We start from the raw sequence: 225,917 nt of genomic DNA, 5'->3' as shown, positions 1-225,917 counted from the left end.
CACCACCTGCGACACGGTCGATGTCGAGATCCCGCGCTCGGCCATTTCCCCGGTGGATCGCCACGACGAGTACCGGAGGATCGACCTCAGGCCGCGGGCGGTACGGGCTGGTCGGCGGCATCGGTGAGGACGAGAGCATGTGGCGCATGGCTTATGTGCGCGGTCCGGAGGGGATCATCGTGTCCCTCGCCGAGCGCATCGGCTGACACCGGTGGGGCCCGCAGAACGTCGGAGTCCGTCGAGCAGATCCGCCCCGCTGCGACCGCCGCCTCGGCCGCGCAGCTAGGCCGGGACGCGCTTCCACGGGAAGTCGACCCGGACCACGTGAGGGTTCACCGAGAAGACGTCGCACGGCGCTACCCCCACACTGGGACGACCGGAACGGCTCAGCACGGCCCGGACGCATTCCCGTACGGGACCGCACCGCACTCTCGGGGGACGGCATGGACGACGAGGCGACGCGCGCGACGATCGGGGCCGTCAGACGACTCGATGCCGCATTCGACCGCGGTGACATCGACGCCTTCATGGCGGCCATGACCGAGGACTGTGTCTGGGAGTCCTTCGCACCGGCCCCTGACGGTCGACGCCACGAGGGGCAGGCGGCGGTGCGGCAGGCGATGGCGGACTTTCTCGGCTCCTCACCGGTCTTCGACGGTGAGGAGATGTTCGCCTGTGGCGATCGTGTGACGGTGCGCTGGACCTGCCGCTTCGATGGTGGGCATGTCCGAGGAGTCGACGTCGTGCGCGTCCGCGACGGAAAGGTCGTCGAGATCCTCTCCTACGTGAAGGGGTGACCGTCCCCTGACCGCACCGTCCGCGTCACTGGTCTCCGTTGCTGGATCATCTAGCCGGTCCCCCGATCGCGCCGCATCCGACCCAGCACCTCGTCGAGGTAGCGCCGCACGTGCTCATCGGCGCCCTCGCCCGTGGGTTCGACGAAGTCGCGGATGACGAGCAGGAGCGTCACCCTCGCGCGCGCCTGATCGAGGTCGACATCCGACGCCTCGGCGGGCACCTCGAGCATGCGGGTCAGTTCCGCCACCGCCGCCAGCGCATCGTCGCGACGGGCCGCTCCCGTGCCCGCGGGCGTGGCGCCCGCAGCGGGCCCGCTGACGAGGAGCTGTTCGATGAGCCCGTACAGGTCGACGGCTCCCAGATCCACGTGTCGGTCCTCGCCCATGAGGATCCCCTCACTCCGAGATGAAGCTCTCCCGGCCGGGCTACCCGGCCCTGACGGGTGTGCACCCGCGCGGAGACCGAGAAGCTCGCCGCGGTGCGACCCGGGCTCAGGGACCGAGCAGCACGACCCCGGCCAGCGCGACGCCGGCCACCAGGAACGTCGAGAGCGTCGCCACCACGACGGCGGCCCCGCCGCGGCGGAAGAGTGCGGGGATCTGCACGCCCGCACCCATGCCGAACAGCGCCGCGCCGAGTGCGGCGACCTGCACCTGGGCGAGGACGTCGAGCGCCGCCGGGGGCACGACCCCGGTGCTGCGCACGGCGACGCAGGCGACGAACCCGAGCACGAACAGCGGGACGATCGGCGGGCGCGTGCCGGTCGACTCCCGGGCGGGATCGGTCATCCGGCGCCGGACGCTCACCGCGGCGACGACGGGTGCCAGGAGCAGCACCCGCGTCAGCTTGACGACGACGGCGACGGCCACGACGGCAGCGCCCCCGGCCTCGGCCGCCGCGACGACCTGGCCGACCTCCTGGATGCTCGCGCCGGCCCAGACGCCGAACTGCTGGTCGCTGAGGCCGAGCGGGTGCCGCAGCAGTGGCAGCAGCACCATCGCCAGGGTGCCGAAGAGCGTGACCATCGCGATCCCGACGGCGACGTCCTCGTCGTCGCCGCCGGCGGTGTCCTCCATGGCCGCGATGGCCGAGGCACCGCAGATCGCGAAGCCGGTGCCCAGCAGCAGGCTGCGGGCCCGGCCGAGGCGGGCCCGGTTGCCCAGCCAGGTGGTGACCACCAGCGTGGTCACAAGGGTGACGGCGACGAGAGCGATGGTGCCCGGTCCCAGCGCGGCGATCGCGCCGAAGGAGACGCTGACACCGAGCAGCACGATCCCGATCCGCAGCAGTCGCCGGGTGAGGCCGCTCAGCGCCTGCCGCGCCGCCGCCGGGAGGACGCCCGTGTTCCCGGCGACCATCCCCAGCGCGACCGCCCAGGTGAGGACACCGACCGCCGGCACCAGGTTGTGCGCGAGCATCGCCCCCCCGAGACCGAGGGCCGCGACGAGCAGCGCCATCCACAGCGTCGGCCGGCTCTGCCCGGCCGGTGCCGCCGCATCCGCGGCGTGCGGTCCGGCGGGGAGGACGACGGTCGGCCGGGTCACGCGGCCACCCGCTCACGGTTCACCCGGGCGAGGCTCGCCGGGTAGCACCTGCGGCCGATGACCAGCGCGATCAGCGCGCCGACCCCGACCATCGGAACGATCTTCATCGCGCCGAGCAGACCGAACTCGTCGGCCAGGATGCCGGTGATCAGCGGCCCGGCGGCGAGGCCGAGCAGGTTGTTGGCCAGCGTGAGCGTGCCGAGCGCCGTCGCCCGGATCGACTCGCAGGTCAGGTTGGAGACCATCGCGCCGGCCGGGCCCGAGGTGCCGGCGGCGAAGAAGACGCCGACCGCCAGGAGCAGGAGCTGCGCGCCACCCGGCGGGACGGCGAACCCGACCCCGAGGAAGACCAGGGACACGAGGCTGTAGACGATCGCCGTCGTCCACTTGCGGAGGGCCAGGCGCCGGCTCAGCCGGTCGGTGACCATGCCGCAGACGATCATGCCGGCACCCATGAGCAGGATGGCGATCGCCGCGACGCCGGCCGCCTCGTCCGCGGGTAGCTGGTAGGCGCGGTTGAGGTAGCTGGGCAGCCACGCGAACAGCGAGCCGGCGATGAACAGCTGCAGACCGCTGCCGACGTAGGCGGCGACGACCGACGGCGTGCCGAACAGCGTGCGCAGGCGCGCCTTCTCGTCGACCCGCGGGACCGGCTCGCCCTCGGCCCCGTCGGTGACCTTGTGCCGGTCGAGCGTGGCGTTCCTGACGAACACCCGGAAGAGGGCGACCAGGACCAGCCCGATGATCGCCATGACACCGAACGACCAGCGCCAGCCGAAGGTGACGGCGATGGCGCCGCCCAGGGCGGTTCCGATCACGGCGCCGAACGAGCCACCGGCCATGAACGCGCCGGTCAGGGAGGCGCGGCGGTAGGAGGGGAACACGGCGAGGACGACGGCCAGCCCGACGCTGCCGTAGGCGGCCTCCCCCACCCCGATGAGCAGGCGGGACAGCATCAGCTGGCCGTAGCCGGCCGCCAGGGCCGAGCCGGCCGTGGCCAGGCTCCAGATCGTGCCCATGAGGACGATCGAGCGGACCCGGCCCCAGCGGTCGCCGAGCAGCGACAGCGGGACGGCGAGAATCCCCACGGTCAGCGCGACGACGCCGGTGAGCGCCCCGAGCTGGGTGTCGGTCAGCGACCACTGCATCTTGAGCATCGGGAAGACCGCGGACAGGACCTGCCGGGACATGTAGTCCGACAGCAGCAGTCCGAACGTGAGGGCGAAGACGATCCACGGGAAGGCCCGGCGGGCCCAGGGACGGGGGGCCGGGTCGGCGGCGATGCCGTCGTGCCTGCCCCCGGTGACCAGCGCTGCCATGACGCTCCCGTCGATCAGGCGTGGTGGGTGAAGCCGACCTGACCGGGCTTGCGGTTCGGCGGGTAGCCGAGCTTGGCCAGCGCCTCGTCGGCGCTGCCCCAGTACTCGTCGAGCCGGTAGATCTCGCGGGCCTCCTTGCCGGTGGCGACGCCGCGGCCCAGCTCCTCGGCGATCCGGACCAGCTGCGCGACGGCGGCCGCGGAGGTGCACCTCTCACCGAGCCGGCCCCAGAGGGTGTCCTCGTTGCCGCAGCGGGCGTGCAGGCCCATCGCGATCGCCATGGTGTTGATCGGCAGGACGTTGCGCATGATGCTCTCCACCGTCAGCGACGCCCCGTCCGGCACCCGGCGGACGAAGTCCATCATCGTATACGGGTTCGGCCCGTCGAAGCCGCCGCCGATCGCCACCCAGGTGATGTTCAGCGGACCGGTGTAGACCCCGCGGCGGACCAGCCGCTCGACCGTCTCCAGCTGCGCGGAGTGCGCGAGCTGGAAGTGCGGCTGGATGCCCTTGGCGGTCAGCCGGCGGAGGTGCTCCTCGACCCACGAGGGGCTGGCCGGCACCTCCATGTTCCGGTAGGCCTCCCACAGCTCCGGGCGCTCGAACGAGGTGCCGGCGACGTCGGAGGCGGTCATCAGCTCGACGATGTTCATCTGCGAGGTGTTGATCGCGATGGTCACCTGGTCGGGCTTCGGGTCCAGCTCGGCGAGCATGTGCCGGGTGTCGTCCGACAGCCAGTTGGCCTCGGCGCCCTCGCCCTCGGGGGCGAAGGAGATCGAGCCCCCGACCTGCAGGATCATCTCCGGCACGGCCTCGCGCAGCCGGCGCAGCAGCTCGTTGAACTGCGACAGGCGCTTGGAGCCCTTGCCGTCCAGCTCGCGGACGTGGACGTGCAGCACGGTGGCGCCGGCGTTCCAGCAGTCCACCGCCTGCTGCACGTGCTGGTCCATCGTCAGTGGGATGTCCTCCGGGAAGTCCGCGGGTTCCCACTCCGGTCCGTAGGGGGCTGCGGTGATGACCAGCTTCTCCTGGTTCTCCGGGAGGAGGGAGTCGTCGAGGAAGTACATGCCGTTTCTCCTGTCGGAAAGATGTCGGGAAGGCGAGGGGAAAGGGATCAGAAGGTCTCGGTGCCGACGATCCCGGCGCGCTCCATCTTGCGGACGCCGGGCCAGTAGTCCTGCACCGCGTAGTGCTGCGTCGAGCGGTTGTCCCAGATCGCGACGCTGTTCTCGGTCCACCGCCAGCGCACCTGGAACTCGGGCACGAAGGCCTGCCGGATCAGGTAGTTCAGCAGTTCACTGCCGCCCGGCGAGTAGTCGTGCCCGAATCGGACGTTCTCGGGCGTGTGGTAGTTCGTGAAATGCGTCGTGAACGCATTGACGAAGAGGATCCGCTCACCGGTCTCGGGGTGGGTCCGGACCACCGGGTGCTCGGCGTCGGGGAAGCGCTCGTGCAGCGCGTGCCGCTGCTCCTGAGGCATCGCCGCACCGAAGCTGGCCTCGATGCTGTGCCGCGCCCGCAGGCCGCCGATCCGGTCCTTCACGTGCTCGGGCAGCCGTCGGTAGGCCTCCGCCATGTTCACCCAGATCGTGTCCCCACCGACCGGGGGGCCCTCGACGCAGCGGAGCACCGAGCCCATGGGCGGCGCCTCCCGCCACGTCGCGTCGCAGTGGAACGCGTTCTCGTAGTGCTCGGGCGGGCTGTCCAGGTCCTTGTAGATGCGGACCAGCCCGGGGTGCTGCGGGTCGCTGCCGGCGACCGGGTGGTCCTCGAGCGCGCCGAACCGCTCGGCGAGTGCCACGTGCTCGGCGCGGGTGATGTCCTGGTCGCGGAAGAAGAGAACCTTGTAGCGGAGCAGCAGCTCCCGGAGCTCGGCGAAGAGCGCGGCGTCCCGCGACGCCCGGGCCAGGCTGACCCGGCGCAGCTCGGCCCCGATGCTCGCGGTGAGCGGGACGACCTCGATCGTTTCGGAACCCACCCGGAACGACGGGAAGTCGTGATGCGACTCCGACGCTCCCTCGATGACCTCGTACATGCGTTTCTCCTGTTCGATGCGGTGGTGGCGGGATGACCGGGAGCCGTGGGCGCTCAAGCGGTGCCGGACTCCAGGCAGAAGACCGAGGAGCCGACAGTGCGGCCCGACTCCAGGTCGCGGTGGGCGCGCGCGGCGTCCTCGAGGGCGTAGCGCTGGTTGATCCCGACGGTGATGCGCCCGGACCCGACGTGGTCGAACAGCTCACCGGCGAGCGCCGCGCGTTCCGCCTCGTCCGCGATGTAGTCGGCAAGCGCCGGCCGGGTGACGAAGAGCGAGCCCTTGACGGCGAGCTGCATGGCGTCGATCGGCGGGATGGGGCCGGACGATGTGCCGAAGCAGACGAGCAGGCCGCGCCGGGCGAGGGAGTCCAGCGACGACGGGACCGTGGTCCTGCCGATGCTGTCGTAGACGACCGGGACGCCGGCGCCGTCGGTGAGCTCGCGGACCCGCTCCGCGACGTCCTCGCGGGTGTGGACGATGGTGTGCGTGCAGCCGTGCGCCTTCGCGATCTCGGCCTTCTCGTCCGTGGAGACGGTGCCGATGACGTTCAGCCCGAGCAGGCCGGCCCACTGGGTGAAGAGCAGGCCCACGCCGCCGGCGGCGGCGTGCAGCAGAACGGTGTCGCCCGGTGAGAGGTCCGCGATGCGGCGGAGCAGGTAGGCCGTGGTCAGGCCGCGCATGGTCATCGCCGCGGCGGTCTCGAACGGGATGGAGTCCGGCAGCGCGATCAGCGACTCGGTGCCCATCACGCGCTCGGTGCTGTAGGCACCCAACGGGCTGCCGGTGTAGGTGACGCGGTCACCCTCGGCGAAGCCGGTCACGCCACGCCCGACGGCCTCGATCACGCCGGCGGCCTCGACGCCCATTCCGGCGGGGAGTGCGGCGGGGTACAGGCCCGTCCGGAAATACGTGTCGGCGAAGTTCAGACCGACCGCGGCGTGGCGGATCCGCACCTCGCCCGGGCCGGGGTCACCCACGTCGAGGGATTCCCACCGCAGAACCTCGGGAGCACCGGGCTCGTAGAAGCGGATGCCTTTCGCCATGAACAGGTCCTCCATGTTGACGGAACGAGTGCGCGAACTGCGGATGGAAAGCGCGCGGCAGGTGCGACAGAACGTCGTGGGGCGGCTTCCCGGAGGTTCTCCCGAGCCCCTTGTCCGACGAGACGACAATGGCAGCGGCAGGGCGGCGGGGCTGTACGGATCCGGACACATGCCTTAGCTTGTTCGGACAACCCGGGGGGGTCGACGATGCGTCCCTGCTGCCGCTCCGCCACGCTCGACGGCTTCGTCGAGCTCGCGCGGTCCCACGGGCTCGACCCCGACCGGCTCATGACCGGTGTCGGGCTCGACATCGCCGACATCGCCGTCCCGGACCGGTGGATCCCGGCGGCCGATGTCGCCCGGCTGCTGGAGCTGTCGGCCCGGCGCTCGGGGCACGAGGACTTCGGCCTGCTCCTGGCCGCCCGCCGCCGGCTGGCGACGCTGGGACCGCTCAGCGTCGTGCTCCGCCAGGAACCCGACCTGCGCAGCGCCCTGCGGCTGCTGACCGGTTACGAGCGCACCTACAACGAGGCCCTGCACCTGGCCCTCGACGAGGCGAGCGGCCTGGCGACGATCCGGCTCTGGCTCGAGTTCGCCGAGCCCGCGCCCACCCGTCAGTCGCTGGAGCTGGCCACCGCGGCGCTGCTCGGCATCATCAAGGAGCTCCTGGGCCGGGAGTGGGAGCCCCTGTCGGTGTGCTTCTCCCACCAGGAACCGGCGGTGCTGGACACGCACCGGCGCACGTTCGGACCCCGGCTGCAGTTCGACCACCCGTTCACGGGGCTGATCTTCTACGCCGACCAGCTCGACGCCGGGAACGCGATGTCCGATCCGCTGCTGCGGCCCTACACGCAGCAGCTGCTGCGGTCCATGCCCTCACCGCGGGGGGCGACGGTGACCCAGCGGGTGCGCGATCTCGTCGAGATGCTCCTGCCGCTGGGCCGCTGCTCGACGTCGCAGGTGGCACGGAGCCTCGGGGTGACCCCGCGGAGCCTGCACCGGCACCTGGCCGACGAGCAGGAGAGCTTCTCCTCGATCGTGAACGCGACGCGCGCCGCCTGGGCCGAGCGCTACCTGGCCAACGACCGCTACTCGATGACCGACGTGTCCGGGCTGCTGGGGTTCGCCGCGCCCAGCACCTTCTCCCGGTGGTTCCGCGGCCGCTTCGGCGTCAGCCCGTCACAGTGGCGCGACGCCGCCCGCCGCCCGTCCCCGGACGACGGCGCGATCACCCTGCCGTGATCCGAACGGGCGCAGGCGTTCCGGGTAGCCGAACGGGCACGTTGCCCGCCCGCGCCGGACGCGTCACCGTCGGCGTCGAGGAGGCGCCGGTGCCCGCCATCAGCATCTCGACGACCGAGCGGGACGAGGCCCAGGTCGAGTGCGGCCGCGTCTACTTCCCGCACCGGCTCGCGGTCCTGGACGACCGCTTCGCCATGTCCCTGTCCGCCACGACCGTCGGCGGGGTGTCGGTCGGCCTGCTCGGCTTCGCCGGCGAGGTGAGCGTCGAGACCGGCGAGCTGGAGACCGCGAACGAGGTCAACGTCCCGCTCGACGGCCCGCTGCGCACCTGGACCGGGCACGCGGACACAGGCCGCCTTCGCCCGGCACCTCGGCGTGTCCCCGACCGCCTACCCTGCGCGGCGTGCGGGGCGTGACCATCACCGACGCGGCCTTCAACTTCAACCCGACGGTCAGCCCGCACCGCGAGGACCCGCACCTGTTCTGCCGGATGGCCCGGCAGGGCCTGCCGCAGCTCAGCCCCACGCTCGGCGCCTACATGGTGACCCGCTACGACGACCTGGTCACCGTGGTCGACGATCCCGGGACCTACTCCTCGGCCGCGGCGGTGCCGAAGATCTACGGCAACCGGCCCGAGGTCGTCGAGGTGCTGCGGGCGGGCGGGGTCCCCGAGACCAACGCCGTCGCCAACGAGGACGAGCCGGACCACACCCCCGTCCGCCGGGTGTTCCGTCTGCCCCGGCGCCCCGATGGCCCGCGCGGAGATCCGCGTCGCCCTCGAGACCCTGATCAACCGCCTGCCCGGGATGCGGCTCGCCGAACACTACGAACCCACCTCCATCGCGAGCTACTTCTTCCGCGGTCTGGAGTCCCTGGACGTGGTGTGGGCGACGGAAGGCCGTCGTGACCGACGGGGCGGGCGGTTCCTCCACCTCACGCAGAATCTGCGATCAGGTCCGCCACTGTCTGCGGTCTCGAGGCCATCGGAGCGTGGCTGCTGTCGATCTGGCGACGGTGCGTGGCCCGCTTCGCCATTGTTCGTTGCAGTGCGGGCGGGATCGCCTGGTCCTGTGTGCAGATCAGATAGGTGCTGTCGATCGACTTCCAGGCTGCTCCGGAGAGCGGCTGGACGAAGGACGTGATGGTCTGCGTGGTGAGCCGTCCGCAGTAGTCGGCGACGACGGGAGCGGGTAGGTCCGCGTAGAAGGTGGGCTCCGGGTCGGTGACCCGGATGACGCCCTGTTCCGGGTCGACGTCCTGCCAGTCCAGCCGCTCCTCGTCCCGGACGGCGGTGACCAACGAGTCACCCTGGTCGAGCATGAAGGCGCAGACGTAGACGAGATGCCGGACGCGGGGCAGATCCAGCGCCGCCTCCGTGATCACCATCCCTCCGTAGGAGTGGCCGACCAACACGGTGTCCCGGCCGTCGGCGAGGACCGCCTGGCGGACGACGCGCGCGTCGTCCTGCAGGTCACCGCCCCTGCCGGCGCTGGGCAGCTCCACCGTGACGGGCTCGATGTCCTTGTCGCGCAGGAGCGGGAGAACCGGCTCCCACGCCCACGCACCGTGCCACGCTCCGTGGACCAGGACTGCGCGTCGTGTCATCGGGTACACCTCTTCGGGATGTGAGAAGGTCGCGTTCGGGGAGATGCCGGTCGTCACGGGTCACGAGACGACGGACGCACAGCGGATCACGTACGTGCTGACGTGGATGGCAGGCGGGCCCGATCGTGTCGGTTCCGGCTGGTGATCGGCCCGAGCGGCGGTCGGGGCGTGTGCGGGTGCCGAGGAGAGAGCGCCGGACGGTGTCGTCGACTCGGGCATCAGGCCGCCTGGACGGGGCCGATCTCGCTCGTCCCCCGGGTGGCGCGTGACGTGCCGGAGTGGTCGGAACCGCGGTGAGACCGGGCGAGCAGGGCCACCGCGATGCTCGCCAGGAGCATGACCGATCCCATGGTCACGAACACCACCTCCATGCGACTGCCGCCGAGTGCGTAGCCGACCATCAGGGGGGCGAGGATGCCGCCGACCCGGCCCATGCCGAGGGCCCAGCCGACGCCGGTCGACCGGATCGTCGTGGGGTACAGCACTGTGGCGAGGGCGATCACGCTCATCTGCCCGCCCACGACGCAGGTGCCTGCGAGGAAGGCGGCGACGAGCAGTGCCGCCGCCGGCCCGGAGAAGGACAGGCCCATGCCGGTGAGGAGGACGGCCGCGGCGAGGTAGACGATCGTGAGGACGGCGAAGGGGCCGCGGCGGTCCATGGCGGGCCCGATCAGACCGGCGGCGAGGATGCCTCCGACCATCATGAGCGCGGTGGCCGTCGCGGCGGTGCCGGCGGTCGCGCCGTTCTCTCGGGCGATGGTCGGTAGCCAACTCTGCACTGCGTAGAAGACGCCCAGATTGATCATGAACGCGAGCCAGAGCAGCAGCGTGCGCGGCAGCCAACTCCGGCGGACCGGATCCAGCAGCACGGACCGGGGACTCTGCGGGTTCGAGGCACCGAGGAAGCCGGGCACGGCGACCCGATCGACGTCGGAGCCGGGAGAAAGCCGTCGCAGGACCTGTCTGCCCCGCGCCGCGGTCTTCGCGTCGCGAAGCAGCCGGCTCGGGGAGTCGGGCAGCAGCAGGGCCAGGGCGACCAGCAGGACCAGTGGAAGGCTCCCACAGATCACGAACATGCCTTGCCAGCCGACGACCCGGATGACCGGTCCGGACACCAGGCTCGCCACGACGAAGCCGAAGGCGTAGCAGCAGTAGATGCCCATGACGCAGGTGGAGCGGCAGCGCTTGGGAGCGAACTCGCTCGCCAGGGCGACCGCACTGGGGATGGCGCCGCCGAGACCGATTCCGGTGACCAGGCGGAGCAGGATCAGGTGGGACTCGTCGGCCGCGAATGCGGACACGACGGTGAACAGGCCGAACACTGCGCTCGAGAGCAGCACGAGCGATCGGTGGCCGACCCTGGTGGCCAGCGGGGACAGCAGCAGGTAACCGATCATCAGTCCGAGGATCGACGCCGAGAAGATCGGGCCGAGCGCGGAGACCGGCAGACCCCACTCCCGCGCTGCGACCGGTGCGATGAAGCTGATGGCCTGGGTGTCCAGGCCGTCGAGGAACATCACCGATCCGGCCAGGGTCAGGATCAGGACGTGGAACCGCCCGACCTTGCGGCTGTCGACGAAGTCTTCGAGGTCGATCGGAGGTGAGGAGTCGACGGGGGGCACGGGCTCACCCTTCTGTGGGCAGGGACTCGGGCTGGTCGCTGTCAGTCGTGGAAGGTCGTGAAGGAGTCGAGGGGTTCACGTTCGGTGCGGAGCCGGTCGAGGCGGTGGTCCCGGTCGGCGTGGCCGACGGCCAACCCGCAGACGACCATCTGGTGATCGGGGATCCGGAGGTGCCGGCGAAGGATCGGGTGGAAGTCGAGGAAAGACGCCTGGGGGCAGGAGTCCAGACCTCGTTCGCGGGCGAGCAGCATGATCGCCTGGAGGAAGGCCCCGGCGTCGACGAGGCCGCCGGCCAGCGCCCGCCGGTCGGTCGTGAGGATCAGCCCGACCGGGGCCCCGAAGAAGTCGTAGTTGCGGCGGTGGTGGGCACGCCTGCCCCCGTGGTCGCCGGGGGCGACGCCGAGGATCGTGCGGTAGAGACGGTCGCCGAACCTCCGGCGGCGTCCGCGCAGCGGTTCGCACCACTCGTCGGGCTGGTAGGGGTACTCCGGTGCGACCCCGCTTCCGGCGTCGAGGTCCTGCCAGATGGCCTCGGCGACCCGGCGCTTGGTCCGCCCGGTCAGGACGTGGACGTGCCAGGGCTGGGTGTTGGAGTTGCTCGCCGTCCGGGACGCCAGCGCGAGGATCTCCTCGACCTCCCTGCGGGGCACCGGGCGGCTCAGGTAGGCACGGACACTGCGTCGCGTGGCGATCGCTTCCGTGACCGAGGTCGCTCCCGTTCTCACGGTGTCGGAGGAGATCCCGGCAACGGCCGGAGGCAGGACGACGGACTCGGCAACCGCCTCGGCAGCCCCGACCGAGCCGGGCGAGCCCCTGCTCATCGCGCCGGGACCTGGTGCTGCTCGACCGGTGGGACGATGTCGTAGGAGATCCGTCCTGCCGGCAGGAAGAACAGCGCGATCACCGGCCCGCCCTCGGACTCCGGGTAGTGGTGGCTGCCCGGCGCCGGCGCCGTCCAACCGGCCCCGCACCATCCGTTCGGTCCTCGCAGGCGCGCGCCGGGAACCAGGGGTACCACCATGTTCAGCTCACCGTAGGGATGCTGGTGGTACTGCCCCCGGAAGACCTCCACGCTGTCCATGTACACCGCGGTGATGCTGAACCATTCGAGCCGCTCCTGCGGCTCGGCGATCCTGCTGCGGCGGTACCTGCGCCCGTCCACCTCGATGTTCGCGGCCCAGCCGTCCCGCACGCCCTCCTCGACCATCGCCGCGAGATCGTCGTAGACGGGGGTGCCCGGCCCGTGCCGCTCGTTGAGCCAGGCCTCCAACGACGTGCCGGCGGTGCGGTTCTTGACCTGTTTCACGAACGGGATGCTGCGCTCGATCAGGTCCTCGGCCGTGTAACCCATCTCGGCTCCTCCTTGCGCTCCGTGGGCTTGGTCGCCGCAACGATAGAGACCTGTTAAGTTACATGCAAGACCTGTAACTTAACTTCCGCCGCCCACCGACCACCACTTCGGGGGGATCGTGGGTCCGCGACTCGACTGCGAGGACACTGAATCCATGAGCGACGCATCGAGTGTCGGGGTCGACGCCGCCGGGCAGCCGCGCTCCGGCGTGTCGCGTGGCGGCCGCCCCCGCGATCCCGCGCTCGACGAGTCGATCATCAAAGCGACCCGGCGGAGGCTGGTGCTCGACGGCTACTCGGACATGTCTCTGGGAGACATCGCAGCCGACGCCGGCGTGTCCCGCCCGACGATCTACCGGCGTTGGGCCAACAAGCTCGAGCTGACCATCGACGCCCTCGACTGGGGCTTCCGCCGACAGCAGGACTCCTACCCCGCGGCCCCGTTCGAGGGCATGCCCGCCGAGGAGGCCTTCACCGAGGCCGTACGGCGGGTCGACCCCTGCTACTTCAATCCCGACGCGATGGTCCTCATGGGCAACTTCATGGGAGAGACGCTCCGCACGCCCGAGCTGCTCGACCACCTCAAGGAGCGCGCCGTGGAACCCCGGGTCCGACTGGTCGAGCAGGTCCTCGCCGGGCTCCAGGACCGCGGTGAGGTACGCCGGGACCTGGATCGACACACCGTCGCCACCCTCTGCTTCGGCGCCTACTACTCCGCCTTCCTCCGCGGCGAGCACCACCGGGACGACCTCGCCGAGAAGGTCGTCGCCGTGCTGTGGCCGGCGATCACCGCCTGACGGAAGTCAGCCCACACACGACGTCGTCGGTGGTGGCCCGGGCTGCTCGGCAGACCCACCGCGTAGCAGGTGACCGACGCCGACAGGACCCCTCATCCCCCGGCGCGATCGCCGCGTGGCTTCCCGGACCGCTCGGCGTGCAGTCGGGCCTCCGCACGCCGAGCCTCCGCCCGGGTGCTGCGCTCACGGCGCAGCCACTCCGGCTGCTCCTCCTTCAACGCCGCGATCTGGGCGGTGGTCAGCGGCTCGGTGATCTCGGCACGGGCCAGCCCGGAGATCGACACCCCCAGCCGGTCCGCGACGACCTGGCGGGGGTGCGGACCGTTGCGTCGCAGCTCGCGCAACCACTCGGGCGGATCGGCCTGCAGGGCGTCGAGCTCGTCACGCGAGACGACCCCGTCCCGGAACTCGGCGGGCGTCGCGTCGAGGAGCACGCCGAGCTTCTTCGCCGCCGTCGCGGGCTTCATCGTCTGGGTCGCCCTCTGCCGCGTCATACGCCCAGATTATCGGGGCCGTCCCGGCCGATAGCCTGGGCCGGTGACCGAGCCGAACGACACCGCGTCCTTCCGGCTCGGCTACGTCCCGGGCGTCACGCCGGGCAAGTGGGCGCGGATGTGGGCCGAGCGCCGTCCCCACGTCCCCCTGCAGCTGGTCATGGCGACCACGGACGAGGCGGTGGAGCTGGTCCGGGCCGGCGCGGTGGACGCCGGACTCGTCCGGCTGCCGATCGACCGGACCGGGCTGCACGCGATCCCGCTCTACACCGAGGCCACCGTGGCCGTCGTGCCGAAGGAGCACCTGCTCACCGCGGCCGAGGAGGTCACGGTCGCGGACCTGGCCGACGAGATCGTCCTCCGGCCGCAGGACGACACCCTCGCCTGGCCCGAGGACCGGCCGGGACGAGCCGCGGCGTTCGAGCCCGCCACGACGGCCGATGCCGTCGAGCTCGTCGCCGCGGGCGTCGGCCTGCTGGTCCTCCCCCAGTCGCTGGCCCGCCTCCACCACCGCCGGGACCTCACCTACCGACCGCTCGCCGACGCCCCGGGGTCGAGCGTCGTCCTCACCTGGCCGGACGCGGAGAACACCGACCTCATGGAGGAGTTCATCGGGATCGTCCGCGGACGCACGGTCAACAGCTCTCGCACCGCTCCGCCGAGAGGGAACCCCGGGGACACCCGCCCCTCGAAGAAGAACGCCGCCCGGCGCCCTCGGGCCCGGCGCGGCACGCACCGCCGCTGAGTTCACCCTCGGTGGTCCGCCGGTCGGCGAACAAGCCGAAGGCCCTGGTCCATGGCTCCTGTTCGGAGCCCTGACCAGGGCCTTCGACTGGTGGGCGATACTGGGATCGAACCAGTACTACCTACCGATCAGCAACCTCCGGCAACCTGCGTAAATGCCCATCTAGCTGGGCGTATGGCACGATCTGCCACGCCCAGACGCCACCATTGGCCACCCCCTCGGTACCCTGTATCTGGCACGTATCTGGCACGGACAACAGGGGCAGGCCATGGCGAGGGCGGGCAAGCGGTACTTCGGCAACATCAGGAAGCTGCCCTCGGGCCGCTTCCAGGCGCGCTACACGGGCCCGGACGGCCGGACGTACTCCGCGCGGCGGGAGAATGGGCAGGCGCTCACGTTCGAGACGAAGGGCGATGCCGAGTCGTGGCTGTCGCTGCGGCACTCGGAGATTCTGCGCAAGGATTGGCTGCCCCCGGCAGCCCCGAAGACCAAGCCTCCGACCGTGCAGGAGTTCACCGACCGCTGGCTCACGCAGCGGGAGTTAGCAGTCCGCACCCGCGAGCACTACACGCAGCTCCTGCGCGACCACGTCTATCCCACGCTCGGCGAGGTGCCGATCAGCACCCTCGCGGCCGCCGACGTTCGTACCTGGCATGCGGGCCTGGGCGCCGCCACGGGGCCGACTGCGCACGCCCACGCCTACGGACTACTGCGCACCGTGCTGAACACCGCCGTGGCCGACGACTTGATTCCCGCCAATCCTTGCCGGGTACGGGGCGCGGGCCAGTCCAAGCGAGTGAAGAAGATCGCCCCGGCCAGCCTTCTCGAGCTGGAGGTCCTGGTGAAGGCGATGCCAGCCAAGTACCACTTGATGGTGCTGCTCGCAGCGTGGTGCGCGCTGCGGTTCGGCGAGCTGGCCGAGATCCGGCGGTCCGATGTGGACGTGGGGGCCGAGGTGCTCCACGTGCGTCGCGGCGTGGTCCGCACCAAGAACGGCCGCCAGGTCAAGGGCCCGAAGTCCGAGGCAGGCAAGCGGACCGTAGCCATACCGCCGCACCTGATGCCGCTCGTGCGGGAGCACTTGCAGGAGTACGCGGCGCCGGGTCGTGACGGCCTGCTGTTCCCCGCCGGTCACGGGGAGCAGCTCGCCCCCTCGACGCTCTACAAGGTCTACTACCCCGCCCGCGAGACGGCGGGACGCGAGGACCTCCGATTCCACGACCTGCGCCACACAGGGGCGACACTGGCCGCTGTGTCCGGAGCAACGATTGCGGAGCTGATGGCCCGCCTCGGCCACTCCACTCCCGCCGCCGCCTTGCGCTACCAGCACGCCGCACAGGACCGGGATCGCGTGATCGCCGACGCGCTGTCGAAGTTGGCGGCGGCCCCGCCTTTGGTCTGAGCGCTAGCCAGCCCGCATCGACATGTAGCGCTGCTGTAACCGTGTAGCAGCGCGTAGCGCGAATTAGCGCAATGTGGTGCGTTGTGCAAGTACCTGAACGGGTGATGCGTCTTGCTCGGCGGTGCTGCCCGTTCGTAGCGTCAGCACCCGATACCCCCCGGCTTCTGGCCGACAGTTGCCAGACCTCCCCAACCCGCGCCGGGGGGCGAGGAAAGGCGCAGCGCGATGGCACGCACCACTGAACCGAAGGCCACCCCGAGGCGGCAGCTCGTGAGCCTGGCGGCCGCCGCCGAATACGCCGACTGCGGCGTCAACACCATCCGCCGCTGGATCAGTGAAGGTCGCCTGCCCGGCTACCGCCTCGGGCCGAAGCTGCTGAAGGTCGACCTGAACGAGCTGGACCAGCTGGCGCAGCGCGTTCCGACGGCTGGGGCATGAGCCGCGCACGCTCCACGGGCCCTCCGCCACCGACACACAGGAGGGGCGGCGCCAGCTCACTGGAACCGCCCCCGCCGACCTGCGCTATGTCTGCTCACCTGATGAGCCGCCGCCAGTCTAAGGGGCAGCGCTGCACCGGCGCATCGTCCGTCGAGTCCACTGTGCGCACCAGCGGTGGCGCCGCATGACCCCCGCACGCCACAAGGGCCTCGGCGCGATGCCAGGGCCCTCGTCTGTCGCTCCCGCACACGTCCGCACACCCGACGCGGAGCCGTGCGTGGTGCAGCGTACTGGGCGACAGGCACGCCGGAGCCTCAAGCTGCTCTCCCTGCACCCCAACGGGTTCACCTACGCCGGCGAAGGCTCACCTTCGGCCCGGCTAGACGGGCCTTCCGACGTGGCGGCCGGGTGAGCACCGGTGACCAAGCAGGCCCGCAGTCTCCGCACACAGTGGGAGCAGGCGTTCCGGGCAGACCTCGACCCACGGATCACGACCGCGACGGTGGCGGTGGCGCTTATCGCTGCCACGCACTGCAACGCGGCGAACGGTGAGGACATCTGGCCTTCGGTGTCCACACTGGCCGCGCTCACGCGGCTCGGCGAGAGCACGGTGCGCAAGCAGCTCGGCTTGCTCTGCTCCCTGGGGTGGCTCGTGAAGACCGCAGCCGCGTCGGGCAACCGGTGGCACGGCGATGGTTCCGGGCGGCCCGCCCAATACCGACTGAACCTCCCTAACGGTGCCACCCCGGTGGCACCGACAGAAGTCAAAGGGTGCCAGCCCGCGAGCACTGATAGCGCAAAACGGTGCTACGAGAACGGCGTAAGGGCGCTACCTGAGGGCTCTAACGGTGCTACGGCCAGATGGACTACCAGAGATAGACCAGAAAAGGACCAGCAACCGCGCGCGGGCGGGCGCGAGGCCGACCGGTCCGACGGGACGGTCTGGCGAGTGCTTCGCGAGGCCGCAGACGCAGCTGCAACCTGGATTGCGGATGCCGAGTGGACCGTTGATCGATGCCAGCTCGCCCTCGGTGCGCTCGACCGAGACGGAACGATCCGGACCGACCCGCTCCGGTTCGTCCGGCACTACATGTCCAAGCGCGAGCGTCGCGATCTCGTGCGCGAGCTGCGGAAGGGACTCCCGCACGACCCGACCCCGACACCGCCCCGCTTCGACCGCGCCTCCGTCGATGCCAGCGCCGTCGCCGATCCCGAGCATCGGGCGCGCGTCGTCGCTGAGGCTCGGGCCAGGGCGGCAGCCCGGAAGGGAGGCAACCGTGCTGCGTCGTGACCGAACAGGCGAGCCGGTCGACGACTCACCGGGCGACTATTGCCCGAGCCGCTGCCGTGACGGCTGGTTGAACGACCGCTCCGAGGCCGACCGGCCGATGCCCTGTCCTCACTGCCGGCCCCACCTGCGCCGCCAGCTCCTCGCTCGCCGCCCCACGAGCACCCCCGCCGGGCGCGACGCCGCCCGCCGCATCTGGGCCACTCGCCACCACACCAAGGACCAAGAGACACCGTGACCGACTGAGGAGCTGACCCGATGACCCGCCGCCTGCCCCCACCCCACACTGGAGCACGCCCGGCTACCCCGAGACCACGTGTCTTCCACAGCGACGACGACCGCCGCCACGACGAGTACGTCAACCAACTCGTAGCCCGCTTCACCGCCGCATCCCGAGAGATACCGACCACCGCCGAGCCCGCGCGCAGCGCGACCCCGACCAGCGAGCCGCCTCGTGAACACCGACCGATGTGGACGGCTGCGAGAGGCCAGCACAACCCGCCCTGTGCGGCCCCCTGCCGCGCCCACCAAGCCCGGGGTACCCGGGACACCCGGCCCCGCCCGACAGCCCGGCAGCAACGCTACGGGGAGGGGCGATCAAATCCCTGGGCGCGACCGGCAGGCCACCGCCGCAGGTGGTGAAGCTCGCAGCATGCCAGGTTTCGTCGACTGATGACGCGATTCTGATCGGGGGGTGCCCGTGCCGCCGTTGGTGATCAGGCGCCAAGCAGCACGGGCAGAGCCGTCAGGATCGCGCCGACGCCCACAGTCAGGAGGCCGAGCAGCTGAAGCCGAGCCGAGCCGAGCGTGAGATCCCGCGCCAGGTCCTCGACGCGTGCGTCCGCCTCCCGTAGCCGGGCCGACTCCGCCGCAAGCTCGCGGCGGAGTTCCTCGCCCCGGCGCTCGGCCGCTTTCCGGTCCTCGGCCGCTTGAACATGCATCGCCTCCAGCCGAGCGACTACCAACCGCAGCTGCTCCTCGACAGGCGCATCAGTCGGGATCTTGCCGAAGCCCACGGTCAAGCTGCCGGCCCCACTGACCTCAACCGCCGCGCCCACTGAGCCCAGCAACACAGTCTGCTCCCGACGCTTGCGCCCCACCCGAGCCGCAATCGCGAGCGCGCCGCGCCGGACACCACCAACAGCGCGACTCCACATCGGCCACACGGGATTCGGGTCATGTTCCCGAAGTCCCGCCAGGAACGCCACGACACCACAACCCGTGCCGAACACCGAGAATGCAAGCCCCAAAGCGGTAAGGATGACCTCCACCCGTCGATCGTGCCTTCCCCGCTCCTGCATGCGGCGCGGGGACCGCAATCTGGAACCGGTAAGTGTCCCTGTGGCTGCGCGGCCGGCGCTTCCACGGGTGGCGCTCACCGACGGAAGCCCAGAGCCCCCTGGACACGGACGAGGGCCGGACGCTCGCAACAGCGCCTGGCCCTCGGTCTTGGTAGCTCGCCCGGGCCGGAGGAGGCACGGCCGGGGAGAGCGTTCAGGGGGTGAACGGGCCGCGCGCTGCGCCGCCCGCACCGCTCGCACTCGTCGTAGGTGAGGCGGTCCGGCACACACCGGCCGGTCACGCGCCGCTGCGCGCGGCACAGCTCCCGGTCAGCGCACCGAGGTAGCCCCACGGAGCGAGAAGGGTGCCCTTCGCCCGGCACACGTGGACAGAAACCTTGAATGCTCAACCCCCGGTGCGTTGGCACCGGCCGCCCTCACGAAGGAGACCGCTGTGCAGGTGATCGACACGACGCACGCCGCCGCCACGCACACCCTCGTGGCCATGCACCGCCACGTACCCGCCCTGGTGGACCTAGGCCTCCCGCTCGTAGCGCAGGGCGAACCGGACGGGCCGCCTCAGCTCCTCACAACCACCGGCACGTGGTGGGCCGAGCCCGACGGCGTGGTCCGGGTCATCGGGCTGGACCGTGGCCGAGTCGAGGTCACACGCTGGCGTGACGGGAGGGAGACCGAGCGCACCATCGGTCGTCCGACCCCCTAGACTGAGACCGTCCACATGCGACCGCGATGCCAAGCCGCGTGCGAGATCGAGGGCCTCCCACGGGTCAAGATCACGCCCCAGGCGAGGAGCCGACCGGAGAGCCACCAGACGGTTGGCCACGCTGCTGGACCCGGCACCAGCGCCTCCGATGCTGGCCGGGCGGCCCCCGTACGCGCCTTTCGCGACCACGGGCCGTCTCGCTCTCCGGGCCCGCCGGTCTCACCAGACCACCCACCTCGTGGAGGAGCGCGTGGAAACGCGACTTATCGAGCGGGCCGCGAAGACCGCCCGCATGCACGTCAAGGCCATCGAATCGATCACCGACCGCGCCGAGCAGGAGGGCCGGGATCTGACCCCGGCCGAGGAGCAGCGCGCGCAGCGTCACCTCGACGAAGCCAAGGCGGCCACCGAGCAGATCAAGGCGCTCAAGGCCGACCAGACCATGCGGGCGCAGATCGCCGACCTCGGCGGCGGCCTCGGCCTGATCGACGGACCGACCAGCCCAGGGCGAAGGGCCGAGGACGAGCTGCCCTCCTACGCCAAGCGCAAGGCGTCGGCGTGGGCGCAGGACACGGCTGCGCGCATCACGAAGGTGCAGACCGCCCACGGGATCAAGGCGCTCGTGGCCGGATCGGTCGACGTCCGCGCCCCGGCTGACGACACGGTGACCTTCCCGCAGTACCCGCTGCGCGTGCTCGACCTCATTACCGACCGCAAGGCGACGAGCGGCAACGTCTTCTCGTATTTGCGACAGACGGTCCGCGACCTCAACGCTGCCCCCGTCGCCGACGGGGCTGTGAAGCCCACATCGGTTGTCACCACGACCGAGATCGAGGATCGCTGCCGCGTGGTGGCACACATCTCAGAGCCTGTGGTCGAGCGCCTCCTGGCGGACTACGACGATCTCGAGGACTTCCTCCGCAGCGAGTTGGAATTCGGCGTGCTGCAGGCGCTGGAAGCGCAGCTCGTGTCCGGGGACGGGCAGGGCGAGGACTTCACCGGCCTGCTCCACACCAGCGGCACCATCGCCCAGCCGTACGTCACCTCCCCCTGGGTCAGCATTCGCAAGGGGCTGACAGCGCTGGAGGTCATGGGAGAGACACCGACGGCGATCGTCGTGCACCCGGCCGACGCGGAGGCCTTCGACCTCGCCCGTGAGGGAACCGAGGGCGGCTGGCTGCTCGCGACGGCGCCCGGGAACATCACCACCGGCCTGCCTCTTGTTCGATCCATCTCTGTCCCCCCGGGCACCGCGCTGCTCGGTGATTGGCGGCAGACCCGCCTGTACGTGCGCGAGGACGCCAAGGTCGACGTCGACCGCTCCGGGGACCTCTTCACGACCAACCAGGTGCGCCTTCGAGTCGAAGGGCGTTGGGGTCTCGCCGTCCGCAGGCCCTCGGCCTTCGCCGCCGTCGACCTGACCACGGCATGAGCCTGACCCGCAGCTCAGAACGCGGGAAGGGACACCTTCGGAAGGTCTACCTTCGCCGGCTCCGGGCAGACCACTCGTAGGTGTGACCGGCACGCCCTCGGCGCCGAGCGTTGACACCGTCGGCGATCGTCCCCCGGGGCGTGCCAGTCAAGCCGGGCCGAGCGCCTCTGCGGGGTGCCCAGGCTCTCCAGAAGTCGACATAGGCCCATAATCAAACTAGTGGCGCCGACGTACTGGCTTGATCTGTTCACGGCCGAGACCTGGAAGGAGTTCCTCGACAACGGCGGCGAGGTGAGTGGTTTCAGCCCGCGCCGCTTCGAGACCGTCCAGCGGATGAAGCCTGGTGACCTGCTGCTTTGCTACATGACGCGGGTGTCGCGGTGGGTCGGGCTACTTGAAGTCACCGGCGACGCCTTCTACGACGAATCCCTCATCTGGCAGTCGCAGGTCTTCCCCAGCCGGATCTCTGTCAAGGTCAGGATCGCGCTTCAGCCGGAGTTCGGCGTCCCGGTCCTCGATATGCGTGATGAGCTGACGGTCTTCGAGGGCTTGTCGAACCCGAACCTGTGGTCGGGCCCGTTCCGTGCCTCCCCGGCGCGGTGGAAGCAAAGCGATGGAGAAGCCATCGTGCGAGCCCTGCAGGACGCCCAAGCCGATCCCGTAGAGCGGCCCCTCGGACGACACGCGCGAACTGGCCAACTCAGCATCGACGCCGAGACCGTAGAGACGGCCCAGGGTTCCGTCTCCGTCCCGGTCGATGAGCAGCCTGAGGCGGCGAACAACGTCCAATCGGACTCCGAGGCTCAGCCACGTACTCACACCGAGATCCAGTACGCCCTGCTGAAGCTCGGCAGCGACATGGGTTTCGACGTCCACGTGGCACGCAACGACATCTCGCAGGAGTGGAACGGCCGCCGGTTGGCAGACGTGCCGCGCACCAGAGAGGCGCTGCCCAAGCAGTTCGACCCGGCGACCAACCGCATCATCGAGCTGATCGACGTCCTGTGGCTGGATGGCGGCGCCATCGTCGCGGCCTTTGAAGTCGAGAGCACGACGTCCATCTACTCGGGCCTGCTCAGGATGAGCGACTTGGTGTCCATGCAGCCCAACATCTCCATACCGCTCTTCCTGGTCGCAGGGGAGAAGCGCCGGGAGAAGGTGATCGAGCAGGTCAACCGGCCCACGTTCGCGCGGATGCAACCTCCGCTCCACCAGATCTGCCGCTACATCTCCTTCGAAGGCCTGAGGGAGTCCCTCGACAGGGCTCGGGGGCTGGTGCGGTATCTCAAGCCAGACTGGCTGCAGGAAGTCAGTGAGTCGTGCGAGCTTGACGACGTCGTCGATTAGCTCGGGCTCCCCAGTAAGTCGCCCAGAGGGTCGTCGAGAACAAAGGGAAGGGAAGCGGTAATCCCTTCATCAACTTTGGGTATGCGCGGCCGTGGAGCGTAACGGGCGTACCGAATTCTCCGATGCGGGAGCGGCAAGTCCGATCTAACCCGTGAGGTCCACGTGCGCCCCACCGTCCGCATGGTCATCACCACCGCTGTTTCGGCGGTCGTGCTCACCGCGTGCTCGAACATCTCCCCCGCGTCCCCGACGGTGGACGTCCCCACGACTGCGGCGGCCGCTCCGGCGAGCGAGACCCCGGCGGCCGACGCGAACGAGTCCGCGCGCGGGAACCTCATCAAGCAGGTCGGCGAGACGGCAGGCTGGGGCGTCAGCAACGCTGACATCTCCGTGAAGTTCGTGGTTGACAAGATCACTATCGACCCGAAGTGCACGACACAGTTCGCCGCGTCCGCGCAGAACGGCCACCTCGTGAAGGTGGACATGCGGGTGGAGACGACCCCGAGCATGCCGCCGAACTTCGCCTACTCCATCAACCCCGGTGCGTGGTCGGCCGTAGGCGAGGACGGCATCACACAGACCAGCCTGGCGACCGCCCCGAGCTTCTCGTGCCTGAACTCGAACGAACAGTTACCGAGTCAGCTGTCGCCAGCATCGAAGTACCGGGGTTCGATCGTCCTTGACATCAGCAGCCCGGCCGGGACGCTGATCTTCTCCCACCCGAACCCGACCCTCGGCGGGTGGGAGTGGACCTACGGCACAGCCTGACAGCCCATCGAGGCGTGCCAGGAGCAGTACGGATAACCCCGCACGACCGGAGATCGATCTGCCTTGATTCGAGCGCGAGTCGCTGCACGCCGCCTAGGGTGGGCGCTAACTGCTGTCGGACTGACTGCTCCCGCGATCGGGTTACCGCTTCTGGCCTGGCGTTCTCGCGAAAACAGTGAGCAATTTAACCAGTACGTCGGCTGGGCGAACATCCTAGCCCTCACCGTTGGAGTCGCCGGAGTTCTGATTCTGGTTTTCGAGAAGCTGCGCAAACCTTCTGACCTGACCCAGGAACGAATCTCCAATGTTGTGCACTCGGTCAGAAGCGACATGCTGCTTAAATACGGCACCGCACTTTCACAGCTCCTGAGCACGGACTATCTCGACACGCGCGCCGCACCGATACGCATGGCAGTCGCAGCAAAGGATCGAAAAACTCGAAGAAGTAGGAGTGAGCGACTTCGCTCGGCGCCAGTCTTCGAGCACTCCGAGATAGTAAAGGTCTTTGAGGAGCCGGCCGGAAGTCGAATGCTCCTACTCGGCTCTGCAGGCTCAGGCAAGACCGTAATCCTCACATCACTCGCAGTGGAGATTCTAAGGAGAACCCGGGCATCCGATCGGGCATTCGGCCCAATCCCATGCATTCTGAGCCTCTCATCTTGGGACTCACTCAATGTTTCGATGGAGGATTGGCTCCGGGGAGAGATCGCGAACGTCTTCCAAGTGACTGAACACGTTGCCAACGCCTTGATCCACGACGGGCTAGTGATGCCGATCTTGGACGGCCTGGACGAGATGGACGCCCCAAAAACAACGTCTACCTTGAAGGCTGACGCGGCGGTCGTGGAGTTAAACCAGTTCCTGGCCCGTCGCCCCGACCAACAATTAGCGATTTCGTGCCGTTCGGGCCGCCGACATTACGAGAGGATTAGCCGGGACCTCCGGGGGGTCGCAAGCGTCCATCTACTAGAACTCACAGGCAAGGACGTAGCAGACTACTTTGAGCAGTACGTGAGCAGGCACGACACCGCCTCGTGGAAGCCGATGCTTGAAGCCCTCCGCAGCAATGAGACGGGGCTGGTCGCGAAAGCTTTGGCGACCCCTTGGCGTGCGTCGGCCGCTCTATCCTACGTTCTTACCGGCGGCAACCCGAACGATCTTCTACCGACCTCAGAAGAAATCAAAAGGAGTTCTGGATCCTACTTCCGCCGAGTAGGCGAAGAATTAGTCACTGCTTTCATCAAAGCGCGGCTGAGAGCTTCCGAGGGTGGTCGGCACACTGACGCCCGATTCAAGCAGCTTCAGTCGGTCGCTAGATTGTCCTTCGCCGATGAAGGAGGTGGCACATCTCACCGAGAGAGCGAGATCGTTCTCCACACTTGGTGGAGGAAGATCCCTCGCGGTCGAGCCACTAAGTATCAGATGTGGTTCACATATGTATTGATGCACGTTCCCATTGGAGTTTTGGGGTTCCTTCCCAATCCATCCCGCCCGGAACGGGCGCTCACCATGATCGCGCTTCTCGTCAACTATTTGACAGTTCAGCTAGTCGCCTATCAGATGGTAGCTACCCGCAAAGGTCCGATTAGGCTAGACTTGGCGAGCGTCGCAAAACGCCCCGTGGCACTTGCTGTATCCATTATCCTCTCCGTTGGAACCGGCCTTTCCGGCTTACTGATGTACGGTGCACCCTACGGCATTCCATATGGAGTTGTGTCCCTTGTTACGGCCATCCTCTTCATTGCTGCGGCCTCACCGGACGCCGCTACCGCCGCCAGCCCATCCACTGCATTGTCCAACGATCGCCGTTTCGCGATCCTGATCGGGCTTGCTGTCGCCGCGTACACATACTTCTATTATGTCGCGATCTATGCGACTGGAATCGCCGTTGTATTTGCTTCCATGGGGGGACTGGCCTGCGTATGCGCCTCAAGTTATGCGCGCTATTCGGCAGCGGCGTACGCGGGATGGGTTCGTGAAGGTCTTCCCATCCGCTTGCGCAGGTTCCTGCAGATTCACCACGAAGCTGGTTTGCTGCGAGTCGCCGGGATCGGTTACGAATTTCGACACCGAGAGATTGCCGAGCACCTACTAGATAGCGCCGTCGAGATAAGGGACGAGTCCAAGAGGGCGGAGTCAAGCGATCCAAGACCGGTGGCCTTGGGAAGTGAGCGACGCTAGCCCCGGAACCCCGCTAGGTCGCCCGATCTTGATCGCCAGGGCCGGAGCCGCCGGCGAAGGTGCCCCTTCACTGCCGGAAGGCCACCCTTCTACGTCCGGGGGGAGCGTCAACCTCACGCGCGCAGCGGCGGCACGACACGCAGCGAGCCGACGGGGCCGCCGCGCCGTCGCGAGGGAAGGCAGATGGCCCCGGCCTTTCCGGCCGCCAGTCTGGATCTGAGCTCGGTCCAGCGCCGTCTGCGCCTATGACCCCGGAACGGCAGAAGGCCCCGTATATGCAGACGCAGCATCGGCGGGACGTCCTTGCGCGTCTTAAAGTCCGCCGCCGCACAGCAGTCGCGCCTGATAGCGTTTCCGATCACGTGGTCCGGCTCCATCGGGGAGCCAACAGGGCTGCGCGACCTCATCGGGAGGTAGCTTCACCATGGCTCTGAGTCGTCTGGCGGCCGAGTTCGCCGCCGAGATCAAGAACCACGACTGGTCCGACGCCCCGTACCGGGCCGACCGTGCGGGGCACCAGCGCGCGTTCGACGGGAACAATCCGACCATCCCCCAGCTCGGCCCCCGCGAGACCGAGATCCTCGAACTCAACGTCATGTGGGTTGCCGCCCAGGTGCTCGCGCACCGTGACCCCAACTTCGACGTCTACGAGTTCGCCGAGGCGTGCGGCATCGCACCGCGCCTGATCTACACCAGCCGGGGCCGCAAGAGCGGCGGCATCATCAACGGGCTGCGCCAGGACGACGGCGGGTTCCATCGTCCCGGGACCTACTCCTCGGCGCCCACCGCGCCGGTCAGCGCCGCAACCTGATCCCGGAGTGGCGGGGCGCCCGGCGGCAGCGGCGTCGGGCGACCAGCCACCCGACCGCGAGTCCGGCCACCAGGAGGCCGGTGTGGGTCAGAACCGCCAGCGCGGTCACTGGGCGTCCAGCCCGCCGCGTTGGAGCTGTAGGCGCGGTCTCGGCCGCCGTAGTGGGTACGTGGGCATGGGCGTGCAACGATCGGGCACGGTCCGCTCCTGTCGCGTCAGGTGTGGATCAAGGCCCCGGTTTCGGTGTTCCAGCACCGGCCGGGGCCGCCTATTCCACGTAGGCCGTCAGTGACGTTACGTCTGTGAATCGCCAGCTCAGGACCACCACCCGGGTCGCACCCGGCCTGCTCGTTGACGTCGTTGTCCGCGCCCCCTTCATCCTGCAAGCCGTGGCTGACGATCCGGACGACTACTACGGCGGCGACTACCTGCAGGACATCGTCGAGCAACGGCTGGTCGAGCTGGGCGGCCAGAGGCTGCGGCTGGCCGCCCACGATGAGGCGGCCCGGTACGTGGACGAGCGCTACCCCTGGGACGGTCAGGGCGACGAACCGGTCGACCGCGTGAGCGCGTACATCGCCGTGCTGTGGCAGTTTGGGGATGCCGCAGCAACTCGTTGATGGCCGCTCCATCTGAGACTGACCATCAACCGGGTCCGAGCGGAGGAGTTGCCGCTAAGTTGCCTTCCCGTGCAGAGCAGTTCACAGCAACCCGGCCCCGGATTCCCGGAGAACCTCGGCCGGTGGCTCGTCGAGCGCTATGAGTTTTTCGTCCACCTCGAAGATGGCTCCAAGGCCGACTGGCTTGCCGGTATAGGGGCTATAGGCGCCCTCATTTTTGCGTTCTTCGCCGTGCGGGCAGCGTACAAACAGAACCTCTTCCAAGCTGAGCAGATTAGGCGCCTTGAGGACGACCAGCGGGAACGAGACGCCGATCGGCGCCGTGATCAGGCCAGCAAGGTTGCCATATGGTGGGTGCGCGGGCCCCACGACGAAGTTCCCTACTCGTTCCGCTACTCGAACACGTCGGACTTGCCAGTGACGGAATTCGAGTTCTCGGTGAAGACCCCGAAGGGGACCTCCCAGAGCCTTGCCGTGCCATACATCGCCCCACGCACCGAGGCAGCGCAGAGCGACTATTTCGACCATCTGTTCGATCAGCACAAGGAGGACTTCCACTTCTTCACCGGGCACGGGCCCAGCGGAGACATGGCGTTCATCGAGTTCACCGACATGCGCGAGCAGCGGTGGCGACGTGATCTATCGGGCAAGTTGACACTTCTCGACGAGTCGCGTGAGCCTTCGTTTGTCGATTACCCAGCAGAGGATGCAGCCTCGGCGGAGGCCAGCGCCTTGGCCACTGACGTGGCCGATCCCAACCTTGACCGGCCCGAGATGCTCGCCGAACCGAAGTTCGTTGAGGTCTGCCCGAGGTGCGGCGTGGCCTTCGGTCCGTCCAACGACTTCTGCCCTAATTGTGGCGCCGCTAGGAAGCGCGCAAAGGGCCGCCGCACGACGTAGTGGCCCCAGTAGCCCAGCGCTTTGGGTGCCACGGCCAGGTCTGGCCCCTTGCCATGAGACCGCAAACCCGGCCATCGATGGCAGGGACCCGCTCGCGACAGGTATGCACGTCCATCCTCACGGGCCCCCTCCGACGCCGCCCGGGGCGGCGACCGGCGAGACGAGGGCGACTCCACGCGGCGAGCGGGCGAGCAGGAGGGAGGGCGCGGGAGGGCGATCGGCCCGCCGAGCGGGGACGGGCCCGGCGAAGCGGACCGACCGCGTGACGGCCTGGGCACAGACCGTCAGCTCTCGATGTTAGGCCGAACAGCTCAGCGCATCAGCAGCTTGGGCCCCGAGGGTCGGGCGCTCGACAAGTGGGGACCAAGCAAGCTAGGTCGTGCCGCGCCAAACAGCGAGCCGGAGTCATCACGACCCTCCGACCGCCCCGGGCATCCTTGGGATGACACCAGCCCGGGGCGGTTCGGCGTTCAGGTGAAGGACTACTCGTAACGCGTTAGAACCGCTCGTCACCGCCTACCTCGCCGAGCTGGCCACCCTCGTCTGGCACGCCGGGGCACCCGTGCCAGACGCGCTGCCACGCCCTGGCCCGGCCAGCGGTCTGGCACACATCTGGCACGGACACAGGAAAGCCCCGGCCGAAACCGGGGCTGACCTGCGACAACGCGAGTGGGCGATACTGGGATCGAACCAGTGACCTCTTCGGTGTGAACGAAGCGCTCTCCCCCTGAGCTAATCGCCCGCCGTCACGGGTGGAACCCTACATCACCCCAGGATCGGGCTCTGCAACCAGGTCCACTCCTGCAGCCCCACCCACCCCGCGACCAGCCAGAATGCGTTCAGCAGCCACAGCGTCCCGACGACGATCAGGCCGGTCGCGCCGATGACGAGGAGCTTGACGAACAGGTTCTGCCGGCCGAGCCAGTCGGTCCAGGCGTCGTACTTGCCCTTCGCGAAGGTCAGGACCCGCTTCGCCCAGGCGAACTCGGAGGCGAGGATGGCGAGCCCCACGAACACGATCGCCCAGCCGGGGCCCGGGTACGGGATCGCGACGATGCCGGCCGCCAGCACGAGCGTGCCGAGCACCCCGATGGCGACGCGGTAGGTGCGGCGGACCGTCGGACGCTCGTCGATGCGCGCGCGGAACTCCCGCAGCCGGTCCTTGACGCCGTCGAACCGGCCGCGCTCGTGCTCCTCCTCGCCCCGCGAGGTCTGCTCCGTGCTGCTCAGATCTCCGCCCGCCCGCTCGCCACGACCTGGGACGGCGACACCGGCGCGACCCGACCGGGTTCGATCGAGATCGCGAACTGCGCATAACCGGCTCCGCCGGCGGACGACCCTACCGACTGCATGCCGGTGGCGCCTCCACGGACGTCGAACGTGCCGAGCGCGGCCGGGGTTCCCTCGGCCGGGAGGCCCCACAGGACGTAGACCCGGTCGGCCCCGTTGGCCGGCAGGCCGACGGGCATGACCATCTGCTCGGAGTCGCGCGAGAGGACCGCGGCGACCATGGGGCCACCCTCCTCGGGCGCGAGGAAGGCGTGCGTGGTGCCGGGCCGGGCCATCTCCTGGAGCATCGCGACGACGCCCTGGGCGCGGGCCGCCTCGGCGTCGCGCTCCGCCTTCATCTGGGCGCTGTAGACGCCGAGCCCCGCGATCGCCGCCACCGCGACCAGGGCGGCCGCCGCGACGGCCACGACGCGGCCGCGCACCCCGCGCCGGCGCCCGCCACGTCCCGGCCCGGCCCCGGCAGCGCCGGACGGGCCGGTGGTCGCCGGTCGCCGCGGCGCTCCGGTCTCCTCCACCGGCTCGGGCGGAGCCGAAGGCCGGGGAGCCGGCTCCGGCGCCCGGTGCTCCTGCGGCGTCTGGGCGGCGGCGTCGAGGATGCGGTCGCGCAGGTGCCGGGGCGGCTCGCTCGGCTCGACCGCGTCGCCGAGCACGGCGAGGGTCTCCTCCGTCTCACGGACGAGGGCCCGGCAGGACTCGCAGGTCGGCAGGTGCTGCCGCACCTCCGCCTCCTCCCCCGGTCCCGCGGCCCGCAGCACCCACGCGACGACGTGCTCCTCCGCGGGACAGCCCCGCGCGTGCGACCCGGTCATCACGCACCTCCGTCCGCGAGCCGGCCGTCGCCGGCCAGGGGGCCCAGTGCCGCCCGCAGCCGCGCAAGCCCCGTGAACATCCGCGACTTCACCGTCCCGAGCGGGACGCCGGTCAACGTCGCGACCTCCCGCTGGGTGTAGCCGCCGTAGTAGGCGAGCGCCAGGGCCTGGCGCTGCTCGGCCGGCAGCCCGCCGAGGGCGTCCCGCACCTGCCCGGCGACGACGGCGCCCAGCGCCTCCAGGTCCGCGCCCGGCCCGGCCGGCGTCGGGGCCTCGTCGGTGTCCTCGACCGACACCGCGCGGCGCCGGATCGTGGCCTCGCGTCGGACGGCGTCGACGGCCTTGTGGTGCACGAGCGTCAGCAGCCAGGTCGCGAAGGCACCGCGACCGGCGTCGAAACGCGCGGGGTCACGCCACAGCGTGAGGAACACCTCCTGGACGACGTCCTCGGCCAGCCCGTCGTCGGCGCAGATGCGCCGCGCGAGGGACCAGGCGGGGCGACCGTAGCGGTCGTAGATCTCGGCGAGGGCCCGGTCGTCCCCCTCGGTCAGCCGGGCGACGAGCGCCGCGTCGGCCCCGGCCCGGCCGGTGGACCGGCGTGGGCCGCCGGGGAGGCCCCGTGACGGTCCCTCTCCGTCGGCGACATCCGCCACCAGTGCGTCCCTCACAACCTCGTGTTCGGCGCCGGCCCGCGGCCGGTTCGCCGACTTCGGGTCTGAAACGTGGATCACAGCCGACCGGGCGATCACCCGTCCTCGCAGGTCGGGCACACCCGACACGGGAACAGCACTAACCCGTCCGTGTGAAAGCGACCGATCCGGTCCTCGGAGAACGTCCCCCGACCCGTCACATCTTGGCGATCCGCTCGTTCTTCCGCACGACGGACCACGCGGCACGAGGAAGAGGACCAAGGATGCGCGACGAGCCCACGATCATCCGCGAACCGGCCACGTTCGAGCTCATCACGCCGGACTCGGCGCCGGTCCCGGTGCGGGTCGAGCTCTCGTACTCCAGCCGGGACCCGTACGCGGTCCAGGCGTCGTTCCGGACCGGCCAGGGCAGCCCGGTGGACTGGGTGTTCGCCCGCGACCTGCTGGCCGACGGCCTGCTCGGCCCGGCCGGCACCGGCGACGTCCGGGTGCAGCCGGTCCCGCACGAGCCCACCCGGATCGAGGTCGAGCTCGCCTCCCCGTCCGGTCACGCGGTCTTCACCACGTGCGCCGCGACGCTGGCCGCGTTCCTCGATCGCACCTTCGAGTGCGTGCCGCCGGCGACCGAGTACTCGTGGCTCGACTTCGACGCCGCGCTGGACCAGCTCCTCGCCCCCAACTCCAGCGACGGCGCCCGCGACTGACCCCGACCGCGCCCGTCGGGCCGCAGCACTCCCTGCGGCCCGTTCGTGCAGGTCAAAGGCCTGGCGCAGGGAAACAGGGGGGCCGGTTTGGAGGCCCCGGGGACCCTGCGCTAATGTTCTTCACGTCGGAGCGAGCAGCCCCGGCGAGCACCGGGAAACCGAGTGCATGCGGACGTAGCGCAGCTGGTAGCGCATCACCTTGCCAAGGTGAGGGTCGCGGGTTCGAGTCCCGTCGTCCGCTCGGAGGAAACCACGTAGTCACTGCCTGGGCCTCCAGGTCCGATCCCCGCGAAACCATCCGGGGGACCTCGGGCGGAGTGGCCGAGTGGCTTAGGCAAGGGCCTGCAAAGCCCTGTACGCGGGTTCGATTCCCGCCTCCGCCTCGGGCGATTAGCTCAGTGGGAGAGCGCTTCCTTGACACGGAAGAGGTCACTGGTTCAATCCCAGTATCGCCCACCACCCCGAGCAGGCCCCCTGGAAACAGGGGGCCTTCGGCGTTCTCGGGCGGACGTGTCGAGGTCCTCCCCGGGCTTCCGGGGGCTGCTCAGGAGGTGGGGGCTCCCGGTTCGGCGAGCGCGCCGGCCTCGGCCATCCACCCGTCGAGGTCGTGCTGGTCGAACTCCCGCCACGGCTCGACGGCCGGCAGCCCGCGGCACAGTTCGAACGCCTCGGCGACCCGCCGGCCCCGGATCACCGGCGTGTGGCAGCCCGCCACCACCGCGACGCCGAGGTCCTGCACCGCCCCCACGCACCCGTCCCACTTGCCCTGGTCGAGGTAGCGGTGCCAGGGCGCCACCAGGCGGCCGCCGAGGAGCTGGCCGTCGCGGAAGTCGCCGTCGGCGAGCTCGTCGGACTCCAGCATCGGGTGCGGGGTGTTCGTCGCGAACGTGTCGACGGACCAGTACACCTGCGTCACGGGGTCGTAGGCGCCCCGGGTGGTCGGGTTGTCGAAGACCGGCGGCCGCACCGAGACCAGCACCCGGTCCCCGATGTCCACCGGCTCCCGGTCGTTGACGAACCGGCAGCGGTTCATCGGGGTCGTCCACTCCTCGGCCATCCGCCCGATCGCGAACCAGGTGGTGAGCAGGGTCGCGTTCGGACAGGCGGCGAGGAGGGCGAGCAGGTTCCCGGCATGGTCGCGGTCGTCGTGCGACAGGAAGATCCACCGGACGTCCGTCGGCTCGACCACGGTGAAGATCGCGCCGAGCCACTCGTCGCGCACCGCGGGCGCGCCGGTGTCGACGACGGTCGGTTCCCGCCCGCGGATGACGAGGGAGTTGACCGGGAAGTGGCCGACCGGCGGGGCGTCGATTCCCCAGCTGATCAGGAACGTCTCGTCGGCGATCGGGTACGGGCGGACATCGTGTACGACGGGTGCGGCCATGGCGGGCTCCTGGGCGGTGGGGTCGAGCGGCCGTGCACCCTCCCGTAGCCGCCGCCCGAAGGCATCACCTGCATCGGATGACAGTTCTCCCGGGCCCGCCTACCGTGCCGTGCACCGACGGGAGGAGGCCGACGATGGTGCGGACGCACGGCTACGCGGTCACCGTGCGGTGGACGGGCGCCGAAGGCTCGGGAACCTCCGACTACCGGTCCTACTCGCGCGCCCACGACGTCGTCGCCGAGGGCAAGCCGGTGCTGGCCGGGAGCGCCGACCCGGCCTTCCGCGGCGACCCGGCGCGCTGGAACCCCGAGGAGCTGCTCGTGGCCGCGCTCGCGCAGTGCCACATGCTCAGCTACCTGGCGCTGTGCGCGCGGCACGGCGTGGTGGTCACCGGGTACTCCGACGCCGCCGAGGGGACCATGGCGGAGTCGGCCACGCACGGCGGGCACTTCACCGAGGTCGTGCTGCACCCGCGGGTGCGGGTCGCCGAGGAGGCGATGCGGCACAAGGCCGCGGCGCTGCACCACGAGGCCTCGGAGACCTGCTTCATCGCGAACTCGGTCGACTTCCCGGTGCACCACGTCCCGGTCGTCGAGGTGGGGTGAGCAGCAGGGCTCAGACCCGCCGCGCCCAGGGCGAGGAAGCCGATTCCGCCGCACACCAGGTGCAGCACGCCGCTCGTGCTCACCGACTCCGGCGCGCCCGGCGGGAAACCGCGGACGGGGTCCTGGTGGGAAGACACCGCTGACCACGAGGCAGAGCGCGTACAGGCCGAGCAGCGCTCCCGCGAGACGGCCGGTGCGGCCCGGGAGCGCGCGGGCGAAGCCGGCCGCCGCAGCCCCCCGTCATCAGGCCGGTCAGCAGGAAGTTCAGCAGCTGGAGCCAGCCGAGGTCGCCCAGCAGCAGCGCGGTCAGCGGGTGCCGGGTCAGGTCGAAGCCGGCCCGGGTCAGCGCCTGGGCCAGGCCGACCACCAGGTAGAACGGCCCGGCGACGACGCCCCAGCCGAGCAGCGAGCGGGTGGTCGCGGCTGCCATGTCCACGCCGTCACGGGCCGTCGGTCGACGCGCCGCTACTGCAGGGCGAGCGTGCGCAGGACCTGGCGTGCGGCGTCGCCACCGGCGTCGACCGCGATCCGCAGCGCCCGGGGGACGTCGAGGTCCGCGAGCAGGGCGGCCCGGACCTCCGCGACCGCGCCGGGCGAGTCGCCCCGCCGACCCGCCGCGACGTACAGCCGCTCCAGCAGCGCGGCCGCGTCGTCGAGCGCCTCCGGCCGGTAGTCCCACGGCTGCGCCCACGCCCGGTCGAGCAGCATGAGCCGCACCGCCGGCCCCGGCGCCTCGCGCAGCAGGTCGTGGACCAGCACCAGGTTCCCGGCCGACTTGGCCATCTTGGCGCCGTCGATCGCGACCGTCCCGGCTCGCAGCTCGCGGCGGGCGAACGGCGCACTGCCGGTGGCGGCCGAGGCCATGGCGACCTGGTAGGCGTGGTGCGGGAAGGACAGGTCGGCCCCGCCGGCCAGGACGTCGACGACCCCGCCGAGGGTGGCCAGCGCCATCGCCGCGCACTCGGCGTGCCAGCCCGGGCGCCCGGGACCCCACGGGCTCGGCCAGGCCGGGTCCCCCTCCCCCGACGGCCGCCACACCGGCACGTCGAAGGGGTCGTCGCGACGCGGGTCCGCCGGGTCGTCGCCGTTCTCGGCCAGCAGCGCCAGCGCCCGGTCGCGGTCCCGGCCCGCGGCGACACCCGCGCCGCGGAAGTACACGAACCCGTCGCGCTCGTAGGCGGCCCCGGCTGCGAGCAGCGCGATCGCCAGCCGGACCACGTGCGCGACGTGGTGGCGCGCGTGCGGCGAGTGCGTGGGCGGTCGCACGTGCAGCGCGGCCATGTCCCGCTCGACGTAGTACTCCTGGGTCAACCCGAACTCGTCGAAGGCCCGGCCGCGCTCGGCCGCGACCCGGGTCAGGACGTCGTCGACGTCCGTGACGTTGCGGGTCACCACCGTCTCGACGCCGGTCATCCGGATGACCCGCGCCGCCGTGTCGGCCCAGACGAACGCGGCCGCGTGCCCGAGGTGCGTGACGTCGTACGGGGTGATCCCGCAGACATAGAGCCGCGCCGGGACGGTCAGCGGCAGCGGCGCCCCGCCGAGGCGCAGCACCTCGCGCGGGTCGGTGACGGCGCCGGGGCGCGCGTGCTCCTCCGGGGACAGGTCGATCGGCGTGGCCATGCCGCCATCGTCCCAGGCCCCGCCGCCCGGCGGCCGGGGGTCAGTCGTCGAGCGGGCCGACGACCCGGGCCACCGTCGCGGCGAGTCGCAGCGACCCGACGGCCGTCGGGTGGAAGGCGAACGGGTCGGTGAGACCCTGCAGGTCCGGACCGAGCCCGTCCGTGCCGGTGCTGCACAGCAGGGTCAGGCCCGGATCGGCCACGGCGAACCCGTACTTCTCGGCACCGGCCCGGAGCACGGCGTTGAGCTGGTCGTTGCGGTCCGTCAGCAGGTCGATCTTGTCCTGGGTGAGGCCGACCGCGTACGACGGGCCGCGCGCGTCCGGGCAGGCCGGGTCGGTGTCGCGGGGGAAGGCGTCGTACGAGGTCATGACGACGACCCTGGGCTTGCTCGGCAGCGCCGCCAGGTCCTCGAGCAGGGCCGCGTAGTCGCGGTCGAAGGCGCCCATCCGGTAGTCGAACTCGCCGCGGGTGAGGTTGTCGTCGCAGGTCTCGACGCCGTAGCAGTACTTGATCAGGTCCGACCAGCCGACGTCGTTGGGCCCGACGGCGACCACCACGAACTTCAGGTCCTGCATCTGCTTGAGCAACGCGACCTGGGCCGGGACCTGGACGTTCCCGCGCTGCTGCGGGCCGCGCAGCCCCTGCGCGACGGTCGCGCTCGGGCAGGCCAGGTTGCGGACGCGGCCGGGGACCATGGTGCCCAGCTCGGCGGCGAGGGAGTCGGCGCTGCGCTCGCACGCGACGTCGTCGCCCTCGGGCCCGGCCACGGGCGGCCCGCCGACGCGCGCGGCGCGGGAGTCGCCGATCACCGCGCCCGCGTAGCCGAAGACGGGCGGGCCGACCGGCGCAGGCGAGACGCGGGCGCTGCCGACCAGGTCGGACAGCGAGCTGACCTGCGCGAGCCCGCGCATGGTGCCGGTGTAGGCCAGCGCGCCGCACGCGCCCCAGGCCACCAGGGACCCGGTGACCGCGAGCAGCGACATCCGGCCGATGGTGCCGGAGCAGCGGTGCCAGACGTCGGCCACCGTGACGTGCTCGCTCGCCTTCTCCCGGCGCAGGATCCCGAGCACCCGCGCGCAGCCGACCAGCGCGGCGGCGGCGAGGGCCGTGCCGACCACGCCGAGCGTGGCGAGCAGGTACCAGTTCACGAACCCGGTCCGCAGCTGGTCGACGGCCTGGGCGGTCGCCTCGGCGGTGGTGTCCGGGTTCAGGACGCGCGCGGCGTCGTCGTTGCGCTGGACCGGCCCCATCTCGAGCTGCGGGCGCAGCGGCCCGACGACCTGCAGCCGCGGGATGTCGAGCTCGGTGTTGCCGATCTGGACGAGCCGGGCCGGGCCCTCGAGCGAGAGGTCGGGGGTGCGGGCGCCGACGGAGATGTGCTGGCCCAGGATCCTCAGCTCCTGGTCCGGGGTCAGCGCGATGGTCAGCGGGATGCCGGCGAGGAGGCACAGCCCGATCATCAGGATCGTCGGCCACGACCGGGCCTCGCGGACCAGGGCCCGGAACCGGCGGCCGCGCCCGGCCGGCGGGCGGGTGCGGGTCCGTGCGGTGGTGACCACCATCGGCGGGCTCCCCCTCGTCCGGCGTCCGTGTACCGATCCAGATCATGCGGTCGGGGAACCCGCCGTGCCCATACTGCGAACAGGGGACGTGCGGTGGGGAGAGGCACGCGGACGGGGGCTTGACGTACCCGTGAGCGGCAACTGCCCCTAGAGGGTCAGTTGCCGCTCACAACCTGCCTTGAGCTGCGCAAATGCGCTTCCGGCGGGTCAGGCGGTGAGGTCGTGGACCGTCTGGCCGCCGACCGTGGTGGCCGTGAAGTTCTCCGCCACCCACTCGGCGATCTGGCTGCTGGTGGAGTCCGACGCCCCGCCGGGCCCGCCGCCCTGGCCGCCCCCGACGTAGTAGTGGATCTTCCCCTCGGCGACGTACTGCTGGAACTGCGCCAGCGTCACCGCGGAGTCGGAGCCGCCCCAGCCGCCGGTCGACATCACCGCGGTGCCCGACGCCAGCTCCAGCGAGGCCGCGCTCTGCGAGGTCGACACCGCCGCCGACCAGGTCGAGTCGGTCGACCCGAGCAGCGCGGTCAGCTCGGCGCTCGTCGCGCCGCCCATGCCGCCCGTGCCGCCGCCGGGGCCGCCCTGGCCGCGGTCGGCGTCGCCGCCCTGCCCGCCGTCGGGCATCCCGGTCGGAGCGCCCTGTCCCCCGTCGGTGCCCGACGCCGCCGGCGGCGTGCCGCCACCCGGGCCACCCACGCCGTCGGTGCCCGACGAGCCGAACGAGCTCGAGGTGGTCCCGACCGACGGGATGCTGCCGGTGTGGGCGACGGACGCCGTCGCGACGGCGTAGGCGCTCGTGCCGGCGAGGCCGGAGAGCACGGCCGCGGTGACCCCGACCAGCAGCACGCGCCGCCACCGGCCGCCCGCCACCAGGGCGACCCCCGCGACCAGGGCGAGCGCCGCGACCGGCCAGCGCAGCCAGGTGACGCTCTCCGAGCTCGCGGCCAGCAGCGCGAACGACCAGGCACCGGTGGCGGCCGCCGCGAGCGCGAGGGTGACCCGCGCCCACACCGATGCCCGCCGCTGCCGCAGCGCCCGCCCCCCGACGGCCAGGACACCGGCGATCCCCGGGGCCAGCGCCACGGTGTAGTACGGGTGCATCGTGCCACTCATGTAGCTGAACACCAGGCCGGTGGCCAGCGTCCATCCGCCCCAGAGCAGCAGGCCGGCGCGGGTGCGGTCGGTCCGCGGCGCCCGGCGGGTCACCCACAGGCCCGCGACCAGCAGGATCAGCGCCGCGGGCAGCAGCCAGGAGACCTCGTAGGCGATCTCGCCGGTGAACAGCCGGGTGATGCCGGCCGACCCGCCGAAGCCGGTGTTCCCGCCACCGCCGCCCCCGCCGCCGTTGCCGCTCCCGCCCAGCAGGCGGCCCAGGCCGTTGTAGCCGAGGGCGAGTTCGAGCAGCGAGTTCGTGGTGGAACCGCCGATGTACGGGCGGCTGTCCGCCGGCCACAGCTCGACCAGCGCGACGAACCAGCCCGCGGACACGACCATCGCGGCGAGCGCGCCGAGCAGCTGCGCGATCCGGGTCCGCAGCCGCGCGGCGCCCGCGACCAGGTACACCAGGCCGAGGGCCGGCACGACCAGCAGCGCCTGGCCCATCTTCGTGAGGAAGGCGAACCCGATCGCCGCCCCGGCGGTCACCTGCCACCAGCTCGACGCCGTCACCGACGCCGCGTCGACCGCCCGCGTGACCGCCCAGGCGGCCGTGACCAGGAGGAGGACCAGCAGCGCGTCGGGATTGTCGAAGCGGAACATCAGCACCGCGGCGGGAGTGAGGGCCAGGGCCGCGCCCGCGAGCAGGCCCGCGGCCGGGCCCGCCCACCGCTTCACCATCGCGTGCAGCAGCCCGACGGACGCGACGCCCATCAGCGCCTGCGGCACCAGCACGCTCCACGAGGAGAAGCCGAAGATCCGGGCCGAGGCCACCATGACCCACAGCGCGGCCGGCGGCTTGTCGACCGTGGTCGCGTTGCCCGAGTCGAGCGACCCGAACAGCCAGGCCTTCCAGGACTGCGTGCCGGCCTGGACGGCGGCCGCGTAGAAGTCGTTGGCCCAGCCCGAGGCGGAGAGGTTCCAGAGATACAGGACCGCCGTGCCGGCAAGCAGGACGAGCAGTGCCGGGTGGGACCGACGGGGCCCGCCCTCCGGGCCGCGCACCAGCCGTCGGAACCGCCCGGGGGCGCCGGGCGGAGCGCTCCCGTGGGCTTTCTCGGCGCGGTGCCGCCCGGGGTCGGGCGCGCGCGGGGGGCGCGGCGGGCGGACCGGGGTCGCGGTGCTCACGGGGGTCTCCTCGCGGTCGTCGATCTGTTCCCACGAGGGTCCGTCGGCGCTCTGTCGCGTCCTGTCCGTCTCCTGTGCGTCGTCTGTGACCGGATCAGTTGACCGATGCCGCGGGCAGCCCGATCAGCTGTGCCGGGAGGTCGCGCGGGTCGAGGCGCCCGGCGCGCAGCCAGTTGGCGACGGCGGCGACGTCGGCCGTGCTGCGCACCGGCCCGATCCGCAGCGCCGGGCGGGTGGCGCGCTGCGCGTCGTCGCACGGCTGGACCACGACGAACCCGCCGCCGCACCCCTCCCCGAGCACGCACCGCGACTGGACGAGGATCCCGCCCCCGCTCCCCCGCACCGCCTCGCGGAGCGTGTCGTCGAGCGCCGGGTGGGCGGCGCAGGCGGTGCAGCGGACGGCGACGAACCCGGTGCGATTCATGGGAATCTCCTGCAAACGACAACCGTTATCGTCAGTGAACGTAGCAGGGCATGCCGAGGAGGACACCGTGCGACCGAACATCCACCCCACGTACGAGCCCGTCGTGTACCAGGACCGGAGCACGGGCGACGCGTTCCTCACCCGGTCGACCGCGACCTCGCGGGAGACGATCGAGTGGAGCGACGGGCGGACCTACCCGCTCGTCCGCGTCGACATGAGCTCCTACTCGCACCCGTTCTGGACGGGCGCGGCCCGGGTCCTCGACTCGGCGGGTCAGGTCGAGAAGTTCAACCGGCGCTACGGCCGCCGGCGCTGAACCTCGGGCGAACGGCGCTCTCGCTCACATCTGGTGAGCGAGAGCGCCGTTCGCCGTTCCCGGGATCTCAGCGGCGGACGCCGAAGTCCTCGGCCGGGACGGGCAGGACCTGGCGGGGCAGGACGTCGGCGGGGTGACCGTGGCGCTCCTCCCGCGGCCGCCACTCGCGCGGGTAGCCGAGCGAGGCCTCCACGAAGCGGACGCCGTCCTCGTAGATCACCCGCGGGATGTGCAGGTGCCCGTAGACGACGGCCTGCGCGCGGTAGCGGACGTGCCAGTCGGCCGTCGCCGTGGTGCCGCACCACAGGGCGAACTCCGGGTAGCGCAGGACCTCGGTGGGCAGCCGGGTCAGTGGCCAGTGGTTGACCAGGATCGTCGGCAGGCCCGGGTCGAGGGCGTCGAGCCGGAGCCGGGTCTCGGCGACACGCGCGGCGCACCACGCCTCCCGCGACGGGTGCGGCTCGGAGTACAGCAGGTGCTCGTCCGTGCAGACCACGCCCGCGTTGTACGCCGCGGCCAGGCCCTCCTCGCTCGTGGTCGTCCCCACGGGCAGGAACGAGTAGTCGTAGAGCAGGAACAAGGGGGCGACGACGACCGGGCCGCCCTCCCCGTCCCACACCGGGAACGGATCCTCGGGCGTCACCACGCCGAGCTCGCGGCACCGCTCCACCAGGTGCCGGTAGCGGTGCTCCCCGCGCAGGTCGACCGGGTCCTTCGTGCGCGTCCACAGCTCGTGGTTGCCGGGTACCCAGATCACCTTCGCGAACCGCGCGGCCAGGTCGGCCAGCGTCGCGACGGTGTCGCCGACCTGCTCCGCGACGTCGCCGGCCACGATCAGCCAGTCCCCCGGATCCCCGGCGAGCCCTTCGGCGACCACCCGGTTCTCGGGATAGCGCACGTGCAGGTCGCTGACGGCGAGCAGGCGGGACACACCACCAGATCTAGCAGAACCGCTGAGGATCCCCTGAGCCGCGACCCTGGGCACCACAAGTTACCGGCGGTAAGTTGAGGCTGACGACGGCGAGGAGGTCGACATGGCGGGTACACGGGGCGTGCGCCGGGTGGTCCGATGGGGACTCCGGCACGGGATGATGCGGCGCATGGTCCGCCGCCAGGTGCGGGCCGGGGAGCTGGGCGCGCGGTTGATGACCGACCCCGAGGTCGTCGCGAACCCGTACCCGTTCTACGACGAGCTGCGCTCGCGCGGGAGGCTCGTCGACACGGGCATGTTCCACGCGACCGTCGACCACGACGTCTGCACCCAGGTCCTGCGCAGCACGGACTTCGGCGTCGGCGGCCGGATGCCCGAGAACCTGCCCGGCATCGTCCGGGCGGCCCTGACGATCGGCGGCTCGTGGGCGCTCGGCCCGGCCCAGCCGCCGTCGATGCTCGCCTCGGACCCGCCGGACCACACCCGCTACCGCAAGCTCGTGACCAGGGCGTTCAGCGCGAAGAAGGTCGCGGCGCTGCGGTCGCGCACCGAGGAGATCGCCACCGAGCTGCTCGACGCGATGGTCGCGAAGGGCGAGCGGGCGGACCTGGTCAAGGACTTCGCCGCGCTGCTGCCCGCGACCGTGATCGCGGAGATGCTGGGCGCGCCGCTGTCGATGCGGGAGCAGTTCCTGGAGTGGGGCGAGGGCGCCGCGCTGTCGCTCGACGCCGGGCTCTCGTACGCCGACTTCCGCCGCTCCGAGCGCGACATCGACGCCCTGCACACCTGGATGCTCGGCCACTTCGAGCGGATCCGCCGCGAGCCGGGCGAGGACATCCTGTCCGCGCTGGTCACCGCCCACGACGAGGGCGGCTCCCTCTCCGAGGACGAGCTGTCGAGCATCGCCATGCTGCTGCTCGCCGCGGGCTTCGAGACCACCGTGAACCTCATCGGCAGCGGCGCCGCACTGCTGCTCGACCACCCCGACCAGATGAAGCTGCTGAACGCCGAGCCGGAGCGCTGGGCGAGCGCGATCGACGAGATGCTGCGCTTCGAGTCGCCGGTGCAGCGGACCGGGCGGGTCGCGGTGCGGGACACCGAGGTCGGCGGCGTCCCGGTGAAGCGGGGCACGTTCGTGATCACGCACCTCGGCGGCGCCAACCGCGACCCGGCGGTGTTCACCGACCCGCACCGCTTCGACGTCACGCGCGAGGAGGCGCACAAGCACCTCGCGTTCTCGCAGGGCATCCACTTCTGCCTCGGCGCCGCGCTGGCCCGGATGGAGGGCGAGGTCGCGCTGCGCGCCCTGGTCGACCGCTTCCCGGAGATGCGCCCGGCCGGGACCCCGGTGCGCCGCCGCACCAAGCTGCTGCGCGGCTACGAGAGCGTGCCGGTGGAGCTGCACCGGGCGAGCGTGCCGGCGTGAGCGAGCCCTCGGCTCGGCGCCTCGCCGACGCGCAGTATCTGCTGCTCACGACCTTCCGCAAGGACGGCACGCCCGTCCCGACGCCGGTCTGGGCCGCCGGGTTGGACGACGGCCGGCTCGGCGTCTGGACCGTGACGGACTCCGGCAAGGTCAAGCGGATCCGCCGGTCCGGGACCGTCGAGCTGGCCGAGTGCGACCGCCGCGGGAAGCCCCTCGGCCCGGCCGTCCCCGGCACCGCCGAGCTGCTCGACGCCGAGGGCACCCGTCGGGTCCGCCGCGCCGTCGCCCGCAAGTACGGGCTGGTCGGCAGGGTCGCCGTCGGGTCCAGCCGGCTCTTCCGCGGCGACCGCGGATCCACCGGACTGGCGGTCGCGGTCGGCGTCGCCTGACCTCCGCCGTCCGCCTGCCGGCACCTGGATCACCCGTCCGGACGTTGTGGGCCGTGCCGTGCCGTCTCCCCAAGGTCGGACGGCGCTGCACCCGTTCGCGGGCAGCTCCGCCCCTGGAACTGGGGATCTGCTCCACCGGAGTGATCATGATCATGATCCCGCAACATCACGCCGCGGTGGAGCGAGTCCCCTCGTCGACCGGCGGCGAGGGGCGCCGGTCACAAGGGGGGACGACCATGAGCGCCACCACGGGGGTGCCGACGACGCCTGCGCCGCTCAACCCGGACGAGCGCAAGGACAAGATCGGCAAGTACTTCGTCCCGACGCCGGACCGGATGGACCGGGTGATGGCGATCCGGATGATGCAGGGCGGCGCCGTGGCGCCGGTGCTCGAGGAGAGCGACCTCGACTGCACGCCGAGGACGTCCGGCCCAAGGTGGTGAACCCCGGGATGACCGACCCGAGGGCCCGCTCGTGCTGATCGCGCCCACGCTGAAGGCGCGCCACCGCCTCGGCGACGACCGGCATCGCCGGTTCAGCGAGTACACCGTCGCCGTGCTGTGCCCGGGCCGCCACCATCTCGCCGTGCTGACCTGCGAGCTGAACGTCGTGACCGGCAAGCGGGCGAAGAACGCGACCTCCGAGTACCACTACGACCACATCTCGGCCGTGCACACCAAGGGCGGGTCCGGTGCGGAGCTCCGGCCGGGCGCCTGCCGGGCTTCTCGGCGCTCCCGTTCTCGCTGAGCTTCCTCGAGCTGGAGATCGCCGCGACCGGCGGCGTGAGCGTGGTCATCCCGACCGAGGTCCGCCACACCCGCGGTCCGCTGCTGACCCGGCCGTCGACGGCGGAGCGGGTGCTGCCCGCGCTGCGCCGGCTGCTGCGCCGCGAGCAGCGAGGCGGCGGGCAGGGCTGACCGGGCGGGTTCCGCCGGTGGTCCGGCGTGTCCGCGGACCTCGAGTCGCTCCTTCGGGTACGAACGAACTCCCGTGACGGGCGAGCCGGGAGAGGCGGTTGAGGCGTCCATGGGCGTGCCACCGGTGAGACGCGGCGGATCCGGCCTCCTGACCCGGCCCGCCTACCCCGATCCCCGCACGACGGAGGGGATGTTCCGCGGCAGAGCGGCGGACCGGGTGCCGGCGCTGCTCGCGGCGCTGGCGCTCGGCCTGATCGCACCGCTCGGCACGCGGGTGGCGGCGCCCGAGCCGGAGCCCGCACCGGTCGTCGTCGCTCCGCCGGCTCCGACGGCCCGTCCGGTGGTGCTCACCGACCTCCCGGTCGCGGGGCCCGCGGACAAGCGGGTGGCGCTCACCTTCGACGACGGCCCCGATCCGCAGTGGACCCCGCAGATCCTCGACGTGCTGCTCGAGCACGGCGCCAAGGGCACGTTCTGCATGGTCGGCGCGCAGATGGCGCGCCACCCGGACGTCGTCGCGAAGGTCGTCAACGCCGGGATGCGGATCTGCTCGCACTCGCACACCCACGACGAGGGGCTCCCCTCCCGCGACGCCAGGACGATCACCGCGGAGATCGGCGACGTCGCCGCGCGCGTCCCGGGCACCCCGGTCACCTACTTCCGCGCACCCGGCGGCAACTGGGACCAGCAGATCCTCGACTCGGCCGTGGCGCAGGGGATGCAGCCGCTGGGGTGGGCCATCGACCCGCGGGACTGGAAGCGGCCCGCCGCGGACGTGATCCTGGCGAACGTCGAGAAGCACCTGCACCCCGGCGCGGTGATCCTGCTGCACGACGGGGGCGGGAGCCGGGCCCGAACGGTGGAGGCGTTGGACCGGCTGCTTCCGTGGCTTCGGTCCCAGGGCTATGTCACCGACTTCCCCTAGGGTCGTGAGAATGCCCACACATCAGCGCCGCGAGCCCGCCGACAAGCCGGTCGCCGCGAACCCGGTCTTCGGCGCGGAGCCCATCACCGTGCCCCGCTACGAGCTGCCGGAGTCCGGGCTCGACCCCCAGGTCGCGTACCAGATCGTGCACGACGAGCTGATGCTCGACGGCAACGCGCGGCTCAACCTCGCCACGTTCGTCACCACGTGGGAGGAGGAGGCCGCCCAGCGGCTGATGTCCGAGTCGTTCGACAAGAACATGATCGACAAGGACGAGTACCCGCGGACCGCCGACATCGAGCAGCGCTGCGTGCGGATGCTCGCCGACCTGTGGAACGCGCCGGACCCGGCCCGGGCGATCGGCTGCTCGACGACGGGATCCAGCGAGGCGTGCATGCTCGGCGGGCTGGCGCTCAAGCGGCGCTGGCAGGCCCGGCGGCGGTCGGAGGGCAAGGACACCGCGCGCCCCAACATCATCATGGGCATCAACGTCCAGATCTGCTGGGAGAAGTTCGCGAACTACTTCGAGGTCGAGCCGCGGCTGGTGCCCATGGAGGGCGACCGGCTGCACCTGGGCGCGGCCGAGGCCGTGGCGCTCTGCGACGAGAACACCATCGGCGTGGTCGTGGTGCTGGGCTCGACCTTCGACGGCAGCTACGAACCGGTCGAGGAGGTCTGCGCCGCGCTCGACGACCTGCAGTCCCGCACCGGGCTGGACGTCCCGGTACACGTCGACGGGGCCTCCGGCGCCATGATCGCCCCGTTCTGCGACCCCGACCTGCCGTGGGACTTCCGGCTGCCGCGGGTGGCGTCGATCAACACCTCCGGGCACAAGTACGGCCTGGTGTACCCGGGCGTCGGCTGGGCGTTGTGGCGGGACGAGGACGCGCTGCCCGAGGAACTCGTGTTCCGGGTCAACTACCTGGGCGGCGACATGCCGACCTTCGCGCTGAACTTCTCCCGACCCGGCGGCCAGGTGATCGCGCAGTACTTCCAGTTCCTGCGGCTGGGCCGGGCCGGGTTCGCACGCGTGCAGCAGACCTGCCGGGACGTGGCCACGACGCTGTCGGCCCGGATCGCCGAGACGGGCGCTTTCCGGCTGCTCACCGACGGGTCGGAGCTACCGGTCTTCGCGTTCACCGTGGCCGACGGACAGCCCTTCTCGGCGTTCGACGTGTCCGCGGCCCTGCGCGAGCGCGGCTGGCTGGTGCCCGCCTACACGTTCCCGGCCAAGCGCGAGGACCTCGCGGCGCTGCGGATCGTGGTGCGCAACGGTTTCAGCCACGACCTGGCGAACCTGCTGCTCGACGACCTCCGCCTGGCCCTCGAGCAACTGCGCCGGCAGGGCGCCCCGCAGCGCGGGCCGGAGTCGGCGACCTTCGCGCACGGCACGGAGAAGCCGCCGGTCCGGTAACGGTCCCCCTCGGCGGCCGGGGCCCTGCTCGGCGGTGAGGCTCTACTCGGCGGCCAGGGCGACGCCGAACCCGACCAGCGCCGTCCCGGTCACCGCGTCGATCGCGCGGCGCACCCGCCGGCGGCCCAGCCACGCCCGCACCCGGTGCACCACGAACACCAGCGCGAGGAGCCACATCGCGCCCAGCACGCCGACGGTGTAGGCGAGCAGCAGCGCGTCGGCCGTGGTCGTGACGCCCGGGACCAGGAACTGCGGCAGCACCGACAGGTACATGACCAGCACCTTCGGGTTGGTCACGTTGGACAGGAAGCCCTCGCGGAAGCGGCGGAGGCCCTGCCCGCGACGCTTCTCGACGAGCTCGGTGAACGCTGCGTAGTCCCCGCGCCACGCGCCGCGCAGCGCCTGCACGGCGAGGAACAGGAGGTAGATCACGCCCGCCCAGCGCAGCGTCTCGAACAGCGGCCGGGAGCTCGCGACGAGCACGCCGAGCCCGAAGGCCGCCGCGCTGCCCTGAAGCAGGTTCCCGGCGAGGATGCCCGCGCACGCGAGCAGCCCGCCGCGGCGGCCGCCGGCCAGGGCGTTGCGGAGCAGGACGAGCGTGTCCGGCCCCGGGGCGAGCACGAGCAGGACGGCGATGCCCAGGTAGGCGCCGTAGGAACCCCAGGTCACCCGGTGACCCTAACCCGCGCTCCGGTGCAGGATCTCCACGGCCGCGGTGGCCTGCTCCTGCAGGTTCGCCAGCCGCAGCCGCGCCGTCTCCGGGTCCTCCGTGGAGTCGCCCATGTGCCCGGCGGCGTACCGCGTGTAGACGCCCGCACCGATACATGCCGAGCGCCAGCGCGCGAAGGCCTCGAAGTAGTCCGCCTGCCCGGCGATCCGGTCGCCGCGCCCGGAGCGCTCGGCGTAGCGGGCCAGGATCTCGTCGCGCTCCGGCCAGCCCTCGAGCGTGGTCGGCCCGGACGTGATCTCCCGGACGGTGTCGCCCGGACGGCCCCACGACGCCAGCAGGTAGCCGAGGTCCGCGAGCGGCTCGCCGAGCGTGGCCAGCTCCCAGTCGAAGATCGCGCCGATCCGCCCGTCCGGGCCGAAGGAGAGGTTGCCGGGCCGGTAGTCGCCGTGGGCGATGGTCAGCTCCTCGTCGACCGGCCGCCGCTCCACGAGCAGCCGGTGCCCCTCGTCGACCACGGACAGGTCCTCGACGGCCGAGTCGTGCGCCTGCCGGTGCCAGCGGCGCAGCTGGCGCTCCAGGTAGCTGCCGGGGCGGCGCAGCTCCCCCAGCCCGACGGCGTCGGGGTCGACCGCGTGCAGGTCGGCGAGCACGTCCGCGACGGCCAGCCCCGCGGCGTGGCGGATCTCGACGGGCATGGCGGCGCCGGCCTCGACGTCGCCGGGGACGACGCCGTCGACGAACCCCATGAGGTAGAAGTCGGCGCCGATGACGGACTGGTCGGAGCAGAACGCGACGGCCCGCGGGACCGGGACCGGGGTGTCGGCCAGCGCGGCGATGAACCGCCACTCGCGGCTCATGTCGTGGGCGGTGGCGAGGACACCGCCGGTCGGCGGGCGGCGCAGGGCCCACGGGGTGCCGGCGGCGTCGACGACCCGGTAGGTCAGGTTCGAGTGCCCGCCGGAGATCCGCCGGACGTCGACGGGGTCCGATCCGGTCGCGACCTCGGGGACCTCGGCCCGCAGCCACTCGGTGAGCGCCGCGGCGGGGACGGGGTCGGTGGCGATCTGCGTCGATCCGCTCATGCCCGTCACCTTGCCTCGTGACCCGCGATCACCGCCATTGCGACGATCGCCACTCTGGCGGCGACAGGGCAGGATTCACAGGGGCAGGACCAGCGCCGCCAGCAGGCGGTCCGGTTCGGCCGCCGGGTCCGCGGTGAGCCCGCTGTGCACCGGGCCGGGCCGCACGACCGTGCTGCGCGGGGCGGTGAGCCGGCGGAAGCGGCGGCCGAGGTCCTCCCCCGCCCCCGGGCCCGACGCGGCCAGCGCCCCCTCCGTCCGCCGGTCGGCCCGCGGCGGGGTGGGCACGGCGCAGACGGCGGCGGCGACCTCGAGGGCGTCGGCGATCGCGTCCGCGTCGGCGTGCGGGTCGAGGGCGCGCAGCCGGTCCCGGTCCAGGTGCACCCGCCCGCCGAGGAAGTCCTTCGCCCGGCAGTAGACGAGCACGCCCGCGTTCATCGTCTCGCCGCGCTCGGGCCGCGGCACGACCTGCAGCACCGCGTACTCGTAGACCTCCAGGCCGTTCCCCCTGCTCACCGGTCCACCTTCGGCAACCGGGCGGCCAGCCACGCCGGCGGGCGGCCGCTCCGGGTGATCGGGCGCGGGCGGCCGGTCGCCGCCGCCTCCCGGACGGCGGGCAGCCAGGTCTCCCGGGCCGCGACCCGCGCGGTGAGGATCTCGGCGTACGCGGCGCGGACCTCGTCGGGGCCGTCGAAGCCGGGCTCGCCGGCCAGCCACTCGTCCGGCACCGCCGCGGCCGCACGCTCGACCGTCGACGCGGTGACCAGCGGCGCGAGGGCGGCGTCGGCCGCGTCGAGGTCCGGGAAGGACCCGAGCAGGACGTGGTCGCCGGCGTCGAACGGGCGGGCGGCGACCGCCGCCGGATCGGCGAGCGTCCGCGCCCAGCCGTGATGGAAGGTCAGCGTGGCGCCGTGGTCGATCAGGTACGGGGCCCGGTGCCAGAGCAGCATGTTGGCGTTGCGCCAGGAGCGGTCGACGTTGCCGACCAGCGCGTCGAACCACAGCACGCGCCCGGCGAACTCCGGGCCCGGGTCGAAGGCCAGCGGGTCGAAGTCCAGCGCGCCGGGCAGGTAGTCCAGGCCCAGGTTGAGCCCGGCCGAGCGGTGCAGGAGGTCCTGCACCTCCTGGTCCGGCTCGGCGAGCCCGAGCTCGGGGTCCAGGTCGACCGTGACCAGCTCGGGCACCGGCAGGCCCAGCTCACGGGCGAGCTCGCCCGCGACGATCTCGGCGACCAGGACCTTGCGGCCCTGCCCCGCGCCGTGGAACTTCACGACGTAGGTGCCGAGGTCGTCGGCCTCCATCAGACCGGGCAGCGACCCGCCCTCACGCAACGGCGTGACGTAGCGGGTCGCCGTGACGTGGCGCAGCACGCGATCCCCCCTCGTTCCGCCCCCGATGATCCCCTGCGGCGCGGACGGATTCGGCGGCGGGACGTTGTGGGGGCGTTCTCAGACGGCGACGGGCGTGCGCCGCGCGGCCAGGAGGTGGTCGACGCTGAACCGGCCCGCCCCCGCGGCGGCGAGGATCAGCGCGCCCGCCGCGATCACGCCGACGAGCTCCCAGCCGCCGTCCGCGGCGAAGAACGCGTCGGCGTGCACGAACAGGCCCGCACCGACCATCACGAGCGCGGCCAGCACGCCGGCGACCGCGGTGAACGCTCCCACGACCAGCATCAGCCCGCCGACGATCTCGACCAGCATGGTGAAGACCGCCGCCGCGGGGGCGGCCCGGATGCCCATGCCCGAGAAGCCCTCGATCGTGGCGCCCGGGCCGTCGGCCACCACCTTCTGCCAGCCGTGGGCGAGCAGCACGAGACCGAGGACGAGCCGGCCGAGCAGCAGCACGACGTCGCGGGCGGTTCCGGTCAGGGCACGGGTCATGACGGGCGACCTCCGATGGATGAACGTTCTACTAACTCGGCCGACCGTAGCCAGGCGATCCGTCCCGATGGGGCGACCATGTCCGTTCTCACAGTGTGTGATCGACGTGAAGCGGAGCGCGATCACCACGCCTGCAGAACGACGAAGGCCCCACGGCCGCCCGTCCCGCCGCGGTCGCGTGGCGGCGGGACGGGACGGGCCGCGGAGCCCTGGTCAGGAGGTCGCGGTGCGCTCCGGCACGCTCCGGTGCGCCCCGGGGTCAGTACTGCTGCTCGCGCTGCTGAGGGGCGTCGAGGTGGGCCTGCGGGCCGGTGTACGGGTCGGCGTAGTCCGCGTAGCCGACGGACGGGGCGCCGGGGTGGACGGCGTGCCCGGCGCCGGGCCGGGTGGACGAGTTCGAGTACGCGGTCGGCACCCGCCGGGGCGCCGGGGCGTCGGCGCCGGCCCGGCCGTCGTCCCACAGGGAGAACGGCTGGGCGGACGAGACCCGCACCGGCTGCTGCGCGGCCGGCTCGGCGTCCCAGCGCGGGGTCGGCGCGGCGGCGTGCCGCTCGTCCTCCCAGCGCGGCGCGTCCCAGCGCGGGGCCGAGGCGGGACGGGCGGCGAACGCGGCCGGGGCCGGGGCGATCGGCACGCCGGAGGGGTCCGAGCTCACGTCGACCGGCGCCGGCACGTCCGCCGCGCGCTTCCGTTCGAAGATCAGGTGGTCGAGGCTGTAGCGGCCGGGACCGAACGCGGCGATGGCCAGCACGATCCCCGCGATGAGGGCGACGAGCTCCCAGCCGTTGTTCTTCACGAACACGCCGTGCGCGCCGTGCACGAACCAGACGGCGCCGTACATCACGAACGCCATGCCGGCCGCGGCCCACGGCACGAAGAGGCCGACCGCGATGAGGATCGAGCCGATGAGCTCCACGACCAGGGTGAACGCCGTCGCGACGATGGCCAGGGGGATGCCGAAGTTCGTGAACTGGTCGGTGGCCGTCCCGAAGCCCGCCTGGAAGAAGCTCTGCCAGACGTGCGCCAGCATGATGAACGACACCGTCAACCGCGCGATCAGGATGAGCACGTGCTTCGCGGGTTCGGGGACCGAGCGGGTCAACATCATCGAGCTCTCCTGACTACGGGTCGTCGGCAAACCGCGGTGAGTGACGAAGCTAGACCGGAGCGCGGCCGGGTCTGGGCCGAACAGCGGTTTCTGCGGTGGTCCGTCATCCGCACGCGATGAGCAGCACGTGCGAACCACTCATCCGTGTAACGAAACCCGGAGCGCGTGGTTACGGACCGTTCGTCTCCGCGACTCCCCCGCTGGTCGGCGCGCTGCGTCCACCCACCCGGGTGGCGCGACGTCGGCGAGCGGGGAAACGCCCGTGGACGGGAGGGGCCCGGTCGGGCCCGCGGGGATCAGGCCGGGAGCACCTCCCGCCACTGCGCCGTGGCCTTGCGGCCGGGGGCGATCCACGCCAGCCCGGCCAGGTCGCCGACGTGCCCGGCACCCTGGAACGCGGCCGCCACGCCCAGGGCCGAGAGGCCGAGCTCCAGGGCGGAGGGGTCCGGGCTCGGCATGCCGTTCGGCTTCACGAACGTGATCTTCACGGTCTTCCCGGCGATCCGGGCCTTGAAGCCGCCGCCGAACCAGTACCAGGGGTAGGTGACGCCGGAGACCTCGGCGAGCGGGACGTCGAACAGGGTCTCCTCGCCGTCGGTGAAGGCCACCCGCCCCTCGGCGGTGACGAGGTAGCCGGGGCGGTTGCGCAGGCCGCCGATGACCCACGCGGGGCTGGCGAGGACGGCGGAACCGGTGCTGCCGGCGGCGGGGACGGGCTGCTCGCTCACGGGGCGCTCCTTCGGGGACGGTGTCTCCTGTCGGGTCACAGGAGATCGCGCGCGGCCCCGCCCCGGACAGCACGCCGCCACCACACCCGGGTTCGTGGTAGCCACACCCACCGACGGCCGGTCCGCGGGACGTGTCAGGCAGGCCGGACGCGGGCATGATGTCCGGCGTGGACAACCCCCGAGACATCACCGCGACCCCGGAGTGGGCGGCCCTGACCGAGCACCACGCGGCCGTCGAGCCGGCGCACCTCCGCGAGCTGTTCGACGCCGATGCCGGCCGGGCGGAGGCGATGACCGTCCAGGGCGCCGACCTCGTCCTCGACTACTCGAAGCACCGGATCACCGGCGAGACGCTGCCGAAGCTGGTGGCGCTGGCCGAGGCCGCCGGCCTGCCGGACCGGATCACCGCGATGTTCTCCGGCGCGCACATCAACACCAGCGAGGACCGGGCGGTGCTGCACACCGCGCTGCGGCTGCCGCGAACGGCCTCGCTGACGGTCGACGGCCAGGACGTGGTCGCGGACGTCCACGCCGTGCTCGACCGGATGGGCGAGTTCACGGACAGGGTCCGCTCCGGGGAGTGGACCGGGGCCACCGGCGAGCGGATCCGCACCGTCGTCAACATCGGCATCGGCGGCTCGGACCTGGGCCCCGTCATGGCGTACGAGGCGCTCAAGGACTACTCGCTGCGCGAGATCGAGTGCCGGTTCGTGTCGAACATCGACCCGACCGACCTGGCCGAGACCACGCACGACCTCGACCCGGCGACGACGCTGTTCATCGTCTCGTCGAAGACCTTCACCACGCTCGAGACGCTCACCAACGCCCGCAACGCCCGGACCTGGCTGGTCGACGGCCTGGGTGACGAGAAGGCCGTCGCGAAGCACTTCGTGGCCGTGTCGACGAACGCCGAGAAGGTCCGCGAGTTCGGCATCGACGAGGCCACCATGTTCGGCTTCTGGGACTGGGTGGGCGGCCGCTACTCCGTCGACTCCGCGATCGGGCTCTCGCTCATGGTCGCGATCGGCAAGGAGGGCTTCGCCGAGTTCCTCGCCGGCATGCACGCGATCGACGAGCACTTCCGCACCGCCCCGCTGACCGCGAACCTGCCGGTGATCAGCGGCCTGCTCAACGTCTGGTACGACAACTTCTTCGGCGCCCAGACCCACGCGGTGCTGCCGTACTCGCAGTACCTGCACCGGCTGCCCGCCTACCTGCAGCAGCTCACGATGGAGAGCAACGGCAAGTCGGTGCGCGCCGACGGCACCCCGGTCACCACCGAGACCGGCGAGATCTTCTGGGGCGAGCCGGGCACCAACGGCCAGCACGCCTTCTACCAGCTGCTGCACCAGGGCACCCGGCTCGTGCCGGCGGACTTCATCGGCTTCGCCGAGCCCAACCACGACCTGCCGGGCGAGGGCGGCACCGATGGATCCGGGGCGGACATGCACGACCTGTTCATGTCCAACCTGTTCGCGCAGACGGCCGCGCTCGCCTTCGGCAAGACGAAGGAGGAGATCGAGGCCGAGGGCACCCCGGCCGACGTCGTGCCGCACAAGGTCATGCCCGGCAACCGGCCCACCTCGACGATCCTCGCGCCGAAGCTCACGCCGTCGACGCTGGGCCAGATCATCGCCTTCTACGAGCACCAGACCTTCGTCGAGGGCACGATCTGGGGCATCGACAGCTTCGACCAGTGGGGCGTGGAGCTGGGCAAGGTGATGGCGAAGCAGTTCGGCCCCGCCCTCTACGGCGACGACCCGGACTTCTCCGCGCTCGACGCCTCCACCGCCGCGCTCATCCGCCGGTACCGCACCCTGCGCGGCCGCAGCTGACCCGTGAGTGCCGACTGCCCCTCCAGGGGCAGTAGGCACTCACGACCCCTCCTGAGCTGCGGCTGAGGATCCGGCCGGTCGGCGGGCGCCGGCGGTCCGGCGTGGGCAGAGTGGTGGGGTGCCCGGCCGCCGCGTCCTCGCGCTCACCGCGACCTGCTCCGTCCTCCTGCTCGCCCTGGCGGCCGGGCTGATCTGGGCCGCGTTCACCGGCGTCGGGCCCGCGGACGAGGACGGCTCGGCCCTCGCCGGGGCGATCGACAGCCGCTCCGTCGGGGTCACCGCGATCCTGGTCGTGTTCACGAACCTCGGCAGCACCGCCGCGATGGCGGTGCTCGCCGTGGTCACGGGCATCGTGCTGATCCTGCGCGGGCGGCGGGTCGACGGCGTGTGGCTGATCGCCACGATGGCCGGGGCCAGCGTGGTGTTCACGCTGGCCAAACGCATGTTGGACCGTCCGCGGCCGCCCCTGGCGGTGCGCCTGGTCGAGGCCGGGAACGAGTCACTGCCCTCCGGCCACGCGACGATGTCGATGGTCGTCGTCGGGGCGCTCGTCGTGCTGGCCTGGCCGCACCTCACCGGCCCGCTGCGGCTCGGCGCCCTGCTGGTCGCGGCGGCGTGGATCGGCGGGATCGGCTACACCCGCATCTACCTGGGCGTGCACTGGTTCAGTGACGTCGTCGCGGGCTGGGCCACCGGCGCCGCCTGGCTCGCGGTGTGCACGGGGGTGCTGCTGTGGTGGCGCGCCCGGCACCCGGAGCCCGCCCTGAGCTGACCGGCTACTGCTGCTCCTTCGAGCACCACCAGGTGCTGCGGCCGCCGACGGTCCCGTGGCGCATCTCGGCTCCGCACCGCGGGCAGTGCCCGCCGGGGTGGCGGTGCTCGATCACCTCGCCCGTGTGCACGCCGCCGTTCGCGATCGCGGACTTCAGGGACTTCTCGAGGTTGCGGTACAGGCGGTCGAGCTCCGTGCGCTCCAGCTCGTCCGCGGGCGCCGCCGGGTTGATCCTGGCCCGCCACAGCGTCTCGTCGGCGAGGAGGTTCCCGACGCCCGCGATCACCGACTGGTCCAGCAGCCGCGCCTTCACCGCGGACCGGCTGCGCGCGATCCGGGTACGGAAGTCGGCGGCGGTGATCTCCTCGGCGTCGGGCCCCAGACCCGAGAGGTCCGGCTCGAGGCGGATCCGCCCCAGCCGACGCTTGTCGAACAGCCGGAACCGGCCGCCGTCGGCGAAGTTCATGGTGAACCGGTCCCACTCGGGCTTGCGGGGCTGGCGGTCCGGTCGCTCCGGGCCGCCGCCGACGCGTTCCCCGTCGGAGTTCGTGACGATCACGCGCCCACCCATGCCGAGGTGCACGCCGAGCGTCGGACCCTCCTCGCCGTCCCGGTTGACGGTCTCGCACCACATCGTCTTGCCGCGCCGGTGGGCCGCGGTCAGCCGGCCGCCGACCAGCGCCTTCGCGATCTCGCCCGGCGGATGGGGCCGGCACACCCACTCGTCGTTGTCGTCGACGGACCTGATCTCGCGGTCCAGGGCCTCCTCGAGCACCTTCCGCGCGGTCTCCACCTCGGGCAGTTCCGGCACGTCCCCAGTCTGGAACAGCGGCGGCGGTCCCGCGCGTTGATCCGTCCGTGATGCGGATACGGGCTCCCGAGCTGCGTGGACGTCGTTGGCTGAACACCGGCGGCGCGGCGCCGGATCTGCGCGGCAAGATCGTCCTGCTCGACTTCTGGACGTTCTGCTGCGTCAACTGCCTGCACGTGCTCGACGAGCTGCGGCCGGTCGAGGAGGAGTTCGCCGACGTCCTCGTGGTCGTCGGGGTGCACTCGCCGAAGTTCGCGCACGAGGGCGATCCGGCGGCGGTCGAGGCGGCCGTCGAGCGGTACGGCGTGCACCACCCTGTGCTCGACGACCCGGACCTCGCGATGTGGGACGCGTACGCCGCCCGCGCCTGGCCGACGCTCGCGGTGGTGGACCCGGAGGGGTACGTCGTCGCGCAGATGGCGGGCGAGGGGCACGCGCACGGCCTGGCGGTGCTGATCCGCGAGCTGGTGGCCGAGCACACCGCGAAGGGGACGCTCCGCCGGGGTGACGGGCCGTACGTCGCGCCCCCGCCGCCGTCGACCGCGCTGCGGTTCCCGGGGAAGGTCGTGGCGGTGCCCGGCGGCTTCCTGGTCTCGGACACCGCGCACCACCAGGTGGTGCAGGTCGACGCGGAGCTCGGCGAGGTCCGGCGGTTCGGGACGGGCGCGCGTGGGTTCCGCGACGGCGCCTCGCCGGAGTTCTCGGAGCCGCAGGGGCTGGCCGTGCTGCCGGCCGAGGTGGCTGCCGAGGTGGGGTACGACGTCGTCGTCGCCGACTCGGTGAACCATGCCCTGCGCGGGCTGCGGCTCGCCGACGGGCACGTCACGACGGTCGCGGGCACCGGCTCGCCGCTGCGCGAGCGCGTGGAGCCCGGCAGCTCCGCGGCCGAGCTGTCGACGCCGTGGGACGTGGCGTGGTGGCGCGGCCGGATCGTCGTCGCGATGGCGGGGTGGCACCAGCTGTGGACCTTCTCGCCGGTCTCCGGGGAGCTCGTCGTGCTGGCCGGCACGACCACCGAGGGACTCCGCGACGGGCCGGTGACCGACGCGTTCTTCGCCCAGCCGTCCGGGCTGGCGGTCGCCGGCGACACGCTCTGGATCGCCGATGCCGAGACCTCCGCCGTGCGCGCCCTCGACCTCGACGCGACACCCCAGGTCAGCACCGCCGTCGGGCTCGGCCTGTTCGACTTCGGGTTCCGCGACGGCCCGGCCCGCGAGGCGCTGCTGCAGCACCCGCTCGGCGTCGGGGTGCTGCCCGATGGCTCGATCGTCGTGGCGGACACCTACAACGGGGCACTCCGCCGCATCGCCGGGGGGCAGGTGACCACGCTGGCGCAGGACCTCGCCGAGCCCAGCGACGTCCTCGTCGACGGGGAGACGCTGGTGGTCGTGGAGTCGGCGGCGCACCGCCTGGTGCGGCTGCCGATCCCGGCCGGCGCGCTGGTCGACGCCGGCGCCCACACCGTCCGCCGCCCGCGCACCGACCTCGCGGCCGGGCCCGTCGCGCTCACGATCGACTTCATCCCGCCGACGGGGCAGCACCTCGACACGCGCTTCGGCGACCCGACGGTGCTGACGGTGGACGCGTCGCCGGCATCGCTGCTGGTCGAGGGCGGCGGCACCGCGCCCGGCCTGGTCCGCTCGCTCGTCCTCGCCCCCGGCGAGGGGGTGCTGTCGGTGAGCGTCGCCGCCGCGGCCTGCGACGAGGGCGACGCCGTCTTCGCCGCCTGCCACCGGTACCAGCAGGACTGGGGCGTGCCGGTGCGGGTGGTGGAGGGCGACGGCACCGCCCCGGCCGAGCTCGTGCTCGACCTGCGGGCGGTCGACGGGCGGTGACGGGCCGGCGGTCGTGATCGTCGCTTCCATACGCTGAGGGCGGGCGTCACCGCCCTCAACGCACCGGGACGACGATCACTACTCGAGCTCGGCGACACTCCAGGTGGCGTCGGTGGCGGGGGCGACGACCTGGAACTCCCCCGCCGGCAGCGAACGGATGTGCTCCGCCAGCTCCTGCGCCGACATCGACGCCGCCTCCACCACCGTGCGGGAGCGCGGGTCGGAGCCGTCCACGGCGACCGTGAGCTGCTGGTCGAGCGGGAGGTCGTCGGCCGAGCGCAGGACGACGAGCTGGGCGTCGCCCTCGTCGAGGAGTGCGGCGGTGCCCGGCTCGGGCGCCACCGGGACGCCGGCCTCGTCGAGCCGCGCCGCCACCAGCGGGAGCTCGCCGCCGGGCAGGGTCAGGGTGCCGACGGTCGGTGCCTGGGCGGCCGGGACGTCCCCGGCCGGTGCGACAGCGGACCGGGCGGGGTCGGCAGGGCCTGTGGCCGCCGGAGCCGAGGCGGCGTCGCCACTCACGTCCCCGGCCGCCGGAGCCGAGGCGGCGTCGCCACTCACGTCCCCGGCCGCCGGCAACCGCCACGTCGCCGCGGCGGGCCGCCACACCTGCCCGGCCGAGGCCGGGCCGGTGGCCGGGGCGGCCGCGGGCTCGCCGAACACGGTTCCGGTGGATCCCGCACCGGCCCCGCTCGGCACCGCGCCGTCGACCACGCCGAGCGGTCCGACGGAGGCCGCCATCGCCGCGGCGGCCGTCACGGACTCCGGCGGCAGGCTCTCGCTCGGGGCGATCGCGGCGGCGGGGGCCGGCGCGGCCGGGGCGTCGAAGGTCTTCGGCCACCCGTTGGGCGAGGTGACGCGAGGCTCCGGCAGCACCTGCAGCATTCCGCTGGTGCGCGGGCCGGGGGCGGCGGGCCGGGTCGCGCCGAGATAGTCGTCGCCGCGCCAGCGGTAGTACGAGGTCCGGACCGGCTGGCCGTAGGTCGGCGCGTTCACCATCCGGCCGTCGCCGAGGTAGACGCCGACGTGGTGCACCGCGGACGGCGTGCCGTAGAAGACGAGGTCGCCGGGCTGCAGCGCGGCGTCGGCGGGCACGTGCGGACCCGCGACGTACTGGGTGTGGGCGGTGCGCGGCAGGGTGATGCCGGCGGCACCGTAGGCGAACACGGTCAGCCCCGAGCAGTCGAAGCCCTGGTCGCCGGCGGCCGGTCCGTCGCCGCCCCACTGGTAGGGCACCCCCACCTGCGAGAGGGCGGCGTCGATCGCGACCTGCGCACGCCCGTCGGGCAGCGCGGTCGTGAACTCGGCGGGTGCCGGCGCGACCGGTCCGCCGCCGGCCCCCGGCTCGGTGTTCTGGGGGAAGACGCCGGGGAATCGCTCGGCGGCCGCGTCGGCGGTCGTCGCGATCCCGGCCTGCCGCACCGCCGACGGCACGGCGACCGCCACGACCAGCAGCAGTCCGAGCAGGACCCACACGCCGGCGGCCAGCCGGGGCCGGCGGCGCGTCGGCACACCCCGGTAGCGGACCGGCAGGGTCCGGGTGACGCCGGGCTCCGGCTCACGCTCGACGACGCCGGGCTCCGGCAGCGGCGCGCGGACGGTGGCGATCCGATCGGCGATCCGGGTGGTTGCCTCGCGGTGGCAGCCCGCGACGACCCGCCCGACCAGCGCCGTGGCCAGCCGCGCCCCCGCGAGGCCGGCGGCCGCGCTCCGCGCCGCCTCCGCTCGCAGGGACCGGCTCTCCGCCCCGGTGTCGAACCCGACGGCCGCACCGCCTGCAGCCTGCGGGGGCACCGACCGCGTCTCCCTCTCGGTACCCGCCCGCCGCCGCGACTCACGCCGCCGCGCCCGCTCGTCGGCCTCCGCGGTGATCCAGCGGTGGGAGGTCCCCCGCTGCTCCGGCACGACGATCGCGGGCCGGTGCGACCCGGCCCGATGCCGGCCCGCCCGCTTCGTGACGGATCGTGACCCCGTTGCCGGCACACGCTCGCGCAGCGCCATCGACTCTTCCCCCGACCGGTCGCCCCGACTGGACCGGCGAGAGCGTGGCGGACACGCGCCGCATCCGCCATCACACGGACGGGGACGATCCGGGGCCCACGGGCGCGTCAGGCCCGCAACCAGGCGAGGACCGCCATCACCCGTCGATGGTCGTCACCCGACGGTGCGAGCCCCAACTTGGTGAAGATCGACGAGATGTGCTTCTCCACGGCGCCCTGCGTGATCACCAGGTCGCGGCCGATGGCCGTGTTGGTCCGGCCCTCGGCCATGAGGCCGAGCACCTCGCGCTCACGGGGAGTGAGCGACTCGACGGGATCGCGGCGCCTGCGGTGGGTCAGCAGCGCGGACACGACCTCCGGGTCGAGCACGGTCCCGCCGCCGACGACCCGCTCCAGTGCGTCGGACAGCTCGGCGAGCCGGGAGACCCGGTCCTTGAGCAGGTACCCCACTCCCCCGCCCGCCGCCAGCAGGTCCGAGGCGTAGGACTCCTCGACGTACTGGGACAGCACCAGGATCGCCGTGTCCGGCCACTCGCGGCGGATCTCCAGCGCCGCCCGCAGCCCCTCGTCGGTGAAGTTCGGCGGCATCCGCACGTCGACGACCGCCACCTCCGGCCGGTGCTCCTTCACCGCGGTGACCAGCGCCGCCCCGTCGCCGACCGCCGCCACCACCTCGGCGCCCGCCTCGTCGAGCAGCCGCACGAGACCCTCGCGCAGCAGCAACGAGTCCTCGGCCAACACCACCCTCACGCGTCCTCCAACCCGGCCAGCGGGATCCATGCCGTGATCACCGTCGGCCCGCCCTCGGGGCTCGCGACCTCCAGCCGCCCCTCCACGGCCGACAGTCTCTCCGACAGCCCCGACAATCCGTGGCCCTTCGCCGGATGGGCGCCGCCGACGCCGTCGTCGGTCACCCGGACGACGAGGTCGGCGCGGTGCGGCCGGACGTCGACGGTCGCGTGGGTCGCCCCGGAGTGCTTCGCGACGTTCGTGAGCGCCTCGGTCACCACGAAGTACGCCGTGTTCTCCACGGCCGCCGCCGGCCGCTCCCCCGCCGGCAGGTCGACCTCGACGCTCACCGGCACGGTGGACCGCGCCGCGGCGGCGGCCAGCGCGGCGGCGAGCCCGCGGTCGGCCAGGACCGGCGGGGCGATCCCCCGGGACAGCGCCCGCAGCTCGGCCAGCGCCTCGCGGGTCTGGGTGAGCGCCTCGGCGATCAGCGGGCGGGCGCGCTCGGGATCGTCGTCGAGCCGGCGGTCGGCCGCCTCGAGGTCCATGGTCAGCCGGACGAGCCGCTGCTGGGGGCCGTCGTGGATGTCCCGTTCGAGCCGCCGCAGCGTGGCGGCCTCGGCGGCGACCGCGGCCCGGCGGCCGGCGGCGAGCTGCTCGGTGCGGGCCCGCAACGCCGCGGTCCGGTTGGTGAGCAGGCCGCGTGCCAGCCCGGCCCGCACGGCGACGAGCCCCCGCACCACCCACGGCGTCGTGGCCAGCAGGACGAGCCCGACGAGCGTGGTGAAGGCGACGTCGAGCGCCCGGGACGCGACCCCGGTGATCACGTCGACCAGCCCGGTCCGCTCGCCGCGCGGCAGCGACCACTCCCACAGCACGTAAAGCGTGGCGCCGAGGCCGGTCACGGCCCAGGCGACGCCGATCACGAAGCAGGCCAGCCGGACCGGGAACCCGACGACGGCGTGCAGCAGGTCGCGCCAGCACTGCGGGTCGGCGAGCCGGCCCAGCATCCCGATCACGCCGCGCCCGCGCCGCGGGCGGTAGTGGTGCGGCGGCAGCGGGCGGCCGGTGGCGGCCTCCGTGGCCCGCCGCTCGACGTCGGCCAGCCGCCGGGACAGCGCGAACGTACCGGCCAGGATCGGCAGCCCCACCCACACGACGACCGTGCTGATCCCGGCCGCGAACCCGGCGATCGCGACGACGAACGCCAGCACCCCCAGCGGCAGCCCCGTGACCAGGTAGCACAACCCCCGCCGGACCGCCCCGACCGCCGGCCCGGGCACGACGACGGCGGCCGGGATCCCCTCCTCGCTCATGCGTCCACCCAAGCCCACCCGCGCAGCGCCCCCCACCCGGCACACTCCCGGGTGCACAGTAGGGCCAGCCCCACCCGGCGCCGAGCGGGTTTCCGGGCCGGCTACCGGGGCGCGGGCCGTGCCCCGCGGATCAGGCGGCCCGGCAGCGCGTCGGTCTCGGCGCCGTCGGTGTAGGTCTCCTGGCCGGCGACGACCGTGTGCCGGTACCCGTCGACCCGCTGCAGCAGCCGGCTCCCGCCCGCGGGCAGGTCGTGGCGCATCTCCGGCCGATGCAGCCGCATCCCGTCGACGTCGATCACGTTGAGGTCGGCGCGGTACCCGGGCTTGAGCACGCCACGGTCGAGCAGCCCGACCGCCCGCGCGGTGTCCCGGGCCTGCCGCTGCACCACGTAGGCCAGGTCGAGCTTCTCCCCGGCGCGGTCCCGGGTCCAGTGCTGGACGAGCGTGGTCGGGAAGCTGCCGTCGCAGATCGTGCCGACGTGCGCGCCGCCGTCGGACAGCCCGGGCAGCGCGTGCGGGTGCCGCAGCATCTCGCCCACGGCGTCGAGGTTGCCGGCGACGTAGTTCGAGCTGACCAGGTAGAGCATGCCGCCGCCGGCCACGATGTCGTAGGCCAGTTCCACCGGGTCCCGGCCCTCGGCGGCGGCCCGGTTGGCGATCGACGCCGAGGCGGGCGGCTCGTAGTTCGGCGGGTCGGTGAGCTCGTACATGAGCTCGTACTTGTGGATCAGGTTGCCGCCGAGCCGGCCGCGCTCCTTCTCCCGGGTCTGCGCGGCGAGGATCTCCGCCCGCAGGCCGGGTTCGCGCATCCGGGCCGCCTGCTCGCCGGGGGTCAGGTCCGCGATCCCGCGCCACACCGGGTTGGTCATGAACGGGTTCAGGGTGTTCTCCAGGCCCAGGATCAGCCCGACGGGCCGGGCCGCGACCTGCGCGCGGATCTCGAGCCCGTCCGCCCACGCCCGGTCGACCATGGCCAGGATCGCGCGGTGCTTGTCCGGCTCCTGCGGGAACTGCACGAGCGAGAACGACAGCGGCCGGCCCGACGCCGCCACCATCTCCCGGATCAGCGCGAACTCCTCCTCGGCGTCGGGGAAGTCGCTGACCAGCTGCAACACCCCGGTGCCGGTCTCCCCGACGGCCTTCGCGATCGCGACGAGCTCGGCGGCACCCAGGCCGTAGGACGGCGTGAGCTCGCCGTCGATGCTCTTGTGGTTGAGCGTCCGCGAGGTGGAGAAGCCCAGCGCCCCGGCCCGGATCGCCTCCGCCGCCAGCTTGGCCATCAGCGCGACCTCGTCCGCCGTGGCCTCCTCGTGCGCGGCCGCCCGCTCCCCCATCGCGTGGACGCGCAGCGCGGCGTGCGGGACCTGGGTGGCGAGGTCGACGTCGTACGGGCGGGCCTCGAGCACGTCGAGGTACTCGGGGAAGGTCAGCCAGGTCCAGGGCAGGCCCTCGTGCAGGGCGATGCCCGGGATGTCCTCGACGCCCTCCATCAGGTCGATGAGCCGGTCGCGGTGCTCCGGGAGGGCGGGCGCGAAGCCGACCCCGCAGTTGCCGGCGACCGCGGTGGTGACCCCGTGCCACGACGACGGCTGCAGCCGGGACTCCCAGGTCGCCTGCCCGTCGTAGTGGGTGTGGACGTCGACGAACCCGGGGGCGACGACCGCGCCGTCCGCGTCGATCTCGCGGCGGCCGGTGCCGGAGACCCGGCCGACCTCCACGATCCGGTCCCCGACGATTCCGACGTCCGCCGTGCGGGCCGGACCTCCGTCCCCGTCGAGCACGGATCCACCCCGGACCACCAGGTCGAACTCGGTCATGCCGCCCCCTCCGTCGCGGTCGGTCCTCCCTGGATATCCCACGCCGGGCCCGGAGCGGAAGTCATGCAGATGCATCACCACCGACCGGAGCAACGGGTCGTGGACAACTCGTGCGAGCACCGGGAACTGTCGGTGGCGGCGGGCATGCTGCGGCCATGACCACGTCGACGGTGTTCGAGCAGACCTTCACGATCCGACCCCGCGGCGCCTTTTCCCTGGTGGAGGCGGGCGCCTTCGGCCACGGTGCCGAGCCGGCCGGGGACTGGCCCGGCGGCGGTGCCTTCGCCGGGGGCGTGCTGCGGCTCGCCTTCTGCCGGGACGACCTCCGGGGCCAGGTCGGGGTGGCCCTCACGCAGGACGCCGGGGGCGTGCACGGCGTCGTCGGCGGGCTGGATCCGGGCGAGCCCCTCGATCCCGTGCGGGACCAGGTGGCCCGGATGCTCTCGCTCGACGGCGACGGCGCCGCGTTCGCCGAGGTCGGCGAGCGGGACCCGCTGATCGGTCGGATCATGGCGGCCGCGCCGGGCCTGCGGCCCGTGCTGTTCGCCTCGCCCTGGGAGGCCGCGCTGTGGTGCGTGCTCTCCCAGCGCTGGGGGCGGCGACAGTCCCTCGCGGCGCGCGAGCGGCTCGCCCGCGGGTGCGGCCGGGTGCTGGAGGTCGCCGGCGAGGAGGCGGCCGCGGTGCCCACGCCCGCGCAGCTGCTGGCCGCCGATCGCCTGCCCGGCCTGCCCGAGCTCAAGCAGGAGCGGCTGCGGGCGGTGGCGCGGGCCGCCGAGGCCGGGCTGCTCGATCCCACTTCCCTGCGCGAGGGCGACCCGGACGAGGTCCGGGCCAGGCTGCGCACGGTGCCCGGGATCGGCGCGTTCGCGGCGACCCTGATCCACCTGCGCGCGTCGGGGGTGCAGGACGCGCTGGTCGCGGACGAGCCGCGGCTCGCCGCCCTGGTAGGCGCGGCCTACGGCCTCGACGGCCCGGCCACCGCGGCGGACCTGACCCGGATCGCCGAACCCTGGCGGCCGTTCCGCACGTGGACCGCGGTGCTGATCCGCGCGGCCGGGCGGCGGCTGCCGGAGATGGCCGTGGTGCCGGAACCGGTCCCGGCGGCCCGGGTGCCCCGGGCCCGGCGCCCGCGGCCGGAGCCGCTGGCGTTGATCGGGTGAGGGGTGGGGCGTCCCGGGTGCGAGGCCGGGGACGCCCCTCCGGGTGGCGCCGGACGGGGTTCACTCCCGGTCGCGGGTCGTTCACCGCGCGTCGCTACCCTCGGCGGATGCGCGTCCGATCCGTCCGGTTCCCGCAGCGCTCCTCCCACCGCTTCCCGCATCGTGGCCCGCGCGGTGTCCTCCGCACGTCCGCGCTGGTCGGCGCACTCGTCAGTGCCCTCGCGCTGGGCGGCTGCGGGGGCGGGAGCGGGGACCAGGCCGCGTCGTCGAGCCCGGCCGCGCCTCCGGCGTCGCTGTCGGCGGCACCGTCGGCCCTTGCGGGGCCGTCGGCGGGCATCGCACCGGGCGAGCCGAACCCGGCCCGCGACGGCGGGCCGCTGCCGCAGGCCTGCGCGCTGGTCCCGCAGGAGGAGATCGCGCAGGCCACCGGACTGGCCTTCGGTACTCCCACCCCGACCGCGGGCACCTCGCGGAGCGTGTGCGCGTACCCGGCGTCGGGCACGGTGCCGGGGCTGAGCGTGGGCGTCGAGTCCGGCTCACGGTTCGACGCCAAGGCGGCGGCCTCGCGCAGCTCGGTGGGGGTGCCGGGCGTCGACGTGCCCGGGCTCGGCGACCAGGCGCTGTTCTTCTACAGCGACCGGGACTTCCCGGAGGGCCTGGGCGGGCTGCTGGTGCGCAGCGGCGGGGCGACGATCGACGTCTCGCTGCAGGGCTCGGGCACCGAGCAGCAGACGCGGGACGCCGCGACGGCGATCGCCCGGGTCGCGCTCGACAACGCCTGACCGAGCGCGCCCGGCTAGGCCGTCGGGCTAGACCTCGTGGTCGGCCAGGAAGCCGAGCACGGTGCTGGTGAAGACGTCGTTGTCGTCGCCCGCAACCATGTGGCCGGTGGCGGACACGTCGACGTGCACCGAGCCGGGGATCAGCCGCAGCAGCTCCTGCACGCCGTCCTCGCTCACGATGTCCGACTGGGCGCCACGGACCAGCAACGTCGGCACGGTCACGCGCGCGGCGGCGGCCGCGGCGCGCTCATGGGTCGTCGAGCGGCGGGGTTCGTCGCCGACCCGGAGGAAGGCGGGGTCCCAGTGCCAGTACCACCGGCCGTTCTCCCGGAGCCGCACGTTCTTGCGCAGGCCCTCGGGGTTCGGCGGGCGCTTGCGGTGCGGGTTGTACGCCCGCACGGCCTCGGCGACCTCCTCGAGCGAGCCGAAGCCGTCCGGGTTCGCGCCCATGAACGCCATGATCCGCGCGACGCCGTCTGGCTCGACCCGGGGCACGATGTCCACCAGCACCAGCGCCCGGGCCACGCCCCCCTGCTCGCCCTCGGTGACCAGTGCGGTCATTCCGCCCATCGAGGCGCCGAGCAGCAGCGCGGGCTCCCCCACCTGCTCGACGACGGCGGCGAGATCGGCGTTGAGGGCGTCGGTGCCGTAGTCGCCGTCGGGCGCCCAGTCGCTGTCGCCGTGCCCGCGGGCGTCGAGCGCGGTCGCGTCCCAGCCCGCCTCGGCCAGCGCCGCGGCGGTGCGGAACCAGGAGTGCCGGGTCTGGCCGCCGCCGTGCAGCAGGAGGGCGGGCCCGCGGCGCTCGCCGACGGCGGGCCAGCGGTCGCCGACCAGCTTGCCGACGGTGCCGTCGAACACGACCCGCTCCCCGGCCGGGACCCGCCGCGCGGGCCCCGGATCGTTCGCTTCCGACATGTACCGCACCCTAGGCCGTCGGCCGCGCCCCGACCGGACGCGTGGCCGACCCGACACCGTCGGGACCATCGATCACGCTGGCCGCCGGCCAACCGGAGGGCCAGGGTGGAGGCATGAGCGAGAGCACGGGGGACCGCGACGTCTGGGGCAGGGTCGACCGCTACCTGGAGGCCGCCCTCCTGCCCGAGGACCCGGTGCTCGGCGCGACGCTCGCGCGCAACGCCGAGGCGGGGCTGCCGGCGATCGACGTCTCCCCCACCCAGGGTCGCTTCCTGCACCTGCTCGCCCGGATCGCGGGCGCCCGCCGGATCCTGGAGATCGGCACGCTCGGCGGCTATTCCACGATCGAGCTCGCCCGCGCCCTCCCCGTCGACGGCATGCTCGTGACCTGCGAGTACTCGCCGGACCACGCCGCCGTCGCGCGGGCCAACCTCGAGCACGCCGGGCTGGCCGACCGGGTCGAGATCCGCGTCGGGGCGGCGCTGGACACCCTGCCGACGCTCGAGGGCCCGTTCGACCTGGTGTTCGTCGACGCGGACAAGCAGAACAACGCCGCCTACCTCGACCACGCCGTCCGGCTCGGCCGTCCCGGCACCGTGATCGTCGTCGACAACGTGGTGCGTGCCGGCCGGGTGCTGACGGGCGGCGACCCGCCCACGGACGGCACGCGGCGGATGTTCGCGGCCCTGGAGAAGGACGACCGGCTGGAGGCCACGGCGGTGCAGACGGTCGGCGCCAAGGGGTACGACGGATTCGTCCTGGCCCGGGTGCGCTGAAGCGGAGCCCGCGGAGCTCGCATCGGCGCTGAGCGCGGCCTGCGGAGCGATCCATCAGCGCTGAAGTAGCGTCGGTGGTGAGGGAACGAGAGGAGCAGTGGTGGACGCCGACGACCTGACACACGTGCTGGAATCCGTGCGGGACTTCATCCGCACCGAGGTCGTGCCGCTCGAGGAGCAGATCGACGAGCAGGACGTCATCCCGGAGCGGATCGTCACGCAGTGCAAGGGGATGGGCCTCTACGGCTTCACCATCCCCGAGCAGTACGGCGGGCTGGGGCTCTCCGCGTACGAGGAGGTGCAGCTGGCCATGGAGCTGGGCTGGACCACCCCGGCGCTGCGGTCGCTGTTCGGCACGAACAACGGCATCGCGGGGCACGTGCTGCTGGAGGGTGCCACCGAGGAGCAGAAGAAGGCCTGGCTGCCGCGGCTGGCGTCGGGCGAGGTCACGGCCTCGTTCGGGCTCACCGAGGCCGACGCCGGCTCGGACCCGTCGGCGCTGGCCACGACCGCGAAGCGGGACGGCGACCACTGGGTGATCAACGGTTCGAAGCGGTACATCACCAACTCCCCCGTCGCCGACGTGATCATGGTCTTCGCCCGGACCAACCCGGAGGCCAAGGGCAACCGCGGCATCTCCACCTTCCTGGTGCCCAAGGACACGCCGGGGCTGTCGATCGGGCCGAAGGACAAGAAGATGGGGCAGTCCGGCGCGTGGACCGCCGACGTGCACCTCGACGACGTCCGCGTCCCGCACGACAACGTCGTCGGCGGCGACGAGGGCGTCGACCAGGGCTTCCGGATCGCCGCGAAGTGCCTCGCCCACGGCCGGCTGCACATCGCCGCGGTGTGTGCGGGCATGGCCGCCCGACTGGTCCACGAGACCACCGAGTTCGCGAAGACCCGCGAGCAGGGTGGCGCGCCGATCGCCCGCTTCCAGCTGATCCAGGGCCTGGTCGCGGATTCGGTCACCGACTACTACGCCGGGCGCGCGCTGGTGCTGGAGACCGCGAAGGCGTTCGACGCCGGCACGGACAAGATCGCCGGGCCGGCCGCCGCGAAGTACTTCTGCTCCGAGATGGTGGGGCGGGTGGCCGACCGGGCGGTGCAGGTGCACGGTGGCGCCGGGTACATGCGCGGGGTACCGGTGGAGCGCTTCTACCGTGACGTCCGGCTGTTCCGGATCTACGAGGGCACCAGCCAGATCCAGCAGGTCATCATCGCGCGCGACGCGCTCGGCCCGGCGGCCCGTGGCTGACGTGACGTTCCGGGTCGCGGGCCCGCAGGACTGGCCCGCGATCTGGCGGATCTGGCACCGCGTCGTCGCGGCCGGCGACACCTACACCTGGGATCCCGGCACCACCGAGGATCAGGCCCGGGCCCTGTGGATGCCCCCGCCGCCCGCGGTCACGCTCGTCGCCGAGCGGGACGGCGCCGTCGTCGGGACGGCCCTGCTCAAGCCCGTGCAGCCCGGTCTCGGCGACCACGTCGCCAACGCCGGGTTCATGGTCGACCCGGACCGGGCCGGCGGCGGGATCGGCCGCGCGCTCGCGGAGTTCACGCTCGACGAGGCGCGGCGCCGCGGCTACCGGGCCATGCAGTTCTCGGCGGTGGTGGCGTCGAACGTCCGGGCGGTCGGGCTGTGGGAGTCCCTCGGCTTCGCGGTCGTCGGCACGGTGCCCGAGGCCTTCCGGCACCCGCGGGACGGGCTGGTGGGGCTGCACGTCATGCACCGCACCCTCTGAGAACCCCCGAGAACGCCGACGGCGCCGGACCCCGGGGGGTGCGGCGCCGTCGGACGGGAAATCAGTGGTCCGCGGGGCGGATGTGGTACTCGAAGACCAGCCCGCCGACCGCGATCAGCAGCAGCACGCCGGCGATCACGATCAGCCACCAGAAGAAGAACGCCAGGCCGACCCCGACCAGCGCGGCGCAGGCGGCCACGGCGATCGGCCAGTAGCTGCCGGGCGAGAAGAAGCCGACCTCGCCCGCGCCGTCGGAGACCTCGGCCTCCGGGTTGTCCTCGGGGCGCTCCTCGAGCCGGCGGGACACGAACCGGAAGTACGTGCCGATGATCAGCGACAGCCCGCCGGTCAGGAACAGCGCGGCGATGCCCACGGCCTCGTGCGTCAGGATCGTGTAGACGATCGCGGCGACGAAGAAGAAGGCGGTGCAGATCTCGAAGATCCGGGATTCGACCTTCATCGCTGGTCCTCCCTCAGTTCCCGGCCGCGACGGGCTGGGCGTCGGCCTGGGCGCGCTGCCCGCGGTCGGTGAACGGACGGGTCGTGATGGCCTCCGGGGCGCACCACTGGCCGCAGTTCAGCGTGGCCAGCGCCTCCTGGGCGGTGTACGGCACGCCCGTGGCCGGGTTGCTCTCCTTGCGGAGCGTGATGTACCGGTCGTACAGGTCCGGGCTCAGGGCGCGGACCTCGAAGTTCATCGACGCGTGGTAGGTGCCGCAGAGCTCGGCGCAGCGGCCGACGAACGCGCCCTCCTGGTCGATCCGGTCGATCACGAAGGTGTTGTCCGTGTCGTTCTTCTCCGGGATCGGGAAGACGTCCCGCTTGAAGAGGAACTCCGGCACGTAGAAGCTGTGGATCACGTCGTTGGACGCGATGGTGAACTCGATCGACCGCTGCGTCGGCAGGACGAGCAGCGGGATCGTGTTCGACGTCCCGATGGTCTCGACCGGCTTGCCGTCGGCCGCGATCTGGTCCGGGTAGCTGAAGGCCCAGTTCCACTGGAAGCCGGTGACGTCGACCGCCAGGTCGGCCGGCTTGTCCTTGTCCACGTACTGCTGCACGGCGACCGTGAAGCCGAAGAGCACCGCGACGATGATCGTCGGGATCACCGTGAAGACGATCTCGACGGGCAGGTTGTACTGCGTCTGCCGTGGGACCGACTCGTCGTCGCCCTTCTTCTTGCGGTGGAACGCCACCGCCCACAACATCGCGCCCCAGGTGATGACACCCACGACGAGAGCGGCGATCGCCGACCAGGTCCACAGGTGACGCATCTGCTCGGCCTCGGGCGTGATGCCCACCGGCCACCCGAAGCGGATGACCTCCTCGACCGAGCACCCGGCCAGGAGCGGAATCGTCAGCAGCCCGAGGCCGGCGAGCTTCGCCGCCCGGACGTACCCGGTACGGCCACGCACGGTCGTGCCGCCGCGCTCCGATCGGCTCACTGCCCGCCGCCTTCCCCTCGTCCGCGTGGTGCTCCCACCACACCCTTGCCTCGTTCCGACCAGCGCAAACCCACTCGGGTCCGGCCGGTCCGGCCGAGGGTCCGGACGCCCGGGACGGGGCGGACCTTCGACCACGCGTAGAGACTAGCCGAGCAGATCGGTCCGACGCGCCCCCGGGGGTCGGGCCCGTGCCGCGCGACCCGTCCGGGGGTCCCCGGTCCGGGACCGCCATACTTGCTCGCTGTGTGCGGACTGCTGGGACTGCTGACCGCCGGCGCTGACGCGGCCGACCGGACCGACGCCATCGCCGGCGCCCTGAGGTGCGCTCGGCACCGCGGGCCGGACGAGAGCGGCACCTGGAACGACGACGACGTGGTGCTGGGCTTCAACCGGCTCTCCATCATCGATGTGGCGGGCTCCCACCAGCCGCTGCACTGGCCGCCGGCACCCGCCGAGGACGCGGGCCGGTACACCGTCGTCTTCAACGGCGAGGTCTACAACTACCTCGAGCTGCGCGAGGAGCTCGCCGGGCTGGGCGCGGAGTTCGCGACCGAGGGCGACACCGAGGCCGTCGTCGCGGCGTACCACCACTGGGGCGCCGAGGCGGTCACGCGGCTGCGCGGGATGTTCGCCTTCGCGATCTGGGACGCGCGGGAGCGGCAGCTGTTCGTCGCGCGGGACCCGTTCGGCATCAAGCCGCTGTTCCTGGCGTCCGGGCCGACCGGCGTCGCGTTCGCCAGCGAGAAGAAGAGCCTCCTGGAGCTGGCCCCCGAGCTGGGCATCGCCGGGTCGGACGAGCTGGACCCGGCCGCGCTGCAGCACTACCTGATCCTGCAGTACGTCCCCGAGCCGGAGACGCTGCACCGGGCGATCGGGCGCGTCGAGTCCGGGACCTACGTCACGGTGAAGGCCGGGCAGCAGCCCGTGCAGCACCGCTACTTCCACCCGCAGTTCGTGTCGCTGCCCTCGCACGCCCCGGCCAGCGCCGAGGCGGAGGCGATCGTGCACGGCGAGATCACCGAGGTCCTGCGGGACTCGGTGGCCAAGCACATGCGCGCCGACGTCACCGTGGGCGCGTTCCTCTCCGGCGGCATCGACTCCACGGCCATCGCGGCGCTGGCCAAGGAGCACAACCCGGACCTCATCACCTTCACCACCGGGTTCGAGCGCGAGGGCTACTCCGAGGTCGACGTCGCGGCCGAGTCCGCGGCGGCGATCGGCGTCCGGCACGTGGTCCGGACCGTCAAGCCGGACGAGATGATGGAGGCGCTGCCGCTCATCGTCTGGTACCTCGACGACCCGGTGGCCGACCCGGCGCTCGTCCCGCTGTGGTTCATCGCCCGCGAGGCCCGCCAGCACGTCAAGGTCGTGCTGTCCGGCGAGGGGGCGGACGAGCTGTTCGGCGGCTACACGATCTACCGCGAGCCGCTGTCGCTGTCGCCGTTCGAGAAGGTGCCGGGCACGCTGCGGCCGCTGCTCGGGCGGGCGTCGCGCCGGCTGCCGGAGGGCATGCGGGGCAAGGACCTGCTGCGCCGGGGCTCGCTGCGGCTCGAGGAGCGCTACTACGGCAACGCCCGGATCTTCCGGGACGACCAACTGCACGAGATCCTGCGCCAGTACGACCCGCGGGTCTCGCACACGGACGTCACCGCTCCGCACTACGCCGCGTCGGAGAAGTGGGACCCGGTGGCGCGGATGCAGCACGTCGACCTCTTCACCTGGCTGCGCGGCGACATCCTGGTCAAGGCCGACAAGATGACCATGGCCAACTCGCTCGAGCTGCGGGTGCCGTTCCTCGACCCCGAGGTGTTCCGGGTCGCCTCGGCGCTGCCGCTGGCGCAGAAGATCACCGGCGGCGCGAGCGGCACCACCAAGTACGCGCTGCGCGGGGCGCTGTCGCAGATCGTGCCGTCGCACGTGCTCAACCGGCGCAAGCTGGGCTTCCCGGTGCCGATCCGGCACTGGCTGCGGGACGAGATGTACGCCTGGGCGCGCGAGATCATCCGGGACTCGGGGGCCGGCCACCTGGTCGACCTGCCGGCGGTCCAGGCGATGCTCGACGCCCACCGCGAGGGCCCCGTCGACCACAGCCGCCGGATCTGGACGCTGCTGGTCTTCCTGATCTGGTACGGCATCTTCGTCGAGCGCCGGATCACCCCCGAGGTCCCCGAGCCCGCCTACCCCGTCACCCTGTAGCCGCGAATCGGGAGTTCCGGCAGCGCGAGTCGGGAGTTCCGGCAGCGCGAGTCGCGAGTTCCGGCAGCGCGAGTCGCGAGTTCTGGCAGCGCGAGTCGCGAGTTCCGGCAGCGCGAGTCGGGAGTTCCGGCAGCGCGAGTCGCGAGTTCCGGCAGCGCGAGTCGCGAGTTCCGGCAGCGCGAGTCGGGAGTTCCGGCAGCGCGAGTCGGGCCCTGGGCTCCCGCGAGTCGGGCGCTGGGCTCTCGCAAGTCGGGCCCTGGGCTCCCCCGAGTCGCGCCCTGGGCTCCCGCGAGTCGCTGCGGCCGGTGTGTCAGAAGCCGAGGCCGAAGGGGCCGCCGAACCCGTCGAACGGGGCCCGGGCCGTGGTGATGGCCGGGCCCGTCGAAGAGGGCGTCGAACAGCACTGCGCCGCCCAGGCCGGCCGTGCCGCCGAGCAGCGCGGTCTTCCACCAGGGCGTGGCGTAGCAGCCCGCCGGTACCTGTCGCACCTGCACGGTGCCGCCCGCGAAGTAGTAGGGCGTGGCCGCCCCCCGTTGCGGCGACGACGCGTACTCCTCCTCGCCGACGCGCACCACGCCCGGGCCGGTCGCAGCGAGCGAGGGGATCTCGGGTCCCGGATCCGTGGCGAGCGCGGTCCGGCCGCCGTGTAGCGCTCGCTCGCGTCGGCGAGCGCCTGGGACCCGTCGGGTTCCCACGTGGGTCCAGGGTTCCGACGCCCGCGCCGAGCCGCTCGAGCCAGCCCGGAGCTGGGCGGACGCTGTGGTTCGGCCCCGGGCCGGTCTCCCGAAGATGCCGACTCGCGGTGCCAGAACTCGCGACTCGCGGTGCCAGAACCCGCGACTCGCGGTGCCAGAACCCGCGCGCGGTGCCAGAACCCGCGCGCGGTGCCAGAACCCGCGCGCGGTGCCAGAACCCGCGCGCGGTGCCAGAACCCGCGCGCGGTGCCAGAACTCGCGACTCGCGGTGCCAGAACTCGCGACTCGCGGTGCCAGAACTCGCGACTCGCGGCAACCCACGGCGCGACTCGCCGGAGCCCAGAGCGCGACTCGCGGGGTTCGGTCGGGGTCAGGCGGGGAGGGCGGCGGCGATCTCGGCGGCGGCGTCGGGGCCGTAGGCCTGCTGCAGGCGCTCGAGGCCGCGCCCACGGTCCCACCGCCACTCCTGCGGCCCGTCCGTCTCCAGCACGAGCACCGCGACCAGGGAGCCCAGCTGGGCGGCGCGCTCGAGCGACAGGCCCTGCGACGTCCCGGCCAGGAACCCGGCACGGAAGGCGTCGCCGACGCCGGTGGGGTCGACCTTCGCGGTCTCCGGCACCACCCCGACCTCGAGGGCGACCCCGTCACGCCCCACGATCTGCACGCCCTTCTCGCCGAGCGTGGTGATGCGGGTGCCGACCTTCTCCCCGACCTGGTCGGGCGTCCAGCCGGTCTTCTTGAGCAGGAGCTCCCACTCGTAGTCGTTGGTCAGCAGGTACTGCGCACCCTCGACGAGCTTCCGGATCTCCGGGCCCTCCATGCGCGCGAGCTGCTGCGACGGGTCTGCCGCGAACGCGTACCCACGCTGCCGGCACTCGTCCGTGTGCCGCAGCATCGCCTCGGGGTCGTTGGCGCCGATCAGCACCAGGTCCACCCCGCCGACCCGCTCCGCGACCGGCTGCAGCTCGATGAGCCGGGCCCGGGCCATGGCGCCGGCGTAGAAGGACGCGATCTGGCGCATGTCGTCGTCCGTGGTGCAGACGAACCGGGCGGTGTGGACGTCGTCGAACACGTGCACGCCGCTGGTGTCGACGCCGTGCCGGTCGAGCCAGGAGCGGTAGTCGGCGAAGTCCGCGCCCACCGCCCCGACGAGCACCGGGGACCGCCCGAGCACGCCGAGCGCGTACGCGATGTTGCCCGCCACCCCGCCGCGCTTGATGGTCAGCTCGTCGACCAGGAAGGACAGCGACACCCGGTCGAGCTGGTCGGCGACGAGCTGGTCCGCGAACCTCCCCGGGAAGTGCATGAGGTGGTCCGTGGCGATGGATCCGGTGACGGCGATGCGCACGTCGGATCACCTTACGTCAGACATGACGAAACCCCCGGGTGAAGAAGAGGTGATCTTCCTCGACCCGGGGGTCCGCGACGCCGAGACTCAGTTGAAGGAGTCGCCGCAGGCGCAGGAGCCGCCCGCGTTCGGGTTGTCGATGGTGAAGCCCTGCTTCTCGATCGTGTCGACGAAGTCGATGACCGCGCCCTGGAGGTACGGCGCGCTCATCCGGTCCACGCCGACCTTGAGGCCGTGGAAGTCACGGAACAGGTCGCCGTCGAGCGAACGGTCGTCGAAGAAGAGCTGGTAGCGCAGACCGGCGCAGCCACCGGGCTGCACGGCGATGCGCAGGTGCATGTCGTCACGGCCCTCCTGCTCGAGCAGGGAGCGCGCCTTGAGGGCGGCGTTGTCGGTCAGCTCGACGCCGTGGGTCTCCTCGGCGGCGCCGGCCTCGACGGTGTTCTCGACGGTCATGAACTCTCCCAACAGCGCACGTGGCGGAACTGTTCCCGGCGACCCGGGAGTCGTGCCGCGACCCATAGTAGGCCCTCGCGCCGACACCCTCCGGGGCCTGCGGGAATCCGCCGCCCACGGATCGGGTGATCCGGGTCACCGGACGGTCAGGACGAGCCCCACCGGCGCGCGACGTGTTCGGCGAGGGCCGCCAGCGTGCCCGCGGGATCGGCCATCGAGGCCTCGATCCCGCCGGCGTGCTCGGAGGCCGAGTACGCGGCGTCGACACCTGCCGCGGCCGCCTCGCGCCGCCCGACGCTCACCTGCCCGGCCAGGACGACACAGGGCACGCCGCGCTCGGCGGCGGCCCCGGCCACGGCGGTGATGAGCTTCCCGCGCAGCGACTGCCAGTCGAAGCTGCCCTCGCCGGTGATGGCCAGCCCGCCCTCGGCGGCGACGGCGTCGAGCGCCTCGTCGAGCCCCAGCAGGCGGCGGACCAGGCCCGCCCCGGACTCGCGGCGCGCCCCGAGCGCCAGCAGCGCCGCCCCCAGGCCGCCGGCGGCTCCGGCGGCGGGCTCGTCGCGCACGTCCCGGCCCGTCGCCTCCGCGAGGACGTCCGCCCACACGGCCAGGGCGGCGTCGAGCGCCGCGACCGCGCCCTCGTCCGCCCCCTTCTGCGGCCCGAACACCGCCGCGGCGCCGTGCGGGCCGAGCAGCGGGTTGTCGACGTCCGCGGCCGCGACCAGCGTCATCCCGACGTCCGGGGTGCCGGAGATCCGCACGCACCGCCCCAGGTCGGCCCCGCCGGGCGGCAGCTCCGCGCCCGACGCGTCGAGCGGGGCGGCCCCGAGCGCGGCGAGCATGCCCGCGCCGCCGTCCGTGGTGGCCGACCCGCCGAGCCCGATGACGGCCTCGGTGCAGCCCGCGGCCCGCGCCGCGCGCAGCAGCTCGCCGACCCCGCGGGTGGTGACGCGGCCCGCCACCTCCGGCGTCCGCCGTTCCCGGGGCACGTGGTGCAGCCCGCACGCGGCGGCCGACTCGACGTAGGCGGTCGTGCCGACCTGCAGCCAGGGAGCCGTCACCGGATCGCCGAAGGGGCCGGTGACCTGCGGTTCGTGCAGGGTGCCGCCCAGCCGTTCCTGCAGGACGTCGACGAAGCCGGTGCCACCGTCGGCCAGCGGGAGGCGGTCGATCCGGGCGTCGGGGACGGCGCGCAACCAGCCCTCCGCGATGGCGCCGGCCGCGGCCCGCGCGCTCAGTGTTCCGCCGAAGGAGTCGGGAGCGACGACCACACGCACACCGCGCACGCTATCGCCCGTACCCTGTGCACCTGTGAGGTTCCTGCGCCGCTCCGACGATTCCCCGGCATCCGCGTCCGTCGACACGGACGAGGCCGAGGGCACGCAGGAGAAGAAGCCGCTCGATCCGCGCTGGACGCAGGGCAAGGGCCGGCCCACGCCGAAGCGCCGCGACGCCGAGACCAAGCGTCGCGGCCCGGCCCCGCCCCCGCCGAAGACCCAGCGCGAGGCCGCCCGCCTGGCCAAGGCCAACCGCCCGAGCAAGGACGAGCGCCGCGCCCAGGCCGCCGAACGCCGCGCGCGGATGGACGCCGGCGACGACCGGGTGCTCCTCCCCCGCGACCGCGGTCCGGTGAAGGCCTACATCCGGGACGTCGTGGACTCGCGGCCGCACCTCATGGGCCTGTTCATGCCGCTCGCCGTGGTGGTGCTGATCTCGGTGCTGCTGCCGATCCCGGCGGTGCAGCAGTACCTGAGCCTGTTCAGCCTGGTCGTGCTGTTCGTGATGGTGGTCGAGGGCGTCACGCTCGGGATGCGCGTCACGAAGCAGGCGCGGGCCAAGTTCCCGAACGAGCAGATCAGCGGGCTCGGCACCGGCTGGTACGCCTTCACCCGCGCCAGCCAGATCCGCAAGCTGCGGGTGCCGAAGCCGCGGATCCAGCGCGGGGCGCAGGTCTGAGGACCCTCGTCCTGGGGGGCACCCGGTCGGGCAAGTCCGGGTACGCCGAGGCGTTGCTGCCCGCCGACGCCCCGGTCCGCTACGCCGCCACCGCCCGCCGCCGGCCGGACGACCTCGAGTGGGAGGCCCGGATCGCCCGGCACGCCGCGCGCCGGCCGGCCTGCTGGACCACCGTCGAGGAGCCCGACCTGGTCGCCGAGCTCGCCCGCGGCGGCCCGCTGCTCGTCGACGACCTCGCCACCTGGCTCACGGGCGTGCTCGACGACACCGAGGCCTGGGAGGCGCCCACCACCCCGCCCGGGGTCGAGGACGCCGTCGCGACACTGGTCGAGAGCGTGCGGCAGGCTCCGTCCGAGGCGTCGTGCGTGCTGGTGTCCGCCGAGGTCGGGCTGGGCGTGGTCCCCGCGACCCGCGCCGGGCGGTTGTTCCGGGACGAGCTCGGCGCCCTCAACGCCGCCCTCGCCGAGGTGTGCGACGAGGTGGTGCTGGTGGTGGCGGGCCTGCCGCTGCGGTTGAAGGGCCCGTGACCAGGGCTGCCGCAACGCCTGCGCAGGGCGGACGGTAGGAAGGGCGCGTGAGCGAGAGTCCCTTCCCCGCCGTACCCGCACCCGACCTCGAGGCGCGGCGCGAGGCCGTCGCCCGGTACGAGGCGCTGGCGGTGCCCGCGGGCGGGCTGGGCGTGCTCGCCGACCTGGGCCTGTGGCTGTCGTCGATGCAGGGCACCTGCCCGCCGCGGCCGCCCGCGCGGGTGCGCGTGGTCGTCGTCGCGGCCGACCACGGGATCGCGGCCGCCGGGGTCTCCGCCTATCCGCCGGAGGTCACCGCGCGGCAGGTCGCGGCCACGCTGGAGCAGTCCGCGCCGGTCGCGGTGGCGGCCTCCGTGTCCGGGGCCTCGGTCCGGGTGGTCGACACCGGGCTGGACCGGGAGGCGTTGCTGCCCGGCCAGGAGCGGTTCAAGGTCCGCCGGGGCAGCGGCCGGATCGACCGCGAGGACGCCCTCACCGCCGCCGAGGTCGAGAACGCGATCCGCATCGGCCGCGCGCTGGCCGACGAGGAGGTCGACTCCGGCGCCGATCTGCTCGTCCCGGCCTCGCTGGGGGTCGGCGCGACCACGCCCGCGTCGACGCTGGTCTCGGCGGTGACGGGGGCCGAGCCGGTCGCCGTCGTCGGGCGCGGGTCCGGCATCGGCGACGACGCGTGGATGCGCAAGGCCGCCGCCATCCGCGACGCCCTGCGCCGCGCGAAGCCGCACGTCCGCGACCCGCACGCGCTGCTGCGCACGGCGGGCGGCGCCGACCTCGCCGTCCTCACCGGGTTCCTCGTGCAGGCCGCGTTGCGCCGCACCCCCGTGCTGCTCGACGGCCTCGTGGTCGGGGCCGCGGGCCTGCTGGCCGACGAGCTGGCCCCCGGCGCGCACCAGTGGTGGCTCGCCGCCCAGAACTCCCCCGAGCCCGCGATGACGCTCGTCCTGCAGCACCTGCAGCTCGTCCCGGTGCTGGACCTGCAGGTCCGCCAGGGGGACGGCACGGGCGCGGTCGCGGTGCTGCCGCTGATCCAGGCGGCCGCCCGGCTGCTCGGCGAGACCACCACCGCGGAGGCGAGCGGGATCGCGCCGGTGCGCGCCGTCGCCGGGTGAGGGCCCGATGAGCGCGCTCGCCCTCGCGCTGAGCTGGCTCACCGTCCTGCCCGTCCGGACCGGCGTCCCGTCGGCGCGGACCGCGGCCGGGGCGCTGCGCTGGGCTCCACTGGTCGGGGCCCTGCTGGGTGGCGTCGCCGGGCTGGTCGTCTGGGGGCTCACCGCGGTGGGCGTGCCCGGGCTGGTCGCAGGCCTGCTCGCCGTCGGGGTGCTGGCCCTCGGCACGCGCGGGATGCACGTCGATGGGCTCGCCGACACCGCCGACGGGCTGGGCTGCTTCGGCCCGCCCGAGCGCGCGCTCGCCGTGATGAAGGACGGCGGCGCGGGGCCCTTCGCCGTCGTGACGCTGCTGGTCGTCCTCGGGGTCCAGGCGGGATCGCTGGGCGCCCTGACGAGCTGGCACGCCGTCGCGGGGGGCGCGGTCGCCGTCGCGACGAGCCGGGCCGGCTTCTGCTGGGTCGCCCGCCGCGGCGTGCCCGCCGCACGGCCCGGTGGGCTCGGCGCGATGGTCGCGGAGTCGCAGGCCGCATGGGTGGCCCTGGTGTGGTGGGTCGTGCTGGCCGCCGCGGGCTACGCGGTCGCGGGCTGGCGCGGTCCGGCCGGCGTCGCGCTGGCGGCCGTGCTCGTGGTCGCGCTCTCGGCCCACACCGCCCGCCGGTTCGGCGGGATGTCCGGGGATGTCCTGGGCGCGGCGGCCGAGCTGGGCGCCGCCGCCGTCCTGCTGGTCCTCGCCACGGCCTGATCCGGCATCCGCGCAGCTCAGCCGGGGTCGTGCGGGCCGACCGCCCCTCTAGGGGCAGTCGGCACTCACGGGGGTCAGAGGGCGGTCATCCAGCCGTGGGTGTCCGTGCCGGTGCCCCGCTGGATGTCGGTGAGCAGGGTGCGCAGGCGCATGGTGACCGCACCGGGCTCGCCGTCGGCCACCCGGATCGACCCGACGCCGGAGTTCTCGCTGAACTTCACGTTGCCGACCGGCGTGATCACCGCGGCGGTGCCGCAGGCGAACACCTCGGTGATGGCCCCGTCCGCGCAGCCCACGAGCCACTCCCGCGCGGAGATCTTGCGCTCGGTGACCTGGCAGCCGATCTCCTTGCCCAGCGTGAGCAGCGAGTGCCGGGTGACGCCCTCGAGGATGCTGCCGGACAGCTCCGGCGTGACCAGCTCGGCCGACTCCCCGGAGCCGTAGACGAAGAACAGGTTCATCCCACCCATCTCCTCGACCCACCGCTTCTCCGCGGCGTCGAGGTAGGCGACCTGCGCGCATCCGTGCTGCGCGGCCTGGGCCTGCGGCAGCAGCGAGGCGGCGTAGTTCCCGCCGCACTTCGCGGTGCCGGTCCCGCCGATCGCGGCCCGGGTGAAGTCCGTGCACAGCCAGACGTCGACGGGCTTGACCCCGCCCGGGAAGTACGCGCCGGCGGGCGAGGCGATGAGCAGGAAGAGGTACGAGTCGGCGGGCTTCACGCCCAGCCCGACCTCGGTGGCGATCATGAACGGCCGCAGGTAGAGCGACTCCTCGCCGCCGGCCGGGGGCACCCAGGCGCGGTCGACGTCGATCAGCTCGCGCAGCGCGGCCATGAACAGCTCGTCCGGCAGCTCGGGCATGCCCAGGCGCACCGCGGACCGGCGGAACCGCGCCGCGTTCTCCTCCGGCCGGAACGACGCGATCGTGCCGTCCGGCTGGGTGTAGGCCTTGAGGCCCTCGAAGATCTCCTGCCCGTAGTGCAGGACCATCGTCGCCGGGTCGAGTGCGATCGGCCCGTACGGCTCGACCTTGAAGTCGTGCCAGCCCTCGCCGACCGTCCAGCGGATGGAGACCATGTGGTCGGTGAAGTACCGGCCGAACCCCGGTGCGGCCAGGATCTCGCTGCGCCGCTGGTCGGAGGCCGGCGCGGGGTTCGGGATGCGGGTGAACAGCGGCGCGTTCATGAATGAACGGTAACCCGCGGAGCAAGGCGCGTGTCAGCCGGTCGGGTGTCCGATCATCGGACGTGCGACGGGACGAACGGGGGCTTCACCACCTGCGTCTCGAGTGAGCGACCTCGGACGTCGACGGTCACGACGTCGTCGGCGGACACCCCCGCCGCGGTGTCGATGAGCGCCAGCGCAATGCCGGTCTTGAGCGTCGGGGAGAAGGTGCCCGAGGTCGTGATGCCGACCGGCTCGCCGCCGGCCAGAACCGTCATCCCGGCCCGCGGGATCCCGCGCCCGGTGGCCCGCAGCCCGCGCAGCCGCCGCGCCGGCCCGGCCTCGCGCTCGGCGAGCAGCGCCTCGCGGCCCCAGAACGCCGGCTTCGACCAGCCGACGGCCCACGAGCTGCCGGCCTGTACCGGGCTGATCTCCTCGCTGAGGTCCTGGCCGTGCAGCGGGTAGCCCATCTCCGTGCGCAGCGTGTCCCGCGCACCGAGCCCGCACGGCCGACCGCCGAGCGGCTCCGCACCCGCGAGCAGCCCGTCCCAGACCTCGGGGGCCTGCGCGGCCGGCACGAGCAGCTCGTAGCCGTGCTCGCCGGTGTAACCGGTGCGGCAGACGCGGACGGCGCCGGCGTCGGCAAATGCCATGTAGTCCATCCCGGGGACGCCGGAGAACCCGGCGAACATGGTGTGGAACAGCTCGGCGGAGCGCGGCCCCTGCACGGCGATCACGGCGAGCTCGCGGTGCCGGTCGACGATCTCGATCCCGGCCGGCGCCGCCGCGCGCAGGAGCTCGGCGACCCGGGCCGCGTTGGCGGCGTTCGGCACCAGGAGGACCTCGTCCGGCCCGTCGAGGTAGGCGATGAGGTCGTCGACCACGCCGCCGGACTCCGTGCAGCACAAGGTGTACTGCGCCTTCCCCGGCGTGATCTTCCCGAGGTCCGCGGTGAGGCAGGAGTTGACGAAGTCCGCGGCACCCGGGCCGCGGACCAGCAGCTTGCCGAGGTGGCTGACGTCGAAGATCCCGACCGCCTCGCGGACGGCGGTGTGCTCGGCCACGGTGCCGGCCGGGTAGGCGATCGGCATGGACCAGCCGCCGAAGGCGCCGAGGGTCGCCCCCAGCGCGACGTGCCGGTCGTGCAGCGGTCCCGTGATCAGCTCGTCGGTCACGGGCAAACCGTACTCAGGCCGCCTGCTCCCCCGGCGCCTCCTCCTGCGGCGGCGGCGGTCTCCGGCGGGCCCGCAGCGCCGACAGCTCGGACAGCCCCCAGCCCACCGCCAGCGCGCCGAGGGTGATCAGCACCGACGTCCGCGGCAGCAGCGCGGCCAGGCCGAGGCACAGCACGAACCCGACGGCCGCCACCCACGCCGGGGTCCGCCGGTCGGGGACCCGCAGAGCGGCCGCGTGCACGAGCGCGTAGTGCAGCAGCATCGCGCAGGCCGACAGCGCGATGGACGCCACCGGCCCGGCGAGCACGGCGACGAGGATCGCCAGGGCCGCGCCGAGGACGTCCGACCGCCAGGGGGCGCCGCTGCCGCAGACCTTCGCGAACGAGCGGGGCAGGTCCTCCCGGGCCCCCATCTCCATGGCCGTGCGGCTGATCCCGATCAGCACGGCGAGCAGCGTCGAGCCGGCGGCCGCCGCGGCGCCGATCCGCACCAGCACCCCCAGTGCGGGCGCCTGGCCGGTGTCGACGAGCGCGACCAGCGGCGCGTGCTCCTCGCCGATCCGGTCCGTACCCAGGCCTATCAGCAGCGCCCCGGCGACGGCGAGGTAGGTCAGCGTGCAGACGGCGAGGGCGATCGGGATCGCGCGGCGCAGGGTGCGGGCCGGGGTGCGGACCTCCTCGCGGTAGGTCGCCACGTTGGCGAACCCGACGAACGCGAAGAACACCAGCCCCGCGGCCGAGAGCACCCCCAGCGCACCCGGCGAGGCCTGCGGCACGGGCACCGCGACCCCGCGGGCCTCCCCCGCGGCCGTGACCGCCGCCGAGACCGTCTGCTCCCCGCCCGGCCCCAGCAGCCCGACGACGACCACCACGACCAGCACGGCGAGCGTTCCGCCGGCCAACAGCCAGGAGGAACGGGCGGTCGTCCGGACCCCGACGACGTTGAGCACGGTGGCCGCGACGATCACGACGATCCCGGCCACCAGCGGGTTCGACGGCAGCACGTACGCCCCGAACACCCCCGCGGCCGCCGACGCCGAGGCGACCCCGCCGATCAGCAGCGTGACACCGGCAAGCCGGCCCGCGACGGGGTGCAGGCGGTCCCGGGCCGCGACGTAGCCGGCCGTGTACCCGGCGGAGAAGCTCGCCCCGCCCGAGCCGCCCGCGAGCACCAGCTCCGCCGTGGACAGCACGCAGGTCCCCGCGACGACCGCGGCCAGCAGCACCGCCAGGAGCAGCCACGGCCCCGCGGCGGCGCCGGCGGGGGCGAAGACGGCGAAGACCCCGGACCCGAGCATGGCGACGAGCCCGAGCACCACCACGTCGGCGGTACCCAGGCGGCGTCCGAGGGTCGTTGCCACGGTCACCACCATCGCATCCGACCCTGTGCGAAACGGCCCCGCGACGGTGTCATTAGCATTTCGAAGAGGTCTCGCCGGGCGCTCCGACCGCTCGTCGACGGGCGGTGCGGCGCCCCGGGCCCGGCGATGCCCACCCGCGCACGCCGCCGTGCCCCGCCCCGGGACCGCCGGCGCGCCCGACCCCGACCGAGGAGACCCGCCTTGACGACCACCGTCCCGCAGACCGGCACCCGCATCGGCGCCCTGGAGGGGCCCGCCGCGGCGGCCGAGGCCGACGTCCTCGTCGTCGGCCTGCTCCCGGGCGCGAACGGCAACGGCGAGGGCTCGAACGGGAACGGCGCCGAGCCGGTCCTCGCGCCCGGCGCCGAGGAGATCGACGCCGCCTTCGACGGCACGCTCGCCGGGCTGCTCGCGCTCGCCGGCGCCACCGGCAAGGTCGAGGAGGTCGTGAAGCTGCCCTCGCGCGGGGCGGTCGGCTCGCCGCTCGTCGTCGGGGTGGGGCTCGGCAAGCCGGACGAGTCCGGCGCGATCCCCGCCGACCAGGTGCGGCGGGCGTCGGGCGCGGTGGCCCGGGCCCTGGCCGGCAGCGGCCGCGTGGTCAGCACCCTGGGCGCGGTCGACCTGACCGCCGCCGCGGAGGGCGTGCTGCTCGGGGCCTACCGGTTCACCGCGTTCAAGGGCGACCCGACGGCCGGGAAGAAGCCGATCGAGTCCGTGGAGTTCCCGGGGGCGGACGCGGACGTCCTCGAGCACGCCTTCGCCGTCGCCCAGGCGGTGTGCACCGCGCGGGACCTCATCAACACCCCGCCCAACGCGCTCTACCCCGAGACCTTCGCCGCGCGGGCCCGCGAGCTGGGCGAGGCCGCCGGGCTGGCGGTCGAGGTCCTCGACGACGAGGCGCTGGCCGCCGGTGGGTACGGCGGCATCCTCGGCGTCGGGCAGGGCTCGTCGCGGCTGCCGCGGCTGGTCCGGCTGCGCTGGTCGGGCGGGGAGAACCCCGCGAAGAAGGTCGCGCTGGTCGGCAAGGGCATCACGTTCGACACCGGCGGCATCTCGATCAAGCCCGCCGCCAACATGGATCACATGACGTCGGACATGTCCGGGGCCGCCGCGGTGATCGCGACGACGGTCCTGGCGGCCCGGCTGAACCTCCCCGTGGCCGTGACCGCGACCGTGCCGATGGCCGAGAACATGCCGTCGGACACCGCGTACCGGCCCGGCGACGTGCTGTCGATGTACGGCGGCAAGACCGTCGAGGTGCTCAACACGGACGCGGAGGGCCGGCTCATCCTGGCCGACGCGATGGTCCGGGCCGCCGAGGACGACCCCGACTACCTCGTCGAGACCTCCACGCTCACCGGCGCGCAGATGGTCGCGCTGGGCACCCGCACCGCGGGCGTGATGGGCAGCGACGACTTCCGCGACCGGGTCGCCGCGCTCGGCCGGTCCGTCGGCGAGGACGCCTGGGCCATGCCGCTGCCCGAGCACCTGCGCGGCGAGCTCGACTCCCGCATCGCCGACCTGGCCAACGTCACCGGCAACCGCTTCGGCGGCATGCTCGCCGCCGGGATCTTCCTGCGCGAGTTCGTCGCGGACGGTCTGCCGTGGGCGCACATCGACATCGCCGGCCCGTCGTTCAACACCGGCGGCCCGTGGGGCTACACGCCCAAGGGCGGCACCGGCGTCCCGGTCCGCACCCTCGTCGCCCTCCTCGAGGACATCGCCGCCAACGGCTGACCCGCGGCTCGCGGCTCGTGCCGGGGCTCCCGCGAGTCGGGAGCTCGGGCACCGCGAGTCGGGAGCTCCGGCACCGCGAGTCGGGAGCCCTGGCACCGCGAGTCGGGAGCTCCCGCACCGCGAGTCGGGAGCTCCGGCGCGGCGACGGACTCGGGGGGCGTCGGGGTGGCGGCGCCCGACGCAGCTTCGAGGTCGCTCTTTGTCGAAGATCGACGATCGTGTGCGGTGGGCGCAGTGTCCGCGACCGCCGCTGCACGCACACGGTGATCACCAACCCGTGCGCGCCGCCATGATCGACGCCTGCGTGCATCCGCGGTTCGACTGTCGGCCCTGAGCGCACGGCGACGGCGATCATGCGTCGCGCGTCGGGCCGCACCGGCGTCTGGATCCGCCCCACGCGTCCGCGAGTCGGGAGCTCCGGCACCGCGAGTCGGGAGCTCCGGCACCGCGAGTCGGGAGCTCCGGCACCGCGAGTCGGGAGCTCTGGCAGCGCGAGTCGGGAGCTACGCCGGCACGCCCCGGCGGCGGAGGGTGCGGTGGCCGACCACTGCGGCGACGAGCACCGCGGTCAGCGAGCAGAGGGGCGAGGGGAAGCCGAGGAGCAGGCCGAGCGTCACGTCCACCGCCGGGGCGGCGACGACCAGCGCGAACACCCAGGGCGGCGCGGTCGGGAGGGTGACCGGCCGTCCACCCCGGGTGCCCCAGCGGGTGCGCCCGCCGGGCCTGGCGACCGACAGCCAGGCCTGCACGGCGATCGCGCTCGCCATCAGCGCCGTGCCGACGACCAGGGCGGGCGAGACGCGGAGCGTGTCGGCGGCGGTGTTCAGCGCCCCCGACAGCACGACGATCCCCAGGTAGAGCTGCACCAGGGTGATGACGAGCTTGGTCAGCACCCACCGGTGCACCGCCAGCCCCCACGCGGTACCGAGGGAGAGCACCAGGCCGGTCGCGGCGGAGGTGTTGGCCAGCGGCGCGAGCAGCTGGGTGTCGAGGTGGTGGGCCGCCTCGACCGCCCACGACGCGCCACCCCGCAGGGCCGGAACGAGCAGCGCGAACAGCGCGAGCGCGCAGGTCATCCAGCCCACCGAGGACAGCAGGTGGACCCAGACGGCGAGCCGCCGCCAGGTCCGGGCGGGGCCACGGGCGGTGGCGGAGGGGCGCGACCGGGAGAGCGTTGCGGGAGGCACGTCCGGAGTCCACCCCGCCGGGGACGGCCCGGACATCCGGTGATCCCCGGATCGGCAATCGGGGCTCCCCCGAGGGCTACCCGCGGGTAGGGTCACGCCCGTGATCCGCCGCCGTGTCGCCCACTCGGTCCCCGCAGGCTCCCGCTCGGCCGTCGTCACCGGTGGCGCGCGCGGCATCGGCGCGGCGATCGCCCGCGAGCTCGCCGGGCACGGCTACCGCGTCCTGGTGACCGACGTCGACGAGACCGCGGCGAAGACGACGGCCGCGGAGATCGGCGGCGAGTCCGCCGCCTACGACGTCACCGACCCGGCCGCCGCGCACGCCGTCGCCGCCCGCGCCCGCGAGCTGGCGCCGCTCGGCGCGTGGGTGAGCAACGCCGGCGTCGGCACCGGCGGCCCGCTGGCCGAGCTGACCGACGCCGAGGCCCGAGCCCTGGTCGAGATCAACCTGCTGGGCCCGGTGTGGGGCTCGCGCGCCGCGATCGCCGCGTTCCGGGAGCAGGGCGGCGGGGGGGACCTCGCGGTCACCGCATCGCTGTCCGGGCTCGGGCCCGTGCCGGGCCTCTCGCTCTACGCCGCGACGAAGGCCGCCGTGCTCTCCCTCGCCTCCGCGCTGTCGGCCGAGGTGCGGGCGGACGGGATCCGGGTGCACGCGATCAACCCCGACGGCGTCGCGACGGCCCTGCTCGACACGATGGAACCGCGGGCACGGGCGCTCGTCCGCTCCGGTGTGCTGCTCACCCCGGACCGCGTGGCCACCGAGCTGGTCGGCCTGTTCGGCACCGGGCGCGTCTACAAGACGGTCCCGGGGTGGCGCGGCGCGATGATGCGGCTGACCGCCCTGGCCCCCGGCCCGCTGCTGCGCGCCGCGCCCGTGATGCAGGCGATCGGCGCCCGTAAGACACGGTAGGAGCTAGCTGTAGCCGCCGAGCTCCCCCAGCCCCCGCCGGCGCTCCCGCTCGCGCAGCACGCGTTGCCGGGCGTCGTGGTCGCGCATCCGCTTCGGGTAGCCGACGATCTGGACGTCGTAGACCGGGATTCGCAGCGACCGCGCGAGCTTGCGGGCGCCGTCCGGACCGGCGACCCGGCGCCGTGTCCACTCCCCGTCCTTGGCCACGAGGATCATCGTCGTCTCGGTCACGGCGGTGCGGGGCTCGACGAACGCCTCCACGCCCTCTCGCACCGCCGCCCAGGCGCGCAGGTGCTCGGCGTCCTCGGCCGCGGCACCACGCCGCCCACCGGCGCGCTTGCGGCCGAACAGTCCCATGAGCCCTCCGCTGCTCTCGACGTCACCCACCCAACGCGCGACCTGTCCGGATTTCTCCCGGACCTGTTCCAGCGACTGCGGTCGCCGAGTGACAAGATGGGGCCGCCCGGACGGAGCACCGGGTCACCGACGCCGCGAGTGAGGAGAACGGACGTGCCCGAACGGACTGCCGACCTGGTGATCCTCGGCGGTGGCTCCGGTGGTTACGCGTGCGCCCTGCGGGCCGCCGAGCTGGGCATGTCGGTGGTGCTGGTCGAGAAGGACAAGCTCGGCGGCACCTGCCTGCACCGCGGCTGCATCCCCACCAAGGCCCTGCTGCACGCGGCCGAGGTCGCCGACGCCGCCCGCGACGGCGCCAAGGTCGGCGTGCTCTCCCAGCTGGTCGGCATCGACATGACCGGGGTCAACACCTACAAGGACGGCGTGGTCGGGCGCCTCTACAAGGGCCTGCAGGGCCTGGTGTCCTCCCGCAAGATCGAGCTCGTCGAGGGCGCCGGCACCTTCCGCGGGCCGAAGTCGGTCGAGGTGGACGGCACCACCTACACCGGGCAGAACGTCGTGCTGGCCACCGGCTCCTACTCCAAGACCCTGCCCGGGCTGGAGATCGGCGGCCGGGTCGTCACCTCCGACCAGGCCCTGACCCTCGACGACGTGCCGCAGCGGGTCGTCGTGCTCGGCGGCGGCGTGATCGGCGTCGAGTTCGCGTCGGTGTGGCGCTCCTTCGGCGCCGAGGTCACCGTGGTCGAGGCCCTGCCCCGGCTGGTGCCGGGCGAGGACGAGTTCGCCTCCAAGCTCCTCGAACGCGCCTTCCGCCGCCGCAAGATCACCGCCAAGACCGGGGTCAAGTTCACCGGCGCCAAGCAGAAGGGCGACACCGTCACCGTCTCGCTGGAGTCCGGCGAGGAGATCGAGGCCGACCTGCTGCTCGTCGCGGTCGGGCGCGGCCCGAACACCACCGGCCACGGCTACGAGGAGGCCGGGGTGGCCATGGAGCGCGGGTTCGTCACCACCGACGAACGGCTGCGCACCAACCTCGACGGCGTCTACGCCGTCGGCGACATCGTGGCCGGTCTGCAGCTGGCCCACCGCGGTTTCCAGCAGGGCATCTTCGTGGCCGAGGACATCGCCGGACTCGAACCGGCCCCGATCGACGAGGCCGGCATCCCGCGGGTCACCTACTGCGAGCCCGAGGTCGCCTCCGTCGGGCTCACCGAGGCGCAGGCCAAGGACCGCTTCGGGGAGATCGAGACCCTGACCTACGACCTGGGCGGCAACGGCAAGTCCCAGATCCTGCAGACCTCCGGCGCGATCAAGCTGGTGCGCGCCAAGGACGGCCCGGTGGTCGGGATCCACATGGTCGGCGCCCGCGTCGGCGAACTCATCGGCGAGGCCCAGCTCGTCTACAACTGGGAAGCCGAGCCCGGCGACGTCGCCCCGCTCGTCCACGCCCACCCCACCCAGAACGAGGCGTTCGGCGAGGCACACCTCGCCCTGGCCGGCAAACCCCTGCACACCCACGGCTGAGGTCCCGAACGGACCACACCACCGCACGTCGAAAGAGGATCCGAGCAGACATGGCCTTCTCCGTCCAGATGCCCGCCCTCGGTGAGAGCGTCACCGAAGGCACCGTCACCCGCTGGCTCAAGGCGGAGGGCGACACCGTCGAGGTCGACGAGCCGCTGCTCGAGGTCTCCACCGACAAGGTCGACACCGAGATCCCGTCCCCGGTCGCCGGCGTGCTGCAGAAGATCGTCGCCGGCGAGGACGAGACCGTCGAGGTCGGCGGCGAGCTCGCCGTCATCGGCGACGCCGGCTCCGACGAGGGGTCCGCGCAGCCCGAGGCACAGCCGCAGTCCGAGGCCGCCGAGCCCGAGCCGGAGCCCGCCGAGGAGCCGCAGGAGCCGCCGCAGGCCGAGGAGCCGCAGGAGGCCCCGAAGGCCTCGACCGGCAAGTCCTCCGGCGGCGGCACCCCGGTCACCATGCCCGAGCTCGGCGAGTCCGTCACCGAGGGCACCGTGACCCGCTGGCTCAAGCAGGTCGGCGACACCGTCGAGGTCGACGAGCCGCTGCTCGAGGTCTCCACGGACAAGGTCGACACCGAGATCCCGTCGCCGGTCGCCGGCACCGTCCTCGAGCTGTCGGTCGGCGAGGACGACACCGTCGAGGTCGGCGGCCAGCTCGCCGTCATCGGCGACGCCGACGCCGCGCCCGCCCAGGCCGAGGAGTCGACGCCGGAGCCCCCGAAGCAGGAGGCCCCGAAGCAGCAGGAGGCCCCGAAGCAGGAGGAGGCCCCGAAGCAGGAGGCCCCGAAGGAGCCGGTCAAGGAGGAGCAGGCCGCCCCGGAGCCGGCTGAGCCCGAGACCGAGGACACCGCCCGCGCCGCCGAGACCGCGCCGGCCCCGTCGGGCAACGGCAAGGCCGAGACCAAGGGCACCTCCGCCCCGCCGTACGTCACCCCGCTGGTCCGCAAGCTGGCCGCGGAGCACGGCGTGGACCTCGACACCCTCGAGGGCTCGGGCGTCGGCGGCCGCATCCGCAAGCAGGACGTCCTCGCCGCGGCGGAGTCGGCCAAGGCCCCGGAGCCTGCCGCGGCCCCGCAGCAGCCGGCCGCCGCCGCGCCGAGCGCCCCGACCGGCGCCCCGAAGGAGCCCACCACGGTGCCGTCGCGCGCCGCCGACGGGCCGCAGCCGGGCACCACGGTGAAGATGCCGCGTCTGCGCCAGGTCATCGCCCAGCGCATGACCGAGTCGCTCAAGGTCTCGGCGCAGCTGACGACCGTGCAGGAGGTCGACGTCACCCGGATCGCCAAGCTGCGGGCCCGGGCGAAGGCGGCATTCGAGCAGCGCGAGGGCGTCAAGCTCACCTACCTGCCGTTCTTCGCGAAGGCCACGGTCGAGGCCCTCAAGGCCTTCCCGGCCGTCAACGCCTCGATCTCCGAGGACGGCAAGCAGATCGAGTACCACGGCAACGTCCACCTGGCGATCGCCGTCGACACCCCGCGCGGCCTGCTCGTCCCGGTGATCAAGAACGCCGAGGACCTGTCGCTGGCCGGCATCGCCCGCAAGATCGCCGACGTCGCGGCCCGCACCCGCAACAACACGATCAAGCCCGACGAGCTGTCCGGCGGCACCTTCACGATCACCAACATCGGCAGCGCCGGCGCGCTCTTCGACACGCCGATCATCAACCAGCCGCAGGTCGCGATCCTCGGCACCGGTGCGATCGCGAAGGAGCCGAAGGTCGTGGCGGGCCCGGACGGCGAGGACGTCATCGCCGTGCGGTCCGTCTGCTACCTGCCGCTGACCTACGACCACCGGATCGTCGACGGCGCCGACGCCGGCCGGTTCGTCAGCGCGATCCGCGCCCGGCTCGAGGAGGGTGCGTTCGAGGCCGAGCTCGGCCTCTGACACCCTCCGCAACGTCACACCCGGAGGGGTCCCGCAGGTCGCGGGGCCCCTCCGGCCGTTCTCACGCCCCCGTGTCGGCGTGCCCGGGTCGCGCGCTCCGGCCGGGTTCGGAAGGATCCGGGCCGTGCGCGTCGTCGTCGCCGGTTCGTCCGGCCTGATCGGAACCGCCCTGGTCGCCGGCCTCCGGGAGGCGGGCCACGAGGTCGTGCGGCTGGTCCGCCGCGCCCCGTCGGCGCCGGACGAGCGGGGCTGGGACCCGCCGTCGGGCGCGATCGACGAGGGCGCCCTCGACGGGGCCGAGGCCGTGGTGAGCCTCGGCGGCGTCGGGATCGCCGACCGGCCGTGGAGCGGCGCCCGCAAGCAGGCCATCCGGGACAGCCGCAACGTCCCGACGGAGGTGCTGGCCACGGCCGTCGCCCGGGCCGGCGTGCCGGCCTTCGTCAGCGGCTCCGCGGTCGGCTACTACGGCGACGCCGGGCCGGACGAGATCGACGAGTCCGCGCCGTCGGGCGAGGGGTTCCTGGCCGAGGTCTGCCGGGACTGGGAGGCCGCCACCGCCCCGGCCGCGGACGCCGGCGCCCGTGTGGTCCGGCTGCGCACGGGTCTGGTCCTGTCGCCGTCGGGCGGGCTGCTGGCGCTGATGCGCCCGGTGTGGAAGGCGTTCCTGGGCGCGCGGATCGGGAGCGGCGAGCAGTACATGCCCTGGGTCTCGCTCGACGACGAGGTCTCGGCCATCCGGTTCGCCGTCGAGAACGACTCGCTCAGCGGCCCGGTCAACGTCACCGGGCCCGCCCCCGTGACCAACAGGGTCCTGACCCAGACCCTGGCGAGCGCCGTCGGGCGGCCCGCGCCGCTGGTCGTCCCGGCCTTCGCGGTGAGCACCGTGCTCGGCGACATGGGCCGGGAGATGCTGCTGTACTCGCAGCGTGCGGTGCCGCGGGCGCTGCTCGGGGCCGGCTTCACCTTCCGGCACACCACCCTCGCCGACGCGCTCTCCGCCGCCGTCCGGGCATGAGCCCCGACATGGACGTCGCCGTCGTCGGGGCGGGGGTCGCCGGGCTGCGGGCCGCCCGGATCCTGCGCCGCCGCGGGCTCGACGTGACGGTCCTCGAGGCGGCCGACCGGGTCGGCGGCCGGATCGCGACGGACGTCGTCGACGGCTTCCGCTGCGACCGCGGCTTCCAGGTCCTCAACACCGCCTATCCCGCGTTGCGCACGGTCCTCGGGCCGGACGGGCCGGAGTCGCTGGCCATGCGGCCGTTCGTCCCGGGCGCCGCGATCCGGGCCGCCGACGGCTCGCTGCGCCGGTTCGTCAACCCGCTGCGCAGCCCCACCGACGCGCCCGCCTCGCTGCGCGCGCTCCCGCCCGCGGACCTGGCGAAACTCGCCGCATGGACCGCCCGGGTGCTCGGCACCCCGCCGGGCCGTACCGCCCTCCGCACGGCCCGGTCGGCGGCCGCGGACCTGGCCGCCGCCGGCCTGAGTGGCACCGCCACCGAGACCTTCCTGCGGCCCTTCCTCTCGGGCGTGCTCGCCGACCGCGAGCTCGCGACGAGCGAGGGCTTCGTCCGGCTGGTGTGGCGGAGCTTCGCACTCGGCCGGGTCTTCGTGCCGGCCGACGGCATGGAGGCCCTCCCGCGGCGCCTGGCCGTCGGGGTGCCGGTCCGGCTGGACACCCGGGTCGAGGCCGTGACCGGCGGGCCCACCCCGATCGTCCGGACGGCGGCCGGCGAGGTCACCGCCCGCGCCGTGGTCGTGGCGACGGACGCGGCGACCGCCGCGCGGCTGCTCCCCGGCGTCACCGCACCGGAGACCCGCACGCTCACGACCTGGTACCACACCATGCCGGAGCCCCCGGCCGACGAGCCGGTCCTGCACCTCGACGGGACCGGCGGGCCCGTCGCCAACACCGTCGTCCTCACGGCGGCGGCCCCGGAGTACTCGGCCTCCGGCCGCCCGCTGGTGTCCTCGACGGTCGTCGGCCCGGCGATCCCCGAGCCCGAGGTGCGCCGCGAGCTGGCCCGGATCTACGGCACCGGCACCTACCGGTGGGAGCTCGTGCACATCGCCGAGATCCGCGGGGCGCTGCCCGCCTTCCTCCCCGGCCGCCCGCTGCGCAGCGGGGTCGCGCTCGGCGACGGACTGTTCGTGTGCGGGGACCACCGGGACACCCCGTCGACCCAGGGCGCCCTGGTCAGCGGGCGGCGGGCGGCCGCGGAGGTGCTGCGCGCCCTCGCCTGAGCACGGTTGGGAGGTCCCTGTGGTGTGACCACGCCCGCCCTGCCGCTCCGGAACGCGGGCGTACTCTGGATCGGTGGCCAGCCAGGGAACCTCGTGCCGCCGCTCCCCCAACCCCGTTCGGGTGGACCTGCTCGGCACGGTCGACTACCTCACCGCCTGGGACGTCCAGCGCGCCAACGCCGAGGCGCGGCGCGCCGGGACCGGACCGGACGTGCTCATGCTCCTCGAGCACCCGTCGGTGTACACCGCGGGCAAGCGGACCCGGCCCGAGGACCGCCCGACGGACGGCAGCCCCGTCATCGACGTCGACCGCGGCGGCCGGATCACCTGGCACGGCCCCGGCCAGCTGGTCGGCTACCCGATCGTCTCGCTGGGCGAGCCCCTCGACGTCGTCGACTACGTGCGGCGGCTCGAGGAGGCCCTGATCGCGGTCTGCCACGGCCTCGGCGTGAGCACCGCCGGCCGGGTCGACGGCCGCAGCGGCGTGTGGCTCCCGGCCGACGACCTGCGCCCCGAACGCAAGATCGCCGCCATCGGCGTCCGGGTGCAGGGCGGGGTGACGCTGCACGGTTTCGCCCTCAACTGCGACCCCGACCTCGCCGAGTTCGGCCGGATCGTGCCCTGCGGGATCACCGACGCCGGCGTGACCTCGCTGTCCGCCGAGCTGGACCGGGAGGTGACCACGGACGAGGTGCTCGCGAGCGTCACGGACGCGGTGCTCGCCGCCCTCGAGGGCGCCCTGCCGGTCCGCGAGCACGTGGTCCCGCGGCGGGAGGTCCCGGTCGCCGCGGACGTCGCCGGCCTGGACCTGCAGCTGCACCCCTCGCTCCACTGACCCCGGTGAGTGGCGATGGTTGCGAGAGCGACCATCGCCACTCACGACGGGATCAGCCGAGGCCCGCGCCCACGGTCCGCTCGACGGGCGCCCCACCGAAGTCGCCGGTGCGGCGCAGCTTCTGCCACTTCAGCCGGATGCCCGCCAGGGCGGTCATGATCGACTGGATGAGCACCGCGTACATCAGCTGCCGGTAGACGATCTGCTGGAAGGGCAGCAGCCACAGCACGCCGATCTTCTCGCGCTCCAGCCGGAACGCGTAGACCGCGGCGAACAGCTGGATCAGCTGCACGCCGCCCCACGCCACCAGCGTCGTCACCGGGTCGAGGAAGAACAGGCCGTAGACCAGGAACACGTCGACCAGCGGCGCGAGCAGCGGCAGCACCACCTGGAACAGTGCGATGTTCAGCAGCCCGACGCGGCCGAAGTGCCCCGCGGGCCCGCGCGCCACGACCGACGCCCGGTGCTTCCACATCGACTGGATGGTCCCGTAGCTCCAGCGGTAGCGCTGCCGCCACAGCTGGCCCAGGGTGCCCGGCGCCTCGGTCCAGGCGCGGGCGCGCTCCTCGTAGACCACGCGCCAGCCGGCCCGGCACAGGGCCATCGTGAGGTCGGTGTCCTCGGCGAGGGTGTCGTCGCTGACGCCGCCGACCTCGAGCAGGGCGCTGCGGCGGAACGCGCCGACCGCGCCGGGCACGGTGGTCATGCAGCGCCACAGGTCGTAGACGCGGCGGTCGAGGTTGAAGCCCATCACGTACTCGATGTGCTGCCAGCGCGAGACGAGGCTGCGCCGGTTGGCGACCTTCGCGTTGCCCGCCACCGCGCCGACCTCCGGCCGGACGAAGGGCTGCACCAGGGTCCCGACCGTCGTCGGCTCGAACACGGTGTCGCCGTCGATCATCACGACGATCTCGTGGCGGGCCGCCCGGATGCCGGCGTTCAGCGCCGCGGGCTTGCCGCCGTTGGGCTGCCGGAGCACGCGCACCCCGGGCAGTCCGAGTCGCTCGACGATGTCCGGCGTCCCGTCCGTCGAGCCGTCGTCGACCACGATGATCTCGACGGGATGGTCGCTCGCCACCAGGGAGCGCACCGTGTGCTCGATGCACTCCTTCTCGTTGTAGGCGGGCACCACGACGGACACGGGGTCGGTGAACCAGGGGCCGCTGCGGCTGCGGGTGGCGAGGCGGCTCTGCTTCGCGTGCCGGCGGGCGACCACGATCATGATCGCCAGCCGGGCGACGACCAGCGCGCCGACCAGCAGGAGCAGCCACTCCAGCCCACGGACGATGTAGGTCGAGACGCCCGCGGCGCCGACCAGGATCGTGCCGAAGACACGGTCCCAGGTGTCGGCCGGCGTGTTCGCCGTCGGCAGGCCCAGGCCCTCGCTCACCGTGGTGAACCGCCAGCCCTGCGCCTGCAGCTGCGGGATCAGCCGGTCCAGCGCCGCGACGGTCTGCGTCCGGTCGCCACCGGCGTCGTGCAGCAGCAGCGCACCGCCGGCGTCGGAGCTCGGGGTGGACGCCTTCTCGATGACGTCGACGCCCTTGCGCTCCCAGTCGCGGCTGTCGAAGTCGGTCAGCGCGGTGACGTACCCGCGCTCGCCGAGCTCCCGCACGACCTCGTACTCGTTGTTGGTCAGCGCGTCGGAGCGCGAGGAGTACGGCGGCCGCACCAGGTAGGAGATCTCGCCCGTGGCGCCTGCGAGGGCCAGCTGGGTGAGGGTCAGCTCGCGGTCGATCCGGTTCGTCGACGCCTCGGCCAGGTTCGGGTGCGTGAAGGTGTGCAACCCGATCTCGGACCCGGTGGCGCGCATCTCGCGTACCAGGTCGGGGTGCTGCGCGGCCAGCGAGCCGAGCACGAAGAACGTGCCCGGGACCTGGTACTTCTCCAGGACCTCGAGGATCTGCGGGGTCCACTCGGGGTCCGGGCCGTCGTCGAAGGTCAGGGCGATCGTCTTCGCCGGGTAGCTCAGGGTGCGGACGGGGTCGTGGATGGTGTCGATCGCCGACCCGCCGTCGTGCACGGCGACGGGCACCTGGTCGTCCGGACCCCGCTGGAGGTGGCCCTCCGCGTCGGAGGAGGTCTTGGCGGTCAGGACCCCGTTGAGGAGGAGCACGGCGACGAACGTCGCGAGCACCACCACGGCGACGACGAACTTGCCGAGGGAGAAACCGCTCCCGCGCCTGCGGATGCGACTGGGCATGTCCTGCGTGCTCCTAGGCCGGGACGGGGGTCGTGGTGGTGGGGACGACCGTGGGCGTGGTCGGCGGCACCGTGGTCGGCGGCACCGTGGTCGGCGGCACCGTGGTCGGCGCGACGGTGGTGACCGGCGGCTTCGTGGTGGCCGGCGGGTTCGTCGTCGCGGGCGGCCTCGTGGTGGTCACCGGCGGGTTCGTGGTCGCGGGCGGCTTCGTCGTCGCCGGAGGGTTGGTGGTCGCCGGGGGGTTCGGCGACGTCGGCGGGGTGGTCGTGTCCGGCTCCCCCTCGGTGTTCGGCGCGGGCGTCGTCGGAACCGGGGCCGCCGGGTCGACCGGGACCGGGGCGCCCGGCACTGGGGCGGCCGGGACCGGGGCGCCCGGCACGGGGGCAGCCGGGACCGGCGCCGCCGGGGCGACCGCGGCGGGGGCAGGGGCGAGCGGGGCCGCGGGCAGCCCGGCCAGCGGGGCGATGACACCGGCGGCGCCACCCGTCGTCGTCCCGCCGGTGGTCCCGGTCGAGGTGGTGGTGACGTCGCCGATCAGGCCGCCCTGGGACGGCGGCGCCTCCGGGCGCAGCTCGCCCTCGGTGTCGTCCGCGGCCTCCGCCTCGGGCGCGGGCAGCAGGTTGCCGAGCACCGGGATGTCGAGCATGGGCGTGCGCTGCCCGGCCGCCAGGCTCGTCCCGACGACGATCAGGAACACCAGGCACATCGAGACCAGCCCGTACACGGCCATCCGGATCCGGCGCCGGCGCCGGCCGGTGCCGTCGACGAACACCGGGCCCCGCTCGGGGACCTCCCGGTACGCGAGGGTGTCGTCGTTCATCGGGGACCTTCCTCGGGGGACGCGGCCGCCGCGTCGCGCGCGGCCAGGGTGAAGGCGAAGGGCGACTGCGCGATGCCGCTGCAGTCGAAGGAGGCGGTGGGGCGGTCGGGGCAACCGCCGTTGTCGCGGCCGACGGACCAGAAGCCGACGGTGCCGAGGCCGCGTCCGCGGGCGGCGCGGACCACGGCGGTCGCGTCGTCGAGCGTGGTGACGGCACCGAGGTCGGTGCGCCCGAGCATGAACACGGCGCCGGTGCGGGCCGCGACGGCGGCCTCGTCGGAGCCCGACCAGACCTCGCCGAGCTGGCCGAGGACCGTGTCCGTGGCACCGGTCATCGCGTCGGCCCACGGCCCGGTGTAGGGGAAGTTCATGATCATCGCGTCGACGCGCGCGTCGACCCCGGCCTGGTCGGCCGCACGGACTAGCTCGACGGCCAAGGGGGTGAGGCCGCGCTCGGCGTCGTCGACCTTGAGGGTCAGCGTGACGGTGGCGTGCCGCTCGTCCTGCACGGTCCGCAGCGCCTCGACCACGGTGGCGACGGGGACGTCCGCCTCGACGTCGACGACGAGCTCGGTGCTGCCGACCGCGTCGAGCGCCTCGCCGTAGGCGCGGGCCAGCGACGCGGCGTCGGGACAGGTGCTCTCGAGGTAGGTGCCCGTGGCGCCGCCGGTGGCGACGGCGACCGCGCCGCCGCGGTCGGTGAGGTCCCGCGCGGCCGCCACGACGGCGGGCGCGGTCACGGGCTGGGTGCCGCCCCACGTGGGCGTGCAGCCTCCGGCGCCGGCGAGGACGAAGCCGAGGACGGCGTCGGTGACCCCGCTGGCGTCGGCCATCGCGGGGAGCGGGGAGGGCGCGAGCGACGCGTCGACGTACGGCAGCACGCGCGTGCCCGACTCTGTGGTGCCGGCGGTCGCGGTGGTGCCGGCAGCGCTGCTCCCGGCCGTGCCCTCCCCTGTGGGTGTCGGCCCCGTCCCGCACGCCGCGAGGAGCAGCGCCGGGAGGGCGAGCAGGGTGAGCAGGGCCGGATGGCGCCCTGAGCGGGAGTGCGTACGCACGAGCAGGTCTTCCCTCGTCCGAATGAACCAGTACTACGAACGGCCTACCCGGTTCGTCCGAGGACTCACGGAGAGTGGCCGACACTTGCGTCTGGCAATCGACGGAGGGAACACGCCCGTTACGGACGGTTCATCACGGAGTGATGACGCCGCGGCGATCCGCGCCGAGCGGTCGCCGTGCGGGGCTCAGAGGAGGTGGGAGGCGATGAGCTCCAGATGGTCGAGATCACCGAGGTCCAGCACCTGGAGGTAGACGCGGGTGATGCCGGTCCGCTCCGCCCACTGCCCCAGCCGGTCGGCGACCTCCTCCGGGGAGCCCGCGAGCCCGTCGGCCCGGAGCTCGTCGACCTCGCGGCCGATCGCCAGCGCCCGGGCCTTCACCTGTTCCTCCGTCCGGCCCACGCAGACCACCTGCGCGATGGAACGGACGATCTCCTTCGGGTCCCGGGCCGCTGCGGCGCAGGCCTCGTCCACCCTGCCGAACTGCGCGGCGACGTCGTCCATCGAGGAGAAGGGGACGTTGAACTCCGAGGCGAACCGCGCTGCCAGCGTCGGAGTGCGCTGCTTCCCCTTGCCCCCGACGATCACCGGCGGGCCGGGCTGCTGGACGGGCTTGGGCAGCGCGGGCGAGTCGGTGACGGTGTAGTGGTCGCCGGAGTACTCGAAGCGCTCCCCAGGCAGCGTGCCCCACAGCCCGGTGACGATCTCCAGCTGCTCGGTGAGCCGGTCGAAGCGCTCGCGCAGCGGCGGGAACGGGATGCCGTAAGCGGCGTGCTCCGCCTCGAACCAGCCCGTGCCCAGGCCGAGCTCCACCCGGCCCCCGGACATCCGGTCCACCTGCGCCACCGAGACCGCCAGCGGCCCGGGCAGCCGGAAGGTGGCCGACGACACGAGCGTGCCCAGGCGGATCCGGGACGTCTCGCGGGCCAGCCCGGCGAGCGTCAGCCAGGCGTCCGTCGGACCGGGCTCGCCGCTGCCGCCCATCGCGAGGTAGTGGTCGGAGCGGAAGAAGGCGTCGAAACCGGCCTCCTCCGCGGTCCGCGCAACCCTGAGGAGGTCGTCGTAGTCGGCACCCTGCTGCGGTTCGGTGAAGATCCGGAGGTCCACGCCGGGCAACGCTAGCCCGGGCCGCGGTGCGCCGCCGGACGGCCGCGGAGACGGGCGTCACGCCTGATCCCGGGGCGTAGGCTGGTCGCCGTGACGATCGCTCCGGAAGGCCGCAAGCTGCTCCGCCTCGAGGTCCGCAACGCCGAGACCCCCATCGAGCGGAAGCCCTCCTGGATCCGGACGAAGGCGCGCACGGGCCCGCAGTACACCGAGCTCAAGGGCCTGGTCCGCGCCGGCGGCCTGCACACCGTGTGCGAGGAGGCCGGCTGCCCCAACATCTACGAGTGCTGGGAGGACCGCGAGGCCACCTTCCTCATCGGGGGCGAGCAGTGCACCCGGCGCTGCGACTTCTGCCAGATCGACACCGGCAAGCCCGCCGACCTGGACCGCGACGAGCCCCGCCGGGTCGCCGAGTCCGTGCAGCAGATGGGCCTGCGTTACTCCACCGTCACCGGCGTGGCCCGCGACGACCTGCCCGACGGCGGCGCCTGGCTCTACGCCGAGACCGTCCGGCAGATCCACGCGACGAACCCGGGCACCGGCGTCGAGCTGCTCATCCCGGACTTCAACGCCCGCCCCGAGCAGCTCGCCGAGGTGTTCGGGTCCCGCCCCGAGGTCCTCGCGCACAACCTCGAGACCGTGCCGCGGATCTTCAAGCGGATCCGCCCCGCCTTCCGCTACCCGCGGTCCCTCGAGGTGCTCACCGCCGCCCGCGAGGACGGCCTGGTCACCAAGTCCAACCTCATCCTCGGCATGGGCGAGACCCCCGACGAGGTCACCGCCGCGCTGCAGGACCTGCACGACGCCGGCTGCGAGATCATCACGATCACCCAGTACCTGCGCCCGTCCAAGCGCCACCACCCCGTCGAGCGCTGGGTCAAGCCCGAGGAGTTCGTCGAGCACGCCGAGACCGCCGAGAAGATCGGCTTCGCCGGCGTGATGGCCGGGCCGCTGGTCCGCTCGTCGTACCGGGCCGGGCGGCTCTACGCCCAGACCGTCGCCCACCGCGGCGAGGAGCTCTCCCCCGAGCTCGCGCACCTCGCGGCCGAGGCCCCGGCGGCCCAGGAGGCCCGGTCGCTGCTCGCCCGCGGCTGACGTCCACGGATCCTCGCGGCGCGACCCGGCCCCCGGGACGTATCCTGGCCCGCATGGCCGGCAAGCCCGACAAGGAGACCCAGAAGCGCCTGAAGGCGGAGAAGCGCGCGGCGTCCAAGCAGCGGCGTGCGCAGATCTGGCAGGCGTTCCAGATGCAGCGCAAGCAGGACAAGCTCCTGCTGCCGCTGATGATCGGGTCGGTGGTGGGCGCGGCCGTCGTCGCGTTCCTGATCGGCCTGATCTTCGGCCTGGAGTGGATCTTCCTCGTCTTCGGCGTCGCGATCGGCGTGATGATCGCGATCAGCATCTTCGGCCGCCGGGTCCAGCGCAGCGTGTACGCGCAGGCCGACGGGCAGCCGGGTGCCGCGGGCTGGGCGCTCGACCAGCTGCGCGGGCAGTGGCGGGTGACCCAGGGCGTCGCCGGGACCACACACCTCGACGCGGTGCACCGGGTCGTCGGCCGGCCGGGCGTCGTCCTCGTGGCCGAGGGCGCGCCGCACCGGGTCAAGTCGCTGCTGGCGCAGGAGAAGAAGCGCACCGCGCGGGTCGTCGGCCAGACCCCGATCTACGACGTCGTCGTGGGCAACGAGGAGGGCCAGGTCCCCCTCAAGGGCCTGCAGCGGCACATGATGAAGCTGCCGCGCAACATCAGCGCCGCCGAGATGGAGTCGCTCGACGCCCGGCTCGCCGCGCTCGGCAACCGCGCCGCCGCGCTGCCCAAGGGCCCGATGCCCCAGGGCGCCAAGATGCGCAGCGTGCAGCGCACCGTGCGCCGCCGCTGACCCCGACGCACCGCGGCCGGGACCCGATCCGGGTCCCGGCCGCCGCCGTTCTCGGGGCGCCCGTCAGGCGCGGGAGCGGATCACGATGGTCTGCGAGGCGCGGTCGTGCCAGCCGCGGCCGTCGGCGTCCCGGACGACCGCCGGCAGGACCAGGCCGAGCAGGGCCGTGCGCAGGACCGCCCGGAAGCCGACCGTCGCGGCCATGTCCACCCGGGCGACCCGGATGCCGACGGCGACCATCCCCGGCGTCATGCCGAAGAACGCGGTCGGGATCACGGTGAGCACGAACCAGACCGCCCAGACCCACCAGCCGATGGCCGATCCGCCCAGCGCGTCGAGCCCCATGACGGCCAGGGTGAGGACGTACGCGAGCAGCCAGTCGACCGTGACGCCGAGCAGCCGCCTGCCGAACCCGGCGACCGCGCCCACGCCTTCCGTCGGAAGGCCGAACCGCTCACCCGGGTGACCCTGGTCGTGCGCGGACGGTGAACCGGCCGTCCAGGAGTCGAGGAACCCCGCCATGACCCCTACCCTAGTTGTCCCATGTGAGAGAGGACGCGATCCGGGCCCGTTAACGTCTGTGAAACCCGCGAGTGATGAACGGGCAACACGGCAGCCATACCGTCGCGGCCAATCCAGAGGACGATCGAAGGAGCCAGCGCGCGTGTTCAACAACTCCGAAGAGGTACTCAAGTACATCTCGGACGAGAAGGTCGAGTACGTCGACATCAGGTTCTGCGACCTGCCCGGCGTGATGCAGCACCTCACCGTCCCCGCCTCCACCGCCGGTGACCTGCTCGAGAACGGCGCCGCGTTCGACGGCTCGTCGGTCCGCGGGTTCCAGGCCATCAACGAGTCGGACATGGCCCTGCTGCCGGACTCGGCGACCGCGCGGCTGGACCCGTTCCGCAAGCACAAGACGCTGAACATCAACTTCTTCGTGCACGACCCGATCACGGGCGAGCCGTACTCCCGCGACCCGCGCAACATCGCGCGCAAGGCGGAGGAGTACCTGGCCGCGTCGGGCATCGCGGACACCGCCTACATGGCGCCCGAGGCCGAGTTCTACGTGTTCGACTCGATCCGCTTCGGCTCGAACCCGCACGAGACCTACCACCACATCGACTCCTCCGAGGGCTGGTGGAACACCGGCCGCGAGGAGGACGGCGGCAACCTCGGCTACAAGGTCAACTACAAGGGCGGGTACTTCCCCGTCCCGCCGGTGGACCACTACGCCGACCTGCGTGCCGACATCGTCTCGACGATGATCGACTCCGGCTTCACCGTGGAGCGCGAGCACCACGAGGTCGGCACCGCCGGCCAGGCGGAGATCAACTACAAGTTCGACACGCTGCTCCACGCGGCGGACGACATCATGCTGTTCAAGTACATCGTCAAGAACGTGGCCTGGCAGGCGGGCAAGACCGCCACCTTCATGCCGAAGCCGCTGTTCGGCGACAACGGCTCGGGCATGCACGTCCACCAGTCGCTGTGGAAGGACGGCCAGCCGCTGTTCCACGACGAGTCCGGCTACGGCGGTCTCTCGGACACCGCGCGCTACTACATCGGCGGCCTGCTGCACCACGCCCCGTCGCTGCTGGCCTTCACCAACCCGACGGTGAACTCGTACCACCGCCTGGTCCCGGGCTTCGAGGCGCCGGTCAACCTGGTCTACTCGGCCCGCAACCGCTCGGCCTGCATCCGGATCCCGCTGTCCGGCGACAGCCCGAAGGCCAAGCGCATCGAGTTCCGCTGCCCCGACTCGTCCGGCAACCCGTACCTCGCCTTCTCGGCGATGCTGATGGCCGGCCTCGACGGCATCAAGAACAAGATCGAGCCGGCCGCCCCGGTCGACAAGGACCTCTACGAGCTCCCGCCGGAGGAGCTCAAGGACATCGCGCAGGTCCCGGCCTCGCTCGGTGCGGTCATCGACAAGCTCGAGGAGGACCACGACTACCTGCTCGAGGGCGGCGTGTTCACCCCGGACCTGATCGAGACCTGGATCTCGTACAAGCGGGAGAACGAGATCGACCCGCTGCGGCTGCGCCCGCACCCGTACGAGTTCGCGCTGTACTACGACGTCTGATCGTGTCGACGTGGCCTGACCTGCGGATACGCGGTCAGGCCGCGGCGGTCGGACGGTTCGCCCGAGGCGACGGCCCGTGCACCCCTTTCCGCTGGGGTGGCGGGCCGTCGCCGCGTTCTCGGGTTCTCGCGGTCGGTCCGCGGGCTCAGGGTTCCGCGAGGCCGGCCGGGCGGGAGCGGGTCAGCGCGACGCCGGCCAGGATCAGCACTCCCCCGGCCAGCTGGACCGCCGCGGGGACCTCGCCCAGCAGCAGCCAGCTCGCCACCGCGGACGCGACGACCTCCAGCAGCGCCACGAGCGAGCCCCGCGCCGCCCCGATCCGCCGGATGGCGAGCACGCCGGTCAGGTAGGCGACGACCGTCGAGACCAGCACGAGCAGACCGGCCGCGACCACCCAGCCCACGTCGGCGCCGGCGAGGACCACCGGCCCGTCGGGCGGGGTCGTCACCACCAGCGGCAGCAGCCCGACCACGCCCAGCACCCCGACCACCGCCGTGCCCACCGCCATCCCGACGCCCGCCAGCACCAGCGGCGGCGTCGCCGCACCCGCGCGGTCGGCGAGCAGGAAGTAGCTCGCCTGACAGACCGCGGCGACCATGCCCCACGCCAGGCCGGCAGGCGGCACCGCGGTGCCGGACCAGATCTGCACCACCAGCAGCAGCCCGGCGATCGCGACGGCCGCGCCGGCGAGGGTGCGGCGGCTCGGCGGCTGCCGGCGCACCACCCACACCCAGGCGATGACCAGCACCGGGCCCAGGTACTCGAGCAGCAGCGCGATGCTCACCGGCATGTACCGGACGGCGTTGAAGAACGCGACCTGCACGCCGGCCATCGCCATCAGCCCGTAGAGCAGCAGCGCCGGGGCGTCGGAGCGCAGCGCGGCCAGCACACCCGGCCGCGTCACGGCGAGCAGCACCAGCACGACGACGGCCGAGCCGCCGATCCGGACGAACGCCGCCCCGGCGGAGGACCAGCCGGCGTCGATCAACGCCTTCGCGAACGGGCCGGAGAGCCCGAACGACACCGCCGACACGACGGCGAACGCGAGGCCGACCTGCGTCGCGCGGCCGGCGGGATCGGCTCCGGGCAGCGGTGCGGTACTGCGCCCGGGAGTCACTCCGCGCCGGTGACGGCGACGAGGCCCGCGGCCTCGATCCCCGCGACGGCGGCGGCCTCGTCGTTGAGCGAGGCGTCGCCGGTCACGCCGACGGCCCCGAGCAGCGCGCCCTCGCCGTCGCGGACGAACACCCCTCCCGGGACGGAGAAGATCTTCCCGCCGGCGAGGTTCGCGACCGAGGTGAAGAACTCGGGCGAGTCGGCGGCGCGCGCGGCGATGGCGCGGTTGGTCATGCCCAGCGCCAGCACGCCGTTCGCCTTGGCGACGGCCAGGTCGGGCCGCAGGTAGCCGGACCCGTCCTGGCGGGCGAGCGCGACGATCGCCCCGCCCGGGTCCAGGACGGCGACGGTCAGCGGGTTGAACCCCTGCTCGGTGCCGTGCGCGAGGGCGGCGTCGACGATCGTGCGGGCCTGCTCCAGCGAGATGCTCACGAGGGGCCAGCCTCTCAGACGCCCCCGTCACCTGGCGACCGGGATCGCTTCCTCAGCTCGCACGGGATCAGTGGTCGGAGGTGGCCAGGCGGCCGGCGCACCCCGTCGGGCGTCCCACGGGCCGTCGACGGGGTGTGCCGCGGACCCGAAGGGGGTGCCGGCTGCTCGAACGGTCGTGCCGGGGCGCCACTGGCTGTGCCAGGCTGCGGACGGGACGGCGTCGCGGATCCGGAAGCGGCAGCGGACCCTCGGCGCCTCGCACACCTCGCCGGACGTCGCACACCCGTTCCGGCGCCCTCCCACACCCGAACTGCGCGCCGCACAGGCCGTCGACGGCCTGTATCGCGCTCCGACGGGTGTGCCGGCTACGACGGGCAGCCCGGGCGCCCGTCGCGGAGTACCGGTCGACCAGCACCGGGCGGTTCGCCCCGGCCGCCCCGGGCCGACCCGGGACGCAACGGCTGCTCGGATCGGTAGCCGCCCGCACGTCCCGGTAGTACCGCTCGAGGGGTCATGTCGACGCCGGCCGCCGCCGACACGAATCAGTTGATCCAGGCGGACAAGCGGCCGACACACCCCCTCGGGCGTCCCGCGGGCCGTCGACGGCGTGTGCCGCGGACCCGAAGGGTGTGCCGAGCTGCTCGATCGGTTGTGCCGGGCTCCACCGGGTGTGCCGGGCTGCCCGACCGGTTGTGCCCGGCTCCACCGGGTGTGCCGGGCTGCCCGATCGGGTGAGCCGGGCTCCACCGGGTGTGCCGAGCGGCTCGAGCGTCACGGATCCGGAAGCCGCGGCGGACCCTCGGCGCCTCGCACACCCCACCGGGCGTCGCACACCCGTCCTGGCGCCCTCCACATCCCACCGGGCCTCGCACACCCGTCCCGAGCCCTCCCACACCCGAACCGCGCGCCGCACACCCCGTCGACGGCCTGTATCGCGCTCCGACGAGTGTGCGGCCACGAGCGGGCCGCCTCAGCTCCGAGAGTTCGGAGACGAGGTCAGGCGGCGGTGAGGGCGAAGACCGGGATGGTGCGGATGCCCTCGGTCTTCTTCTCGTAGTCGCCGAAGCCCGGGGCGGCGGCCTTGATCTTCTCCCAGGCCTGGTCCCGCTCGGAGCCCGTGATCTCCGAGGCCTCGACCGTGAGCTCGCGGACGCCCTCGGAGGTGCCGAGGTCGACGGAGATGCGCGGGTTGGCCTTGAGGTTGTGGTACCAGGCGGGGTGCGACGGGGCGCCTGCGGCGGAGGCGACGATCAGGTAGCGGTCGCCGTCCTCGAAGTACACGAGCGGGCTGGTGCGGACGGCACCGGACCTGGCGCCGACGTGGTGGACCAGGATCATCGGGGCGCCCTCGAAGGGCGGGCCCACCTTGCCGTCGTTCTCCTTGAACTCACGGATGACGCGGGCGTTGAAGTCCTCGGGCACTGCGTTCCTCTCGGCCGAGCATGCTCAGGGCATGAAGACGATCACTGCAGCGGCCAGTGTGGCCCCCAGCCCGATCAAGCCGAACACCCCCGCCCACATTCCCCCCGGCACGCCCGTGATCGCGGCGAGCTGGTCGGCGTCGGAGGTCGTGGTGCGGCGCCGGCGGCGGCTGCGCTGCAGCTCGCGTACCGCCCGCAGGCCTCCGAACAGCAGGAACCAGCACAGTGCGGCGGCGAAACCGGCGCGCCAGTCCGGCGACGCCCACGTCGCGACCGCGCCCAGCACGCCGCCCGTCCCCAGCACGGCGAACGCCCCGAACAGGTTGCGGATGTAGACGAGCGTCGCGACCAGCAGCGCGACGCCGAGCCAGAGCAGCGCGCTCGTGTAGCCGCCCGCGACCAGCGCGGCGCCGCCCAGCCCGAGCAGCGGCGGGAAGACGTACCCGGCGAGGAACATCAGCACGACGCCCGGCCCGCGACCCGCGCCCGTCGAGTGCGTGACGCCGGACGTGTCGGAGTGCAGCCGGATCCCGGTGAGCCCGCGCCCGACCAGCACGGCGACGAGCGCGTGCCCGCCCTCGTGCGCGATCGTCACGACGGTCCTGGTCATCCGCCAGGACACCGTCCACAGCACGACGAGCAGTGCGGCGGCCGCCGCGGCCAGCTCGGCGGGGCGGGCGGTGAGGCCGTCGACGATCGCGTCGAGCACGCCCTGGACCTCGGATGGCAGCACGCGCCGAGTGTGGCAGCGCCGGCTGTGCGCGGGCTGAGGGCCCGAATACCTTGACCTTCCAGCCGCTGGAACCTCGAAGGTGGATCCCGTGACCGCGACGCACGAGGGGACGGACCCCCTGCTGACGATCGGGCAGCTCGCCCGGCGCTCGGGGGTGCCCGTCCGCACGATCCGCTTCTGGTCGGACGAGGGCCTGCTGCCCGAGACCGACCGGAGCCCCGCCGGCTACCGGCGGTACGACGCGGCCGCCGTGGCCCGGCTCGATCTCGTCCGCACCCTGCGGGAGCTCGGGATGGGGCTGGACGACGTGCGGGAGGTGCTGCTGCGTCGCCGCCGCGTCGGCGAGGTGGCCGCCGCGCACGTGCGGGCCATCGACGAACGGATCCGCGCCCTGCGGGTGCAGCGTGCCGTGTGCACGCTGCTCGCCCGCGACGGCACGGATCCCGCACCGAGGGAGCTGAGACTGATGAACGACCTGGCCAGGCTGTCCGCCGAGGAGCGGCAGTGGATGATCGACGAGTTCGTGGCGGAGGCCTTCGCCGGCACCGACCCCGAGGCGCCCGGCGCGGGCATCGCCTCCGCCATGCGCACGATGCCGGCCGAGCTGCCGGACGACCCGACGACCGAGCAGGTGGAGGCGTGGATCGAGCTCGCCGACCTCGTCGCCGATCCCGACTTCAAGGCGCGGGTCCGGGAGATGGCCGTCGCGGGGTCGGAGGCCGCCGCCCCGCCGCCCTACGACCCCGCGGCGGTGCTGGAGCACGCCGGCGCGGCGCTGCGGGAGGGCGTCGACCCCGCCTCCCCGGAGGCGGCCGCGGTGCTGGAGCGGATCGGCGTCGACGAGAGCGCCGACCGGCCCGCGCTGGCGGCGACGGTCCACACGTTCAGTGACCGGCGGGTCGAGCGGTACTGGACCCTGCTCGGGCGGCTCAACGGCTGGCCGGAGCGGCCGCCGAGCGTCCCGGCCTTCGAGTGGTTCGCCGCCGCCCTGCTCAGCAGAAGGTGACGACGTTGCGGTCGAGCGGCATCTGACCCCGCCGCTCGCCCGTGTCCGTCGACGCCGTGTACGGCAGCACCGGGGTGGGCTGCTCGGCCAGCACGTCGTCCCAGATCCGCTCGGTGACCTGGCCGTCCACCCGCATGCAGTCGAAGGCGAACGGCGTGCTGTCCGTCGGGAAGAACGTCGGTTCGGTGTTGACCTGGAAGTGCAGGTGCGGCGCCGTCGAGTTGCCGGAGCTGCCGATGTGGCCCAGCACGTCTCCCTTCCTCACCTGCTGGCCGGTCTTCACCGCGACCGAGTCCTTCTTGAAGTGGGCGTACATCACGTACACCCCGGGCGCGATCATCAGCGTGACGTGGTTGCCGACGGTCTCGACGATCGGCGGGATCGGCGGCGGCTGCGGCAGGGACGTGGTGTCCGCGAACCCGTCCGTGGCGTCGACGACGACGCCGTCCGCGACCGCGATCGCGGGCTTGTCGTAGGCGAGGAAGTTCGTGATCACCGAGGGGTCGTCCACCCAGGCGCGGTGCTGGTCGTCGAGCAGGTACCAGTCGATGGCGTAGCGCTGCGGAACGAGCATCTGCCCGTTCATCGGGGCGATCCCCCGGCGGTGGTGGGTGTCGTCGACGCAGCAGCCGTCGCTGGCGTACCAGGGGCCGCCCTGCAGCGGCGGGCCGAGGACGGGCGCCGCGGCGGTGCTCACCGCGACCGACCCGGCGTCGACCTCCGTGGCGGGCCCGCCGCCGACGGAGCCGGTGACCCGGTGGGCCAGGGCGGCCGGCGCGGCGCCGTCGAACAGGACGTCCAGCCAGACGATCGCGGTGGCGCCACCGGGGATCGGGGCGGCGGAGCCGGTGGGGTCGCCGACGCCCTCGTCCCCGGTGCTCGCGGCGAGCAGTTCGGCCTGGGCTGCCAGCTCGCCTCCGCTCAGCGAGAGCACGACCTGCTGGCCCGCCAGCACGTCGACCCTCTCCATGGTGAACGGGGCGGGTGTGGCGTTGGTGAGCAGCAGCTCGTAGGTCACATGCGTCCTGCCGTCGGTCCCCAGGACCGGGGCGGGCGTCGTCACCGTGGCGCCCGAGAGCGGCGTGAACTTCGTGGTCGGGGCGATGCCGCCGGCCGGGACCTCAGGCGGTCGGAGCTGCTGCGCGGGCTCGGCCGGAGCGCCCGCGCACCCGGCGGCGAACAGCAGAAGCAGGACGACTACTACGCCGACTCGGCGAACAGGCATACGAACTCCCAGGTCACCCCCGACCCGCACACAGGCTAAGGGGTCCTGCTCCCGAGGAGAAGGGATCCACGTCCTGTGATCAGTCGTGGCGGCCGCTGAAGGCCAGCCCGATCCCCATCCCGACGAGCACCAGCCCGCCCGCGCCGCCCATCCGGCGCAGGCGGGCCGGACTCGTCGCGAACCAGTCCCGCGCCGCGCCCGCGACGAGGCCCCAGGTCGAGTCCAGCAGCGCCGCCGTCACGCAGAAGAGCAGGCCGAAGATCAGCAGCTGCAGCGACGGGTTCGGTGCCTGCGGGCCGAGGAACTGCGGCAGCACGGCCGCGAAGAACACCAGCGCCTTGGGGTTGGTCAGCCCGACCACCACGCCCTGCAGGAACACCCGGCGGTCGGCGACGGGGCCGGGGGCCCCCAGCGCGGCCACGAGGTCACCGCGGGTGCGGATGGTGTGGACGCCGAGCCAGACGAGGTAGGCCGCGCCCGCGAACTTGATCACGGTGAACACCGCGGCCGACGCCGCGGCGACGGCCCCGAGCCCCAGCGCGACGACGACCACCAGCACGGCCACGCCCGTGGTGTTGCCCGCGACGCTGGCCAGCGCGGCGCGGCGGCCGTGCGCGAGGGCGCGGCCCACGATGAAGAGCACGCTCGGGCCGGGGATCGCCACCAGGACCAGCGACGCGGCCAGGAAGGCGAGGATCGCGCCGGTCGAGGGCATGCCGGTGACGGTAAGGCGGTGCTTCGTGCCTCCGCCACGCATTTCGCGGGGCCGTCACTGGTAGTAGAGGAGGCACCAGCAGAGGGTGTCGCCCGTGGTGCAGGCGGGCTCGGGCAGGGACCTGACCGCGGCGGAGCTCGTGAAGGGGATCCCGCCCCACTTCGACCACAGGTCGGTGGCCATGCCCACCACGTTCACGTTGCCGGCCGGCCGGTCGGTGCCGACGTAGCTGTGGATGCTGGTGCCGTAGTCGCGGCGGCCGTGGAAGTACCACCCGCTGTCGAACCAGTCCTCGGTCCCCGTCGCCTCGATCTGCGGCGTCGGCTCGCCGTCGACCGCGACCGAGAAGTTGCGCTCGAGCCAGGACAGGTTCGTGGCCCCGACCCCGCCGACGTAGGAGTGGTGGACGATCGACCCGGGGCCGCCCGTGATCTGGGCGAGCGTGGTGGTGGATGCGGCCGTGCGGGTGACCTTCTGGTCGACGTAGCGCGCGCCCTGGCAGCGCAGGCGCCGGCCGTCGGCCTCGTCGGTCGAGGTCAGGCCGTACGTCGCCATCGAGTAGATGCTCGCGGTCTGCCCGGCGTCGATGTTGAGGTAGGAGATCCTGATCGAGCTCCCGAAGGGCAGGGGGTAGGTCGACAGGAACGCCGTCTGGTAGCTCGCGCTGTCGATCTCGACGTGCAGGTGCGGGCAGGAGTGGCTGGTGTTCGCGCTGCCGGCGCCCCAGTGCGTCGCCAGCAGCGTGCCCATGTCGATGTCGATCGCAGGCGTCGGCGAGCCGTCGTAGGCGACCCGGAGCCGGGCGTCCAGGGCCGGCACGTTGCCGCCGCCGAGCGCCATCCAGAGGGAGACGACGACCCCGGGACCGGTCCTGGCGAAGACCGTGCGTTCCGTGTTCGGCGGTACCCGGACGTTCTCGAGCTTGTCGATCCGGAGCTTGCCCTGCCGCAGCGAGGCCAGCGGGTTCGCCATCGTTCGTCCCCTCGTCCGCGGGACCGCCCCTCCCGACGCGTGCCGACGCTACTGAGGACGCGCGGGACGGGGAAGCCGACGCGCTTCGGACGGCCGGGCACCCCGCTACGATCCGGCGCGTGTTCGGCATGGTCCGGCCCTGCCGGCACACCCTCTCCCCCGCCCTGCGCGCCGAGTGGATCGGCCACCTGTGCGGGCTCTGCTACGCGCTGCGCGACGAGCACGGCCAGGCCGCGCGGATCGCCACCAACTACGACGGCCTGCTGGTCTCGGTCCTGCTCGACGCCCAGTCCCCGGCCCGGGGCCGCCGGACCGCCGGGCCCTGCCCGTTGCGCGGCATGCGGACCGCGCGGGTCGCGACCGGCGACGGCGCCCGCCTCGCCGCCGCGGTGAGCCTGGTGCTGGCCTCGGCCACACTGGCCGACCACGTCGCCGACCGCGACGGCGCCTTCGCCCGCCGTCCGGTCGCCGCGGCCGCCCGTCGGCTGGCCGCCGGCTGGGCCGACCGGGCGTCGACGGGTGCGGCCGGGCTGGGCCTCGACCCGGTGGTCCTGCTCGACGCCGTCGCCCGCCAGCCGGCGCTCGAACACGCCGGCTCGCCCCTGCTCACGGTGACGGAGCCGACCGAGACGGCGACCGCGGCCGCCTTCGGGCACACCGCCGTCCTCGCCGGGCGGCCGGACAACGCGACACCGCTCGCCGAGGCCGGGCGGCTGTTCGGCCGGCTAGCCCACCTGCTCGACGCCGTCGAGGACCTCCCCGCCGACGCCGCCGCCGGCGCCTGGAACCCGCTGCTCGCGACCGGCACGGACCTCCCGGCGGCGCGTGCCCTGGCCGACGACGCCGCGCTCGGCATCCGGCTCGCCCTCGACGAGGTGCGGTGGACCGACCGCCGGCTGGCGCACCGGCTCCTGGTGCACGAGCTCGGCCGCTCGATCGGGCACGCCTTCGCGCACGCCGAGCGGAAGCCCGGCGGCCCCGATCCCGGCGCCCCGCCCTCCCGGCCCGGTCCCCGGCCGCCGCGCCGGGCGCTCGCGGGCTGCGCGGTGGCCGTCGGCCTGTTCTGCAGCTGCCAGATGTGTTGCGCCGACACCTTCGAGGACCCGTGGACCCGCGAGGCGCGGGAGGGCTTCTGCCGCAGCGACACGTGTGCGAACTGGTGCGACTGCTCCGAGGCGAGCTGCGACTGCTGCGACTGCTGCTCGGACTGCGACTGCTGCGGCTGCGACTGCTGACCCGGTCCGTTCCGCAGCTCGGCCCAGGTCGTGAGTGCCTACTGCCCCTCTAGGGGCAGCAGGCACTCACGGGTCAGGAGTCCCAGCCGTAGAACACCCGCTCCACCACGGCCCGGGCGCGGCGGGTGGTGCGGCGGTAGTCGTCGAGGAAGCGGCCGGGGTCGCCGTCGGCCGGGTAGCCCAGCGCCGCGGCGACGGCTGCCAGCTCCCGGCCCGAGCGCGGCAGCTGGTCCCCCGGCTTGCCCTTGACCAGCATGATCGCGTTGCGGGCGCGGGTCGCGGTCTCCCAGCCGGCCTTCAGCTCCGCCGCGTCCTCCCCGCTGATCAGGCCCGCCTCGGCCGCCTCCCGGAGCCCCTCGAGCGTGGAGGTGGTGCGCAGCTCCGGGATGTCGCCGGCGTGCTGCAGCTGCAGCAGCTGCACGGTCCACTCCACGTCGGCGAGCCCGCCGTGGCCGAGCTTCGTGTGGGTGGAGCGGTCCGCCCCGCGCGGGAGCCGCTCGTCGTCGACCCGGGCCTTGATCCGCCGGATCTCGGTGACCTGCGCCGTGGTCAGCCCCTCGGCCGGGTACCGGATCGGCTCGATCAGCTCCATGAACCGCCGGCCCAGCTCGGGATCGCCGGCGACGGGCCGGGCCCGCAGCAGCGCCTGCGACTCCCACACCTCCGCCCAGCGGGCGTAGTACTCGCGGTAGGAGTGCAGGGTCCGCACGAGCGGGCCGGACCGCCCCTCGGGCCGCAGGTCCGCGTCGACCTGCAGCGCCGGGTCCGGGCTCGGCGCACCGAGCCGCCGCCGGACCGTCTCGACGACGCTGGTCGCGAACTTGACCGCCTCGGCGTCGGGGATCGACTCGTCGGCCGGCTCGCACACGAACATCACGTCCGCGTCGGAGGAGTAGCCCAGCTCGGCGCCGCCGAGCCGGCCCATCCCGATCACCGCGATCCGGGCCTTCGGCGGCGCCCCCGCGGCGACCTCCCGGACCGTGGCCTCGAGCGTCGCGCGCAGCACCGCGACCCACACCGTGGACAGCGCCTCGCACACCTCGGCGACCTCGACCGCGCCGAGCAGGTCCGCGCAGGCCACCCGCAGCATCTCGTGCCGGCGCATCGACCGCGCCGAGGCGACCGCGGAGGTCAGGTCGTGCTGCCGGGCGACGGAGGCGAGCAGCCACTGCCCGACGACGGCCGGGTCGCGCTTGAGCTCGTCGGGCTGGCCGGGGTTGGGCGCGGCCAGCACGCGCAGGATCTCCGGCGCGCGCACGAGCAGGTCCGGGACCAGCGCCGACGTGCCCAGCAGGCGCATGAGGCGCTCGGCGACCAGGCCCTCGTCGCGCAGCAGCCGCAGGTACCACGGCGTGTTCGCCAGCGCCTCCGACACCTGCCGGTAGGCCAGCAGGCCGCGGTCCGGGTCGGGTGTGGCGGCGAGCTCCTCCAGCAGGACCGGGAGCAGCGTCTGTTGGATCGACGCCGCCCGGGACACCCCGCCGGTCAGCGCCCGCAGGTGGCCGAGCGCGCCCTCCGGGGAGGCCCAGCCCAGCGCCTTGAGCCGGGCCGCCGCGGCCTTCTCCGACAGCCGGGACTCCTCCGGCGACAGCCGCGACACCGACTGCAGCAGCGGCCGGTAGAACAGCTTCTCGTGCAGCCGCCGGACCCGCCGGGCGTTGCGCGACCACTCCGCGAGCAGCACCCCGACGACGTCGTGCCGGCCGTCCGGACGCAGCCGCGCGGCCCGGCCGAGCCAGCGCAGCGCGTCCGTGTCGTCCTTCGCCGGGAGCAGGTGCGTGCGGCGCATCCGCTGCAGCTGCAGCCGGTGCTCCAGCAGCCGCAGGAAGCGGTAGGAGGCGGCGAGGTTGGCGCCGTCGTCCCGCCCGACGTACCCGCCGTTCGCGAGCGCGGCCAGCGCCTCGAGCGTCGACGGCGAGCGCAGCGACTCGTCCGAGCGCCCGTGCACGAGCTGCAGCAGCTGCACGGCGAACTCGACGTCCCGCAGCCCGCCGCGGCCGAGCTTGAGCTCCCGCTCGGCGTGGTCCGGCCGCACGTGCTCCTCGACGCGGCGGCGCATCGCCTGCACGTCCTGCACGAAGTCGTCCCGGCTGGCCGCGTTCCACACCATCGGCGCGACGGCCTCGGCGTACGCGGCGCCCAGCTCCTCGTCGCCGGCGATCGGCCGCGCCTTGAGCAGCGCCTGGAACTCCCAGGTCTTGGCCCACCGCTTGTAGTAGGTGACGTGCCCGTCGAGCGTGCGGACCAGCGCGCCCTGCCGGCCCTCCGGCCGCAGGTTGGCGTCGACCTGGAAGCAGGCCTCCCCCGCGATCCGCATCACCCGGCTCGCCAGCCGGGACGCGGCCTGCGTGTCCCCCTCGGCCACGAAGATCACGTCGACGTCGCTGACGTAGTTGAGCTCGTGCCCGCCGCACTTGCCCATGCCGATCACGGCGAGCCGGACGTCGTCGGGCGGGTTCACCTCCTCCAGCGCGACGGCCAGCGCGGCCCGGATCGCGGCCGCGGCCAGGTCGGCGAGCTGCGCGGCGACCTCGTCGACCTCCATCACCGGCAGCGACGTCTCCCCGACGGCGGCGAGGTCCGCCCCGGCGAGCCCGAGCAGCTCGTCGCGGTACGCCGTGCGCAGCGCGGTGATCGCCGCAGCCCCGGTGATCTGGGCGCGGGCCCCGCCCGGGCCCCCCGACGCGGGCTCGTCGGGATCGGCGCCGACGGCGCGGAGCAGGTTCGCGGCGCGCCGGGCGAGGTCCGGCGGCGGGTCGTCGCGGTCCGGGCCGTCGGCGAGCAGCCGCCAGCGGTCGGGGTGGGTGACCAGATGGTCGCCCAGCGCCGTGGAGGCGCCGAGCAGCGCCAGCATCCGGCCGCGGAGCCCCAGGTCGGTGCGCAGCTCGGCGTCGACGGTCCTCCAGTCCCCCGCGGCCTTGGCGAACCGCTCGACCTGCCGCAGCGCGAGGTCGGGGTCGGGCGAGCGGGCCAGCGCCCACATGATCGGCTCCGCGCCGTCGACGGGCCGGTCCTCGGCCCACCAGCCGAGCTCGGCGAGGGTCTGCTCCGCCCAGGGCTCGGTCAGGCCGAGGCGGGCGAGGGAGGTCCGGGTACGTTCCGCCACGTCGACCGATCCTGCCCTATCGGGGCCCGGTTCCGGGCGCCGTGCCCGGCCCGTCACGGACCGGGATAGAGGTCGGGATCGTCGAGCGGGGCGCCGAGCCAGCCGAGCAGGGCGGCGATCTCCCGGTACGCGGCGAGCCGCGCCTCGTCCGTGCCGTCCGCCTCGGCCCTGCGGACCGGCTCGCGCAGCCGCCCGACCATCGCCGGGCCGAGCTCGAGGAGCCCGCCCGAGCCGGTCGTCGCGAACCGGGCCAGGACGTACCGGGCCAGCGCGCCGACCGGGATCCCGGTGTGCGCGCTGAGCCCGTGGAGCGTGTGCAGCGGGTCGAGGCGGCCGTAGTCGGCCACCTCGGCCTTGAAGTTGGCGTCCGGGTCGTCCGGCTCCCAGGGCCCGGCGTAGCGCTCGAGCCGGACGACCTCGTCCGTCACAGGACGGGCAGGTAGGTCGCGAGCTCGTACGGCGTGACGTTGCGCCGGTAGTTGTCCCACTCCGCCCGCTTGTTGCGCAGGAAGAAGTCGAACACGTGCTCGCCGAGGATCTCCGCGACCAGCTCCGAGTGCTCCATCGCGCCGAGTGCCTCGGTGAGGTTCTGCGGCAGGGCTTCGTAACCGAGCGCCCGGCGCTCGGTGTCGGTGAGCGACCACACGTCGTCCTCGGTGGCGGCCGGCAGCTCGTAGCCCTTCTGCACGCCCTGCAGCCCGGCGCCGAGGATCACCGCGAACGCCAGGTACGGGTTGCAGGCGCTGTCCAGCGTGCGGATCTCCACCCGCCGGGTCGACGACTTGCCGGGCGAGTACATCGGCACCCGGACCAGCGCGGAGCGGTTCGCGTGGCCCCACGACACGGCCGTGGGCGCCTCGCCGCCGGTGATCAGCCGCTTGTAGGAGTTGACCCACTGGTTGGTCACGGCGCTCATCTCGCGCGCGTGCCGCAGCACCCCGGCGACGAACGCCTTGCCCGTCTCGGACAGCTCATAGGGGTCGTCCGGGTCGTGGAAGGCGTTGCGGTCGCCCTCGAAGAGCGAGAAGTGGGTGTGCATGGCCGACCCGGGGTGGTCGGTGAAGGGCTTGGGCATGAACGACGCCCGCACGCCCTGGGTCAGCGCCACCTCCTTCACCACGTACCGGAAGGTCATGATGTTGTCGGCCATGGTGAGCGCGTCGGCGTAGCGCAGGTCGATCTCCTGCTGGCCGGGCCCGCCCTCGTGGTGGCTGAACTCGACCGAGATGCCCATCGACTCGAGCGTCTCGATGGCGTTGCGCCGGAAGTGCGGCGCCACGTCGTGGCTGGCCTGGTCGAAGTAGCCGCCGGAGTCGGCGGCGATCGGCGGCGACCCGTCCGACGGCAGGTCGCGCAGCAGGTAGAACTCGATCTCGGGGTGGACGTAGCAGGTGAAGCCGGCCTCGCCGGCCTTGGACAGGGCGCGCCGCAGCACGTGCCGCGGGTCGGCCCACGAGGGCGAGCCGTCCGGCATGGCGATGTCGCAGAACATGCGCGCCGAGTAGTGCTCGCCGTTGGCGGTCTCCCAGGGCAGCACCTGGAAGGTGGAGGGGTCGGGGCGCGCGACCATGTCCGACTCGTAGACCCGGGCGAAGCCCTCGATCGCCGAGCCGTCGAACCCGATGCCCTCCGCGAACGCCCCCTCGAGCTCGGCGGGGGCCACCGCCACCGACTTGAGATAGCCGAGCACGTCGGTGAACCACAGCCGCACGAAGCGGATGTCGCGTTCCTCGAGCGTGCGCAGCACGAATTCCTGCTGGCGGTCCATGGCCGCCAGGCTAGGAATGTCGTGTTACGTGAATGTTTCGTGGCTGCTCAGGGTGTGGGACGCCGCAGCGCGAACGGGTGAGTCTCACTGGGCGGGCAGCACGCACTGGGCGCCCTCGTCCGGGAGCGTGCCGTCGACGAGGTAGGCCGTGAGCTTGTCGTCGATGCAGGCGTTGCCCTGGTAACCGGCGGTGTGCTGGTTGCCCTCGACCTTCAGCAGTCGCCCGTTCAGGTCCTCCGCCAGGTCGACGCCGGCCTGGTACGGCGTGGCCGGGTCCCCCGTCACCGAGACGACGACGACCGGGGCCAGCCCGTCGGCCTGCGGCCGGTGCGGCTCCAGCGTCGGCGGGACGGGCCAGAACGCGCACGGGTCCTTCGCGTTGACCGCGCCGCGCCCGGTCGCGGTGAACGGCGCCGCGCCCACCACGCCCTCGTTGAGCTTCGCGACCTGCGCCGGGTCGGTGATGCGGACGTTGTCCATGCAGGTGATGGCTTGGAACGCCTCGAGCGAGTTGTCGTACTTCCCGTTCGTGCGCTTGTAGTAGAAGTCGGCCAGCGTCAGCAGGACCGACCCGTCGCCCGCGGCCAGCTTGGAGATGCCCAGCGACAGCGCCGGCCAGAGCGAGCGCAGGTAGAGCGCCTGCTGCACGCCGGTGATCGCGTCGGAGAAGGACAGCGTGCGGGTCGGGTCCGAGGTCCTGGCCGGGTTGTCGATCAGCGGCTGCACGATCTTCTGCCAGGTCGCGGTGACGGCCTTCGGGTCGGTGCCGAGCGGGCAGTTCGGCTGGGTCGTGCACCAGGCCCCGTAGGCGTCGAAGGCCTGCTGGAAGCCCGCGCTCTGGTCGATGTTGGTCTCCACCGTGTCCTGCGTGGGGTCGACGGCGCCGTCGAGCACCATCGCGCGGACGCGGGTCGGGAAGGCCTCGGCGTAGGTGGAGCCGATCGACGTCCCGTACGAGTAGCCGTAGTAGGTCAGCTTCTCGTCGCCGAGGGCGGCGCGCAGCACGTCCAGGTCCTTGACGACCTCGCGGGTGCCCAGGTGCGCGAGCACGTCCGCGCCCATCCGGGCGGTGCAGCGGTCGGCGTACTCCTTGTTGTGCGCCTCCAGCGCGGCCACACCGGCCGGGGACGGGTCGGAGTAGACCGTGGCCCGGTACTGGTCCTGCTCGGCGTCGGTCAGGCAGTCGATCGACGGCTCGCTGACCCCGACCCCGCGCGGGTCGAAGCCCACGAGGTCGAAGCGGGCCTGGACCGGCGAGTTCTCCGTCGACTTCACGGTGGCGGGCACGAGCTGCGTGCCGGAGACGCCGGGGCCGCCCGGGTTGAGCAGCAGCGAGCCGATCCGGTTGGCCTGGTCGGTGGCCTTCGACCGCATGACGGCGATCGTGACCGTCTTGCCGTCCGGCTGCGCGTAGTCGAGGGGGACCTCGAGCTTGGCGCACTGGTAGCGCGGGTCGCGGTACTGGTCCGCGACGTCGGGCGAGGCCGCGTAGTCCGTGCAGGGGCCCCACTGCAGCTGCTGGCCGTAGAAGCGGGCCAGCGCCGGGTCCTGCGCAGGATCACCCGGCGGGGTGGCCGTGGCCGCGGCCGGCGCGGTCGCGGTCGAGGCGGAACAGGCGGACAGACCGACGCAGGCGAGGACCGCGACCAGCGCGGTCAGGGCCCGTACGCCCAGGTGGGGCGGCCCGGACGGGGAGCGACGACGCGACGACACGGAGCCAAGCACCGCGCCAGCATGACAGCGGCGGCCCGGTGCGCCACCCGGGGTGCGGTGAGCGGGGCGCACACCGCCGTGTGAGGTGCGTCGCCGGACCGTGCATGCGGTGAGCGCCGGGTGTCACGCTTTCGGCGCACGACCTCGAGCACGACCCCAGCACGACCGAGCACGACCCCAGCCAGACCCAGACGACCCGGGGACCTGCGGTGCAGGCCTCGAGGGAGGACGGACGACGATGTCCCGCGACACCACCGGCACGCCCGCGCACGGCACCCCCGCGAACGGTGCGGGCGGCTCTGCGCACGGCTCTACGCATGGCGAGGTGCAGGCGCCCTACCGCAGCGCCGCCCCGCAGAAGCGCACCCGGGTGCACCACCTCGCCGAGATGAAGCAGCGCGGCGAGCGCTGGCCGATGCTCACCGCCTACGACGTCTACTCCGCGGAGATCTTCGACGAGGCCGGCATTCCGGTCCTGCTCGTCGGCGACTCCGCCGGCAACAACGTCTTCGGCCACGACAACACCCTGCCCGTCACCGTCGACGAGCTGATGCCGCTGGTCAAGGCGGTGGTGCGGGGCGCGAAGCACGCCCTCGTGGTGGCCGACCTGCCCTTCGGCAGCTACCAGATCTCCCCCGCCCAGGCCCTGCAGACCTCCTTCCGGTTCATGAAGGAGGGCGGCGCGCACGCCGTCAAGCTCGAGGGCGGCGTCCACTACGCCCCGCAGGTCGAGGCGCTCACCGCCGCCGGCATCCCGGTCATGGCGCACCTGGGCTTCACCCCGCAGAGCGAGCACGCCCTCGGCGGGTTCCGGATCCAGGGCCGCGGCCAGTCCGCCGAGCAGCGCCTGGTCGACGACGCCCTCGCCCTGCAGGAGGCCGGCGCGTTCGCCGTGGTGCTGGAGATGGTGCCGGGCGAGGTCGCGAAGCGGGTCACCGCGGAGCTCACGATCCCGACGATCGGCATCGGCGCCGGCCCGGACTGCGACGCGCAGGTGCTCGTCTGGTCCGACATGGCCGGGATGAACCGGGGCCGCAAGCCGCGCTTCGTCAAGCCCTACGCCGACCTGGGCGGCCTCCTCCTCGACGCGGCCCGCGCCTACGCCGCCGACGTCCGGGGCGGCGCCTACCCCGACGAGGCCCACACCTACCACTGACCCACCCGGTGAACGGCGCTCTCGCTCACCAGGAATGAGCGAGAGCGCCGTCGGCGGCGACTTCGTCGACTGGCAGGCCCAACCCGACGGCCGCCTCGTCATGACCCTCGCCGACGTCATGGGCAAGGGGTTGGCGGCGGGTCTCGTGGCGGCGACGGTGAAGACCGCGCTGCACACCGAGAGCCGGCGCCACCCGCCCGCCGAGGGCAGGTCGTCCTCCAGCGCGGCGGCGGCCAGCCGGACGCCGCACACCACCCTGGCCGTCTCGGTGATCACGATTGGACGGTCGGAGAGGGCGCGGAGGTCGGCGAGGCTGTCGCCGAAGACCTCCGACGGGGACCGCCAGCCGCCCCAGGGGAGCGCGTCACCGCCGTTGTAGCCGTCGACGGCGAGCCAGTCGACCACGTCGTCGCCCGGGTAGAGCGGCCCGTACGCGGCCGTCCCCACGGAGTGGACGTTGACGCACCACACCCAGACGACGTCGGCGCCCTGGTCCCGGAAGACGTCGTGGACGTGGCGCCAGGCGGCGACCAGGTCGGCCGCGTGGTGCCGCCGACCCCGAGGGTCCACGGACAGTGCGGCGCATCGGCCTCGTGCATGAGGCGCAGCGCCAGCGTCCCTCCCCAGTCCCGCACCTGACGGGCGAAGGAGGCGATGTAGGCGTCGTGGGCCCCGGCGGCGATCCGCCCGGGGGCGTAGTCCGGCTGCACCGCGCCCGCTGCCGGGTCCCACGGTTCCCAGGTGAGCATCGGCGGCGCCCGGTCGGCGACCGCGGCGTCGGCGCGGGCCGGGTCGAAACCCGGCTCGCCGGCCCACGCGGCGTACCAGACCTCGATCGCGACACGCACCCCCGCGCTCCGCGAGAACCCGGCGACGCCCGAACGTCCTCGGTCGCGACCCCGACCGCGAGCGGTGCGGGTTCCGGCGCGGCCGCGGCGAGCAGCAACAGCCCCAGCACACCCCCACCCACCGTGAGGACCGCCGCCGTCCAGGGCTCGGCGACGTGCTCGGGCCACCTCGTAACCGGGGACGTCGATCGACCCGGCCTGCGGCAGCAGGGCTTGCTGCACCTGCGCCGCGCGCTCCATCTCCGACGTGCGCGGCCGCAGCACCGCCTCCGCCCAGTCCGCGAGCTCGGCCAGCATCGTGCTCTCGACGGGCCCGAAGCCGCGCGGCGCGGGGTCGATCAGGCACAGGGTGCCGACCCGGACGCCGGACGAGGTGGTCAGCGGATGACCGGCGTAGAAGCGGACGTGCGGATCGCCCCGGACGAAGGGGCTGTCGGCGAAGCGGTCGTCGGCGCGTGCGTCCTCGATCACCGTCTGCCCCGCAGGTGCGGCCAGCGTGACCTTGCAGAAGGTGTCCTCGAGCGGGACGTACGGAATGTCGAGGCCCTGCGCCGATTTCACCCACTGGGTGTCCGCGTCGACGACGGTCACGGCCGCGATCTCGACGCCGAAGAGCTTCTGCGCGAGGCGGGTGATCCGGTCGAACCGCCCCTCCCGCCCCGCCGGGTGCACGCCGAGCGAGTCCAGTGCCAGCGCGCGGGCCTCCGCGGGCGTCGTGCTCGGGTCGACGGTCGCCGTCATGCCCGTGGTCCCTCCCTCGCCGAGGTCCGGCAGAAGACAGCGCAGTCCTGGGCCGATCGGCCCGCCCGAGATGCTCCGTTCCGCCGGGTGGGAACCGCCGGTCGGGGATCAGCGGGCGACGAGGGCGGGCCCGGCGAGCATCAGCGCGGCCGGGCATTCGCGCGCCCGCCACCGCTCCCGCAGCGCCGTCAAGCGGGTCAGGTCCGCCGGGCGGTCGGCGAGCGCCCGCTCCGCCGCGTCGAGGAGGGCGCCGGTCCCCGCGTGCGTCTCCGGGTCCGCGAGTCCCTCGACGGCGACGTGCTGGTGCAACGCGGCGTCGGGCGTCCGCCGCCGGCCCGGCAGGGTGTCGTCGAGCACGAGGCCGGTGAGCAGGCTGAGCAGCTCGCCGTACAGCGCCGGGTCCGGGCAGGCGTCGAACGCCTTGAACTCGATCCGCCCGACCTCCGCCGGCAGCCGCGCGGGCTGGGTGAGCGAGGGATCGGTGGCGAGCGCGTGCGGCGAGCCCGGCTCCAGGAACACCATCGCCGCGGGCCGCAGTCCGGTCCGCACCGCCGTCCGGGCCGACAACCCGCCCCAGGCCGCGCCGTCGCGGAACGGCGAGGAGAACGCCAGCGGCACGAGCCAGGGGCTGTAGTGGGTGAGCTTCGCGCCGGCGTCGACCAGCTCCGCGCCGGCCAGGCCCGCGACGGACAGGTTGAGGTCCGGCCCGTGGGTGACCATGTGCAGGTGGGCGGTCCGCTCCTCCGGCGAGCCCGTGCGATGGGCGCGCTCCCAGGCGTTGAGCTCGGGGACGACGGGATAGCTCGACCGCACCGGGTTGAACCCGATCGGGTACGGCTCCAGCCCGCGCCCGGCCGCCTCGCACTCCAACGCCCGCAGGTCGGCCGCGAGAGCCGTGACGGCCCCCTCCACCGAGTCGTGGATCCGGGTGCGGATCTCGATCCCCTTCGGGTCGCAGCGGACCAGGCCGCCCGCGTCGTCGAAACGCTCGAAGCCCTCGACGTACCAGCGCTTGCGCTTGATGCCCTGGTCGCCGATCCGCAGATCGGGGTAGTCGGCCGGGTCCTCGGGCAGGGCGTCGACGATCCCCTGCAGCTCCTCGAAGGTCGTGTTCGTGAAGTCGGCGAACGCGCCGTCGGCGCGGCGGAACGCCACCTCGTGTTCGATCCCGTACCTGACCTGCGCCACCCTCGACCTCCACCCCGGCGTTCGTGCCGGCGGACGACGCTAGTCGTGCGCGGGCCGTCGCGGTGCGTGTCGGTGCGGACACCCGATCGGGCTTGAGCGGGCGGCGTCAGTTGAGTAAGGCGAACCTGACCCGGCCGGTCACCGGGTCGGCCTCGACCAGCCGGGCCGGCACGGTCGCCCCGGGCTGCAGCTCACCCTCGCACCTGGCCAGGACGGGCGGATCGGTGAGGAAGACCTCGCCGGGCTCGCGGCGCAGCGCCACGACCGCGAACTCCTCCCCCACCCGGCCGGCCAGCACCGCGGCCTCGGTCCGGTCCGTGCAGGCGCGGTCGACGCGGGCTGCCAGGGTGTCCGACGCGCTCATCAGGCCGGGCAACCCGGGCAGCGCCTCGAGCAGCCAGTCCGGCACCTCCCGCCCGGCCGCGAGCGCCAGGCAGATCTCGCTGCCGAACCGGTCCACCAGCCGTCGCAACGGGGCCGTGACGTGCGCGTACGGCGCCCCGATCCCCCCGTGGCCCGGGTCCTCCGGCGGCGGGGTGCCGGCGCCGAAGGACGCGTAGGCGGCCCCGCGCAGCAACGTCGTGGCCGCCCGCCGGACGGCCAGCGCGCGCGGATCGGCGTCGGCCGGGCGCGGCAGCCCCGCGAGGACCGTCGCCGGGGACTCGCCCTCCGGCCAGTCCAGGCCCAGCTCGAGCGCCGTCGCCCGCAGCGCCGCGACCGCCTCGGGATCGGGCGTCGGGAGCGTGCGCAGCAGCCCGACCCCGGCGTCGAGCATCATCCGCGCCGCGACCTGGCCGGTGAGCAGCGAGATCTCCGCGTTCCAGTCCTCCACCGGGGTCCGCCGGCGGGTCCGGACGGTCCACCCCGTCCCGGCCGGCACCACCTCCTGTTCGGGCAGCTCCAGCTCGATCGCCCCGCGCGCGACGGCCCGGGCGCGGCGCAGCGGACCCAGCTCGGCCAGGGCGGCGATCGCCGGGTGCGCCCGGCCCGCGTCGATCGCGGCCTGCACGCCGGCGTAGTCGAGCCGGGCCACCGAGCGGACCAGCGCGCGGCGCACGTCGGCGCTCCGGACGGCGCCCTCGCCGTCGAGTTCGATCCGCCACAGCACCGCGGCGCGGGGCCCGTCGGGCAGGAGGCTCGCGGCGTTCTCGGACAGGACGGGCGGGTGCAGCGGGACCGCGCCGTCGGGCAGGTAGAGGGTCTGGCCGCGGCGGCGCACCTCGGCGTCGAGCGGGCCGCCCGGGTCGACGACGGCGCCGAGGTCGGCGATGGCGTAGTGCACGGTGAACCCGCGGGGCGTCCGCGTGATGCCCACCGCCTGGTCCAGGTCCTTCGAGGCCGGCGGGTCGACGGTCACCAGCGGGATGTCGGTGGCGTCGACGCGCGGGCCGTCCGGGCCTGCGGCCGCGGCGCGCTCGGCCTCGGCCAGCACCGCGGCCGGGAAGGCCGCGCCGTGGGCGGGCAGGCCGAACTCGGCGCGGACGGCGGCGAAGTCCGGGGCCGTGCTCATGGCGTGCTCACGGGCGCACCCTACGGTCGGGCGGACCGACTTGTGCGGCGGAGCACGGGGTGTTGTCGTATCCGTCGAGTTCCCCGTCGGCCGGACGGAGCCGCCCGTGCGCACCGTGTCCCCTGCGCCCACCGAGCCCCCTGCGCCTCCGGCGCGCCCGGCCCCGCCCGCCGGACCCCGGCCGTCCGCCCTGGTCCGCGTGGCGACGGCGGTCCTCGTCGTCGTGGGGCTGGGGTTCGGGCTCTACGCCGCGGTCAGCGGCGCGACCCTGCGCACCGAGCCCGTGGGTCCGGCCGGGGCCCCGGCGGTCCCGGCGCCCGCCGCGCCCGCCTGGGCCCCGGTCGGCCGGCCCGGCCCCGCGCTCACCGTCCCCGCCGCCGATCTCACCGCCAGCCTGGTCTGCACCCGCGGGCAGGCCGACCGCGACACCGTGCTGCTGCTCTCCGGCACCGGCGCCGACCCCGACACGGCGTTCCGCTGGGGGCTGCGGCCGCTGCTCGCCGCCCAGGGCTTCCCGACCTGCCTCTCCACCGCGCCCGACGCCAACACCGGCGACGTCGCCCGCCGCGCGGAGTACGTGGTGCACGCGATCCGCACCATCGCCGACCGGACCGGGCGGAAGGTGGCGGTCGTCGGGCACAGCCAGGGCGGGATGGTGCCGCGGTGGGCGCTGCGGTTCTGGCCCGACGTCCGCGACCGCGTCTCCGACCTCGTCGCCCTCGGCCCCACCAACGCCGGCTCCGACGCCCTCCGCGCCGGGTGCGCCCAGGGCTGCTCGGCCGCGCTCTGGCAGCAGTCGAGCGGCTCGCGGTTCGAGGAGGCGCTGAACTCGGAGCGGCGGACCTTCGCCGGCGTCGACTACACGGTCGTGGTGTCGACCGGGGACACCGTCGTCACCCCGGTGCCGCAGGCCTCGGCGCTGCCGGCCGAACCGGGCGGCGGGGCCGTCGCGGGGAACGGGGCGATCGCGGTGCAGGACGTCTGCCCCGGCCGGGCGGTCGAGCACGGCCCGCTCGGCCTGTCCGACGCCGTCTCCTTCGCCCTCGTCGTCGACGCGCTGCGGAACCCGGGGCCGGCCGACCCCGCCCGGATCGCGGCGTCCACGTGCACCCGGACCCAGGCCCAGGGCATCACCGCCGCCGAGCTGCGGCAGGGCACCGCGGCGGTGGACCGGGCGGTGGCGCGGTCGGCCGCCACCGCCATGGTCCTCCCCGCGGAACCCGACCTCCCCTGCTACACCCGCCCCACCCCCTGCTGACGCAGCCGGGCGCGCACCTCCCTCGGCGGCGCGCCACATCCGCTCGAGCCCACTCAAGCAGGACACAGGCCGTCGACCGGAGGTGCCGCGAACCTCGTGCCCCGCCGTGAGGGCTGGCAGCAGCGGCTCGCACACCCTCCGGGGTGTGCCACTCCCGCTCCTGCTCGTTGCCACGTCCGCACGGCTCGTCGCACACCCCGTCGACGGCCCGCGCGACGCTCAACGCGGTGTTTGAGCTCCGACCGTCGCGCTCCCCCGGCCCGCGGACGTCATGTCCGCGGGCTTGCGCCGGTCGGCCCGCCACCTGGGCATCAACCAGCGTGTGGCCGGCCGACCGCCCCGCTCACACCCGCTCGAGCGGGCCACAGGCCGTCGACCGGGTGTGCCGCGCACGTCAGGAGTGTGCGGCCACGCTCCGGCAGGTGTGCCGGCGCTCCGCGGGGTGTGCCGGCGCCACCACCCGCGCGCGAGTTCCGGTGTGCCGCACCCCCACGGACCGCCGAGCGCCCGCGGCGGCGGGGCGGAGGAAGCGGACCGCACCCCACATCACCTCGAACGGGCGAGGGTCGCAGCTACCGCGCACCCGCCGCACCCGGCGGTGCCGCCGTCCGGGCGAGGCGAAACACGGTCGTCATCCCTCCTCTGGACAACTCCGCGGCGAAGGATCAGCCTGGTACGCAAGCGTTCACCGCTACAACCGGGAGGCGTCATGAGGTTGGGCAGGAAGCTGGCGGAGGGTGTCGCGATCGACCGGGAGGCCGAGCGCCTCGCCGAGACGCGGGAACCCGCACCGCAGGCGCACGACACGGTCCCGGTCGTCACCGCCGCCCTGGCGGAGGACGCCCCGGCCGAGCGTCCCGCCCGGGTCTGACCGGGCCGGGTCGGTGGGCGGTCCTTTCGCCCGCAGCCCGCGCGAACACTCCGACGAGCCCCTGCCGGGGTTCAAGCTCGCGTACCCGATGCTCGCCGCCGACGGCGCGAGCTGCGGGTTCAGCGGGGTGACCCTCGGCAGGGCGCACGTCTACCGCGCGGTGGACGACGCCATCTGCGCGCACGGCTCGCGGCACGCCTGCCCGTCGCGCTGGTGTGACTGCGGGTTCTACTGCTTCCACGAGATGGGCGCCGCGCGCGATCTCGCGTGCGAGCCGGACCACCGCAGCGCCGTGCTGCTGGAGGTCGCGGCGTCGGGCCGCTACCGGCGCTACGAGCGCGGCCTGCGGTACGCCCGCCAGCGCGTCAAGACGGTCCGCATCGGGCGCTGCGAGTGCGGGCGCCCGGCCGACCTGCTGGCCGACTCGGGGGCCGGCAGCGTCGGGTGGCGGCGGCTCCTCCCGGTCTGCCGCAACTGCGCCGCCGACCGCCCGGTGCTCGGCCCGGAGCGGTTCGCCGAGCTCGCCGGCGGGGTGGAGGTCGTGCTCGAGGGCCGCCCGACCGGCCTGGCCGACGACGAGGAACAGGCCCCCGTCGTCGCGTCGCCGGAGGTGCCGGCCGAGGACCCGGGCACGGTCGCCGTGCTGTCCGCCGAGGTCGCGGTCCTGCACGCCCGGCTCGACGAGACCCTCTCCCGGCTGGAGGAGGTGCAGGCGCGGCTCGACGAGCTCACCCGCCGCGACCGGCCCTGAGCGGTCGGCCCTGAGCGGTCGGCCCTGAGCGGTCGCCCCTGAGCGACCGCCCCTCAGCGTCGTCCCGCTACAGCCAGGCGGGCAGCTCCGGGACCGGGGTGGCCTCGCCCTCGGGCGTGACCGCCCGGATCCGGCGTGAGCGCCCGCGCCCGGACACCCACGCCGCGAGGTCGGCGACGGGAGCCTCGACCGACACGGCGGGCGCCGCGCCCTCGGACGCCGTCGACCACACCTGGTCGCGGTCGCTCGCGACCAGCCGCACCGCGGGCACCCCCGGCCGGGACGCCAGGTTCGCGGCCACGTCGGCGACGAGCTCGCACAGCATCGGCTGCGGGAGGTCCTCGAACGAGGCCCCCACGTCGAGGTCGACGGAGTGGATCCACATCTCCCGCGCCCGCATCCACGCGATCTCGGTCGCCGGCACCTCCCGCCCCTGCCGGTTGCGGATGCTGCGCGACCACGCCTCCTCGGGCATCGCCTTCACGACCTGGGCGAGCTTGTCCGAGGTCGCGACCACGTCCTCGCGGATCGCGGCCGGCTCCCGCTGCGCCCCGCTCGCGATGTCCGCGTCCCGCTGGGTGTCGTCGGCGTAGGCGGGGGTCTCCTCGCCCGTCCGCGCCCAGTGCAGCAGGTTCATCATCGCCTCGGCGTTGCGGGCGACATGGCTGAGCACGTGTGCGCGGGTCCAGCCGGGCAGCCCGGACGGGGCGCGGAACGCCTCGTCGCCCATCCGGTCCATGAGCCCGCGGAGGTGCGCCGCACCGTCGCCGGCCCACGCCAGCGACAGCTCGAGCGTCCGGGTCATTTCGCGAGCCGGCAGACGTTGCGGCACTCGCCGAGGCCCGCGATCGCGGTGACCAGCTCCGCGCCGTCGGTCAGGTACCGCGGGGGCCGGCGCGCGTGGCCCACGCCGCCCGGCGTACCGGTGGCGATGACGTCGCCCGGGTTGAGCGTGAGGATCGCCGACAGGTACACGACCAGGTCGACCGCGCCTAACACCAGCTGGTCGGTGGTCGAGTCCTGCATGACCTCGCCGTCGAGCGTCGAGGAGATCGCCCAGCCGCCCTCGGGCAGCTCGTCCGGCGTGACGAGCACGGGGCCCAGCGGGGTGCTGTGCTCGAACGTCTTGCCCTGCAGGAACTGCTTGGTGCGGTTCTGGTAGTCCCGCACGCTGACGTCGTTGAGGATCGTGTAGCCGGCGATCGCCGCCGCCGCCGCGGCCTCGTCGGCGTGGCGCACCGGCCGGCCGATCACGACGGCCAGCTCGGCCTCGTAGTCGACCTGCTCGGAGACGGTCGGCAGCTCGATCTCGTCGTACGCGCCGACGAGCGCGGGCGCGTACTTCGCGAACACCGTGGGGTACTCGGGCAGCTCGTTGCCCATCTCGAGGACGTGGTCGCGGTAGTTCAGCCCGACGCAGATGATCTTTTCCGGCGCGGGCACCAGCGGGGCGTAGTCGAGCCCCTCGACGGCGTGCGACGGACCGGCCGCGGCCGCCGCGTGCTCGGCCCAGTCCGGGCGGGACAACAGGGCCCGCAGGTCCGCGTCGCCGGTCTCGGTCGCGCCGGTCGCGTCGACCCGGACGGCGCGGGTCCCCGCGGCGGTCCGGATGGTGGCCAGCCTCATCGCGTGCGCTCCACGCTCGATCCTCGCGTCACGGGCATGAGTCTGCGCCACGCCGGGCCGGTTTTCAGCCCCGGGGGTGGGTGCCCGGCGCACCCACCCCCGGACGGCCGAACCGTCCTGTCGATCATGCGGCCGTACGGCCGCGTCCTAGATCGCCCCGGACTCGTCCTGCGAGTCCCCGCCCCGCAGCGGCAGCCCGCCGAAGACGTCCGCCGGCTCCCGCCACGGGTCGCCGCCGCCCGCCTGGATCGCCCGCCAGATGCGCTCGGGAGTGCACGGCAGGTCGACGTGCCTGACCCCGTACGGGCGCAGCGCGTCGACGATCGCGTTCTGCACCGCCGGCGTCGAGCCGATCGTCGCGGACTCGCCGATGCCCTTCGCCCCGAGCACGTTGCGCGGCGTGGGCGTCTCGGTCGTGACGGCCTGGAACGAGAACAGGTCGGCCGCGGTGGGGATGTGGTAGTCCGCCAGCGTCGCGGTGGTCGGGTTGCCCTCCGGGTCGTAGAGGACCTCCTCGTAGAGCGCCTGCGCGATGCCCTGCGCGAGCCCGCCGTGCTGCTGCCCCTCCACGAGCAGCGGGTTGAGCACCCGCCCGCAGTCGTCGACCGCGATGTGTGCCCGCGGCCGGACCCGCCCGGTCAGCGTGTCCACCTCGACGACGGACAGGTGCGCGCCGAAGGGGTAGGTCGCGTCGGACTGCTGCTCGTCGACGCCGGCGAAGATCTCGCCCTCGGCCGCCACCTGCTCCCAGGTGACGGTGGCCGACGGCACGCCGGCGACGCCGAACTCCCCGTCGTCCGTCAGCGTGACGTCGTCGGGGTTCGCCTCGAGCAGCGCCGCGGCCCGCTGGGTGGCCTCCTTGAGCACGTCGTCGGCCGCGACCCGGACCGCGGACCCGCCCATCTGCAGCGAGCGCGAGCCGCCGGTGCCGCCGCCGCGGGGCACGCTGGCGGTGTCGGACTGCTCGTAGGTGATCTTCTCCATCGGGATGCCGAGCCGGTCCGACACGAGCATCGCGAACGACGTCGCGTGCCCCTGCCCGTGCGCCGAGGTCCCCGCCTGCACCGTGGCCGTGCCGTCCGGGTGCACCCGCACCGAGCCGTACTCACTGCCCCCGCCGCCCGCGGTGATCTCCACGTAGACCGACATGCCGATGCCCAGCTGCACCGGGTCGCCGGACTCGCGGCGGGTGACCTGCTCCTCGCGGAGCTTCTCGTAGTCGGCCAGCCGCAGCGCCTCGCGCAGCGGCAGGTCGTAGTCCCCGACGTCGTAGTTCGCGCCGACCGGCGTGGTCAGCGGGAACGCGGCGGGGTCGAGGAAGTTGCGCCGGCGCAGGTCGGCCGGGTCGAGGTCGAGCTCGGCCGCGGCGATGTCGACCAGGCGCTCGAGGTGGGCCGCCGCCTCCGGCCGGCCCGCCCCGCGGAACGCGCCCATCGGCGTGGTGTTGGTCAGCGCGGCGACGGAGTCGTAGCCCACCTTCGGGATGTCGTAGACGCCCGGCGCCATCACGTAGGTCATGTGCAGCGGCAGCGCGCCGCCGAACCCGGCGTAGGCGCCCGCGTCGCCGATGACCCGGCAGCGCAGCCCCGTCATCCGGCCCTCGCGGGTCAATCCGAGCTCGTAGTAGGCGACCTGGCCGCGGCCGTGCGGCATCGAGACGAGGTTCTCCGAGCGCGTCTCGACCCACGCGACCGGGCGGCCCAGCGCCCGCGCGGCGCCCACGGTGGCCGTGTGCTCGGCGATCATCCCGGCCTTGCCGCCGAACCCACCGCCCACGTTGGGCGCGATCACCCGCACCTCGTCGGCCTCCAGCCCGAACAGCCCGGCGAGCTGGGCGCGGAAACCGTGCGGCATCTGGGTGGACACGTGCACGACCAGCGTGTGGTCGGAGTCCGTCGGGTCGACGAGGATCGCGTTGCCCTCGAGCGGCACGACCGCGATGCGCTGGTTGACCATGCGCGCGCGGACCACGACCTCGGCGCCGTCGAGCACCGCTCCGCCCTCGGCCGAGCGGAGCCCGGCGGCAACGTTGGACCCGGCGTCGGGGAACTGCAGCGGGGCGTCGGCGTCGAGCGCCGCCTCGGGGTCGACGACGGCGGGCAGCGGGTCGTAGTCGACCTCGACCAGCTCGGTGGCGTCGACCGCCGCGGTCTTGGTCTCGGCGACGACGAGCGCCACGGCCTCGCCGACGAACCGGACCCGGTCCGTGGCCAGCGGGGGGCGGGGCATGTCGGGGTTGAGCACCATCAGCCCGTGGTGCGCGGGGAGCTCGAGGTCCGCGGCGGTGTAGACGGCCACGACGCCCTCGGCCGCCGCGGCCGCGGAGGTGTCGATCCCGGTGACGAGCGCGTGCGCCAGCGGGGAGCGGACGAACGCGGCGTGCAGCACGTCCGTGCGGCCGGCGACGACGTTGCCGACGTAGGTGGTGGCTCCGGTGATCAGGTCGGGGTCCTCGATCCGCCGCACGGCGGTTCCGAGAATGGAATGAGGCATGTGACTCACATTACGACGTGCGGGTGGAGAAGCGAGCCGAATGTTTGACGCCGGCGGTTCGGGTCGGGGAAGGTCGTCCGTGCCCCCCTCCTACCCGCACCGCGGCCTCCGGTCCTCCGGCGTGCCGTCGGTGTCGCCCGGGGTGGCCGGACCGGACGGGGGCCGGTCCGGCCACCCGACCAACCTCCGGTCGCTCAGGCCGCGTCGAGGGCGGCGCGGGCGCCGCGCAGCGGGGCGCGGACGTTGCGCCGCACCCAGACCGGGTTCGCCGACGCGCGTGCCGACTTCCGGGCCACCTCGGACACGTGCTGCAGCCAGCCCAGGACGGTGAGCACCCGGCCGTCGACGGGGTCGCCGCCCAGCCGCCGCTGCGCCGTGCCCATCCGCTCCCCGACCGCGTCGGGCGGCCACGCCAGCCAGTCGAGCACCAACGGGCCGAGCTCCCGCCCCGCCCCGTGCATCACGGCGAACTGGTGCAGCGCCACGACGTCGAGCACCTGCAGCCCGGCGGGGCGGGCCTCGCACCAGTCGACGATCCCGGTGACCCGGCCTGCGGCGTCGGCGAGCAGGTTGACCGGGCTGAAGTCGCCGTGCACCCAGCCGACGGACGCGCGGCGGCCGCGGAGGGCGGCGTCGAGCCGGGCGGCGAGGGTGCGGGCGTCGGCGTGCAGCGCGCACGGGACGAGCGACCGCACGCGGGACAGCGGCTCGTGCACCCACGCGTCGAGGTCCTCGGGCCCGATCGGGCGGACCTCCCCGGTGTGCCGGTGCAGCTCCCCGATCACCTCTGCGGCGTGGTCGACGAAGCCCGGGCCGCGCACGGGGTCGCGCAGCACCGTGAGCCCGCTCTCCCCCGGCACCAGCGACTCGATCACGCAGTAGCTGCGGCCGATCTCGCCGGCGCCGAGCACCCGCGGCAGCAGCGGGTGCAGGTGCCCGATCCGCGGGTCGGCGTGCAGCCGGTCGAGCACCTCGGTCTGCCAGGCCAGCCCGCGCCGGCTGCGCGGGGTGTCGCACGCCTTGAGCAGCGCGCCCTGCTGGAGGGCACCCTGCTGCCCCGGTCGGAGCGCGCCGCCGTCCGGGCCGACCCGGACGACCACGGACTCCGAGCCGCCGGTGAGGCGCTCGCCGAGGGTCCAGCCCGCACCGCCGGGGACGCCGTGCAGCAGGCTGTCGGCACCGCCGATGCGGCGCAGCAGGCCGGCCGAGCGCAGCGCGTCGACCCGGTGGGCCAGGAACGGCGGCAGCCACCGCGCCGTCACGAGCATGATCACGAGGGCCACCACGGACTGCCCGACCAGCCACGCCAGGCCCGCGCCGACGATGCCGATCACCGGCAGCAGCAGCCACGAGCCGCCGATCACCAGCACGGCGGCCGCGGCCGGCACCGCGAACTGGACGCGGCCGCGGCGGCGGACCCGCGCGGCGCTCACGGTCGCGGAGGTCACCGCGTACGGGACCGCGGCGAGGGCGGTGAGCGCGAGGGCGGCGGTGCCCTCGCGGGCGTAGCCGGCGCCGAACACCGAGAGGATCAGCGGGGCGCCCGCGGCGACCACCAGGGCGCCGGGTAGGACGAGGGTGAGCGAGCGGCGGATCGTCGCGCGGCGGGCGGCCTCGACGGTGTCGGCCGAGGCGGCGTCGGCGGCGGTGTGGGCGACCATCGACTGGTTCATCCCGGACGAGACCACGAACAGCGCCTGGGCGATCTGCCAGACGATGCCGTATGCGCCGTTGGCCTCCGGGCCCAGCCGGCCGAGCACCAGCACGGGCATGCCGAACATCGCCGCCTGCTGGAAGATCGCGCCCGCGTAGTCGGCGCGGACGAAGCCGCCGAGGTCCCGCGCCGTGATCTGCTCGGCGGCGCCGCCCGCGGCCTCGTGCTCGCGGGTGAACCGCGGCAGCGCGCGGGCGAGGAGCCAGACGTTCACGACCAGGACCAGCAGGGCCGTCGCGACCATCCAGGAGACGGCGATCGCGCCGGTCACGGTGGCGACCAGGGCGGCCAGCAGCAACCCGACCTTGAGCAGGGCGAAGACGCCGTTCTCCAGCGGGACGACCGTCGCGCGCCGGATCCCGGTCAGCACGTAGTCCTGCACCGTGAACAGCGCCCAGACCGGCGTCGCGAGCACGAAGAACACCGTGAGCCGGTCCTGGCCCACCGCCGCCACCAGGTCCGGCGCCCACCACCGTGCGCCGGCGGCGAAGGCCAGCCCGGCCAGCGCGGCGATCCCGCCCGCGGCCAGGTACCCGCCGATCACGAGGCGCCGCGCGGCCTGCCCGGCGACCGGGACGAACCGCAACAGCGCGTAGGTCATGTTCAGGTGCGCGACGCTGCCCAGCAGCATCACCGCGGAGAGCGCGGCCTGGTTCAGGCCGACGACGTCGGCGGGAAAAAGCCGGGCGGCGAGGACCCAGTAGACGAGCCCGACCGCCGAGGTGAGGCCGGAGCCGAGGATGAGGGCGAGGCCGTCGCGGTGGGCGGCACTGCCGATCCTCTTGCCGATCCGGCCGCCGATCCTCTTGCTGATCCCGGTCGGGAGGACCCCCGCGCGCAGCGGATGGCGGAGCCGGGCCCGCGTCCGGGTGGGTCGCGGGGGTTCGGGTTTCGGCGGGTCATCTGGCGCCCGTACGCCCCGGCTCTCCACCGGCGGGACGCTAGCAACACGGCCGTACGACGTCCGGGTGGAGTGAGGATGAACGCCACCCGAACGACGTGCGGCGCTCCGTGCGAGACGGGCGGTGTCGCGGGGTCGCTCGACGGAGGGAGTTTCCGGTCACACGGGGACACTTCGGGCAGGACCGGGTCGGGCATCCCGGGCGTGTCGACGAGCGGTGCGTCCGGCGCGGCAGGGCGAGCATCACGCCCGCTGCGTGCCGGTCGCGGCGGGGACCGGAGGTAGCGTCCTCCCATGCCCGAGTTCCACCACACCGACGTGCTCCCGCTCGGGGACGACCAGACGGAGTACCGCGAGCTCGACCTTCCCGCCGGGAAGCTCGTCGAGGCGGCCGGCCGGACGTTCCTCGAGATCGATCCCACCACGATCACCGGCCTGGTCCGCGAGGCCGTCAAGGACATCCAGCACCACCTGCGGCCGAGCCACCTCGCCCAGCTCCGCGCGATCATCGACGACCCGGAGGCCTCCGGCAACGACCGGTTCGTCGCCACCGACCTGCTGCGCAACGCCTGTGTCTCCGCGGGCGGCGTGCTGCCGATGTGCCAGGACACCGGCACCGCGATCGTCGTCGGCAAGAAGACCGAGACGGTCCTGACCGGCGGGGACGACGAGGAGGCGATCTCCCGCGGCGTCTTCCAGGCCTACGACGAGCTCAACCTGCGGTACTCGCAGATGGCGCCGCTGTCGTTCTGGGACGAGAAGAACACCGGGACGAACCTGCCGGCCCAGGTGGAGCTGTACTCGAAGCCGGGGCAGAAGCCGTCCTACGAGTTCCTCGTCATGGCCAAGGGCGGCGGCTCGGCCAACAAGACCTTCCTCTACCAGGAGACGAAGGCGCTGCTGAACCCGAAGCGGCTCGCCGCCTTCCTCGACGAGAAGCTGCGTTCCCTGGGCACCGCGGCCTGCCCGCCGTACCACCTTGCGATCGTCGTGGGCGGCATGTCCGCCGAGTACACGCTCAAGGTCGCGAAGCTGGCCTCCGCGCGCTACCTGGACGGGCTGCCCACCACGGGATCGGAGCTGGGCCACGCGATCCGGGACCCCGAGCTGGAGCAGCAGGTGCTCGAGCTGACCCGCAACTTCGGCATCGGCGCGCAGTTCGGCGGCAAGTACTTCTGCCACGACGTCCGCGTGGTCCGCCTCCCGCGGCATGGCGCCTCGCTGCCGGTCGGCATCGCCGTGTCCTGCTCGGCGGACCGCCAGGCCAAGGCGAAGATCACCGCGAACGGCGTGTACCTCGAGCAGCTCGAGCGCGACCCGGCGAAGTACCTGCCGGACGTGACCGAGGAGCAGCTCGCCGAGTCTGGTGTCGCGGCGGGCGCCGACGAGGTCGTGAAGATCGACCTCACCCGCCCGATGTCCGAGATCCGCGCCACGCTCTCGCAGCTGCCGGTCAAGACCCGCGTCTCGCTCACCGGTCCGCTGGTGGTGGCACGCGACATCGCGCACGCGAAGATCGCCGAGCGGCTCGAGCGCGGCGAGGAGATGCCGCAGTACATGAAGGACCACCCGGTGTACTACGCCGGACCGGCCAAGACGCCCGAGGGTTACGCGTCGGGCTCCTTCGGGCCGACCACCGCGGGCCGGATGGACTCCTACGTCAAGCAGTTCCAGGAGGTCGGCGGATCGCTGGTGATGCTGGCCAAGGGCAACCGCTCGAAGCAGGTCACGGACTCCTGCGCCGCCCACGGCGGGTTCTACCTGGGCTCGATCGGCGGCCCGGCCGCCCGGCTCGCGCAGGACTGCATCCGCAAGGTCGACGTGCTGGAGTACCCGGAGCTCGGTATGGAGGCGGTCTGGAAGATCGAGGTCGAGGACTTCCCCGCCTTCGTCGTGGTCGACGACAAGGGCAACGACTTCTTCGCCGAGACCAGCACCCCGACCCTGCAGGTCACCTTCCGCACCTGACCGACCCGCACCATGGAACCATAATGCGCGAAACTCCCGTCTTCTCGCGCATTATGGTTCCATAACGCGGTCGGTGAGGGCGGAATTGCGCATTATGGTTCCATACTGCGTCAGCCGAGGCGGCGGGGACCGTGGTCGTCCCGCGTCGGGGGCGGGCCCAGGACGACCCGGGCGCCGGTGACGAAGGCGCCCTCGGCCGAGGCGAGCACCGGGTCGAGCGCGAGCGAGCGCAGCTCCGGCAGGGCCTCTGCCATCGCTCCGACCCGCAGCGCCAGGTCCTCGAGCACGGCCAGGTCCGCCGGCTCGGAGCCGCGGTACCCGGTGAGCAGCGGGGCGGCCCGCGGCGCCCGGATCAGCTCCGCCGCGTCCTCGGTCGACAGCGGCACCACCCGGAAGGCCCGGTCGTCGAGCAGCTGGGTGGCCATCCCGGAGATGCCGAAGGACAGCAGCGAGCCGAACGACGGGTCCTCCGCCACCTCCAGCACACACGACGTGCCCTTGGGCGCCATCCGCTGCACGTAGACCTCGTCCTTGCCGGTCACCCGCTCGAGGTCGGCGAACGCCCGCCGGACCGCGGCGGCGGACCCGAGGTCCAGTCGCACCCCGACGAGGTCGGTCCGGTGCCGCCACCGGTCCCCCACCGCCTTGAGCGCGATCGGGTACCCCAGCTCCTCGGCCGCCGCCTCCGCGGCCTGGGACCCGCGGACGCGGCGGAACACCGTGACCGGGATGCCGAAGCAGCCCAGCAGCTCGACGGCCTCGGCGTCCGTCAGCGTGCGCGTCGCGGCGTCCCCGGCGCCGTCGGCACCGTCGGCCGCCCGGTCCGGATCGTTGTGCACGCCGAAGCGCTCGACCACCGCCCGCGCGCGGTCGACGTCGATGCCGTCGGGCTCCACGAACTCCCCGACCGGCATCTCCCGCCAGGCCGCGTACCGGGCCACCCGGGACAGCGCCTGCACCGCGCGCTCCGGGCTGGCGTACGACGGCACGGACCCCGGACCGGGCGTGCCGTCCGGCAGCGGGACGGCGAGCTCGTCCGGCACACCCTCCATCGCGAGGAACACCGCGGCCACCGGCTTGTCCGCGCCGCTGTTCGCGGTCTCGCGCAGCACCCGCGCGTACTCCGCGCCCGGCGTCGCGATCGGCGGGACGAACACCACGACGATCGAGTCCGCCTCGGCCGCGCCGTCGGCCTCCAGCGCCCGGCCCACGGCGGCGGCGAACTCCTCGGGCGACGCGGCCGCGCCGACGTCGACCGGGTCGCCCGCGGTCTCCATGCCCTCGTCCCGCAGCGCGTCCGTGACCAGCACGTTCAGCGCCGTCGAGTTCCCGACGACCGCCACCCGGCGGCCCTTCGGCAGCGGCTGGTAGGCCAGCAGGAGCGCGGTGTCGAACAGCTGGGCGATGGTCTCGACGCGGATCACGCCGGACTGCTCGAACAGCGCCCGCACGCTCGCGTCGTCGATCGGGACGGCGCTCTCCCGCAGCCGCTGGGGCGCGGCGTGCCGGCCGCTCTTCACCGCCACCACCGGCTTGGTGCGGGCGAGCCGGCGCGCGAGCCGCCCGAACTTGCGCGGGTTGCCGAAGGTCTCCAGGTACAGCAGCACGACGTCCGTCGCCGGGTCGGTCTGCCAGAACTGCAGCAGGTCGTTGCCGGAGACGTCGGCCCGGTTACCGGCGGAGACGAACGTCGACAGCCCGAGCCCGCGGGACTTGGCCGTCGCGAGGATCGCGGTGCCCAGCGCGCCGGACTGGCTGAAGAAGCCCACCCGGCCGCGCGGCGGCAGGTCCGGGGCCAGGCTGGCGTTGAGGCGCACCTCGTCGGCCAGGTTGGCCACGCCCAGCGCGTTCGGGCCGATCACCCGCATGCCGTGCGCGCGGGCCTCGGCGACCAGCTTGCGCTCGGCGCTGACGCCGTGCCCGCCGGCGTCGGCGAACCCGGCGCTGACCACCACCAGCGCCTTGACGCCCTTCTCCAGGCAGGAGTCCATGACCTCGTCGATCCCCGCGGCGGGGATGGCGACGACGGCGAGGTCGACCGGGTCGGGGATGTCCGTGACCGAGGCGTAGGCCCGCACGCCGCGCACCGAGCGGGCGTCGGGGTTGACCGGGTAGACGGGCCCGGTGAAGTTGGCGCGCAACAGGTTCGACAGGACGGCGTGGCCGATCTTCGACGGGTCCGTGGACGCGCCGATGACCGCCACGGACGTCGGGTTCAGCACGTTCGCGACGCTGCGGGCCTCGGCGGCCTGCTCGCGCGAGTCCCGCACGGCGAGGGAGCGCTCGGTGGGGTCGATGTCGAACTCGAGGTGCAGCACGCCCTCGGCGAAGGCCCGCCGCACCTGGTACCCGGCCTCGCGGAAGACCCGGACCATGGCGTGGTTCTCCACCAGCACCTCGGCCTCGAACCGGTCGAGGCCGTTCTCCCGGGCCGCCGCCGCGAGGTGTTCGAGCAGGATCGAGCCGAGCCCGCGGCCCTGGTGGTCGTCCCGCACCACGAACGCGACCTCCGCGGAGGCCACCGGTGCATCGGGCTTGTCCGGGTCGCTCAGGCCCTCGTAGCGCCCGACGGCGATGATCTCGTCGCCGAGCAGCGCGATGAAGGCCACCCTCTTGTGGTGGTCGACGGTGACGAACCGCTCGAGGTCGCGCGGGGGGATCCGCGGGTAGGGCCCGAAGTAGCGCAGGTAGCGGGTGCGGTCGGAGAGCAGCTGGTGGAAGGCCAGCAGCGCGTCGGCGTCGGACGGCTGGATCGGGCGCAGGTGCACGATCCGGCCGTCGGAGGCGACGATGTCGGCCTCCCAGTGCCGCGGGTAGGCGGGCCCCGGGGCGGCCTCGCCCGGCGGTACGGGGGCGGTCGTCTCGGGGGCGCCGCCGGCCGGGGGGTCGACGGTCGCGGTGCCGGTACTGCTGCCGGAGCGGGTGTCGGTGGTGGTCTGGTCGGCCCGGTCGGGCGCGCGATCAGGCATGGACTTAGTCCCGGGGGTCGTCGGGGTCGAGGCCGTGCAGGGGGAAGACGGCCCGCCGGGTGTCGACGAGGCCGCCGTCGACCCGGTCCGCCTTGCCGTCGCCCCACGGGGAGTACGAGGGGTCGGCGTCGTCCGTCATGGCGACCGGCAGCGGCATCCGGGTGAGCGAGGTGGCGTGGGCGGTCCAGTCCGCGGGGATGGACGTCGCCGGGTCGAGGTCGCGGTCGAGGACCGTTGCGAGCAGGTGGGTCCACGCCCGCGGGACCACGCGGAACAGCGCGTACCCGCCGCCGCCGAGGACGAGCCACTTCCCGCCGGCCGTGGTCTCCGCCAGCTCGCGCATGGCCTGGTAGGTGGCGCGCTGCCCGTCGACCGACATCTCGAGGTTGGCCAGCGGGTCCTCCGCGTGCGCGTCGGCGCCGCACTCGCTGACCAGGATCTGCGGGCGGAAGTCCTCGAGCAGGGAGGGCACGATCGCGTGGAAGGCGCGGCGCCAGCCGGCGTCGCCCGTGCCGGGCGGCAGCGGGATGTTGACGGCGTACCCCTCGCCCTTGCCCTTGCCCAGCTCCGCGGACCAGCCGGTGCCCGGCCACAGCGTGAGCGGGTGCTGGTGCAGCGAGATGGTCATGACCCGCGGGTCGTCGTAGAACGCGGCCTGGACGCCGTCGCCGTGGTGCACGTCGACGTCGACGTAGGCGATCCGCTCGTAGCCCTGCTCCAGCAGCCAGGCGATGGCCACGGAGCAGTCGTTGTAGACGCAGAACCCGGCCGCCCGGCCCGGCATGGCGTGGTGCAGCCCGCCGGCGATGTTGACCGCGCGGTCGGCGCGGCCCTCGGCGATCTCGCGGGCCGCGAGCAGCGAGCCTCCGCAGATCAGCGAGCTGGCCTCGTGCATGCCGAAGAAGATCGGGTTGTCGTCCGTGCCGAGCCCGTGTCCGACGTCGAACGGCATCTCCGGTGCCGACTTCACGGCCGTGAGGTACCCGGGTTCGTGGACGCGCAGCAGGTCCTGCTCCGTGGCGGGCTCCGGCGCGAGCAGCTCGACGCCGTCGAGCACGCCCAGCTGGCTGGCCAGCCGCATCGTCAGGTCGAGCCGCACCGGATTGAGGGGATGGTCGTCCGAGAGCTGGTAGGTGAGGAACTCCGGCGTCCAGACCACCGAGGTGCGCGGGCTCATGACGCGGACGGTAGGCGAATCGCGCGCGTGCGGCACGTGCGGAAGGTCCCGGGAGCGCTCACAGCTGCCCCGGGTCGCCCGGCTCCTCGCCGGTCGCGACGGGCCGGCGCCGGTCGGAGCTCCAGTCCGACCATGACCCGGCGTAGAGCACCGCGGGCCGCTCGGGCGTGCGCAGGCCGGCGACCTCCAGCGCCAGCACGACCGACGCCGCCGTGACGCCCGACCCGCAGTACGCGCCCACCGGCCCGGGCCCCACGCCCAGCGCGCGGAACCGCTCGGCCAGCTCCTCGGGCGGGAGCCAGTGCCCGTCCGGCCCGACGTGCCCGGCCGACGGCGCGTTGACCGCCCCGGGGATGTGACCGGCCCGCCGGTCGACCGGCTCCTGCTCCCCGCGGTAGCGCACGGCGGCGCGGGCGTCGAGCAGCACGCCGGCACCGGCGATCACCGCCGCCCCGTCCGCGTCGACGACCGGCATGCCGCCGGGTCGCACGACGATCGTGCCGTTCTGCGGGGCCAGCGCCCCGGTGTCCGCGGGCAGGCCGGCGGCCCGCCACGCCGCCCAGCCGCCGTCGAGCACCGCGACCCGGTCCGCCGGCAGCCCCGCCCACCGCAGCAGCCACCAGGCCCGGGCGGCGACCGAACCGTCGCCGTCGTCGTAGGCGACCACGCGGGAGCCGGCGCGCACCCCGCACAGCCGCAGCGCCTTCTCGAGCCGCGCCACCGACGGCAGGGGGTGCCGGCCGCCGATCCCACCGGCCCGCTGCGGGTCGGCCAGCTCGGAGTCCAGGTCGACGAACCCGGCACCCGGGACGTGCCCGGCCAGGTGGTCGGCGCGGCCGTGCGGCCCGCCCAGCCGCCAGCGGACGTCGAGCACCACCGGCCGGTCGGCCCGGTCGAGCACGGCCGCCAGGCCGGCGGGGCTGATCAGCGGGGCGCTCCAGCCCGGTTCCGCAGCGCCGCCCGGCGCGGTGCCGGACCGGCCACGGGTCGTCTCGTCGTTCGGCGGGGACACGCCCACCATCCTGCACGGTCTATCCTCGACGTCGAAGCGTCCGCCGCCATCGGGCGTCGCCGAGCCGCGCTGCACGCGGCGGCACCCGGGGCGGGTGACGGAGGGCGTCGCGCGGAACCGGGCACGGTGCCCGGGGCCGCGGAACGTCCCCCACCATCTCCCACCACGCAGCAGCGTCCACCCACGACCAGCGCGAGCTTGCCGACAACGCTGCGCCGACGCTGCGACCGGCGCCGCTAGACTGGTCAGACGAACGAAGGGGCCGGCCGTGAACGATCTCATCGACACCACCGAGATGTACCTCCGGACCATCTACGAGCTCGAGGAGGAGGGCGTCGTCCCGCTGCGCGCGCGGATCGCCGAACGCCTCGGGCAGAGCGGTCCGACCGTCAGCCAGACGGTCGCGCGCATGGAGCGCGACGGGCTCGTCGTCGTCGCCGGCGACCGGCACCTCGAGCTGACGGACGACGGTCGCTCGCGCGCCGTGGCCGTCATGCGCAAGCACCGCCTCGCCGAACGCCTGCTGATCGACGTCATCGGCCTCGAGTGGGAGCTCGTGCACGCGGAGGCCTGCCGCTGGGAGCACGTGATGAGCGACGCGGTGGAGCGCAAGCTCGTCGCGCTGCTCGACGACCCGCAGGTCTCGCCGTACGGCAACCCGATCCCGGGTCTGGACGAGCTGCGCGCCCCCGAGGCCGCGGAGGGCGCCTCGCGCGCCTCGGCGCCGCCCACCCTCGAGGTCGGGCTGCAGCGGCTCGACGAGTTCGCCCGCCGTGGCGGCGGCCGGGTCGAGGTGCGCCGCATCGCCGAGCACGTGCAGGTGGACGCGGACCTCATGGGCGAGCTGAAGCTGGCCGGGATCGTCCCGGGCGGCGACGTCGAGGTCGGCGGCATCCCGCGCTTCGGCGACCCGGTGCCCGTCACCTCCGGCGGCGAGACGGCCACGGTCGCGCCGCTGATCGCGCACGCGGTCCTCGTCCGCGCCGTCTGAGGCACTGACCGAGGCGCTGACGGAGGGCGCTGCCCGAGCCGCCGCCCGAATCGCGGTTCCCGCAGGTGCGGGCCGCTCTCGGTGGCGCGCACCCACGCCCGTCCCACCACGAGCCCCGGTCCGGCCGCCGGGGCTCGTGGCGTGTCCGGGGTACCCGGGGCGCCCGGGGTCGCGCGCGGGGAACCGGGCCGGGCGTGAGACCGTTCCGCGGAGGACGGCCGGACCCAGGGAGGACCTCGTGAAGCTGCTCGTCACCGGAGGCGCGGGCTACGTCGGCAGCGTCAACGCAGCCCACCTGGTGGAGGCCGGGAACGAGGTCGTGGTGCTCGACGACCTGTCCACCGGGCACGCCGACGCGGTGCCGGAGGGCGCGCGCTTCGTGGAGGGCGAGCTGTCCGAGGCCGCGGGCCCGCTGCTGGCCGAGGGCTTCGACGGGGTGCTGCACTTCGCCGCCCGCTCGCTGGTCGGTGAGTCGGTGGAGAAGCCGGAGCTGTACTGGGACAACAACGTGGTCCGCACCTTCCGGCTGCTGGAGGCGATGCGCGAGCACGGCACCCCGCGGCTGGTCTTCTCCTCCACCGCCGCGGTGTACGGCGAGCCGGAGCAGGTGCCGATCCCGGAGGACGCGCCGACCCGGCCGACCAACCCCTACGGCGCCAGCAAGCTCGCCATCGACACCATGATCACCTCGTACGCCACGGCGTACGGGCTGGCCGCGGTGAGCCTGCGCTACTTCAACGTGGCGGGTGCGCACGGCCGCTTCGGCGAGCGGCACGCGGTGGAGACGCACCTGATCCCGATCGTGCTGCAGGTGGCCGCGGGCACCCGGGAGTCCGTCGCGATCTACGGCGACGACTGGGACACCCCGGACGGCACCTGCCTGCGGGACTACATCCACGTCGACGACCTCGCCGACGCCCACCTGCTCGCCCTGCAGAAGGCGGAGCCGGGCCGGCACGGCATCTACAACCTCGGCAGCGGCCGCGGCTTCTCGGTGCTCGAGGTGGTCGAGGCCTGCCGGACGGTGACCGGGCACCCGATTCCCGCCCGCGTGGCCCCGCGCCGGGCCGGCGACCCCGCCGTGCTCATCGCCTCCAGCGAGCGCGCGACCGCCGAGCTGGGCTGGAACCCCACCCGCACCGCCCTGGAGACGATGGTCGGCGACGCCTGGCGGTTCGCCCAGGACCGCCTGCCCGTCTGACGGCGGGGCCGGCGGGTCCAGCGGATTCGGCGGAGGTAGAGGCCTCACCGCGCGCCCTCCAGCCACGCCCGGATCTCCCGCGGCCCCCAGCCGCCGTCGAGCGCGGCGCGCAGGGAGTGGGCGAGGCGGTGCCCCGGGTCGGCGCCGAGCGCGCGGTCGAGGGCCACGTTGGCCAGGGCCCCGTCGCCCCGGAGCAGCGCCGACACGGCGAGCAGCGCCGCCGGGGTCGCCGCGTCCGCTCCCGGGCCGGTCCGGGCCAGGGCCGCCCACAGCTGCTCCGCCTCCGGCGCCGCGTCCCCGGCGCACGCCGCGAGGGCCTCGTCGCGGAACCACGGCCGGCGCAGCGCGGCGGCCATCGCCCCGGCGAGCCGCCGCCCGACGACCAACCGGCCGGCCGCCGCGTCGGCCAGGGCCTGCCGCAGCAGCCGCCGCGGATCCCCGGCCTCCGCCCCGCCGTCCTCGGCGTCGGCGTCGGCGTCGGCGTCGGCGGATCCCGCGGATGGCCCGGCCGGCTCGGTCGGCTCGGTCGGCTCGGTCGGCTTCGTCGGGCCGGACCGTCCGCTCGGCTCGAACGACTCGGCGGGCCCGGCCGGCTCCACCACTTTCGCCAGCTCCTCCCGCGAGTCCCGCACCAGCGCCCCGCGGGCGACCGCCGTGGCGGCGAGGACGGACGCCGCCGGATCCGGCAGCGTTCCCGCGCAGCCGCAGTCGTGCACCGGGTAGCAGCGCCATGGCGCACCGGCGGCGATCTCGGCCGCCCACGCCACCGTGTGGACCCCGATCTCCCGCTCGAGCAGGGCGAGCGTGGCGGCGCCGGCGACGTCCGCCCGCGGCGGCCACTCCGGCTCCCCCGGTGCCGGCGGCGACGGCTCGCCCCCGCCCACGACCAGGACGGCGGCGCCCTCGGGGTCGTCCCGGCACAGCGCTGCGGCCGCGGACTCGCAGAGCGCGGCCACGAGCTCCGGGGCGTCCGGCGGCGGCAGGTCGACCCGCAGCGTCAGGCCGACACGCCGGCCGTGCGGCCCGCCCGTCGCGATCATGACCAGCGAGTCCCGCGGCCGGAACCCGATCAGCACCGGCACCGCGGCGAGGAGCCCCTCGGTGCCGACGCGCACCGGGGAGTCGGGGTCCCCGGGCAGTGCGGCCAGGGCGGAGAGGGCGGACGGCGGGACCGGGGGCGGCACGGGGAACGGCGCAGGACTCATGCCCGGCAGCGTCATTCGCGCCACCGACGGAGGCGAGAGAAGCTGTCGCGGCTGTGGAGAACCGCCGCGCCGGGCACCGGGAACCGCGGCCCCGACCGGACCCTGTGGACCGAGCGGCCCGGACGCGCCCCGGATCGGTCGTCCTGTCGTCGCGCAGTTGTAACGTCCTGTGGTTGCCCTCGTGAACGCGCAGGGGAACCCTGAGCGGGAAGCAGCGCGTCCCCCGGCGTGCGTGACCGCGCGGCCGGGCGCACGGCGCACCACACGCGCACGGGAGGACGGTCGGTGTACGACTACGACCTGCTGGTGATCGGTTCGGGCCCGGGCGGGCAGAAGGCGGCGATCGCCGCGGCCAAGCTCGGCAAGCGGGTGGCGATCGCGGAACGCCGCGACATGATCGGCGGCGTCTGCGTCAACACGGGGACGATCCCGTCGAAGACGTTGCGCGAGGCGGTCCTCTACCTGACCGGGTTCGCGCAGCGCGAGATGTACGGCGCGAGCTACCGGGTCAAGTCGGAGATCACCATCGCGGACCTGCTCGCCCGCACGCAGCACGTGGTGGGCCGCGAGGTGGAGATCATCCGCAACCAGCTGCTGCGCAACCACGTCGACATCCTCGGCGGCACCGCGCATTTCGAGGATCCGCACACCGTCACGGTGAGCGGGCCCGAGCGCGGCGACCACAGCACCGTGACGGCCGGGTACATCGTGATCGCGACCGGCACCAGGCCGGCCCGTCCGCCGGAGGTCGAGTTCGACGACGACGAGTACCACGTCGTGGACTCCGACGCGGTGCTGCACCTGCACCGCGTCCCCGCCTCGATGGTCGTCGTCGGCGCCGGGGTGATCGGCATCGAGTACGCCTCGATGTTCGCGGCGCTCGGCACCAAGGTCACTGTCGTCGAGAAACGGCCGAACATGCTGGACTTCTGCGACCCGGAGGTCGTCGAGTCGCTGAAGTTCCACCTGCGCGACCAGGGCGTGTCGTTCCGCTTCGGCGAGGAGGTCGCCCGCGTCGAGAACACCGCCAAGGGCACGATCACCTCACTGGCCAGCGGCAAGAAGATCCCGGCCGACATGGTCATGTACTCGGCCGGCCGGCAGGGCGTCACCGACGAGCTGGCGCTGGACAAGGCGAACCTCACGGCCGACAGACGTGGCCGCATCGCCGTCGACCAGCACTACCGGACCGAGGTCGAGCACATCTACGCGGTGGGGGACGTGATCGGCTTCCCCGCCCTCGCCGCGACCAGCATGGACCAGGGCCGGCTCGCGGCCTACCACGCGTTCGGCGAGCCGGCGCGTGAGCTGCACGGCCTGCAGCCGATCGGCATCTACACCGTCCCGGAGATCTCCTACTGCGGGAGGACGGAGGCCGAGCTGACCGAGACCGCCACGCCGTACGAGGTCGGGATCTCGCGCTACCGCGAGCTGGCCCGCGGCGCGATCGTCGGCGACTCCTACGGCATGCTCAAGCTGCTGGTCTCCACGGAGGACCGGACGCTGCTGGGCGTGCACGTGTTCGGCACCAACGCCACCGACCTCGTCCACATCGGCCAGGCGATCATGGGCTGCGGCGGGACCGTCGACTACCTCGTCGACACGGTGCTGAACTACCCGACGCTCTCCGAGGCCTACAAGGTCGCCGCGCTCGACGTGACGAACAAGATCCGCGCACTCGAGGCGTACCGCTAGGCGGCCCCCGGAGCGACGTCAGGTGTAGCCGATCCCCTGCTCGTCGAGCCACGGCTTGGGGTTGATCTTCGTGCCGACCGGGGTGGTGACCTCGATGTGCAGGTGCGGGCCGGTGGACTGGCCGCGGTTGCCGACCTCGGCGATCTGCTGCCCGGCCTCCACCTGCTGACCCACGCTCACCAGCGACCGGTTGATGTGGCCGTAGGTGGTGATCGTGCCGTCCGCGTGCTGCACCCGCACCCACAGCCCGAAGCCGCTCGCCGGGCCGGAGCTGATCACCGTGCCGGCCAGCGGGACGTGGATCGGCGTGCCGATCGGCGCCGCGATGTCCAGGCCCTGGTGCGGGGCACCGCCGCGGATGCCGAAGCCCGACGACACCCGCCCGATCACCATCTGGATCCCGCCACCGGCCGTACGGGAGGCACCGAGCGTCGCGAGCTCCTCGGCCTGGCGCGCGGCCTCGGCCTCGGCGGCCTTCCGCGCGGCCTCCGCCTCCTCGGCCGCCTTGCGGGCGGCGTCGGCGGCGGCCTGGTGCAGGTCGGCGGCCTTGACCACGTCGGCCACGACGTCCGCGCCGGTCACCGGGCCGGCGACCGTGCCCGGGGCGGCCACCGCGGGCGGCGTGGCGACGGGCGCGAGCGGGACGCGCACCTGCCGGCCGGCCAGGTCGGCGATGGCGTCCGCGTCGGCCGTCCCGGTGGCGCCGGTGTCGCCGGTGTCGAGGTCGCCCGCGAGGACGGACGCCCCGGCGGTCAGCTCGACGAGGCCCGCGCGCAGGGCGTTGGCCCCGGACTCCAGGTCGGGGAGCGCACCGGAGTAGGCGGCCTGCCCGGCCGCCGCGACCACGCCACCGACGGCGACGACCGCGGCCATGCGGGCCTGCAGCGACGTCAGACCCGCGGGCGGGGACGACAGGGAGAGCGCCGGGGACAGCGCAGGCGACAGCGACGGGGAGCCGCTGGGGAGCGGGAGGCTCGTTCGCAGGCCGCCGGGCCCCGCTGCCGCCGCGGGGGCGGGCAGCGGTGGCCCGGCGATCGCGCGACGGCCCTGGGGGGAGCGATGCCGTGCCACGATCTTCCTTCCGGATCGTGACGGGGCCGGACATCCGGTGGGGGGCCGGACCGGGTCGGCTCGGGGATGCCGGCCCGGAGTCCTCTTCGTGACCTCGTCGTGATCCGCGAACGACGCTAGCGGGGCCGGGTACCCGTTGTCCCGGTCCGGTTGCGTTCGGCGAGACCACCGGATCGGGTGGCGCGCCGAGTGGCCGGACCGCTGCGGACCCGGCGTGTCGGCGCGACACGCGGGTCGTTCGCCCGCCGTTCACCGCACGGACGGGCCTCGCGCCCCGCTCGTCGTCACCGGTAGTCGCTGATCGATCACACAGCGCAATCGCCCTGTGCGGGCGGTCACCGGCGCGCCGCGGGAAGGCCGCGGCGAACGGCGTTACGGGACCTGGATCACCTGATCGGGAACGCCTCGACCCCGGCGCGTCAAGAGCCGGCCTCGGGGTCCGCGACGTTCGTGATGCCGAGCTCCGCCAGCCGGGCCCGGTAGCGCGCCACCCCGGCCAGCTTGACGTCCTCGTACCCGCGGACCAGCTCCGCGGCCTCGGCCGCCGCCACCGCCGCCTCGTGGGTGTCCGTGGTGAGTCCCTCCGCGAGCCGCAGCACCATCGCCCGGTACTCGTCCCGCAGCGCCCGCTCCAGCCTGCGGATCTCGGTGCGGCCGAACGGGTCGAGCGCCGTGCCGCGCACGACCCTGCCCTTGGCGAGCGTCCGCAGCACCGGCCGCATCCATGGGCCGAGCGCGATCTTCCGCCGCCGCCCCAGCGCCTTGAGCACCGGCGGGTGCAGCCGGTACCGCAGCCGCGTGCCGCCCGGCACCTCGGCCGCGAGCCGGGCCTCGAACGCAGGGTCGGTGAGCAGCCGGGCCACCTCGTACTCGTCCTTGTACGCGGTGAGCCGGTGCAGCCCGCGCGCCACGGCCTCGGAGAACCGGGTGTCCCCGCCCAACTCCCGCTCGGCCCGCCACACAGCCCGGACGTCCGCGACGTACGCGCGGGCCGTCCGCTCCGACTGGTAGGCGACCAGCTCGGCGGCCCGCACCTCGACCAGCCGCCGGGTCTCCCCCGCCAGCTCGCCCAGGTCGAGAGCCGGGGTCGGTCCGGGGGGCTCGGGGTCCCGCACGGCCGCCGACGGCAACGCGGCCGCGAAGGCCGCCGGATCGGCCACAGCCACCCGGCCCCACCGGAACGCTGCCGTGTTCGCCGCGACCGCCACGCCGTTGAGCTCGATGGCCCACTCCACCGCCGTGGCCGTCACGGGCAGTACCCCGGCCTGGTAGGCCGCGCCGACCAGCAGCAGGTTCGCCGGCATCGCGTCGCCGAACAGGGCCTCCGCCGCGGCCTGGGCGTCGAGCGTGACGACCTCGCGGCACCGCCCCGCGATCCGCGCCACCAGCTCGTCGGCGGCCGGTGGGGTCACGCCCGCGTCCCGGACCTGCGCCCCGGTCGGCACCGGACTCGTCGAGACGACGGCCGTGGTCCGGTCCTCCGCGGCGACGGCGAGGTAGCGGGAGTCCGCCCCGACCAGCGCGTCGAACGCCAGGTAGCAGTCCGCGGTGCCGACCCGGTTCGCCGGGCCGACGACGGCCGGGTCCCCCACCCGCAGGTGCGAGACGACCGGGCCGGCCTTCTGCGAGAGCCCGGTCTGGTCCACGCCATGCACCGCGCGGCCGTCGCGCACCGCGGCCGAGCCGAGGACCTGGTTGACCGTGACGATGCCGGTCCCGCCGATGCCTGCCAGGAAGACGTCGCCGGCCTCCGGCACCGCGACATCGGGCACCGGCGGCGGCTCCGGCCGCTCGCGGCGCGCCGCCCGGCCGCCGGGCGACTCGACGGTGACGAACGACGGGCAGTCCCCGGCGAGGCACGAGTAGTCGGTGTTGCACGAGGTCTGGTCGATGCGCGTCTTGCGGCCGAACTCCGTGTCGACCGGCTGCACCGACAGGCAGTTCGACTTCGCCCCGCAGTCGCCGCAGCCCTCGCACACGGCCTCGTTGATCACGACGCGGGTGGGCCGGACCGGGATCGCGCCGCGCTTGCGCAGCCGCCGGGACTCCGCGGCGCACCGCTGGTCGTAGATGAGCACCGTGACGCCCGGGGTGTCCCCCAGCACCCGCTGCGCCTCGTCGAACCGGTCCCGGTGCCAGAGGTCCACGCCCTTCGGCAACGGTGGCAGGTCACGGAACCGGTACGGCTCGTCGGCGCACACGATGATCTTCGCGACGCCCTCGGCCAGCAGCTTCGCGGCCAGCGCGGGCACCTCGAGCCCGCCCTCGGCGTCCTGCCCGCCGGTCATCGCGACCGCGCGGTTGTAGAGGAGCTTGTAGGTGATCGTCACGCCGGCGGCCACGCACGCCTGCACGGCCAGCTGCCCGGAGTGCGCGAACGTGCCGTCGCCCATGTTCTGGAACATGTGGCCGGCGGTGGTGAAGGGCGCCTGCCCGATCCACTGCGCGCCCTCGCCGCCCATCTGCGTGATCGACCCGACCTCGCTGACCTCGCGGTGGGTGAGCGCGACCATCGCGTGGCAGCCGATGCCGCCCCCGGCCACCGCCCCCTCCGGGACCACGGTCGAGCGGTTGTGCGGGCACCCGGAGCAGAAGTACGGGGTGCGGGCGACCGGCAGCAGCTCCAACGGCGGCGGTGCGGACCTCGGCGCCGCGAGCGGCAGGCGGTCGCGCAGCACGCGGCGCAACGGCCCGGCCAGCACCGCCGCGGTGAGCTCGCCCGCCTGCGGCACCAGCGGGGCGCCCGACGCGTCGGCCGCCCCGAGCACCGCGGGCGCGTCGGCCGTGCCGTACAGGGCGTCGCGCACCGCCGTCTCGACGAACGGCGCCTTCTCCTCCACCACCAGGACGGTGTCGAGCCCGGCGGCGAAGGCCCGCAGCCGCTCCCGCTCGAGCGGGTGGACCGCGCCGAGCTTCAGCAGCCGCACGCCCGAGTCGACGCCGAGGTCGCGCAGGGCCTGCCGGACGTCGCCGAACGCCTTCCCGGCCGCGACGATCCCGATCGTCGCCCCCGGCGCGGGGTCGACCAGGACGTCGACCGGGTTGGCGGCCAGGAACGCCCGGACCATCGCCCAGCGCGGCCCGTACAGCTGCGCCTCCGCCTCCAGCGACGAGGGCGGCACGAGCATCGGGTACTGCCGGTACCGCCACGGCCGGCCCTCCCACTCGAGCTCCGGGACCGTGATCTCCAGGTCGGAGACCTCGGCCGGGTCGAGGGTGTACACGCCGTCGGCCACGTCGGCGGTGATCTTCAGCCCCACCCACATGCCCGACGCCCGGCTGAGGGCGATGCCGTACCGGCCCAGCCGCACGACGTCGGCCGCATCCGCCGGGTACAGCACCGGCAGGCCGTAGCCGGCCAGGGTCCGCTCCGAGACGCACGGGATCGTCGAGGACTTGCAGCCAGGGTCGTCGCCGGCCAGCACGAGGACGCCGCCGCGCGGGTGGGCGCCGCAGATGTTGCCGTGCCGGAAGGGGTCGCCGGCCCGGTCCACCCCGGGCGCCTTGCCGTACCAGACCCCCACCGCGCCGTCGACGGTCCGCTCATGGCCCGGCACCTCGACCTGGCTGCCCCACACCGCGGTCGCCGCCAGCTCCTCGTTGACCCCGGGCACGAACCGCAGGCCCGCGCTCTCGGTGAGCTCCGGCAGCGCGGCGAGGGTCTTGTCCAGCCCGCCCAGCGGACTGCCCTGGTACCCGGAGACGAACGACGCGGTCCGGAGTCCCGCGGCCGCGTCGGCGGCGTGCTGCTCCACCAGCAGCCGCGCGATCGCCTGCACGCCGGTGACGAGGGCGGGGCCGCCGTCCGTCCGGTACCGGGTCCCCAGATCGAACTCGACGGCCACGATGCCCCCTACGAACGCGCCAACAGCGCCGACACCGTCGCCGCCGCCCTCCGGACACTCTGCACCACCGCGACCTTGCGTGCGCCCAGGACCCGCGAGGTCGTCCCGACCACCGAGATCGCCGCGACCGCCACCCGCCGGTCCCCGCGCGTGACGACGACCGGCGCGGCCACCGACGACATCCCCAGCGTGTGCTCCTCCCGGGAGGCGGCGTAGCCGTCCGCCCGGACCTGGCGGAGCACCTGCCGGTACCGCCCCGGGTCGACGATCGTGAACGGCGTCCGCCGCTCGAAGCCGCGCTGCAGGATCGCGCGCGCCATCGCCGGGTTGACCGCCGCCATCGCCTTGCCGGCGCTCGAGGAGTGCCCCGGCCCGCGCCGGTACATCTCCGTGTGGAACATCGTCCCGACGCCCGCGCCCTCCAGCCGGTCGACGTACAGGACGTCGGCGCCCACCGGGACCGCGAGCTGCGCGGTCTCCCGCAGCACCTCGCGCAGCTCGCCGAGCACCGGCAGCGACACCTCGCGCAGCATCAGCCGGTCCACCGCCAGCTGCCCGATCTCGAACAGCCGCAGGCCCAGCCGGTAGCGCCCGGAGGGCGTGCGCTCCAGCAACCCGCCCGAGGCCAGCGCGGCGAGCATCCGGCAGGCCGTGCTCTTGGCGACGCCCAGGCGTTGGGCGACCTTGGTGGCCCCGAGCTCCGCCTCGTCCCCGAAGCAGTCCAGCACCGCCATCGCGATCGCCACCGAGCGCAGCGGCGAGTCGGGTTCGGGGGACTCGGGGACCAGCAGCGGGGGATCGTCCCGGAGGGCCCGTCCGGCAGCGTCGGTGGTGTCGGCGGCGAGCGTCATCGCGTCAGGCCTCCCAGTCCGGGAACTCGTCGGCGGGCGGCACGTGCACCTCGGTCACCCGGTTCCGGTAGGAGACGAACGCGGTGCGGCCACCCTCGCGGAGCTTCACCCGGATCTCCTCGGTGTTCAAGGGCTCGCCCGGGTCGTAGCCGTGCGCCCAGGTCGCGAACGCGCGCATCGGACCCGAGTGGGTGGCGGCCACGATGCGGTGCTGTCCGGTGGTCGGTCGGGCCGCCTCCCGCATGAGCCGGTGGAAGCCGCGCCAGAAGCGGCGCACGCACACGGCCGGCGGCTCGAAGTACATCATCGGGATCGTCAGCCACATCTGGATCGGGTCCGCCCCGCCCAGCTGCGTCCGGTAGAAGCGGTCGATCTCGACGAGCCAGCGGGGCCGGTCGCCGACGGCCATCCGCTCCAGCTTCTCCATCTCGGACTGGTACCGGCGGAACGACGACGTGACGTCGCGCAGCCCGTCCGGCGTCCAGACGCCGAAGTTCCGCAGCTCGGGCACGGGTTCGGGCTCCGACAGCTCGACGTCGTGGCCCCACATCCGCAGCCCGTCCTGCGCCCCGCGGTAGATCTGCTCCGCGGTCTGCCGGGCGCGGTTGGTGGCCGCGCAGACCAGCCGCACCTTGTCCCCGGAGTCCCAGCGGCGGGCCAGCTCGTGCCCGCGGCGGTGCGCCTGCCAGCCGCCCATCGGCGTCAGGCCGGCGTCGGTGGAGTAGCCCTGGGTGATGCCGTGCCGGATGATCGAGATCTCACAGACGATCTTCTCGTTCGCCCGGCGGCCGACCGGCGCGGCGACCTCCTTGCCGCGGGTCGCCTCGGCCAGCTCGGGGGTGAACGCCGCGCCCTCGTACTCGACCTTCGGTGAGGGTGCGGCGCCGCGTTCGCGGAAGCGGCGGAGGTACAGCGGCTCGGCGGGGGCCTCGGCGGCGCCGGCCTCGACGGGCGCCGCGAACCGGCCGGCGGTCGCCGCCCCGTCGCCGCCGCCACGGCGGCTCTGCCGCTCCCGGTACCGCGCCAGGTAGTTCGGCGCCTCGTAGCGGTCGATCTTCCGCGGATCCGTCGGCGCACTCACGAGTGCACCGTGAAGAAGCGCTCGTTGACCTGCCGGTGGTAGTAGAAGATCGCCCGGCCCATCTCCTCCTCGGTCCAGGTGATCGGCTCGAAGTCCGGGTCCACCCAGTACCCGCCGGTGAACAGCTCGTTGCGGTTGCCGACGGGGTCGAAGAAGTACGTCGTGTAGCCGCGGGTCACGCCGTGCCGCGTGGGTGCCACGTCGATCGTCACGCCGTGGTAGGCCAGCGTGTCCGCCGCCTCGCGGATGGCGTTCCAGTCGTCCATCCAGAAGGCGAAGTGGTGCAGCGCCCCGTTCGGGCCGGTGATCACGGCGAGGTCGTGCGGGGTGTGGCTGTGCTCGAGGAACGTGGCCAGCTGGTGCCCGTCGTTCGCCACGATCTGCTCGGTCATCCGGAAGTCGAGCAGCTCGGTGAAGAACCGGGTGAAGCCGTCGACGTCCTCGGCCATGACGAACACGTGGTCCAGCCGCGGCGGCGCGATCCCCACCAGGTCCTGCGGGCGGGGCGGCGGGTTGGTCATCGGCAGCATGTTGCCCACCCGCTCGGTGCCGTGGGTCAGCTCGACGACGTGCCCCGACGGCGCCTCGAAGCGGATCGCCTCGCCCCAGCCCGGGCCGAGATCGCGGGCGGCGAACCGCTTCACCGGCACGCTCGCCGCCTGCAGCCGCTCCGTGTAGTGGTCCAGGTCGCCGGCCTCACGGACCTTGAACGACATGTGGTCGAGGCCGTAGGTCGGGGCCTGGCGGAGGATCACGGAGTGGTGCTCGCGCTCATCCCAGCACTTGAGGAACACGCGGTCCACGCCGTCCTTCGTGTCCCGCGCGGTCTCGACGAGGCCGAGGACCTCGGTGTAGTAGGCGGTGCACAGCTCCAGGTCGGGGACCCGGACCTCCACGTGCTGCAGTCGCAGAATCCTGTCGGTCATCTTCTCGCTCACGTGTGCATGCGCAGGAAGCGCTGGCTGACGACGTTCTCGTAGTAGAAGAGGCCCTTCCCGAAGTTGTCCTCGGTCCAGGTGATGATCTCGGTGTCCGGGTCGACCCAGTAGCCGCCGGTGAAGACCTCGTTGCGGATCCCGAGCGGGTCGAAGAAGTAGATGGTGTTGCCGCGGGTCACGCCGTGGCGCGTGGGGCCCTGGTCGATCTGCACGCCGTTGTAGGCCAGCGTGTCCGCGGCCTTGCGGATGTGGTCCCAGTCGTCGAGCCAGTAGGCCCAGTGGTGCAGGGCGCCGTTGGGCCCGTTGACGATGGCGATGTTGTGCGGGGTGTTGGTGCGGCCGGCGAGCCAGACGCCGAGCTGGTGGCCGTTGCCGTCGAGCACCTGCTCGGTCATCCGCAGGCCCAGCACGTCGGTGAAGAACGTGGCGGCCTCGGCGACCTCCTCGGCGTTGACCAGCATGTGGTCCATCCGCGGCGGCGCGATCCCGGGCAGGTCGGGCGGCGGCGTGGGCGCCGGGTTGCGCTTGCCGAGCAGGTTGCCGGTCTTCTCGATGTCCCAGACCAGCTCCATGACCTGCCCGCTCGGCACCTCGAAGCGGATCGACTCCCCCTGCCCGACGGCCTCGCCGCGGCTGACCCGCGTGGTCGGGCAGCCGTAGGCCTCGACCTTCTTCTCGAACTCGTGCAGGTCGTCCTCGGCCTCGACGCGGAACGTGAAGGAGTCCAGCCCGGTGCGCGGGTGGTAGCGCATCCGCAGCGAGTGGTGGTCCTCCTCGTCCCAGCACTTGAAGTACACCGTGTCCGCATCCCGCTGCACGGTCTGCAGACCCATGACCTCGGTGTAGTACGCGGCGGCGAGGTCCAGGTCGGGTGTGCGGACGTCGACGTGGGCCAGGCGCAGGATCCCCACTGGCGAGCCTCCCTGCTCGGTGCTGACGACGCTGTTGACGAGCTTCAGCGTGGCGCCCTAGCGTTCCGGAGGGAAGTGCAGCCGTTCCGGAAATCAGAACGGAGGGACGCCGATGGCCGACCCGATGCGGATGCGCGAGGCGGTTGCGGACTACGTCGCGGCGCTGCACCGCGCCTACCTCGCGCAGGCCGACACGTTCCCGCCCGGTGCCCGCGGCCGGATGCCGCTGCTCGCCGGGGGCGGCACGGTGCACGTCGCGGCCGTGGGCGTGCGGAACCTGCACCTGCTCGCCACCCGCGAGGACCTCGGCCCGCTGCGCGGCCAGGAGGTGGAGCAGCGCGGGTCGCTGCCCGGGCTGGAGTGGACGCTGCGCTTCTACGACCCCGTCGTGGTGCCCGCGCTCGGGCTGGTCGACGAGTCGGCGGAGCCGCAGTACGCCGAGGTCCGCGGCGCGCTGGGGATCCAGACGACCTGCTACCACGTCGTCGCGCAGCCCGGGTCGGGCCTGACCCCGCACCACGCCCAGCACGTCGGGTCCGGGCTGGCCAGCGGGCACTCCGCGGCGGTGCGGGACTTCGACACGATCCGCAGCCGCGTGCGCGGGCGCGAGGCGCTGGTCGACGAGCTGGTCGGCGCCTCGGCCGCCGGGCTCCCCCGGGCGCAGGCGCTGCTGGCCCGCGCGATCGCGCCCCGGGACGCCGCGGTCGCCGCCCTCGCCGAGTCCCCCGCGCCGGACCCGGACGAGGTGCGCAAGGCCCTGCTCGCCAGCGTCGGCGGGCGGCGGGACCGGACGCCCCGGGGACCGACCGAAGCACCGGCGGCACCGGCATGACCGACGCCCCGCTCACCACCGTCACCAACGCCGCGCGGCTGCTCAAGGCCTTCCGTGCGCAGGAGGCCACGCTGGGCGTCTCGGAGCTGGCCCGGCGCCTCGACCTGGGCAAGTCCGCGGTCCACCGGCTGCTCACCACGCTCGCCGCGGAGGGCCTGATCGAGCAGGACCCGCACACCGGCGGCTACCGGCTGGGCGTGGTGATGATCGAGCTCGGCGAGGCGGTGAAGGTGCACCTGGACCTGCACGCTGCCGCCGGGCCGGTGCTCGCCCACCTGCGCGACGAGACCGGCGAGACCTGCCAGGTCGGGGTGCTCGACGGCGTCGACGTCGTCTACGTCGACCGGCTCGAGTCCGCCCACTCGCTGCGGCTGTTCACCGAGACCGGGCGCCGCGTGCCCGCGCACGCCACCAGCTCGGGGAAGGTGCTGCTCGCCCACCTGCCGGAGACCGAGCGGGAGGAGCGCATCACCGGGCCGTTCCCGCAGCTCACCCCGCACACGCTCGTCACCGCGGACGCCCTGCGCGCCGAGCTGGCGGCCGTGCGGGCCCGGGGGTGGGCCGAGGCGGTGCACGAGCGGGAGATCGGCGTCGTGTCGATCGCCGCGCCCGTCCGGGACCGGTACGGCGAGGTCGTCGCGGCCCTGTCGATCGGCGCCCCGACGGCCCGGTTCGGCGCCGCGGCGCGCCGCCGGCACGCCCGGTCGCTGGTCGAGGCCGGGGAGGCGATCTCCCGCCGGCTCGGCTGGACCCCGGAGCGGGAGGGGCGGGGCGCATGAGCCCACCCGTGCGGATCGGCGTCGCGCTGCCCACCGACCACGCCCGGCTGCCCGGCGAACCCAATGCCGTCGACGCGCTGATCGGGCAGGTGCAGGAGCTCGCCGACGCCGGCCTGACCTCGGCCTGGTTCACCCAGCGCTTCGACCACGACGCCGTCACCGTGGCCACGCTCGCCGCCCGTGAGGTACCGGACATCGAGGTCGGGACGGCCGCAGTGCCGATCTACCCGCGGCACCCGATCGCCCTGGCGATGCAGGCCCGGACCGCGCAGGCCGCGAGCCACGGGCGGTTCACCCTCGGCGTCGCCCTGTCGATCAAGGAGTTCGTCGAGCGCACCTACGGGATCGCGCCGCATCCCAGGATCCGGCACCTGCGCGAGTTCCTCGACGCCCTGGGCTCCCTGCTCGAGACCGGTGCCGTGGACGTCGAGGGCGAGACCGTGGTGGCCCGGACCCCGTTCGCCACGACGGTGCCGGGCGCCAGTCCGCGGGTCCCGGTGCTGGTGGCGGCGGCCGGGGAGCTCACGCTGCGGGCCGCGGGCGAACTGGCCGACGGCGCGCTCCCGATCCTCTCGGGCCCGCGGACGCTCGCCGGGTACACCGTGCCCACCCTCGCGAGGTACGCCGCAGCCGCCGGGCGGCCCGCCCCCGGGATCGCCGCGATCGTGTCCGGGGTCGTCACCGCCGACCGGGCGGGCGCCCGGGCCCGCGCCGAGGAGAGCATGGGGTTCTACGGGACCATCCCGGCCTACCGCGCCGCCCTGGACCGCGAAGGGGTCGACCACCCCGCCGACCTGGTGGCGATCGGCGACGAGCAGGCGCTCGCGGACCAGGTCGCGGCCTACGCCGAGGTGGGCGTGACCGAGCTGGTCTACACCCAGACCGCGATCGGCTCGCCGGAGGACGAGCGCCGCACCTGGCGTCTGCTGGGCGAGCTCGCGAACCGGTGACCCCCCCGACCTGCACGAACGGCACTGCCGTGCGGACCTACCGCACGAGAGTGCCGTTCGTGCGACAGCCGTTCCGACGGACGGAACGGTGGCCGTGACCGCGGTCGGTCCGACGCGGAAGGATGGGCGACGAACTCGCACGAGGAGGACTTCATGCCCGTGACGGACGCGGCCGCGAAGGCCCGGGCGCTCTACGACGCCCGCCGCACCCGCACGCCGATCCCGCCCTTCACCGACGACGACCCCACACTCGGGATGGCCGACGGGTACGCGGTGCAGCGCGAGCTGATCGACCTCCTGCTCGCCGACGGCGACCGCATCGTCGGGTACAAGGTCGGGCTGACCTCCGAGCCGATGCAGAAGATGATCGGCGTGGACTCCCCCGACCACGGGCCCGTCCTCGCCTCGACCGTCTACCGCGACGGCGACGAGATCCCGCTCGGCCGGTTCATCGCCCCCAAGGTCGAGGCCGAGATCGTGTTCGTGCTCGGCGAGCGGCTGCAGGGGCCGGGCGTGACCGTCACGCAGGCCCGCGCCGCGCTCGCCGGGGCCGTGGCCGGGATGGAGATCGTCGACTCCCGCATCGCCGACTGGCGGATCAAGCTCGCCGACACCGTGGCCGACCTCGCCTCCAACGGCGCCGTGGCCACGTCGAGCCGGATCGTCCCGGTGGCCGACCTCGACACCCGGCTCGTCGGCATGACCCTCACCCGCAACGGCGAGCTGATCGACACCGGGGCCGGCGCGGCCGCGCTGGGTGACCCCGTCGCCGTCGTGGCCTGGCTGGCGAACGTCCTGGGCGAGAACGGCGTCGCCCTCGAACCCGGGCACCTGATCATGACGGGCGCGCTGCACGCGGCCGTCCCGATGACCCCGGGCGACGTGTTCCGGGCCGAGTTCGACCGGCTCGGGCCGGTGACCGTGAGGGTGGGCGCATGATCAACGTGAGCGAGCTGGCAGCCCGGCTGGGCAAGGCCGTCGCCGACCGCACCGCGATCGGCAAGCTGTCCGACGAGTTCCCCGAGCTGGACCTCCCCACCGCCTACCAGGTGCAGCGCGAGCTGCGCAGCGCCGCGGGCCCACTCGCCGGCTGGAAGCTCGGCGTGACCTCGCGGGCCAAGCAGGTGCAGGTCGACGTCAACGAGCCGATCTACGGCTTCCTGCCCGCCGCCGGGGCGCTGGACCTCGGCGAGCCGCTGGACACCGGCGCGCAGATCCAGCCGCGCTGCGAGCCCGAGATCGTGTTCACCCTCGGCCGGGACCTCGCCGGCCCGCACGTCACCGCGGCGGACGTGGTGGCCGCGTCGTCGGGCGTCGCCGTGGGGATCGAGGTCCTCGACTCCCGCTACACCGACTACGGCTTCACGATGGCCGACGTCGTCGCGGACAACACCTCCGCCGCCCGCTACGTCGTCGGCACGCCGGTCCCGCCCGAGGGCATCGACCTGCGGCTCGTCGGCGTGGTGCTGGAGAAGAACGGGAAGCTCGCCGCCACCGCGTCGGGCGCCGCGTCGCTCGGCCACCCGGCCGCCGCCGTCGCCTGGCTGGTCCGCGCGCTCGCCGCCGACGGCGAGGGCCTGCGGGCGGGCGAGATCGTCCTGTCCGGCGGCCTGACGGCGGCGGTGCCGGTCGGGCCGGGGGACGTCGTCGTCGCGTCGATCGACCGACTCGGAACTCTGGAGCTGGGATGCCGCTGATCCAGGTCACGCTCGCCAGGGGCCGCACCCCCGAGCAGCTGCAGGCGCTCGGCGAGGCGCTCACCGCCGCCGCCGAGGAGGCGATCGGGGCGAAGCGGGAGTCCATCCGCGTGGTGCTCACCGAGTGCGAGCCGGAGCACTGGTTCGTGGGCGGCGAGACGCTGGCGGACCTGCGGGCGTCCGGCAGGAGATGACCCTGCTGCGGATCACCGGGCCCGGGCGCGTCGTCGCCGACGACGGCCGGGCCTTCGTCGTGGTCGAGCACGAGGGCCGCTGGCACGTCGTCGACGCGGACTGCCCGCACAACCGCGGTCCGCTGGAGCACGGCTGGATCAGGGACGGCCTGCTGGTCTGCCCCTCGCACTGGTACCGCTTCGACCTGCGGACGGGCGAGTGCGACGTGTCGCCGCAGCACCGCCTCGGCGTCTACCCGGTGGTCGAGCGGGACGGCGTCCGCTACGCGGACGTCGGCGACCCGCCCTCCCCGCTCTCCTGGTCCGAGCGGCTGCGTGCCCACGCGCGCGGCGAGTGACTCACCGCCGGGTCACGGCCGCGAGCACCTCCTCCAGCGCGGCATCGGCGAGCGCGCGCATCTCCTCGTCCGTGCGGTCCTGGATCGGATGGGGCACGAACACCGACGGCACCTCGCGGTAGCCGAGCGCCCGGGCCTGCGCGTCGGCGGCCACCACGAACTGCGTCGACGCGAGGAAGGCCGCGATCACGCCCCGGCCCTCGAGGGCGGCGAAGTCGTGCACACTGCACGACGTGCACGAGCCTCAATCGGCGAGGGCCTCGATCACCACGTCGCACTCCGTGGTGATCTGCCGCCGCAGGTCGGCCGGCATCGGCTTGGTGAAGGTCGGCTTGGCGTAGCGGCGCACCGTGACGCCGCGCTCGGCGAGGAGCTCGGCGAGCCGGCCGAGGAAGACGTCCCCGCGCGCCTTCGAGATGTCGAGCAGGCCGACCCGCAGCCCGTCGAGCGAGGCCGGGCGCTCCAGCGCCGTGCGGCTGTCCGCCGTGGTCTCGTCCGTCGGGTCCAGGATCACCAGCGAGCCGGTCGATCCGGTCCGGGTCATCGCCACGGGTCCACCTCTCTCGTCACGGGCGCGCTCCCGCCCGGTCCGCCGGCCCAGCCGCCGATCACGGCCGAGAACATGCCGGCGCCGCCGCCGGCGTGCACGATCATCAGCCCGCCCGGCCGGAACTTCGCGAGCGGCCGGTCGGAGTCGCCCGCCGGCACGCCCTCGTCGATGCCGCCGGCGCCGCGGGTGATCTCGGCGCGGTCCAGCAGCAGCGCCTCGTCGAGCGCCGCCTCCAGCCGCGCCCGGTCCCAGCCGGCCTCGGCGAACACCCGGGCGTGCTCCGGGCACACGACCAGCGTCGCGTCGAAGCCCCGCACCAGCTTCGGGTGGCACACCCCACGCAGGCCGAGGGCGAGCGAGCGGGCCAGCGACTCCGGCCGCCGGGAGATCTGGTCGACGATCCCGCGGGGCCCCTCCGCTGCGAACACGGTGACCGCCGAGCGGCCCGGCGCCACGCCGCGGCTCTGCGCGAGCGGCTCGAACGGCGAGCCCTCCTCGTCCTCCGCGAAGCAGAACCCGACCTTGCCGGGATGCCCCATCGCGGCCCGGTCCACCTCCTGCGGACGGCCGCCGCCGACGTTGCGGATCACCAGCTGCAGCGCTCGGCCTATGGTCGAGTTGGCTCGGTTGCCCTGTCCGAGCGCGTTGCCGGCCCAGTTCATCCCGATCTCGGCGCGGACCGGCCCGTTGACGACGATCGCCGGCCCGGCGCCCCACGTGGTCGCGAGCAGGCCGTGGGCGTTGAACTCGTCCGTGCACGCGGCCTCGACGGCGGCGAGCACGACGGGCAGGTACTCGGGCCGGCAGCCGGCGAGGACGGCGTTGACCGCCACCTTCTCCACGGTGGCCTCGACGAGGTTGGGCGGGACGACCGCGACCACCTCGTCCGGCCGGCGCGAGGTGCCGTCCAGCATGCGCAGCACCCGGGCCGGGGTGGGCGGTACGACGGGCAGGCCGTCGGAGAACCCGCGGTCGTAGAGGGCCTCGACCTCGTCCTCGAGCGCGGCGATCTCGAGCCGGCGCGAGTGCAGCGACCCGCCGCGGGTGCGGACCAGGATCTCCTCGGCCACCTCCGGGTCCTGGGTGCGCGAGCCGCAGCCGGGCCGGTACTCCGGCAGGTCCGCCCCGATCTCCGCGACGCCGGTCAGGTCGGCCCACCGCTCGCGGCTCCACCCGACGACCCGGCCCTGCTCGACGCCTCCGGCGAACCGGACGAGCGTGGGCACGGTCTCGATGTCGAGGGCCAGGCTGGCGTCGAGCGCGGTGTCGTCCCGCCGGTCCGCGACACCCTCGGGGAACGCGGGATCGTCCTGCGAGAACACGGTGACCTGCGGCAACGCCGCCAGCACGGGCTCCACCAGCCGGCAGGTGGGACAGTCCTGCTTGACGACGGCGACGAACCCGTCCGTGGGCAGGTCCACCTCCGCCCGGAGCTCCGTCGACACCGACACACCCCGGCACGCTAGTCGGTTGAACGGTCGTCCGGTAGGCCGGCCGTCGATCACGCCGGCCGGGTACGGGCGCCACCGTGCGTGGCGGCACCGACGACTTCCCGGACCCGGACGGCGGTTGTCCGCCGGAACGGCGCGATGGCTGGATGGGGAGGTGCGCCGCTTCCCGCTCGGGCTCCGCCGAACGCTGGTCCCGCTCGTCCTGGCCCTGGCCGCGACGCTCACCGGCGTGCAGGTCGCCGCGGCGGCCGAACCGGACGACTACGTCGCGCTCGGCGACTCCTACGCCGCCGGGGTCGGCGCCACGCCGGACGGCACGAGCGGCGCGTGCGCCCGCAGCACCGCCTCCTACCCGGCCCGGTACGCCGCGGAGACCGGCCCGGCGTCGTTCACGACGGTGGCGTGCAGCGGCGCGACCACCGCCGGGGTGCTGCGCGACCAGGTCTCCGCCGTCACGAAGGACACCGACCTCGTCACGATCACCGTGGGCGGCAACGACACCGGGTTCGCCCCCGTCCTCGCCCGCTGCACCACGGCGCCCGACGACGCCGGCTGCGACCAGGCCGTCCGGGCCGGCGAGCGGGTGGCCCGGTACGTCCTGCCCTCCGCGCTCGCGGTGGTGCTCGGCACCGTGCACGTGCGCGCCCCGTCCGCCCGCGTCGTGGTCCTCGGCTACCCGCGGCTGTTCGGCGACGGCCCCGGCTGCCCGCTGAACCCGGTCCGCAGCGCACGCATCGACGCCGGCGCCGACGTGCTGAACGACCGGATCGCCGAGACCGCGCAGCGGTTCGGGGCGACGTTCGTCGACGTCCGGCCCGCGTTCGCCGGACACGGGCTGTGCAGCGCCGCCCCGTGGATCGTCGCGCCCGGCGGCCCGGGCGCCTACCACCCCACGGCCGCCGGGTACGCCCGCGGCTACCTCCCCGTCCTGACCGCCGCCGTCGAGCGGGCGTGAAGCCCGTGCCCGTCGGTGCTGGTCAGTGCTCGGGTTCGTGCCCGCGCACCCCGCCCTCGCCCGGCGTGATCTCGCCGGTCCACCCGCACCCGGAGCACCAGCAGTAGAACCGCCGCTCCTCGGCCTCCCAGAACTCCGTCGCCAGCCCGAGGGCGGCGGCGCACCGCGGACAGAAGCGCGGGGCGTCGCGGCGGTGGGCCTCGGCGTCGGGGAGGAAGCGGCGGTCCTCCCGCGCCCCGCCGGGCAGCCCCGGCGCCACGGTCACCCGGCCTTCTCCGCGGCGATCTTGTCGGCCGCCGAGATGTGGATCTTCTTGATCGTGTCGAGCACCGGGGAGAAGCGGGTCGACCCCATGTCGCAGAAGTCCAGCGCGAACTGCGCGCCGCCCGCGTGGAACTTGTCCCTCTCACAGGGGAGGTCGATCCGGTCGTGCTCCTCCCGAATGGTGCCGAGCGGGTCCTCGCCGCGCTCCACGACGTCCATCTGCTCGCGGAACATCCGGCGGAGCATGGCCACCCCGATGTCGCTGCGGCCCAGGTGCTCGGTGGTGCGGTCGGTGACCGCGCCCTGCGTCACCCAGGCCATGATGTCCTGGCCCTCGACGTAGTTCGTGACGTGCCGGCCGCGGTCGTCGAACACCGGGATCTCGTAGTCCGGGACCTGCGGCTGCTCCACGTGCTCGTAGCCGTCGGGTGCGTGCACCGTGTAGAGCATGAACCGGGTGGTCGTGCGGTTGATCGGCACCCGGATCTGCATCTGGTGGATCCCGCCGCCGCCCACGCGCATGTTGTACGGGAAGACGAGCGGGTGGCCGACCTTCCAGTCGTCGTTCTCCTCGGTGGCGCCCTTGAGCACGCGGCGCTTGATGATCCCCCACTCGAAGGCGTCGAACCCGATGCGGACGTGCTCCTTGCCGAACGAGGCGGGCGCGGTGAACCCCTCGTGCCGCCCGACGAACTCGAAGTACCGCCCGTGCAGGAACTCGACGTGGTGCGGGTCGACCGCGTTCTCCATGATCTGCACGTAGTTGCACGGCAGGTCGGCCCAGCCGATGTCCCGGAAGCCCTCCATGACGTACGTGTCGAAGCGCGGCAGCTCCGGCGCCGGCGCCGGCCCGACATACGCCCAGACCAGCCCGCCCAGCTCCTCCACGCGCCCGGCCGTGGCCCGCACCCGCTCCTGGAAGTTGGTGTTGTCCTTCTCCGCGGGCTGCTCGGTGCACGCGCCGTCGGTGTCGAAGACCCAGCCGTGGTACGGGCACCGCAGCCCGTTCGCCTCCACCACGCCGTAGGCCATCGACGCCTTCCGGTGCGGGCAGGGCTCGGGGATGATGCCGTAGCGCCCCGAGGGCGAGCGCCACACCGCGAAGAACTCCCCCAGCAGCTCCACCCGCTTGACCGGGAACTCCTCCAGCTCGCGCGTGAACGCCACCGGGTACCAGTAGCGGCGGAGGACCTCGCCCATCCGGGTCCCGGGTTCGACCTGGGTCAGCTCGTCGTTCTGCTCGGCGGTGAGCACGGCGCCTCCTGCGAGTTCGGGGTGCGCGAACGGTAGGTAGCGCCGGTCACGGCGGACAAGGAATCCTTCCCGCATGGAGGGAAGGAGCCGGTCGGAGACGGGGCTCAGCTCGGTGCGCAACGCCGCCCGGCTGCTCAAGGAGTTCTCCCGGCACGACCGCGAGCTGGGCGTCTCCGAGCTGGCGCGCCGCCTGGACCTCTCGACCTCCTCGGTGCACCGGATCCTCGGCACGCTGACCGAGGAGCGGCTGCTCGACCGCGTCCCGACCGGCCGCTACCGGCTCGGACTGGCGCTGTTCGACCTCGGCTCCGCGGTGGGCGCCGCGCTGGACCTGCACGAGGCCGCGCTGCCGGTCATGGCCGCCCTGCGCGCGACGACCGGCGAGACCGTCCAGCTCGCGGTGCTCGACGGGCTGGAGTCGGTCTACATCGACCGGCTGGAGAGCCCGCACACCGTGCGGATCTTCTCCCGGGTCGGTACCCGGCTGCCCGCCACCACGACGAGCACCGGGAAGGTGCTGCTCGCGGCCCTGCCGGAGGCGGAGCTGGCGGCGCGGCTGGAAGGCTGGCGGCCGCACCGGGCCACGCCGCGCTCGATCGTCGACCCGGCCGTGCTGCGCGCGCGGCTGCGGGAGGTCGCCGAGCGGGGCTGGGCGGAGAACCGGGAGGAGAGCCGGATCGGGGTCATGTCGGTGGGCGCGCCGGTCCGCGACCGCGCCGACGACGTCATCGCCGCCCTCTCCGTCGCCGCGCCGACCGACCGGGCGGCCCCGGACGTCCTGCGGCGGCTGCGGGCCGCCGTCGTCGAGGCCGCGGCGGTGGTCTCGCACCGCCTCGGATGACCGGGACTCAGACGGTGCGCGGCCGCCCGGCGAGCACCCCCGCCACGAGCTGCGCGACCAGGGCCACCAGCAGCACGGCCAGCGAGACGGTCCAGCCGCCGGTCGCCTCGTGCAGCAGCCCGACGAGCATCGGGCCGGTCGAGGCGATGAGGTAGCCGAAGCCCTGGGCCATGGCGGACAGCCCGGCCGCCGTCGCGGCGTCGGCCGCCCGGAGCGTGATCACGGTCATCGCCATCGCGAACACGGTCATCCCGGTGCCGAGCAGCACCGCCCACAGCCACGGCACCGCCGCCGGCGCGAGCATCAGCCCGAGCGCCCCGGCGATCGCGAGCAGGGTCAGCCCGGCGTTCCAGCCGGACTGGCTCCGCCGCCGGGCGGCGAACGCCGGCACCATCAGGCTGAACGGGACGGCGACGAGCGTGGCGATGCTGAGCATCACCCCCGCCGTCCCCTTGGACAGGCCCGCGCCCAGGTAGATCTGCGGCAGCCAGCCCATCACGACGTAGGCCATGAAGGACTGCAGCCCCATGAACGCCGTGACCGACCAGGCCACCAGGCTGCGCAGCAGCCGGCCCCACGACGCGCGCCGGGCGCCGTGGGCGACCTCCGCCGCCGGCCTGTGTCGCGCGCCCACGGCCCACACGACCAGCGCCACCAGCGCGAGCGCCGCCCAGAGGACGAGCGCGCCGCGCCAGCCGCCCGCCGGACCCTCGACCGCCGGGGTGAGCGCCGAACCGAGCGCGCCGCTGCCCTGCAGCGCCGCCGTGTAGAGACCGGTCATGAGCCCGACGCGGTGCGCGAAGGACTCCTTGACCACGACCGGGACCAGCACATTGGCCACCGCGATCCCGGCGCAGGCCACGAACGTCCCGCCCAGCATCACGCCCGCGCCGCCCAGCACCCGCACGACGAGCCCGGCGCCGAGCACCGCCAGCGCCACCCCGATCGCCCGCGCCAGGCCGATCCGCCGGGCCAGCACCGGTGCGGCCAGGCCCGCCACCGCGAAGCACAGCGTGGGTGCGGTGGTGAGCAGGCTGGTCCAGGCCGCCGATGCCCCGAGCCCGGTGCGGACGTCGCCGAGCAGCGACGACGCGCTGGTCACCGCCGCACGCAGGTTCACCGCCGCCAGCACCACGCCGACGGCCAGCAGCAGGGTCCCGCTCAACGGGCCGAAGCGGGCGGGCGTCAGACGCTCCTCCGCGGCGGCCTCCCCGGCGATCTCGAGCGCCTGCCCGTCCGCGACCCGGTGGTGCTCGATGCGCGGGCGCGCACCGAGATCAGGAGACGCCTCGGCGCGTCCCGGTTCCCCGACTGGCATGGCGACTACTCTGTCAGACATCCCATGTTCGGATGAAAGGATGGCGCCTGTGCCCTTGGCCACCACCCGGCGTGCCGGCCTCGTCGACCAGGTCATCGAGCAGATCCGCGCGGCGGTGGCCGCGGGCGAGTGGCCGGTCGGCACGCGGCTCCCGCCGGAGGCCGAGCTGGCCGAGGCGCTGGGGGTCGGGCGCAACACCGTCCGCGAGGCGGTGCGCGCGCTCGCCCACGCCGGGCTGCTCGAGGTCCGGCAGGGCGACGGCACGTTCGTCCGCGCGACGAGCGAGATCTCGGGGGCGATCCGCCGGCTCGCGGGAACCGAGCTGCGCGAGGTGCTGCAGGTGCGCCGGCTGCTGGAGGCCGAGGGCGCGCGGCTCGCCGCGCAGCACCGCACCGCGGCGGACCTCGCCGGCCTGGACGCGGCGATGGCGGCCTGCGAGGAGGCCGAGCGGGCCGCGGACCTCGCGGCCTTCACCCGGGCCGATCTCTCGTTCCACCAGCTCGTGCTGCGCTGCGCCCACAACGCGGTGCTGGCCGAGCTCTACCGCGGGCTGACCGAGGTGGTGCACGCCAGCGTCGCGACGACGGTGGCCGGCGGCCGCTGCGAGAGCCACACCGGGCTGCTGGCGGCGATCCGGGCGGGCGACGCCGCCGCGGCCGCCGCGGAGGCCGAGGACATCCTGGACTCCCTGCTGCGCGACCACACCGGCCCCGCGGCCTGAGCGATCGACACGGCCCCGCGGCCTGAGCGATCGACACGGTCCCGCGGGTCCTACACCGTGAGGACGATCTTCCCGGTGGTGCGGCCCTGCTCGCCCAGCCGATGGGCGTCGGCGGCGCGCTCGAGCGGGAAGGTCTCGGCCACCCGCACCCGCAGCCGGCCGTCCGCGTGGAGCTCGAGCAGCTCGGAGAGCCCGGATCCGCCGGCGCGGACGTAGGCGCCGGAGGCCTTCACCCCGTGCTCCCCGGCCGCCTTCACCGCGGCCTCGACCGCGACCGTCGGCAGGCAGATGAGCATGCCGGAGGGCTCGACCAGGCCGAAGGAGCGCACGGCCGTGTCGCCGCCGATGAGGTCGTAGACCAGGTCGACGGGCTCGACGACCTCCTCGAACCGCTCCGACCGGTAGTCGACGACCTGGTCGCAGCCCAGCTCGCGCAGCAGGTCGTGCTTCGCGGCCGAGGCCGTGCCGATCACGTGCGCCCCGCGGGCCTTCGCGATCTGCACGGCGAGGTGCCCGACACCGTCTGCCGCGGCGTGGATCAGCACGCGCTGCCCCGCCTCGAGGTGCCCGACGTCGACGAGGCTCTGCCACGCCGTCATCCCGGCGAGCGGCAGCGCGGCCGCCTCGACCACCGACAGGTCCGCCGGACGCGGCCGGAAGTGCCCGGCGGGCGCGGTCACGTACTCGGCGTAGGCGCCGTCGGGGCTCGGGAAGCGGGCCATCCCGAGCACGGGGTCGCCGACCTCGAACCCTCGCTCGTCGAGGTCGGTGTCGGGCCCCAGGGTGTCGACGACCCCCGCCACGTCCCAGCCCACGACGAACGGCTTCCCGCCGAACGACTTCCACGCGCCCAGGCCCGACCGGGTCTTCCAGTCGATCGGGTTGACCCCGGCGGCCTCCACCCGGACCCGGACCTCACCGGGTCCGGGCTCGGGCTTCGGGATGTCCTGCAGGGTCAGGGCCTCGGGCCCACCGGGCGTCTCGCAGACGATCGCGCGCATGGTCCGCACCCTACGGCGGCGGGACGCTACCTCCCGGGGATCGGCTTGCCGCTGAACACGAACTTCTGCGCCAGCGCCACGGGGTCGTAGGCGGCCGGGGCGGCCTCCTTCGCGGTCACCGTGACCGGCCGGGACTGGACGATGGTGATCGGGTCGCCGGCGCGGCGGTGCCGGTCGATCACCCACTCGACGTCGACGGGGTAGCCGTAGTGCTCCTCGATGGCCGTGACGGCCTCGGCGATCGCGGCGATCTGCTCCTCGTCGAGCACCTGCCGGTCGGCGAGCTTGGCCGGCATCTCGATCTCCGTGACCCTGCCCTCGGCGAAGTCGAAGGCCGACACGACCGCCTTGTGCGCCACGTCGTACTTCAGCACCCGGCCGTCGGCCTTGCCGATCTCGACGTGGTCCGGGTCGACCAGGCCCTGCACGATCGCCTCGCCCCAGCCCCACGACGTCTCGACGACGATCCGGTCCGGCTTGCCGGTGACCGGGTGCACCGAGAAGGCGACGCCCGACGCGCGGGCGTGCACGAGCTCGATCACCCCGACGGCGATCGGCATGGCGTGGTGGCTGATGCCCTTGCGCAGCCGGTAGGCGAGCGCGCGGCCGGTGAACAGCGACCCCCAGCAGGCGCGGACCGCCGTGAGCACCCGGTCCGGGCCGGAGACGCCGAGGTAGGTGTCGAAGATGCCGGCGAAGCTCGCGTCGGCGGCGTCCTCCCCCGTGGCCGACGACCGCACGGCCGTCGGCACGTTGACGTCGACCGCCCGCAGGCACAGGTCCTCGTACGCCTCGGTGATCTCCGCCTCGAGGGCCGCCGACATCGGCGTCTCCTCGACGAGCGCGCGGATCCGGGCCGACGCCGCCGCCACCTCCGCCTCCGACGGCGTCGGCCCGAGATCCTGCAGCGCGGCCTCGATCCGGGCGTCGAGCCCGGACTCCGCACAGTGCCGCAGGTACGCGTCGACCGTGACCGCGAAGCCCTGCGGGACGGTGACCCCGGCCCGGTGCAGCTCCGTGAGCCGGCCGATCTTGGACCCCGCCGCGGCCACGGCGTCGGCGGTGTCGACCTGGTCGATCCACACGATCGACTCGCTGCAGGTGCCCACGACCTCCTCCTGCGGTTCCACCAGGACCCCGTCATCCGGCGGCCTCCCCGTGGGTCGCGGCGTCCGCGACCTCCGACGCCCGCTTGAGGATGGTGACCTTGCCGTTGGTGCCGTCGACCTCGATCTGGTCGCCGTCGGCGATGGCCACGGTCGCGACGCCGACCGCGGTCACGGTGGGCACGCCGTACTCCCGCCCGACGATCGCGGCGTGGCTGAGCATGCCACCGCCGTCGCAGACCGCGCCGGCGATCTTGCCGAAGGCGGGCGTCCAGCTCGGCGAGGTGGACTCGCACACCAGGATCGAGCCGGGCTCCAGCCGGTGCATGTCGTCGCTGGACTGCAGCACCCGGGCGGGCCCGGTGGCGATGCCCTTCGCGGCGGCGACGCCGGTCAGCGTGGTCTCGGCCGCGGCGTCGGGGTTCTGCATGGCGCGGATCGACGCCGGGTTCAGCCCGAAGATCTCGATCAGCACCGGGTCCTCGACGGTCTCGGGCACGGTGCCGAGCACCTTCGGCATCTGCCCGCGCAGCGCGCCCCAGTGGTCGAAGTACTGCCGCCGGTCGGCGACCAGGCTCTTCAGCTCGCCGTGGTACGCCCGGCCCTCGGCGACCGCGCGCAGCTCCGGCCAGAACAGGTAGAGCAGGTCGTTGCGGTCGTCGGCCCCGACGCGCGCGGCCAGCTCCTGGGTGACCCGACGCAGCGGGATCATGACCTTGAGGTCGATGTAGTAGTTGTGGTCGTCCTGCCACCAGGGGAAGTTCGCCTCCTGGTTGGACCGCAGGCCGGCGTCGAACACCGCCTGCTCCTCCCTGGTCAGCCCGGACCGGGCGGCCTCGATCGCGGCCTCCCGCTCCTCGACGGCGTTGCGCGCCGCGGCCTCGAAGTCGTGGTCGGTCTCCTTGAGGACGAAGCTGCGGATCATGTCCAGCGGGATCGTGTTGTCCTCGATCCAGCTGGGGACGCCGACGTCGCAGGTGGCCTCCTGGCGGTGCCCGTAGACCTGCAGGAAGTCGTCGAAGTCGGTGAGCCACTGGCTCGCGGGGCCGCCGTGCGCGGACAGGGCGGCGCGGATGGCGGTGCCCTCGTTGTCCTCGAAGACCTGGCGGAGCCCGGCGCGCTTGGCCTTCACGGCCAGCTCCGCGAGCCCGCGGTCGGTCTCCATGATCTTGGTGTCCTCGCCCTGGAGGAACTTGCCGATGTCCGCGGTGTTGATCCCCATCTCCGCGCAGGCGCCGTAGAAGCCGAGGAAGTTGACCAGCAGCGGGTACATGACGTCGAAGTGGATCTCCATCGACCGCTTGTGGTAGCGGCGGGCCTGGTCCAGCAGGCCGGGGAGCTCGGCGGTCGGGACCTGGGCGAGGTCCAGGCCGTGGAAGTACGCCCAGGTGGCCTCGAGCTCCTCGCGCCCGGCGGCCCAGGTCTGCTGGTAGTTCTGCAGGAAGCGGGGCAGGGTGGTGCCGAGCCGGTTGGCGCGGGCGCCGATCTCGCGCGGGTCGGTCTCGGGGATCGCGGAGCCGTAGAGGTGGGTGCCGGCGAACCGGCTGGTGACGCCGCGGCCGGGCGGGAGCGGGAGTCCCTCGGCGGCGTGCTGGGTGCCCCAGCAGTACCCGTCCTGGCCCCAGGTGAAGGCCGCGAGCGGGGTGAGGCCGCGGGACCAGTGGAAGTCGAGGAACCAGAACTTGTCCTCGTCCTCCTCGGTGAACGGCCCGGTGCCGTCGACGATGAACGGCGACGCCAGGAACTCCGGCCGGAAGCCCGGGTACCACTCGCCGGTGTACTCGTCGAGGGGGACGACGTTGGCCATCTCGGTGACTCCTCGATCAGTTCGGGGTTGGGCTGACCGTGACAGCCGCCACATGCCGCCACAAGCAGGGCGTTCGGGTGTGGCGAACGCGCTGCTCCGTTCCGGGGAAGCGAACGCGGCCCTGTCGCCACCCTGACCAGCGGACCTACCGTCCGGCCATGCTCAGTGCGGAGAAGAACCGGCGGCTGACCCAGGTCGGGCCGGGCACGCCCATGGGTGAGTTGCTGCGCCGCTACTGGTGGCCGGTCGCGACGCACGACATGGCCGGCCGCGTGCCCGTGAAGCGGCGGCTGCTCGGCGAGGACCTGGTGCTGTACCGGGACGGCACCGGCACGGTGGGACTGCTGGCCGAGCAGTGCCCGCACCGCCGGGCGGCGCTGTGGCTGGGCTGCACCGAGGACGTCGGGCTGCGGTGCGGGTACCACGGCTGGCGGTTCGACGAGTCCGGACAGTGCCTGGAGCAGCCCGGCGAGCCCGCGGACTCGACCTTCGCCGAGCGCATCCGCGCCACGGCCTACCCGGTGCAGGAGCTCGGCGGGCTGATCTTCGCCTACCTCGGGCCCGCCCCGGCGCCCGAGCTCCCGCGCTACGACCTCTTCGTCTGGGAGGACGCCTGGCGCGACATCGGGCACGCCGAGCTCCCCTGCAACTTCGTGCAGATCATGGAGAACTCGGTCGACCCCTACCACGTCGAGTGGCTGCACGGCCGGTACGGCTCGTTCCTGCGCGAGCTCGACGGCGGCACCGCACTGCCGGTCGTCACCAAGAAGCACGTCAAGGTCGCCTTCGAGGTCTTCGAGCACGGGATCCTCAAGCGCCGGGTGCTGGAGGGCCACACCGAGGAGGACGAGGACTGGAAGGTCGGGCACCCGCTCGTCTTCCCGCACATGCTGCGCGTGGGCGCGGCGGGGCTGGCGACCTTCCAGATCCGCGTGCCGATCGACGACGAGAACACCTGGCACGTCTGGTACCAGACCTACCGGCCCGAGGGCGGGGCGCCGCCGCAGCCGGAGATCCCCGTGTACGAGGTGCCGTTGAAGGACGACGGCGGCGAGTGGCTGCGGGACTACGTCGACGGGCAGGACATCGTCGCCTGGATCACCCAGGGCCGGATCTCGGACCGTTCGAAGGAGCACCTCGGCAGGTCGGACCTGGGCGTGATCATGCTGCGCAAGCTGTACGCCGAGCAGATGGACCGGGTGGCGCAGGGGCTGGACCCGCTGTGCACCTACCGCGAGCCCCACGACGTCATCGACCTGCCGATGGAGAAGGACAAGTTCGGCTCCGCGGTGGAGTTCCGGCAGCTCTGGACCCGGGAGAGCTCGATCCGCTACTCCCCCATCAAGGACGAGATCTTCGAGCTGTTCGGCGACCCGGTGCCGGCCTGGGCGTCATGAGCTTCTGTCCGGGCTGCGGGGCGTCGCTGGCGGATCCGGCCAGCTTCGTGCAGGAGTTCTGGTCCGGCGCGGACCGCAACTTCCTCGGCTGGTGCGTCGCCTGCGGCCTGCTGGCCACCGTCGTCCTGCCCGCGGCGATCGTCTCCCACGAACCGGAGCACTGAATGAAGGCCCTCCTGCTCGACGTCGGTGGGGTCGTCCTCCGCTCCGGCGCGGAGATGCTCGGCGGACTCGGCGCCCGCGAACCCCGGGTGCGCGCGGCGACCGACCGCCGCGGCCCGTTCGGCCCCGTCGCCGACCCGGACTGGGCCGCGATGCTGCGCGAGGAGATCACCGAGCGCGAGTACTGGGCGCGGCGCTGCGCGGAGATCGACGGCGCGCTCGGCCGGGACTGGTCGATGCCCGAGTTCATGCACGCCCTCTACGACCAGGCCGGCGTGGACCTGGTCCGGCCGGGCGCCGCCGCGCTCGTCGCCGACGTCCGCGCCGCCGGGGTCCCGGTCGGCGTGCTCACCAACGACCTGCGGGCCTTCCACGGCGGCGAGCCGGCGGACGTGCACCCCCTCTTCGAGGAGGTCGACGTGCTGGTCGACGCCTCGGTCACCGGGATCCTCAAGCCGGACCCCCGGGCCTGTGCGATCGCCGTCGGCCGGCTGGGCCTGGCGCCCGAGGAGATCGTGTTCGTCGACGACATGCCGTGGAACGTCGCGGGTGCCCGCGCCGCCGGTCTGCGCGCGGTGCAGCTGGACCTCCTCGCCCCCGAGGACGCGTTCGCCGTCGCCCGGGCCGCGCTCGGCCTGCCGATGCAGGCGGGGATCCGGTCATGACCGGGCTGGCCGTGGTGGTCGGCGCGTCGGGCGCGCTGGGGTCGGCGATCGCGGCGCGGCTCGCCGCGGCCGGGGTCGAGGTCCTCGCGGTCGCGCGGAAGGCCCCGCCGGACGGGCCGGGGGTCACGGGGCACGCCGCCGACGTCGGCACGGACGCGGGGGCGGCGGCGATCGCGGCGGCCGTCGACGGGCGGGCGGTGCGGATGGTCGTGCAGGCCGTGGGGCTGCCGGCGACCGGGCCGCTGGAGACGATCGACCCGGACGCGCTCGGGCAGGTCGTGGCCCTGAAGGTGGGCGGGCTGCTGCGCCTGGCGCGCGCCGTCGACGCGGAGCTCGGCGAGGGCTCGCGGATCGTCGCCCTCGGCGGGCACTTCGGCAGCGAGCCCGCGCCCTACGCCTGCGCCGCGGGCGTGGTCAACGCCGCCCTGGCCAACCTCGTGCGGCAGCTCGCCATCGCGTACGGGCCCCGCGGGGTCACCGCGCACCTCGTGGCGCCCGGCCCCGCCGACACCCCGCGGCTGCGCGGGCTGGCCGCGCAGGCCGCCGAGCGCCGCGGGATCACCGTCGAAGAGGTCCTGGCCGAGCGGGCCGCCGAGTCGCCCCTGGGCCGGCTCGTCACGCCGGACGAGGTCGGCTGGGCCGTCGCGACCCTGCTCGCCCCGGAGGCCGCCGCCCTGCACGGCGCCACGCTCGCCCTCGACGTGGGCGCGCGGCACGGCCTGTTCTGAGGGCGCGGGGTCTGGCGCTACCCGACCAGCTCGCCGTCGACCACCTGCGGGCGGCCGTCGCGCTCCCACTCGAGGAAGCGCTGGGTCTCGACGAGCAGCGCGCCGCCGAGCCAGAGGGCTACGACGCCGTCGTCGACCAGGCCGAACACCGAGGTCAACGCCTCGGGCACGAGGTCGACGGGCGACACGAGGTAGGCGATCGCCAGGACCAGCAGGCCGAGCCGACCGCGGGTCAGCACGCCGGAGCGCCCGCTGAGGGCGCCGGTCACCATGCGAGGAAGTGCGCGTGCGCGGTCGCCGAGGCCGGGCGAACCCTGCTTGCGGCTCTGCACGATCACGCGGGCCAGGGTCAGGAGCGCGGCCCGCCGCCCCGCGGAGGAGCGCGAGCCGGTGGAGGTCGTCATGTTTGCTTCAACGCCGGCCGGACCCGGCGCGTTCCGCCCGGAATGTGACGGTCGCGACGCCGGCAGCCCGGGTCACGCCGATCAACGCCGGACACGGCCCTCGCCGTCCCGGGTCGACAGCGACCACACCACGACCCCGGCGAACACGAGCGCACCGACCGCGACGGCCCACGCCAGCACCTGGTACAGCGCCCCGGCCAGCGTGAACGCCAGCACCACGAGGAGCGCGGCCCCGAGCACCCGCAGCATGGACACCTCCGACTCGCGTGCGACGTCCGCCCCAGGATCTCACGAACCGGACGAACAGGACCAGCGGAGGTCAACGGGTGATCCATACCACATCGTGCCAGACCGGACAGAGGGACCGGCTGGGGACCGATCGCCATCACCGCGGCCTTGGGCTCGGTGAAGAACTCGCGGCTGAAGGTGCCGCCCTCGCGTCCCCACCCGGAGTCCCCCACGCCACCGAACGGCGCCCGGAGGTCGCGGACGAAGAAGCAGTTCGTCCAGACCGTGCCGGCACGCAGGGCCGCGGAGACCCGGTGCGCCCGCGAGAGGTTCTCGGTGAACACCATCGCGTCGAGGCCGTAGGCGAGGCGTTGGCCAGCCCGACGGCCTCGGCCTCGGAGTCGAACGGTGTGAGGGTGACGACCGGGCCGAAGACCTCCTCGCCCTGCAGCGGCGCGTCGGCCGGGACGTCGGCGACGACGGTCGGCCGCACGACCCAGCCGTCGCCGCGGCCGCCGGTGAGCACCTTGCCGCGCGGGTCGTCGAGGTAGCCGCAGACCTTGCGCCAGTGGGTCTCCGAGGCGAGCGGGCCGATCCCGGTGGCCGAGTCCCGCGGGTCGCCCACCACCAGGGCCTCGGCGGCCGCGACGAACCGGGCGGTGAACTCGTCGAGGACCGCGCGCTCGACGTAGAGCCGCGACCCGGCGAGGCAGACCTGCCCGGCGTTGGTGAAGATCGCCTTGATCGACCACTCGACCGCGGTGTCGAGATCGGCGTCGGCGAAGACCGGGTTGGCGCCCTTGCCGCCGAGCTCCAGGCTCACCGGGATGAGGTTGCGCGCCGCCGCCGCGGTGATGGCCCGGCTGGTGCCGGACTCGCCGGTGAAGGTGATCCGGTCGACGCGGGGGTCGGTGGTGAGCGCCTCGCCCCCGGACCCCGCGCCGTACCCGTGGACGACGTTGAGCACCCCCACGGGGCGATGGCCGCGACCACGCCGGCCGGCTCGAACCGGGCGTAGGCGTGGTGCCCGGTGTCGGTCGGGTACGCCTCCGAGGGCGCGAGCCGGGCGCGGGTCCAGGGGTCGATCGACTCGAACCGGTCCCCCTCGACGGTCTCCTCGCCGTCGATGACGTGTCCTACGGTGCTCACCGCTCCCCCGCCAGCTCGATCGCCACGTCGATGATCATGTCCTCCTGGCCGCCGACCAGGCCGAGCTCGCCGCAGCGTCTGAGGATCTCGTGGGCCGGCACCTTGTACCGCTCGGCGGCGGCCTCCGCGTGCAGCAGGAAGCTGGAGTACACCCCGGCCCAACCCTGCACGATGGCGTTGCGGTCCATCTTCGGCCAGCGGGTCAGGTACGGGCGGACCACGTCCTCCGCCGCGTGCAGCAGCCCCATGACGTCGAGCCCGGTGTCCACGCCGAGCCGGTCGAACACCGCGGCCAGCACCTCGGTGGGGCTGTTGCCCGAGCCCGCGCCGAGCGCGCAGAGCGAGCCGTCGATGTACCGGACGCCGACCTCCTGGGCGATCACCGAGTTGGCCACGCCGAAGGACAGGTTCTGGTGGCCGTGGTAGCCGACCCAGGCCTCGTCGCCCACCTCGGCGACCAGCGCCTCGAACCGCGCCCGCGCCTCGTGCATGAGCAGCGCGCCCGCCGAGTCGGTGCAGTAGGGGGCCTGGCAGCCGGCGTCGACCATGATCCGGGCCTGCTTGGCCAGGTCCTCCGGCGGCGTGCGGTGCGCCATCATCAGGAACCCGGCGGTCTCCATGCCCAGGTCGCGGGCCGCGGCGAAGTGCTGGGGCGAGACGTCGGCCTCGGTGCAGTGGGTGGCGACCCGGACCATGTCGGCGCCGTGGTCCCGCGCTTTTCGCAGGTCCTCCACGGTCCCGATGCCCGGCACGAGGAGCACGGCGATCGTGGCCCGCTGCGCCTCCTCGCGAGCGGCCGCGATCAGCTGCATCTCGTCGGTGCGGGAGAAGCCGTAGTTGAACGACGAGCCGCCCAGCCCGTCCCCGTGGGTCACCTCGATGACCTCGACGCCGGCCGCGTCGAGCGCGCGGACGGTGTCCCGGACCTGGGTCTCGGTGAACTGGTGCGCCATGGCGTGGCTGCCGTCGCGCAGGGTGGTGTCGACGATCCGGACGTCGTGGGCGAGCTGCGGGCGCGTCATGCCTGGGCTCCGATCGTCTGCTGCTCGATCTTCTGCTGGGCCACCAGTTCGCCCACGCGTGCCGCCGCGGCGGTCATGACGTCGAGGTTCCCGGCGTAGGGCGGGAGGTGGTCGCCGTTGCCCTCGACCTCGAGGAACGTGGCGACGCGCGCGTGCCCGCCCCAGGTCTCGCGGGGCTCGTCGAACTGCGGTTCCGCGCGCAGGGTGTAGCCCGGGACGTACCGCTGGACGTCGGCGACCATCTCGTGGATCGACGCGGAGATCGCGGCCCGGTCGGCGTCTGCGCCGATCATGCAGAACACCGTGTCCCGCATGATCATCGGCGGCTCGACCGGGTTGAGGATGATGATCGCCTTGCCCCGGGCCGCGCCGCCGACCTCCGCGACCGCACGCCCGGTGGTGTGGGTGAACTCGTCGATGTTCGCCCTGGTCCCGGGGCCCGCGGACCGCGACGCGACCGAGGCGACGATCTCGGCGTAGGGCACCGGGGTGACCCGCGAGACCGCGTGCACCATCGGGATCGTCGCCTGGCCACCGCACGTGATCATCGAGACGTTCGGCGCGTCGAGGTGCGCGTGCAGGTTCACCGGCGGGCACACCATCGGACCCAGGTGGGCCGGGGTGAGGTCGACGGCCCGGATACCCGCCTCGGCGTACCGCGGGGCGTTCGCGGCGTGGGCCTTCGCCGAGGTCGCCTCGAACACGATCTCGGGCAGCGGGTCCTGCCGCAGCAGCCAGTCCACCCCCTCCGCGGACGCCGCGATCCCCTGCTCGCGGGCGCGGGCGAGGCCGTCGGACTCCACCACCCCGACCATGTAGCGGACGTCGATCACGCTGCTGCGGCGCAGCTTGGCGAGCAGGTCGGTGCCGATGTTGCCCGGCCCCACGATCGCCGCCGTCACCGTTCCAGGGCTCATGGGACGAGGCTGGCAGTGCGGGCACGTGAGCGGGAAGCCGCGCGTTTCCCTCACCGGAACGGAAATTCGGGGTTGCATCGCCGATAGGTAGCGATATATCGTGATGGCACACGAGCTACCGAGCAAGGAGGCTCACGACGAGAAGGAGACACACCATGTCTGCCGACAACCCCACCTGGGACTCCCCCTTCGGCCCCCGCTTCGGCGGGTTCGGCCCGGCCTTCGGACCCGGCTTCGGTTCCCGAGGCCCGCGCGGCCGCGGTCGCCGCGGCGGTCCGCACCGCCGCGCGCCGTTCGGCCCCTTCGCCGACACCGCACCGGGAGGCCCCGACGTGAACGTGAACGTGAACATCGACGCCGAGGACGGGGCCGACCGCCTGCGTCGCCGGCACGGCGGCCCGCGCTTCGGCCCCGGCGGTCCGGGCGGGCCCTTCGGTCCCGGCTTCGGCCCCGGCGGGCCTTTCGGGCGCGGCTTCGGCCCCGGCCGACGCGGCCCCGGCGGCCGCGGGCGGCGCGGGCGCGGCGACGTCCGGCTGGCGGTCCTCGCGCTGGTCGCGGAGCAGCCGCGGCACGGCTACGAGATCATCCAGGAGATCGCCGAACGCTCCGGCGGGCGCTGGAAGCCGAGCCCCGGCTCGGTCTACCCCACCCTGTCGCAGCTCGAGGACGAGGGCCTGGTCCGCGTGGAGCAGAACGACGGCCGCCGCGTCGTCCACCTCACCGAGGCGGGCACGGCGTACGTCGAGGAGCACCGCGAGGAGCTCGACAAGGTCTGGTCCGCCTTCGACGGCGAGGAGGAGGACGGCCCCGACGCCGCCCTCTGGCAGCAGCTCGCGCAGCTGCACGCCGCCGCCCAGCAGGTGATGGCGACCGGCACGCCCGAGCAGATCGCGACGGCCACCGAGGCCCTCACCGAGGCCCGCAAGACGATCTACCGGTTGCTCGCCGAGTGACCCGATGAACGAACGGCGCTCCCGCTCACCAGTAGTGAGCGAGAGCGCCGTTCGCGTGTCGGGCGTCAGCCGGGGGTCAGCAGTCCCGCAGCTCCGGGGACTGGTTCAGGATCTGCCCGCGCGGGCTGATGAACTCGCGGTAGATCTCGGAGTCGACGGCGGCCGGCGCGAACGCGGCGACCCGGTGGCAGTTCTGGAAGGCCAGGACCACGCCGAAGTGCCGCTCGAGGGCGCCACGGATCGAGGTGCTCGCGAGCGCGCGCAGCAGCTGGCCGCGCTCCTTCTCCGACGGCGGCGGGACCTCGTGCTCGCCGAACGGCTTGTCGCCGGTGCGGTCGGCGGCGGCCGCCGACACGACCTCCCACGCGTAGGGCAGGGAGTCGCGGACGACGGCGAGGAATTGCGCGTCGTCCATCTCGCGGCGCTCGGCGGCCTCGAGGACGGCGGTGGGGACGTCGAGGGACATGGCTTCCTTTCTGCAGGTGAACGGGGGTCGTGCGTGGCGACTGCCCCTCTAGGGGCAGTCGCCGCTCACGGGGTAGGGGAGGTCGGGGACCACCTGGGCGGCGAGGTCCACGCCGGTGGCGCCGTTGCCCCAGGCGCGGGCGTTGCGCAGGTGGAACTCGACCGTGTCGCGGTGGTAGGCGGTCCAGTCGCGGGTGCGGCCGTCGAGGTCGGCGAGGATCCGGGCCAGCACGGTGAGGTTGGCGGGCTCCAGGGCGTCGACCGGCCGGACCTGCCCGCGCTCCGCGGCCCGCACCCAGGCGGACTGGGAGAAGCAGCCGATCAGCGCGTCGCCGACCTCGTCGCGCAGGTAGGCGACGTCCTCGGCGTCGGTGACCTTGTTGCCGACCACGCGCAGCGCAACGCCGTGGTCGGCCGCGTGCGCCGCGTACTGCGTGTAGACGCCCACCCCGCGCCGGGTCGGCTCGCACACCAGCACGGTGAGGTCGAAACGGGTGAACAGGCCGGAGGCGAAGGCGTCGGCGCCGGCGGTCATGTCGACCGCGACGTACTCCCCGGGCCCGTCGACCAGGTGGTTGAGGTAGAGCTCCACCGCGCCGGTCTTCGAGTGGTAGCAGGACACGCCGATGTCGGACTCGTCGAACTCGCCGGTCACCAGGTACCGCACGCCGCCGACCTCGGCCGAGTAGCGGCGCAGCAGCTCACCGGCGGGGTCGAGGTCGAGCAGCCGGGAGCCGGGCCCGGGCGGCGTCGTCTTGATCATGACGTCGGCCGAGGGCAGCAGCGGGTTCGCGGCGCGCAGGTGGTCCTTCAGCCAGGTCAGGTCGCTGCCCAGCGCGCGCGGCGGGGCGGCCTCCGGGTCGGCCCCCAGCGCGACGCCGAGGTGCTGGTTGATGTCGGCGTCGATCGCCAGGACCGGCAGGCCCCGGCCCGCTACGTAGCGCGCGAAGAGCGCCGCCGTCGTCGTCTTGCCGCTGCCGCCCTTGCCGACGAACGCGATCCGCATCGTTCCCGCTCCCTCCGTCATCGAGGATGGTAACGGTAACGATGTTCACCAACGGGTGATCGACTCGGGGGTCCCCTACGCGCGGCCGCGCCGTTCGCGGACGAACTCGCGCAGGGTGGGGACGACGGTGCCGGCGTCGCGGAGGTTGCGGCGGGCCCGCGCGCGCATCACCACGATCCCCACCAGGGCGATCGCCCAGAGGACGTACTGCACCGCCCAGGCCGCGCGGAACGCAGCGGGCGTGTAGCCGCCGAGCACGCTCAGCACCAGCCCGACGACCAGCGCGAGCACCAGCGACGCCGAGAACCCGCCGACGTTGACGATCCCCACGGCCGTGCCCTGCCGCCGGCTCGGGTTGAAGGTGCGCGCGTAGTCGAAGCCGACCATCGACCCGGGCGGCCCCAGCGCCAGCACGACGACCAGCAGGACCAGCAGCCACAGCGGCACGGGCGGCGGGATCAGCAGCACGACCGTCCAGGTGGCCGCGGTCAGCGCGATCACCCCGATGACCAGGTACGAGCGGCGGAACGGGTGCCGGGCGGTGAACGTGCCGAACAGCGGCCCCGCCACGATCCCGACGGCGACGAGCAGGGTCAGCAGCGCGCTCGCCGTGCCCTGCCCCACGCCCTGCCCGGCGACCAGGTACGGCACGCCCCAGAGCAGGCCGAACACCGTCCCCGAGAACTGCGTGCCCATGTGCGTGAAGAAGCCGAGCCGGGTCCCGGGCTCGCGCCAGGACGAGCGCAGCCCGTCGAGCACCTCGCGCGGGGTGGGCGCGTCCGGCCGGACCGGGGCGCCGGGCGGGCTCTCGCGGAACACCGCGAGCACGGCCAGCGCGGACAGCACGCCCAGGCCCGCGGCCGCCAGGAACGCCGGCGTCCACCCCGGGCCGTGCAGGATCGCGGCGAGCGGGACCGCGGAGAGCACCTGGCCGATCTGCCCGAGCAGGCCGGTGAGCTGGGTGAGGACGGGAACCCGGCGGGCCGGGAACCAGGCGTTGAGCACGGACAGCACGCTGATGAAGGTGAAGGCGTCGCCGGCCCCGACCAGCACCCGCGCGGCGATGGCGAGCGGCAGCGAGGCGGCGAGCGCGAGCGTGGCCTGGCCCGCCGCCATCAGCAGTGCGCCGGCCAGCACGAGGGCCTTCGCGCCGAAGCGGTCGAGCAGGACGCCGGTGGGGACCTGCAGCGACGCGTAGACCAGCAGCTGCAGCACCACGAACCCGGAGAGCACCGCCGGGGTCGCGCCGAAGCGCGCGGCCGCGTCGAGCCCGGCCACACCGAACGACGTCCGGTGCATGACGCCCACGAGATAGGCCAGAAGCCCCGTCGACCAGACCAGATACGCGCGCCAGCTCCCCATGACACGTCAGATCCTCGGTCATCGGACGACGACACGCCCGCGTCCGCCGACGACGTCACGCCCGCTCCGGGCGGGATCACACCGCGATCACACGACGGTCACACGCGGCCGTGGTGCATCGGCCCGTTCGTCGTGCGGGTCCCGGCCGAACCGGGTCCTGCGGGCACATCGGACGCGAATGGGGGGATGCTGTGCGGGCGGCCGGGCGTTGCACGCGAGGATGGAGCCCGCAAGGGCCGCCGACGAGGAGGTACGACAGGTGCTGGATCCCGCGGAGCTGTACCGGGTCGAGGAGGGCGTGACCGCCAACCCCGACGGGTCGGTGCTCGTGGTCGTGCTCGACGGGTTCGTCGACGCGGGCGGCGCGGGGCGGCTCGCGGTCGAGGCGCTGCGCGAGGGCAAGGAGCCGCGCACGCTCGCCTCCTTCGACGTCGACCAGCTCGTCGACTACCGCTCCCGCCGGCCGCCGCTGACCTTCGACACCGACCGGTGGGTCGCCTACGAGCCCCCGGTGCTCGACGTCGTCGCCCTCACCGACGCCGCCGAGGCCGAGTTCCTGCTGCTCGCCGGCCCGGAGCCGGACACCCAGTGGGAGCGGTTCGTCGCCGCGCTGGAGCAGCTCGTGCAGCGGCTGAACATCCGGCTCGTGGTGACCCTGCAGGGCATCCCGATGGCCGTGCCGCACACCCGCCCGATCGGGGTCACCGCGCACGCCTCGCGCAAGGAGCTGGTCGAGGGTCACGAGCCCTGGTTCGCCGAGGCGCAGGTCCCCGGGAGCGCGTCCGCGCTGCTCGAGTACCGGCTCGGCGAGGCGGGGATCGACGCCATGGGCTTCGCCGTGCACGTACCGCACTACCTGGCCCGCGCCGAGTACCCGCAGGCCGCGCGCACCCTGCTCGACCACACCGCCGTCGCCACCGGGCTCTACCTGTCCACCGAGGAGCTGTCGAAGGCCGCCGAGCGCACGGACGCCGAGATCGCCGAGCAGGTGGCGGGGTCGAGCGAGGTCGCCGAGGTCGTCGAGGCGCTGGAGAAGCAGTACGACGCCGTCGCCGCGGGTCGCGAGCGCAGCTCCGGCGGGCTCGGCGGGGACCTGCCCAGCGCGGACGAGCTGGCCGCCGAGGTCGAGCGCTTCCTCGCCGACCAGGGCGACGACAAGGACGGCGGGTTCGGCGAGGGCGGCGAACCGGGCCGCTGAGCCGCCTCCCCCGGGACGCCGCAGCTGAGAACTGCTGAGAACAGCGGCGGGTCACGCCGTCACCTCAGCCCACGCACAGGCGCCCCACAGGTTCGGCGCGGACTCTCGGTGGTGCGGCGCGGTGGCGTCGGCCGGAATCCCCCCTCACGGCCCGCCCCGCGCCCACCATCTCGGGAGGTGTCCGCATGACCCCGGCGACTGTCCCCGCGCGGCCGACCGACCGCCTGCCCCGCGGCGCGTCCGCCGGCGTCCCGGCGCCGCGCACCACGTCCGACGCCCCGTCCGGTGCCGGGTCCGGGACCGGGTTCGACCCTGGGTTCGACAGCCCGACCGACACCCTGCCCCTCCGGCCGCCACCGGCCCTCCGCACGCCCGGGGCCGCCGGGTCCGCCTCGGTGCGCGGGCTGCGGCGCGTCGCCGCCGACGCCACCGCCGTGCGCGGCGCCGGCTCCGGGCTCGCCCTCGCGGTCGCGGACGGCGTCGGCGACTCCGCCGCCGCCGCGCTGGCCGCCCGGGTCGCCGCCGACGTGGCGGTCGCCGCGGCCCCGCGGATCGGGTCGATGCACGCACTGCTCGCCGCGCGCGACGCGGTGCGGCTGGAGCCGGGCGCGGCCGACGCGGTCATGGTGGTCGCGGCCGGGCTGGCCGGCGGCGGCTGGACGGTGTCCTGGGTCGGCGACTGCCGGGCCCTGCTCGTGACCGACCGCGGCGTCGAGCTGCTCACGCACGACCACACCGTCGCGCAGTGGCTCCGCGACCGCGGCAAGGACCAGGACGGCACGGAGATCGTCCCGGCCTGGGAGAACATCGTCATGACGACGGTGGGCAGCGTCGGCCCCGACACCGTCGGCCACGCGCGGGGTCCCGCCGGGCCGGGCACACTCGTGCTGGTCAGCGACGGCGTGCACCGCACGCTCGACGAGGAGACGATCGCCTTCCTCGTCCGCCGGGCCGGCGCACCCGCCCGCGCCTCGCGCGACCTCGTCGACGCCGCGCTCGCCACGGGCAGCCACGACAACGCGTCGGCGACCGTGGTCCCGCTCCCGGAGGAGTGGGCGGCGCGCTAGCCGCGCACCGTGGTCACCGTCCCGCTGCCTCCGCCAGCCGCGGCACGACCTGCGCCCGCCCCGGGATCGACGACGTCGGCAGGCCGGCGGTGGCCGGCGACAGGGTGAGGCCGAGCTCGGTGAGGAACCGGGCGGAGACGTCGTCGGCCGAGTTCACCGCGTGGACGCCGGTGTCGGTCGGGCCCACGAGGAACGACAAGTCCGGCCGATCAGCGCCGCGGTGCCGTCCGCGCCTCCACGATCCGGTTCTGCGTGTCCGTGATCAGCTTCTCGCCCTCGTCGACCTTGCCGAGCGCCGTCGCGATCGCGCGGGTGGCGTTCCTGCCAGGAGGCGGGCTCACGATCTTCCACCGCGTCACGGCGGAGGAGGTGACCCTGCCCCTCAGAGCAGGTCCAAGGCCGCGGCGACGACGCTGTCGGCGTCGATCCCGTGGTAGCGGTACACGCTGTCGAGGTCGCCGGACTGCCCGAAGCGGGTCACGCCGAGGTGCGTGGCCCGAACCTGGTTGATCCCGGCGAGGAAGGCCAGCGTGTGCGGGTGCCCGTCGAGCAGGGTCACCAGCGGGGTGGCCCGACGGGCCGGGAAGGCGGCGTCGAGTATCCAGGTGTCGGCGCTGCCGTGCCCGGCCCGGGCCTGGACGGCGTCGAACAGCAGCCCCGGACTCGTCACCACGATCACGTCGACGGGGGTGCCCAACGACTCCAGCCGCTCGGCGGCGGCCAGCGCCTCGGGCACCATCGCACCCATCGCCGCGATCGTGACCGCCGGCTGCTCGCCGGTCCGCAGCGGGTACGCGCCCGCCACGACCTGCCGGCGACGCCGCTCCCGGGCCGCCGGGTCGGCGGGCACCGCGGCCAGCGACTGGTCGACGGGCCGGGTGGACAGCCGCAGGTAGGCGCTGGTCCCGTCCGGGCGGCCGAGCCGGGCCAGCGACGCCAGCAGGGTCCACTCGACGTCGATCGCGAAGGCCGGCTCGTAGGTGACGCACCCCGGCTGCTCGAGTCCCACCGACGGTGTGGTGATCGACTGGTGCGCCCCGCCCTCCGGCGCGAGCGAGACCCCGGACGGCGTGCCGACCAGGATCGACTGCCCGCCCGCGTAGATCCCGAACGACCACGGCTCGAGCGCGCGCTCGACGAACGGGTCGTAGAGCACCCCGATCGGCAGCAGCGGCTGCCCCCACCGGGACCAGGTCGCGCCCAGCTCGCCGAGCGCCCCGACCAGGTTCCCCTCGGCGATGCCGAGCTCGATGTGCTGCCCCGTCGGCCGCTCCCGCCAGTGCAGGATCGTCTCCGGGTCGTCGTCGAACCAGTCCTTGCGCTCGGCCGGCGACCAGACCCCGACCTTGTTCACCCAGCCGCCGAGGTTGGTCGACGACGAGACGTCCGGGCACAGCGTGACCACCCGCCGGGCCGCCTCGGGCGCCTCCCGGGTCAGGTCCAGCAGCGCCCGGCCCAGCGCGGCCTGGGTGGTGGCCCGGCCCGACGGCGTCCGGCCGATGTCCGTGGGCAGCGCCGGGGCGTCCACCCCCTCGACCGGGCCGCGGCGCAGCCGCTCGGCGGTCTCGGCGCAGAGCCGGCCCGCGGGGGTGTCGGGGGCGAAGCGCTGCCACGGGGCGTCGAGCGTCATGCCCGAGCGCTCCGCCAGCTCGCCGATCTGGCCGGCCGAGAGCAACGACGAGTGGTTCTGCGGGTGCCCCTCGCTGGCCAGCCCGAACCCCTTGACCGTGTAGGCGAACACGACGGTCGGGCGGGTGTCGTCGATCTGGGCGAAGGCGTCGCCGACGGCCTGCAGGTCGTGCCCACCCAGGTTGCGGATCGCGGCGTGCAGCGTGGCGTCGTCGAGCGTGCCGACGAGCTGCTCCAGCCCGGGCGAGTCCGGCAGCCGCTCCCGCAGCTGGGCCGGGGTGCAGCGGAGCAGCCGCTGGTACTCCGGGTTCGACATCTCGTCGATCCGGCGCCGCAGCGCCTCGCCGCCCGGGCGCTCGAACAGCTCGTGCAGCAGCCGCCCGTACTTGACCGTGAGGACCTGCCAGCCGGCGGCGGCGAACATCCCCTGCAGCCGCGGGGCGCCGATGTTCGGCACCACCCGGTCCAGGCTCTGCCGGTTCAGGTCCACGAGCCACACGACCTCGCCCAGCTCGGCGACCATCGGGTCGAGGATCGCCTCCCAGACCGCGCCCTCGTCCAGCTCGGCGTCGCCGACCAGCGAGTACTGCCGCCCGGCGCCGGCCTGCTCGCCCAGTGTGGTGATGTACCGGCGGGCCAGCGCACCCCAGATCGGGGCGGTGGCGCCGATGCCGACCGAGCCCGTCGAGTAGTCGACCGGGTCCGGGTCCTTCGACCGTGACGGGTAGCTCTGCAGCCCGCCGAACGCGCGCAGCGTGGTCAGGTACGACTCGTCGAGCTCGCCGAGCAGGTAGTTGATCGCGTGCAGCACCGGCGAGGCGTGCGGCTTGACCGACACCCGGTCGCCGGAGCGCAGGTGCTCGAACCACAGCGCCGTCATCAGCGTGGTCATCGACGCCGACGACGCCTGGTGCCCGCCCACCTTCAACCCCGTCGGGTTGGGCCGGACCCGGTTGGCGTGGTCGATGATCGCGGTGGAGAGCCAGCGCACCCGCTGCTCGATCTCCCCCAGTACCGCGAGCCGGTCGGTGCCGGCGGGTCGGGAGTCGGAGACGGCGGTCATCGGTGGGCTCCTCTCGTGCACGGTGCCCGACGAGCGCACCACCGATACGCTCCCTGCACAAGTCGGGGCCTGGGATGCGTGCATCCTGCACACGGCGGCGGCCCGACATCGCGAGGAGGCGAGCACCGTGCACACCGTCAGGCCGGCCCCGATCGACGCCATCGACGCGCGCCTGCTGCTCGCGCTCGCCGAGAACCCGCGCGGCACCGCGCTGGCGCTCGCCGAGCGCGCGGGGCTGTCCCGCAACACGGTGCAGGCTCGGCTCACCCGGCTCGAGGAGAGCGGGGTGCTGGGCAGCGTCGAGCGGCGGATCGACCCGGCGGCGCTCGGCTACCCGCTCACGGCCTACGTGACGGTCACGGTGGTGCAGCGCAAGCTCGACCCGGTCGCCGACGCGCTCGCCGCGGTGCCGGAGGTCATCGAGGTCCTCGGCATGACCGGTGAGGGCGACCTGCTGGTCCAGGCCGTCGCGCGCGACGCCGACGACCTCTACCGCATCGCCGGCCTGCTGCTCGCGATCGACGGCGTGGAGCGCACCACCACCGCGCTCGTCATGCGGCGGCTCGTGGACCACCGGGTCACCTCGCTGGTCGAACGCGTCGCCCGGGCCCGGTGACCGGGGGAACGCCCGCCGCGCCCGGGAGCTAGCGTCCGATCATGAGCTCCCTGCTGCCGTCGACCGAACGCACCCTGCTCGCCCGCGTCGCCCGGGCGCAGCGCGACGGGCGCTGCCCCTCCCTCGTCGCCGGCGTGGTGCGCGGCGGGACCCTGGCCTGGTCCGCGGGCCGCGGCGCCGTCGACGAGCCGCACGCCGACGTCCAGTACCGGCTCGGCTCGATCTCCAAGACGGTCTGCGCGATCACCGTGCTGCGGCTGCGCGACGAGGGCCTGCTCGACCTCGACGACCCGTTCGAGAAGCACGTCCCCGGCACCCCGCTCGGCGACCGCACGCTGACCCAGCTGCTCTCGCACACCGCCGGCGCCACCTCGGAGAGCCCCGGGCGGTGGTGGGAGCGCACGCCCGGCGGCACGCTCGACGACCTCGACCTGGGCGAGGAGCACCGCGTCCTGCCCGGCGGGCGCCGGTTCCACTACTCCAACCTCGGCTTCGGGCTGCTGGGCGAGCTGGTCGCGCGCGTGCGGGGGCGCGCATGGGACGAGGTGGCCCGGGACGAGGTGCTGCTCCCGCTCGGGATGCGCCGCACCACCCCACGCCCGGACGGACACGCCGCCCAGGGCTACGCCGTGCACCCGTGGTCGGACGAGCTGCTGGCCGAGCCCGAGCACCACGCCGGCGTGATGGCCGCGGCCGGGCAGCTGTGGGCCACGGCCGCGGACCTCGGTCGGCTCGCGGCGTTCCTGCTGGGCGACACGGGCGACGTCCTCTCCCCCGCCACCGTGGAGGAGATGACGATCCCGTCCGGCGTCGACTTCTCCGGCCCGACCTGGTCGTCGTACGGGCTGGGGGTGCAGGTGCAGCGGCACGAGGACCGCACGCTGGTTGGGCACGGCGGCTCGATGCCCGGCTTCCTCGCCGGGCTCTGGGCCGACCGCGAGGAGGGCACCGCCGCGCTCGCCTTGGCCAACGTCACGTCCGGGCTCGACGGCGCCCTCCCCGCGAGGCTGCTGGCCGACCTCCGCGCGGCCGAGCCGACCGTCGTCGACGCCTGGTCCCCCGCGCCCTCGCCGGTGCCCGTCGAGCTGCTCGGGCCCTGGTACTGGGGCCCGTCGCCGTACGTGCTGCGCGCGGTGCCGGGCGGGCTGCTGCACCTCGGCGGGCTCGGGCGGCCGGGCCGCTCCTCCCGGTTCCGGCCGCGCCCCGACGGCACCTGGGTCGGGCTCGACGGCTACGTCGCGGGCGAGACGCTGCGGCTGGATCCCGTCTCCCTGAACCTCGCCACCTTCGTCCTCACGCGCACGCCGTACGACCCGGCCGCGCCCGTGCCGGGCGGGGTGTCGGGTTCGGGGTGGTTCTCGCCGTGACGTTCGGGTAACGATCCACCTCGGGCATTCGCCCGTTTTCGCAGGTGGAACCGGCGGTTCGCCCTGGTCCGTACGGTGCGCAACCAAAAGCGCCACACGGAACGGGAAGGGACGTTGCGGTTGACTCTGCCCGTTCGGGGACCGATGGTGACGGACGCACATGGACCGGACCGACTCAGGTGAGGGGGACCCCGCTCCGTCGGGGACACGTCGCATGACAGTCAAGGAACCCACCGCGGGTGGCCCCGCCCCGAGCCCGGGCCACCAGAACGGCAAGCCGGACACGTCCGCCTCGGACTCGTCGCCGATGCCCGAGGGCGGCAGCGCCGCCGATCAGCGGAAGCCGACCGACAGGATCGTCTTCGGTGTCTCCGCGGCGCTGGTCGTCGCCTTCATCGTCTGGGGCATCGCGGGCACGGAGAACCTGTCGGGCGTCGCGAGCGCGGTGCTCGGCGGCATCATGAGCGCGGGGGGCTGGTTCTTCATCCTCACCGCCTCCGGCTTCGTGGTCTTCGCGATCTGGATCGCCCTGAGCCGCTACGGCAAGATCCCCCTCGGCCGCGACGACGAGCGGCCGGAGTTCCGCACCAGCTCGTGGGTCGCGATGATGTTCTCCGCGGGCATGGGGATCGGCCTGATGTTCTACGGCGTGGCCGAGCCGCTCTCCTTCTTCACCGCACCGCCCCCGGGCAGCGGCGCCTTGGCGGGCTCCCCGCAGGCCCTCGACGCGGCCATGGCGACCACGCTGTTCCACTGGACCCTGCACCCGTGGTCGATCTACGCCGTCGTCGGCCTGGCGATCGCCTACGGCACCTTCCGCAGGGGCCGCAGCCAGTTGATCTCGTCCGCCTTCGCCCCGCTGCTCGGCACCCGGCGCACCGAGGGCGGGCTCGGCAAGGCGATCGACATCTTCGCGATCTTCGCGACGCTCTTCGGCTCGGCCGCGTCGCTCGGCCTGGGCGCCCTGCAGATCGGCGGCGGCATCACCGCGCTCGGCTGGATGGACAACCCCGGCACGGGGCTGCTCGTCGGGATCATCGCCGTGCTCACCGTCGCCTTCATCGCGTCCGCGGTCACCGGCGTGGCCAAGGGCATCCAGTACCTCAGCAACATCAACATGGTGCTGGCAGCGATCCTGGCGTTCTTCGTGTTCGTGGTCGGCCCGACCGTGCTGATCCTCAACCTGCTGCCCGGCGCGGTCGGCCACTACCTCGCCGACCTCGCCTCGATGGCCGCCCGCACCGGCGCCGACGGCCCGGAGACGGCCGAGTGGCTGCAGAGCTGGACGGTCTTCTACTGGGCGTGGTGGATCTCCTGGACCCCGTTCGTCGGCATGTTCATCGCGCGGATCAGCCGCGGCCGGTCGATCAAGCAGTTCATCGCCGGCGTCATCCTGATCCCCAGCGTGGTCTCCCTGGTCTGGTTCGCCATCTTCGGCGGCGCGGCGATCTCGCGGCAGCAGGCCGGGACCGACCTCGCCTCGGCGGGCACCGAGGGCCAACTGTTCGGGCTGCTGCAGTCCTACCCGATCGGCGCCGTGCTGGCCGTGGTCGCGATGCTGCTGGTGGCGATCTTCTTCGTCTCCGGCGCCGACGCCGCGTCCGTCGTCATGGGGACGATCTCGCAGCGCGGCTCCATCGAGCCGAGCCGCGGCATCGTGATCTTCTGGGGCGCGGTGATGGGCGCCATCGCGGCGATCATGCTGCTGGTCGGCGGCTCGGACGCGCTGTCCGGCATCCAGAACATCACGATCATCATGGCTCTGCCGTTCGTGATCATCATGGTGCTGCTGTGCGTGTCCCTCTACAGGGATCTGCGCGAGGACCCGCTCATCCGCCGTGAGGACCGGGCCGGTGAGGCCGTCGAGCAGGCGGTCGACTACGGCATGAAGGCCCACTCCGGCGACTTCATCCTCAACGTCAAACCCAAGAGCATGGCCGACGGCGCCGACGAGGCGCGCCGGCACGGCGGGGGCACGGTCCTGCCGGGCGAGCCGCAGCCGCCACGCAAGGCCTGAACCACCTTCCCGGCAGGGCCCCCGGACGCGTGCCGGGGGCCCTGCCGCGTGCGCGGCCCCTACCGCACGGGCCCGTCGCGGGGTGCCGGACCCCCTGTGCGACACGGCCCCGCCGGGCTGAGAAGGTGGATCTCGATGCGTCTCGTGTTCGCCCCCGGTGACGACCAGGGATACGCCGGAGCCCGGGACCGGCTGCTGGAGGCCTTCCTGACGTGGGCCCGCCGGCGCCGGGTCTCGGCGGACGTCTTCCTGGTCGCCGCCGCGCTCGACTACAAGTACGCGTTGGACCGCAGGCTCGGCCGCTGGACCCGGGCGCACGTCGCCGACGCGCTCGGCATGTGGTTCCCGCGGCACGTCACGGTACTCGACGCCGAGGAGGTCCCCGAGGCCTTCCACGCGCTGATCGACTTCCTGGCCGACGCCGACGGGCTCGACCACCGCTCCGCCTCGCGCGCGGAGCTGCACGCCCAGGTGCGCGACTCCACGCCGGCGCTGCTCGACGGCATCGCCGACGAGCGCAACTACGACCTGGGCAAGTTCTGGGGCGTCCAGCTGCGCCGGCACGGCGTCGACCCGGCCGATCCCCGTGCGGTGCAGCGCTTCCTCGACCGCGCCCGCTCCGGCGAGGTCCACATCGACCGGGCCGCGCTCGCCGAGATCACCCGGCGCGAGGAGGAGACCCCGCGCGACCCGGCGCCCGCGCCCGAGCTGCCGCCGGTGCTGCTGCCCAGCGCGGCCGAGATGGTCACCGCCGCGCAGGAGAGCAGCGCGCTCGACCTGCTGCGGAAGCTCACCGTGTGGGTGCGGGCGGGCCGCCGGCTCACCCGCGACGGCAAGCTCGGCCTGGCCGACGCGCTGTCCCTCGCCGACCTGCTCGGCCTCGACCAGCTCTACCGGGACAGCGCGCGCAGCAGCACGGACCTGCCCGAGACCTCGATGCTGCTGCACTGGGCCAAGGCCGCCCGCCTGGTGCGCCCGCTGCACGGCCGGCTGGTCCCGGTGAAGAGCGCGGCGAAGGACCTGCACCGGCCGATCGAGCTGTGGCGGCGGGTGTTCTCGGCCGTCGGGCGGATCGGCGACCACCTCGGGGGCACGGACGTGTTCGGGGCGCCGTCGCTGTTCGGCATGTCGCTGGCCGACGCCTTCCCGATCCTCTGGCTCGAGCTCTACGCCGCCGGCGGCGGGCCGGTCCCGGTCGAGCTGTTCCACCGGCTGGTGCGCGAGGCCGTCAACGAGGAGTGCGGCTGCGTGGTCGACGACCTCGCCGGCGACGCCGAGGGCCGGCTCTGGCGGCGGGACGTCACCGCACTGCTCGACGCGCTGGAGCTGCTCGGCGCGGTCGAGCTCGGCGAGCTGCTCGACGCCGAGGAGCTCGACGGGCTGGTCGAGCTCGCGGGCCGGGACGACCCGGACCCCACGATCGTCTCGCTCACCCCGATGGGGCTGTGGGCGGTCCACGAGACCCTGATCGACCAGGGCCTGCACGCGCCGCTGCCCGGCGAACTGGCCGACGAGGACCTCGAGTACGTGTGCGTGCGGATGTCCGAGGTGCGCAGCGCGGTCGCCGAGGCCGAGCTCGACGCCTGGGTGGCCGCCCGCACCCCCGCCGACGCCGCGCGGGAGATCGGCCGCTTCCTCGCCCGCACGGACGACCCGGTGCACCGCGACCTGGCCCTGCACGCGTTGGCGCGCACCGGCCCGATCGGCCTCGCCGAGGCCAAGCGGCTGCGGGGCGGGCCGGACGGGGACCGCTACGACGATCGCCCCGACGAGCTCTCGGACGAGCTGCAACCCTCCTGACCGCGGGTCGCGCTGCAGCCCCCCGCGGGTCGCGCTCCCACGCCCCCGCGAGTCGGGAGCTCCGGCACCGCGAGTCGGGAGCTACGGCACCGCGAGTCGGGAGCTACGCGGGGACCGGGAGGTGGCGGCGGGAGTGCCGGAGGACCACCGCGGTGCCACCCAGCGCGACCAGCACCAGGCAGCCGAGCAGGACCGGGTAGCTCGCCACCCCGCTGAGCACGGCGAGGATCGACGGCAGCAGGAACCCGACGTAGGCCAGCGCGTAGTACACCCCGGTGAGGGCGGCCAACTCGTCCGGCCGGGCCAGGCGCTGCAGCTCCAGCAACCCCGAGACCACGGCGATCCCGTAGGCGGCGCCGAGCACCACCGCCGCGACCAGCGCGACCACCGGCGACCGGACGACCGCCGCGACCGCGCTCACCGCGAGCCCCGCGGACATCACGACCATCGAGACCACGACGCCGCGCGCGCTCGTCGTCCGGTCGAGGCGCTTCGCCAGCGGCTGCACCAACGCGCCCGCGCCGAGCGTGCAGACGGTGAGCAACGTCGAGTAGGCCAGCCCCCACGTCCCCAACCGGTCCCCCACCAGCTGCGGCATGATCGCGTAGGCCACGCCCGCCGAGCCGAAGATCCACGGCGCCATCGGGGTGATCACCCGCCGGAACCGCGGGTGCCGGGTGCCGGCGAACCGCCCGGTGGTGCGCGCTGCGGGCGCGACGCGGGTCTCGGGCAGCCGGACGATCGCGAGGAGCGCAGCCGCGGCCAGCACCGCGTGCAGGACGTACGGAAGCTCCATCGGGAAGGGTGCCCACTGCGCGAGTACGCCCGCGACCCCCGCGCCGAGCCCGAAGCCGAGGGTCAGCCAGAGCGCGCCGCGCCGGGTGCCGGTGGCGCGCTCGGCGCCGCCGCGCACGGACAGCTCGGTCACCCACGTCGACCCGACGGCCATCGCCACGGCCACGCCGACGCCCGTCACGAACCGGCCCGCCGCGATCCAGCCGACGCTCCCGAACGCCAGGAACACGCTCGCGACCAGCGACGCCGCGGTGCCGGCGAGCATGACCGGCCTGCGGCCGTACCGCTCCGACAGCGCCCCGACCGTCAGCAGACCGGGCACGAGCCCCACGACGTACGCGCCCAGCAGGGCGTCGACGGTCAGGATCGAGAGCCCGGACTCGCGGTACATGACCAGCAGCGGGGTGAACTGGTTGCCGCCCCAGCCGCACGCGAAGACCGCGGCCGCCGCGGCCCGCCAGGCGTTCCTGTCCTTCGGTGCTGGGCTCACCGCCGGTGCGTCCCGTCCAGGTGGGCGCGCAGCGCGACGGCGAACGCCGCCTCGTCCTGCGCCTCGACGACCCCGATCAGCTCCTCGTGCTCGCGCAGCACCCTCGGGAGCTCCTCCGGCACGGGACCGAGCGCGTGCACGCTCATCCGGCGCTGGCGGTCGGCGAGGGTGGCGTAGAACCGCATGGTCAGCGCGTTGCGCCCGGTCCCGACGAGCGTGCGGTGGAAGGCCTCGTCGGCCTCGGCGAAGGCGTGCAGGTCACCCCGCTCGGCGTGCCCGCGCTGCACCTCCAGCGCCGCGCGCAGCTCGGCGACGGCCGCCGGGACCTGCTCGGGGCGGCGAAGCAGCCGGCGGACGGCCGCGGTCTCGACGGCCTCGCGGGCGTCGAGCACGTCCTCGGCCTCCCCCGGCGGCACGGGCACGACGACCGCGCCGCGCTTCGGGATCAGCGCGAGCAGGTCCTCGGCCTGCAGCCGCAGGAACGCCTCCCGCACCGGGGTGCGGCTCACCCCGAGCCGCGCCGCGATGTCGCCCTCGCTGAACAGGTGTCCGCCGGGCAGCTCGCCGGTGAGCACCAGCTCCTTGGTCAGCGCGTAGGCCCGGTCGGCGGCGGGCGCCTGCCCGTCCGGCGCGGGGTCGTGCGCGGACGTCGCGGGAAGCGCGGAGGTCTCGGGTACCGGGGACACGCCCGGTACCCTATCAAGTCAGATGCAAGCTTGTATCTATGCTTGCATCCCAGGCATCAGGTCAGCGGGGCGTCGTCGCCGTAGCGCACCGCGGGCGCCTGGCCCGTCAGCTCGTCGCACAGGTCCGACAGGCGCGAGTCCAGACGCTGCTGCACGCGCTCGAGCGAGTCGAGCTCCGTCATGATCTCCAGGGTGTGGCGCGGCCCGTCGATGCCGGACAGCGCACGGCGCAGCTCCCCGCGCAGTTCGGAGATCCGCTCCCGGCACTCCTCGACGGCGCTGCGGTGCGCGGCGAGTCGGGCCCGCTGACCGGCGTCGAGCGAGTCGGGCACGGAGTCGAGACGCTCCTGCAGGCGGTACGGGTTCACGGGCGGTCCTCCCCGGTGGTGGACGGGTGGTGACGATCACTCTGTGATCGCTGACACACGCGACCGTAGCCGACGACGGACCGGTCCGAAAGGCGGGACTCGAACGTGTCCCGGGCCGGGGGACGACGGAGGGGCGGTCAGGCGGAGCGGCGGTCCCGCTGCTGCGGGATCGCGGCCAGCGCCGCCGCGGCACGCACGTCGAGCGGGCTGTTCGTGGCCTGCTCCGGGACCTCGACGGCGTCGACGGCGCCGCGCCTGCGCTCGCGGACCAGGTCCGTGGTCAGGTGGTAGTGCCCGTGCCGCGACCGCTTGCAGACGTACGCGCGCTGCGCCCGGGCGCCGAGCTCCTCCAGCTCGCGCGCGGCCGCCTCGGCGGACTCGCGATCCGGGTAGATGACCTTGCCGTCCGCCCCGACGCCCTGCCGGCGCGGCGCAGTGCCCGCGAGCTCCGCACGGCTCGGCTTGCAGAAGATCGGGCGGCCGGTGCTCATCAACCGCGCGTAGCGCAGCAGGATCCGGGCGCGGTCCAGGTCGCGGACCCGACCCCGCGGCTCCATCGGCTCGCGGTCCCCGGCCTCCGGGGACACGCGCGGGCGCGGGGTGAGGCGGCGGACCCGGGCGAGGTCGGAGGGCGACGGAGCCTGGCGCGGGACGAACGGCCGCACGCCCTCGGACCCACCGGTGCCGCCGGGGGTGCCGTGCTCCTGCTCGCCGCTCATCTCGTCCTCCAACTGTCCGTCGCCAGTGGAACGCTCGTCGTTTCCTGGATCGTGGGAGCCATCCTGCCCCGTTACCCGTCGACCGCGGTGTCCCACGATCGTGTCCACTCCGGGGTTCGATCACCGTGAGTAGCACCTCGCCCGCCGGCATGACGACTCTCCGTACCCGGATCGGTGCACAGCGCTGCGGCGAGGCGACTGCTGCTTCTATGCTCCGGCCACTCGGGGGAGGTGCCATGGCGGCGGGGACGGGCGAGTGGACAGGACTGTTCGGCCGATCATCCCTTGCCCCGACCGTCTTCGAGGTCGCCGCCGGCGCCCGGCCACGGGTCCGTGAGTGGCTGGCCGCGCAGAGTGTCGCGACGGCATGGACGCGGGACCCCCACGCCCCCGCGGTCGAGGCCTGGGCCGTGGCCGACGGCGGCGTCGTGGCCGTGGCGCGGTGGACGCCCGCCGGGGCTCCCCCGGCCGGCGAGGCGCTCCCGAGCGGGCTCTACGTCGTCGGGTTCGGTGCGTTCCGGCTGCTCACCGCGGCGCTCGGGGTGCCCCGTCCGGCGCGCCCGCTGCCCGGGGAACCGCTCTTCGACCTCGACGCACTGTGCCTGGCCCACGAGGCCGTCTCCCCCACCTGCCCCGACGCCGTCGAACAGGCCGAGCTGCTCGCGACCTGCGTCGATCTCCAGACCCTGCGGCTGGTCGCGGGCGCCCTCGACGCCGCCTCGACGCCGACCCGCCCCGTCGTCGTCGCACCCGCCGGACGACGTCCCTCCCCGTTCCCGCGCGACCGGCCACCCACCACCGGCACACTCACGGGGTGAGCCGCTGGGTGCTGCACGTCGACCTGGACCAGTTCCTGGCCGCCGTCGAGCAGCTGCGGCACCCCGAGCTGGCCGGACGCCCCGTGATCGTCGGCGGCAACGGTGATCCCGCCGCGCGGACCGTGGTGGCGACCGCCTCGTACGAGGCGCGGGAGTACGGCGTGCACTCCGGCATGCCGATGCGGCTGGCCGCCCGCAAGTGCCCCGACGCCGTCTTCCTCCCCGCCGACAACCCGGCGTACGAGGCGGCGTCGGAGGAGGTCATGGCGGTGTTGCGGGAGTTCCCGGTGGTCGTCGAGGTGATCGGCTGGGACGAGGCCTTCCTGCAGTGGGACGGCGACGACCCGGAGGCGCTCGCCCGCGAGATCCAGGCCGAGGTCCGCGCCCGCACCCGGCTGTCCTGCGCGGTCGGCATCGGCGACAACACGTTGCGCGCCAAGATGGCGACCGGCTTCGCCAAGCCCGGCGGCGTCCACCGGATCACCGCGCACAACTGGTTCGCGACGCTCGGCGACCGGCCCACCGAGGCCCTGCACGGTATCGGCACGAAGACCGCCCGCAAGCTCGCCGAGCTGGGCATCCACACCGTCACCCAGCTCGCCGAGGCCTCCCCGACGGCCGTCGGCGAGCGGCTCGGGCCGCGCATGGGTCCGTACTACGTCTCGCTCGGCCGCGGCATGGGCCGCACCGAGATGGAGGCCTCGCCGTACGTCCCGCGCTCGCGCAGCCGCGAGACGACCTTCCCGGCGAACCTCGAGGACTGGGCGGCCGTCCTCGCCGAGATCTCCGCCCTGTCGGCGCGGGTGGCCGACGACGTCGCCGCCGAGGGCCGCGACGTCGCCCGGGTCGGGGTCAAGGTGCGCTACGCACCGTTCCTCACCCGGACCCGCAGCCTCACCCTCCCGGCCCCCACCCGCGACCCCGCGGTCCTCGAGGCCGCCGCCCTCGAGGTCGCCGGCTGGTTCCGGCCGGACCGCGCGGTCCGGCTGCTCGGGGTGCGGGCGGAGTTCGTGGAGGTGAGCGGGTGACGCCGGCCGGTCGGCGGCGAACCCTCCCCGGCGGACGACCGCTCGGCGCACGGTTCCCCGACACCGTCGGTGCCCGGTGGGAGGCTCCGCTGCACAACGGCATCCGCTGCTCCGGAGGAGATCGCCATGCCCTTCACCGACACCCCGTGGCCCAACGGCGCGCCCTGCTGGGCCGACATCGCGGTACCCGACCTCCCCGCGGCGCTCGGCTTCTACGGCGCCGTGATCGGCTGGTCGTTCGTCGACACGGGCGAGGACTACGGCCACTTCGCCATCTGCCAGACCGAGGGGCGGGCGGCGGCGGGCATCGGGCCGGTCATGCAGGAGGGCCAGCCCAGCTTCTGGACCCTCTACCTGGCGACGGACGACGTCGACGCCACCACCAAGCTCGTCACGGACGGCGGCGGGTCGGTGCTCGCAGGCCCGATGGACATCCCCGACACGGGCCGGATGGCCGTGTGCGCCGACGCGACCGGCGGGGTGTTCGGGCTGTGGCAGGCGGCCGGCCAGGTCGGGATCGAGGTGTTCAACCAGCCGGGCTCGCTGGTGTGGGAGGACGCGCGGCTCACGGACGTCGAGCGCGGTCGCGAGTTCTACTCCGGGCTGTTCCCGTACCGGTTCGCCGAGGTCCCGGGCCTGCCGCTCGAGGAGTACGGCACCTTCGGGCTGGGCGACGAGCCGCTCGGCGGGATGGGCGGCACCATGGGCGCGCCCGAGGGCACGCCCAGCCACTGGCTCGTCTACTTCGGCGTCGAGTCGGTCGACGCCTCCGTCGCCGCCGCCACCGAGCGCGGCGGGACGGTGATGATGGCCGCGCAGGACACGCCGTTCGGGCGGATGGCGGTACTCACCGACCCCTTCGGCGCCCCCTTCGCGGTGCACCAGGAGATCCTGGACGCCGAAGAGAGCTGAAGCGGGGGGTTGAGGGCGGGCACACCCGCTCCTGCCCGGTGGCACACCCTGAATGGTGTGTCGCGCCCGACCTGATGTACGAGCGGGACGAGCGGGTGTGCCGCCGGGCGAGGGGACATCGGCACAACTGCCCGACGGCGGCAGGCACCAGCACCACCGCCGCCGAGCCGGGGGAGCCCCGATCCACTTGCTTTGCTTGTGTCAAGCAAACTACTGTGCCCGGTAACTCCCGGGAAAGCAGGTGGCGCCCTCGTGTCCGAAACCGTCCGCGGCAGGGCACCCGAGGAGCTATCGGTCGTGGACGATCCGGATCTGGCCCCGCTCCCCCGTCGTCGCGCGGTGTTCGCGGTGGTCGGGGTGGCCCTGCTGATGTTCTCGCTGGACCAGACCTCGGTGGCCACGGCCCTGACGACGCTCGAGCGGGACCTGGGCGCCACCCTGGCCTGGACGAGCTGGACGGTCACCATCTACGCCGTCGGGCAGATCCTCGCCCTGCCGCTGGGCGGCCGGCTCGGCGAGCAGTTCGGCCGGCGCCGGGTGTTCCTGTGGGCGGTGGCGACCTTCACGGCGGTCTCGTGCGCCTGCGCCGCGACCACCGACATCGGCCAGCTGATCGCGTGCCGGTTCGTGCAGGGCCTGGCGGGCGGGCTGATGCTGCCCGCGGCCAACGGCATCGTCGCCCACGCCTTCGGCCGGGACCGCGACCGCGCGCTGGCGCTGTTCACCAGCGTGTTCCCGATCGGCGCGATCCTCGGGCCGCTCGTCGGCGGGGTGATCCTCACCGTCTGGTCGTGGCGCGGCATCTTCCTGGTCAACCTGCCGATCGGCGCCCTGCTCGTGGTCGCCGGGGCACTCCTGATCCGGGATCCCCCGCGCAGCCGTGTCGAGCGCGTCGACGTCGCCGGCATCGTGCTGCTGACCCTCGCGCTGCTCGCCACGATGGTCGCGATCACCCGGGTCGGCTCGATCGGCGACGGCGTCGCGGGTCCCGTCGGCGTGGTCGTGGCCGGGGTCGTGGCCCTCGCCGCGGGCTGGTTCTTCCTGCGACACGCGCGTCGCCATGCCGACGCCGTCGTGCCGGCACGGCTGCTCAGCGGCGGCGGCCTCGGGATCATGAACACCACGAACGTGCTGTTCGGGGCGGCGATCATCGGCTTCTCCGCGCTCCTGCCGCTCTACGCGCAGGTCCGCTACGCCCTGCTCCCGCTGGCCGCCGGCGTCCTGCTGACCGCCCGCGCGATCGGCACGATCGCCTCGTCGGGCGTGTCGGTCGCCCTGCTGCGCCGGGTGGGGCACCGGCCGCTGCTGCTGGTCGGGCTGGGCGGGATCGTGGCCGGCCTGGTCCTGGGCGCGCTGCCGCCCGCGGGCGTCTCGCCGGCGGTCTGGCTGACCGCCGCCGCGGCCGTGACCGGGCTCGGGATGGGGCTCGCGGGCCCGGCCGCGAACAACGCCGGGATGCACCTGGTGCGCGACGACGTCACCGCCGTCTCCGGGCTGCGGATCATGTTCCGCCAGATCGGCGGGATCGCGGCGGTCTCGGTGACCACGGCGGCCGTCACCGCCTCCGACGACCCCGGCCTCGCGGCCGCGATCTGCTTCGTCGTGCTGGCCGGCCTGTTGACCGCGGCGGCGGTCGCGGCCGCGCGGCTGCCCAACCACCGCGGGCGATGGTGATCGCCGCCGTCGGCCACCGCGGGCGAGGGTGCTCGCGGGCCCGCCCGACCATCCCGGACGAGGCGCCGGCCCGCCCACTCCGGGCGGTGACGACGTCCACTAAGGTGATCGCTCGTCACCTATCGTGGAGGTCGCGATGGCCCGCGTGTCCGACCTGGGCGGCGCCCCCGGTCATGGTCCCGTCCCGGCGCCCGACCCGGCCGAGCCGGTCTTCGGCGAGCGCTGGGAGGGCCGCGCCTTCGCCCTGACGGCGTTCACCATCGGCCGGCTCTCCGGCCGCAACCTGGAGGCCTTCCGGGACACCCTGGACCGGCTCACCCCGGCCGAGTACCACGACCCCGGCTACTTCGGCCGCTGGCTGCACGCCGCCGAGGCCATGCTCGTGGCCTCCGCGGTCCTCGCGCCGGGCGCGGTCGACGCGCGGGCCCGGCGGCTGGCCGGCGAGACCGTCGAGGACCCGCCTGACCCTCCCGAGCCCGCGAAGCCCGACTACGCTCCGACCGCCCCGGGCTCGTTGCGCGAGGTCGAGGCCACGCCGGAGTACGCCGTCGACGACCGGGTCCGCGCGCGGGAGGGCGCCCGGCTGCCCGGGTACGCCCGCGGCCGCGTCGGGACCGTCGCGCGGGTGCAGCCCGCGCACGTCCTGCCCGACACCCACGCGGTGTTCGCGGGCGAGAACGCGCAGCACGTCTACACCGTCCGGTTCTCCGCCCACGAGCTGTGGGGCGACGGGGACGACGTCGTCGTGACCCTCGAGCTGTTCGAGACCTACCTGGAGCGCGCGTGACCGGCCCGTCCTCCCCCGCCCTCCGCGCCGAGGCCCTGGAGCAGCTGCTCACCGAGCGCGGCCTGGTGCGGACCGACGTGATCGACGGGTTCGTGGCCAGGTACGAGTCCGACGTCGGGCCGCTGAACGGGGCCAGGGTCGTCGCACGGGCGTGGGTCGACCCGGAGTACAAGGCCCGCCTGCTGGCCGACGCCACCCCGGCGATCAAGGAGGTGGCCTGGGGCGGCGGGGCGAACGGCGAGCACATCGTGGTCGTCGAGAACACGCCCGAGCGGCACCACGTGGTCGTCTGCACGCTGTGCTCCTGCTACCCCTGGCCGGTCCTCGGGCTGCCGCCCTCCTGGTACAAGGACCCGGCCTACCGCGCCCGGGTGGTGCGCGAGCCGCGTGCGGTGCTGGCCGAGATGGGCCTGGAGCTGCCGCCGGAGGTCGCGATCGAGGTCCACGACTCCAGCGCCGAGGTGCGCTGGCTGGTCCTGCCCGAACGCCCTGCCGGCACCGACGACCTCACCGAGGAGGAGCTCGCGGCGCTGGTCACCCGGGACGCGATGGTCGGCGTGGCGAAAATCGCCGCGCCGTGACCGCCCCGCTGGCCGTCGACGGCCCCGCCGCTCCCCCGCGCGCGAACGGCGAGCTGCTGTTCACCGCCCCCTGGGAGTCGCGGGCCTTCGGGATGGCGGTGGCGCTGTACGAGGCCGGCGCCTTCGCCTGGCCGGACTTCCAGCAGGCGTTGATCACGCGGATCGCGGCCTGGGAGGCGGCGCCGGAGGGCGGGTGGAGCTACTACACGCACTGGCTCGGCGCGCTCGAGGACGTCCTCGCCCTGTCCGACGGCGTCGGCGCGCGGGCCGCAGCCCTCGCCGGCCGCGCACCCGGGCACGACCACGACACCGGGAGCGGCCACGGCCACGGGCACTGACTGCGGAACCTAGGATCGCGGGGGTGGAGACCTGGACGGCCGCGCAGTGCGCGGAGGCGTGGGGCGTGCGGCCCGGGACCTGGGCGAGCTACGTCTCCCGCGGCCAGGCGCCCGCCGCGCTCGCCGGCGACGGGCCACGCCGCTGGTCCGCCGACGAGGTCCGGGCCTTCCCGCGCCCCGGCGCCGGCCGCTCCCGCGCGGGCGCGGGCGACGAGGCGCAGGCCCTGCTCGCCGAGATGAGCGACGTCGCCGCGCGGATGGAGGAGCTGCGCGCCGAGCAGCGGCGGCTGCTGCTCGAGGGTCGCGAGCGCGGCCTGGAGATCAGCCCCATGGCGAAGGCCCTCGGGATCTCGCGGCAGACCGCGTACGCCTGGCTGGGATGAGCACGACCACGGAACCCCCCGGCGGCCGCGGCGCGCTGCGGCTGCTGCAGGCCGCGGTCGCGACCAGCAGCCTGGACCGGTTCGCCATCTCCCCGCTGCTGCTGGCGATCGGCACGGAGCTGGGTGCATCGCTGGCCCAGTCCGCGGCGGTCGCGTCCGCGTACTTCCTGGCCTACGGCCTGCTGCAGCCGGTGTGGGGCATGCTCGGCGACCGGATCGGCCTGGTCCGGGTCATGCGGATCGCCCTCGTGATCGCCGGGATCGCCGGCGTCGCCTCGGCGTTCGCGCCGTCGGTGCTGGTCCTGGCCCTGCTGCGGACGATCACCGGCGGCTGCTTCGGCGCGGTCAACCCGGCGGGGCTGGTCTACGTCGGCGACACCTGGCCGACGTCGATCCGGCAGCGGGCGCTGGTCGACCTGGCCGCGGCGACGTCGTTCGGCGTCGCCGTCGCGACGGCGGGGGCCGGGGCCCTCGGGGACTGGGCCGGCTGGCGCGTGGTGCTGGCGGTCACCGCGACGGTCGCGCTGACGCTGGGCGTCGTGCTGCGGCGGCTGCCCGAGCCGCCGCGCAAGGTCCCCTCCGGCCCGCTGCAGGCGCTGGGCACGGTGCTGCGCGAGCGCTGGGCCCTCGTCGTGCTGGTCCTGGTGTTCGGCGAGGGCGCCCTGGTCATCGGCGTGCTCACCTACGTCGCGCCCGCGATCGAGTCGCTCGGCTTCTCGCCGACGGTCTCCGGTGTCGCGGCGGCGGGCTACGGCGTGGGCGTCGTGCTGGCCTCGCGCTCGGTCCGCCCGCTCGTCGGCCGCTTGTCGACGACGGCGCTCGCCACGGTCGGCGGCGTCCTGCTGGTCGCCGGGTGGGGCGTCCCCGCGGCCGCGGTCACGCTGCCGACGGCCGTGGTGGGCGGCCTGCTGCTCGGCGGTGCCTGGGCCTTCCTCCACTCGACCCTGCAGAACTGGGCGACGTCGGTGGTGCCGCAGGAGCGGGCGACCACGATCGCGCTGTTCGCCGCGACCCTGTTCCTCGGCAGCGCGGCCGGCACCGCCGTGGCCGGGCCGGCGGCCGACGCGGGCGCCTTCCCCGCGATCTTCCGCGTCACCCTGGTGGCCTCGGCGGTGCTGGCCGTGGCCGCACCGCTGCTGATCGCCCGCTACGCCCGCCGCCCCGGAGCGAACGGCACCCTCGCTCAGTAGGTGTGAGCGAGAGCGCCGTTCACCGGGTTCACCCCGTCGGCTGCGGTTCCTTCGCGACGGCGAGGTCGAGGCGGTCGTCCTTGACCCCGACGTGCACCCGCGCGCCCTCGTCGATCTCCTCGGCGAGGAGCAGCCCGGCGAGGCGGTTCTCCAGCTCGCGGCGGATGGTGCGGCGCAGCGGCCGGGCGCCGAACTCCGGCTGGTAGCCGTGCTCGGAGAGCCAGCGGACGGCCTCGGCGTCGACGTCGAGCGCGATGTGCCGCTCGGACAGCCGCTCCTCCACCTCGTGCAGCAGGTGCCCGGTGATCTCCTCGAGCTGCTCGGGCTCGAGCCGGCGGAAGACGATGGTCTCGTCGATCCGGTTGAGGAACTCCGGCCGGAAGACCTCGCGCAGCCGCGGCATCAGCCGCTCCCGCAGCACCGCGTCCTCCGGTGCGTCCGAGGTCCGCTCGGCCGTGGAGCCGAAGCCCAGGGTCGCCCCGCGGCTGGTGATCAGCTCCGACCCGACGTTCGAGGTCATGATGATCACCGTGTTGCGGAAGTCGACCGTGCGGCCCTGGCCGTCCGTGAGCCGGCCGTCGTCGAGGACCTGCAGCAGCGTGTTGAAGACGTCCGGGTGGGCCTTCTCGATCTCGTCGAGCAGCAGCACCGAGTACGGGCGGCGGCGGACGGCCTCGGTGAGCTCGCCCGACTCGCCGTAGCCGACGTAGCCGGGGGGCGCGCCGACCATCCGCGCGACGGTGTGCCGCTCGCCGTACTCGCTCATGTCGAGGCGGACCATCCGGTCCTCCTCGCCGAACAGCGCGACGGCGAGCGCCTTGGCCAGCTCGGTCTTGCCGACGCCGGTCGGGCCGAGGAACAGGAAGCTGCCGACGGGCCGGTCGGGGTCGCCCAGCCCGGTGCGCGAGCGGCGGATCGCCTCGGCGACCGCCTGCACGGCCTCGTCCTGCCCGACGACGCGCTGGTGCAGCTCCTCCTCCAGGCGCAGCAGCCGCGTGCGCTCGGACTCGGTGAGCTGCGCGACCGGGATGCCGGTGGAGCGGGAGATGACCTCGGCGACGTCCTCGACGCCGACCTCGGGCACCCCGCCCGGGCCGCTGCCCCGGCTGGCCGCGATCTGGCCGCGCACCTCGGCGATCTCGTCGCGCAGCTCGCCGGCGCGCTCGAACTGCTCGTCGGCCACGGCCTGGTCCTTGTCCCGGGTCAGCTGCTCCAGGCGCTGCTCCAGGTCCCGACGGTCGACGCTCGGCGTCCGGGTGCGCAGCCGCACGCGCGCCCCGGCCTGGTCGACCAGGTCGATCGCCTTGTCCGGCAGGAACCGGTCGGTGATGTAGCGGTCGGAGAGCTCGGCGGCGCCCTTCAGCGCCTCCTCGGTGTAGCGGACCTGGTGGTGGGCCTCGTACCGGTCGCGCAGGCCGCAGAGGATGGCGTAGGTGTCCTCGACGGACGGCTCCGGCACGTACACGGCCTGGAACCGGCGGGCCAGCGCGGCGTCGGACTCGATGTAGCGGCGGTACTCGTCGAGCGTCGTGGCGCCGATGACGTGCAGCTCGCCGCGGGCGAGCGCAGGCTTGAGCAGGTTGCCGGCGTCCATGGACCCGCCGCCGTCGCCCCCGCCGCCGGTCCCCGCTCCGACCATGGTGTGCAGCTCGTCGATGAAGACGATCAGCTCGCGGGAGTTGGCGCGGATCTCCTCGATGACCGAGCGCATCCGCTCCTCGAAGTCGCCGCGGTAGCGCGTACCGGCGACCACGCCGGACAGGTCGAGCTGCACGACGCGCCGCCCCTGCAGGGTGTCGGGGACCTCGCCGTCGGCGATCCGCTGCGCGATGCCCTCGACCACGGCGGTCTTGCCGACGCCTGCCTCGCCGATCAGCACGGGGTTGTTCTTCGTGCGCCGCGAGAGGACCTCGATGGTCTGCTCGATCTCGTCCGCCCGGCCGATGACCGGGTCGAGCCGGCCGTCGCGGGCGGCCTGGGTGAGGTCCTGGCCGTACTGGTCCAGCGTCGGGGTCGACGAGTTCGCGGGCGCGTCGGGTGCCGGCGTGCCGGGCCGGACCTGCGTGGGGTGGTTCGGCGCGAACCGGGCCTCGGCCAGCAGCCGCCCGGCCGCGGACTCCTCGTTCGCGGCCAGCGCGAGCAGCAGGTGCTCGGGCCCGATGTAGGTGGATCCGAACGACCGGGAGATCTGGTGCCCGTCGAGCAGCGCGCGCTTCGCGGCCGGGGTGAGCGCGGGGGCGCGGCCGGTCTGCTCGCCGCGGGGCAGCCCCTCCTCCAGCGCGCGGGCGACGGTGTCGGGGTCGGCGCCCGCCCGCGCGAGCCACTTGCGGGTCGGCTCGAAGCGGGTGCTGGCGAGCAGCAGGTGCGTGGCGTCGAGGTCGGCGTCGCCGCGGTCGATCGCCTCCTGGGCCGCGGCGGCCATGATCTCCTTCGCGCCCTGGCTCATGAGGCGCGTCAGGTCGATCCGGTGCACGGGGCCCCGCGGATCGCCCGGGCCCATGTGCGGGAAGCCTGATCCGGGCCCGAAGAAGCCGGTCACGGGGAGTCTCCTCTCGACGGGTGTCCGACGGGGAGGTGTTCCCGTCGGACACCCGGCGAAACCGTCCCGGTGGCCCGCGCCACGCCGCCCGGGCGACACGAACGGCGCTCTCGCTCACCAGGTATGAGCGAGAGCGCCGTTCGTTCACGCCCTGGTCAGCGGCCCTTCCACACCGGCGCGCGCTTCTCGGCGAACGCCGTGGCGCCCTCCTTCGCGTCCTCCGAGGAGAACACCGGGCGGATGATCGGCTCCTGCTTCGCCCACATGTCGGCGAGCGTCCAGTCCACGGTCTGCTGCGCGACCTGCTTTGTCGCGGCCACGGCGAGCGGGCCGTTCGCGGCGATGGTCTCGCCGAGCGCGACCGCCCCGTCGAGCGCCCCGCCCTCGTCCGTCACCCGGTTGACCAGGCCCACCTCGGCGGCCCGCTCCGCGGAGATCGGGTCGCCGGTGAGCAGCAGCTCCAGCGCGATGGCCGGCGGCAGCCGCCGCGGCAGGTGCAGTGCGGCGCCACCCGCGGCGACCAGCGAGCGCTTCACCTCGGGCACCCCGAACCGCGCGGTCCTGGCGGCGACCACGAGGTCGCAGGCGAGCAGCAGCTCGAACCCGCCCGCCAGCGCCCACCCCTCGACGGCGCCGATCAGCGGCTTCCGCGGCGGGGCCTGGGTGATCCCGCACAGCCCGCGGCCCTCGATCGACGGGCTCTCCCCGCGCAGGAACGCCTTGAGGTCCATGCCCGCGGAGAACACGCCGCCGGCCCCGGTCAGCACGCCGACCCGCAGCTCGTCCGACGCGTCGAGCTCGTCGACCGCGGCCGCGATCCCCTGCGCCACCCCGAGGTTCAGCGCGTTCTTCGCCTCCGGCCGGTTGATCGTGATGACCTGCACCGCACCGCGACGCTCGACGAGGACCTCGTCCGACACGTTTCCTCCCACTGCGCTCTCGCCTGCGCCCGAACTGAACGAACGCTCTACAAGAACACCCTAGAGCGCGCCCGGGCCCGCGGACACCCCCGCCGGCGGACCGGTCGAGCCGCGCACCTCCAGCGTCGGCGCGACCAGCCGCACCTCGCGCTCCCGCCCGGGATCGGCCATCCGCGTCAGCAGCATCCGGGCGGCCTGTGCGCCGATGTGCTCGCCGGCGCCGTCGACGCTGGTCAGCCACACGGCGGGGAGCCGGGCCAGACCGGAGTTGTCGAAGCCGACGAGCGAGACGTCCCCCGGCACGCGCAGCCCCAGCCGGATGGCCGCCGAGGACACGCCCATGGCGACCATGTCGTTGTAGGCGAAGACGGCGGTGGGCCGGTCCGGCCCGCGTAGCAGCTCGAGCGCGGCGCGGCGGGCGCTCTCCTCGCTCACGTCGCTCGCCGTGACCCGGACCTCGGCGCCCAGCCCCGCGGCCCGCATCGCCTTCTCGTACCCCTCCGCCCGGTCCCGCCCCGCGCTGCCGGGCGGCCCGGCGAGGTGCGCGATGCGGCGGTGCCCCAGGCCGGCGAGGTGTCCGACGGCGAGGGCCGCGCCGGCGTGGTCGTCGTACGCCACGACGTCGACGGTCGGCAGGTCGCCGTAGCGGTCCAGGTCCCGGCCGCCGACGGCGACGGTCGGGATCCGCCGGGCCACGTCGACCAGCGCGGCCGAGGGCGGACCGGAGCCGGCGACGATCAGCCCGTCGACGCCGAGCTCCAGGAACGACCAGGTCAGCGTGTCGTCCATCATCCGGTCGAGCCGGCCGTCGCCGAGCAGCATGTGCTTGCCCTCGGCGTGGAGCACGGGCCCGACCCCGTCGAGCACGTCGGCGAACCACGGCTGGTGCAGGTCGTTGAGCAGCACGCCGACGCTGTGCGAGCGGCGCTCGGCCAGCCGGCGGGCCGCGGCGTTGGGCCGGTACCCGAGCTCGGTGATCGCGGCGAGCACCGCCTCCCGACGGGCCGGGCTCACCTTCGGCGAGTCCCGCAGCACGAGCGACACCAGCGACTTCGACACGCCGGCCCGGGCGGCGACCGTCTCCAGGGTCGGCCGGCCGGTCTCGCGGATCCCCACACGTGCCTCCCGGGACGGCAGCGTCGTCACGCTATCGCGCCGGACCTCACCCGACGGGCGACGGCGCGCGGAGCAGCGGCTTGAGCGCCACCCCCGGGTCCGCCAGGGCCGCGGGGTCCGGGGTGGCCCGGCGGGCGATCAGCATCTCGCCGATGCGGACGTCCTTGGCGACGGCGGTGCCCACGCCGATCCCCGCGACCGCCACCAGGCGGCCGGCGTCGACGCCGAACCACAGCTCGGAGCCGTCCGGGCGGACCCGGCCCACCTCCTCGGTCGCCACCCCGGGCAGGCCCGCGACCTGCAGCGACAGGTCGTACTGGTCGCTCCAGAACCACGGCACCGCCGCGTAGGGCTCGGCCGCCCGGAGCAGCGCCCGAGCGGCGTGCGCGCCCTGCTCCTGCGCCGCGCGCCACGACTCGAGCCGCACGCGGAGGTCGTCGTAGAGCGGGTGCGGGAAGGAGCAGCAGTCCCCCGCCGCGAACACGTCCGGCGCCGAGGTGGCGAAGCTGCCGTCGACCACGATCCCGTTCTCGACGGCGATCCCGGCGGCCTCGGCCAGCGCGGTCTCCGGCACCGAGCCGATCCCGGCCACGACGACGTCGACCTCGATCGCACCTCCGTCGCCGAGGACGATCCGGCCCGGCTCGAGGCGCGCGACGGCTGTCCCGCACCGGACGTCGACCCCGGCCTCGGTGTGCCGCGCGGCCGCGCGGGCGGCGAGGCGTTCGGGGACCGCCCGCCCCATCAGCCGCGGCGCCGCCTCGACGACGGTCACGGCACAGCCGAGACCCGCCGCCGTCGCCGCCACCTCGAGGCCGATGAACCCGCCGCCGACGATCCCGACGCGGGTCCCCGGCACGAGCCGATCCCGCAGCGTGACGACGTCGGCGTGGCTGCGCAGCACGTGCGCGCCGGGCAGCGGGCGGGCCCTGGCCCCGGTCGCGAGGAGCAGGCGCTCGTAGCCGAGCACCCGGCCGCCGGCGAGGGTGAGCTCGCGCGCCCGGACGTCGAGAGCCGTCGCCGCGACCCCGGCGAGGTGGGCGACGCCGGCGTCGGCGAGCCGCTCCGGCGTGCACAGCGGGGTGAGGCCCGCCGCTCCGGACAGCACCGCCTTCGACAGCGGCGGGCGCTCGTACGGGTGCCCGGGCTCGCCGCCGACGAGCGTGACCGGCCCCGCGTACCCCTCCTCACGCAGGGCCAGTGCCGCCCGGGTGCCGCACTCGCCTGCGCCGACGACCACCACGCCGCCCGGCCCGGTCACGGGACCTCGATGTAGACGGTGCCGTCCTCGACCTTCGTCGCGTAGGTGCGCACGTCGACCAGCACCGGGGCGCCGAGCGCCTTGCCGCTGGTGTAGTCGAAGCGGCCGTTGTGCTTGGGGCACTCGATCGTGCCGCCCAGCACGAGCCCGTCGCACAGCAGCTCGCGCTCGTGGGTGCAGTAGCCGTCGGTGGCGAAGAAGGCGTCGTCGGGCGAGCGGTACACGGCGTAGGCGTTGCCGGCGTGCTCGAAGGGGATGACGTCCTCGGGGTCGACGTCGTCGGTCTCGCAGGCGGCGATCCACTGGGTCATGCGGGGTCTCCTGTGGTGGGTCAGGCGGCGGTCGGGTCGGACGCGGCGGCGGCGAGCGGGCGCGCCCGGCCGTCGGTCAGCTCGTTCGGGATGTGGAAGGGCGTCGCACCGGGCGGGAGCTCGCGCGTGACGTGGTGGTCCTGGTCCTTCATCTGCCGCAGGACCGCGGGGACGATCTCCTTGTAGGCGGCCCACAGCGACGGGTAGACGGGCGTGCAGTCGTGCTTGATCTCCTCGTGCAGCTCCGGCAGCCGGTGGTACGGGACCATCGGGAACATGTGGTGCTCCACGTGGAAGTTCATGTTCCAGTAGAGGAAGCGGTTGACCCGGCACATCCGCACGGTGCGGGTGTTGAGCCGGTGGTCCAGCACGTTCTCGCCCATGCCGGCGTGCTGGGTGAGCCCGTAGACGATGTGCATGAAGGTGCCGTAGATCCGCGGGCCGCCGATCAGGACGACGGGCAGCCAGGTGCCGAAGCCGATCGCGGCGGCGATCGTCACGACGTAGATCGCCAGCGAGATCCGCGCCGTGCGGTACACCTTCGGGCGCTCGGACTCGGGGACGTAGTCCGCCTCCTCCGCCGTGAGCCGCCCGGCGGCGTGGATCGCCATCGTCCGGAAGGCCAGCGGGACGTCGACGAGCCCGACGAAGTTGGCCAGCAGCTTCGCGAGCCGCGCCGGCCGCATCGCCTGGATCTCGGGGTCGCGCCCCACGATCAGGGTGTCGGTGTGGTGGCGCGTGTGGCTCCACCGCCAGGTGGTGGGGTCGCGCATCATCATGAACGACGCGAGCCGGTAGACCGCCTCGTCGAGCCAGCGGGTCCTGAAGGCGGTCCCGTGCCCGGCCTCGTGCCAGCGGGAGTCCGAGGCCGAGCCGTACAGCACGCCGTAGACCAGGAAGAACGGCACCGCCCACCAGGTGCCCCAGAGCACGATGCCGGCCCCGGCGCACACGACCATGAGCCCGATCCAGATCGCGGTGTCGCGGATGGCCGGGCCGTCGGTGCGGCGCATCAGCTCCTTCATCCGCCTGCGCGGGACGGCGCTGCGGAACCACGTGGCGCCGGCGAGCCCGGCCTCCACCGCGGCCCGGTTCTCCGGGCCGGCCAGGTCGTAGCGCTCGAGCCGTTCCCTACCCATGTCGTCGACCACCTCGTCGTCAGCCGGCGGAGCGCGTTGGAGCGCTCCAACAGCGACCAATGGTCGGGATCGCGCGCCGAGCTGTCAAGACTTTGTCCTCACAAGACTGCAGATCCCGGACACGCCACCGCCCGTCCCCCGACCGTGGAGAGTCGACTCCGGTCGGTGGACTTTCCTTGCCGCGGGATGACCGACCGGGCGATGATTCTCGTGCACCCAACGGGCACGGCCCGTGACGGAGCGTCAGCACGATCCCGGCGGCAGCAAGGAGACGACGATGTCGGGCGATCAGGATCCGCACAGCGACTACGGCTACGACCTCGCACACGAACTCACGATCGCCCTGCGCACGCCGATGCGGCGCCCGCGCACCAGCGTCTCCGTCCCCGCCCAGATCCTGCGACGGGAGCTGGACCTGGACGCCGACGCCACCCTCGACGCCGTCCCGGAGGTCTGACCCGTCCGGGTGACCGCGCGGGGCCACCCCCGCGCGGTCACCCGCAGCCCCTGCACCGCGCAGCGCTCCTGCACCTCCGGCCCTCCGGCACGCCGCGCGGCCGCGTAATGTCCGGACCGATCGGACGCCGTCCCACCAGGCAGAACGTCCGTTGTGACCGGCTTCGCAATCCCAACCTCTGAGGTTGGGTATCGGCCCCGACCGGGTTACCGTCGGACCCATGACCGGCACGACGTTCCTCACCACGCGGGGTCACATCGACCTCCAGCGGGTGGCGTCCGCCCTCTGTCCGCGCTGACGCCCTCGTCGGACCGCGCCGCCCCACCGACTCCGCCGGGCGGCGATCCATCCAGGGCGCCCGGCGTGTTCTGGCTCCCGGGTGCCCGTTCGCCCCCGTAGGGACACCCATGACCACGACCCCGGAACGGACGCGCGTGCAACCGCCTCCGGCCGCCGAGCGGACCCCGGTGGACACCGTCGCCCTCGTCTCCGAGGCCGACCGCAGGCCCGGCCGCGTCCCGCGCTGGGTCCTCAAGACCGTCTCGCCGATCGTCCTCGTGGTGCTCTGGCAGGTGCTGTCGAGCGTCGGGATCCTCGAGGACGACACCCTCGCCTCGCCGCTGACCGTGGTGCAGACCGCCGCGGGCATGTGGGAGGACGGCTCGCTGCAGAGCGCCGTGATCACCTCGGTGGTCCGGGTGCTCGCCGGCCTCGGTGTCGGCCTCGTCGCCGCCGTCGTGCTGGCCACGCTCGCCGGGCTGTTCCGCCGGGGCGAGGACATCATCGACGCGCCCATGCAGATGCTCCGCACGGTGCCGGTCATCGGCCTCATCCCGCTGCTCATCATCTGGTTCGGGATCAACGAGGAGCCCAAGATCATCCTGGTCGGGCTCGCGGTGACCTTCCCGCTGTACATGAACCTCTACGGCGGCATCCGCAACGTCGACTCCTCGCTGATCGAGGCCGCCCGGACGCTCGGCCTCGGCTGGTTCGGCCAGGTCCGGCACGTGATCCTGCCGTCGGCGATGCCGCAGTTCCTGATCGGCCTGCGCTACGCGCTGGGCACCGCGTGGCTGGCGCTGGTCTTCGGCGAGACGATCAACGCGACGTCCGGCATCGGCTACGAGATGAACAAGGCCCGCGAGTTCTTCGCGACGGACGTGATCATCGTCTGCCTCGTGCTCTACGCGATCCTCGGCCTGGTCGCGGACATGATCGTGCGTGGTCTCGAGAGGGGGCTGCTGTCGTGGCGACCGGCGTTCAGCGGGAAGTGAACACCGCGGTCTCGGTCCGCGGGTTGACCCGGCGGTTCGGGGAGCGCGCGGTGATCGAGAACCTCGACCTGGACATCGCGCCCGGCCAGTTCGTGGCGCTGCTCGGCGCCTCGGGCTGCGGCAAGTCCACCCTGCTTCGGATCCTCGCGGACCTGGACCGGGACGTCTCCGGCGAGGTCACGGTGCCCCGCAAGCGGGCCGTCGGCTTCCAGGCCCCGCGGCTGATGCCGTGGAAGAAGGTGTGGCGCAACGTCGTCCTCGGACTGCCCGGCAAGCCCGACAAGGAGCGCGCCGTCGCCGCGCTGACCGAGGTGGGCCTCGCCCACCGGGTCGACGTGTGGCCGAAGGTCCTCTCCGGCGGCGAGGCGCAGCGCGCCGCGCTGGCCCGCGCACTGGTCCGCGAGCCGGACCTGCTGCTGCTCGACGAGCCCTTCTCCGCGCTCGACGCGCTCACCCGGATCACCGCCCGCGGGCTGGTGGACGAGGTGTGGCAGCGGCACGGCTGCGCGGTCCTGCTCGTCACGCACGACGTCGAGGAGGCCCTCGCGTTGGCCGACCGCGTGCTGGTCATGCAGGACGGGAAGATCGGCTACGACGCCCCCGTCGAGATCGACCGGCCCCGCGACGTCACCGATCCCGAGTTCCAGCGCCTGCGCGGCGAACTGCTCGCGCGCCTCGGCGTGCACTGACTCGGTCCGTACTTCAGGAGGACGACCATGACCGTCGAGTTCATCGGCATGATCGGGACCCAGGAGGTCTCGGAGATCCACCCCGCCGCCGGGCCGGTCGTGGACCGGGACACGGTGCGCCGCTTCGTGTCCGCCCACGAGGAGGGCGGCTTCGACAAGGTGCTGGTCGGCCACTCCTCGTCCACCCCGGACGGGCTGCAGGTCGCCGCGTACGGCGCCGCGCACTCCGAGCGGCTGGGCTTCCTGGTCGCGCACCGTCCGGGCTTCACCGCCCCCACGCTCGCCGCCCGGCAGTACGCCACGCTGGACCACTTCTCCGGCGGCGGCCGGGTCGCGATGCACGTGATCTCCGGGGGCAGCGACGTCGACCAGCGCCGGGACGGCGACTGGCTCGACAAGGAGCAGCGCTACGCCCGCACGGACGAGTACCTCGACGTGGTCCGCCGCGCCTGGTACGAGCCCGGGGCGTTCGACCACTCCGGGGAGCACTACCAGGTCGCCGGTGTGCAGCAGGAGATCCGACCGCTGAGCCCGCACATCCCGATCTTCTTCGGCGGCTCCTCGGAAGCCGCCTACCGGGTCGGCGGCAAGCACGCGGACGTCTTCGCGCTCTGGGGCGAGCCGCTCGCCGAGACCGCCGAGCAGATCGGACGAGTGCACGCCGCCGCCCGCGCGGCCGGCCGCACCGAGCTCCCCCGGATCAGCGTCTCCTTCCGCCCCATCCTCGGCGCCACCGAGGAGCAGGCCTGGGAGCGCGCCCACGCGATCCGGGACGCGATCGTCGCCGCGAAGGGCGGGCACGCCTCCTTCACCGGCAGCCGGATGAAGGAGAAGGACGGTCCGTCGAACGTCGGCTCGCAGCGCCTGCTCGCCGCGGCCGAGAGGGGCGAGGTCCACGACCGCTGCCTGTGGACCGCCACGGCGGCCGCGTCCGGCGCGGCGGGCAACTCGACGGCGCTCGTCGGCACCCCGGAGACCGTGGCCCAGGCGATGCTGGACTACGTCGACATCGGCGTGACCACGCTGCTGATCCGCGGCTACGACCCCATCCCCGACGCGACCGCGTACGGCCGCGACCTGCTCCCCCTCGTCCGGGCCGAGGTGGCCCGCCGGTCCCGGAAGGTGTCCGCATGACCACGGCCGCTCCGGCTCCCACCGTCTTCACGCCCGCCGCTGCGGTTCGCGGCACGGTCGTCGTCCTCGTCGGCCGCGGCGAGAACCCCGGCGTCTACGCGCGCTTCGGCAAGCGCCTGGCCTTCGACGGGTACACCGTCGTCGTCCCGCACGCGGACGCGACGGACGCCGAGGTCACCGCCGCCCTCGCCGACGGCGAGGGGGCCCGGGTCCTGCTCGGCTCCGACACCGGCGCCCTGCGCGCGTGGAGCATCGCCGCGCAGAACGCCCCCGACGCCCTGGTCCTCGCCGCCCTCCCCCTCGGCGACGGCGACGTACCGGCCGACCACGAGGCCGAGATCGCCGCCCGCACCGCCTGCCCCATCCACCGGCAGGTCCTCGACGCCGACCCGGACTTCCACTGGGGCGAGCTGACCGGAGACCTCCCGGAGCACCCGGAGGCGCTGCCGGACGTGCCGACGCTGGTGCTGCACGGCGAGGCCGACCCGATCGCCCCGGTCGAGGCGGTCCGCGCGCGTTTCGACGGAGGTGCAGCCGACCATCGGTACGACGTCGCCGCGGTCCGGGACGGGGTGCACGACGTGCTCAACGACCAGTTCCACCGGATCGTCGCCGCCCGCGTGATCACCTTCCTGGAGGGCGTCGCGAAGGGTGCCGGGTTCGTCGAGACCGCCGCGCGCGAGCTGACCAAGTCCCGCAAGGCCGCGCCGCTGCACGTCTCGGCCCGGCTGGACTACGCGCTGCGCGCGATCGCCGAGCTGATCGGCGCGGACTCCCCGGTGCGCTGCGAGATCGTCGCCCGCACCCGCGAGATCCCGCTGAACTCGCTGGTGAACATCATGATCCAGCTGCGCAAGGCCGGCCTGGTGGCCAGCCGGCGCGGGTGCGAGGGCGGCTACCAGCTGGCGCGGGAGGCCGCGGAGATCACCCTCGCGGACGTCGTCCGGGCCACCGAGGGCGCCATCGCCACCGTGCCGGCCGGCGCACCGTGGGGCGACCTCGAGCGGACCGTGCGCGAGTATCTCGAGGAGCGTTCCGTCCTCGAACTGACCACCGGGAGCAACCATGGCTGAGCTCGACAACACCGCCTTCCACCCCGACTTCACCGCGGCCCAGGCGCAGCTGCCCGACCGCGCCCGGGTGCACCTGATCAAGAACGCCGACCTGACCGGCGACACGATGCAGACCTCGGGCATGACCCGCCGCGAGGCGGTCAGCGGCAAGACCGTGGGCTCGGAGAAGCTCTGGACCGGCGAGACGCACGTCGCGCCGGCCACGAACTCCGGCGACCACCACCACGGCGAGGCCGAGACCTCGATCTACATCGTCAGCGGGAACCCGCGGTTCGTCTTCCACGACGGCACCGGCGAGGTCGCCCTGCAGACCGAGCCCGGCGACTACATCTTCGTGCCGCCGTTCGTCCCCCACCGCGAGGAGAACCCGGACCCGGAGAACTCGGCCGTGGTCGTCATCTCCCGCAGCACCCAGGAGGGGATCGTCGTGAACCTCCCCGCCCTCTACCCCCTGAAAGAGAACCCTTCGTGAAGCGTCTGCTCACCGCTGTACTGGCCACCGCCACCCTGGCGCTGGCGGCCTGTGGCTCCGGCGGGTCCGCCGCGGGCGACGGGCCGGTGGACCTGTCCACCGTCACCCTCAAGGTCGGTGACCAGGCCGGGATCCAGCAGGCGCTGGTCGAGGCCTCCGGTGCGCTGCAGGGTGCGCCCTACAAGGTCGAGTGGGCCCAGTTCCCCGCGGCCGCCCCGGTGCTGGAGGCGCTGCGCGGCAAGGCCGTCGACATCGGCGTGGCCGGCGACGCACCGACCCTGACCGCGCTCTCGTCCACCGACGACATCAAGATCGTCGCGGCGACCAAGGTCCCGCAGCAGTACGGCCTGTCGGTCATCGTGCCGAAGGACTCGCCGATCCGGAGCGTGGCGGACCTCAAGGGCAAGACGGTGTCCCCGACCACGCAGGGCTCGGTCGGCCACTACCTGCTGCTGCAGGCGCTGAAGGAGGCCGGGCTGACCGACTCCGACGTCACCGTCTCCTTCCTGCAGCCGGTCGACGCCGCCGCGGCGATGTCGTCGGGCGCGATCGACGCCTGGTCGACCTGGGACCCGTACACCGCGGTCGCCGAGCAGGAGCAGGGCGCACGCGTGCTGCGCGGCCCGGACGGGCTCGCCCCCGGCCTGACCTTCCTCGACGCCAACACCGACGCGATCGAGGACGCCGGCAAGAAGCAGGCCATGCAGGACTTCGTCTCCCGCTACGGCCAGGCCGTGCAGTGGGCCGCCGACCACCCGGCCGAGAACGCCGCGATCTACACGAAGCTGACCCAGCGGCCCGCCGCGGTGGCGGACCTGATGTCGCAGCGCGCCAACCGCTCCCTGGTCCCGCTCGACCAGGCGCTCGTCGGCGAGATCCAGACGGTCGCGGACAACTACGAGGCGTTCGGCGTGCTGCGCAAGAAGGTCGAGGTGTCCGAGGCCGTCCAGGACCTCTCCCCGGCGACGACGTCCTCCTGATGCACCTCGCGCTCTACCTGTCCGAGTCGGGGGTGCACGCCGGAGGCTGGCGGCACCCCCGCTCGGGGATGGAGACCGGCGCCAACGTCGAGCTGTTCCGCCACCTCACCCGGGTGGCCGAGGACGCGAAGTTCGACCTGGCGTTCCTCGCGGACAAGCTCGCCGTGGACGACGTCTACGGCGGCACCCCGGACGAGGTCCTCCGCACGCGGGTGAACGTGCACCGGGACCCGGTCGTGCTGCTCACCGCCCTCGCCGGGGCGACCTCCCGGATCGGGCTGGCCGCGACGGCGTCGACGACCTACTCCGAGCCGTTCCACGTGGCCCGGATGTTCTCCACGATCGACCACGTCAGCGGTGGGCGCGCGGCCTGGAACGCGGTGACCTCGGTGTCCGACGGCGAGGCCCGCAACTTCAGCCGGGACGCCCACCTCGACCACTCCACGCGGTACGACCGGGCGGCGGAGTTCCTCGACGCCGTCCTGGCCCTGTGGGACACCTGGGACGACGACGCCGTGGTCCTCGACCGCGCCGGTGCGACCTACGTGGACCCCGCCCGGGTCCGCCGCGCCGACCACTCCGGGGACTGGTTCCGCGTGGCCGGGCCCCTGACCCTGCCGCGCTCGCCCCAGGGCAGGCCGGTGATCGTGCAGGCCGGGGCGTCGGGCACGTTCCAGGCGGTCGCCGCCCGCACCGCGGAGGTGGTGTTCGCGGTGACGCCGACCCTGGACCGGGCGCAGGACTTCCGCGCGCAGTTCCGCGCCGCGGTCTCCGCTGCGGGCCGTGACCCGGGCTCCGCGAAGGTGCTGCCGGGGATCATGCCGATCGTCGCCGACACCGACTCCGAAGCCCGTGCGCTGGAGCAGGAACTGCGCTCGCTGGTGCACCCGGTCGCGGGCCTGACGTTCATGTCCGCCTCGATGAACTACGACCTGGCGAAGCACCCGGTCGACGGCCCGGTACCCGACGTGCGCTCCGAGCTCCGCGGCTCGAAGGGCCGCTTCGAGTACGTCGTCGGGCACGCCGTGGAGCGCGGGATCACCCTGGGCGAGCTGGCCGTGGAGTACGCGGCGAGCCTGTCCTTCCCGATGCTCGTCGGCTCCCCGAAGACCGTCGCGGACGAGATGGAGCGCTGGTACTCGGCGGGCGGCGCGGACGGGTTCGTGATCATGCCCGCCTTCGCCCCCGGCTCCGTCGACGACTTCACCCGCCTCGTCGTCCCGGAGCTGCAGGCCCGCGGCCTGTTCCGCCGCGAGTACGCCGGGACCACCCTGCGGGACCACCTGGGCCTGGAGCGCCCCGCCGTCGCGACGCTGTGAGTGGCGCGGGGGACGGCAGCCGGCGAAGCCGGCGGGGTGGGTGGGCGGAGCCGCCATGGCGACCATCGCCACTCACAGCTCAGGTCGGGACGGTGCCGCCGCACTCCCGGACGAGGTCGGCCATGATCGCCCGGTCGGCCTCGTCCACGTGGTCCGCGTAGTAGGCGTACATCGTCTCGCGGGCCAGGCGGCTCGCCAGGCGGCCGTCGCGGTCCGCGATCGCCTGGTAGACCGCGGTGTGGTGCCGGACCGAGCGGCGCATCAGCGCCTCCCGGTCGCCGGCGTCGAGGATCGTCTGCTGGATCAGCGTGAGCACCGACTCGCGCGTGACGTCCCCGTACAGCTGTACCAGCGTGTTCCCGCCCGCCGCCGCGATGAGCTCGTGGAACTCGAGGTCGAGCCGGCTGAAGGCGCTGTAGCCCAACGGGATCGACGCCCGCATCCGCGCCATGTTCCGCTCCAGCCCGAGCAGCTGCGCGTCCGTACGCCGGGTGGCGGCCATCAGGTTCGCGGCGGCGTCGGCCACCATCCGGAACTGGACGAGCTCGGGCAGGCTCACCGCGTTCGTGGCGGTGAGCATCGCCAGCGTCCGGCGGATCGGGCCGGTGGACGCGGGCAGCACCAGCGGCCCGCGCGGGTCCCGCGGCTGCGAGCGCACCAGCTCCATGCTCTCCAGCACGCGCAGCGCCTCGCGCACCGAGGACCGCGCGATCCCGAAGCGTTCCACCAGCTCCCGCTCGCTGGGCAGCCGGTCGCCGGGCGCGAGCTCGCCGCCGGCGATCGCCTGTTCGACATAGTCCACGACCTTCTGGAAGGCGCGGGTCTGCGGGAGGGTCACGGTGAGGAGTCTGTCAGGTGGGCGGCGTGAACCGGCCGTCCACGGCGGTCCACCCCCCGTCCACGGCCAGCGTGGAGCCGGTGACGAAGCTCGACGCGTCCGACGCCAGGTAGACCACGGCCCCCGCCAGCTCCGAGGGCTTCGACCAGCGACCGAGCGCGCCCTTGGTGGCGTACGCCCGGTACCAGCCCGGGTCGTTCTTGATCTGCCGGGTCAGCGGGGTCTCGACGACGCCGGGTGCGATCGCGTTGACCCGCACCCCCGCCTCCCCGAACTCGACGGCGGCGGTGCGCACCAGCATCTCCAGCCCCGCCTTGGTCGCGGCGTAGACGGACTGCCCCGGCTCCACGGTCCTCCCGCGGATGGACGAGAAGCCGATGATGCTGCCGCTCCCGCGCGCCACCATCCGCGCGCCGAACGCCCGGAACACCGAGAACGTGCCGCGCAGGTTGAGATCGACGACGCGGTCGAACTCCTCCGGGGTGTAGTCGAGGATCCGCTTGCGCACGTTCATCGCGGCGGTGAGCACGACGACGTCGAGATCGCCGAGCCGCTCCGCGGCGCGCTCCACCGCCTCGGGGTCGGTGATGTCCAGTTCGAGGGACTCACCGGACACGGCCTCGGCGGTGGCCTTCGCGACGGCGGGATCGCGGTCCGCGGCGACGACCTGCGCGCCGTGCGCGGCGAGCGCGAGCCCGGCCTCCCCGCCGATGCCGCCCGCGCCGATCAGCAGCGCGCGCCTGCCGTCGAGCCGGAACAGGTTCTGGTAGTCCACTGGGTTGCTCACTGGATGTCCTCTCAGGACGGCCGGATGATCGCCATCCGGGTCACGGTCAGCTCCTCGATCGCGAACCGCGGGCCCTCGCGGCCGATCCCGGAGTCCTTCACCCCGCCGTAGGGCATGATGTCCGACCGGAAGCCGGGCACCTCGTTGATCACGACGCCGCCCACCTCGAGCTCCTCGATCGCGGCGAACGCGGTGGCCAGGGACCGGGTGAACACGCTGGCGTGCAGGCCGTACCGCGAGCGGTTGACCGCCTCCAGGGCGCTCTCCAGGTCCGGCACCGAGCGGATCGCCACGACCGGCGCGAAGATCTCCTCGCACCAGGCGTTCGCGGTCTCGGGGACGTCGAGCAGGATCGTCGGCTCGACGGTGCGGTCGACGACCCGGCCGCCGTGCAGGACCTTCGCCCCGGCCTGCTCGGCCTCGGCGAGCCACTCCAGCACGCGGTCGGTGGCGGCCTGGTTGATCAGGGGCGCGACGCGGGTGGCGGGGTCCCGCGGATCCCCGACGGTCAGCTCGCCGATGCGCGCGGTGAGCTTCCCGACGAACGCGTCCACCACCGGCTCGCACACCAGGATCCGCTGCACGGCGATGCAGGCCTGGCCGTTGAAGTAGAAGCCGCCGCGCAGCACGGCGTCCGCCGCGGCGTCGAGGTCGGCGTCGACGTCCACGACCAGCGCGGCGTTGGACCCCAGCTCCAGCAGCGTCTTCCGCGGCGCCGCGTCCCGCGCGATCTGGTGCCCGACGGCCGCGGAGCCGGTGAACGACACCGCGCCGACCCGCGGGTCGGTCACCAACGTGCGCCCCACCTCGGCGTCGCCCGTCACGACCTGGCAGATCTCGGCGGGTGCCCCGTTCGCGACGGCCGCGCGGCGCACGACGTCGGCCAGCCAGAGGGTGGCCAGCGGCGTGGCCGGCGCGGGCTTGCAGATCACCGGGCAGCCCGCCGCGACGGACGGCGCGATCTTGTGGCTGGCCAGCAGGAACGGCCCGTTGAACCCGGCGATCCCGATGACCAGCCCGATCGGCCTGCGCTGCCAGAACCCGACCATCCCGGCGCCGGAGGCCTGCATGTCCAGCGGCACGGTCTCGCCGTGCACGTGCGAGACCTCCTCGGCGGCGGCGGCCCAGGTGAACAGCGTCCGGGCGACCTCGACGACGCAGTCCGCGCGGGTCTTGCCGGTCTCGAGGATCAGCAGGTCGACCAGCTCGTCCTGGTGCGCGGCGATCTCCCGCTCGACGTCGAGGAGGATCTGCCGGCGCACGGCGGAGCTCAGCTTCCCGACGGGCCGCACCGCCGCGGCGCCGGCCTCGAGGGCCGCCCGGGCGTGCTCGACAGTCCCGACGGGCGCCTGCGCGACCACCGATCCGTCGTACGGGAAGACGACCGGCGCGGTGTCGAGGTCGGTGCGCCATTCCGTTCCGATCGGCAGTCCGGCTGGGCTCTCGAGCATGGGGCGGCTCCCTTGCGACAACACTGGCGACGGCGGTGATCCGGTGAGCTGGTCCGACCAGCTTCCAGGTCCGCAGCATGCCTCCCGCGCTCCACCGACGTCAAGACCGCAGCTCAACGGGTGCATTCATCGCCATGCCTTGACGAGAGTGTCGCCGATCGGCCAGGGTCGGACCGCTGTATCCAACGACGGAGGGAGATCCCGGTGGGCACCGCCGTACCCCTCGTCGACGAGCTCGCGTCCCTGCTGCGCGAGCGCATCTACGCCCGTCGGTACGCGCCCGGCACCTGGCTGCGGCAGGAGCAGCTGGCCGCGGAGCTGGGCGTCAGCCGCACCCCGCTGCGGGAGGCACTGCGTGCCCTCGAGCAGGACGGACTGGTCCGGCTCACCCCCGGCCAGGGCGCCCGCGTCGTCACCGGGGACCTGCCCACCCTGCTCGCCGCCTACGAGCTGCGCGCGGTGGTGGACGGGCTGGCCGCGCGGCTCGCCGCCGAGCGCCCGGCCCCGGCGAGCCGGGTGCGGGAGCTGTACGCCGTCGTCGCGCGGCAGCGGGCGGCGCTGGACCCGTGGGAGCCACAGACCTACACGGGGCTCAACGTCGCGTTCCACGAGGACGTGGTCCACCTGTCCGGCAACGAGTTCGTCGTCGCGCAGACGCCCATCCTGCGGATGACCGCCCAGGTGTTCGCACCCGTCGCGCTCGTCGAGCGGGACAGCGCGGTGCGGGCGGTCGCCGAGCACACCGCCATCGTCGGCGCGATCGAGGCCGGCGACGGTCCCGCCGCCGAGCGCCTGGCCCGCGCGCACATCGAGGCCACCATCAGCGAGCTCCGGGCCCGAGCCCAGGTTTCCAGCAACGGGGAGTGAGATGCCCACCTACTACGTCGCCTCCGACATCGGCGGCACCTTCACCGACACGGTGGTGATCGACGAGGGCGGCCGGGTCGGCCGCTACAAGTCCTCCACCGTGCCGGACAACCCGGCCCAGGGTGTCCTGGACACCCTCGAGCTCGCCGCCGAGGAGCGCGGCGTCCCGCTCGCGGAGCTGCTCGGCGCCGTGGAGGTGTTCGCCCACGGCACCACCATCGCCACCAACGCGATGCTGGAGGGCCGCACGAAGAAGGTGGGCCTCATCCAGACCCGCGGCTTCGGCGACACCCTCACGATCATGCGGGGGTTCAAGGGGATCGGGCTGGACGAGGAGGAGGTCAAGCGCTTCCGCACGCTCGTCAAGCAGCCCGCGGCCGTCCCGCGCCGGCTGACGGCCGAGGTCACCGAGCGCATCGACTACGCCGGGCGCGTGGTCTCCCCGCTGGACGAGGCGGACGTCCGGCGCGCGGTCGCCGAGCTCCGTGCGGCGGGCGCCGAGGTCTTCGCGGTCTCGCTGCTCTGGTCCTTCGCGAACGGGGCCCACGAGCGCCGCGTCGCGGAGATCATCGCCGAGGAGGTGCCGGGCGCGAGCGTCACGCTGTCGTCGGAGTTCCTGCCGCGCATCGGCGAGTACGAACGCACGCTGACGACGGCGGTGAACGCCAGCCTGCGCCCCGTCCTCATGACCTCGCTCGACTCCTTCGAGTCGACGCTCTCGAAGGCCGGGCTCCGCGCCGATCCGCTGCTCATGCAGTCCAACGGCGGCCTCGCGACCTTCGCCGAGGTGGAGAAGCGCGCCGCCGCGACGGTGATGTCCGGGCCGGTCGGCGGCGTCGTCGCCTCGCAGTTCCTCGGGGCACGCTCCGGCCACCGCAACGTGGTCACCACCGACATGGGCGGCACCAGCTTCGACGTCGGCCTGGTGCTCGACGGGCGCCCGGTCATGTCCAACACCACCGTGATCGGGCGCGACGAGCTCGCCCTGCCGTCGGTGGCGGTGCGGGCCATCGGTGCGGGCGCCGGCTCGATCGCCTCCGTGCGGGGCGGCGTGCTGCAGGTCGGCCCCGAGTCGGCGGGCGCGCGCCCCGGCCCCGCCTGCTACGGCCGCGGCGGCACCCTGCCCACGGTCGCCGACGCAGACCTCGTGCTCGGCTATCTCAACCCGGAGAACTTCCTGGGCGGCAGGCTGACGCTCGACGTCGAGAAGGCCCGTGCCGCGATCGACGAGCACGTCGCGAAGCCCACCGGGCTCACGGTCGAGCAGGCCGCGGAGGGCATCAAGACCATCGTCGACGCCCGCATGGCAGACCTGGTGCGGCAGGTGACCGTCGAGCAGGGGTACGACCCCACGGACTTCGCCGTGTTCGCCTACGGCGGCGCGGGCCCGCTGCACGCCTTCTCCTACGGCGCCGAGCTGGGTTGCCCGCAGATCGTCGTGCCGATCACCGCGTCCGTGCACTCGGCGTTCGGCATCGGCTGCTCCGACCTGACCATGGTCGAGGAGCTGTCGAAGCCGATGCAGACCCCGCCGGGGACGACGGACCACGCGTCCGCGCTGCCGCCCGCGGAGCTCGACGCGACGTTCGACGAGCTCGCCGCCCGCGCCCGTCGAGATCTCGTCGCCGCCGGCGCCGCCGAGGACTCCATCCGCTACGTGCGCTCGGTGGAGATCCGCTTCCGCGCGCAGATCCACGTGCTCACGGTGCCGTTCGAGTCCGACGTGCTCACCGCGGCGGACGTCAACGGCATGGTCGAGCGCTTCGTCGAGGTCTACGAGGGCCGCTTCGGCAAGGGCGCCGCGTTCCTGGAGGGCGGCGTGGAGATCACGACCTTCCGTGTGGTCGCGACGAGCCCGGTCCCCAAGGCGGACTTCGACACCGGAGCGCTGGGCGACAAGGCGGGCGAGCCCGGCCTGCGCCGCGTCTTCTCCGGCGGCGAGTGGCGCGACGCCACGGTCTACCGCGCCGAGCACCTGCACGACGGGCTGCACATCGAGGGGTTGGCGATCGTGGAGCTGCGGGACACCACGGTCGTGATCGGCCCGGGCCAGGACGCCGAGGTGGACGGCTCCGGCGACATCGTCATCCGGAACCGCTGAGCTCCGGAACCGCTGAGGGAGAACAGACATGACTACCGCGGTCGACCCGGTCACCTACGAGGTCATCCGGCACAAGCTCTGGTCCATCAACTCCGAGGGCGCCACGACGGTCGAGCACGTCTCCGGCTCGCCGGTCGTGCACGCCACGGACTACAACTTCGGCATCTACACCGCCGCCGGCGAGATGGCGATCATCGGGACGTACCTGCTCACGCCCATCTACACGGGCGCCATGGCGATCGAGGTCTTCCTCGACCGCTACGACGACATCGAGCCCGGCGACGTCTTCATCATCAACGACCCGTACCTCGCGGCCATGCACCAGAACGACGTCCAGTTCTGCAAGCCGGTCTTCCGTGACGGCGAGATCGTGGCGTGGCTGGGCTGCATGGCGCACCAGGTGGACCTGGGCGGCATGGACCCGGGCAGCTGGTGCACCACGGCGACGGACGTGTTCCAGGAGGGCATCCGGATCCCGCCGGGCCGGATCGTGCGCCGGGACGTGCTCAACCAGGAGCTGTGGGACACGATCGTCCTCAACTCCCGCATGCACGACACGGTCGCCAACGACTTCCGCGCCTTCCTCGCGGGCCTGCGGGTGGCCGAGCAGCGCTTCCACGAGCTGTGCGACCGCTACGGCGCCGCACAGGTCAAGGCCACGATGGAGCGCACGCTGGACAACTCCGAGGCCGAGCTGCGGGCGATGCTGCGCGAGCTGCCGGACGGGGTCTACGAGCACACGTCCTACCTCGACCGTCCCGCCGGGTCCGCCGACGGGGACATCGAGCTGCTGCAGGTCCCCTGCCGGATGACGAAGACGGACGACCGGATCGTCTTCGACTTCTCCGACTCCAGCCCCCAGTCCCCCGCCTACGGCATGACGACGCGCGGCGGCCTGCTCGGCGCCGTCGCCACGCTCATGTTGTGCACCTTCGGGTCCGACATCGCGTGGAACCACGGGCTGATGCGGCCGGTCGAGGTCGTGGCGCCGGACGGGCTGTGTGTCACCGCCGTCGAGCCGATGCCGGTGTCCGGCGGCGCGGCGGGCGCGAACTGGACGGCCACCTGCTCGGCGGGCGGCGCGATCGCGAAGATGCTGTCGTTCAGCGAGAAGTACGAGAACCACGCCTTCGGTCCGTCGGACGGGTCGTGGCAGCTCAACCAGTTCGGCGGGATCGACCAGCACGGCGAGCCCTTTGCGTCGATGTACATGGATTCGCTGCTGTGGGGCGGGCCGGCGTTCTCGTTCCGGGACGGGGTCGACGCGGGCGGCGCGATGGTGATCCTCGCGGGGGGGGCCACGGACGTCGAGCAGCAGGAGATGCGGCACCCGCTGCTCTACCTGTGGCGGCGCCAGGTCGCGGACTCCGGAGGCGCCGGCACCTTCCGCGGCGGCAACGGAATCCAGTTCGCGCTGACGCCCATCGACACCACCGAGGTGACGGGCGTGCTGGGCACGCACGGCGTCGCGGTGCCGAACCGGACCGGGCTGTTCGGCGGGCTGCCGGGCTCGTGCGCGCGGTTCGAGCGGGTCACCGGCTCCGGCGTGCTGGACCACCTCGGTTCCGGGCGTCCGGTGGGCGCCCTGACCGAGCTGGCGGGCGAGCACCAGGTGCTGCCGGGCGTCTCCCCCGCCGCGCGGATCGCGCACGGGGACGTCTTCGAGTGCACCGTGCAGAACGGCGGCGGGTACGGGGATCCCCTGCTTCGCGATCCGGGGCTCGTCGCCGCGGACGTGTCGGCGGGGGCGGTGTCGCTCGATGCCGCGGCGCGTCTGTACGGCGTGGCGCTCTCGTCCGCCGGCGAGGTGGACGCGTCCGGGACGGACTCCCTGCGTGCGTCGATCCGGGATGCTCGGCGGGCGCGGATGGTCGCCCCTGTGAGTGCCGACGGTCGCTACAGCGGTGATCGTCACTCACGAGGGATCTGGGGCGCCTCGCTGGTCACCTTCGCCGACGACGCGGGGACGCGGCACGCGGCGTGCCGGCACTGCGACACGGTCCTCGGGCCCCTCGGCGACGGATGGGAGTCGATCGCCGGACGCGTCGTCCTCGGACCGGAGGACCTCGGGTCGCGGGTGGACGTGCACGCCGACCTGGCGACCGTCGCCTACGTCTGCCCGGAGTGCGTCACGGCGTTGTGGGTGGACACGGAGCCGGTGGGCGGCAAGGACTGGCGCGACTTCGCGCTGGCCGGGGGTCGTGCGTGAGCAGCTACGACCTGGCCGTCATCGGCGGGGACGGGATCGGGCCGGACGTCACGGCCGTCGCGGTGGACTGCGTCCGCGCGGCGGCCGCCCGGTTCGGCTTCACCGCCTCGACCACGGACTACGACCTGGGCGCCGAGCCCTACCTCCGCACCGGGATCGTGCTGCCCGGCAAGACCCGCGAGGCGCTGCGCCGGCACGACGCGATCCTGCTCGGCGCCGTCGGCGACCCGCGGGTGCCGCCGGGCGTGCTGGAGCGCGGGCTCATCGTCGCGCTGCGGATCGCGTTGCGGCAGAGCGTGAACGTGCGCCCGGTGCGGCTCTACCCCGGCGTGCTGTCCCCGGTGCGGGGCGTGACGCCGGAGAACTGCGACCTGGTGATCCTGCGGGAGAACACCGAGGGGCTCTACACGGGCGGCGGCGAGACCGTCCACGCCGGCACCGCGGAGGCGGTGGCGCTGCAGCACTCGGTGTCCACCGTGCCCGCGACCCGCGAGATCGTGGAGTTCGGGTTCCGGCTGGCGCGCGCCCGCCGGAAGCGGTTCACGCTGTGCCACAAGACGAACATCCTCACCCATGCCGGTCGGCTGTGGGAGGAGGTCGTGGCTGAGGTGGGCGAGGACTTCCCGGACGTCGAGCGGGACTACGTGCACGTCGACGCGATGTGCCAGCACCTGCCGCTGGACCCCGGCCGGTTCGACGTGGTGGTCACCGACAACCTGTTCGGCGACATCATCAGCGACCTCGGCGCCACGGTGCAGGGCGGGCTGGGCCTCGCGGCCAGCGCGAACCACAACCCGCTCGGCACCGCGCCGAGCATGTTCGAGCCGGTCCACGGGTCGGCCCCGGACATCGCGGGCAAGGGCCTCGCCAACCCCGCCGCGGCCGCCCTCTCGGCCGCCCTGTGCCTCGCGGCGCTGGGCGAACGGGAAGCGGCCCTGGCAGTGGAGGGTGCGACGGCCGCGGTCCTCGCGGCGTTGCCCGCCCTCGCGGGCCCGGCCATGGGCGCGAGCACCGCCGAGATCGGAACCCGGATCGTCGAGCAGATCGGCTCGGCCGACCCGGTCGGCGACCCCGCCACCTCCCTGATGAGCGCCCTCGCGACCCTCGCCCCACCGCGGGCGGGCGCCGGCTGATCCGCGAGCCGTGCAGAGATCCGACCTCAGTCGGGGAGCGAGTCCACCGCCCACTGCCGGAGGAGGGCGCGGAGGGCGGTGACCAGCACCAGCGGCTGGTCGAGCATGGGGTGGTGGCCCGTGGCGGGGAGGTCGACGATCGGGACGCGGTGGCCGAGCAGGGCGTCGATCTCGCCGGCCATCGTGTCCGGGACCAGCCCGAACTCCGAGCGCAGGAAGCCGGCGCGGCACTTCAGCTCCGGCAGCAGGTCCCGCAGCAGCACGCGCTCGGCGAACAGGCTCGGGTCGAACTTCCAGCTCCAGCCGCCGTCGACGGCCTTCACCGACTCCTCGGCGATGTGCCGGCGCACGTACGGCAGCAGGACCTCCTGCGCCGGCATGGTGGTGAACCGGCCGAGGATCGTCTCGCGGTCGTCGTAGACCTTCGCGGTGCGGGTCTTGCGCCGCAGCCGCTCCTCCTCGGGAGGCTGCTCGTTGAGCGGCGAGTCGATGATCACGATGCCGTCGACCTCGGCGCCGAACCGCGCGCCGACGGTCGCGGTCACCCACCCGCCCATGCTGTGCCCGATCACGGTCGGCGGCCCGGCGATGCCGCCCGCGTCCACCACCGCCATGACCTCGCGCGCCCACACGTCCAGGTCGTATGCGCCGCGGTGGTCGCTGTCACCGTGCCCGGTCAGGTCGAGCGCGACCACCCGGGCACCGGCCGAGAAGAACGGCGCCACGTGGTCCCACCAGCCGGAGTGCGCGGCGCCGCCGTGCACGAGGACCAGCCCGGGCCGGCCCTCCTCGCCCCAGGCGCGGTAGTGCACGCGCGCGCCCTCCACCTCGGTGTCGCGGTGCACCGGCGGCTCGGCCAGTGCGGTCCGGAACCAGCGGGGGGCGTCCTCGGTCGCGGTCGGGTCCACGGACGGGATCGTCGCACGCAGCGCCGCCCCGGGCCGGTCCTGCGCGGCGTGACGACCGTCGTCACTCCCGAGCTGCACTAGGGCGCGTCGTGGAAGAT

214 protein-coding genes, 4 tRNA genes and 1 pseudogene (1 of these 219 cut by a window edge) are annotated in these 225,917 nt (G+C 73.7%); 106 read left to right on the top strand and 113 right to left on the bottom strand.

What is annotated here, in order from left to right; all coding sequences use genetic code 11:
• Positions 1 to 443: 443 nt before the first annotated feature.
• Positions 444 to 797 carry a nuclear transport factor 2 family protein gene (locus tag ACQP04_RS13100; RefSeq protein WP_433507314.1) on the top strand — a complete coding sequence of 118 codons (354 nt, stop codon included), beginning with the start codon at positions 444 to 446 and terminating at the stop codon, positions 795 to 797.
• Between the two features lie 50 nt (positions 798 to 847).
• Here ACQP04_RS13100 and ACQP04_RS13095 read toward each other — a convergent pair whose 3' ends face one another.
• The 6 genes from ACQP04_RS13095 to ACQP04_RS13070 all read right to left on the bottom strand — a co-directional run bounded on the left by ACQP04_RS13095 (position 848) and on the right by ACQP04_RS13070 (position 6,739).
• Positions 848 to 1,165 (bottom strand): hypothetical protein, encoded by a 318-nt coding sequence (locus tag ACQP04_RS13095; protein ID WP_433507313.1) that lies wholly within the window; start codon positions 1,163 to 1,165, stop codon positions 848 to 850.
• Between the two features lie 124 nt (positions 1,166 to 1,289).
• A complete protein-coding gene (locus tag ACQP04_RS13090; RefSeq protein WP_433507312.1) occupies positions 1,290 to 2,342 on the bottom strand; it encodes a YeiH family protein in 1,053 nt (350 codons plus the stop codon).
• Complete coding sequence (locus ACQP04_RS13085; protein WP_433507311.1) at positions 2,339 to 3,661, bottom strand: MFS transporter; 1,323 nt, start codon at positions 3,659 to 3,661, stop codon at positions 2,339 to 2,341. The genes ACQP04_RS13090 and ACQP04_RS13085 overlap by 4 nt, the downstream gene beginning before the upstream one ends.
• Before the next feature lie 14 nt (positions 3,662 to 3,675).
• Positions 3,676 to 4,728: a 3-keto-5-aminohexanoate cleavage protein gene (locus ACQP04_RS13080; RefSeq protein ID WP_433507310.1), complete on the bottom strand. Its 1,053-nt coding sequence runs from the start codon at positions 4,726 to 4,728 to the stop codon at positions 3,676 to 3,678.
• A 47-nt stretch (positions 4,729 to 4,775) separates the two neighbouring features.
• A complete protein-coding gene (locus tag ACQP04_RS13075) occupies positions 4,776 to 5,696 on the bottom strand; it encodes a TauD/TfdA dioxygenase family protein (protein WP_433507309.1) in 921 nt (306 codons plus the stop codon).
• 53 nt (positions 5,697 to 5,749) lie between these two features.
• Complete coding sequence (locus ACQP04_RS13070; protein WP_433507308.1) at positions 5,750 to 6,739, bottom strand: quinone oxidoreductase family protein; 990 nt, start codon at positions 6,737 to 6,739, stop codon at positions 5,750 to 5,752.
• A gap of 207 nt (positions 6,740 to 6,946) precedes the next feature.
• Here ACQP04_RS13070 and ACQP04_RS13065 point away from each other — a divergent pair, with 207 nt between their 5' ends.
• The 3 genes from ACQP04_RS13065 (at position 6,947) to ACQP04_RS13055 (ending at position 8,888) form a co-directional block, all read left to right on the top strand.
• Positions 6,947 to 7,981 carry an AraC family transcriptional regulator gene (locus tag ACQP04_RS13065; RefSeq protein ID WP_433507307.1) on the top strand — a complete coding sequence of 345 codons (1,035 nt, stop codon included), beginning with the start codon at positions 6,947 to 6,949 and terminating at the stop codon, positions 7,979 to 7,981.
• An 89-nt stretch (positions 7,982 to 8,070) separates the two neighbouring features.
• Positions 8,071 to 8,397, top strand: a complete 327-nt coding sequence (locus ACQP04_RS13060) for a hypothetical protein (protein WP_433507306.1) — start codon at positions 8,071 to 8,073, stop codon at positions 8,395 to 8,397.
• On the top strand, positions 8,385 to 8,888 hold the full coding sequence (locus tag ACQP04_RS13055) for a hypothetical protein (RefSeq protein ID WP_433507305.1): 504 nt from the start codon (positions 8,385 to 8,387) through the stop codon (positions 8,886 to 8,888). Before ACQP04_RS13060 ends, ACQP04_RS13055 begins: the two co-directional genes overlap by 13 nt.
• Before the next feature lie 26 nt (positions 8,889 to 8,914).
• Here the strand turns inward: ACQP04_RS13055 and ACQP04_RS13050 are convergent, their stop codons facing one another.
• The 4 genes from ACQP04_RS13050 to ACQP04_RS13035 all read right to left on the bottom strand — a co-directional run bounded on the left by ACQP04_RS13050 (position 8,915) and on the right by ACQP04_RS13035 (position 12,559).
• Positions 8,915 to 9,586, bottom strand: coding sequence for an alpha/beta fold hydrolase (locus ACQP04_RS13050; protein ID WP_433507304.1), 672 nt, complete (start codon positions 9,584 to 9,586; stop codon positions 8,915 to 8,917).
• Positions 9,587 to 9,804: 218 nt separating this feature from the next.
• Complete coding sequence (locus ACQP04_RS13045; protein ID WP_433507303.1) at positions 9,805 to 11,208, bottom strand: MFS transporter; 1,404 nt, start codon at positions 11,206 to 11,208, stop codon at positions 9,805 to 9,807.
• A gap of 41 nt (positions 11,209 to 11,249) precedes the next feature.
• The gene (locus tag ACQP04_RS13040; RefSeq protein ID WP_433507302.1) at positions 11,250 to 11,933 is read right to left on the bottom strand and encodes a nitroreductase; all 684 of its coding nucleotides are present in this window, start codon (positions 11,931 to 11,933) and stop codon (positions 11,250 to 11,252) included.
• A 92-nt stretch (positions 11,934 to 12,025) separates the two neighbouring features.
• Positions 12,026 to 12,559 (bottom strand): DUF4863 family protein, encoded by a 534-nt coding sequence (locus ACQP04_RS13035; RefSeq protein ID WP_433507301.1) that lies wholly within the window; start codon positions 12,557 to 12,559, stop codon positions 12,026 to 12,028.
• 154 nt (positions 12,560 to 12,713) lie between these two features.
• Here ACQP04_RS13035 and ACQP04_RS13030 point away from each other — a divergent pair, with 154 nt between their 5' ends.
• Positions 12,714 to 13,355, top strand: a complete 642-nt coding sequence (locus tag ACQP04_RS13030) for a TetR/AcrR family transcriptional regulator (protein ID WP_433507300.1) — start codon at positions 12,714 to 12,716, stop codon at positions 13,353 to 13,355.
• A 92-nt stretch (positions 13,356 to 13,447) separates the two neighbouring features.
• Here ACQP04_RS13030 and ACQP04_RS13025 read toward each other — a convergent pair whose 3' ends face one another.
• Positions 13,448 to 13,849, bottom strand: coding sequence for a DUF5997 family protein (locus tag ACQP04_RS13025; RefSeq protein WP_433507299.1), 402 nt, complete (start codon positions 13,847 to 13,849; stop codon positions 13,448 to 13,450).
• Between the two features lie 43 nt (positions 13,850 to 13,892).
• Between ACQP04_RS13025 and ACQP04_RS13020 the strand changes: the two genes are divergently transcribed.
• The 4 genes from ACQP04_RS13020 to ACQP04_RS13005 all read left to right on the top strand — a co-directional run bounded on the left by ACQP04_RS13020 (position 13,893) and on the right by ACQP04_RS13005 (position 17,725).
• Entirely contained in the window at positions 13,893 to 14,594 is a 702-nt protein-coding gene (locus ACQP04_RS13020) for a LysR family substrate-binding domain-containing protein (protein WP_433507298.1), read from the top strand.
• A gap of 268 nt (positions 14,595 to 14,862) precedes the next feature.
• On the top strand, positions 14,863 to 15,996 hold the full coding sequence (locus ACQP04_RS13015; RefSeq protein ID WP_433507297.1) for a tyrosine-type recombinase/integrase: 1,134 nt from the start codon (positions 14,863 to 14,865) through the stop codon (positions 15,994 to 15,996).
• A gap of 225 nt (positions 15,997 to 16,221) precedes the next feature.
• Positions 16,222 to 16,434 carry a helix-turn-helix domain-containing protein gene (locus ACQP04_RS13010; RefSeq protein WP_433507296.1) on the top strand — a complete coding sequence of 71 codons (213 nt, stop codon included), beginning with the start codon at positions 16,222 to 16,224 and terminating at the stop codon, positions 16,432 to 16,434.
• A gap of 418 nt (positions 16,435 to 16,852) precedes the next feature.
• Positions 16,853 to 17,725: a helix-turn-helix domain-containing protein gene (locus tag ACQP04_RS13005; RefSeq protein ID WP_433507295.1), complete on the top strand. Its 873-nt coding sequence runs from the start codon at positions 16,853 to 16,855 to the stop codon at positions 17,723 to 17,725.
• Positions 17,726 to 18,438: 713 nt separating this feature from the next.
• Here ACQP04_RS13005 and ACQP04_RS13000 read toward each other — a convergent pair.
• Positions 18,439 to 18,993, bottom strand: a complete 555-nt coding sequence (locus tag ACQP04_RS13000; RefSeq protein ID WP_433507294.1) for a hypothetical protein — start codon at positions 18,991 to 18,993, stop codon at positions 18,439 to 18,441.
• A gap of 971 nt (positions 18,994 to 19,964) precedes the next feature.
• On the opposite strand from ACQP04_RS13000, the gene ACQP04_RS12995 reads away from it, so the two are divergent.
• The 7 genes from ACQP04_RS12995 to ACQP04_RS12965 all read left to right on the top strand — a co-directional run bounded on the left by ACQP04_RS12995 (position 19,965) and on the right by ACQP04_RS12965 (position 27,785).
• Complete coding sequence (locus tag ACQP04_RS12995; RefSeq protein WP_433507293.1) at positions 19,965 to 21,158, top strand: phage major capsid protein; 1,194 nt, start codon at positions 19,965 to 19,967, stop codon at positions 21,156 to 21,158.
• Positions 21,159 to 21,377: 219 nt separating this feature from the next.
• The gene (locus ACQP04_RS12990; RefSeq protein WP_433507292.1) at positions 21,378 to 22,505 is read left to right on the top strand and encodes a hypothetical protein; all 1,128 of its coding nucleotides are present in this window, start codon (positions 21,378 to 21,380) and stop codon (positions 22,503 to 22,505) included.
• 180 nt (positions 22,506 to 22,685) lie between these two features.
• On the top strand, positions 22,686 to 23,273 hold the full coding sequence (locus tag ACQP04_RS12985; RefSeq protein ID WP_433507291.1) for a hypothetical protein: 588 nt from the start codon (positions 22,686 to 22,688) through the stop codon (positions 23,271 to 23,273).
• 330 nt (positions 23,274 to 23,603) lie between these two features.
• Positions 23,604 to 25,454, top strand: a complete 1,851-nt coding sequence (locus ACQP04_RS12980) for an NACHT domain-containing protein (RefSeq protein ID WP_433507290.1) — start codon at positions 23,604 to 23,606, stop codon at positions 25,452 to 25,454.
• Between the two features lie 424 nt (positions 25,455 to 25,878).
• Positions 25,879 to 26,265 (top strand): hypothetical protein, encoded by a 387-nt coding sequence (locus ACQP04_RS12975; RefSeq protein ID WP_433507289.1) that lies wholly within the window; start codon positions 25,879 to 25,881, stop codon positions 26,263 to 26,265.
• 302 nt (positions 26,266 to 26,567) lie between these two features.
• Positions 26,568 to 26,885, top strand: coding sequence for a hypothetical protein (locus tag ACQP04_RS12970; protein WP_433507288.1), 318 nt, complete (start codon positions 26,568 to 26,570; stop codon positions 26,883 to 26,885).
• 69 nt (positions 26,886 to 26,954) lie between these two features.
• A complete protein-coding gene (locus tag ACQP04_RS12965) occupies positions 26,955 to 27,785 on the top strand; it encodes a hypothetical protein (RefSeq protein WP_433507287.1) in 831 nt (276 codons plus the stop codon).
• Positions 27,786 to 28,455: 670 nt separating this feature from the next.
• On the opposite strand, the gene ACQP04_RS12960 is transcribed toward ACQP04_RS12965, so the two are convergent.
• From ACQP04_RS12960 to ACQP04_RS12945, 4 genes are all read right to left on the bottom strand, one after another.
• A tRNA-Val gene (locus ACQP04_RS12960) sits at positions 28,456 to 28,527 on the bottom strand.
• Positions 28,528 to 28,550: 23 nt separating this feature from the next.
• Positions 28,551 to 28,940 carry a TIGR02611 family protein gene (locus ACQP04_RS12955; RefSeq protein WP_037041601.1) on the bottom strand — a complete coding sequence of 130 codons (390 nt, stop codon included), beginning with the start codon at positions 28,938 to 28,940 and terminating at the stop codon, positions 28,551 to 28,553.
• 71 nt (positions 28,941 to 29,011) lie between these two features.
• Entirely contained in the window at positions 29,012 to 29,884 is an 873-nt protein-coding gene (locus tag ACQP04_RS12950; RefSeq protein ID WP_433507286.1) for an anti-sigma factor domain-containing protein, read from the bottom strand.
• Positions 29,884 to 30,537 (bottom strand): RNA polymerase sigma factor, encoded by a 654-nt coding sequence (locus tag ACQP04_RS12945; RefSeq protein ID WP_433507285.1) that lies wholly within the window; start codon positions 30,535 to 30,537, stop codon positions 29,884 to 29,886. Before ACQP04_RS12945 ends, ACQP04_RS12950 begins: the two co-directional genes overlap by 1 nt.
• 260 nt (positions 30,538 to 30,797) lie before the next feature.
• Here ACQP04_RS12945 and ACQP04_RS12940 point away from each other — a divergent pair, with 260 nt between their 5' ends.
• The 4 genes from ACQP04_RS12940 (at position 30,798) to ACQP04_RS12925 (ending at position 31,697) form a co-directional block, all read left to right on the top strand.
• Positions 30,798 to 31,238 (top strand): SsgA family sporulation/cell division regulator, encoded by a 441-nt coding sequence (locus ACQP04_RS12940; protein ID WP_037040856.1) that lies wholly within the window; start codon positions 30,798 to 30,800, stop codon positions 31,236 to 31,238.
• Between the two features lie 168 nt (positions 31,239 to 31,406).
• Positions 31,407 to 31,479: transfer RNA gene (locus ACQP04_RS12935), tRNA-Gly, on the top strand.
• Positions 31,480 to 31,549: 70 nt separating this feature from the next.
• Positions 31,550 to 31,621: transfer RNA gene (locus tag ACQP04_RS12930), tRNA-Cys, on the top strand.
• A gap of 1 nt (position 31,622) precedes the next feature.
• Positions 31,623 to 31,697: transfer RNA gene (locus ACQP04_RS12925), tRNA-Val, on the top strand.
• Between the two features lie 85 nt (positions 31,698 to 31,782).
• On the opposite strand, the gene ACQP04_RS12920 is transcribed toward ACQP04_RS12925, so the two are convergent.
• Positions 31,783 to 32,622 (bottom strand): MBL fold metallo-hydrolase, encoded by an 840-nt coding sequence (locus ACQP04_RS12920; protein WP_433507284.1) that lies wholly within the window; start codon positions 32,620 to 32,622, stop codon positions 31,783 to 31,785.
• A gap of 134 nt (positions 32,623 to 32,756) precedes the next feature.
• On the opposite strand from ACQP04_RS12920, the gene ACQP04_RS12915 reads away from it, so the two are divergent.
• Positions 32,757 to 33,227 (top strand): OsmC family protein, encoded by a 471-nt coding sequence (locus tag ACQP04_RS12915; protein ID WP_433507283.1) that lies wholly within the window; start codon positions 32,757 to 32,759, stop codon positions 33,225 to 33,227.
• A gap of 79 nt (positions 33,228 to 33,306) precedes the next feature.
• On the opposite strand, the gene ACQP04_RS12910 is transcribed toward ACQP04_RS12915, so the two are convergent.
• From ACQP04_RS12910 to ACQP04_RS12890, 5 genes are all read right to left on the bottom strand, one after another.
• Positions 33,307 to 33,657: a DUF998 domain-containing protein gene (locus ACQP04_RS12910; protein ID WP_433507282.1), complete on the bottom strand. Its 351-nt coding sequence runs from the start codon at positions 33,655 to 33,657 to the stop codon at positions 33,307 to 33,309.
• A 35-nt stretch (positions 33,658 to 33,692) separates the two neighbouring features.
• Positions 33,693 to 34,850 carry a cysteine--tRNA ligase gene (locus ACQP04_RS12905; RefSeq protein WP_433507281.1) on the bottom strand — a complete coding sequence of 386 codons (1,158 nt, stop codon included), beginning with the start codon at positions 34,848 to 34,850 and terminating at the stop codon, positions 33,693 to 33,695.
• Between the two features lie 40 nt (positions 34,851 to 34,890).
• Complete coding sequence (locus ACQP04_RS12900; RefSeq protein ID WP_433507280.1) at positions 34,891 to 36,414, bottom strand: GDSL-type esterase/lipase family protein; 1,524 nt, start codon at positions 36,412 to 36,414, stop codon at positions 34,891 to 34,893.
• 207 nt (positions 36,415 to 36,621) lie between these two features.
• On the bottom strand, positions 36,622 to 38,694 hold the full coding sequence (locus ACQP04_RS12895) for an ArnT family glycosyltransferase (protein ID WP_433507279.1): 2,073 nt from the start codon (positions 38,692 to 38,694) through the stop codon (positions 36,622 to 36,624).
• 94 nt (positions 38,695 to 38,788) lie between these two features.
• Positions 38,789 to 39,118, bottom strand: a complete 330-nt coding sequence (locus tag ACQP04_RS12890) for a hypothetical protein (RefSeq protein WP_433507278.1) — start codon at positions 39,116 to 39,118, stop codon at positions 38,789 to 38,791.
• Between the two features lie 67 nt (positions 39,119 to 39,185).
• Between ACQP04_RS12890 and ACQP04_RS12885 the strand changes: the two genes are divergently transcribed.
• The gene (locus ACQP04_RS12885; protein ID WP_037040849.1) at positions 39,186 to 39,434 is read left to right on the top strand and encodes a type B 50S ribosomal protein L31; all 249 of its coding nucleotides are present in this window, start codon (positions 39,186 to 39,188) and stop codon (positions 39,432 to 39,434) included.
• A gap of 67 nt (positions 39,435 to 39,501) precedes the next feature.
• On the opposite strand, the gene ACQP04_RS12880 is transcribed toward ACQP04_RS12885, so the two are convergent.
• Entirely contained in the window at positions 39,502 to 40,365 is an 864-nt protein-coding gene (locus ACQP04_RS12880; protein WP_433507277.1) for a metallophosphoesterase family protein, read from the bottom strand.
• Between the two features lie 103 nt (positions 40,366 to 40,468).
• Here ACQP04_RS12880 and ACQP04_RS12875 point away from each other — a divergent pair, with 103 nt between their 5' ends.
• From ACQP04_RS12875 to ACQP04_RS12845, 7 genes are all read left to right on the top strand, one after another.
• Positions 40,469 to 41,791, top strand: coding sequence for a cytochrome P450 (locus ACQP04_RS12875; protein ID WP_433507276.1), 1,323 nt, complete (start codon positions 40,469 to 40,471; stop codon positions 41,789 to 41,791).
• Positions 41,788 to 42,180, top strand: a complete 393-nt coding sequence (locus ACQP04_RS12870; protein WP_433507275.1) for a PPOX class F420-dependent oxidoreductase — start codon at positions 41,788 to 41,790, stop codon at positions 42,178 to 42,180. The genes ACQP04_RS12875 and ACQP04_RS12870 overlap by 4 nt, the downstream gene beginning before the upstream one ends.
• Before the next feature lie 236 nt (positions 42,181 to 42,416).
• Positions 42,417 to 42,623 (top strand): hypothetical protein, encoded by a 207-nt coding sequence (locus ACQP04_RS12865; protein WP_433507274.1) that lies wholly within the window; start codon positions 42,417 to 42,419, stop codon positions 42,621 to 42,623.
• A 31-nt stretch (positions 42,624 to 42,654) separates the two neighbouring features.
• Positions 42,655 to 42,927, top strand: coding sequence for a hypothetical protein (locus tag ACQP04_RS12860; RefSeq protein WP_433507273.1), 273 nt, complete (start codon positions 42,655 to 42,657; stop codon positions 42,925 to 42,927).
• Between the two features lie 35 nt (positions 42,928 to 42,962).
• Positions 42,963 to 43,097, top strand: coding sequence for a hypothetical protein (locus ACQP04_RS12855; protein WP_433507272.1), 135 nt, complete (start codon positions 42,963 to 42,965; stop codon positions 43,095 to 43,097).
• 190 nt (positions 43,098 to 43,287) lie between these two features.
• Complete coding sequence (locus tag ACQP04_RS12850) at positions 43,288 to 44,022, top strand: polysaccharide deacetylase family protein (protein ID WP_433507271.1); 735 nt, start codon at positions 43,288 to 43,290, stop codon at positions 44,020 to 44,022.
• A gap of 10 nt (positions 44,023 to 44,032) precedes the next feature.
• Complete coding sequence (locus ACQP04_RS12845; protein WP_433507270.1) at positions 44,033 to 45,436, top strand: glutamate decarboxylase; 1,404 nt, start codon at positions 44,033 to 44,035, stop codon at positions 45,434 to 45,436.
• 42 nt (positions 45,437 to 45,478) lie between these two features.
• Here the strand turns inward: ACQP04_RS12845 and ACQP04_RS12840 are convergent, their stop codons facing one another.
• The 7 genes from ACQP04_RS12840 to ACQP04_RS12810 all read right to left on the bottom strand — a co-directional run bounded on the left by ACQP04_RS12840 (position 45,479) and on the right by ACQP04_RS12810 (position 50,901).
• Positions 45,479 to 46,105: a LysE family translocator gene (locus ACQP04_RS12840; RefSeq protein ID WP_433507269.1), complete on the bottom strand. Its 627-nt coding sequence runs from the start codon at positions 46,103 to 46,105 to the stop codon at positions 45,479 to 45,481.
• Positions 46,106 to 46,114: 9 nt separating this feature from the next.
• Entirely contained in the window at positions 46,115 to 47,188 is a 1,074-nt protein-coding gene (locus ACQP04_RS12835; protein ID WP_433507268.1) for a phosphotransferase family protein, read from the bottom strand.
• Positions 47,189 to 47,263: 75 nt separating this feature from the next.
• A complete protein-coding gene (locus tag ACQP04_RS12830) occupies positions 47,264 to 47,701 on the bottom strand; it encodes a DUF3037 domain-containing protein (protein ID WP_433507267.1) in 438 nt (145 codons plus the stop codon).
• Complete coding sequence (locus ACQP04_RS12825) at positions 47,698 to 48,555, bottom strand: HipA family kinase (protein WP_433507266.1); 858 nt, start codon at positions 48,553 to 48,555, stop codon at positions 47,698 to 47,700. Before ACQP04_RS12825 ends, ACQP04_RS12830 begins: the two co-directional genes overlap by 4 nt.
• Positions 48,556 to 48,633: 78 nt before the next feature.
• The gene (locus ACQP04_RS12820; RefSeq protein WP_433507265.1) at positions 48,634 to 49,065 is read right to left on the bottom strand and encodes a DoxX family protein; all 432 of its coding nucleotides are present in this window, start codon (positions 49,063 to 49,065) and stop codon (positions 48,634 to 48,636) included.
• A 259-nt stretch (positions 49,066 to 49,324) separates the two neighbouring features.
• A complete protein-coding gene (locus tag ACQP04_RS12815) occupies positions 49,325 to 50,173 on the bottom strand; it encodes a DoxX family protein (protein ID WP_433507264.1) in 849 nt (282 codons plus the stop codon).
• A gap of 296 nt (positions 50,174 to 50,469) precedes the next feature.
• Positions 50,470 to 50,901 (bottom strand): hypothetical protein, encoded by a 432-nt coding sequence (locus tag ACQP04_RS12810; RefSeq protein ID WP_433507263.1) that lies wholly within the window; start codon positions 50,899 to 50,901, stop codon positions 50,470 to 50,472.
• Between the two features lie 167 nt (positions 50,902 to 51,068).
• Between ACQP04_RS12810 and pgi the strand changes: the two genes are divergently transcribed.
• Positions 51,069 to 52,736 (top strand): glucose-6-phosphate isomerase, encoded by a 1,668-nt coding sequence (gene pgi / locus ACQP04_RS12805; protein ID WP_433507262.1) that lies wholly within the window; start codon positions 51,069 to 51,071, stop codon positions 52,734 to 52,736.
• Between the two features lie 118 nt (positions 52,737 to 52,854).
• Positions 52,855 to 53,508, top strand: a complete 654-nt coding sequence (locus ACQP04_RS12800) for a phosphatase PAP2 family protein (protein WP_433507261.1) — start codon at positions 52,855 to 52,857, stop codon at positions 53,506 to 53,508.
• Between the two features lie 4 nt (positions 53,509 to 53,512).
• Here the strand turns inward: ACQP04_RS12800 and ACQP04_RS12795 are convergent, their stop codons facing one another.
• Positions 53,513 to 54,319, bottom strand: a complete 807-nt coding sequence (locus tag ACQP04_RS12795) for an Fpg/Nei family DNA glycosylase (RefSeq protein WP_433507260.1) — start codon at positions 54,317 to 54,319, stop codon at positions 53,513 to 53,515.
• Positions 54,320 to 54,369: 50 nt separating this feature from the next.
• Between ACQP04_RS12795 and ACQP04_RS12790 the strand changes: the two genes are divergently transcribed.
• Positions 54,370 to 56,154, top strand: coding sequence for an NHL domain-containing thioredoxin family protein (locus tag ACQP04_RS12790; RefSeq protein ID WP_433507259.1), 1,785 nt, complete (start codon positions 54,370 to 54,372; stop codon positions 56,152 to 56,154).
• Positions 56,155 to 56,232: 78 nt separating this feature from the next.
• Here ACQP04_RS12790 and ACQP04_RS12785 read toward each other — a convergent pair whose 3' ends face one another.
• From ACQP04_RS12785 to ACQP04_RS12770, 4 genes are all read right to left on the bottom strand, one after another.
• Positions 56,233 to 57,945 carry an NlpC/P60 family protein gene (locus ACQP04_RS12785; RefSeq protein WP_433507258.1) on the bottom strand — a complete coding sequence of 571 codons (1,713 nt, stop codon included), beginning with the start codon at positions 57,943 to 57,945 and terminating at the stop codon, positions 56,233 to 56,235.
• 314 nt (positions 57,946 to 58,259) lie between these two features.
• On the bottom strand, positions 58,260 to 58,901 hold the full coding sequence (locus tag ACQP04_RS12780) for a response regulator (protein ID WP_433507257.1): 642 nt from the start codon (positions 58,899 to 58,901) through the stop codon (positions 58,260 to 58,262).
• Entirely contained in the window at positions 58,898 to 60,196 is a 1,299-nt protein-coding gene (locus ACQP04_RS12775) for a sensor histidine kinase (RefSeq protein ID WP_433507256.1), read from the bottom strand. Before ACQP04_RS12775 ends, ACQP04_RS12780 begins: the two co-directional genes overlap by 4 nt.
• Before the next feature lie 101 nt (positions 60,197 to 60,297).
• A complete protein-coding gene (locus ACQP04_RS12770; RefSeq protein ID WP_433507255.1) occupies positions 60,298 to 62,013 on the bottom strand; it encodes an N-acyl-D-amino-acid deacylase family protein in 1,716 nt (571 codons plus the stop codon).
• A 155-nt stretch (positions 62,014 to 62,168) separates the two neighbouring features.
• Between ACQP04_RS12770 and ACQP04_RS12765 the strand changes: the two genes are divergently transcribed.
• Both ACQP04_RS12765 and ACQP04_RS12760 read left to right on the top strand, forming a co-directional pair.
• A complete protein-coding gene (locus ACQP04_RS12765; protein WP_433507254.1) occupies positions 62,169 to 63,173 on the top strand; it encodes a DNA-3-methyladenine glycosylase 2 in 1,005 nt (334 codons plus the stop codon).
• A gap of 107 nt (positions 63,174 to 63,280) precedes the next feature.
• Entirely contained in the window at positions 63,281 to 63,955 is a 675-nt protein-coding gene (locus tag ACQP04_RS12760) for a DUF3558 family protein (protein ID WP_433507253.1), read from the top strand.
• Between the two features lie 27 nt (positions 63,956 to 63,982).
• Here the strand turns inward: ACQP04_RS12760 and ACQP04_RS12755 are convergent, their stop codons facing one another.
• Positions 63,983 to 64,870, bottom strand: coding sequence for an alpha/beta fold hydrolase (locus ACQP04_RS12755; protein ID WP_433507252.1), 888 nt, complete (start codon positions 64,868 to 64,870; stop codon positions 63,983 to 63,985).
• A 113-nt stretch (positions 64,871 to 64,983) separates the two neighbouring features.
• On the opposite strand from ACQP04_RS12755, the gene ACQP04_RS12750 reads away from it, so the two are divergent.
• The 3 genes from ACQP04_RS12750 to ACQP04_RS12740 all read left to right on the top strand — a co-directional run bounded on the left by ACQP04_RS12750 (position 64,984) and on the right by ACQP04_RS12740 (position 67,391).
• On the top strand, positions 64,984 to 65,646 hold the full coding sequence (locus ACQP04_RS12750; protein ID WP_433507251.1) for an O-methyltransferase: 663 nt from the start codon (positions 64,984 to 64,986) through the stop codon (positions 65,644 to 65,646).
• 100 nt (positions 65,647 to 65,746) lie between these two features.
• Positions 65,747 to 66,904, top strand: a complete 1,158-nt coding sequence (locus ACQP04_RS12745; protein WP_433507250.1) for an acyl-CoA dehydrogenase family protein — start codon at positions 65,747 to 65,749, stop codon at positions 66,902 to 66,904.
• A gap of 1 nt (position 66,905) precedes the next feature.
• Positions 66,906 to 67,391, top strand: coding sequence for an N-acetyltransferase family protein (locus tag ACQP04_RS12740; protein WP_433507249.1), 486 nt, complete (start codon positions 66,906 to 66,908; stop codon positions 67,389 to 67,391).
• A gap of 61 nt (positions 67,392 to 67,452) precedes the next feature.
• Here ACQP04_RS12740 and ACQP04_RS12735 read toward each other — a convergent pair whose 3' ends face one another.
• Positions 67,453 to 67,851: a cytochrome c oxidase subunit 4 gene (locus ACQP04_RS12735; protein ID WP_037040819.1), complete on the bottom strand. Its 399-nt coding sequence runs from the start codon at positions 67,849 to 67,851 to the stop codon at positions 67,453 to 67,455.
• 13 nt (positions 67,852 to 67,864) lie between these two features.
• Positions 67,865 to 68,836, bottom strand: coding sequence for an aa3-type cytochrome oxidase subunit II (gene ctaC / locus ACQP04_RS12730; protein WP_433507248.1), 972 nt, complete (start codon positions 68,834 to 68,836; stop codon positions 67,865 to 67,867).
• A 243-nt stretch (positions 68,837 to 69,079) separates the two neighbouring features.
• On the opposite strand from ctaC, the gene asnB reads away from it, so the two are divergent.
• Complete coding sequence (asnB, locus tag ACQP04_RS12725; RefSeq protein WP_433507247.1) at positions 69,080 to 71,032, top strand: asparagine synthase (glutamine-hydrolyzing); 1,953 nt, start codon at positions 69,080 to 69,082, stop codon at positions 71,030 to 71,032.
• A gap of 1,065 nt (positions 71,033 to 72,097) precedes the next feature.
• Here asnB and ACQP04_RS12720 read toward each other — a convergent pair.
• From ACQP04_RS12720 to ACQP04_RS12710, 3 genes are all read right to left on the bottom strand, one after another.
• Positions 72,098 to 73,033, bottom strand: a complete 936-nt coding sequence (locus tag ACQP04_RS12720) for a carbohydrate kinase family protein (protein ID WP_433508355.1) — start codon at positions 73,031 to 73,033, stop codon at positions 72,098 to 72,100.
• A 129-nt stretch (positions 73,034 to 73,162) separates the two neighbouring features.
• A complete protein-coding gene (locus tag ACQP04_RS12715; RefSeq protein WP_037040814.1) occupies positions 73,163 to 73,531 on the bottom strand; it encodes a HesB/IscA family protein in 369 nt (122 codons plus the stop codon).
• Positions 73,532 to 73,677: 146 nt separating this feature from the next.
• The gene (locus tag ACQP04_RS12710) at positions 73,678 to 74,808 is read right to left on the bottom strand and encodes a glycerate kinase family protein (RefSeq protein ID WP_433507246.1); all 1,131 of its coding nucleotides are present in this window, start codon (positions 74,806 to 74,808) and stop codon (positions 73,678 to 73,680) included.
• A gap of 34 nt (positions 74,809 to 74,842) precedes the next feature.
• On the opposite strand from ACQP04_RS12710, the gene ACQP04_RS12705 reads away from it, so the two are divergent.
• From ACQP04_RS12705 to ACQP04_RS12690, 4 genes are read left to right on the top strand one after another with little or no spacing between them, the layout of a single operon-like run.
• Positions 74,843 to 75,487 carry a DUF3043 domain-containing protein gene (locus tag ACQP04_RS12705; RefSeq protein ID WP_433507245.1) on the top strand — a complete coding sequence of 215 codons (645 nt, stop codon included), beginning with the start codon at positions 74,843 to 74,845 and terminating at the stop codon, positions 75,485 to 75,487.
• Positions 75,484 to 76,014 carry a bifunctional adenosylcobinamide kinase/adenosylcobinamide-phosphate guanylyltransferase gene (locus ACQP04_RS12700; protein WP_433508354.1) on the top strand — a complete coding sequence of 177 codons (531 nt, stop codon included), beginning with the start codon at positions 75,484 to 75,486 and terminating at the stop codon, positions 76,012 to 76,014. Before ACQP04_RS12705 ends, ACQP04_RS12700 begins: the two co-directional genes overlap by 4 nt.
• Before the next feature lie 47 nt (positions 76,015 to 76,061).
• On the top strand, positions 76,062 to 77,123 hold the full coding sequence (locus tag ACQP04_RS12695; RefSeq protein ID WP_433507244.1) for a nicotinate-nucleotide--dimethylbenzimidazole phosphoribosyltransferase: 1,062 nt from the start codon (positions 76,062 to 76,064) through the stop codon (positions 77,121 to 77,123).
• Positions 77,124 to 77,130: 7 nt separating this feature from the next.
• Positions 77,131 to 77,865 (top strand): adenosylcobinamide-GDP ribazoletransferase, encoded by a 735-nt coding sequence (locus tag ACQP04_RS12690; protein WP_433507243.1) that lies wholly within the window; start codon positions 77,131 to 77,133, stop codon positions 77,863 to 77,865.
• Positions 77,866 to 77,939: 74 nt separating this feature from the next.
• On the opposite strand, the gene ACQP04_RS12685 is transcribed toward ACQP04_RS12690, so the two are convergent.
• From ACQP04_RS12685 to ACQP04_RS12675, 3 genes are read right to left on the bottom strand one after another with little or no spacing between them, the layout of a single operon-like run.
• Entirely contained in the window at positions 77,940 to 79,049 is a 1,110-nt protein-coding gene (locus ACQP04_RS12685; protein WP_433507242.1) for a branched-chain amino acid aminotransferase, read from the bottom strand.
• A 53-nt stretch (positions 79,050 to 79,102) separates the two neighbouring features.
• On the bottom strand, positions 79,103 to 80,203 hold the full coding sequence (gcvT, locus tag ACQP04_RS12680; RefSeq protein ID WP_433507241.1) for a glycine cleavage system aminomethyltransferase GcvT: 1,101 nt from the start codon (positions 80,201 to 80,203) through the stop codon (positions 79,103 to 79,105).
• Positions 80,204 to 80,216: 13 nt separating this feature from the next.
• The gene (locus ACQP04_RS12675; RefSeq protein ID WP_433507240.1) at positions 80,217 to 81,563 is read right to left on the bottom strand and encodes an APC family permease; all 1,347 of its coding nucleotides are present in this window, start codon (positions 81,561 to 81,563) and stop codon (positions 80,217 to 80,219) included.
• A 201-nt stretch (positions 81,564 to 81,764) separates the two neighbouring features.
• Here ACQP04_RS12675 and ACQP04_RS12670 point away from each other — a divergent pair, with 201 nt between their 5' ends.
• Positions 81,765 to 83,300, top strand: a complete 1,536-nt coding sequence (locus ACQP04_RS12670; RefSeq protein WP_433507239.1) for a leucyl aminopeptidase — start codon at positions 81,765 to 81,767, stop codon at positions 83,298 to 83,300.
• 503 nt (positions 83,301 to 83,803) lie between these two features.
• Here the strand turns inward: ACQP04_RS12670 and ACQP04_RS12665 are convergent.
• The gene (locus tag ACQP04_RS12665) at positions 83,804 to 84,487 is read right to left on the bottom strand and encodes a hypothetical protein (protein WP_433507238.1); all 684 of its coding nucleotides are present in this window, start codon (positions 84,485 to 84,487) and stop codon (positions 83,804 to 83,806) included.
• A 100-nt stretch (positions 84,488 to 84,587) separates the two neighbouring features.
• On the opposite strand from ACQP04_RS12665, the gene ACQP04_RS12660 reads away from it, so the two are divergent.
• A complete protein-coding gene (locus tag ACQP04_RS12660; protein ID WP_433507237.1) occupies positions 84,588 to 85,397 on the top strand; it encodes an SDR family oxidoreductase in 810 nt (269 codons plus the stop codon).
• Positions 85,398 to 85,400: 3 nt separating this feature from the next.
• Here the strand turns inward: ACQP04_RS12660 and ACQP04_RS12655 are convergent, their stop codons facing one another.
• Complete coding sequence (locus ACQP04_RS12655; RefSeq protein ID WP_433507236.1) at positions 85,401 to 85,754, bottom strand: oxidoreductase; 354 nt, start codon at positions 85,752 to 85,754, stop codon at positions 85,401 to 85,403.
• Positions 85,755 to 85,907: 153 nt separating this feature from the next.
• On the opposite strand from ACQP04_RS12655, the gene lpdA reads away from it, so the two are divergent.
• From lpdA to lipB, 5 genes are all read left to right on the top strand, one after another.
• Positions 85,908 to 87,278, top strand: a complete 1,371-nt coding sequence (gene lpdA / locus ACQP04_RS12650; protein ID WP_433507235.1) for a dihydrolipoyl dehydrogenase — start codon at positions 85,908 to 85,910, stop codon at positions 87,276 to 87,278.
• Between the two features lie 50 nt (positions 87,279 to 87,328).
• Positions 87,329 to 89,161: a 2-oxoglutarate dehydrogenase, E2 component, dihydrolipoamide succinyltransferase gene (gene sucB, locus ACQP04_RS12645; protein WP_433507234.1), complete on the top strand. Its 1,833-nt coding sequence runs from the start codon at positions 87,329 to 87,331 to the stop codon at positions 89,159 to 89,161.
• Between the two features lie 124 nt (positions 89,162 to 89,285).
• On the top strand, positions 89,286 to 90,176 hold the full coding sequence (locus ACQP04_RS12640; protein ID WP_433507233.1) for a TIGR01777 family oxidoreductase: 891 nt from the start codon (positions 89,286 to 89,288) through the stop codon (positions 90,174 to 90,176).
• Positions 90,173 to 91,402 (top strand): FAD-dependent oxidoreductase, encoded by a 1,230-nt coding sequence (locus ACQP04_RS12635; protein ID WP_433507232.1) that lies wholly within the window; start codon positions 90,173 to 90,175, stop codon positions 91,400 to 91,402. Before ACQP04_RS12640 ends, ACQP04_RS12635 begins: the two co-directional genes overlap by 4 nt.
• A 73-nt stretch (positions 91,403 to 91,475) precedes the next feature.
• Complete coding sequence (gene lipB / locus ACQP04_RS12630) at positions 91,476 to 92,237, top strand: lipoyl(octanoyl) transferase LipB (RefSeq protein WP_433507231.1); 762 nt, start codon at positions 91,476 to 91,478, stop codon at positions 92,235 to 92,237.
• Positions 92,238 to 92,289: 52 nt separating this feature from the next.
• Here lipB and ACQP04_RS12625 read toward each other — a convergent pair whose 3' ends face one another.
• The 4 genes from ACQP04_RS12625 to ACQP04_RS12610 form a co-directional block, all read right to left on the bottom strand.
• Positions 92,290 to 94,440, bottom strand: coding sequence for a bifunctional polysaccharide deacetylase/glycosyltransferase family 2 protein (locus ACQP04_RS12625; protein WP_433507230.1), 2,151 nt, complete (start codon positions 94,438 to 94,440; stop codon positions 92,290 to 92,292).
• Between the two features lie 13 nt (positions 94,441 to 94,453).
• A complete protein-coding gene (locus ACQP04_RS12620) occupies positions 94,454 to 95,260 on the bottom strand; it encodes a hypothetical protein (protein WP_433507229.1) in 807 nt (268 codons plus the stop codon).
• Positions 95,257 to 96,315 carry a carbohydrate-binding protein CenC gene (locus ACQP04_RS12615; protein WP_433507228.1) on the bottom strand — a complete coding sequence of 353 codons (1,059 nt, stop codon included), beginning with the start codon at positions 96,313 to 96,315 and terminating at the stop codon, positions 95,257 to 95,259. The genes ACQP04_RS12620 and ACQP04_RS12615 overlap by 4 nt, the downstream gene beginning before the upstream one ends.
• Positions 96,316 to 96,501: 186 nt before the next feature.
• Complete coding sequence (locus ACQP04_RS12610; protein ID WP_433507227.1) at positions 96,502 to 97,422, bottom strand: LLM class F420-dependent oxidoreductase; 921 nt, start codon at positions 97,420 to 97,422, stop codon at positions 96,502 to 96,504.
• 90 nt (positions 97,423 to 97,512) lie between these two features.
• Here ACQP04_RS12610 and lipA point away from each other — a divergent pair, with 90 nt between their 5' ends.
• Together lipA and ACQP04_RS12600 are read left to right on the top strand one after the other, a co-directional pair.
• Positions 97,513 to 98,517: a lipoyl synthase gene (gene lipA / locus ACQP04_RS12605; RefSeq protein WP_433507226.1), complete on the top strand. Its 1,005-nt coding sequence runs from the start codon at positions 97,513 to 97,515 to the stop codon at positions 98,515 to 98,517.
• Positions 98,518 to 98,570: 53 nt separating this feature from the next.
• Positions 98,571 to 99,299, top strand: a complete 729-nt coding sequence (locus tag ACQP04_RS12600; protein ID WP_037040783.1) for a DUF4191 domain-containing protein — start codon at positions 98,571 to 98,573, stop codon at positions 99,297 to 99,299.
• Positions 99,300 to 99,362: 63 nt separating this feature from the next.
• Here the strand turns inward: ACQP04_RS12600 and ACQP04_RS12595 are convergent, their stop codons facing one another.
• Positions 99,363 to 99,821, bottom strand: a complete 459-nt coding sequence (locus tag ACQP04_RS12595; RefSeq protein ID WP_433507225.1) for an RDD family protein — start codon at positions 99,819 to 99,821, stop codon at positions 99,363 to 99,365.
• Positions 99,822 to 99,963: 142 nt separating this feature from the next.
• Between ACQP04_RS12595 and glnA (ACQP04_RS12590) the strand changes: the two genes are divergently transcribed.
• Positions 99,964 to 101,385 carry a type I glutamate--ammonia ligase gene (gene glnA, locus ACQP04_RS12590; protein WP_037040780.1) on the top strand — a complete coding sequence of 474 codons (1,422 nt, stop codon included), beginning with the start codon at positions 99,964 to 99,966 and terminating at the stop codon, positions 101,383 to 101,385.
• Positions 101,386 to 101,530: 145 nt separating this feature from the next.
• On the opposite strand, the gene ACQP04_RS12585 is transcribed toward glnA (ACQP04_RS12590), so the two are convergent.
• The 4 genes from ACQP04_RS12585 to ACQP04_RS12570 all read right to left on the bottom strand — a co-directional run bounded on the left by ACQP04_RS12585 (position 101,531) and on the right by ACQP04_RS12570 (position 105,087).
• Entirely contained in the window at positions 101,531 to 102,502 is a 972-nt protein-coding gene (locus ACQP04_RS12585) for an EamA family transporter (protein WP_433507224.1), read from the bottom strand.
• Positions 102,499 to 102,933 carry a GlcG/HbpS family heme-binding protein gene (locus ACQP04_RS12580; RefSeq protein WP_037040779.1) on the bottom strand — a complete coding sequence of 145 codons (435 nt, stop codon included), beginning with the start codon at positions 102,931 to 102,933 and terminating at the stop codon, positions 102,499 to 102,501. Before ACQP04_RS12580 ends, ACQP04_RS12585 begins: the two co-directional genes overlap by 4 nt.
• Before the next feature lie 996 nt (positions 102,934 to 103,929).
• Entirely contained in the window at positions 103,930 to 104,355 is a 426-nt protein-coding gene (locus ACQP04_RS12575) for a nitroreductase family deazaflavin-dependent oxidoreductase (protein WP_433507223.1), read from the bottom strand.
• A gap of 24 nt (positions 104,356 to 104,379) precedes the next feature.
• Complete coding sequence (locus tag ACQP04_RS12570; RefSeq protein WP_433507222.1) at positions 104,380 to 105,087, bottom strand: M50 family metallopeptidase; 708 nt, start codon at positions 105,085 to 105,087, stop codon at positions 104,380 to 104,382.
• 88 nt (positions 105,088 to 105,175) lie between these two features.
• Between ACQP04_RS12570 and ACQP04_RS12565 the strand changes: the two genes are divergently transcribed.
• Positions 105,176 to 106,093, top strand: coding sequence for a MerR family transcriptional regulator (locus ACQP04_RS12565; RefSeq protein ID WP_433507221.1), 918 nt, complete (start codon positions 105,176 to 105,178; stop codon positions 106,091 to 106,093).
• Here ACQP04_RS12565 and ACQP04_RS12560 read toward each other — a convergent pair.
• The 3 genes from ACQP04_RS12560 to ACQP04_RS12550 all read right to left on the bottom strand — a co-directional run bounded on the left by ACQP04_RS12560 (position 106,080) and on the right by ACQP04_RS12550 (position 109,005).
• Positions 106,080 to 107,318 carry a M23 family metallopeptidase gene (locus tag ACQP04_RS12560; protein WP_433507220.1) on the bottom strand — a complete coding sequence of 413 codons (1,239 nt, stop codon included), beginning with the start codon at positions 107,316 to 107,318 and terminating at the stop codon, positions 106,080 to 106,082. The two genes, ACQP04_RS12565 and ACQP04_RS12560, sit on opposite strands and share 14 nt — an antisense overlap.
• 79 nt (positions 107,319 to 107,397) lie before the next feature.
• Positions 107,398 to 108,033 (bottom strand): LysE family translocator, encoded by a 636-nt coding sequence (locus ACQP04_RS12555; protein ID WP_433507219.1) that lies wholly within the window; start codon positions 108,031 to 108,033, stop codon positions 107,398 to 107,400.
• 54 nt (positions 108,034 to 108,087) lie between these two features.
• Entirely contained in the window at positions 108,088 to 109,005 is a 918-nt protein-coding gene (locus ACQP04_RS12550; RefSeq protein WP_433507218.1) for a DUF2961 domain-containing protein, read from the bottom strand.
• 119 nt (positions 109,006 to 109,124) lie between these two features.
• Between ACQP04_RS12550 and ACQP04_RS12545 the strand changes: the two genes are divergently transcribed.
• On the top strand, positions 109,125 to 110,240 hold the full coding sequence (locus ACQP04_RS12545; RefSeq protein ID WP_433507217.1) for a DUF5685 family protein: 1,116 nt from the start codon (positions 109,125 to 109,127) through the stop codon (positions 110,238 to 110,240).
• A gap of 73 nt (positions 110,241 to 110,313) precedes the next feature.
• Here the strand turns inward: ACQP04_RS12545 and ACQP04_RS12540 are convergent, their stop codons facing one another.
• The 4 genes from ACQP04_RS12540 to ACQP04_RS12525 all read right to left on the bottom strand — a co-directional run bounded on the left by ACQP04_RS12540 (position 110,314) and on the right by ACQP04_RS12525 (position 116,839).
• Positions 110,314 to 113,346, bottom strand: a complete 3,033-nt coding sequence (locus ACQP04_RS12540; RefSeq protein WP_433507216.1) for a bifunctional [glutamine synthetase] adenylyltransferase/[glutamine synthetase]-adenylyl-L-tyrosine phosphorylase — start codon at positions 113,344 to 113,346, stop codon at positions 110,314 to 110,316.
• A gap of 53 nt (positions 113,347 to 113,399) precedes the next feature.
• Positions 113,400 to 113,774: a DUF6027 family protein gene (locus tag ACQP04_RS12535; protein WP_433507215.1), complete on the bottom strand. Its 375-nt coding sequence runs from the start codon at positions 113,772 to 113,774 to the stop codon at positions 113,400 to 113,402.
• The gene (glnA, locus tag ACQP04_RS12530) at positions 113,771 to 115,114 is read right to left on the bottom strand and encodes a type I glutamate--ammonia ligase (RefSeq protein ID WP_037040767.1); all 1,344 of its coding nucleotides are present in this window, start codon (positions 115,112 to 115,114) and stop codon (positions 113,771 to 113,773) included. The genes ACQP04_RS12535 and glnA (ACQP04_RS12530) overlap by 4 nt, the downstream gene beginning before the upstream one ends.
• A gap of 84 nt (positions 115,115 to 115,198) precedes the next feature.
• The gene (locus tag ACQP04_RS12525) at positions 115,199 to 116,839 is read right to left on the bottom strand and encodes an alpha/beta hydrolase (protein WP_433507214.1); all 1,641 of its coding nucleotides are present in this window, start codon (positions 116,837 to 116,839) and stop codon (positions 115,199 to 115,201) included.
• Between the two features lie 226 nt (positions 116,840 to 117,065).
• Between ACQP04_RS12525 and panB the strand changes: the two genes are divergently transcribed.
• Together panB and ACQP04_RS12515 are read left to right on the top strand one after the other, a co-directional pair.
• Positions 117,066 to 117,983 carry a 3-methyl-2-oxobutanoate hydroxymethyltransferase gene (gene panB, locus ACQP04_RS12520; protein WP_433507213.1) on the top strand — a complete coding sequence of 306 codons (918 nt, stop codon included), beginning with the start codon at positions 117,066 to 117,068 and terminating at the stop codon, positions 117,981 to 117,983.
• Positions 117,984 to 118,017: 34 nt separating this feature from the next.
• Positions 118,018 to 118,362, top strand: coding sequence for a SpoIIE family protein phosphatase (locus tag ACQP04_RS12515; protein ID WP_433507212.1), 345 nt, complete (start codon positions 118,018 to 118,020; stop codon positions 118,360 to 118,362).
• Here the strand turns inward: ACQP04_RS12515 and ACQP04_RS12510 are convergent.
• From ACQP04_RS12510 to ACQP04_RS12500, 3 genes are all read right to left on the bottom strand, one after another.
• Complete coding sequence (locus ACQP04_RS12510) at positions 118,256 to 119,572, bottom strand: GAF domain-containing protein (RefSeq protein ID WP_433507211.1); 1,317 nt, start codon at positions 119,570 to 119,572, stop codon at positions 118,256 to 118,258. The genes ACQP04_RS12515 and ACQP04_RS12510 overlap by 107 nt on opposite strands.
• A 108-nt stretch (positions 119,573 to 119,680) precedes the next feature.
• Positions 119,681 to 120,760: a glutamate-cysteine ligase family protein gene (locus ACQP04_RS12505; protein WP_433507210.1), complete on the bottom strand. Its 1,080-nt coding sequence runs from the start codon at positions 120,758 to 120,760 to the stop codon at positions 119,681 to 119,683.
• 106 nt (positions 120,761 to 120,866) lie between these two features.
• Positions 120,867 to 122,270, bottom strand: coding sequence for an RNB domain-containing ribonuclease (locus tag ACQP04_RS12500; protein ID WP_433507209.1), 1,404 nt, complete (start codon positions 122,268 to 122,270; stop codon positions 120,867 to 120,869).
• 199 nt (positions 122,271 to 122,469) lie between these two features.
• Here ACQP04_RS12500 and ACQP04_RS12495 point away from each other — a divergent pair, with 199 nt between their 5' ends.
• The 3 genes from ACQP04_RS12495 (at position 122,470) to ACQP04_RS12485 (ending at position 125,150) form a co-directional block, all read left to right on the top strand.
• On the top strand, positions 122,470 to 123,528 hold the full coding sequence (locus ACQP04_RS12495) for an esterase/lipase family protein (protein ID WP_433507208.1): 1,059 nt from the start codon (positions 122,470 to 122,472) through the stop codon (positions 123,526 to 123,528).
• Positions 123,529 to 124,237: 709 nt separating this feature from the next.
• The gene (locus ACQP04_RS12490; RefSeq protein WP_156067119.1) at positions 124,238 to 124,399 is read left to right on the top strand and encodes a hypothetical protein; all 162 of its coding nucleotides are present in this window, start codon (positions 124,238 to 124,240) and stop codon (positions 124,397 to 124,399) included.
• Between the two features lie 13 nt (positions 124,400 to 124,412).
• A complete protein-coding gene (locus tag ACQP04_RS12485) occupies positions 124,413 to 125,150 on the top strand; it encodes a hypothetical protein (RefSeq protein ID WP_433507207.1) in 738 nt (245 codons plus the stop codon).
• Positions 125,151 to 125,217: 67 nt separating this feature from the next.
• Here ACQP04_RS12485 and ACQP04_RS12480 read toward each other — a convergent pair whose 3' ends face one another.
• The 4 genes from ACQP04_RS12480 to ACQP04_RS12465 form a co-directional block, all read right to left on the bottom strand.
• A complete protein-coding gene (locus ACQP04_RS12480; protein ID WP_433507206.1) occupies positions 125,218 to 125,955 on the bottom strand; it encodes a maleylpyruvate isomerase family mycothiol-dependent enzyme in 738 nt (245 codons plus the stop codon).
• Positions 125,952 to 126,776, bottom strand: a complete 825-nt coding sequence (locus ACQP04_RS12475; RefSeq protein WP_433507205.1) for a fumarylacetoacetate hydrolase family protein — start codon at positions 126,774 to 126,776, stop codon at positions 125,952 to 125,954. The genes ACQP04_RS12480 and ACQP04_RS12475 overlap by 4 nt, the downstream gene beginning before the upstream one ends.
• 147 nt (positions 126,777 to 126,923) lie before the next feature.
• The gene (locus ACQP04_RS12470) at positions 126,924 to 129,269 is read right to left on the bottom strand and encodes a xanthine dehydrogenase family protein molybdopterin-binding subunit (protein ID WP_433507204.1); all 2,346 of its coding nucleotides are present in this window, start codon (positions 129,267 to 129,269) and stop codon (positions 126,924 to 126,926) included.
• A 194-nt stretch (positions 129,270 to 129,463) separates the two neighbouring features.
• Positions 129,464 to 131,914: a phosphotransferase gene (locus ACQP04_RS12465; protein WP_433507203.1), complete on the bottom strand. Its 2,451-nt coding sequence runs from the start codon at positions 131,912 to 131,914 to the stop codon at positions 129,464 to 129,466.
• Positions 131,915 to 132,178: 264 nt separating this feature from the next.
• On the opposite strand from ACQP04_RS12465, the gene ACQP04_RS12460 reads away from it, so the two are divergent.
• A complete protein-coding gene (locus ACQP04_RS12460; RefSeq protein WP_433507202.1) occupies positions 132,179 to 133,852 on the top strand; it encodes a fumarate hydratase in 1,674 nt (557 codons plus the stop codon).
• A gap of 110 nt (positions 133,853 to 133,962) precedes the next feature.
• Here the strand turns inward: ACQP04_RS12460 and ACQP04_RS12455 are convergent, their stop codons facing one another.
• From ACQP04_RS12455 to ACQP04_RS12445, 3 genes are read right to left on the bottom strand one after another with little or no spacing between them, the layout of a single operon-like run.
• Positions 133,963 to 136,821, bottom strand: coding sequence for a GNAT family N-acetyltransferase (locus ACQP04_RS12455; RefSeq protein ID WP_433507201.1), 2,859 nt, complete (start codon positions 136,819 to 136,821; stop codon positions 133,963 to 133,965).
• Positions 136,822 to 136,825: 4 nt separating this feature from the next.
• A complete protein-coding gene (locus ACQP04_RS12450; protein ID WP_037040751.1) occupies positions 136,826 to 137,998 on the bottom strand; it encodes an acetoin utilization protein AcuC in 1,173 nt (390 codons plus the stop codon).
• 58 nt (positions 137,999 to 138,056) lie between these two features.
• Positions 138,057 to 138,926 carry a sulfurtransferase gene (locus tag ACQP04_RS12445; RefSeq protein WP_433508353.1) on the bottom strand — a complete coding sequence of 290 codons (870 nt, stop codon included), beginning with the start codon at positions 138,924 to 138,926 and terminating at the stop codon, positions 138,057 to 138,059.
• A 352-nt stretch (positions 138,927 to 139,278) separates the two neighbouring features.
• Between ACQP04_RS12445 and ACQP04_RS12440 the strand changes: the two genes are divergently transcribed.
• Together ACQP04_RS12440 and galE are read left to right on the top strand one after the other, a co-directional pair.
• Positions 139,279 to 140,001, top strand: a complete 723-nt coding sequence (locus tag ACQP04_RS12440; RefSeq protein ID WP_037040748.1) for a metal-dependent transcriptional regulator — start codon at positions 139,279 to 139,281, stop codon at positions 139,999 to 140,001.
• Between the two features lie 238 nt (positions 140,002 to 140,239).
• Positions 140,240 to 141,202 carry a UDP-glucose 4-epimerase GalE gene (gene galE, locus ACQP04_RS12435; protein WP_433507200.1) on the top strand — a complete coding sequence of 321 codons (963 nt, stop codon included), beginning with the start codon at positions 140,240 to 140,242 and terminating at the stop codon, positions 141,200 to 141,202.
• Positions 141,203 to 141,246: 44 nt separating this feature from the next.
• Here galE and ACQP04_RS12430 read toward each other — a convergent pair whose 3' ends face one another.
• Positions 141,247 to 142,407 (bottom strand): DUF4192 domain-containing protein, encoded by a 1,161-nt coding sequence (locus ACQP04_RS12430; protein ID WP_433507199.1) that lies wholly within the window; start codon positions 142,405 to 142,407, stop codon positions 141,247 to 141,249.
• 285 nt (positions 142,408 to 142,692) lie between these two features.
• Here ACQP04_RS12430 and sthA point away from each other — a divergent pair, with 285 nt between their 5' ends.
• Complete coding sequence (gene sthA, locus ACQP04_RS12425; protein WP_433507198.1) at positions 142,693 to 144,102, top strand: Si-specific NAD(P)(+) transhydrogenase; 1,410 nt, start codon at positions 142,693 to 142,695, stop codon at positions 144,100 to 144,102.
• Between the two features lie 18 nt (positions 144,103 to 144,120).
• On the opposite strand, the gene ACQP04_RS12420 is transcribed toward sthA, so the two are convergent.
• The 6 genes from ACQP04_RS12420 to ACQP04_RS12395 form a co-directional block, all read right to left on the bottom strand.
• A complete protein-coding gene (locus ACQP04_RS12420; RefSeq protein WP_433507197.1) occupies positions 144,121 to 145,173 on the bottom strand; it encodes a M23 family metallopeptidase in 1,053 nt (350 codons plus the stop codon).
• A 419-nt stretch (positions 145,174 to 145,592) separates the two neighbouring features.
• Positions 145,593 to 149,018 carry an indolepyruvate ferredoxin oxidoreductase family protein gene (locus tag ACQP04_RS12415; protein ID WP_433507196.1) on the bottom strand — a complete coding sequence of 1,142 codons (3,426 nt, stop codon included), beginning with the start codon at positions 149,016 to 149,018 and terminating at the stop codon, positions 145,593 to 145,595.
• An 8-nt stretch (positions 149,019 to 149,026) separates the two neighbouring features.
• On the bottom strand, positions 149,027 to 149,869 hold the full coding sequence (locus ACQP04_RS12410) for an IclR family transcriptional regulator (protein ID WP_433507195.1): 843 nt from the start codon (positions 149,867 to 149,869) through the stop codon (positions 149,027 to 149,029).
• A gap of 4 nt (positions 149,870 to 149,873) precedes the next feature.
• Positions 149,874 to 150,950: a histidine phosphatase family protein gene (locus tag ACQP04_RS12405; RefSeq protein ID WP_433507194.1), complete on the bottom strand. Its 1,077-nt coding sequence runs from the start codon at positions 150,948 to 150,950 to the stop codon at positions 149,874 to 149,876.
• Positions 150,947 to 151,876, bottom strand: a complete 930-nt coding sequence (locus ACQP04_RS12400) for a catechol 2,3-dioxygenase (protein WP_433507193.1) — start codon at positions 151,874 to 151,876, stop codon at positions 150,947 to 150,949. Before ACQP04_RS12400 ends, ACQP04_RS12405 begins: the two co-directional genes overlap by 4 nt.
• A gap of 8 nt (positions 151,877 to 151,884) precedes the next feature.
• Positions 151,885 to 152,799, bottom strand: a complete 915-nt coding sequence (locus ACQP04_RS12395) for a catechol 2,3-dioxygenase (RefSeq protein ID WP_433507192.1) — start codon at positions 152,797 to 152,799, stop codon at positions 151,885 to 151,887.
• 112 nt (positions 152,800 to 152,911) lie between these two features.
• Between ACQP04_RS12395 and ACQP04_RS12390 the strand changes: the two genes are divergently transcribed.
• The 7 genes from ACQP04_RS12390 (at position 152,912) to ACQP04_RS12360 (ending at position 157,589) form a co-directional block, all read left to right on the top strand.
• A complete protein-coding gene (locus ACQP04_RS12390; protein WP_433507191.1) occupies positions 152,912 to 153,631 on the top strand; it encodes a hypothetical protein in 720 nt (239 codons plus the stop codon).
• Positions 153,628 to 154,410, top strand: a complete 783-nt coding sequence (locus ACQP04_RS12385; protein WP_433507190.1) for an IclR family transcriptional regulator — start codon at positions 153,628 to 153,630, stop codon at positions 154,408 to 154,410. The genes ACQP04_RS12390 and ACQP04_RS12385 overlap by 4 nt, the downstream gene beginning before the upstream one ends.
• Entirely contained in the window at positions 154,407 to 155,360 is a 954-nt protein-coding gene (locus tag ACQP04_RS12380; protein WP_433507189.1) for a TIGR03564 family F420-dependent LLM class oxidoreductase, read from the top strand. Before ACQP04_RS12385 ends, ACQP04_RS12380 begins: the two co-directional genes overlap by 4 nt.
• Positions 155,361 to 155,513: 153 nt before the next feature.
• A complete protein-coding gene (locus ACQP04_RS12375) occupies positions 155,514 to 156,299 on the top strand; it encodes a 2-keto-4-pentenoate hydratase (RefSeq protein WP_433507188.1) in 786 nt (261 codons plus the stop codon).
• Positions 156,296 to 157,057: a 2-keto-4-pentenoate hydratase gene (locus ACQP04_RS12370; protein WP_433507187.1), complete on the top strand. Its 762-nt coding sequence runs from the start codon at positions 156,296 to 156,298 to the stop codon at positions 157,055 to 157,057. The genes ACQP04_RS12375 and ACQP04_RS12370 overlap by 4 nt, the downstream gene beginning before the upstream one ends.
• Positions 157,048 to 157,251, top strand: a complete 204-nt coding sequence (locus ACQP04_RS12365) for a 2-hydroxymuconate tautomerase (RefSeq protein ID WP_433507186.1) — start codon at positions 157,048 to 157,050, stop codon at positions 157,249 to 157,251. The genes ACQP04_RS12370 and ACQP04_RS12365 overlap by 10 nt, the downstream gene beginning before the upstream one ends.
• The gene (locus ACQP04_RS12360) at positions 157,248 to 157,589 is read left to right on the top strand and encodes a Rieske (2Fe-2S) protein (protein WP_433507185.1); all 342 of its coding nucleotides are present in this window, start codon (positions 157,248 to 157,250) and stop codon (positions 157,587 to 157,589) included. The genes ACQP04_RS12365 and ACQP04_RS12360 overlap by 4 nt, the downstream gene beginning before the upstream one ends.
• A 1-nt stretch (position 157,590) precedes the next feature.
• Here the strand turns inward: ACQP04_RS12360 and ACQP04_RS12355 are convergent, their stop codons facing one another.
• Positions 157,591 to 158,133 (bottom strand): UGSC family (seleno)protein, encoded by a 543-nt coding sequence (locus ACQP04_RS12355; RefSeq protein ID WP_306470731.1) that lies wholly within the window; start codon positions 158,131 to 158,133, stop codon positions 157,591 to 157,593.
• Complete coding sequence (locus tag ACQP04_RS12350) at positions 158,130 to 159,584, bottom strand: thioredoxin family protein (protein WP_433507184.1); 1,455 nt, start codon at positions 159,582 to 159,584, stop codon at positions 158,130 to 158,132. Before ACQP04_RS12350 ends, ACQP04_RS12355 begins: the two co-directional genes overlap by 4 nt.
• A gap of 160 nt (positions 159,585 to 159,744) precedes the next feature.
• Here ACQP04_RS12350 and ACQP04_RS12345 point away from each other — a divergent pair, with 160 nt between their 5' ends.
• Positions 159,745 to 160,545: an SGNH/GDSL hydrolase family protein gene (locus ACQP04_RS12345; RefSeq protein ID WP_433507183.1), complete on the top strand. Its 801-nt coding sequence runs from the start codon at positions 159,745 to 159,747 to the stop codon at positions 160,543 to 160,545.
• A gap of 22 nt (positions 160,546 to 160,567) precedes the next feature.
• On the opposite strand, the gene ACQP04_RS12340 is transcribed toward ACQP04_RS12345, so the two are convergent.
• The gene (locus ACQP04_RS12340; protein ID WP_433507182.1) at positions 160,568 to 160,810 is read right to left on the bottom strand and encodes a hypothetical protein; all 243 of its coding nucleotides are present in this window, start codon (positions 160,808 to 160,810) and stop codon (positions 160,568 to 160,570) included.
• The gene (locus tag ACQP04_RS12335; protein ID WP_433507181.1) at positions 160,807 to 162,063 is read right to left on the bottom strand and encodes a Rieske 2Fe-2S domain-containing protein; all 1,257 of its coding nucleotides are present in this window, start codon (positions 162,061 to 162,063) and stop codon (positions 160,807 to 160,809) included. Before ACQP04_RS12335 ends, ACQP04_RS12340 begins: the two co-directional genes overlap by 4 nt.
• A 73-nt stretch (positions 162,064 to 162,136) precedes the next feature.
• Here ACQP04_RS12335 and ACQP04_RS12330 point away from each other — a divergent pair, with 73 nt between their 5' ends.
• The gene (locus ACQP04_RS12330) at positions 162,137 to 162,904 is read left to right on the top strand and encodes an IclR family transcriptional regulator (protein ID WP_433507180.1); all 768 of its coding nucleotides are present in this window, start codon (positions 162,137 to 162,139) and stop codon (positions 162,902 to 162,904) included.
• 7 nt (positions 162,905 to 162,911) lie between these two features.
• On the opposite strand, the gene ACQP04_RS12325 is transcribed toward ACQP04_RS12330, so the two are convergent.
• Positions 162,912 to 164,222: an MFS transporter gene (locus ACQP04_RS12325; protein ID WP_433507179.1), complete on the bottom strand. Its 1,311-nt coding sequence runs from the start codon at positions 164,220 to 164,222 to the stop codon at positions 162,912 to 162,914.
• A gap of 49 nt (positions 164,223 to 164,271) precedes the next feature.
• Here ACQP04_RS12325 and ACQP04_RS12320 point away from each other — a divergent pair, with 49 nt between their 5' ends.
• Positions 164,272 to 164,943 carry a FadR/GntR family transcriptional regulator gene (locus ACQP04_RS12320; RefSeq protein ID WP_433508352.1) on the top strand — a complete coding sequence of 224 codons (672 nt, stop codon included), beginning with the start codon at positions 164,272 to 164,274 and terminating at the stop codon, positions 164,941 to 164,943.
• Between the two features lie 50 nt (positions 164,944 to 164,993).
• Here the strand turns inward: ACQP04_RS12320 and ACQP04_RS12315 are convergent, their stop codons facing one another.
• The 3 genes from ACQP04_RS12315 to ACQP04_RS12305 are packed head-to-tail and all read right to left on the bottom strand — an operon-like array spanning position 164,994 to position 168,857.
• Entirely contained in the window at positions 164,994 to 165,944 is a 951-nt protein-coding gene (locus ACQP04_RS12315) for an NADP-dependent oxidoreductase (RefSeq protein WP_433507178.1), read from the bottom strand.
• 26 nt (positions 165,945 to 165,970) lie between these two features.
• Entirely contained in the window at positions 165,971 to 167,053 is a 1,083-nt protein-coding gene (locus ACQP04_RS12310) for a PEP/pyruvate-binding domain-containing protein (RefSeq protein WP_433507177.1), read from the bottom strand.
• Positions 167,054 to 167,084: 31 nt separating this feature from the next.
• The gene (locus ACQP04_RS12305; protein ID WP_433507176.1) at positions 167,085 to 168,857 is read right to left on the bottom strand and encodes a PEP-utilizing enzyme; all 1,773 of its coding nucleotides are present in this window, start codon (positions 168,855 to 168,857) and stop codon (positions 167,085 to 167,087) included.
• A gap of 158 nt (positions 168,858 to 169,015) precedes the next feature.
• Here ACQP04_RS12305 and ACQP04_RS12300 point away from each other — a divergent pair, with 158 nt between their 5' ends.
• From ACQP04_RS12300 to ACQP04_RS12285, 4 genes are read left to right on the top strand one after another with little or no spacing between them, the layout of a single operon-like run.
• On the top strand, positions 169,016 to 170,254 hold the full coding sequence (locus tag ACQP04_RS12300; protein WP_433507175.1) for a Rieske 2Fe-2S domain-containing protein: 1,239 nt from the start codon (positions 169,016 to 169,018) through the stop codon (positions 170,252 to 170,254).
• Complete coding sequence (locus tag ACQP04_RS12295) at positions 170,251 to 170,418, top strand: hypothetical protein (RefSeq protein WP_433507174.1); 168 nt, start codon at positions 170,251 to 170,253, stop codon at positions 170,416 to 170,418. The genes ACQP04_RS12300 and ACQP04_RS12295 overlap by 4 nt, the downstream gene beginning before the upstream one ends.
• On the top strand, positions 170,419 to 171,081 hold the full coding sequence (locus ACQP04_RS12290) for an HAD-IA family hydrolase (RefSeq protein ID WP_433507173.1): 663 nt from the start codon (positions 170,419 to 170,421) through the stop codon (positions 171,079 to 171,081).
• Positions 171,078 to 171,809: an SDR family oxidoreductase gene (locus ACQP04_RS12285; RefSeq protein ID WP_433507172.1), complete on the top strand. Its 732-nt coding sequence runs from the start codon at positions 171,078 to 171,080 to the stop codon at positions 171,807 to 171,809. Before ACQP04_RS12290 ends, ACQP04_RS12285 begins: the two co-directional genes overlap by 4 nt.
• 17 nt (positions 171,810 to 171,826) lie before the next feature.
• On the opposite strand, the gene ACQP04_RS12280 is transcribed toward ACQP04_RS12285, so the two are convergent.
• From ACQP04_RS12280 to ACQP04_RS12260, 5 genes and pseudogenes are all read right to left on the bottom strand, one after another.
• A complete protein-coding gene (locus ACQP04_RS12280; protein ID WP_433507171.1) occupies positions 171,827 to 172,213 on the bottom strand; it encodes a YkvA family protein in 387 nt (128 codons plus the stop codon).
• An 81-nt stretch (positions 172,214 to 172,294) separates the two neighbouring features.
• On the bottom strand, positions 172,295 to 172,462 hold the full coding sequence (locus ACQP04_RS12275) for a hypothetical protein (RefSeq protein WP_156067113.1): 168 nt from the start codon (positions 172,460 to 172,462) through the stop codon (positions 172,295 to 172,297).
• Between the two features lie 203 nt (positions 172,463 to 172,665).
• A pseudogene (locus ACQP04_RS12270) lies at positions 172,666 to 173,408 on the bottom strand (aldehyde dehydrogenase family protein); the annotation flags it as partial.
• Between the two features lie 178 nt (positions 173,409 to 173,586).
• Positions 173,587 to 174,612: a 4-hydroxy-2-oxovalerate aldolase gene (dmpG, locus tag ACQP04_RS12265; RefSeq protein WP_433507170.1), complete on the bottom strand. Its 1,026-nt coding sequence runs from the start codon at positions 174,610 to 174,612 to the stop codon at positions 173,587 to 173,589.
• The gene (locus tag ACQP04_RS12260) at positions 174,609 to 175,529 is read right to left on the bottom strand and encodes an acetaldehyde dehydrogenase (acetylating) (protein ID WP_433507169.1); all 921 of its coding nucleotides are present in this window, start codon (positions 175,527 to 175,529) and stop codon (positions 174,609 to 174,611) included. The genes dmpG and ACQP04_RS12260 overlap by 4 nt, the downstream gene beginning before the upstream one ends.
• A 155-nt stretch (positions 175,530 to 175,684) precedes the next feature.
• On the opposite strand from ACQP04_RS12260, the gene ACQP04_RS12255 reads away from it, so the two are divergent.
• The gene (locus ACQP04_RS12255; protein WP_433507168.1) at positions 175,685 to 176,482 is read left to right on the top strand and encodes a PadR family transcriptional regulator; all 798 of its coding nucleotides are present in this window, start codon (positions 175,685 to 175,687) and stop codon (positions 176,480 to 176,482) included.
• Between the two features lie 76 nt (positions 176,483 to 176,558).
• Here the strand turns inward: ACQP04_RS12255 and ACQP04_RS12250 are convergent, their stop codons facing one another.
• The 3 genes from ACQP04_RS12250 to ACQP04_RS12240 all read right to left on the bottom strand — a co-directional run bounded on the left by ACQP04_RS12250 (position 176,559) and on the right by ACQP04_RS12240 (position 179,315).
• A complete protein-coding gene (locus ACQP04_RS12250) occupies positions 176,559 to 176,948 on the bottom strand; it encodes an SCO5389 family protein (protein ID WP_232875317.1) in 390 nt (129 codons plus the stop codon).
• Positions 176,949 to 176,996: 48 nt separating this feature from the next.
• Complete coding sequence (locus tag ACQP04_RS12245) at positions 176,997 to 177,953, bottom strand: ATP-binding protein (protein WP_433507167.1); 957 nt, start codon at positions 177,951 to 177,953, stop codon at positions 176,997 to 176,999.
• 75 nt (positions 177,954 to 178,028) lie between these two features.
• A complete protein-coding gene (locus tag ACQP04_RS12240; RefSeq protein WP_433507166.1) occupies positions 178,029 to 179,315 on the bottom strand; it encodes an MFS transporter in 1,287 nt (428 codons plus the stop codon).
• Between the two features lie 259 nt (positions 179,316 to 179,574).
• On the opposite strand from ACQP04_RS12240, the gene ACQP04_RS12235 reads away from it, so the two are divergent.
• Positions 179,575 to 180,513 (top strand): proteasome assembly chaperone family protein, encoded by a 939-nt coding sequence (locus tag ACQP04_RS12235; RefSeq protein ID WP_433507165.1) that lies wholly within the window; start codon positions 179,575 to 179,577, stop codon positions 180,511 to 180,513.
• Between the two features lie 185 nt (positions 180,514 to 180,698).
• On the top strand, positions 180,699 to 181,580 hold the full coding sequence (locus tag ACQP04_RS12230) for a PP2C family protein-serine/threonine phosphatase (RefSeq protein ID WP_433507164.1): 882 nt from the start codon (positions 180,699 to 180,701) through the stop codon (positions 181,578 to 181,580).
• A 13-nt stretch (positions 181,581 to 181,593) separates the two neighbouring features.
• Here the strand turns inward: ACQP04_RS12230 and ACQP04_RS12225 are convergent, their stop codons facing one another.
• From ACQP04_RS12225 to ACQP04_RS12215, 3 genes are read right to left on the bottom strand one after another with little or no spacing between them, the layout of a single operon-like run.
• Positions 181,594 to 181,779 (bottom strand): hypothetical protein, encoded by a 186-nt coding sequence (locus ACQP04_RS12225; RefSeq protein WP_433507163.1) that lies wholly within the window; start codon positions 181,777 to 181,779, stop codon positions 181,594 to 181,596.
• 10 nt (positions 181,780 to 181,789) lie between these two features.
• On the bottom strand, positions 181,790 to 181,921 hold the full coding sequence (locus tag ACQP04_RS12220) for a hypothetical protein (protein ID WP_433507162.1): 132 nt from the start codon (positions 181,919 to 181,921) through the stop codon (positions 181,790 to 181,792).
• Between the two features lie 41 nt (positions 181,922 to 181,962).
• Positions 181,963 to 184,272, bottom strand: coding sequence for a transketolase-like TK C-terminal-containing protein (locus tag ACQP04_RS12215; protein WP_433507161.1), 2,310 nt, complete (start codon positions 184,270 to 184,272; stop codon positions 181,963 to 181,965).
• 127 nt (positions 184,273 to 184,399) lie between these two features.
• Here ACQP04_RS12215 and ACQP04_RS12210 point away from each other — a divergent pair, with 127 nt between their 5' ends.
• From ACQP04_RS12210 to ACQP04_RS12195, 4 genes are all read left to right on the top strand, one after another.
• Positions 184,400 to 184,888, top strand: coding sequence for an Lrp/AsnC family transcriptional regulator (locus tag ACQP04_RS12210; protein WP_037041521.1), 489 nt, complete (start codon positions 184,400 to 184,402; stop codon positions 184,886 to 184,888).
• Positions 184,889 to 184,929: 41 nt separating this feature from the next.
• Complete coding sequence (locus ACQP04_RS12205) at positions 184,930 to 186,255, top strand: serine hydrolase domain-containing protein (RefSeq protein ID WP_433507160.1); 1,326 nt, start codon at positions 184,930 to 184,932, stop codon at positions 186,253 to 186,255.
• Between the two features lie 307 nt (positions 186,256 to 186,562).
• Positions 186,563 to 188,272, top strand: coding sequence for a BCCT family transporter (locus tag ACQP04_RS12200; RefSeq protein WP_433508351.1), 1,710 nt, complete (start codon positions 186,563 to 186,565; stop codon positions 188,270 to 188,272).
• Positions 188,273 to 188,407: 135 nt separating this feature from the next.
• The gene (locus tag ACQP04_RS12195; protein ID WP_433507159.1) at positions 188,408 to 190,072 is read left to right on the top strand and encodes a hypothetical protein; all 1,665 of its coding nucleotides are present in this window, start codon (positions 188,408 to 188,410) and stop codon (positions 190,070 to 190,072) included.
• Positions 190,073 to 190,175: 103 nt separating this feature from the next.
• Here the strand turns inward: ACQP04_RS12195 and ACQP04_RS12190 are convergent, their stop codons facing one another.
• The 4 genes from ACQP04_RS12190 to ACQP04_RS12175 all read right to left on the bottom strand — a co-directional run bounded on the left by ACQP04_RS12190 (position 190,176) and on the right by ACQP04_RS12175 (position 193,130).
• Positions 190,176 to 191,357, bottom strand: a complete 1,182-nt coding sequence (locus tag ACQP04_RS12190) for an MFS transporter (RefSeq protein ID WP_433507158.1) — start codon at positions 191,355 to 191,357, stop codon at positions 190,176 to 190,178.
• A complete protein-coding gene (locus tag ACQP04_RS12185) occupies positions 191,354 to 192,043 on the bottom strand; it encodes a GntR family transcriptional regulator (RefSeq protein ID WP_433507157.1) in 690 nt (229 codons plus the stop codon). The genes ACQP04_RS12190 and ACQP04_RS12185 overlap by 4 nt, the downstream gene beginning before the upstream one ends.
• Positions 192,044 to 192,099: 56 nt before the next feature.
• Positions 192,100 to 192,411: a hypothetical protein gene (locus ACQP04_RS12180; RefSeq protein WP_037040694.1), complete on the bottom strand. Its 312-nt coding sequence runs from the start codon at positions 192,409 to 192,411 to the stop codon at positions 192,100 to 192,102.
• A 137-nt stretch (positions 192,412 to 192,548) separates the two neighbouring features.
• Positions 192,549 to 193,130, bottom strand: coding sequence for a hypothetical protein (locus ACQP04_RS12175; RefSeq protein WP_433507156.1), 582 nt, complete (start codon positions 193,128 to 193,130; stop codon positions 192,549 to 192,551).
• A gap of 236 nt (positions 193,131 to 193,366) precedes the next feature.
• Here ACQP04_RS12175 and ACQP04_RS12170 point away from each other — a divergent pair, with 236 nt between their 5' ends.
• The 9 genes from ACQP04_RS12170 to ACQP04_RS12130 all read left to right on the top strand — a co-directional run bounded on the left by ACQP04_RS12170 (position 193,367) and on the right by ACQP04_RS12130 (position 200,841).
• The gene (locus ACQP04_RS12170; protein ID WP_433507155.1) at positions 193,367 to 193,948 is read left to right on the top strand and encodes a hypothetical protein; all 582 of its coding nucleotides are present in this window, start codon (positions 193,367 to 193,369) and stop codon (positions 193,946 to 193,948) included.
• On the top strand, positions 193,945 to 194,976 hold the full coding sequence (locus tag ACQP04_RS12165; protein WP_433507154.1) for a DNA polymerase IV: 1,032 nt from the start codon (positions 193,945 to 193,947) through the stop codon (positions 194,974 to 194,976). The genes ACQP04_RS12170 and ACQP04_RS12165 overlap by 4 nt, the downstream gene beginning before the upstream one ends.
• A 126-nt stretch (positions 194,977 to 195,102) precedes the next feature.
• On the top strand, positions 195,103 to 195,888 hold the full coding sequence (locus ACQP04_RS12160; RefSeq protein ID WP_433507153.1) for a VOC family protein: 786 nt from the start codon (positions 195,103 to 195,105) through the stop codon (positions 195,886 to 195,888).
• 297 nt (positions 195,889 to 196,185) lie between these two features.
• Positions 196,186 to 197,562: an MFS transporter gene (locus ACQP04_RS12155; RefSeq protein WP_433507152.1), complete on the top strand. Its 1,377-nt coding sequence runs from the start codon at positions 196,186 to 196,188 to the stop codon at positions 197,560 to 197,562.
• 136 nt (positions 197,563 to 197,698) lie between these two features.
• A complete protein-coding gene (locus tag ACQP04_RS12150; RefSeq protein ID WP_433507151.1) occupies positions 197,699 to 198,349 on the top strand; it encodes an SH3-like domain-containing protein in 651 nt (216 codons plus the stop codon).
• A complete protein-coding gene (gene nthA / locus ACQP04_RS12145) occupies positions 198,346 to 198,930 on the top strand; it encodes a nitrile hydratase subunit alpha (protein WP_433507150.1) in 585 nt (194 codons plus the stop codon). Before ACQP04_RS12150 ends, nthA begins: the two co-directional genes overlap by 4 nt.
• Entirely contained in the window at positions 198,927 to 199,268 is a 342-nt protein-coding gene (locus ACQP04_RS12140; protein WP_433507149.1) for a nitrile hydratase accessory protein, read from the top strand. The genes nthA and ACQP04_RS12140 overlap by 4 nt, the downstream gene beginning before the upstream one ends.
• Before the next feature lie 23 nt (positions 199,269 to 199,291).
• Entirely contained in the window at positions 199,292 to 199,651 is a 360-nt protein-coding gene (locus ACQP04_RS12135) for a hypothetical protein (RefSeq protein WP_231498033.1), read from the top strand.
• Positions 199,648 to 200,841 carry an MFS transporter gene (locus ACQP04_RS12130; protein WP_433507148.1) on the top strand — a complete coding sequence of 398 codons (1,194 nt, stop codon included), beginning with the start codon at positions 199,648 to 199,650 and terminating at the stop codon, positions 200,839 to 200,841. The genes ACQP04_RS12135 and ACQP04_RS12130 overlap by 4 nt, the downstream gene beginning before the upstream one ends.
• A 28-nt stretch (positions 200,842 to 200,869) precedes the next feature.
• On the opposite strand, the gene ACQP04_RS12125 is transcribed toward ACQP04_RS12130, so the two are convergent.
• The 6 genes from ACQP04_RS12125 to ACQP04_RS12100 form a co-directional block, all read right to left on the bottom strand.
• Positions 200,870 to 203,380 carry an ATP-dependent Clp protease ATP-binding subunit gene (locus ACQP04_RS12125; RefSeq protein ID WP_433507147.1) on the bottom strand — a complete coding sequence of 837 codons (2,511 nt, stop codon included), beginning with the start codon at positions 203,378 to 203,380 and terminating at the stop codon, positions 200,870 to 200,872.
• 155 nt (positions 203,381 to 203,535) lie between these two features.
• Positions 203,536 to 204,300, bottom strand: a complete 765-nt coding sequence (locus tag ACQP04_RS12120; RefSeq protein ID WP_433507146.1) for a crotonase/enoyl-CoA hydratase family protein — start codon at positions 204,298 to 204,300, stop codon at positions 203,536 to 203,538.
• 60 nt (positions 204,301 to 204,360) lie between these two features.
• A complete protein-coding gene (locus ACQP04_RS12115; protein ID WP_433507145.1) occupies positions 204,361 to 205,416 on the bottom strand; it encodes a LacI family DNA-binding transcriptional regulator in 1,056 nt (351 codons plus the stop codon).
• 46 nt (positions 205,417 to 205,462) lie between these two features.
• Positions 205,463 to 206,677, bottom strand: a complete 1,215-nt coding sequence (locus ACQP04_RS12110) for an NAD(P)/FAD-dependent oxidoreductase (RefSeq protein ID WP_433507144.1) — start codon at positions 206,675 to 206,677, stop codon at positions 205,463 to 205,465.
• Positions 206,674 to 206,988, bottom strand: coding sequence for a MocE family 2Fe-2S type ferredoxin (locus ACQP04_RS12105; protein ID WP_037040677.1), 315 nt, complete (start codon positions 206,986 to 206,988; stop codon positions 206,674 to 206,676). The genes ACQP04_RS12110 and ACQP04_RS12105 overlap by 4 nt, the downstream gene beginning before the upstream one ends.
• A 20-nt stretch (positions 206,989 to 207,008) precedes the next feature.
• Entirely contained in the window at positions 207,009 to 208,127 is a 1,119-nt protein-coding gene (locus ACQP04_RS12100; RefSeq protein ID WP_433507143.1) for a fatty acid desaturase family protein, read from the bottom strand.
• 277 nt (positions 208,128 to 208,404) lie between these two features.
• On the opposite strand from ACQP04_RS12100, the gene ACQP04_RS12095 reads away from it, so the two are divergent.
• The 9 genes from ACQP04_RS12095 to ACQP04_RS12055 all read left to right on the top strand — a co-directional run bounded on the left by ACQP04_RS12095 (position 208,405) and on the right by ACQP04_RS12055 (position 215,525).
• Positions 208,405 to 208,584: a hypothetical protein gene (locus tag ACQP04_RS12095; protein ID WP_037040676.1), complete on the top strand. Its 180-nt coding sequence runs from the start codon at positions 208,405 to 208,407 to the stop codon at positions 208,582 to 208,584.
• 220 nt (positions 208,585 to 208,804) lie between these two features.
• Complete coding sequence (locus ACQP04_RS12090) at positions 208,805 to 208,882, top strand: putative leader peptide (protein WP_358207017.1); 78 nt, start codon at positions 208,805 to 208,807, stop codon at positions 208,880 to 208,882.
• Between the two features lie 109 nt (positions 208,883 to 208,991).
• A complete protein-coding gene (locus ACQP04_RS12085) occupies positions 208,992 to 209,858 on the top strand; it encodes an ABC transporter permease (protein ID WP_433507142.1) in 867 nt (288 codons plus the stop codon).
• Complete coding sequence (locus ACQP04_RS12080) at positions 209,831 to 210,547, top strand: ABC transporter ATP-binding protein (protein ID WP_433507141.1); 717 nt, start codon at positions 209,831 to 209,833, stop codon at positions 210,545 to 210,547. The genes ACQP04_RS12085 and ACQP04_RS12080 overlap by 28 nt, the downstream gene beginning before the upstream one ends.
• A 27-nt stretch (positions 210,548 to 210,574) precedes the next feature.
• Positions 210,575 to 211,681 (top strand): LLM class flavin-dependent oxidoreductase, encoded by a 1,107-nt coding sequence (locus ACQP04_RS12075; RefSeq protein WP_433507140.1) that lies wholly within the window; start codon positions 210,575 to 210,577, stop codon positions 211,679 to 211,681.
• Entirely contained in the window at positions 211,678 to 212,754 is a 1,077-nt protein-coding gene (locus ACQP04_RS12070) for an Rrf2 family transcriptional regulator (protein ID WP_433507139.1), read from the top strand. The genes ACQP04_RS12075 and ACQP04_RS12070 overlap by 4 nt, the downstream gene beginning before the upstream one ends.
• Complete coding sequence (locus ACQP04_RS12065; RefSeq protein ID WP_433507138.1) at positions 212,747 to 213,226, top strand: cupin domain-containing protein; 480 nt, start codon at positions 212,747 to 212,749, stop codon at positions 213,224 to 213,226. Before ACQP04_RS12070 ends, ACQP04_RS12065 begins: the two co-directional genes overlap by 8 nt.
• Positions 213,223 to 214,206, top strand: a complete 984-nt coding sequence (locus ACQP04_RS12060) for an ABC transporter substrate-binding protein (RefSeq protein ID WP_433507137.1) — start codon at positions 213,223 to 213,225, stop codon at positions 214,204 to 214,206. Before ACQP04_RS12065 ends, ACQP04_RS12060 begins: the two co-directional genes overlap by 4 nt.
• The gene (locus ACQP04_RS12055) at positions 214,206 to 215,525 is read left to right on the top strand and encodes an LLM class flavin-dependent oxidoreductase (RefSeq protein WP_433507136.1); all 1,320 of its coding nucleotides are present in this window, start codon (positions 214,206 to 214,208) and stop codon (positions 215,523 to 215,525) included. The genes ACQP04_RS12060 and ACQP04_RS12055 overlap by 1 nt, the downstream gene beginning before the upstream one ends.
• 79 nt (positions 215,526 to 215,604) lie before the next feature.
• Here ACQP04_RS12055 and ACQP04_RS12050 read toward each other — a convergent pair whose 3' ends face one another.
• The 3 genes from ACQP04_RS12050 to ACQP04_RS12040 are packed head-to-tail and all read right to left on the bottom strand — an operon-like array spanning position 215,605 to position 218,601.
• Entirely contained in the window at positions 215,605 to 216,363 is a 759-nt protein-coding gene (locus ACQP04_RS12050) for a FadR/GntR family transcriptional regulator (RefSeq protein ID WP_433507135.1), read from the bottom strand.
• Positions 216,364 to 216,376: 13 nt separating this feature from the next.
• Positions 216,377 to 217,138: an SDR family NAD(P)-dependent oxidoreductase gene (locus ACQP04_RS12045; RefSeq protein ID WP_433508350.1), complete on the bottom strand. Its 762-nt coding sequence runs from the start codon at positions 217,136 to 217,138 to the stop codon at positions 216,377 to 216,379.
• Positions 217,139 to 217,161: 23 nt separating this feature from the next.
• Positions 217,162 to 218,601, bottom strand: coding sequence for an aldehyde dehydrogenase family protein (locus ACQP04_RS12040; RefSeq protein WP_433507134.1), 1,440 nt, complete (start codon positions 218,599 to 218,601; stop codon positions 217,162 to 217,164).
• 204 nt (positions 218,602 to 218,805) lie between these two features.
• Here ACQP04_RS12040 and ACQP04_RS12035 point away from each other — a divergent pair, with 204 nt between their 5' ends.
• The 4 genes from ACQP04_RS12035 to ACQP04_RS12020 are packed head-to-tail and all read left to right on the top strand — an operon-like array spanning position 218,806 to position 224,911.
• Positions 218,806 to 219,468, top strand: coding sequence for a GntR family transcriptional regulator (locus tag ACQP04_RS12035; RefSeq protein WP_433507133.1), 663 nt, complete (start codon positions 218,806 to 218,808; stop codon positions 219,466 to 219,468).
• Position 219,469: 1 nt separating this feature from the next.
• Positions 219,470 to 221,569, top strand: a complete 2,100-nt coding sequence (locus tag ACQP04_RS12030) for a hydantoinase/oxoprolinase family protein (protein WP_433507132.1) — start codon at positions 219,470 to 219,472, stop codon at positions 221,567 to 221,569.
• A gap of 28 nt (positions 221,570 to 221,597) precedes the next feature.
• Entirely contained in the window at positions 221,598 to 223,778 is a 2,181-nt protein-coding gene (locus ACQP04_RS12025; RefSeq protein ID WP_433507131.1) for a hydantoinase B/oxoprolinase family protein, read from the top strand.
• Positions 223,775 to 224,911: a 3-isopropylmalate dehydrogenase gene (locus tag ACQP04_RS12020; RefSeq protein ID WP_433507130.1), complete on the top strand. Its 1,137-nt coding sequence runs from the start codon at positions 223,775 to 223,777 to the stop codon at positions 224,909 to 224,911. The genes ACQP04_RS12025 and ACQP04_RS12020 overlap by 4 nt, the downstream gene beginning before the upstream one ends.
• 26 nt (positions 224,912 to 224,937) lie before the next feature.
• Here the strand turns inward: ACQP04_RS12020 and ACQP04_RS12015 are convergent, their stop codons facing one another.
• Both ACQP04_RS12015 and ACQP04_RS12010 read right to left on the bottom strand, forming a co-directional pair.
• A complete protein-coding gene (locus ACQP04_RS12015; protein WP_433507129.1) occupies positions 224,938 to 225,819 on the bottom strand; it encodes an alpha/beta fold hydrolase in 882 nt (293 codons plus the stop codon).
• Between the two features lie 77 nt (positions 225,820 to 225,896).
• A protein-coding gene (locus ACQP04_RS12010) for a 2OG-Fe(II) oxygenase (protein ID WP_433507128.1) crosses the window boundary here: on the bottom strand, positions 225,897 to 225,917 show its 3' portion. Its footprint extends 648 nt past the window's final position; only the last 21 of its 669 coding nucleotides appear in the window; the start codon falls outside the window, past its right edge — the gene reads right to left on this strand; it ends in the stop codon at positions 225,897 to 225,899.

The organism is Pseudonocardia halophobica (assembly GCF_050948485.1).
GTDB classification, from domain to species: domain Bacteria; phylum Actinomycetota; class Actinomycetes; order Mycobacteriales; family Pseudonocardiaceae; genus Pseudonocardia; species Pseudonocardia halophobica.
This window is presented reverse-complemented; position numbering and strand designations above follow the sequence as displayed.

Excerpts from the sequence above, each read along its gene's own strand:
- ACQP04_RS12100 (WP_433507143.1), bottom strand. The coding sequence starts at position 208,127 with ATGGGTAGGGAACGGCTCGAGCGCTACGACCTGGCCGGCCCGGAGAAC.
- ACQP04_RS12090 (WP_358207017.1), top strand. The coding sequence starts at position 208,805 with ATGACCGGCACGACGTTCCTCACCACGCGGGGTCACATCGACCTCCAG.
- ACQP04_RS12835 (WP_433507268.1), bottom strand. The coding sequence starts at position 47,188 with ATGAGCGGATCGACGCAGATCGCCACCGACCCCGTCCCCGCCGCGGCG.
- ACQP04_RS12300 (WP_433507175.1), top strand. The coding sequence starts at position 169,016 with ATGCTCAGTGCGGAGAAGAACCGGCGGCTGACCCAGGTCGGGCCGGGC.
- ACQP04_RS13065 (WP_433507307.1), top strand. The coding sequence starts at position 6,947 with ATGCGTCCCTGCTGCCGCTCCGCCACGCTCGACGGCTTCGTCGAGCTC.
- ACQP04_RS12390 (WP_433507191.1), top strand. The coding sequence starts at position 152,912 with ATGGCCGACCCGATGCGGATGCGCGAGGCGGTTGCGGACTACGTCGCG.
- ACQP04_RS13070 (WP_433507308.1), bottom strand. The coding sequence starts at position 6,739 with ATGGCGAAAGGCATCCGCTTCTACGAGCCCGGTGCTCCCGAGGTTCTG.
- ACQP04_RS12750 (WP_433507251.1), top strand. The coding sequence starts at position 64,984 with ATGAGCGAGAGCACGGGGGACCGCGACGTCTGGGGCAGGGTCGACCGC.
- ACQP04_RS13085 (WP_433507311.1), bottom strand. The coding sequence starts at position 3,661 with ATGGCAGCGCTGGTCACCGGGGGCAGGCACGACGGCATCGCCGCCGAC.
- ACQP04_RS12070 (WP_433507139.1), top strand. The coding sequence starts at position 211,678 with ATGACCACGGCCGCTCCGGCTCCCACCGTCTTCACGCCCGCCGCTGCG.
- ACQP04_RS12305 (WP_433507176.1), bottom strand. The coding sequence starts at position 168,857 with ATGGCCAACGTCGTCCCCCTCGACGAGTACACCGGCGAGTGGTACCCG.
- ACQP04_RS12065 (WP_433507138.1), top strand. The coding sequence starts at position 212,747 with ATGGCTGAGCTCGACAACACCGCCTTCCACCCCGACTTCACCGCGGCC.
- ACQP04_RS12560 (WP_433507220.1), bottom strand. The coding sequence starts at position 107,318 with ATGCCTGTTCGCCGAGTCGGCGTAGTAGTCGTCCTGCTTCTGCTGTTC.
- ACQP04_RS12075 (WP_433507140.1), top strand. The coding sequence starts at position 210,575 with ATGACCGTCGAGTTCATCGGCATGATCGGGACCCAGGAGGTCTCGGAG.
- ACQP04_RS12330 (WP_433507180.1), top strand. The coding sequence starts at position 162,137 with ATGGAGGGAAGGAGCCGGTCGGAGACGGGGCTCAGCTCGGTGCGCAAC.
- ACQP04_RS12105 (WP_037040677.1), bottom strand. The coding sequence starts at position 206,988 with ATGACCCAGTGGATCGCCGCCTGCGAGACCGACGACGTCGACCCCGAG.
- ACQP04_RS12620 (WP_433507229.1), bottom strand. The coding sequence starts at position 95,260 with ATGAACGACGACACCCTCGCGTACCGGGAGGTCCCCGAGCGGGGCCCG.
- ACQP04_RS12685 (WP_433507242.1), bottom strand. The coding sequence starts at position 79,049 with ATGAACGCGCCGCTGTTCACCCGCATCCCGAACCCCGCGCCGGCCTCC.
- ACQP04_RS12030 (WP_433507132.1), top strand. The coding sequence starts at position 219,470 with ATGCCCACCTACTACGTCGCCTCCGACATCGGCGGCACCTTCACCGAC.
- ACQP04_RS12240 (WP_433507166.1), bottom strand. The coding sequence starts at position 179,315 with ATGGGGAGCTGGCGCGCGTATCTGGTCTGGTCGACGGGGCTTCTGGCC.
- ACQP04_RS12195 (WP_433507159.1), top strand. The coding sequence starts at position 188,408 with ATGCGTCTCGTGTTCGCCCCCGGTGACGACCAGGGATACGCCGGAGCC.
- ACQP04_RS12295 (WP_433507174.1), top strand. The coding sequence starts at position 170,251 with ATGAGCTTCTGTCCGGGCTGCGGGGCGTCGCTGGCGGATCCGGCCAGC.
- ACQP04_RS12130 (WP_433507148.1), top strand. The coding sequence starts at position 199,648 with ATGAGCACGACCACGGAACCCCCCGGCGGCCGCGGCGCGCTGCGGCTG.
- sucB (WP_433507234.1), top strand. The coding sequence starts at position 87,329 with ATGGCCTTCTCCGTCCAGATGCCCGCCCTCGGTGAGAGCGTCACCGAA.
- ACQP04_RS12625 (WP_433507230.1), bottom strand. The coding sequence starts at position 94,440 with ATGCCCAGTCGCATCCGCAGGCGCGGGAGCGGTTTCTCCCTCGGCAAG.
- ACQP04_RS12775 (WP_433507256.1), bottom strand. The coding sequence starts at position 60,196 with ATGAGCGAGGAGGGGATCCCGGCCGCCGTCGTCGTGCCCGGGCCGGCG.
- glnA (WP_037040767.1), bottom strand. The coding sequence starts at position 115,114 with ATGGACCGCCAGCAGGAATTCGTGCTGCGCACGCTCGAGGAACGCGAC.
- ACQP04_RS12430 (WP_433507199.1), bottom strand. The coding sequence starts at position 142,407 with ATGAGTCCTGCGCCGTTCCCCGTGCCGCCCCCGGTCCCGCCGTCCGCC.
- ACQP04_RS12940 (WP_037040856.1), top strand. The coding sequence starts at position 30,798 with ATGCGCGACGAGCCCACGATCATCCGCGAACCGGCCACGTTCGAGCTC.
- ACQP04_RS12690 (WP_433507243.1), top strand. The coding sequence starts at position 77,131 with ATGAGCGCGCTCGCCCTCGCGCTGAGCTGGCTCACCGTCCTGCCCGTC.
- dmpG (WP_433507170.1), bottom strand. The coding sequence starts at position 174,612 with ATGACGCGCCCGCAGCTCGCCCACGACGTCCGGATCGTCGACACCACC.
- ACQP04_RS12515 (WP_433507212.1), top strand. The coding sequence starts at position 118,018 with ATGAGCGAGAGCGCCGTCGGCGGCGACTTCGTCGACTGGCAGGCCCAA.
- ACQP04_RS12500 (WP_433507209.1), bottom strand. The coding sequence starts at position 122,270 with ATGAGCACGGCCCCGGACTTCGCCGCCGTCCGCGCCGAGTTCGGCCTG.
- ACQP04_RS12400 (WP_433507193.1), bottom strand. The coding sequence starts at position 151,876 with ATGACCGACAGGATTCTGCGACTGCAGCACGTGGAGGTCCGGGTCCCC.
- ACQP04_RS12715 (WP_037040814.1), bottom strand. The coding sequence starts at position 73,531 with ATGACCGTCGAGAACACCGTCGAGGCCGGCGCCGCCGAGGAGACCCAC.
- ACQP04_RS12170 (WP_433507155.1), top strand. The coding sequence starts at position 193,367 with ATGGCGGCGGGGACGGGCGAGTGGACAGGACTGTTCGGCCGATCATCC.
- ACQP04_RS12790 (WP_433507259.1), top strand. The coding sequence starts at position 54,370 with ATGCGGATACGGGCTCCCGAGCTGCGTGGACGTCGTTGGCTGAACACC.
- ACQP04_RS12760 (WP_433507253.1), top strand. The coding sequence starts at position 63,281 with ATGCGCGTCCGATCCGTCCGGTTCCCGCAGCGCTCCTCCCACCGCTTC.
- ACQP04_RS13075 (WP_433507309.1), bottom strand. The coding sequence starts at position 5,696 with ATGTACGAGGTCATCGAGGGAGCGTCGGAGTCGCATCACGACTTCCCG.
- ACQP04_RS12215 (WP_433507161.1), bottom strand. The coding sequence starts at position 184,272 with ATGACCGCCGTCTCCGACTCCCGACCCGCCGGCACCGACCGGCTCGCG.
- ACQP04_RS13030 (WP_433507300.1), top strand. The coding sequence starts at position 12,714 with ATGAGCGACGCATCGAGTGTCGGGGTCGACGCCGCCGGGCAGCCGCGC.
- ACQP04_RS12205 (WP_433507160.1), top strand. The coding sequence starts at position 184,930 with ATGAGCTCCCTGCTGCCGTCGACCGAACGCACCCTGCTCGCCCGCGTC.
- ACQP04_RS12160 (WP_433507153.1), top strand. The coding sequence starts at position 195,103 with ATGCCCTTCACCGACACCCCGTGGCCCAACGGCGCGCCCTGCTGGGCC.
- ACQP04_RS12875 (WP_433507276.1), top strand. The coding sequence starts at position 40,469 with ATGGCGGGTACACGGGGCGTGCGCCGGGTGGTCCGATGGGGACTCCGG.
- ACQP04_RS12450 (WP_037040751.1), bottom strand. The coding sequence starts at position 137,998 with ATGAGCCCGCGCACCTCGGTGGTCTGGACGCCGGAGTTCCTCACCTAC.
- ACQP04_RS12380 (WP_433507189.1), top strand. The coding sequence starts at position 154,407 with ATGAGCCCACCCGTGCGGATCGGCGTCGCGCTGCCCACCGACCACGCC.
- ACQP04_RS12055 (WP_433507136.1), top strand. The coding sequence starts at position 214,206 with ATGCACCTCGCGCTCTACCTGTCCGAGTCGGGGGTGCACGCCGGAGGC.
- ACQP04_RS12890 (WP_433507278.1), bottom strand. The coding sequence starts at position 39,118 with ATGAATCGCACCGGGTTCGTCGCCGTCCGCTGCACCGCCTGCGCCGCC.
- ACQP04_RS12455 (WP_433507201.1), bottom strand. The coding sequence starts at position 136,821 with ATGCCTGATCGCGCGCCCGACCGGGCCGACCAGACCACCACCGACACC.
- ACQP04_RS12245 (WP_433507167.1), bottom strand. The coding sequence starts at position 177,953 with ATGCGGATCGCGTTCGTCGGCAAGGGCGGCAGCGGCAAGACGACGACG.
- ACQP04_RS12260 (WP_433507169.1), bottom strand. The coding sequence starts at position 175,529 with ATGAGCCCTGGAACGGTGACGGCGGCGATCGTGGGGCCGGGCAACATC.
- ACQP04_RS12385 (WP_433507190.1), top strand. The coding sequence starts at position 153,628 with ATGACCGACGCCCCGCTCACCACCGTCACCAACGCCGCGCGGCTGCTC.
- ACQP04_RS12720 (WP_433508355.1), bottom strand. The coding sequence starts at position 73,033 with ATGCACTTCCCGGGGAGGTTCGCGGACCAGCTCGTCGCCGACCAGCTC.
- panB (WP_433507213.1), top strand. The coding sequence starts at position 117,066 with ATGTCCCGCGACACCACCGGCACGCCCGCGCACGGCACCCCCGCGAAC.
- ACQP04_RS12595 (WP_433507225.1), bottom strand. The coding sequence starts at position 99,821 with ATGGCGGGGTTCCTCGACTCCTGGACGGCCGGTTCACCGTCCGCGCAC.
- ACQP04_RS12905 (WP_433507281.1), bottom strand. The coding sequence starts at position 34,850 with ATGGCCACGCCGATCGACCTGTCCCCGGAGGAGCACGCGCGCCCCGGC.
- ACQP04_RS12655 (WP_433507236.1), bottom strand. The coding sequence starts at position 85,754 with ATGGGACTGTTCGGCCGCAAGCGCGCCGGTGGGCGGCGTGGTGCCGCG.
- ACQP04_RS12325 (WP_433507179.1), bottom strand. The coding sequence starts at position 164,222 with ATGCCAGTCGGGGAACCGGGACGCGCCGAGGCGTCTCCTGATCTCGGT.
- ACQP04_RS13010 (WP_433507296.1), top strand. The coding sequence starts at position 16,222 with ATGGCACGCACCACTGAACCGAAGGCCACCCCGAGGCGGCAGCTCGTG.
- ACQP04_RS12845 (WP_433507270.1), top strand. The coding sequence starts at position 44,033 with ATGCCCACACATCAGCGCCGCGAGCCCGCCGACAAGCCGGTCGCCGCG.
- ACQP04_RS12600 (WP_037040783.1), top strand. The coding sequence starts at position 98,571 with ATGGCCGGCAAGCCCGACAAGGAGACCCAGAAGCGCCTGAAGGCGGAG.
- ACQP04_RS12985 (WP_433507291.1), top strand. The coding sequence starts at position 22,686 with ATGGTCATCACCACCGCTGTTTCGGCGGTCGTGCTCACCGCGTGCTCG.
- ACQP04_RS13080 (WP_433507310.1), bottom strand. The coding sequence starts at position 4,728 with ATGTACTTCCTCGACGACTCCCTCCTCCCGGAGAACCAGGAGAAGCTG.
- ACQP04_RS12850 (WP_433507271.1), top strand. The coding sequence starts at position 43,288 with ATGTTCCGCGGCAGAGCGGCGGACCGGGTGCCGGCGCTGCTCGCGGCG.
- ACQP04_RS13035 (WP_433507301.1), bottom strand. The coding sequence starts at position 12,559 with ATGGGTTACACGGCCGAGGACCTGATCGAGCGCAGCATCCCGTTCGTG.
- ACQP04_RS12365 (WP_433507186.1), top strand. The coding sequence starts at position 157,048 with ATGCCGCTGATCCAGGTCACGCTCGCCAGGGGCCGCACCCCCGAGCAG.
- ACQP04_RS12285 (WP_433507172.1), top strand. The coding sequence starts at position 171,078 with ATGACCGGGCTGGCCGTGGTGGTCGGCGCGTCGGGCGCGCTGGGGTCG.
- ACQP04_RS13015 (WP_433507297.1), top strand. The coding sequence starts at position 14,863 with ATGGCGAGGGCGGGCAAGCGGTACTTCGGCAACATCAGGAAGCTGCCC.
- ACQP04_RS12865 (WP_433507274.1), top strand. The coding sequence starts at position 42,417 with ATGAGCGCCACCACGGGGGTGCCGACGACGCCTGCGCCGCTCAACCCG.
- ACQP04_RS13025 (WP_433507299.1), bottom strand. The coding sequence starts at position 13,849 with ATGACGCGGCAGAGGGCGACCCAGACGATGAAGCCCGCGACGGCGGCG.
- ACQP04_RS12315 (WP_433507178.1), bottom strand. The coding sequence starts at position 165,944 with ATGCGCGCGATCGTCTGCGAGACGCCCGGTGGGCCCGAGGCCCTGACC.
- ACQP04_RS12025 (WP_433507131.1), top strand. The coding sequence starts at position 221,598 with ATGACTACCGCGGTCGACCCGGTCACCTACGAGGTCATCCGGCACAAG.
- ACQP04_RS12765 (WP_433507254.1), top strand. The coding sequence starts at position 62,169 with ATGACCACGTCGACGGTGTTCGAGCAGACCTTCACGATCCGACCCCGC.
- ACQP04_RS12815 (WP_433507264.1), bottom strand. The coding sequence starts at position 50,173 with ATGATGTTGACCCGCTCGGTCCCCGAACCCGCGAAGCACGTGCTCATC.
- ACQP04_RS12910 (WP_433507282.1), bottom strand. The coding sequence starts at position 33,657 with ATGGCAGCCGCGACCACCCGCTCGCTGCTCGGCTGGGGCGTCGTCGCC.
- ACQP04_RS13100 (WP_433507314.1), top strand. The coding sequence starts at position 444 with ATGGACGACGAGGCGACGCGCGCGACGATCGGGGCCGTCAGACGACTC.
- ACQP04_RS12370 (WP_433507187.1), top strand. The coding sequence starts at position 156,296 with ATGATCAACGTGAGCGAGCTGGCAGCCCGGCTGGGCAAGGCCGTCGCC.
- ACQP04_RS12470 (WP_433507204.1), bottom strand. The coding sequence starts at position 129,269 with ATGCCTCATTCCATTCTCGGAACCGCCGTGCGGCGGATCGAGGACCCC.
- ACQP04_RS12900 (WP_433507280.1), bottom strand. The coding sequence starts at position 36,414 with ATGGTGGTCACCACCGCACGGACCCGCACCCGCCCGCCGGCCGGGCGC.
- ACQP04_RS13050 (WP_433507304.1), bottom strand. The coding sequence starts at position 9,586 with ATGACACGACGCGCAGTCCTGGTCCACGGAGCGTGGCACGGTGCGTGG.
- ACQP04_RS12040 (WP_433507134.1), bottom strand. The coding sequence starts at position 218,601 with ATGCTCGAGAGCCCAGCCGGACTGCCGATCGGAACGGAATGGCGCACC.
- ACQP04_RS12150 (WP_433507151.1), top strand. The coding sequence starts at position 197,699 with ATGGCCCGCGTGTCCGACCTGGGCGGCGCCCCCGGTCATGGTCCCGTC.
- ACQP04_RS12290 (WP_433507173.1), top strand. The coding sequence starts at position 170,419 with ATGAAGGCCCTCCTGCTCGACGTCGGTGGGGTCGTCCTCCGCTCCGGC.
- ACQP04_RS12770 (WP_433507255.1), bottom strand. The coding sequence starts at position 62,013 with ATGACCGAGTTCGACCTGGTGGTCCGGGGTGGATCCGTGCTCGACGGG.
- ACQP04_RS12475 (WP_433507205.1), bottom strand. The coding sequence starts at position 126,776 with ATGAGGCTGGCCACCATCCGGACCGCCGCGGGGACCCGCGCCGTCCGG.
- ACQP04_RS12555 (WP_433507219.1), bottom strand. The coding sequence starts at position 108,033 with ATGCCCTCGACCGGCGCGATCCTCGCCTTCCTGGCCGCGTCGCTGGTC.
- ACQP04_RS12255 (WP_433507168.1), top strand. The coding sequence starts at position 175,685 with ATGTCTGCCGACAACCCCACCTGGGACTCCCCCTTCGGCCCCCGCTTC.
- ACQP04_RS12490 (WP_156067119.1), top strand. The coding sequence starts at position 124,238 with ATGAGGTTGGGCAGGAAGCTGGCGGAGGGTGTCGCGATCGACCGGGAG.
- ACQP04_RS12510 (WP_433507211.1), bottom strand. The coding sequence starts at position 119,572 with ATGACGGCGACCGTCGACCCGAGCACGACGCCCGCGGAGGCCCGCGCG.
- ACQP04_RS12175 (WP_433507156.1), bottom strand. The coding sequence starts at position 193,130 with ATGAGCGGCGAGCAGGAGCACGGCACCCCCGGCGGCACCGGTGGGTCC.
- ACQP04_RS12250 (WP_232875317.1), bottom strand. The coding sequence starts at position 176,948 with ATGTCCCTCGACGTCCCCACCGCCGTCCTCGAGGCCGCCGAGCGCCGC.
- ACQP04_RS12950 (WP_433507286.1), bottom strand. The coding sequence starts at position 29,884 with ATGACCGGGTCGCACGCGCGGGGCTGTCCCGCGGAGGAGCACGTCGTC.
- ACQP04_RS12550 (WP_433507218.1), bottom strand. The coding sequence starts at position 109,005 with ATGGCGAACCCGCTGGCCTCGCTGCGGCAGGGCAAGCTCCGGATCGAC.
- ACQP04_RS12375 (WP_433507188.1), top strand. The coding sequence starts at position 155,514 with ATGCCCGTGACGGACGCGGCCGCGAAGGCCCGGGCGCTCTACGACGCC.
- ACQP04_RS12980 (WP_433507290.1), top strand. The coding sequence starts at position 23,604 with ATGCTGCTTAAATACGGCACCGCACTTTCACAGCTCCTGAGCACGGAC.
- ACQP04_RS12095 (WP_037040676.1), top strand. The coding sequence starts at position 208,405 with ATGTCGGGCGATCAGGATCCGCACAGCGACTACGGCTACGACCTCGCA.
- ACQP04_RS12200 (WP_433508351.1), top strand. The coding sequence starts at position 186,563 with ATGCCCGAGGGCGGCAGCGCCGCCGATCAGCGGAAGCCGACCGACAGG.
- ACQP04_RS12735 (WP_037040819.1), bottom strand. The coding sequence starts at position 67,851 with ATGAAGGTCGAATCCCGGATCTTCGAGATCTGCACCGCCTTCTTCTTC.
- ACQP04_RS12920 (WP_433507284.1), bottom strand. The coding sequence starts at position 32,622 with ATGGCCGCACCCGTCGTACACGATGTCCGCCCGTACCCGATCGCCGAC.
- ACQP04_RS12085 (WP_433507142.1), top strand. The coding sequence starts at position 208,992 with ATGACCACGACCCCGGAACGGACGCGCGTGCAACCGCCTCCGGCCGCC.
- ACQP04_RS12820 (WP_433507265.1), bottom strand. The coding sequence starts at position 49,065 with ATGACCCGTGCCCTGACCGGAACCGCCCGCGACGTCGTGCTGCTGCTC.
- ACQP04_RS12410 (WP_433507195.1), bottom strand. The coding sequence starts at position 149,869 with ATGACGCTCGCCGCCGACACCACCGACGCTGCCGGACGGGCCCTCCGG.
- ACQP04_RS12975 (WP_433507289.1), top strand. The coding sequence starts at position 25,879 with ATGGCTCTGAGTCGTCTGGCGGCCGAGTTCGCCGCCGAGATCAAGAAC.
- ACQP04_RS12360 (WP_433507185.1), top strand. The coding sequence starts at position 157,248 with ATGACCCTGCTGCGGATCACCGGGCCCGGGCGCGTCGTCGCCGACGAC.
- ACQP04_RS12275 (WP_156067113.1), bottom strand. The coding sequence starts at position 172,462 with ATGCTGCGGGTGCTCGGGGCCGCGCTCCTCGTGGTGCTGGCGTTCACG.
- ACQP04_RS12280 (WP_433507171.1), bottom strand. The coding sequence starts at position 172,213 with ATGACGACCTCCACCGGCTCGCGCTCCTCCGCGGGGCGGCGGGCCGCG.
- ACQP04_RS12755 (WP_433507252.1), bottom strand. The coding sequence starts at position 64,870 with ATGTCGGAAGCGAACGATCCGGGGCCCGCGCGGCGGGTCCCGGCCGGG.
- ACQP04_RS12230 (WP_433507164.1), top strand. The coding sequence starts at position 180,699 with ATGACCCCGGCGACTGTCCCCGCGCGGCCGACCGACCGCCTGCCCCGC.
- ACQP04_RS12480 (WP_433507206.1), bottom strand. The coding sequence starts at position 125,955 with ATGACCCGGACGCTCGAGCTGTCGCTGGCGTGGGCCGGCGACGGTGCG.
- ACQP04_RS12460 (WP_433507202.1), top strand. The coding sequence starts at position 132,179 with ATGCCCGAGTTCCACCACACCGACGTGCTCCCGCTCGGGGACGACCAG.
- ACQP04_RS12635 (WP_433507232.1), top strand. The coding sequence starts at position 90,173 with ATGAGCCCCGACATGGACGTCGCCGTCGTCGGGGCGGGGGTCGCCGGG.
- ACQP04_RS12915 (WP_433507283.1), top strand. The coding sequence starts at position 32,757 with ATGGTGCGGACGCACGGCTACGCGGTCACCGTGCGGTGGACGGGCGCC.